Raw genomic sequence first — 178,148 nt, 5'->3', positions numbered from 1 at the left:
GCAGCCGGCGGCGGGCCGCCGTGCGCATCAGGGCCTTCGCGTACCTGGCCTCCTCCGGGCCCAGGTCCCGCAGCACCTCGTTCGCGACCGCCAGCCGGGCCCGCCGCGAAAGCGCGGACTCGCCGAACGTCCCGGCGAACAGCTCCACGTCGATGCCGAGCGCCAGCTCGGCGAACTCGGAGGCCGTGGCGGCCTCCTGTCCTGCAACAATCAGTTTCACGGGTCTACCTCTTCCAGGTGTGTGGGCCCGAGGGGCTGCCGCGCGAACCTTGGCCGGGAGCGCGGCAGCCCAACTCAACGAGCCGGATAACAACAGCTGGTCAGCGCATCGAGCGCTGGCCGGCTGCGAGTGGACGGGGAGGGAGTCGCACCCTCACCCCCGCAGGGGCCCGCTAAGGGCCGTCCGCCTTTCGGTCTGCCTCCGCCTCTCCCCAGACACCTCCTTTCGCGGGGCTCTCGGCGGGACCTATTCAGTTCTCAAGGGACGAGCACTTCCTTCGGGGGGCTGTCACCCCACCCCTCCAGGCGCCTCTTTCGCAGGTCCGAGCAACCCAAAGAAGGCCCTCAAGACAAGCTGTCCTCAGCTCCTCTTGAGGAGCTGGTTAAGACTATGAGGCCCCGTCAGTCGTCGCGTCAACACCTCTTGAGGACTTAAGCTGTCGCAGTCACCGAGATAGAGCAGCGAGGTCCGAAATGGCCAAGTACGAGAAGATTGCGGACGACCTTCGTATCCGCATCCGTGCCGGCGAGTGGCTGCCCGGCGGCAAGTTGCCGTCCGAGACGCCTGACCTAACGGGGCACTACAAGACGAGCCTTCCGACCATCCGGCAGGCGCTGGGCGTCCTGGCTGCCGAGGGAGTGGTCGACAAGGTCCACGGACGGGGCAACTTCGTGCGCAAGCCTCGGAAGCTCGTCGTGCGTACCAACCAGCGTCACCAGTGGGAGAAGGACCGGGCCCGCCTCTCCGACACCACCCGTCGGGAGACCGGCGCGACCGAGCACGACACCGGTCTGACGGTCTCGGACCTGGTGTTCAGCGCGGACTTCCAGAAGGTAGAGGCCAACGAGGACCTGGCCCACGTCTTCGGTGTCGCGCCCGGTACGCAGCTGCTCGAACGGATCTACCGCACTCGCTACCAGGAGGAGGACGCCCCGTTCAACCTGTCCCACTCCTACCTCGTCTACGACGTCGTCAAGGCGAACCCTGAGCTACTCGATCCCAGCACCGAGCCGTGGCCGGGCGGTACGCAGAATCAGCTCTTCACGATCGGTATCGAGCTGGACCGCATCGATGAGCACCTCACCGCCCGACCCCCCACCGCTGAAGAGGCGGAGGAGTTGGGCCTTCGGGCCGGCGTTTCGGTGATCGTGCTCCGCAAGGTCAGCATCGATACTGGCGGGCGCGTCGTCGAGGTATCCGACGTCACCCTGCCCGGTGATCGCACCGAGCTGGTGTTCACGACTCCCTTGAACAGGTGGTGAGCATGACCAACATCATTTCCGTCATCACGGCGGTACACGCGCCTGCGGCGGAGTACTTGGCCGACGCCTACAAGTCGCTGCTGGACCAGCAGCTTCCCGAGGGTTGGGACTGGCAGTGGGTCATCCAGGAGGACGGCACTACCGACAAGGTCGTCCCGCATGTTCCCAACGACCCACGCATCAGCTTTGGGCAGGGGCGACCGAGCCGTGCCGCCGTCACCCGCACGCTCGCACTGCCTCGCGCAACGGGTCGGTACGTCAAGGTGCTTGATGCCGATGACATGCTGACCTCGGGCACCCTGGCTCGGGACCTCGCTGTCCTGGAAGAGCACCCCGGCATCTGCTGGACCACCTCGCGCGTGCTGGACTTGCTTCCCGATGGTTCCACCGCCGGCTTCGACCAGGACCCGCCCGAGGGACCCATAGAGCGCGGTGCAGTGCTCGACCACTGGTCGACCCACGACTACCGCGCGCAGGTGCACCCGGCCACGCTGTTCATGCGACGGGATGTCCTGCTCGCCCTAGGTGGATGGATGGCACTGCCTGCGTCCGAGGACACCGGGCTACTGATGGCGCTCGACGCTGTGAGTCGAGGGTGGTTCACCGCCGAGACAGGCCTTCTCTACCGCAAGTGGCCAGGGCAGAGCACGAGCCAAGCTGCACACGTCCAGGCGGGCGAGCGGGCCGCACGCATGGCTGTCGTAGAGGCACGGGCACGGGCTTTGGCTGCGCTTCCTAGCTGGCGCATCAACGACTGAGGCGAGAAACACGACAGCCTCGATGGTGAAGACAGGGATCCTGTTTTCACCATCGAGGCTGTTTTCGTCTACTCGCCGGTTCGGCTGCCAGGTAGAAGCAGGCCGCGGGCCGTGTGCTGTTCCCCTTCGAAGCTGCCGCTCACTCCGAGGTCAGCGCGTGCGAGTTGGTGGAACGTATTGATGCAGCGGAAGGCAGTGGAGTGCAGGCGCCGCCACTCCTCCAAGCTCCCGTCCACAACGCCACGCGCCTGCCAACCGATTGCTGCCGTTGCTTCTTGGACCTTGTGGGCGGCATCGACAACCGCGTCACCCGCTAGAAGCATCACTCGCTCGAAAGCGAGGGCTTGGGCGCCGCTGGCTTGGGTGAGGTCCATGGTCAGGTCGTGCTCACCGCGCGGCATCGAGCGAAGATCCTCGCGCACCTCGTAGAGCAGGACGGAGACGTGGATGGTCCCTCGAACACAGCCGACATACTCGGCGTAGGCATCGAGTTTCTTCTCATCCCAGCGGACTCGAAGCGTCGCCCGTTGCCTGCTCCTCTCCATCAGGTGGTTCGTGACGTACGTCGTCACGGCTCCCAGAAGTACCGCTGCGATCGTCACTACCTGAGTGATGGTATCCACTCGTCCCCGTCTCCCCACCTGGCCCAATGCCGGCCAGAACGGAGAAAGCATAGGAGCAACTCAGGTCATTGGGAGCACTGTTCCACGCCAACCTTCGAGCGACGAGTCACTTGGCGTCGCGAGGTCCTCATGACTATCTGAACAAGTGCACTGAGACCGAGATCGCAAAACAGCTACAACGGGGATTCGGCCTTCAATAATTGCTGCGGGCTTCTATCTAATTGGGCCAATTGCAGATTATTAATACATCGAGGCTTGGAATATCCCCCCCGTAGAGTCGTATCATCCCAAGATTCCATGTCGCAGATTCGTTTCCATGTGCCCGAGAAATTCTGAACCAATGCTTCGCGAGCGAGAGATCACCGCGCCGGATATGGAGAATCCCCAGATGATCTGCGGCATGCACGAGGCCGAGAGTAAAAGACTTTTCATAAAGCCTCTCTGCCTCCTCCTCGCGGCCCATTAGTCCTTCAATGTCTGCCGCATGGCAGGCTCCTAGGCCGTCATCGCCATCTGTCGCCTTCAGGAAGTACTCTAGTGCTTTTTGGAGATCTCCCTCTTTGGTTAGAAGAACTCCAAGATTTGTCTGAGCGTGCGCATGTCCAGCATCTGCAGCCTTTTCGTACCAGGTTTTCGACTCGTCGATCGATCCATGCCGCTCTAGTGCGCGCGCAAGGTTGTATTGCGTATTTGGCATGCTGGATTCAATGGCCGTTCGGCGAAATACCTCGATCGCTGATTCCAGTTGACCTTGGTGGTCGAGGTGAATTCCGAGCGAGGTTCCTGCTCCCACACTCCCCATTGCATGGCCGGTCCTCCAGAACTCCTCCGCCTTGACCATGTCGCCCAGCATTATGTGGATGGTGCCGAGCTTCCACGCACAGTCCTCTTCGCCTAGTTCCAGTCCTTTGCTCAAGCTGATGGTGGCATCGCCGAGGTCTCCACGATCGATCTGGAGCTCACCGAGCATTAGTAGCGCTTGTGGGTTGCCTTCCTCTGCGGCCCTGCGAACCCAATGCTCCTGGGTCGCCGCTTCTTCCAGCTCTGCGTAGTGCAGTGCGAGATGAAAAGCGGCATGGCTGTCGCCGCCGTGTGCGCGTTCTATCCAGAGTCTCTCTGTCAATTCACGGCGCCCATTTTTTGAGGCAGCTTGCGTGATATTAAAGTACTCCCAGTCAACTGCCGCCAGGGAGGCGGCCGTTAGCCAGAAGGAATCTTCTGCGGGAAATCCCTTCTGGTCTCTTGATGCGCTATCAATAAGATAGTCAAATGCCCGCCACCTGTTGTCCTTGCTTGGCATGAGCAAACTTGTCACGCCGTACCGTATCGAAGTGGCCCAATCTACTGCCTCTTCGAAGCTTTCTGGCCTGAGGAGTGGGCCGCCGGCTTTATCCAGATAGAGGTGGTGGAGGGCTTCTAGGTCGGAGAGTTTTATAGGATGGATCAGGCCTGCTCGCGCCAAATCAACGGCAGCAGCTACAAGAGCGTGCCCACGGGGGTTCCCGTGGGCACGCAGAGCCCTTTTCCATTCGCCATAAAGGGGCGGTCCTGCGGCGAGATATTCGGCAATCCCATATGGGCCGTGGTGATCGATTGCCTCTATGATGCGTTGGTCGGCGAACTCCTGTGCGGAGCGAATTTCGCTAGGGCTCCAGACGCGATCCATTTCAATCGTGTCCGCGATGTTCAGGACCTGCATACCAATACGCGCGATGTGTTGGGCCGTCTCGTCGCGCATCATGCCCGCAGCTCGTTCGGCGCGAGGCATGAAGGCTTCGTACCGTTCGGCGCGAAGGGTTGCGGCGATGCATACTCCCGCGTTGATCAGCTGGCCTACAAGAAATGGCTCGACACCATCCGGGCCTAGAAATCGCTCTAGGTCATCCAGCCACAGCACGGATTGCTGTTCGCTCTCATGGGCAAGTTGTGGTATCTGTCGAATTGAGCCTGGATTAGAGGGCGAAATGATCCGCGCATCCGGAAGGCTTTCCAGGATTGCTTCGTAAAGAGATCGAGTCTTGCCGGCCGTCGAGTCGCCAACAATTAGCGTAAAGCCGCCGCTTCTGCTCTGTGAGATGGATTCGCTAATCTGCGAGTCAACATCACGCGCGACATAGGGTGTCAGTCCGATAGTTTTGCCGATCGGACGGCACTTGTGGATCCCGAGAATAATTGGATCCACATCGGCTACGCGGATCCAGTCACTTACTGGCGGAATTGGAACAGAGGCGCCAAAATAGTTATGCTGATGCCCCTGGCCTAGCTGGGCAAGTGCCGAGTTTCCCGATGCGACGGCATCGAGGCTAATATTTCCCTGGCTCGACTTTTCAGTGGAATCGCGCATGGCTGTATCACCCGTTCCTCTGGGTGCCCTTGCCAAGCTGATAAATGCGACTGCTTCCTGAGGAATTCGCGTGCATTGTGATGGATGCCGAAGCTTCGGGGATTGTCTGAGGTGAGAATTCCTGAAGAATCCCCCTCAGTTCGGCTACTGCTTCGGGAGAGGATGCGAGAAGGCGACGTAGCCGTGACTGCCACTCGACCCTGACTTCTTCTAGAACTTCATCCATGGAGTTATCGGATGCTGCCAGGAGTTCGCCCCGCGTCTCCTCCAGATCGGCTTCAATAACCTCGTGGCGATCAGATCCGTCTCTACTCCAGAGGCGAGCTAGGGCCCCTTTAGCGGAATTCCATGAGTCGGTCAATGCAAGCTGCATTATTGTGGCACTGGCTGTGGACGCTAGGGCGGCTACCTCGGGATCCAATGCTTCCTCTATCTCGCAAGGCGTTGTTCCGCAGCCAGCGTAGAGGAGGGCGCTGGTCTCGTGGGATGGTTTGCCAAGACAAGTCGTTCCTGCGTCTGGCTGCCCTTCACAAGGAGTGCCTGGCCTCATCGCTGGCGGGAGCTCGACCCGAGGTGGACATTCAAGGCGGTACCAACTGTCCGGGCTGTCCGGTTGTCCTGGTACCGCAGTTGACCTGCACGGACGGGCCGGCAGGTGCCCGGACAGCCCAATGACTGCCTGTCCGGGCGCCTGCAGGGATATGAGGCTGTAACGCTCCGGCGGCACGGCCTTCCATGAGGCTTCCGAGCGATGCTCAGGGATATCTGTGGGATCGGAGCGAGTCGAGTCGGTTCCTGCCCAGGTCAGCGGTCCTGGCGTGCGTAGTCTGTAAATCTGTCGCGCAAGCTACGCAGGTTCGAACCCTGCACCAGCCACCGGATAACGGAACGGCCCCTGACCTGCGGAAACGCAAGTCAGGGGCCGCTTTCGTATGTCCGGGCGGACCCGCCCGCCGCCCCCGGTGCCGGCCCCCGGCGGCCGTGGGGAGGACGGGGAGCCGAGGGGCGGCCGGGCCGGCGGAGGGGTCAGCCCCGGGCGGCGGCGAAGCGGGCGGAGACGTCGTTCCAGTTGACGACGTCCCACAGCTTGGTGACGTAGTCCGGGCGGACGTTCTTGTACTGCAGGTAGTAGGCGTGCTCCCAGGCGTCGAAGGCCAGCAGCGGGGTGGTGCCCTGGCCGACGTTGCCGTGGTGGTCGTAGACCTGCTCGACGATCAGGCGCTTGCCCAGCGGCTCCCAGGAGAGGATGCCCCAGCCCGAGCCCTGGACGCCGACGGTGGCGGTGGTGAGCTGCTTCTTGAAGGCCTCGAAGCCGCCGAGGTGCTCCTCGATGGCGTCGGCGAGGGCGCCGTCGGGGCGGTCGCCGCCGTCGGGCGAGAGGTTCTCCCAGAAGAGCGAGTGCAGGACGTGGCCCGACAGGTGGAAGGCCAGCGTCTTCTGCAGGCCCACCAGGCCGCCGAACTGGTCCTTCTCGCGGGCCTCGGCGATCTGCTCCAGGGTGTCGTTGGCGCCCTTCACGTAGGCGGCGTGGTGCTTGGAGTGGTGCAGTTCCAGGATCTCGCCCGTCATCGCATGCTCAAGCGCGGAGTAGTCGTAGGCGAGGTCGGGGAGGGTGTACTGGCCCATGGACAGCGGCTCCTAGTCGGTGTGGTGATGGGTGTTCGGACGTGCCTCCACCACACTATTGCGCACTGCTTGCAATTACACACGAATAGCATCAGAGTGATTGGTCAGGGGCGGGCGAGGCCTGTCAGCCTCCCCGCTGCGACAGTCCCGGACGTGCCCTGGTGCGAGCCGGGGGTCCTCCGTACGAGCTGATCGTCTTCCCAACCGGCGCCCGCCGGGACGTCAGGCCCGCCCGCCCCGTACGCCGTCCACGCCCGCGCCGGTGGCTGCTCCGCCCCGAACCGCCGGCCCGCGGCACGCCGACGGCGCCGGCCGCCGGCGGGGAGTCGGGAGCGCTGCCGGGGAGGACGCGGAGCCTGGCCGTCCGGGCTACTCCGGAGCGCTCTGGCGGGGCAGCGCGAGCGCCACCGTGTCGGCGAACTCCCGTACCGCGCTGGTCCGGCTGACGATCCGTCCGGCGTGCACGACCAGGCGGCTGTGACCGCCGGCGAGCGCGCCGGCCAGGCTGTCGCCGCGGATGGCGAGGAGCTCGGCGGGGAAGCCCGCGTCCACCCGGACGGGCGGCAGGCCGAGGGTGATCCTGGCCTGGTTGGCGACGGCGTCGTACGCGGCCTCGACGCTCGCCCCGCCGGCGGCCAGCAGGTAGGCGGCCTCCAGCGGGTCGGCCCGGCCGGCCGGGTTGGCGGTGTCGCGCAGCGAGCCGCTGCCGGCCGCCACCGGCACCCCCGCCCGCGCCAACTCGGCCGCCAGGGCGGGGCGCAGGCCGCCGGGGCGGCCCGGGACCCCGGTGCAGCAGCCGTTCTGCGGCAGGCAGACCACCCGGATGCCGGCGTGCGCCAGGACGCCCGGCCCGTCCGGTCCGAGCGCGCTGCACGGGCCGAGGGTGACGCGCGGGCGCAGCGGGGCGAGCGCCGCGGCGAGCCTGGCCAGGGCGGCCGGTTCGGCGCCCTGGGTGTGCAGGTCGACCGGGCAGTCGGCCTCGCCGGCGGCCTCCAGCAGCACCTGGACGTAGCCGGCCGGGTCCGGGTCCAGGTCGGGGCAGCCGCCGGCGGCCGTGGCGCCGAGCTTGAGGGCGTCGCGCAGCTGGGCCCGGCCGTCCGCGCCGGCGAGGCCGGTGAGCAGCCTGGGCATCGCGACGGCCTGGAGTTCGGCGAGGCCGCGCAGGGACTGCCGGGCGGTGAGCACGGCCTCCAGGCGGCGCAGGCCGTGCACGTCGCCGATCCGGACGTGGGTGCGCTGGGCGGTGGCGCCGTAGCCCAACGAGGTGAGGGCGGCCTCGGTGACCCGGCGGGTCAGGTCGGCCGGGGTCTCCGGGGGCGGGGCGGACAGGGCGGCGGAGAACGCGAGGTCGTAGTGCGCGTGCGCCTCGGCGGGGGCCGGCAGCAGCAGGTAGCCGGCCAGGTCGATCCGGGCGCCGGTGGTGGCGGTGGGGCCGCCGGGCAGGGCGTGCAGGGGGGCGAGGCTGCCGACGGTGCCGACGGCCTGGATCCGGTCGCCGTTGGTCCGGACGTCGACCACCCGGCCGTCCGCGAGGCGGGCTCCGGTGAGGAGCAGGACGGGGCCGTGCCCGAGCGGGTTGGCGGCCGGGCCGTGGCCCTGCTGCGGCCCGTCGGCGGGTGTGCTGTCCGCGGTCATCGGCAGACTCCTTCCCGCGTCCCCCGGGGCCCGCCGACGGGCCGGGAGGGTTTCGTGGCAGCCAAGATCGCTGGGGGTCCGAGCCTAGGGCGCCGACGGGCGGGCCGCAGGGAGGCGGGCAAAAGTCGTATCGGGTCGGGCCGTGGCCTTCGCAGGCCGTCCGGACCGGGGCTCGTCGATCGGTCGGGTGTGCGAGCCGCCCACCTGCGATCTTCCGGTCCGGATACGGATTTCACCTCTGGCCGGGAACCGTGTAATCTCTTCCTCGTTCGCCCCTATAGCTCAGTCGGTAGAGCGTCTCCATGGTAAGGAGAAGGTCTGCGGTTCGATTCCGCATGGGGGCTCTGGTGAACGATTGTCAGCCTCGGCTGTCATGAAGGTCACTGTGGCGGTGTAGCTCAGTTGGTAGAGCAAGCGGCTCATAATCGCTGTGTCACCGGTTCAAGTCCGGTCACCGCTACCCCGCGTAGTCGGTCGGGAGATCGAACTCCCGGTCGGCTACTCTTGTTGTGTTCTCACCCATTGTCCAAGGAAGGCACTCCCGTGGCTGCCACCGATGTCCGCCCGAAGATCACGCTGGCCTGCGTGGAGTGCAAGGAGCGGAACTACATCACCAAGAAGAACCGGCGTAACGACCCGGACCGTCTTGAGATGAAGAAGCACTGCCCCCGCTGCAACTCGCACACCGCTCACCGCGAGACCCGCTGACCCCGTAAGGTGTCGCCGGGCCTGTGTGACTCAGGTCTCTGACTCCGGGCCGCATCCCTTCCCAGGGGTGCGGCCCGGAGTTTTTTCGTATCGACCCGACCCCGGAGGAGTTGCCCATGCCGCTCGACCCCGCCTTCATCGGGCGGACCTACCCGCCCACCGAGCCCTACGAGGTCGGCCGCGAGAAGATCCGCGAGTTCGCCGCCGCCGTCGGCGACGACAACCCGGCGTACTCGGACCCGGAGGCCGCCAAGGCGCTGGGCCACCCGGACGTGATCGCCCCGCCGACCTTCCCCTTCGTCATCACCTACCGGGCCGCCGCCCAGGTGGTCGAGGACCCGGAGCTCGGCCTGGACTTCACCCGGGTGGTGCACGGCGACCAGAAGTTCGCCTACACCCGCCCGGTGCGGGCCGGCGACCGGCTCTCGGTCGTGGTGACCATCGACGCCATCAAGTCGCTGGCCGGCAACGACGTGCTGACGGTGCGCGGCGAGGTGTCCGACGGCAGCGGTGAGCACGTGGTCACGTCATTGATGACCCTGGTGGCCCGGGCCGCCGACGAGGCGGGGGAGTAGCACGATGGCGATCAGTTTCGACGAGGTCGAGGTCGGCACCGAGCTGCCCGGCCGTTCCTTCCCGGTGACCCGCGACACGCTGGTGCGGTACGCGGGCGCGTCGGGGGACTTCAACCCGATCCACTGGAACGAGAAGTTCGCGCTGGAGGTCGGGCTGCCCGACGTCATCGCGCACGGCATGTTCACCATGGCCGAGGCCGTCCGGGTGGTCACTGACTGGCTGGGCGACCCCGGCGCGGTGGTCGAGTACGGCGTGCGGTTCACCCGTCCGGTCCCGGTGCCCAACGACGGCACCGGCGCGGTGATCGACGTCACGGCGAAGGTCGCGGCCCTGCTGGAGGACCGCAAGGTCCGGGTCGACCTGGTGGCGACCTCCGGCGGCCAGAAGGTGCTGGGCATGTCCCGCGCGGTCGTGCAGCTGGCCTGACGGGTCCGCAGACAAAGGCCGGGCCCGGGCGGACGCCCCGGGCCCGGCCTTTGCGCTGAGCGGTGCTGAGCGGTGCTGAGCGGTGCTGAGCGGTGCTGAGCGGTGCTTGCCCTGCTTGCTGAGGTGGGGTGGTGCTGAGCGGTGGTCAGCCGGCCGGGGGCGCGGTGCTGCCGATGGTGCGGACGGTGTCCTCGAAGGCGAAGCCGGGCGCGGCCGGGCTGCCGGTCCGGTGCCCGGCGCGGACCTGGACCTCACCGGTACCGGTGACGCCCCACAGGGCGGGGCTGCCGTTCCCGGTGAGGTCGCCCTCGGAGCCGATCAGCGACCACTGCGAGACCGGGACGTTGCCGATCACGGTGTCACCGGCGATGGCGGTGAGGGCCGTGACCTCGGTCGGGTCGCCGAACGGGTCGGCCGACTCGATGGTGCCCACGGTGAAGGTGAGGGCGTGCACGTCCCCGGTCAGGCGGTCGCGCGTCCACAGCCCGGGACGGCCCTGCCCGGCCCAGTCGCCCGGGGTGATCAGCTCGGTGTCCCTCCAGCCGGTGGCGGCGAGCCGCACCGGCCGGTCGAAGCCGTTGTAGCCCCCGGCGGGGTAGAACCAGAGGGCCGCGTCGGTGCCGTCGGCGTTCGCCTCGACGGTCAGCAGGCCCGGCCGGTTCAGGTTCTGCGCGCTCTGCGTGTAGTCGGGCAGGGTGATCCCGCCCGTGGCGGCGATCCGCAGGGTGCGGCTGAAGTCCGTGAGGTAGTCCGCGCACCGGTCGGGGTCGCTCGCGGGCGCCACGCACTCCGGCTTGTCGACCGTCGTCGCCAAGCCCCGGTTGTACGTTCCCGGCTCGCTGTAGCTGGTCATGTAGAGGCTCAGGAAGCCGGAGCCGTCCCGGTGGGCGAAGACGTTGTCGGCGGGAGGCCCGTTGTTGCTTGAGCGGTGCGTCACCTGCACGCCGCCCCAGGAACCGCCGGGGCCCTGGCCGGCCGGTGAGGCGAGCTTGCCGGTCGGGCCGACCGCGCTGTACGTCCGCAGGTTGCCCGCCGTGTCCGCGGTGAGCACGTCGGGGACGCCGTCGCCCGTCACGTCGCCGTACACCCAGCTGGGCGCCGGGCGGTCCGGGACGTAGTAGCTGTAGGCGGCGGGCTGCGAGTGGTTGCCCGCGTTGTCGGCCACCTGGATGTAGGTGGTGTTGGTCCCCCAGTGCGCCGGTGTGACGGTGAGCGCGCCGGCGGGCAGCTCGCTCCCGCACTTCCACGAGGCGTCGGCGAACTGGGGGTCGAAGCCCCAGCGGACGCAGGCCACGCCGGAGGCTCCCAGGGCGGACGGGTCCGCGTCGGCCGCCGTGAACGGGAGGCTGCCGCTCTGGCCCAGGTGCAGCCCGGTGCTCTGGCCGTTGCCGGAGGGCGGGAACTGGTGCGCCGGGTCGGTCACCTCGGCCGGGAGGGTGACGGTGGGCGGGGTCAGGTCCACCCGGAAGTGGCAGGACGGGGAGGCGGCCGACTGGTGGGCCGCGCCGGTGAGGCCGGTGGCGCGGGCGGTCCAGCCGTAGGCGTGCCCGTCCTTGACCAGCCCGGACGGCACGGTGAAGGAGGCGACGGACCCGCTCGCGGTGGTGTCGGAGTGGCCGGTGGCCACCACCGGGCTGCCCGGGAGGCTGTAGTCCGTCAGCCGGTTCGCGGAACGCAGGGGCGTGCCGGCCGGGTCGGTCACCGTGGCGTTGAGGGTGACCGCGCCCGGGGCGTCCGATCCCGCGCCGATCCAGCCCCAGGCCGCCGGGTCGGGCAGGCCGCAGGACTCCAGGTCCGCGGCCGCCGGGCTGAGCGTGTGGGGATGGACCGGTCCGAGGTGCGGATCGGAGACGGTGGCGCGGTGCGGGTCGCCCTCGGCCTCCGCTCCGGCCGCCCCGGCGGCGTCGGACGCGGCGTCGGCGGCGGCGACCGCGGCGGTGCCCGGGCCGGCGGCCGCGGTGGTGCCCGGGCCGGCGGCGAGGGCGGTCGGGGCGGCGAGCGCCGAGACGACGAGGAACGCCGCCGCCGTGGCGGCGGCGCGGGCTGTGCGGTGCTCGTACGGACGGTTGGGCAAGGTGCTCCCCCCTGGGGTGTCCCCGGCGTGGGCCGCACGGAGATCACCAGCAAGTTGGCAGGCGTACGAAGCCCCGGCAAGCGGGTTTCCGGGCGGCCGCCCCCCGGATCCGGGAGCTACCGGCTCAATTGGGTGATGTGATCCGCGTCACCCGGAGCCCCGGGGGCGTGCCCCGGGCGGGCGCCGCCGGAGCGGACGGCCGGGCGCCGCCCGTACGCTGGTGGCGTGCTGGTACAACACGACGCCCCCCTCGCCCCGCTGACCACCCTCCGGCTCGGCGGCCCCGCCCGGCGGCTGCTCACCGCGACCACCGACGCCGAGGTGGTGTCCGCCGTCCGCGAGGCCGACGCCGCCGGGGAACCGCTGCTGGTCATCGGCGGCGGCAGCAACCTGGTGATCGGTGACGCCGGCTTCGACGGGACGGTGTTGCGGATCGCCACCACCGGCTTCGAGCTGGACGGCACGGCGCTGGAGCTGGCGGCCGGAGAGGTCTGGGCCGACGCGGTGGCCAGGACGGTGGACAAGGGCCTGGCCGGGATCGAGTTCCTGGCCGGCATCCCCGGTTCGGCCGGCGCCACGCCCGTGCAGAACGTCGGCGCGTACGGCCAGGAGGTGTCCACCGGCATCACCGAGGTGGTCGCCTACGACCGCCGGGCCGGCGAGAGCGTCACGCTGACCGGCGAGGAGTGCGGCTTCTCCTACCGGCACAGCCGCTTCAAGGCGGACCCGGAGCGCTACGTGGTGCTGCGGGTGCGCTTCGAGCTGGAGGACAACGGCGGGCTCTCCACCCCGGTGAGGTACGCGGAGACGGCCAGGCACCTGGGGGTGGAGGTCGGCGAGCGGGTGGACCTGGCCGCCGCCCGGGACGCGGTGCTGCGGCTGCGGGCCGGCAAGGGCATGGTGCTGGACGCGGCCGACCACGACACCTGGTCGGCGGGCTCCTTCTTCACCAACCCGATCCTGACGGCGGGCCAGTACGCCGAGTTCCGGGCCAGGCTGGACGGTCGCACCGCCCCCGCCTACCCGGCGCCGGACGGGTGCACCAAGACCTCCGCCGCCTGGCTGATCGACCAGGCCGGCTTCGGCAAGGGCTACGGCGCCGGCCCGGCCACCCTCTCCACCAAGCACACCCTGGCGCTCACCAACCGGGGCGCCGCCACCGCGGGCGACCTGCTCGCGCTGGCCCGGGAGATCCGGGACGGCGTGCGGGCGGCCTTCGGGGTGGAGCTGGTCAACGAGCCGGTGATGGTGGGCGTCGCACTGTAGGCCCTCGGGCTGGCGGCCGGGTGGCCGGGCGGGACGACGGGAGGCTCAGCCGGCCAGCCAGGTGTCGATGTCGGCGAGCAGTTCCTTGCGGACGTCCTCCGGCGCGCGCGAGCCCCGGACGGACTGCCGGGCCAGCTCGGCCAGCTCGGCGTCGTTGAAGCCCAGCACGTCCCGGGCCAGCCCGTACTGGGCGGCCAGCCGCGAGCCGAACAGCAGCGGGTCGTCGGCGCCGAGCGCCAGCGGCACCCCCGCGTCGAAGAGCCGTCGCAGCGGGACGTCCTCGGGGCGCTCGTAGACGCCGAGCGAGACGTTGGACGAGGGGCAGACCTCGCAGGTGATCTGCCGGTCGGCCAGGCGCTGCATCAGCCGCAGGTCCTCCGCGGCCCGGACGCCGTGGCCGATCCGGCCGGCCCCCAGGTCGTCCAGGCAGTCCCGGACGGACTCCGGGCCGGCCAGTTCACCGCCGTGCGGGGCGGCCAGCAGGCCGCCGTTCCTGGCGATCGCGAAGGCCCGGTCGAAGTCGCGGGCGAGGCCGCGGCGTTCGTCGTTGGAGAGGCCGAAGCCGACCACGCCCCGGTCGGCGTACCGGACGGCGAGCCGGGCCAGGGTCCGGGCGTCCATCGGCGACTTCATCCGGTTGGCCGCCACCAGCACCCGGATGCCCACCCCGGTGACCTCGGAGGCGTGCCGGACGGCGTCCAGGATCAGCTCCAGGGCCGGGATCAGCCCGCCGAGCAGCGGGGCGTACGAGGTCGGGTCGACCTGGATCTCCAGCCAGCGGGAGCCGTCGCGCCGCTCGTCCTCGGCGGTCTCCAGCACCAGGCGCCGGATGTCCTCCTCGTCCCGCAGGACGGAGCGGGCGGTGTCGTACAGCCGCTGGAAGCGGAACCAGCCGCGCTCGTCGGTGGCGCGCAGTTGCGGCGGCTCGCCCGAGCTGAGGGCCTCGGGCAGGCGCATCCGGTGCTTGGCGGCGAGTTCCAGCAGCGTGGCCGGGCGCATCGAACCGGTGAAGTGCAGGTGGAGATGGGCCTTCGGCAGGTCCCTCACGTCGCGGGGTACAGGCAGGCGTTCCATTCACCGATACTGCCGTATCCGGGCCGCGCACGGGAACCGCCCCCGTCACATCCCTCGAAGGGGTGACGGGGGCGGTTCCGGTTCGACGGATCCGGCGACGGGTCAGTCGCGGGCCTCGCCGAGCAGCTTCTGCAGGCGGCCGACGCCCTCGGCCAGGTCGGCGTCGCCGAGCGCGTAGGACAGGCGCAGGTAGCCCGGGGTCCCGAAGGCCTCGCCGGGGACGACCGCGACCTCGGCCTCGTCCAGGATCAGGCTCGCCAGCTCGGCGGAGGTCTGCGGGCGCTTGCCGCGGATCTCCTTGCCGAGCAGGCCCTTCACCGACGGGTAGGCGTAGAAGGCGCCCTCGGGCTCGGGGCAGACCACGCCGTCGATCTCGTTGAGCAGGCGGACGATGGTCTGCCGGCGGCGGTCGAAGGCGGTCCGCATCTCGTGCACGGCGGAGAGGTCGCCGGAGACGGCGGCGACGGCGGCGCGCTGGGCCACGTTGGAGACGTTCGAGGTGGCGTGCGACTGGAGGTTGGTCGCGGCCTTGATGACGTCCTTGGGGCCGATCACCCAGCCGACCCGCCAGCCGGTCATGGCGTAGGTCTTGGCCACGCCGTTGACCACGATGGTCTTGTCCGCGAGCTCGGGCAGCAGGGCCGGCAGCGAGACGAACTCGGCGTCGCCGTAGACCAGGTGCTCGTAGATCTCGTCGGTGAGCACCCAGAGGCCGTGCTCCAGGGCCCAGCGGCCGACCGCCTCGACCTCGTCACGGGTGTACACCGCGCCGGTCGGGTTGGACGGCGAGACGAACAGCAGGACCTTGGTGTTCTCGGTGCGCGCGGCCTCCAGCTGCTCGACCGAGACCTTGTAGCCGGTGGTCTCGTCGGCCACCACCTCGACCGGGACGCCGCCCGCGAGCTGGATCGACTCGGGGTAGGTGGTCCAGTACGGGGCCGGGACGATGACCTCGTCACCCGGGTCCAGGATCGCGGCGAAGGCCTCGTAGATGGCCTGCTTGCCGCCGTTGGTGACCAGCACCTGCGAGGCGTCCACCTCGTAGCCGGAGTCGCGCAGCGTCTTGGCGGCGATGGCGGCCTTGAGCTCGGGCAGGCCGCCGGCGGGGGTGTAGCGGTGGTTCTTCGGGTCGCGGCAGGCCTCGACGGCCGTCTCGACGATGTAGTCCGGGGTGGGGAAGTCCGGCTCGCCGGCGCCGAAGCCGATGACCGGCCGGCCGGCCGCCTTGAGGGCCTTGGCCTTGGCGTCCACGGCGAGGGTGGCGGACTCGGCGATCGCGCCGATCCGGGCGGACACCCGGCGGTCGGCGGGACGGACGGAACTGTCGGGCTGCGGGGTGGAAGCGCTCATGCCTGCATCGTCGCAGAACCGGGACGGACCGGGCATGGCGGTTTCACCATCCGTACGCGCGCGGTCCAGCATGTGTCGGCTCCGCGGGGGGCCGGATCGGTGACGGTCCGGTGGCTCCCGGGTGAGAGGTTCGACCAATCGCCCCGGAACACGTACACTCACTGCTCGATGGCTCCCGAAGTGCAGCATCCACCGCCTGTGCATACAGCGGCCCCGGATGCGGTAGGTTGGGGGACACTGCAGGCGCCGCGAGGCGTCGTAGGGCAATAGCTCAATTGGTAGAGCACCGGTCTCCAAAACCGGCGGTTGGGGGTTCAAGTCCCTCTTGCCCTGCTGCTTGATCCGTACCGAGCCCGTTCGCTCTTGCAGAGCGAGCGGGCTTGATGCGGAGAGGGCCTCATACAGCACTGCTTTCGCCGGATCGCTCGTGCTCCAAAGGCACAGGCGACGCTCGGCAGGACCCGGATTCAGGTGAGGACGAGTGACGGAGACCACGGGCTCCACCGCAACGCCTGAGAGCGGCAACCCCGAGGGTGCCGAAGGCGCTGACGGGACCACGCCTGTCGACGGCGAGGACAAGGCTCTCTCGCGCCGCGACCGCAAGCGTGCCAAGCGCTCGGGCGACGGTGAGAAGAAGTCCGGCAAGCGCGCCAAGAAGGGCGTGTTCGCCCGGCTGGCGCTCTTCTACCGGCAGATCATCGCGGAGCTGCGCAAGGTCGTCTGGCCCAGCCGGAGCGACCTCATCAACTACACCACCGTCGTGGTCGTCTTCGTCGTCGTGATCATGGGCCTGGTGGCCTCCCTCGACTTCGGCTTCGCCAAGCTCAGCCTGTGGATCTTCGGCTGACCGAGCTGACCTCAGCACCTCGAACACACACTCCGACCCGGGCCGATCCGTTGGCCCGGGTCGAGCTGTCGGCGGCGATCGTACGAGCCCGCTACCGTTGACTCGGTACTGTTGAAGTCTCTGAGTCGTTTTTCCTGGGCGCCCGCGAGAGCAGCGCGGCGCCGGAGCGGCCCGGAGCGCGCCATCTTCACCATCTCCAGGAAAGAAGCAGCCACCGTGTCTGAGTCCCCCCTGTACGACGCCGACGAGACCGTCCGCGAGGCGGATGTCGCCGCCGAGCTGGACGCGGCTGCGCTGGCTGACAGTGCCGCCGACTCCGAGTCCGCCGAGCAGATCGTGGACGCCGTGGACAGTGACGAGGACGAGGCCGAGGCGTTCGACCAGGCCGAGGCCGATGAGCCCGCCGAGGTCGCCGCGCTGCACGAGGAGTCCGACGAGGCCGAGGACGAGGACGTCTCCGAGGAGGCCGTCGCCGAGGACGAGGACACCGACGAGTCCGAGGAGGCCGAGGAGGCCGCCGAGGAGGAGGTCGAGGTCGACCCGGTCGCCGAGTTCCGCGAGAAGCTGCGCACCGCCCCCGGCGAGTGGTACGTGATCCACACCTACGCGGGTTACGAGAACCGCGTGAAGCAGAACCTGGAGCAGCGCTCCGTCTCCCTGAACGTCGAGGACTACATCTTCCAGTCCGAGGTGCCGCAGGAGGAGGTCGTCCAGATCAAGAACGGCGACCGCAAGACGATCCGCCAGAACAAGCTCCCCGGCTACGTCCTGGTCCGGATGGACCTCACCCCGGAGTCCTGGGGCGTCGTGCGCAACACCCCCGGTGTCACCGGCTTCGTCGGCAACGCCTACGACCCGTACCCGCTGACGCTGGACGAGGTCGTCAAGATGCTCGCCCCCGACGTGGAGCGCCAGGCGGCCAAGGAGGCCGGCCGGCCGGTTCCCGGCAAGCCGGTCGAGGTCCAGGTGCTCGACTTCGAGGTCGGCGACTCGGTCACCGTCACCGACGGTCCGTTCGCGACCCTGCAGGCGACCATCAACGAGATCAACCCGGACTCGAAGAAGGTCAAGGGCCTGGTCGAGATCTTCGGCCGCGAGACCCCGGTCGAGCTGTCGTTCGACCAGATCCAGAAGAACTGACCCACGGCTTCGGTGCAGGGGGCGGGGCTTCGGCCCCGCCCCCTTTATCGTTTTGGTCCAGCGACGCATCCGCGTTAGCCTGGTCCGATGTGTGTGGTGCCCTCCGGGTGTCGCCCCGGTTCCCGCACACACCGACCATCCCCTCTCAGAAGGACCCGGAGAGACATGCCTCCCAAGAAGAAGAAGATCACGGGGCTCATCAAGCTCCAGATCAAGGCCGGCGCGGCCAACCCGGCTCCGCCGGTCGGCCCCGCGCTGGGCCAGCACGGCGTGAACATCATGGAGTTCTGCAAGGCCTACAACGCCGCGACCGAGTCGCAGCGCGGCATGATCGTGCCGGTGGAGATCACGGTCTACGACGACCGCTCCTTCACCTTCATCACGAAGACGCCGCCGGCCGCGCGCCTCATCCTGAAGGCCGCCGGCATCGAGAAGGGCTCGGCCGAGCCGCACAAGACCAAGGTCGCCAAGCTCACCAGCGCCCAGGTCCGCGAGATCGCCACCGTGAAGCTCCCCGACCTGAACGCCAACGACCTGGACGCCGCCGCGAAGATCATCGCCGGCACCGCCCGGTCGATGGGCGTCACGGTCGAGGGCTGATCCAGCCCCTCTCCGGCCGGCGCGGACGCACCGGCCGTCCCTGTGGCAGGGCCTGCGCGGCCCGACAAACCACAACTCCGCTATCTATTCAGGAGCAGCAGTGAAGCGCAGCAAGGCTCTGACGGCCGCGGCCGCCAAGGTTGACCGCGACCGCCTCTACGCCCCCCTTGAGGCCATCCGCCTCGCCCGGGAGACGTCCACCACCAAGTTCGACGCGACCGTCGAGGTTGCCATGCGCCTGGGTGTCGACCCGCGCAAGGCCGACCAGATGGTCCGCAGCACCGTGATCCTCCCGCACGGCACCGGTAAGACCGCTCGGGTCCTGGTCTTCGCGACCGGCGAGCGTGCCGAGGCCGCGCGTGCTGCGGGCGCCGACATCGTGGGCTCCGACGAGCTCATCGACGAGGTCGCCAAGGGCAAGCTGGACTTCGACGCCGTCGTCGCCACCCCGGACCTCATGGGCAAGGTCGGCCGCCTCGGCCGCGTGCTCGGCCCGCGTGGTCTGATGCCGAACCCGAAGACCGGCACCGTCACCCCCGATGTCGCCAAGGCTGTCAACGACATCAAGGGCGGCAAGATCGAGTTCCGCGTCGACAAGCACTCGAACCTGCACTTCATCATCGGTAAGGCCTCCTTCACCGACGAGCAGCTGGTCGAGAACTACGGCGCCGCGCTGGACGAGGTCCTCCGGGCCAAGCCGTCCGCCGCCAAGGGCCGCTACATCAAGAAGACCTCGGTCACCACCACCATGGGCCCCGGCATCCAGGTGGACCCGAACCGCACCCGCAACCTCCTGGTCGAGGAGGACCCGGCCGCCGTCTGAGCCCCCGTGCTCGGACCAGCAGCCGCGTCCTGGGTGTGACCCAGACCGTACGACGGGCCCGTACCCCCTTCACCGGGGGTGCGGGCCCGTCGTCGTTCCCGCCCGCGGCGGCGGGCGATGTTCCCGGATCGAGACGCCCCCGGCGGCCGGCGGCGCCGCGGGCCGGATTACGCTCGGCTGGCCCGTGCCCGCGTCCGTCCCCCGGGGAGTGCTGTGCCGTCCGATCGAATAGTGGCCCTGGGGGTGGTGGCCACGCTGGTGGTCTTCGGCGCGGCGGTGGCCACCCTGGACGTCCGGGCCGACCCGGGCCCGCAGGCCCGCCCCGGAGCGGCGGGCCCGGCCGCCACCGCCTCCCGCCCGGCCCGGCAGGTGCTGCTCGCCGCCGCCCAGGGCCTGGACGACGTCGGCAGCGCCCGGCTGCGCTTCGACCGGGAGGGGCCGGCCGGGCGGGGCAGCGCGGAGGGCACCCTCTCCTGGGGCGCGGCGGACGCGGCCGACCTGCGGGTCACCGACGCCTCCGGACCGAGCCTGCTGCGCATGGTGGACGGGGTCTGCTACCTCGGGCGCGACGGCGCGGCGGGCCGGCGGCAGGCCGACCGCGCCGAGGTGGAGTCCTTGGACCCGGGCGGCGCCGGGGCCGGCGGCTACGCGGGCGGCTGGCTGACCGCGCTGGTCTCCAACCCCGGGGGACGGCTGCACCTGGTGGCGCTGGCCGGCCGGCTCAGCGAGGTGGGGCCGGCCACCGAGGGCGGGGTGGTGGCCACCCACTACCGGGGCAGCGCCACGGTGGCCGCCCTCTTCGGCGCCGACCAGAACCTGACTCCGGAACGGCGCGCGGTCGTCCTCGCGTACTACCAGCAGCAGGGCGTGGAGAGCCTCGACTATGACATCTGGATCGGCGAGGGGGACCAGCTGCTGCGGCTGCGCGAGAGCGCCTCGGGCCGGGCGGGCACGGAGGTGACCAGCACGGTGGTCTCCGAGCCGGGGGTGGCCTTCGAAGTCCGGGCACCGGGGCCGGCCGGGCCCGCCGGGCCGTCCTCCGCGGGCTGAACCGGCCGCCCGCCGTCCGCGGCGGCCGGCAGGGGGCAGGGCGCCGCCGGGCGGCCGGGGGCGGCGTGACATGGTGGGTGGGCAGGGGGAGAGCGGTTCGGGCCCGCAGGGTCCGGCGGCGCCGCGGTGGACGGCCCGGCCGGGGAACCGGCGGTACGGGGAGTCGCGCCGCCGCGGAGCACCGGAGAGTACGGGGACCCGGGCCGCCACGGGGACGAACACGGCCGGCCCGGCCGGCTGCGGCCCCCGTGCGCGGGCCCGACGGCCGGTGCACGCTGGACGAGCTGGACGGGGGCCCGCCAGGGCGGCCCCGGGGCGCCCGGAGGACGGGTGACGGACCGACGGGAGACGGCTATGGCGGCGCGGCGGCGGATGACGGCCGGAGTGGCCGCGGTGCTGCTCGCGGGCCTGCTGGCCGGGTGCGGCGGCGGGCCCGCCCAGCCGCCCGACCCCTCCGCCTCGGGCACGCCGAGCAGTGCGAGCCCGTCGCCGAGCGACGCCGACAAGCCCACCGACCGCTCGCCGCACGGGGTGCTGCTGTCCGCGCAGCTGGCCATGCAGACCGCCCGCCGGGCCAAGATCACCTATCGGCTGGGCGCCGACAGCGCCGCCGGCCTGCTGTTCTGGCAGCCGAAGACCGCCCTGCAGATCAAGCGCGGCACGCCCGGCACCGCCGAGCAGCTGATCGTCATGGACACCACGGCCTACCAGGGCGGGGACGACGCCACGGCGGCCCGGCTCGGCGGCCGGCACTGGGAGAAGTTCGGCGGTGCGACCGGCGCGGACGGCCACAAGGAGGTCCCGTACGCGGGCCTGGTGGACGAGCTGAACCCGGTGGTGGCGCTCACCGCCGCGGTGGCGGCGGCCGATCCGGTGCTGCTCGGCGAGGAGAAGATCGACGACAACACGCTCCAGCACTACCAGGTCAGCACCACCGCGGAGCGCTACGCGGCGGCGCAGACCCAGCTGAGCGAGTCCCGCCGGGCCGGCCTGCGGACGGCGCTCGCCCCGGGCGGCGCCACCGTGCTCACCCTCGACCTGTGGCTGAACGACAAGGACCAGCTCGTCCAGCTCCGCCGGACCGGGACCGGTCCCGAGGGCGGCGCCGACGACCTGGTGCAGTACTCCGACTTCGGCGGGGCCCTGTCGGTGCAGGCGCCGGCCGAGGCGGACACCTCCGACACGGGCACCCGCAGCACCTCGCCGCTCGCCCGCTGACGGGCCCGCCGACCGGGCGGTGCGGCCGACCGGGCGGGGCCGGGCAGGGGGGCGCGTCCGGGCCGGGGTGGCTGGGTCCGGGCCGCCGCGGCCGACGTGGCGGGCGCCACCGGCGCCGCGATTTGGCGTCGCGGGGAGTTCCGGGCTACCTTGGTGCAAGCCAAAGACCGCTGGTTGTTGCCGTGCGCCTGTGAGGGTGCGGGGTGACCGAAGGATCTGCGATTTACCGCAGACAGCCCGCGCAGGAGTGTTTGGAGCTTGGACTTCCGGTCCGTACGGTTCGCCGTCCGGCCGTCGAGGTCTCACTGAGCCCCGTGCGCCTGCGCACCGGGGCTCTCACTGTTTTGCAGGGTGTCTCCTTCTGATCAGACCGGCGTGTCCGAGGCGCAGATGGTCGACTTTCGCAGGTCGGCCCGACTTCGACATCACGGAAGGAGGCGTAAGCCTATGGCAAGGCCCGACAAGGCTGCTGCCGTCGCCGAGATCACGGACAAGTTCCGTGCCTCGAACGCGGCCGTGCTGACCGAGTACCGCGGTCTGACGGTGAAGCAGGTGAAGAACCTGCGTCGCTCGCTGGGTGAGAACGCCCAGTACGCCGTGGTGAAGAACACGCTGACCAAGATCGCTGCCAATGAGGCCGGGATCACGGAGCTCGACGACCTGTTCGCGGGTCCGACGGCTGTCGCCTTCGTCACCGGTGACCCGGTGGAGTCGGCGAAGGCTCTGCGTGACTTCGCCAAGGACAACCCCGCTCTCATCATCAAGGGCGGTGTCCTTGACGGCAAGGCGCTGACCGCCGATGAGATCAAGAAGCTCGCGGACCTCGAGTCCCGCGAGGTGCTGCTCGCCAAGCTGGCCGGCGGTCTGAAGGCGTCCATGGCGAAGGCCGCGGCCACCTTCCAGGCTCCGCTGGTCGAGTTCGCCCGCACTGCCGAGGCACTGCGCGCGAAGGTCGAGCAGGGCGGTGCCGGTACGCCGGCTCCCGCCGAGGCCGAGGACACCACCGAGGCTGCCGAGTAATTCACGCTCACGCGTGAGGCACTCAGCGTCCGGTACCTCCGGCCGCAGCGGGCCCGTACGCCCGCCATCCCGTACATCCGGCACCTGCCGATTTAGTGGAAGGACGCCATCATGGCGAAGCTGTCCCAGGACGAGCTGCTCGAGCAGTTCGAGACCCTGACCCTCATCGAGCTGTCCGAGTTCGTCAAGGCGTTCGAGGAGAAGTTCGACGTCAAGGCTGCCGCCCCGGTCGCCGTTGCCGCCGCCGGTGGCGCTGCCGCCGCCGTCGAGGCCGTCGAGGAGCAGGACGAGTTCGACGTCATCCTCGAGTCGGCCGGCGACAAGAAGATCCAGGTCATCAAGGAGGTGCGCGCCCTTACCTCCCTCGGTCTGAAGGAGGCCAAGGACCTCGTTGACGGCACCCCGAAGCCGGTCCTGGAGAAGGTCGCCAAGGAGGCCGCCGAGAAGGCCAAGGCCGCCCTCGAGGCCGCTGGCGCCAAGGTCACCGTCAAGTGACTCGCCGCCCCCTCTGAGGGGGCGCGGGGCCGGGCCGATCACCCTTGCGGGTGGTCGGCCCGGCCTTTTTGCGTACGCCCGTCCGAGGACCGGCCAAGTGGCTGCACGATCGTGGCCGATTGCCCCCTCGGCACTGTCGGTCCGGGCGGGTAGGGTGATCGCTGTCGTCCGGAACGGCCCTCACCACGGGTTCTGTAACGCGGGAGGGGTCTCGGACGATAGGTAGGACGAGGTCCGCACTCCGGTGAGGGCCTTGACGAACCGAACCCGGCGCGCGATTCTCAAGGCGCGCCGTGTGCGTGGAGAGCGCCGACGGTTGGCGAGGCCCTGGATGCATATTCGGAGGCCCCAGCGGGAAGTGACTCCATGTGAGGCGCGGTGGCCCGGAGTGCGCGGGCCGGCGGCAGTTCGTGAGGGCAGGGACCACCCTGCGGTCCGGCCCCGAAGGGGGCCCGGAGCCGTCCGGGTGGCGACAGGGAGGAGTCTCCGATTCGGTCTCCGAATCAGAGCTGGACAGCAGTGTGCCTATTGGCTACACTGTCCCTTTGCGCTGCCTGTTAGCTGCTCCGTGACTCGTCGCCCGGAGTGAGCGATGCCCTGAAGGGGTCTGGCACCGCCTCCGCAAAGCGGCTCTGACCTGGGGTTTCCACCCCGGCTGAGACCCACGGCGCCGGGGGTGGGACCAGCCCGTCGAGGCCGGCCGGTACGCGCGCAGTGAGCTCCGAGCCCTCGGAAGGACCCCCCTCTTGGCCGCGCCGCGCAACGCCTCGAACAACGCTAATTCCACCGCCCCGCTCCGCGTTTCCTTCGCGAAGATCAAGGAGCCCCTCGAGGTTCCGAACCTCCTGGCCCTGCAGACCGAGAGCTTTGACTGGCTCCTCGGCAATGCGGCCTGGAAGTCTCGCGTCGAGGCGGCCCTGGAGAGTGGTCAGGACGTCCCCACGAAGTCCGGTCTGGAGGAGATCTTCGAAGAGATCTCCCCGATCGAGGACTTCAGCGGGTCGATGTCGCTGACCTTCCGCGACCACCGTTTCGAGCCGCCGAAGAACTCGATCGACGAGTGCAAGGACCGCGACTTCACGTTCGCCGCCCCGCTCTTCGTCACCGCCGAGTTCACCAACAACGAGACCGGTGAGATCAAGTCTCAGACGGTCTTCATGGGCGACTTCCCGCTCATGACCCACAAGGGCACCTTCGTGATCAACGGCACCGAGCGTGTCGTGGTCTCGCAGCTGGTCCGTTCCCCGGGTGTGTACTTCGACTCCACCCTGGACAAGGTGTCCGACAAGGACATCTACTCCTGCAAGGTCATCCCCTCGCGTGGTGCCTGGCTGGAGATGGAGATCGACAAGCGCGACATGGTCGGTGTCCGCATCGACCGCAAGCGCAAGCAGTCGGTCACCGTGCTGCTGAAGGCCCTCGGCTGGACCAACGAGATGATTCTCGAGGAGTTCGGCGAGTACGAGTCGATGCGCGCCACCCTGGAGAAGGACCACACCCAGGGCCAGGACGACGCGCTGCTGGACATCTACCGCAAGCTGCGTCCGGGCGAGCCGCCGACGCGCGAGGCCGCGCAGACGCTTCTGGAGAACCTCTACTTCAACCCGAAGCGCTACGACCTCGCGAAGGTCGGCCGTTACAAGGTCAACCGCAAGCTGGGCAACGCCGAGTCGCTGGACTCCGGCGTGCTCACCGAGCCCGACATCATCGGTGCGATCAAGTACCTGGTGAAGCTGCACGCCGGCGAGACCGAGTGGCGTGACACCGAGGGCCGGGACATCGTCGTCGAGGTCGACGACATCGACCACTTCGGCAACCGTCGCCTGCGCAACGTCGGCGAGCTGATCCAGAACCAGGTCCGTACGGGTCTCGCCCGCATGGAGCGCGTCGTGCGCGAGCGCATGACCACCCAGGACGTCGAGGCGATCACGCCGCAGACCCTGATCAACATCCGGCCGGTCGTCGCCTCCATCAAGGAGTTCTTCGGCACCAGCCAGCTGTCCCAGTTCATGGACCAGACGAACCCGCTGTCGGGCCTGACCCACAAGCGCCGTCTGTCCGCGCTGGGCCCCGGTGGTCTGTCCCGTGAGCGCGCCGGCTTCGAGGTCCGTGACGTCCACCCCTCGCACTACGGCCGCATGTGTCCGATCGAGACCCCCGAAGGCCCGAACATCGGTCTGATCGGCTCGCTCGCGTCCTACGGCCGGGTGAACGCGTTCGGCTTCATCGAGACCCCGTACCGCAAGGTCGTCGAGGGCATCGTCACCGAGCAGGTCGACTATCTGACCGCCGACGAGGAGGACCGCTTCGTCATCGCGCAGGCCAACGCCCCGCTGACGGCGGACCTGCACTTCGCCGAGCCCCGTGTCCTGGTCCGCCGCCGTGGCGGCGAGATCGACTACATCCCGGGCTCCGAGATCGACTACATGGACGTCTCGCCGCGCCAGATGGTGTCGGTCGCGACCGCCATGATCCCGTTCCTCGAGCACGACGACGCCAACCGCGCGCTCATGGGCTCCAACATGATGCGCCAGGCGGTGCCGCTGCTGAAGAGCGAGGCACCCGTGGTCGGCACCGGCATGGAGTACCGCTGCGCGGTCGACGCCGCCGACGTCATCACGGCCGAGAAGGCGGGTGTCGTCCAGGAGGTCTCGGCCGACTACGTCACCGTGGCCAACGACGACGGCACGTACACCACGTACCGCGCCGCCAAGTTCACCCGCTCCAACCAGGGCACCTCCTTCAACCAGAAGGTGCTCGTGGACGAGGGCGCCCGGGTCGAGGTCAACCAGGTGCTGGCCGACGGCCCGTGCACCGACCAGGGTGAGATGGCGCTCGGCAAGAACCTGCTCGTGGCGTTCATGTCCTGGGAGGGTCACAACTACGAGGACGCGATCATCCTGTCGCAGCGCCTCGTGCAGGACGACGTCCTCTCCTCGATCCACATCGAGGAGCACGAGGTCGACGCCCGTGACACCAAGCTGGGCCCCGAGGAGATCACCCGGGACATCCCGAACGTCTCCGAGGAGGTCCTCGCCGACCTCGACGAGCGCGGCATCATCCGCATCGGCGCGGACGTCGTCACCGGCGACATCCTGGTCGGCAAGGTCACGCCCAAGGGCGAGACCGAGCTGACCCCGGAGGAGCGCCTGCTCCGCGCGATCTTCGGCGAGAAGGCCCGTGAGGTCCGCGACACCTCGCTGAAGGTGCCGCACGGTGAGTCCGGCAAGGTCATCGGCGTCCGCGTCTTCGACCGCGAAGAGGGCGACGAGCTGCCCCCGGGCGTCAACCAGCTGGTCCGGGTCTACGTGGCCCAGAAGCGCAAGATCACCAACGGTGACAAGCTGGCCGGCCGTCACGGCAACAAGGGTGTCATCTCCAAGATCCTGCCGGTCGAGGACATGCCGTTCCTCGCCGACGGCACCCCGGTCGACATCATCCTCAACCCGCTGGGTGTCCCGTCCCGAATGAACCCGGGACAGGTCCTGGAGATCCACCTCGGGTGGCTCGCCAAGCAGGGCTGGGACGTCTCCGGCCTCGCCGACGAGTGGGCCCAGCGCCTGCAGGCGATCGGCGCCGACACGGTCACGGGTGGCACCAACCTCGCCACCCCGGTCTTCGACGGCGCCCGCGAGGACGAGATCACCGGCCTGCTGGACAACACCACCCTCACCCGTGACGGTGAGCGCCTGGTGAACTCCACCGGCAAGGCCCGGCTGTTCGACGGCCGCTCCGGCGAGCCGTTCCCGATGCCGGTCTCGGTCGGCTACATGTACATCCTCAAGCTGCACCACCTGGTCGACGACAAGCTCCACGCCCGTTCGACCGGCCCGTACTCGATGATCACCCAGCAGCCGCTCGGTGGTAAGGCGCAGTTCGGTGGTCAGCGCTTCGGTGAGATGGAGGTGTGGGCCCTCGAGGCGTACGGCGCGGCCTACGCGCTGCAGGAGCTCCTCACCATCAAGTCCGACGACGTCCTCGGCCGCGTGAAGGTCTACGAGGCCATCGTCAAGGGCGAGAACATCCCCGAGCCCGGCATTCCCGAGTCCTTCAAGGTCCTCATCAAGGAAATGCAGTCGCTCTGCCTCAACGTGGAGGTGCTGTCCTCGGACGGCTCGTCCATCGAGATGCGGGACTCCGACGAGGACGTCTTCCGCGCCGCCGAGGAGCTCGGCATTGACCTGTCCCGGCGCGAGCCGAGCAGCGTCGAAGAGGTCTGACGGAGGTGGGGCCGGCTGCTCCCCGGAGCAGCCGGCCCGCCCCCAGGCCCCCTCAGACCAGATGAACGACTTTCGACTTACGAAAGAGGGCTTGACGACCAGTGCTTGACGTCAACTTCTTCGACGAGCTCCGCATCGGCCTCGCGACCGCCGACGACATCCGCCAGTGGTCGCACGGCGAGGTCAAGAAGCCGGAGACCATCAACTACCGCACCCTGAAGCCGGAAAAGGACGGGCTCTTCTGCGAGAAGATCTTCGGCCCCACCCGGGACTGGGAGTGCTACTGCGGCAAGTACAAGCGCGTCCGCTTCAAGGGCATCATCTGTGAGCGCTGCGGCGTCGAGGTCACTCGCGCCAAGGTGCGTCGTGAGCGGATGGGCCACATCGAGCTGGCCGCGCCGGTCACCCACATCTGGTACTTCAAGGGTGTCCCCAGCCGCCTCGGCTACCTGCTCGACCTGGCGCCGAAGGACCTTGAGAAGGTCATCTACTTCGCCGCCTACATGATCACCTGGGTGGACGACGAGCGTCGCCAGCGCGACCTCCCGTCCCTGGAGGCGCATGTCTCGGTCGAGCGCCAGCAGATCGAGAACCGTCGCGACTCCGACCTCGAGGCCCGTGCCAAGAAGGCCGAGACCGACCTGGCCGAGCTTGAGGCCGAGGGTGCCAAGGCCGACGTGCGCCGCAAGGTGCGCGAGGGTGCCGAGCGTGAGATGAAGCAGCTGCGCGACCGTGCGCAGCGCGAGCTGGACCGTCTCGACGAGGTCTGGGCCCGCTTCAAGAACCTCAAGGTCCAGGACCTCGAGGGCGACGAGCTGCTCTACCGCGAGCTGCGCGACCGCTTCGGCACCTACTTCTCCGGCTCGATGGGCGCGGCGGCCCTCAAGGACCGCCTCGAGACCTTCGACCTGGCGGAGGAGTCCGAGCGCCTGCGCGAGATCATCCGCACCGGCAAGGGCCAGAAGAAGACCCGTGCGCTGAAGCGCCTCAAGGTCGTCTCCGCGTTCCTGCAGACCACCAACAAGCCCAACGGCATGGTGCTGGACTGCGTCCCGGTCATCCCGCCGGACCTGCGTCCGATGGTGCAGCTGGACGGTGGCCGCTTCGCGACCTCCGACCTGAACGACCTGTACCGCCGCGTGATCAACCGCAACAACCGCCTGAAGCGCCTTCTCGACCTCGGTGCCCCCGAGATCATCGTGAACAACGAGAAGCGCATGCTCCAGGAGGCCGTCGACGCGCTGTTCGACAACGGCCGTCGTGGCCGTCCGGTCACCGGCCCGGGCAACCGGCCCCTGAAGTCCCTCAGCGACATGCTGAAGGGCAAGCAGGGTCGTTTCCGCCAGAACCTCCTCGGCAAGCGGGTCGACTACTCGGCCCGTTCGGTCATCGTCGTCGGCCCGCAGCTCAAGCTGCACCAGTGCGGTCTGCCGAAGGCCATGGCGCTGGAGCTCTTCAAGCCGTTCGTGATGAAGCGCCTGGTGGACCTCAACCACGCGCAGAACATCAAGTCGGCCAAGCGCATGGTCGAGCGTGCCCGCCCGGTCGTGTGGGACGTCCTCGAAGAGGTCATCGCCGAGCACCCGGTCCTGCTGAACCGTGCGCCCACCCTGCACCGCCTCGGCATCCAGGCCTTCGAGCCCCAGCTGGTCGAGGGCAAGGCCATCCAGATCCACCCGCTCGTCTGCACCGCGTTCAACGCGGACTTCGACGGTGACCAGATGGCCGTCCACCTGCCGCTCTCCGCGGAGGCGCAGGCCGAGGCCCGCATCCTGATGCTGTCCTCGAACAACATCCTGAAGCCGGCCGACGGTCGCCCCGTCACCATGCCGACCCAGGACATGGTGCTCGGTCTGTTCTTCCTGACCTCGGACCGCGAGCAGGTGAAGGGCGGTGGCCGTTCCTTCTCCTCGACCGCCGAGGCCGTCATGGCGTTCGACGCCAAGGAGCTGGACGTCCAGGCCGTCATCGACGTCCGCCTGCCGATCGGCACCGTCCCGCCGCGCGGCTGGACCCCGCCGGTCGACGAGGACGGCACGCCGGCCTGGTTCGAGGGCGAGTCCTTCCGTCTGCGCACCACCCTGGGCCGCGCGCTCTTCAACGAGCTGCTGCCCGAGGACTACCCGTTCGTCGACTACGAGGTGGGCAAGAAGCAGCTCTCCGCGATCGTCAACGACCTGGCGGAGCGCTACCCCAAGGTCGTCGTCGCGGCGACCCTGGACAACCTGAAGGCGGCCGGCTTCCACTGGGCCACCCGCTCGGGTGTCACCGTCTCGATCTCGGACGTCGTCGTCCCGCCGCAGAAGGCCCAGATCCTTGAGGGCTACGAAGCGCAGGCCGAGAAGATCCAGAAGCAGTACGAGCGCGGTCTGATCACCAACGACGAGCGCAAGCAGGAGCTCATCGGCATCTGGACCCGGGCGACCAACGAGGTCGCCGAGGCGATGAACGCCAACTTCGAGAAGACCAACCCCATCTTCATGATGGTGGACTCCGGTGCTCGAGGAAACATGATGCAGATGCGTCAGATCGCCGGTATGCGTGGTCTGGTGTCGAACGCGAAGAACGAGACGATCGCCCGTCCCATCAAGGCGTCGTTCCGTGAGGGCCTCACCGTCCTCGAGTACTTCATCTCCACCCACGGTGCCCGTAAGGGTCTGGCCGACACCGCTCTGCGTACCGCGGACTCCGGCTACCTCACCCGTCGTCTGGTCGACGTCTCCCAGGACGTCATCATCCGCGAGGAGGACTGCGGGACCGAGCGCGGCCTCAAGTTGGCCATCGGCACGGTCGAGAACGGCGTCCTGCGCAAGACGGACGACGTCGAGACCAGCGTCTACGCCCGCATGCTGGCCGAGGACATCACGGTCGACGGCAAGCTCCTGGCCACCGCGAACACCGACCTCGGTGACGTGCTGATCGACGAGCTGATCCGCCACGGCATCAGCGAGGTCAAGACCCGCTCGATCCTGACCTGTGAGTCGGCCGTCGGCACCTGTGCCTTCTGCTACGGCCGCTCGCTGGCCACCGGCAAGCTGGTCGACATCGGTGAGGCGGTCGGCATCATCGCCGCCCAGTCCATCGGTGAGCCCGGTACCCAGCTGACCATGCGTACCTTCCACACCGGTGGTGTGGCCGGTGACGACATCACGCAGGGTCTGCCCCGTGTCGTCGAGCTCTTCGAGGCCCGTACCCCCAAGGGTGTGGCCCCGATCTCGGAGGCGCAGGGCCGGGTCCGCATCGAGGACACCGAGAAGACCCGCAAGCTCGTCGTCACGCCGGACGACGGCACCGACGAGATCGCCTACCCGGTCTCCAAGCGTGTGAAGCTGCTCGTCAGCGAGGGCCAGGCGGTCGAGGTCGGCCAGAAGCTGACCATGGGTGCCACCAACCCGCACGACGTGCTGCGGATCATGGGCCAGCGTGCCGTCCAGATCCACCTGGTCGCCGAGGTCCAGAAGGTCTACAACTCGCAGGGCGTGTCGATCCACGACAAGCACATCGAGATCATCATCCGGCAGATGCTCCGCCGCGTGACGATCATCGAGTCGGGCGACGCCGAGCTGCTCCCGGGCGAGCTCGTCGAGCGCGGCCGCTTCGAGCAGGAGAACCGTCGCGTGGTGTCGGAAGGCGGCCACCCGGCCTCCGGCCGTCCGCAGCTGATGGGTATCACCAAGGCCTCGCTGGCCACCGAGTCCTGGCTGTCGGCCGCCTCCTTCCAGGAGACGACCCGGGTCCTCACCGACGCGGCGATCCACGCCAAGTCGGACCCGCTGCTGGGCCTCAAGGAGAACGTCATCCTCGGTAAGCTCATCCCGGCCGGTACGGGTCTGCCCCGCTACCGCAACATCCGGGTCGAGCCGACCGAAGAGGCCAAGGCCGCGATGTACTCGGCCGTCGGCTACGACGACTACGACCTGTCGCCCTTCGGCGCCGGCTCCGGCCAGGCCGTCCCGCTGGACGACTACGACTACGGCCCGTACACCGGCTGACAGTCCGTACCAGGTACGCCGCAGGGCGGCCGCCCCCTCGGGGGTGGCCGCCCTGCGGCGTTTCCGGCTGTCGCCGGGCCGTCAGCCGGCCTGCGGGCGGGCCGTCGGACCGCCGATCGCCGGGCGGACCATGGTCAGCAGCAGCTCCAGGAAGCGGTCCGGGTGGCGGAAGGCCGCGAAGTGGCCGGCGTCCTCGATCAGGGCGAAGCCCTTGACCGGGGCCCGGACGTCGTCGAAGAAGCGCCTGGCGCGCTCGGGCGGGGTGAGGACGTCCTGGGCGCCCTGGAAGACGAAGAACGGGACGTCGAAGTCCGTGCCGTCGGCCCAGTCGTCGAAGTGGCCGGTGCCGTCGGTGATCGTCTCGGAGTGGCTCATGCCCTTGAAGTAGCTCCCGATGCCGCGCAGGGAGTGCAGCGGGGAGAGCCAGAGGGAGCCGATGACCACGGTGCGCATGGTGTGCAGCGTCATCGGGTCGCTGGTGGCGGAGAGCTTGGCGTAGGCGGCCCGCTGGCGGGCCGTCCAACGGTGCCGGTCGGGCCCCATGGCCTCGACGGCGGCGAGGTCCCTGCGCTTGCCGGCGGCGCGCAGGCGCTCCAGGAGGGCCCGGTGGGTGGAGGTGTCGCGGCCGGCGTCGTGGATGTTCTGGTCCGTGCCGACGTAGGCGGAGTACAGCTCGGGGTGGGACCGGGCCAGTCGCAGTCCGAGGACGCTGCCGTAGGAGCTGCCGACCAGGAGAACCCGGTCGACGCCGAGCCGGACCCGGAGGTGCCGGGTGACCTCCACGGCGTCCGCGAGCACCTGGTCGAAGGTCGGCCCGCCCTGGCCGTCGGCGCCGCTGCGGGCGAGGGTCCGGTCCGCACCGCGCATGTCCCAGCGGACGATCGTGAAGTGCCGCTCCCACGCCCGGGTGCGGGGGCCGAAGACGGAGGTGGGGGCACCCGGGCCGCCGTGCAGCTCCAGCAGCACCGGGTTGTGCCGGTCCTCGCCGCGGACCGAGATCCACTGCTCGATGCCGCCGATCCGGACGTAGCCCTGCTCGTCGATGCCGTCCGGTGTGCCGATCCGCATCAGCCGGGCGTTGCGGGAGCGCCGCAGGGCCCGGTGGCCGAGGAGACCGGTGACGGGTGCGGCGAGGACGGCGGTGGAAGCGGCGAGGACGGTGCCGAGCATGGTGACCCCCAGTTACTGTGTACTGCATAAGCAATTGAGTTTAAGGTATACACAGTTCTATGCGCCGTCAACAGGTCGGGGCGGCACGGAACCGAGGAGAGGCGGCCCCGTTGGCCAGGAGCAAGACGGAGAAGCGCGACCCGGCCACGAGCCTGGCGCTGCTGTGGGGCGAGCAGGAGCCGCCCAGGCGTGGACCCAGGCCCTCGCTGACCACCGCCCGGATCGTCGTCGTCGCCATCGGGATCGCCGACGCCGAAGGCCTGGACGCCGTCTCCATGCAGCGGGTCGCCGCCGAACTCGACGTCACCACGATGGCGCTCTACCGCTACGTGCCCGGCAAGGCCGACCTGGTCGACCTCATGGTCGACGCCGCGCTCGGGCCGGCCGCCGCGGTGGCCGACGTCCCCGGCGGCTGGCGCCCGCAGCTGGCGGCCTGGGCCCGGCGGTCCTGGGGCCTGTACTGCCGCCACCCGTGGATCCTGACCGCCACGGCGATGCGCCGCCAGGCGATGGGCCCCAACCAGCTCTCCTGGCTCGACGCCGCGCTGGCCGCGCTGGCCGGGACGGGCCTGTCCGCGGCGCACCGGCACCACACCGTGCTGCTGGTGATCGGCCACATCCGGAGCCTGGCCCAGCAGCGCGCGGACGGCGACGAACAGGCCGACCAGGAGTGGAACCGCCTTACCGCGGAACTGCTCGAACGGCATCGGGACCGGTTCCCCGCGCTGACCGAGGCCATCGCGGCCGGGGCCTTCGCCCCGCCGGACGACGACCCGCTCGACTTCGGGCTGGAGCGGATCCTCGACGGCGTCGCCGCGCTGATCGAGCGGTCCTGAGAGGTCCTGAGAGGTCCTGAGAGGTCCTGAGAGGTCCCCGGCGGCCTCGGGCGGTTCGCCGGCGGGGGCGGGCCGGGCGCGCGGGCCCTCGGAGGAGGCCCGCGGGACAGACCCTCGGGCGCCCGGGGCGGACGGTCGTCCGGCGGGAGGCGATCGTCCGCGGGGAAACCGATTAGGTGCCTGCCGGTATGTCGCGTAGTGTCGTGTCTACCGACGCGGGGTGGAGCAGCTCGGTAGCTCGCTGGGCTCATAACCCAGAGGTCGCAGGTTCAAATCCTGTCCCCGCTACTCAGTAGCACAGAAGGCCCGGCAGATCATCTGCCGGGCCTTCTGCCGTACCCGGGCACGGCAGCGCCTTCGTGCCGCGTCTCCCGTCCCGTGCCGCGTCTCCCGCCCCGGGACGGTCGGCGGGGAAACCGATTAGGTGCCTGCCGGTATGTCGCGTAGTGTCGTGTCTACCGACGCGGGGTGGAGCAGCTCGGTAGCTCGCTGGGCTCATAACCCAGAGGTCGCAGGTTCAAATCCTGTCCCCGCTACTTGCAGGTGAAGGGCCCGGAGGCATCAGCCTCCGGGCCCTTCGTCGTACGCCCGCGAGGTCGCTCCGCCGGTTCTCCCTCGTACGGGGGAGGCCGGTGGACCGCCCGGGCGGGGGATCCGGTGGGGGTGGCCACCGGGGGAGGCTCGGTGCCGCCGCCCCGGGGGCCGGGGCGGCGGGAGGCCGAGGAGGACACATGAAGCGTCGGGTGCTGGTGCGGGCCGGGTCGAAGCTGGCGATCACGGCGGCGGTGGTGGGCGGGATGAGCGGCTGCCTGGTCGGGGACGACCAGGAGCGGGTGGTGGTCTACGGCGTCGCCGAACCGGTGCGGACCCTGGTGGTCCAGGGCCACACCGGCGACATCAGGGTCACCGGTGGCGGCGCCGCCGTACGGGTCACCGAGCGCCGGACGTACCGCGCGGCGGAGCCGGTCGCCACCCACACCACGGCGGACGGCACGCTCACCCTCGGCTACCGCTGCCCGGACGGGGACTGCGGGGTCGGCTACGACGTCGAGGTGCCGGCCGGGACGGTCGTCCGGGTGGAGAACGGGACGGGTGACGTCACCCTCGCCGGGCTCGGCGCGGAGGTCGACGTGCGGACGGACACCGGTGACGTGAGGGCGAGCGGGCTGACCTCGCCGACGGTCCGGCTGGAGGCACGGACGGGCGGCGTCTCGGCGAGCTTCCGCACCGGGCCCGCGAACGTACGGGCGGACACCCGCACCGGCGACGTCCGGGTGCAGGTGCCGCAGGAGGGCACGTACGCGGTCGAGGCGGCGACCCGGACCGGCGACGTGCGTGTCGGGGTGGCCGGCGACGCCACCGCCGCCCGGCGGATCACCGCCCGGACCGAGACCGGCAACGTGACGGTCGGTCATGCCTGAGGGCCGGGCGCGCCGCCCGCCGGTAGGGCATGATCGTCCGAACGGGGCGGGCCGGCCCCCGCCCGGGGGAGGGGTGGACACGGTGGTGGCGAACTGGACGGCCGGGGTGGCCGGTTGGAGTGCGGAGCAGCGGCGGCGCCTCGCCGGGGTGAACCCGTACGTGCTGGACAGCCTGCTGGCGCTGTTCTCGGCCGCGGTCTCGGTCTGGTCGGTGTGGAACGACGAGGTGGACCGCCCCTGGTGGGTGTACGCGCTGGCGGTCGGCACCGCCCTGCCGCTGCCCTGGCGCCGCCGCCGGCCGATGTCGGTGGCCGCCGCCAGCGGGCTGGTCTCGGTGGGGGTGTCGGTGGCGGCGCACTCCTCGATGCCGCAGATCCCGGTGTACGCCGTGCTGGCCGTCTACACCGTCGCGGACCGGGGGCGGGACTGGCAGCGGATGCTGCTGCTGGCGGTCGTGGTGGTGTCCAACGTCGTCGGCACCCGCTCCGCCGACGGGATGCTGTTCAGCCTGCTGCTCACGGTCGGCACCTTCGTCTTCGGGTCCCTGGTGCGCGAGCTGCGCAGGCTCGCCCGGGTGGAGGCGGAGCGCGCGCACGAGGTGGGGCTGCGGGCGGCCAGTGACGCGGCCCGGGCGGTGGCGGAGGAACGCGGGCGGATCGCGCGCGAGATGCACGACATCCTGGCGCACGCGGTCTCCCTGATGGTGGTCCAGGCGGAGGCCGGGCCGGTGGTGGTCCGGTCCGACCCCGAGCGGGCGATCCGGACCTTCGACACCATCGCCGACTCCGGCCGCGACGCGATGGTCCAACTGCGGCGGGTGCTGGGCGTCCTGAAGGAGGACGGGGCCGGCCCGCAGCTCGCGCCGCAGCCGCGGCTGGCCGAACTGGGGGCGGTGGCCGAGCGGGTCAGGGAGGCGGGCGTGCGGGTCCGGCTGGAGCTGCCCGGGCCGGGGCACGTGCTGCCGGCGGACGTGGAGGCCACCGCGTTCCGGATCGTGCAGGAGGCGCTGACCAACGTGGTCAAGCACGCCGGCGCATCCGCCGCGGAGGTCCGGGTCACCGGTACGGGCGACGTGCTGGAGGTGCTGGTGTCCGACGACGGCCGGGGCGTCCGGCCGCGGGCGGACCGGGCGGTGAGCGACTGGTCGGGCGGCCGCGGCCTGGTGGGGATCCGCGAGCGGGCCGCGGCCTGCGGCGGCCGGGCCGAGGCCGGGCCGCGCGCCGACGGCACCGGCTTCCTGGTGAGCGCGCGGCTGCCGCTGGGCGCGGCGGTGCTGGTGGAACGGGCCCGGGCCTGAGCGGTCCGGGACACGACGACGGAGAAGGGGAGCGGAGCGATGGATCCGATTCGGGTGGTGGTCGCCGACGACCAGGAGCTGGTGCGGGCCGGGTTCGGGATGATCCTGGACGCCCAGCCGGACATCGAGGTGGTGGCCGAGGCGGCGGACGGCGCCCAGGCCGTCGAGGCGGTCCGCGAGCACCGCCCGGACGTCCTGCTGCTGGACGTCCGGATGCCGGTGATGGACGGGCTGGAGGCGGCCCGGCAGGTCTGCGCGCGGTACCCGGAGACCAAGGTGATCATGCTGACCACCTTCGACGTCGACGACTACGTCTTCGACGCCCTCTACGCCGGGGCCAGCGGGTTCCTGCTCAAGGACGTCCGCCGGGACGACCTCGCGCACGGCGTCCGGATGGTGGCCTCCGGCGAGGCACTGCTCGCCCCCTCGGTCACCCGGCGGCTGATCGGCGAGTTCGCCGCCCGCCGTCCGGCCGGCGCCGTCACCGCCGCCCGGGCGCCCTCCCGGCTGCTGGAGCAGCTGACCGCCCGCGAGCGGGAGACCCTGCGGCTGCTCGCCCGGGGCCTGTCCAACGCGGAGATCGCGGCCGAACTCGTGGTCAGCGAGCACACGGTGAAGACGCACGTCAGCAACGTGCTGGCCAAACTGCACCTGCGTGACCGGGTGCACGCGGTGGTGTTCGCCTACGAGGCGGGCGCGGTGGTCGCCGGCGAGGGGTGACCCTCACCCGTGCGGGGGAGGCGGCCGGTTCGCCGGTACGGGCGATCCGCCGGCCGGGCGCCGGCGGGCAGGCTCTGCGGTGTCGGACCACACCGCCCCGAGAGGAAGCCACCATGGCCGCCAGCACCAACTCCCGTGTCACCGCCGTCGCGTCGATCGCCGCCCCGGTCCTGCTGGGTCTGTACGGCGGCATCCGGCTGCTCGACGGTTCCCGTGCTCCCGGCCCCGGCTGGACGGCCGGCCACCTCGCCCTGCTCGCCGGACTGCTGCTGTTCGTCCCGGTCTTCGCCGGGCTGCGGCGGCTGGCCGCGCCGCGCCGCCCGGCCGGCCGGGCCGCCGCGAACCTGGCGGCGGGCCTGGCCCTCGCCGGACTGCTGGCCTCGGCCGGACAGACCGTGATCGACCTGTACGTCGGGGCCAGGGCCGCCGACCGGGCCGAGCAGAACCAGCTGTTCGACCGGATCCAGGGCCACCCGGGCGTCCTGCCGGCCTTCTACACCGTCGGACCGGTGCTGTTCTACCTCGGCCTGCTGGCGCTGCTGGTCGTCCTGGCGGCCGGCCGGGCCCGCCGGGTCCTGGTGTGGAGCCCGGCGCTGGTGCTGGCCGGCACCGTGCTGATGGCGGCCGACCTGGACTTCATCGCGGTCGGCGCGGCGCTCTGGCTGGCCGCCCTGGCGCCGCTGGCCCGGCTCGGCGCCCCGGCCGGCCGCCCGGCGGCCGCGGCGCTCTGACGCCGCCGGCCCCGCGCGCTGCCGCGGGTCCCCGGACGGCCGGTCAACTGTCGGTGGTGGCACATAGGTTCTCCTTGTCGACGGAAGGCGCCGCAGCGCCCGCCGGCCGCCCGGCCGTACGCGGCCGGGGCCGCACGCCACCCCCAGCCCGCCGACCGCCGTCTTGCCGACTCCCCGGGAGGGACCGCCGATGTCCACCACCGCCGCCACCACCGTCTCCGCCGCCCAGGCCGAGCAGGTCACCTACCTGGAGCTGTCCGAGGAGGAGGGCAGCGGGAGCGCCCACAAGTTCTACGAGGTGCGGCAGGCCGGCGCCTCGCTGACCATCACCTACGGGCGGATCGGCGAGCCCGGCCAGGCCAGGACGACGGCCTACCCGTCGCCCGAGAAGGCCGCCGCGGCCGCCGCCAAGAAGGTCGGCGAGAAGGTCCGCAAGGGGTACGCCCCGGCGCAGCGCGGGGTGCGGCAGAAGCGGGCGGTCACCCGCCGGGCGATCACCAGCAGCCGGTCGAGCGCCAGCCAGGCCCCGGTGCTGTGGCGGTTCAAGTCGGGCGCGGCCGCGTTCGGGATCTTCGTCGGCGAGGAGCACGCCTGGGTCGGCAACGAGGCCGGCGACGTCTACACCCTCACCCACGACGGCGAGGTCACCGGCCGCTACGGGCTGCCGGACGGCGTGAAGTGCATCGTCGCCGACGACCACTGGATCTACGCGGGCTGCGACGACGGCCGGGTCTACGACCTCGGCGGCAAGATCCCGCGGGTGGCGTACGAGATCGCCGCCGACGTCGACATCTACTGGCTGGACATCCACGACGGCGTGCTCGGGGTCTCCGACGGCGCCGGCGGGATCACCACGGTCGACCACGAGGACGAGTTCCAGTGGCGGCGCAAGGGCGCCGGCAGCTCGGGGTGGATGGTGCGCTGCGACGAGGACGGCGTCTACCACGGGCACTCCCGCGGGGTGGCCCGCTACTCGTCGCGCGGCGGCGAGGAGCTCTGGCGGACCGACACCCAGGGCGACGTGCTGTTCGGCTGGCAGGAGCCCGGCGAGGTCTTCGCCGGCACCTCCCGGGGCTGGGTGTACCGGCTGCGCAAGGACGACGGCTCGACCGTCGCCCGCTACAAGTGCGACGCGGCGGTGTTCTCCTGCGCCACCTCACCGGACGGGCAGTACGTCTTCGCGGGCGACAACCACTCCTCGGTGTACTGCTTCGCCGCCGACGGCACCCGGCTCTGGAAGCTCGGCACCGGCTGCGGGTCGGCGTACAGCATGCAGTACCGCGACGGGCGGCTCTACCTGGTGACCACCGACGGTTCGCTGGCCTGCCTGGACGCGAGCGAGGAGGCGGTGCGCGCGGCCGAGGGCGGCCGGCTGCCGCGGACCGCGGACGTCAAGGCCGCGGGCTGGGAGCGGGTGGTGCCGGGCGTGGAGCTGGAGACCGTCAGCGCGGACCAGGCCGTGCTGGCCGGCGGGGTAGAGGTCGAGTGCGTCCAGGAGGGCAGCCGGACCAGGATCCGGGTGGTCAGCGCCGGCTTCGACCCCGCCCGGCGGGTGCAGTTCCCCAAGGACATCCGGGTGCCCGGCGCCCGGTACCTGGTCGCCGAGGTGCTGGAGTCGGGCACCGGCGGCTTCTACCGGGCCCGCGGTGAGATCAAGCGCCTGCTCTGAGCGGGCGGCCCGAGGGCCTCAGGGTCGGCGGTGCTGCCGGCCGCCCTGCCGGAGACCCCCCTCGGGGGGCGAAGGCGCCCCCCGGGGGGGAGGTCAGTCCTCCGGCGGGGCGGCCGGAGCGAGACCCAGCACCGCCGCCGCCAGCTCGGCGGGCGTTCCTGGGCCGCGGCCCAGGAACCGGCGGGCCTGCGCCAGCGAGGGCATCGGGTTCTCGGCCCGCTCCTCGGCGGCCCGCTCCACCACCGTGGTGCCGGTCTCCGCCTCCAGCACCGGCGCGTAGCCGGCCTGCCGGAGCGCCGCCAGCGTCTCCTCCGGCGGCGCGGTGCTGATCAGCACGGTGGGGGCGATCCGGCGCAGGCCGATCCTGGCCAGCGAGCGGACCTTGGACAGCTCCAGCACCAGTGCCTCGTCGTCGGAGCGGACGCAGCAGGCGCTGCGCACCACCCGCATCCGGCCGTGGGTGCGGGCGGTGTCCTTGAGCAGGTACTCCAGCGCCTGCGGGAGCGGCAGGCCGCCCTCGGAGACCTCGGCCAGCCGGGCCGCCAGCTCGGTCGCGTCGGAGCCGGCATCGAGGGCGCGGCGGACGGAGGCCGGGCCGATCCGCCACACCACGGCATGGCCCTCGGACTCGCGGTCGGCCACCGAGGAGAGCAGCTCGGTGAGTTCGGGCGCCGCCGAGCCGGCGACCACGGCGGTCAGGTCGGCCTGGAAGCGGGCGGTGGTGCGGGGCGGCGGGACGAGACCGGCCAGCGCGGTGCGCAGGGCGTCCACGGCCGCGTGCAGCGCCGGGTGCCGGCCCAGCCGGACACCGGTGCCCGGGACGGCCGGGAACCAGCGGTCGGCGCCGGCCCGGAGCAGGCCCAGCACCGCGTGGCCGACCGGGGTGAGCGCGCCGTGCGCGACCACGCCCAGCAGTTCGGCCTCGCGCAGGGTCGCGGCGGCCCGGCCCAGGGCGTCCGCACCGGGCGCCGCCCCCGCCGTTCCGGCCGGCACTCCGCCGGCCGTTCCCGTGGCTGTTCCGCCGGCCGTCCCGGCGCGGTCCGCCTCGTCGTGCAGGCCGGGCCTGAACCAGGCCGCGGCGGAGAGGAGTTGGCCGAGCGCCAGGTCGCCGGTGGCAGCCGCGGGGCCGAGTCCGTACCCGTCGGGGAGCCGGGCCAGGGCCTCCAGCAGGGCGTGCCGGAGCGGTACGGCGTACCGGTCCTGCGGGGTGACCAGGGCCACCGGGGTCTCCTCCGCGGCCGGCCGGTGGCCGAACACCTCGGGGGTGACCGCCCAGGTGGCGATCAGCGGCACCAGCCGGCCGGCCGGCGGGGCGACCAGCCATTCGTCGTACCGCGTGGTGGGCAGGATCCGGGCGGGCTGCGGCGGTGCGGGCCGGCGGCCGCGGGTCGGCGGCGGGGCGTCCCGGTGCGGGGCGACCAGGCCGGCGTTGGCGGCGAGGTCCAGCCAGAGCCGGGCCTGCTCCTCGGAGGAACCGCTCGCCTTGGCCAGCCGCCGGGTGTCGCGCACGGCGACGCCGCCTGCCTTGCGGACGGCCAGGGGCTGCGCGGCCGTCGAGCGGAGCAGCAGTTCGACCCGGGAGGCGGTGGCGGTGGCCGTGGCCTGGGCCTCACCCGCCCAGCCGGCCGGCAGCGGGACGAGCGCCAGGACGGCCGGCGGCACCGGGTCGTACGGCAGCGGTGCGTCGGGGTCGCGCAACGCCAGGGCGACCTCGCGGGGCAGCTCGGCGACGTCCGGGCCGGCCGGTAGCAGCAGGCCGCGGTCGGCGAGCCAGTCGGCGCCCGGGTCGCCCGAACCGTCCGGCCGGAACAGGAACTTGCCGCCCGACCCGTAGTAGCCGCCGGTGTCGCTGACGAAGCAGTAGGTGCGCAGCCGGGGCGGTCCGGCCACCAGCACGGCCAGCAGGGCGGCGGCCTCGGGCGGGGCGCCGGCGAGGGTGGCGCGCAGGCGCCCGGCGTCCCGCAGGTGCTCCTCGACCAGGTGCTGCGCCTCGTCCCGGTCGCGGCTCCGCGGCAGGCCCAGGGCGTCCGCGACCCGGGCCACCTCGCCCGCCCGGTAGGCCGCGGTGAGCAGGAGGCCGGCCGGCCGGCCGAGCCCCCGCAGTTCGGGCACCCGCTCGTGCAGCAGCGCCGGCACCACCAGCAGGTCGTCGTGCGGGGGCAGCAGCAGCGCGCGCCCGGCGAGCGCGTCGAGCTCGGCGGCCGCCCGCCCGCCCAGCGTCCCGAGCAGCAGCGTGCGTGGCACGGCCCGTTCGGCCGGGTCCGGACCGGAGCCGCCGCCGGGCCCCTGACGGTGGGCGGCCTGCGTCCCGGCGAAGCCGGACAGCCCGGCCGGGGCGGCGGCGCGCGGGGCGGGCCCGTGCAGCTGCTCGGCGAGCACCGCGATCGCGGTCAGCACCTGGGCCTCGGCGGCGTTCAGCCCGGCCAGGGCGGTGGCGACCGACGCGTTCCCCAGCAGCTGTTCGGCGAGCCGGGCGGGGTCGTCCAGGCCGGGGGCGCCGGTCCACGGCAGCCGGCGCTGTTCGAGCAGCTCGGTCAGCTCCTCGGCGGTGCGGGTGGTCAGCCAGGTCATCAGGGCGTCGGCGCTGGTCACGGGCCCACGGTAGCGGACCGTACGGGGCGGTTCAGCGCATCCGGAAGACCGGCCCCCGAGGGGTGAAGGGCAGCCCGGCGCCCTGGGGGAGGAGGTAGGCGTGCTCCCGGCGCACCCGCAGGACGTCGCACTCGCCGTCGGTGATCAGCAGGACGGGCGCCGCCCTGGGGAAGTCCTCGGCCCGCTCCAGCAGGTCGACGCCGGGCTGCAGCACGGTGCCCCCGCGCCCCCGGACCCGCACCCGGCCGGCGATCTCGGTGACGGGCAGGTAGCCGGCGTCGTGCGGCGCGGCGTCGCAGAACACGACCCGGGCCGCGACGACGTCCCGGGCGGTGGCGTAGGAGGCGATCGCCCCCAGCGCCTTGCCGAGCAGGGTCCGGCTCATCGAGCCGGAGGTGTCCAGCAGCACGCCGAAGGTGCAGCGGGCCACCTCCTCCGGCGGGTGGTACCGCCCCGCCCGCGGGATGTCCGGGGTGGCGGCCTGCCGCCGGGACGGGCGGGCGTAGCTGCGGACGGGCTGCGGGGACGGCACGAACTCGTCGAACCAGCGGGCCGGCCGGGCGTCCCAGGGCAGCGGCGGATGGGCGAGCGCGCGGATCTCCTCCACCAGCGCGGCCGGGAGGTGACCGCGTTCGCGGCCGTGCAGCTCGAAGCCCTGCTGGAGTACCCGCGCAGGGCGCCGATTTCCGGTGGCGGCCGTGCCCGGCCGGCCCGTACCGTCCGGGCATGAACGCGAAGCGTCCCCTGATCGCCGTCCTCACCGGTGCCGGTATCTCCACCGACTCGGGCATCCCCGACTACCGGGGCCCGAACGGAGTCTGGCAGCGCGACCCGGACGCCCAGCAGCTCGTCACCATCGGCCCTTACCTCGCCGACCCCGACGTCCGCCGCCGGGCCTGGCTGATGCGCCGCGACGCCGGGGCCCTGGCGGCCGAGCCCAACGCAGGCCACCTCGCGCTGGCCGAGCTGGAGCGCTCCGGAGCCCCCGTCCGGATCCTCACCCAGAACGTCGACGGGCTGCACCGGCGCTCCGGCCTGCCCGCCCGCAAGGTGCTCGAACTGCACGGCACCGCAGGGGAAGTGCAGTGCGTACGGTGCCGCACCCGTGGCCCGATGGGCGAGGTGCTGGACCGGGTGGCGGCCGGGGAGCCGGACCCGCCCTGCGCGGCCTGCGGCGGCATCCTCAAGCCGGCGACGGTGATGTTCGGGGAGGCGCTCGACCCGGTGGTGCTGGCCCAGGCCGAGACGATCGCCAAGGCCTGCGACCTGTTCCTCGCGATCGGCAGCACCCTCCAGGTGTACCCGGCCGCCGGGCTCGTCCAGGTCGCCCTGGACGGCGGCGCCCGGCTGGTCGTGATGAACGCCGAGCCGACCCCGTACGACCCGGTGGCCGACGAGGTGATCCGCGAGCCGATCGGCACGGCGCTGCCCGCACTGGTCCGGCGGCTGCTCGCGGAGGGCTGACCGGGGGAGAGACCGGGGTAGCCGGGCAGGAGGAGCGGGGCACCGGCCTGACCTCGCATCTGGTGGGTGAGGAAACGGCCGGCACCCGCACGCCAAGACGCAGCCGGCCGCGGCGGCCCTGACCCGCGGCCGGAGGGGGCGCCCCTGCTTAGGATGGCTCCCCCGACCCCGCAGGGAGTGACCCATGACGACAGCGATGTTCGATCCCTGGTCGGCCGAGTTCGTGGCGCACCCGTACGACGCGTACGCGGAGCTGCGCGAGCACGCGCCGGTGAGCCGGTACGAGCCGACCGGGCAGTGGCTGGTCGCGCGGCACCAGGACGTCAGCGCCCTGCTGCGGGACCGCAGGCTCGGCCGTACCTACACCCACCGCTACACCCACGAGGAGTTCGGGCGGCCCGCGCCTGACCCGGCGCACGAGCCCTTCCACACCCTCAACGACAGCGGGTTGCTCGACCTGGAGGCACCCGACCACACCCGGATCCGGCGACTGGTCGCGAAGGCCTTCACGCCGAGGAGGGTCGAGGAGCTGCGGCCCACCGTCGCCCGGCTCGCCGACGACCTGGTCGGCGACCTGCTCGCGGACGGCGGCGGCGACCTGATCGCCACCGTTGCCGAGCCGCTGCCGGTCGCGGTGATCGCCGAGATGCTCGGCATCCCCGCGGCGGACCGGGTGCTGCTCCGGCCCTGGTCGGCCGCGATCACCGGCATGTTCGAGCTCAACCCGACCGAGGAGACCGGGCGGCGGGCGGTCGCCGCCAGCGTCGAGTTCTCCGACTACCTGCGCGGGCTGATCCGCGAGCGCCGCGCCCGGCCCGGTACCGACCTGCTCAGCGCGTTGATCCAGGCCCAGGACGGCTCGGACGCGCTGACCGAGCAGGAGTTGGTCTCCACCTGCGTCCTGCTGCTGAACGCGGGCCACGAGGCCACCGTCAACACCACCGGCAACGGCTGGTGGGCGCTGTTCCGCAACCCCGGCCAACTCGCCCTGCTCCGCGACTCGGTGGACGAACTGCTGCCGACCGCCGTGGAGGAGCTGATGCGCTACGACACCCCGCTGCAGATGTTCGAGCGCTGGGTGCTGGAGGACATCGAGGTGGCCGGCACGCCCGTCCCGCGCGGCTCCGAGATCGCCCTGCTCTTCGGGTCCGCCAACCGCGACCCGGCCCGCTTCGCCGACCCGGACCGGCTCGACCTCGCCCGCGCCGACAACCCGCACATCACCTTCGGCGCCGGAATTCACTTCTGCCTGGGCGCCCCGCTCGCCAGACTGGAGCTCGGCGAGTCGTACGGCGCGCTGCTGCGCCGGGCCCCCGGGCTGCGCCTGGTCCGCGAGCCCGAGTGGCAGCCCGGGTACGTGATCCGGGGGCTCAAGGAGCTGCTGGTCGAGGTGTGACCGAGAAGGAGGGGACATGACGCGCAAGGCCGCCACCGGCACGCTGCTGGGCCTGGCGATCGGCGACGCCATGGGACGACCCACCGAGTTCCTGCCGGTCGGGCGGATCGCGGCGGACTGGCCCGACTGGCGCGAACTGCCCTTGCCCAAGCGGGCGCTGGTCACCGACGACACCCAGATGACGCTGGCGGTGGCCCGCGCCCTGCGGACCGCGCTGGAGCGCGGCCCGCTCGGGCCGCTGCGCCTGGAGCGGCCGCTGCGGGAGGAGTTCGTCGACTGGTGGCGTTCGCCGGACAACAACCGGGCCCCCGGAATGACCTGCCTGCGCTCCTGCGAGCGGCTGCGGGACGGGCGGCGCTGGCAGGACGCCACCGACGTGGGCTCCAAGGGCTGCGGCGCCAACATGCGGGTCGCGCCGGTCGGCCTGCTGCCCGGGCTCACGGAGGAGGAGTGCGCCGGCGCCGCGCAGCTGCAGGCCGCGCTCACCCACGGCCACCCCACCGCGCTGGCCGCCGGCGACCTCACCGCGTACACCGTCCGCCTGCTCTCGCGCGGTACGGCGCCGGCCGAACTCCCCGGTCTGCTGCGGGCGTACGCGCTGGCGCAGCGGGCCGAGTACCACGCGTACTGGCTCGGCGACCTCGCCGACCGGGCGCAGGACCCGTCTGCGGAGAGCTTCATCACCCGGGGCTGGGACGACTGCCTGCACGTCCTGGACCGGCTGGACGCCGCGCTGGCCGCCCCCGACGCGGAGACCGATCCCTGCCTGGCCACCGGCGAGGGCTGGATCGCCGAGGAGGCCTTCGCCACCGGCCTGCTCTGCTTCCTGCTGCTCCCGGACGACCCGGTCGCGGCCGTCCGCCGGGCGGCCTGGTCCTCGGGCGACTCCGACTCGCTGGCCTGCCTGGCCGGTGCCTTCGCGGGCGCCCACCACGGCGCGGGCGCCTGGCCGGCCGAGTGGGTGGAGCGGATCGAGCACCGCGACGAGCTGCTGGCCCTCGGCGCGCTCTGGGACCAGGACTGACCGGCGGCCCGCCTCGCCCGGCCCCGGCGACCGGTGGCTGTCCGCCGTCGTCCGGCGGTCTTCCGCCGCGGGACGGCGGCCGGGAGATGCGGGGTGACGTGGGACGGTGGCCTTCCGCCGTGGGAGGGTGACCCGGACGGCACGGGACGGTGGCCCACGGTCCGGCGGTCGGCCGCGTGGCCGGGTCAGCCGGTGATCGTCCTGCCGTCGAAGGCGTCGAAGGCCGTCTTCACCAGCTCGCGCAGCGCCTCGGCGTCCACCTCGGCCAGCCGCTTGATGTAGAGGCACCCCTTGCCGGTGGTGACCGGGCCCAGCCGGGCCAGCAGAGCGGCGTGCCGCTCGAAGCCCTCGGCCACGTACAGGGTCAGCGCCTGCTTGCGCGGCGCCAGCCCGACCGGCGGCCAGTCGCCCTCCCGGCCGCTCGCGTAGCGGTAGTGGTACGTCCCGAACCCGACGATCGCGCTGCCCCACATGGCGGGCGCCGCGCCGGTGGCCTCGGCCATCAGCGCGCACAGCGCCTGGGCGTCGGCCCGGCGCCGTTCGTCGGCCACCGCGGCGAGGAACTCCCCGACGTCGGCGGTGGTCCTGGTGGTCTTCGGCTCGGCCATGGCGTCAGGGTAGGCGGGCCGGCCGCGACCGCCGGCCGGGCGCGCCGCCGTCGCGCGCTCTCGGGTGCCCTGCCCGGGCCGGAGGCGGTCCGGGGCCGGGCGGGAGCCGGTCCGAGGTGATCCGGGGCCGGTCCGGTTGCAGGGGGGAACCGGGCCGGAACCGGACCGGGGGCGGCCGCGTCGAACCGCCGACAGCCGAAACCGCCAGTACCGGCGCCGCGGCCCAGGCCGGCGCTCCGAACCAGGACGGGGACACCTGCCATGACCAGTGGGGTCAGTGGGGCCAGTGGGGCAATTGAGGTCAGCGACGCGAGCAGGACGAGTGGAACGGCCGCGAACCGCGGGACCGGACGGGCTCCCCGCACCGGACGGGCTCCCCGCACCGGACCGGTTCCCCGCACCGGACCGGTTCCCCGCACCGGACCGGTTCCCCGCACCGGCCCGGCCTCCCGGACCGGCCGGATCCGCCGCCCCGTGCTGCTCCTCCTCGCGGCCGTCCTGACCACGGCCCCGATCGCGGCCTGCGGCAGCACGGCCGGCCCGGGCGCCGGCCCGGCGCCGTCCGTGGTCCGGGTCTCGGTCCCCGCCACCCCCGCGAGCGCCGATCCCGGGCAGCTGGCGGCCACCGCCGCCGCGACCAACGCCTTCGGCGTGGACCTTTACCGGGCGCTCACGGCCGACGGCGGCGCCGGCCGCAACCTGGTGCTCTCGCCGTCCGGCCTGGCCACCGCGCTGGCGATGGTGCTGCCCGGCGCGCGCGGCGCCACGGCGGACGAGCTGTCCAAGGCGCTGCACACCGGACTCACCCCCGCCCGGTACGCGGCGGCGACCGGCGCGCTCGACCGGCTGTCCCGGCCCGCCGGCGGCAAGGACGGCACGGTGCTGCGACGCTCGGACACGCTCTGGGCCCAGCAGGGCTTCGCCCTGGACCCCGGCTACCTCGCCACCCTCGCCGCCGCCTTCGACACGGGCGTGCGGACCACCGACTTCAGGAAGGACCCGGCCGGCTCCCGCCAGGCGGTCAACGCCCTGGTCGAGCAGGACACCGAGGGCCGGGTCAAGGACCTCTTCGGCCCGCGCGACATCACCCCGGACACCCGGCTCGTCCTCACCGACGCCCTCTACCTCAAGGCGAAGTGGCGCGAGCCGTTCCCCCACGCCCACACCTCGGACCAGCCGTTCCACCGCCCGGACGGCAACGCCGCGCCCGTCAGCACGATGGGCCGGAACGCCGCGCTGCGCTACGCCGAGGGGTCCGGCGGGATCGCCGGACAGCCCTGGCAGGCCGTCGAACTCCCCTATGCCGGGAGCAATCTGGCGATGGACCTGGTGGTCCCCGCGCAGGGCGGGTTCGAGGGCTTCGTGCGCGGGCTGGACGCCCCGCAGCTCGACCGGATCCTCGGCGGCCTGGCCGAGCGGCAGGTCGACCTGACCCTGCCCCGCTTCACCTTCGAGACCTCGAACGACCTCGTCGCCCCGCTGCGCTCGCTCGGGGTGAACGCCGCCTTCGACGACGCCGACCTCGGCGGCATCCCGGGCCCCGGCGAGCAGGAGCGGCTGAAGGTGGACGCCGTGGTGCAGAAGGCGACCGTCGCGGTGGACGAGGACGGCACGGTCGCCGCCGCGGGCAGCGGCGTCGGGATCGGCGCGGCCGCCGCGGAGATGCCCCGGCAGGCCGTGGAGCTGCACATCGACCGTCCGTTCGTCTTCCTGGTCCGCGACACCGCCACCGGGCAGCCGCTCTTCCTCGGACAGGTCACCGACCCGCGGCCCTGAGCACCTGGTCGCGCCGGCCGTCCGGCCCCCGTCCGACCGGTCGTCCGTCCGACCGGTCGGCCGTCCGGCCCCTGTCCGTCCGGCCCCTGTCCGTCCGGCCGTCCGGCCCCGGTCAGGCTGTCCCGGCGTGGTCGGAGTGCCGGTCGGAAACCCCTGGTCAGCCGGTGCCCTGCCCGCCCCGGGGCGCAGTCGATCATCATATGACTGATCGACAAACTTGTTCGATGCCAAGGTTTTTGAGGTGATTTCGGGAAGAGATCTCCGTTCCGGCCGATTGCCCGGCAAGATGATTTCCTGGTGTTCCCGCGCACCCGGACGACGTGACCGACCTGACGCGGGCCGCACCGGGGGAGACAGCCGAGACGGCAGCTGAGGGGGGTCCGTTGAGTGCGACGGATGGGCGTAGCCACGCCCGGATGCGGCGATGACGATCCTTCTCGTCCTGCTGCCGGTGATCGCCCTGCTGCTCGGGGCCGGTCTCCGCCGGCGCGCCGCGAGCCGCCCGGTCACCCGGGCCGACCAGTACGCCCAGCTCCTCGCCGCGGCCGACGCCGCCCGGGCCGCCGGCCGTACGCCGCAGGCCCTGCGCGCCTACCGCAAGCTCGCCGAACGGCTGGCCGGCGCCGCCCTCAGCCCGACGCTGCGCAAGGGCCGCGGCAACGCGCTGGTCGGCCAGGGGCTCTGCACCGCGGCCCTCGGCGACGGCCCGGCCGCCCTCCGGCTCTACCGCGAGGCCTTCGCCCTCACCGAACTCCCGCCGGAGGCCCTCCGGGCGCTGGCCGAGGACATCGCCGCCGGCGCCGTCCCGGCCGCCGAGGCCGGGGTGGAGGAGCTCGACATCGTGCTCGCCGCGCTGGCGGCCGCCCCGGGGCAGGCGGCCGGCCCGGTCGACGCGTACCTCCAGCAGCGCTGCCTGGCCGCCCGCCGGCTGGGCCACGCCGAGGCGGCGGACTTCGCCCGCCGGGTGCTGCTGGCCGCGCCCGGCCTGGAATGGGCGGTGCTCGCCCGCAGCGCGGCGCAGCGCGCCGGCGGCCGCCCGGCCGACGCCGAGGCCACCCTGCGGGTCGCCACCGGCCAGGGCGCGGCCGGCGGCGCGGTCACCGGCAGCGCCGAGATCTGGTTCCGGCTGGGCGTGGTGCTGGCCGGGCAGGGCCGCCATCCGGAGGCCGTCCAGGCCCTGGACGAGGCCGCCCGCCGCCCGCCCGGCACGCCGTCCCCCTGGACCCTGGGGGAGCGGCTGCGCCGCGAGGTCCCGCTGCAGCGCGGCATCGCGCACCGCGAGGCGGGCGATCTCCGCCGGGCCCGGGCCGACCTCGACGCCGCCGTCCGGGAGGGCCAGGACGACCCGCGCACCCACTACGCGCGCGGTGTGCTGGCCGTCGCCGAACACGAGGACGCCGCCGCCGGGGCCTGCTTCGAGGCCGCGCTGCGGGCCGACGCCGACCACGCGCCCGCCCGTTTCGGCCTGGGGCTGCTGGCCGAACGGGCCGCCGACCCGGCCGCCGCCGTCGCCCAGTACCAGGCCGGACTCGCCCGGACCCCGGACTGGGAGCCCGGCCGGGTCAGACTCGGCGCGGCGCTCGCCGCCGCCGCCCAGCCCGCCCAGGCCCTGCACTTCCTCGACGGCCTGCGGGGCGCCGAGGCCGTCCACCACCGCGGCCTCGCCCACGCCGCCCTCGGCGACCCGGCCGCCGCCGCCGAGTGCTGGACCGCCCTGGAGCGGATTCCCGCCGTGGCCCGCAACCTCGCCACCGCCCGGGACCACCTGGCCCGCCGCGCCCTGGCCGCCGGTGACCATGCCGGCGCCCGCGAACTCTGGGAGAGCTGCCGTGACCTCGACCCGGAGGGCACCCATCCGGCCGCCCCGACCTGGCCGGTGCTCATCGCCGAGGCCGCCCTGCGCGAGGGCGGCACCGCGCTGCTCGCCCGGCCCGCCGACGAGCCGGCCCGCCGCCGGGTCACCCGCCTGCTGCGGATCGCCCTGCTGTCCGACCCCGAGGACGCCCGCGCCACCCACCTGCTCGCCGTGCCGGCCCTCCTGAGCGGTGACGCCGCCGCCGTCGTGGACCTGCTCCGGCCGCTGGGGCAGCGCCGGATCACCCCCCGCGGCCGCCACCACCTGGCGCTGGCCCGGCTGGTGCAGGGCCGCCCGGCGCTCGCGGTCGCGCTGCTGGGCGACCAGGCCGGGGCCGAGCACCCCGCTCCGGCCGGGGCCGGGGCCGGTGCCCCGGGCGCCGCCGACGTGCTCCCGCAGGACCCGGCCGAGGCCGTGCTGCGCGGGGCGCTCGCCGCCCGGGCCGGGAGCTGGGCCCGCGCCGCCGCCCTCTACGCGCACGCCCTGGACACGCACGTCCTGGACACGAACGCCCTGGACCCTGAGCAGGAGCCCGGCTCCCCGGGCGACGCCCCCGGCGTCCCGGCGCTGCGCTGCGCCGCGGGGCAGGGGGACACGGCCGGGGAGGAGGCCGCCGGGGACTGCCCGGCGCCGTCCACCGTCCGGTGCGGCCAGTGCGGGCGGCCCTGCTGCGACGACCACGCCGCCGTCCTGCGCGCCGCCCCCATCGCCTCCCCGAACGCCTCCGCCTCCCCTTCCGCGGCCGCGGTCCGCTGCCGCAGCTGCCTGGCCCCGGTCACCGCCGCCCTGCTCGACGCCGCCCGCCGGGCCGGCGACCTGGAAACGGCCGAGGCCGCGCTCACCCGCTGGGCACCCGCCGATCCCCGCGCCCGCCGGACGGCGGCCCTGCTCCGCGCCGAGCGCGGAGACCCGGCCGGCGCCGCCCGGGCCTTCGGCGAGGCCGGCCGGGACGAGGAGGCCCGCGCCGCCCTGGCCGCCGTCCGGTTCGCGCTGGCCGTCCGGGCGGCCCACGAGCAGCGCTACGAGGAGGCCGAGCAGCAGCTCGACCTGACCCTCGAACTGGCCCCCGCCCACCCGACCGGCCTGCGCGGCAAGCAACTGCTGGCCGAGCGCCGCGCCGACCTGGACGAGCAGGAGGGCCGGCACCCGCAGGCCTGGGAGCACCGCCGGGCGTCCTGGCAGCAGGCCCCCGGCGACCTGGCCGCCATCCACGCGCTGGCCCTGGCCGCCCACCGGCTGGCCGCCTCGGGCGCGGGCCGCGCCTACTGGGAGTGGACTGCCGCCTGCTGGGCCGCCGTCCTGCACAGCCCGGCGTTCTGGGCCCTGCTCGCCGAGCGGACCGGACGCACCCCGGCGCCTGAGCAGATCGCCACCGCCCGGGCGGCCCTGGCCGAGCGGATCGGCCGGGACCTGCGGGAGAGCGACGCCGCCGAAGGCCTGCCCGAGCAGGACGCCGGCATCACCCTGGACGTCCGGTGGAGCCTCGAACTGCGGGCCGCCGAGGAGATGGCCCGGGCCGCCCTGGCCGGCGACGGCCCGGCCGGGCTCGCCTGCGGCCCGCTGCTGCTCGCCCGGATCCGGGAACAACCCGCCGGGCCGGCCTGGACCGGCGCCCTGGACGCCGCCCTCGCCGCCGGCGGTCCCGCCCGGCTCGCCGCCCTGCTCTCCCCGCTCGGCGTCCAGCACTTCCTGCTGGAGCAGGGCCTCTACGAGGAGGCCGTCGCGGCGCTGGCCGGCCGGGCGGGCCAGGACGCCGCCGGCCTGCTGACCGAAGTCCTGCTCCGGCAGGCGGCGGAGCGCCACCGGCACCGGGAGTGGGCCGCCGCGCTGGACAGCTGGACCAGGGCCGCGGCCGGCGGCGCCGCGCTCGACACCCGCCGCGAGCAGATCGCGGACGCCGCGCTCCAGGGCGTCCGGGGGCTGCTGGCCGAGGACAGCGAGAACCACGCCGGCGCGGTCGCCCTGCTGGAGCAGGCCCTCGCCCTCGCCCCGGGCCACCACGGCGTCCGGCAGAACCTGGGCGCCAGCTACCTGCAGCTCGGCCGCAAGGTGAACAACGAGCAGCGGGACTACGCCGAGGCGCTGCGGCTGGCCCGGCTGGCCCTGCGGTTCACCCCCGACGACGAACTCGTCCGGCGGACGGCGGCCACCGTGCTGGGCAACCGGGCCGGCGCCCTGATGGACGAGGGCCGGGACCGGGACTTCGAGGCGGCCGAGGAGCTGCTGCGCGAGGCACTGGCGCTCGCGGACAGCGACGACACCCGCCGCGCGCTGTCCGGCGTCCTGTACCGCAAGGGCCGCAAGCTCGCCCTCGCCCGGGACCGCGCCCCGGCGCTCGCCGCCGCCACCGAGGCGGTGGCGCTCGACCCCGAGAAGGACGTCGCCGACGCCCGCGCCGAGGGCCGCCGGATCCTCGGCGTGATGCTGCACAACCACGCCCTCGGCGAGGAGTTCAAGAGCCGGCCGACGGAACGCATCGGCCTGCTGGAGGAGGCCCGCCGGTACGAGGACGACGCGCAGACCCGCGAGGCCCTGGCTTGGACGCTGCGCAACCACGGCGTCGACCGGGCCAACGCGGACGACTTCACCCGGGCGGTCGCCCTGCTCAAGAAGTCCCTGGAGGTCCTCGACCTGGCCGACACCCGGCAGCAACTGGCCCTCTGCTACCGGATCCAGGCCGTCGCCCTGGCCAACCGGCGGGGCTTGTACGGGGCCCGCCGGGCCGTCCGCGAAGGCCTGGAGATCGACCCCTACAACACCGAACTGATGATGCTCAACGCCCAGTTGGCCAGGATGCGCTGATGGGGACAGGAGACCGTCGTGCCACTGCCCGATGAGACCGCGTACGACATCCTCGGCCTCCCGCTCGGGGCCGGGGCGGCCGAGATCAAGGCGGCCCACCTCAAGGCCATCCGGGCCCGCCGGCACAGTCCGCGCGAGGTCAACGCCGCCGCCGCGACCCTGCGCAACCCCGACCAGCGACTGGCCCTCGACATCCAGGCGCCGGCGCCGGCCCAGTGGCCGACCGCCCTCGCCGAGACCTTTGCCGACGCCGCCCCCGAGACCTTCCTGCCGCCCGTGCGGGAGCTCGGACTCCCGCCCCTGGAGGCCCTCGTGGTGATCCGCCCGGACGAAGTGACGGCCGCCTGGCGCCCGCCGGCCGGCGAGCCGCCGCCCTTCGAGCCGGTGGACCGGTACGCCGTGACCCTCGCCGTGCTGCCGCCGGTGGAGGTGCCCGAATGACCGGGACGGACACCGGCCGCCCGGCCCCGGACCTCCCCGGCGCCCGGCTCCCCGCGGACGGGCTCCCCACCGCGCAGCTCCCCGGCCCGCAGATCCCCGGGGCCCGGCTCCCCGCCGGCCCCGACCCGCTGGCCATCGACGAACAGCCGCTGCCGGTGCCGCCCGGCGCCGCGGCCGTGGACCTCGCGGACGCCTTCGGCAAGCTGCTCTTCCGCAGCGCCTTCGCCCAGCGCAAGCGGGCCGAGGAGGCCAAGGAGGCCGAGAGCGGTCTGCGTGACCTGCTGCTCGGCCTGCTGGAGGTGGACGACGCGCTCGGCGCCATCGCCGGCCCCGAACTCCAGCCGGTGCCCTACCCCGAACGCCTGCTCGGCGCCCCCGCCCTCGCCACCGCGCAGGCGCAGGCGGGGGTGGCGGCGACCCGGCGGCTGCTGCGGCTCAAGCTGGCCCGGGCGGGGGTGCGGCCGATGAGCTTCGACAACCGGCTCGCCAACACCGCCGTCTCGGAGATCGTGGCCACCACCCCGGTCGCGGGGATGCCCGAGGACACCGTGGTCGAGGTGGTGCAGGCCGGCTTCTTCTGGCAGGACCAGGTCCTCCGCCGGGCCCGGGTCGTGGTCTCCGTACTGCCGGAGGAGCCGTCGGAAGAGCTGCTGGAGGAGCTGTCGGAGGAGCCGCCGGAGGAGTCGCCGGCCGGACCGGCGGCGGAGCCGGCGCCCGTACCCGAGCCCGAGCCCGTACCCGAGCCCGTACCCGAGCCCGAGCCCGTACCCGAGCCCGAGCCCGAGCCCGAGCCCGAGCCCGTACCCGAGCCCGAGCCGTTTCCGGAGGCAGTCGCCACCGAGCGGCCCCGGCCGGTCCGTAAGCAGCCGAAGCGGCAGCCGTCCCGGGCGAAACGCCGGACCACCGCGGGCGGCGGTGCCGTCGCTGCCGGCAGCAGTGCCGGCAACGGAGCCGGCCCGGACACCGCCGGGACCGTGGCCGGGACCACCGGTGAAGCAAGCACCGACTCCGTCACCACCGACACCGTCACCACCGACAGCACCATCACCGACACCACCACCGACACCGGCAGTACCGACACCGGCAGTACCGGCACCGGCAACACCGGCGGCTGAGACCAGCAGCAGCACAGTGCCGACGGACGGCGCAGTGAGGGGACAGGGACGTGTACAGGACGCTCGGTATCGACCTCGGCACCACGAACTCCGTGGTCGCCCAACTCCGCCGGGGCGAACCGGAGATCATCCACAACCGGCAGAACCAGGAGGCCACCCCGTCGGTGGTCGGCCGGGGCAAGCGCGGTGAGCTGCTGGTCGGCTCCAGCGCGCGCGGCCGGGTGGCCACCGACGCCGAGAACATCATCCGCTCGGTGAAGCGCTTCATCGGGCGCAAGTTCAAGGACCCGCAGGTCCAGGCGGTGCTGAAGGACCTGGCGTACCGGGTGACGCCGGGCCAGGACGGCGACGTCAACGTCTGGTTCAACGGCCGCGCCTACACGCCGATCGAACTCTCGGCCATCATCCTGCGCCGGCTCAAGGAGGACGCCGAGCTGCGGTCCGGCGACGTGTTCCACCGCGCGGTGATCACCGTGCCCGCGTACTTCGGCGAGCGACAGGTGGCCGCGACCCAGGAGGCCGGCCGGCTGGCCGGGTTCCAGGTGCTGCGGATCATCAACGAGCCGACAGCGGCCGCCCTCGCGTACGGGATGACCGGTGATCTCGGCGACGAGGGCCGGACCGTCCTCGTCTACGACCTGGGCGGCGGCACCTTCGACATCTCGATCCTGCTGCTGATGCCCGGGTCGGTCTCGGTGCTCGGCATCGAGGGCGACAACCTGCTGGGCGGCGACGACTTCGACCGGCTGCTCACCGAGGAGCTGCTGCGGGAGATCCGCGCCGAGCACGGCGCCGGCTACGAGCCCGACCAGCGGGACCGGCCGAGGATCGACGGGGCGGCCGAGGGCGCGAAGATCGAACTGTCCAGCCAGCTGGTGGCCGACCTCAACCTGACCGGGCTCGGCGGCGGCCTGCTGATCCTGGAGACCGAGCTGGAGCGGGAGCGCTTCGAGCGCCTGGTGGCCGGCCGGATCGAACGGACCCTGGAGCTGACCCGCAAGGCCGTCCGGGAGGCCAACCTCACCGTCGGTGACATCGACGAGGTCCTGCTGGTCGGCGGCTCGACCGCGATCCCGCTGGTCGAGCGGGAGCTGGCGGCGCTGTTCGGGCCGGAGCGGATCCGCCGGGGCGTGAACCCGATGCAGTGCGTGGCGCTCGGCGCCGCCGTGCAGTCCGCGCTGATCGCCGAGCTGGACTGCCCGTCCTGCCGCACCGACAACCCGCTCGCCGCCGCCGACTGCGCCGGCTGCGGCAACTCGCTGCTCGGTGAGCCCAGGACCACCTGCCAGGGCTGCTTCCTGCCGGTCGACCCGCAGGCCGCCGAGTGCCCGAAGTGCGGGACGCCCCCCGTCCCCGACGAGCACCCGGCGCTGCCGCCGGTCCCGGCCGCCGCGGCCGGGGTGCGGAGCTGCCCGCGCTGCGGCACCGCCGCCGCGCCCGGAGCCACCGCCTGCGGCCTGTGCGGCGAGTCGCTGGCCCCGGCGGCCGCCGACGGGGACACCGGCGGCCTCCGCTGCGCCGCCTGCGGGGTGCTCAACGCCCCCGGCGCGGAGTCCTGTTCGGGCTGCGGGGAGTGGATGCAGGTCGCCAACCCCTTCGACATCACCCCGAAGGACCTCGGGATCGAGCTCAACGACGGCCGGATGGCGGTGATCATCCCCAAGAACACCAACTACCCGACGGCGGAGCCCGTCCACAAGGACTTCTTCGCCACCGGCGGCGGCAGCCGGCGCCTGGAGGTGGCCGTCTACGAGGGCGACCACGAGGTGGCCCAGCAGAACGAGCTGATCGGCGCCCTCACCATGAAGCTGCCGGAGGACGCCACCGGCCGGGCCCGGATCACCGTCTCCTTCGGGCTCTCCGCCGACCGCACCATCACCCTGGAGGTGCGGATCAAGGGCGGCGAGGCGAAGACGGTCACCCTGCAGCGCACCGTCCTGGACCCCGAGTGGCGGGCCAAGGTGGACGACCGCCGGCGCGCGGTGGCGGAGTTCACCGAGCGCTGGGAGCAGGAGCTCACCCCGGAGGAGCGCCGCGCCGCCGAGAACCTGCTCGGCGAGCTCGACGACATGGCCGCCGGCCAGGTCAAGGGCCGCTCGGCCGAGCAGATGCTGGCCGACTCGCTGCAGCGCCAGGAGGCGCAGGCGATGGTCCGGGGCGTGAGCGCCTACCTGAGCGCGGTCATCCAGAGCTGCGACCGGTTGCTGCGCCCGGACGACCTGGAGGAGCTCAAGCGGCTGCGCGCCGAGCTGGACGCGGCCCGGGACGCCGGGGACCAGGCGGCCGCGGTGGACGCCGCCGAGCGGGCGGACGCGGCGATCGCGGCTCTGGGCCACACCGTGCGGGTCCTGACGTACTGCCGGGTCTTCGTCGTCCAGGGCATGGTCAGCCCGGCGCTGGCCCAGCAGATCCGGGCGGCCCTGCAGCGTGTCGACGACGGCCTGGACACCGGCAACTACGAGCTGGTCAACGCCGGCATGACCGACCTGGTGGAGTGCTACGCGCTCGCCGGGCAGGACATCGACGCGCACCACGGCTCGGTGCCGAGCGGTCCGGTGCGGCCCGAGGAGGCGGGGCCGCGATGACCGGACGGCCCGAGCCGGTGATCCCCCGGCAGGACGACGGAGCCGGGTACGGCGTGCAGTGCCCGCTCTGCCGGCTCGCCCCCGCCCCGGACAGCCTGCGCTGCCCCGGCTGCCAGGAGGACCTCGCGCCGCTGGTGCACCTGCGGCTGCGCGGCCGGCTCGCCTACAACGAGGGCCTGCGGCTGGCCCGCGCCGGGTCGCTGGGGGAGGCGGTCGGCGAGCTGGAGCGCGCGGTCCGGCTGGAGCCCGGACTGGTGGTGGCCTGGGTGGTGCTGGGCAAGGCGGCGGCCCGCCGCGGCGACCGTGCCCGCGCCGCCGAGGCGCTCGGCCGGGCCCTGCGGCTGGACCCGGGCCACCCCGGTGCGGAGGCCGCCCTCACCGCGCTCGCCGCGGCCCGGCCGGCCGGGGACCGGCCCGGCGGGGAGCGGTCCGGCGGGCAGGCCGGGCACGCGTCGCCGGCCGCCGACGTCTGACCGCCTGACGGAGCGGCGGCTGCCCGCCCGGCGGCCGCTACCCCACCGGGTAGCGGTCGTCGAGCACCGGGTGGGCCGGCTCCCGGCTGCCGAACAGCACCACCAGGTCGTCCGCCACCCTGAGCAGGACCTCCCGGCCCTCCACCGCGCCGGTCCAGGCGGCCGGCAGCGCCGTGGCGCCGTGGGCCGCGCCGACCAGGTTGCCGCAGACCGCGCCGGTGGAGTCGCTGTCGCCGGAGTGGTTCACCGAGAGCAGCAGGGCCCGCCGGGCACCGGCCGCACCCTCGCCGCCCGCCAGCGCGCAGTACACGGCGACGGCCAGGCACTCCTCGGCGATCCAGCCGAGGCCGACCCGCTCCACCCACTCGGCGCTCGGGTCGCCCTGGTCGGCGATCAGCACGGCCCGCCGGAGCGCCTTGACGGTCTCCTCGGCGGCGGGCCAGGCGGCGGTCTGCTCGATGGTCTCCTCGACGGCGGTGCGCAGGTCCGTCCCGGCCGTCACCCGTTCGATCAGCGCGGCGAAGGCGCCCGCCGCCAGGTACCCGGTCGGGTGCCCGTGGGTGAGCTGGGCGCACTGCGCGGCCAGCCCGAAGGCCTGCTCGACGCCCAGCCGGGCCAGCCCGAACGGCGCCGAGCGCATCACCGTGCCGCAGCCCTTGGAGTGGGCGTTGATCGGGCCGGGCTGCCCGAACATCGAGGGCGTCTCGAACTCCCGGTGCTGGGCGACGCCGGTCATGCAGGCGTTGCCGGGTGCCCGCCGGGCGTACAGGAACGGCTGCCGGAGCAGCCAGCCGTCGTACGGCGCCTGCAACGGCAGCAGGTCGGGCCCGTCCTGTTCCTGGGTCAGCAGCCAGCGCTGGTAGGCGCCGTGGACGGCCTCCGGCACCGAGCCGCCGCCGCCGGACCAGCCCCGGACGAAGCCGCGGATCAGGCCCTCCGCGGTGAACAGGGTCATCTGGGTGTCGTCGGTGACCTGGCCGCCCCGGTTCGCGACCGGGCCGGTGAGGCCGTCGGGGCCGTAGCGTCCCCGGATGTCGTCCAGGTGCAGGAACTCCACCGGCCAGCCGAGCGCGTCACCGACCGCCCCGCCCAGCAGTGCGCCCCGTACCCGGTCCGCGTACTCCGTCACAGCACCAATCCCCCTTCGTCCGGGCCTTCGCCCGGATCCTCGCCGTTCAGCCCCGGATGGCCCCGGCCCGCCCGTGCAGCGCGGCACGGTCGGCGGCGGCCCGGCCGGCCGCCCAGCCCTCGCCGTCGCTCACCCGGACGCGCTGCGAGGTCAGCTTCGGGAACATCCGTCCGATCGTCGCATCCACCGCCTGCTCCCGTGCGGCCAGTGCGGGCAGCAGCCGCTCGTCCGGGGTCAGCTGCTCGGCCGTGCCGTCCTCGCGCAGGTGCCGGCCGGCGGCCGCGTCCTGGGTGGCCTGCTCGGTCGCGGTGGCCAGTCGCTCCCGGATCCGGGCCGCGTAGGCGACCAGGAAGGACTGCCGGAACGCCTTGGTCCGGGAGGCGCCGTCCAGGTGCTGGCGGCTGCCCGCCTTGTGCATCGCCGCGGTGGCCTGCACCAGCAGCGAGGTGTAGAGCAGTTCGACGCCGTCCAGGTCCGCGTCGAAGCCGACGATGGTGCAGAAGCCGAACTCCTTCGCCCAGACCACCCGGCAGCGGTTGGCGGCGGCCACCGCGTCCAGCAGCATCGTCTTGGGCACCTCGTACGGGCTGTCGACGCCGATCCGCAGCGCCGCCGGGGTGTCCGCGGCGGCCGCGGTGACGGCGAGCAGCGCCTCGTCGATGCTGTGCTGCGCCATCAGCTGCTGGGCCTTGGCGGTCAGCGCCTCGGCCTCCTCCGGGTACTCGGTGGACTCGGCCTTGGCGAGCAGCGCCCGGATCCGGGACAGCATCCGCGGCTCGCCGGTGACCGGCCCGCTCGGCCGGGAGGCCCGCGGTACCTGGCCGGGCACCGGGCCGACGGGCTGGACGGGCGGCAGGTGCCCCCAGACCCGGAGCAGTTCGAGCGCGACGGTGGCCAGCGCGAAGCGGTCCAGCCGGTGGCGCCCGGCGAAGCCGGTGAGGAAGTCCTCGTCGCCGGTCCACCACACCTCGGTGGCGAGCTCCCGCAGCTGCTCGTGCCAGCGCCGGTCGAGGGCGGCGGCCGGGTACCGGCGTCCCTCGGCGGCGATCAGGTCGACGGCGAGCGCCAGGTGCGCCGGCTTCAGCTCCCGCCGGACCACCCGGGCCAGGTCGGCCGGCCGCCAGCCCACGGACCAGCAGCGTCCGACGGCGGTGTCCGCGTACCCGAGCAGCGCCCGGCTCACCGCCGGCCACTGCCCGGGGGCGGCGGCCAGCATCGAGGCGCCGGTGTCCAGCGCGAGGTCCAGCCCCTCCGCGGGCGCGGCCACCACCCGGTGGACCGCCTGCTCCAGCAGCCCGCCGACGGCCTCGTCCGGCCCGGAGTCCTGCTGCTGCCTGCGCTTGCCCACGGTGAATCTGCTTTCGCTGCGTTCGGTGTCCGGGGCGGTCGGCCCTCCTGCCATGATGCCGGAGCGCGGGCGCTGACCCGCCCGGCGGCGGTGTGATCCGCCCGGCGGCCGGGCCCGGCGGTCAGCGTTCGACGGCCTTGGCCAGGATCTCCGGCAGCCGGCCGAGCAGCCGCCCGGCGGCCAGCCGGACCCCGAGCGCGGCGGCCCCGGCGCCGTAGAGCGGGCCGAGCAGCAGGACGGGCCAGGCCGGGCCGCCGTCGGCCAGGGCCCAGGCCAGGTAGCCGCCGACCGGCAGGGTCAGCAGCAGCACCCCGACCATCGAGCCGAAGGTGTTGAGCAGGGTCAGCCCGCTCTGGCCCGGGGCGGCGTTGCGCATCGGGTTGCCGTCGGCGGGCATCGCGTACGGCGCGACCACGCTGAACAGCGCACCGACACCGATCGCGCAGCCGAGCACCGACAGGGCCAGGCCGAGCGCGGGGGCGAACCCGGCCCAGTCGCCGGTGGCGGTGGCCAGCACCAGCCCGAGCAGCGCGGTGACCGGCACCGCGTAGAGGAGGACGGCGTAGGCCCGTCCGCGCAGCTCGTCCCGGGCGTCGGCGGGGGTGACCAGGGTGGCGGCGACCATCCAGAACGCGGAGCCGTCCATCCCGAACAGGTTGACCATCTGCAGGCCGAGGAACATCCCGGCCATCACCACCAGGTAGACGCTGGACCAGCCCTGGATCAGCGACAGCACGCAGAGCACCAGCGTCATCCCGATGCTGGTGAACACCGCGGCCTTGGCGCGCGGCTCGCGCCAGGCGTAGCGCAGGTGCCGCTGCATCACCGCGCCGGCCCGGCCGGCGGGCAGGAAGCCCCAGCCGCGGGACCGCCCGCCGGACGGCCCCACCCCGCGGGCGGCCTCCAGGGTGGAGGCGTCGGCGGTCACCATCAGCTGCTGGAGGCTGCCCAGCCACCAGCGCAGCAGCAGCGCCAGCAGGGCCGCGCCGGCCGCGAGCTGCAGCAGGGCCAGGGCGTGGTGCCCCTCGCCGGCGGTGCGGGCCGCGTCCAGCGCGCTGACCGGCGGCACCCAGCGCAGCACGGCGGCGAACGGCGCGAAGGGGGAGAGGTCCAGCGATTCGCCGGGCCTGCCGAGGGTGCTCTGGAAGCTGAGGTTGGCGACCTGCACGAGCAGCGCGAAGAGCAGTCCGCCGAAGATCGCGAAGTCCTTGCCGCGCCGGCTGGACAGCAGCCGGGCGTTGCCGGCGGCGACCGCCCGGGACAGCGTCACCACGCTCAGCACGGTGAGCGGTACGCCGATCACGGCGGTCGCCGCGGAGGCGGGGCCGTGCGCGCCGGCCACCGCCGCGCCGGTGAGCAGCACCAGGGCGACGGCCGGGCCGGGGCCGGTCAGCGCGGCCAGCACCGAGCCGCACAGCAGCGGCCGGGGCCGCAGCGGCAGCATGGTGAGCCGGGTCGGGTCGGCGCTCTCGTCACTGGCGAAGAGGAAGAGCGGCACGGCGGCCCACCCGATGACCAGGGCGAAGGTCACCATGACCGCGGCGTCGCCGGCCCCGGCCCGGCCGTTCAGCAGGGCCAGGCCGAACGCGAGGCCGGCGGCCAGCAGCAGGCCCGCCGCGGTGCCGAGGACGTAGACGGCGGCCCGGCCGGGGCTGCGGCGCAGACCGTTGCGGAGCAGCCGCAGTTTGAGCGAGACCAGCGCCCGGACGACCTGCCGGCCTTCGGGGGGCGCGGCGCTCACCGGTCGCCGCCGAGCCAGCCGAGGGCCTGGCCGTCGTCCTCGCGGACGCCGATCAGCTCCAGGAAGGCGGCGTGCAGCGAGCGCCCGCCGCGGACCTCGTCCAGCGGGCCGTGCGCGATCACCTGGCCGGCGTTGACCACGGCCACCCAGTCGCAGAGCTGCTCGACCAGTTCCATCACGTGGCTGGAGAACACCACGGTGCTGCCGGCCGCGGCGTACCGCTTGAGCACCCCGCGGATGGTCTGGGCGGAGACCGGGTCGACGCCCTCGAAGGGCTCGTCGAGGAAGAGCACGTCGGGGTTGTGCAGCAGGGCGGCGGCGAGGCCGATCTTCTTGCGCATGCCGGTGGAGTAGTCGGCGACCAGCTTGTCCGCGTCGGCGGTGAGGTCGAGGACGCCGAGCAGCTCCTCGGTGCGGCGGTCCACCTCGGCGCCGGGCAGGCCGCGCAGCCGTCCGTTGTACTGGAGCAGTTCGCGCCCGCTGAGCCGCTCGAACATCCGCAGGCCCTCGGGCAGGATGCCGATCCTGGCCTTGACGGCGACCGGGTCCGCCCAGACGTCGGCGCCGTGGATCAGGACGGTTCCCTCGTCCGGCCGCAGCAGGCCGGTGGTCATCGAGAGGGTGGTGGTCTTGCCCGCGCCGTTCGGGCCGACCAGTCCGATGAAGGCGCCGGCCGGCAGTTCGAGGTTCAGCCCGGCGACGGCGGCCTGCCGTCCGAAGCGCTTCCACAGGTTGTGGATACTGACGGCGGCTCCGGGGGAGGGCGGCGGGGCGGACGCCTGCATGGGGGTTCTCCAGGGTGGGGGGAGGCGGGCGGACGGGCTGCGGCCCAGCCTGCCACCGCGCCACGGGCCCGCCGCCGACGCCCTGGATACGGCGTGTCTGGGCCAAACGGGCGAGCGCGGGCGGATCCGAATGCGCTCCCTGTCGAAATCGGCAACTACTCAGGGCGCTCCTTCGTCCTGCACTATGAGAGCAGCGAGCGCGCGCGGCGCGCCGGGTGTCGGGGAGGTGGCCGGATGGCCGTACAGCCGTGGGGTCAGCAGGGCTCCGGGTACGGGCAGCCCAATCCGTACGCCCAGCCCCCGACGCACCATCAGCCCCAGCCGTACGCCCAGCCCTGGCAGCCCGCCGCGACCCCGCAGGCCGCCATGCGCGCCGCCCACACCGACCGCGACCGGACGGTGGACGTCCTCAAGGCCGCGTACGCCGAGGGGCGCCTCTCCGCCGAGGAGTACTCGCAGCGCTTCGACGCGGCCAACCGCGCGCAGACCTACGGTCAGCTCTCGCAGATCGTGGCCGACCTGCCGTCCGGCCCGATGGTGCTGCCGATGGGCGGCGCGGTGCCGGTCGTCCCGCCCACCTTCCTGCCGCCGCCGGTGATCCCGATGCAGCGGCCGACCAACGGTGTCGCGGTCGCCTCGATGGTGCTCGGCCTGCTCTGCGTCCCCACCGTCGGCACGCTCGCGCTGCCGGCCGTGATCTGCGGGCACATCGCCAAGACGCAGATCCGGGCGCGCCACGAGGAGGGCGACGGGATGGCCACCGCCGGTCTGGTGATCGGCTACCTGTCCCTGGCGGGCTGGGTGCTGCTGATGCTGCTCGGCGTGCTCGCCTCGGTCGGCGGCGGCTGACCGTCCCCGGTGGCGCCCGGGGCCGGGCCCTCGCGCCGCGCCTCCGGGCCCGCCCGGGGCGGCCGGACGGCGGCCGGAACTCGCGCCGCGTCGCGCCGCCGGCTTGACACGGCCGGCTTGACACCCACCCGCCCGGGATGCGGACCGGCAGCGGGTGTGATAGCGCTGGAGAGACGGACCGCGGCCGTGACGGACGCCATGACCTGGGCCGTCGCATTTGTTTTGACCGCGCCCGATGCGCTAGGTACGCTCTGACCTTGTGCCTGGGGTGTCCCCGGGTCCTTGTGCGTGCAAGCACACCGGCCGCCGCGCCACGGCGATGCGCTCTCCAGCGCCTCGCGCGCGTGAGCGCCGTCGCTGCACATCAGCTCATGGGATTCCGCGATTCCTCCACCGTCCGCGTCGGCTGCGAAGTTGGTGCGGAGGACTGGAAGAAGCCCAACACACCCGACCGCGTGGGTCGACCACGGGGCCGTGTGCGTTGGGAACACCGCAGGTTAGATCTACCAAGCGATGGCACACAGAAAACGGAGAAACGGTGCCTACGATCCAGCAGCTGGTCCGAAAGGGCCGGCAGGACAAGGTCGAGAAGAACAAGACTCCCGCGCTCAAGGGCTCGCCCCAGCGTCGTGGGGTTTGCACGCGTGTGTACACGACCACCCCGAAGAAGCCGAACTCGGCTCTCCGTAAGGTCGCCCGTGTGCGCCTCACCAGCGGGATCGAGGTCACCGCTTACATTCCGGGCGAGGGCCACAACCTGCAGGAGCACTCCATCGTGCTCGTGCGTGGCGGTCGTGTGAAGGACCTGCCGGGTGTGCGTTACAAGATCATCCGCGGCTCCCTTGACACCCAGGGTGTCAAGAACCGCAAGCAGGCCCGCAGCCGCTACGGCGCCAAGAAGGAGAAGTAAGAATGCCTCGTAAGGGCCCCGCCCCGAAGCGCCCGGTCATCATCGACCCGGTTTACGGCTCCCCTGTGGTGACGTCGCTGGTCAACAAGATCCTGCTGCACGGCAAGCGCTCCACCGCCGAGCGGATCGTCTACGGCGCCCTTGAGGGCGTTCGTGAGAAGACCGGTGCCGACCCCGTCGTCACCCTGAAGCGCGCGCTTGAGAACGTCAAGCCCGCCCTTGAGGTCAAGTCCCGCCGTGTCGGTGGCGCGACGTACCAGGTTCCGGTCGAGGTCCGTCCGGGCCGCGCCGCCACCCTGGCGCTGCGCTGGATGGTCGGCTACTCCCGCGCCCGTCGCGAGAAGACCATGACCGAGCGCCTCATGAACGAGATCCTCGACGCCAGCAACGGCCTGGGCGCTTCCGTGAAGCGTCGCGAGGACACCCACAAGATGGCCGAGTCCAACAAGGCCTTCGCGCACTACCGCTGGTAGTCCTAACCCCGTCACTAGACAGAGAGAGAACGAGCCACCATGGCTGCAACCTCCCTTGACCTTGCCAGGGTCCGCAACATCGGGATCATGGCGCACATCGACGCGGGCAAGACCACCACCACCGAGCGGATCCTGTTCTACACCGGTGTCTCGTACAAGATCGGTGAGGTCCACGATGGCGCTGCCACCATGGACTGGATGGAGCAGGAGCAGGAGCGCGGCATCACGATCACGTCGGCCGCGACGACCTGTCACTGGACGGTCGACGATGTTGACAACACGATCAACATCATCGACACCCCGGGTCACGTCGACTTCACCGTCGAGGTGGAGCGTTCGCTCCGCGTCCTCGACGGTGCCGTCACGGTGTTCGACGGTGTCGCCGGTGTCGAGCCCCAGTCCGAGACCGTGTGGCGGCAGGCTGACCGCTACGGCGTCCCGCGCATCTGCTTCATCAACAAGCTGGACCGCACGGGCGCGAACTTCTTCTTCTGCGTCGACACCATCGTGGACCGCCTCGGCGCCACCCCGCTGGTGATGCAGCTCCCGATCGGTGCCGAGGGCGACTTCGCCGGCGTTGTGGACCTGGTCCGCATGAAGGCGCTGGTCTGGTCCGCCGAGGCCGCCAAGGGCGAGATGTACGACATCGTCGACATCCCGGCCGACCTCCAGGAGCAGGCCGCCGAGTACCGCGAGGCGCTGCTGGACACCGTGTCGAACGTCAGCGACGAGGTGATGGAACTCGCCATGGAGGGCGAGGACGTCCCCGAGGAGCTGCTGGTCGCCGCGATCCGCAAGGGCACCCTGAACTCGGACTTCACGCCGATCTTCTGCGGTACCGCCTTCAAGAACAAGGGCGTTCAGCCCCTGCTCGACGCGGTCGTCAAGTACCTGCCGTCGCCGCTGGACATCGAGTCCATCGAGGGCACCAAGCCCGGCGACGACACGGTCAAGATCTCCCGCAAGGCTTCGGACGACGAGCCGCTCGCCGCGCTCGCGTTCAAGATCATGTCCGACCCGCACCTGGGCAAGCTCACCTTCGTCCGGATCTACTCCGGGCGCCTTGAGGCCGGCACCGCCGTCCTCAACGCGGTGAAGGGCCGCAAGGAGCGCATCGGCAAGATCTACCGCATGCACGCGAACAAGCGTGAGGAGATCGACTCGGTGGGCGCCGGCGACATCGTCGCCGTCATGGGTCTCAAGCAGACCACCACCGGCGAGACCCTGTCCGACGAGAAGAACCCGGTCATCCTGGAGTCCATGGACTTCCCGGCCCCGGTCATCCGCGTCGCGATCGAGCCGAAGTCGAAGGGTGACCAGGAGCGTCTGGGCACCGCGATCCAGCGGCTGGCCGAGGAGGACCCGTCCTTCCAGGTCAACACCGACGAGGAGACCGGCCAGACCATCATCGCGGGTATGGGCGAGCTGCACCTTGAGGTGCTGGTCGACCGTATGAAGCGTGAGTTCAAGGTCGAGGCCAACGTCGGCAAGCCGCAGGTCGCCTACCGCGAGACGATCCGCAAGGCCGTCGAGCGCATCGACTACACGCACAAGAAGCAGACCGGTGGCTCCGGCCAGTTCGCGAAGATCCAGATCGCGATCGAGCCGATCGAGTCCGGCGAGGGCTACGAGTTCGTGAACAAGGTCACCGGTGGCCGCGTTCCGAAGGAGTACATCCCCTCGGTCGACGCCGGTTGCCAGGAGGCCATGGAGTTCGGTGTCCTCGCCGGCTACCCGCTCCAGGGTGTCCGCGTGACGCTGCTCGACGGTGCCTCGCACGACGTCGACTCCTCCGAGCTGGCGTTCAAGATCGCCGGTTCGATGGCCTTCAAGGAAGGCGCCAAGAAGGCCGGTCCGGCCCTCCTGGAGCCGATGATGGCCGTCGAGGTCACCACGCCCGAGGACTACATGGGCGATGTGATCGGCGACATCAACTCTCGCCGTGGCCAGATCCGGTCCATGGACGAGCGTCACGGTGCCCGCGTCGTTTCGGCGCTGGTGCCGCTCTCCGAGATGTTCGGCTACGTCGGTGACCTGCGCAGCAAGACCTCTGGTCGCGCAAGCTACTCGATGCAGTTCGACTCGTACGCCGAGGTTCCGCGGAACGTGGCGGACGACATCATCGCCAAGGCCAAGGGCGAGTAAGGACCGGCTCCGGCCGCGTCCCTACCGAGGGCGGCGGACATCCCGAACATTCGGGACGTTCACGACCCCTTAGGCTGTTAGGAGACATACCCGGCGGGATCGCACAGATCCCGCCGGCGTCTCCGCCCCCACCCGCGGGACGGCATGGAGCGCAAACCAGCGCTCCGTACCAAAACCCGATCAAAGACCAACTGACGTCGTACGGCGTACAGAACTGTCCTCAGGAGGACTGCAGTGGCGAAGGCGAAGTTCGAGCGGACGAAGCCCCACGTCAACATCGGCACCATCGGTCACATCGACCACGGTAAGACGACCCTTACCGCGGCGATCACCAAGGTGCTGCACGACGCGTACCCCGACATCAACCCCTTCACGCCGTTCGACCAGATCGACAAGGCGCCGGAGGAGCGGCAGCGCGGTATCACCATCTCGATCGCGCACGTCGAGTACCAGACCGAGGCGCGTCACTACGCCCACGTCGACTGCCCGGGTCACGCGGACTACATCAAGAACATGATCACCGGTGCGGCCCAGATGGACGGTGCGATCCTCGTCGTCGCCGCCACCGACGGCCCGATGCCGCAGACCAAGGAGCACGTGCTCCTGGCCCGCCAGGTCGGCGTCCCCTACATCGTCGTCGCCCTGAACAAGGCCGACATGGTGGACGACGAGGAGATCCTGGAGCTCGTCGAGCTCGAGGTCCGCGAGCTGCTCTCCGAGTACGAGTTCCCGGGCGACGACCTGCCGGTCGTGCGCGTCTCGGCGCTCAAGGCGCTTGAGGGCGACAAGGAGTGGGGCGAGAAGCTTCTCGGCCTCATGCACGCTGTCGACGAGGCCATCCCGACCCCGGCCCGCGCCACCGAGCTCCCGTTCCTGATGCCGATCGAGGACGTCTTCACGATCACCGGTCGTGGCACCGTCGTCACCGGTCGTATCGAGCGTGGCATCCTCAAGGTCAACGAGACTGTCGACATCATCGGCATCAAGGAGACCAAGACCACCACCACGGTCACCGGCATCGAGATGTTCCGCAAGCTGCTCGACGAGGGCCAGGCCGGTGAGAACGTCGGTCTGCTCCTCCGTGGCATCAAGCGCGAGGACGTCGAGCGCGGCCAGGTCATCATCAAGCCCGGTTCGGTCACCCCGCACACCGAGTTCGAGGCCCAGTCCTACATCCTGTCGAAGGACGAGGGTGGCCGTCACACCCCCTTCTTCAACAACTACCGCCCGCAGTTCTACTTCCGTACCACGGACGTGACCGGCGTCGTGACCCTCCCCGAGGGCACCGAGATGGTCATGCCGGGCGACAACACCGCCATGACGGTCGTGCTGATCCAGCCGATCGCCATGGAGGAGGGCCTCAAGTTCGCCATCCGTGAGGGTGGTCGTACCGTCGGCGCCGGCCAGGTCACCAAGATCCTCAAGTAATTTGACGATCTAGACCTGCCTGCACCACAGGCAAACCGAGGGCCCCGCGCCCGTCCGAGAGGACGGGCGCGGGGCCCTCGGCGTTGGGCGGACGGGGCCCGGCCGTCCGGGGCCCGCCGTGGCCGGCCCGGTCCCGCACTCCCGCGCGCCGCCGGCCCGGTCCCGCACTCCGGCCCGCCCGGCCGACCCGCCGTCAACTGCCGCTGGTCGCAGGCCCGGACTCGGTGCGCCGCGGCGGCGCCGCGGGCCCGCCGGCCGGGCCGGGCGAAGGCGACGGCCGCCGGAATGGCGGTGAGGGATTGCAGTAACATGGCGGACGCTGCTGTGGTATTGACGTCGTGCTCTTCCGGCTGGGGTGGGGCCCGTTGTGCAGAATCTGCCTGATCGTCATACGGCTGAGATGAACTTCGAGTAATGGAACCTGAGGAGACGGCGGGTATATGGAAACCCAACTTTCGGAGCCGCGGACGCGTTCCGGCGTCCCCGCGTCGAATCGGCCACCCGGTCAGGAATCACCGGGCGGACGCCGATGGGAATTCCTGGCCGGAGCACTCCTGGCCTCCTGGCTCGTCCCGTTCGCCTTTGACGCGCTGAATCTGGACATTGTTCTCGTTCCGGTATTCGTGCTGGCCATCGGCTCCGTCATGCGGACCGGCGGCGGCCTGCTCGACCGGCTCGTCATCGCCACCCTGGTGCTCTGCGGCGGCGTGCTCGCCCTCGGCCTCGTGATGTCGCTCTGGCCCTGGGGCCTGGCGCCCGTCCCGACGTCGGGCGTGATCCTCTCGACGGTGTCGCTGGTCGCCTGGGTCGGCCGCCGCCGCCCGCGGCTGCCGCTGCGGTTCCGCACCTCGGACCTGATGATCGTCGGCACCGTCGCGGTGGTGTGGCACTACATCCACCACCCGCTCGTCGGGCGTTCGCTGCAGGACCGGCTGCCTTTCGTCCTCTCGGTGGAGGACAGGTTCATCCATTTCTCCATCTTCGACGCGGTGCACCAGCTCGGCGGCTACCCCTTCATGGACCAGCCCGCCGGAAAACTGCTGCTGAAGACCCCGACCGAGGCGGTATATCCGCAGGGTTCGCATTTCCTGCTCGCCTGGTTCGACATCTTCGTCCGTTCGGCCACCGACCTCGGTGACAGCGTCGCCGCGTACAACCGTTACTACCTGTACGTGCTCGCGTCCTTTTCCATTCTCTGCGGCCTGATCGTCTGGGGCGCCCGCTGGATCGGCGGGCCCCGGCTCACCGGCTGGCGCACCGCGGTGGTCTGCACCGCCGTCGCCGGCATCACGGTGGCCAGCCCGCTGGCCGGCATGATCCGGGTCGGCTTCGACTCGCAGATCGGCGGCCTGATCTTCCTGACCGCGGCGATCCCGTTGATCGTCCGGCCCGCGATGGGCTGGGGCGCGTACGCCACGGTCTCGGCGGCGGCCCTGGTCACGGTGGCCTACACCTACAACATCCTGGCCGCCTTCATCGGCATGGCGCTGGTGGTCGGGGCGCTGGTGTACCGCAAGCGCCAGAGCAGGCGCCGCTGGTGGATCTACGCCGTTCAGGTGCTGGGCGGCGCCGTCGCGGTGATCCCGAGCCTGATGTCTGTGCTGGCCGACTTCGACGTCGAGTCGCAGGCCCAGGCCCGCGGCATGTACCTCCCGTTCGACCGGTCGATGCTGGTCGGCCTGGCGGCCCTGGTGGTGGTCGTGGTCCTGATGCCGGGCAACCGGCGCACCGGCACCTCCCAGGCGCTGCTGCTGACCGTGGCCGGCGGGGCGCTGATCCTCGGCGTCTTCGGCGCCTGGCAGATGCACACCATCGGCAACCTCTCGTACTACTTCGAGAAGCTCGCCGTCGGCGGCCTGGTGATCTCCATCCTGGGGATCGGCGCGGCGGGGACGCTGCTGCGGCGCTTCGGGCCCGCGGCCAAGCCCTTCCGCCGGGGCTGGTGGACCGAGGCGGTGGCCTCGGTGGCCGCCCTGGCCGCCGGACTCAGCCTCTTCGGCGGCGTCCAGTGGGGCGTGCCGTCCGTCGCGGCCGGCCCGACCGCCTTCCAGAGCAGCGAGCTGGTGGCCTGGAGCCGCGGCAAGGGCGGGGACCTCGGTCCGGTCGCCAAGACGCTGATCAACCGCGACATGAAGCGGGTGCAGGCCCCGACCCCGGTCATCGCCCTGTACTCCAACAGCGGCTACATGAACTGGCGGGTCAGCTTCTTCGCGGTGACGCTCACCAACAAGAGCGGCGTGTCCGCCTTCTACGACGACCTGCTCAAGGTGGACATCGGGGCGGCCCCTGTGGAGAAGCAGCAGTGGGACAACTCCTTCGCCGCGCTGAAGGGCGTGGTCGAGCGGGTGCCGGACAAGGAGGTCGTCCTCCTGGTCGCCGACCTGCCGACCGCCCAGCGGCTGCGGCACGACCTGGCGTCGGTCACCAACAAGAAGGTGACCGTGCTGGACGCGCCCTTCCCGGGCTGATCCGGACGCGGCCGTCGGGCCGGCCGGACGAGAACAGCTGACGGGCCGTGGCCCGGGGTGACGCCCCGGGCCACGGCCCGTTTCCGTTCCCGCTCCCGTGCCCGGTGTCCTGCCCGGGCCCGTCCTCGCCGCTCCCCGGCGCTCGCCTTCCCCCGGCCCTTCCCCCGGCGCTCGCCGGCCCCGCGGTGCGGTGGCCTTCGCCGTCGCGGTGCGGTGTGTCCGTCCGCCGTCCACCGGCAGACGGCAGAGGGCAGGACCGGACCCCCGGGGCCGGCCGGTTCCGGGCCCGGAAAAGCCCTGACCGGGCGGCCCGTGGGCCGCCCGGTCAGGGCTCGTGGTCGTCCGGCTCAGGCCCGTACGTGCGGGGCCGTCCTGCTCTGCTGCGTGTCCTTGCCCTGCGCCGCGGACTGTTCGGTGCCCTCCGGTGCGGGGGCGGCCGCCGGGCCCGCCTGCACCGAGGCCGCCGTGGCGCCCGTGGCCGCCGAGACCGGCGAGGGGGTGTCCTGGGCGGCGCCCCGACGGGCCTTCAGCCGCCGGACCGGCCACGGCGTCCAGTCCTTGAGCCGCATCGCGGGGGACTCGACGACGTACCAGGAGAACGCCGCCAGCACCACGGTGGCGCCGAGGGCGCAGCCGAGGAAGCCGAGCTTGCCGTACTTGATGAAGCCGAGCATGGCCAGCGACTGCTCCACGGTGAAGCCGTAGATGTAGATGCCGTACGAGAAGTCGCGCTTGCGGCCGACCCGCTGGAACGGCCGGGGGAGCCGGACCGCCAGCCAGAACACCAGGTAGGTGAAGGCCGGGTAGCCGATCACGAACAGCCCGCCCCAGCGCAGGGTGGCCGCGAAGGCCAGCAGCGACAGCAGCGCGAGCCCGTCGTGGACGGGGACCCGCTCCTTGTACAGCTGGACGGTCGCCCCGAGCAGGAACGCGAACCCGAGGTGGATGATGAAGTGCGTCGAGAGCCCGCCGAGGAACGGCAGGTTCACGTAGGTGTTCTGGTCGCCCGGGATGCCGCGCCAGCCGGTCGCGTCGAGCCAGTCGTTGAGGATCAGGATCCACAGGCCGAGGGCCGCGAGCGGGATGAACCGGCGGGCGTGGCGCAGCACGCCGCCGGCGGCCAGCAGGCCGACCACGATGTAGCAGAGGATCTCGTACTTCAGCGACCACAGGGCGCCGTTGACGCTCTGGTCGAAGTTGGTGCCCCGGCGGACGCCCTCCTTGATGACCCCGGAGACGTCCCAGCCACCGCTCAGCGAGGTGTCCCAGGTGCCCTTCAGGTAGAAGAACGGCCCGGCCGGGTGGTTCCAGAAGCCGGTCAGCGAGCCGTGCTGCCAGTGGTACAGCAGCGGCATGATGACCAGGGTGGAGATGACCAGCGATCCCCACAGGCCCGGCAGGATGCGCAGGGCCCGGTGCCAGCTGTAGCGGCCGATCGTGGTGCGCCGGCCGCTTCCGGTGATCATGAAGCCGGAGGTGACGAAGAACCCGATGACGGCCATCTTGCCGAGGTCGGTCTGCATGCCGCTGCGCTTCCACAGCGGGTCGAGGTGTCCCAGCGCCAGCGGGTAGACGTGCGAGACGACGACGGCGCTGGCCATCAGGAGGCGCAGCAGCCCGAAGCTGTTGGCACGGCTGGAGAACAGCTCTGCCAGCGTGCCCCGGGAGCGGAGCAGACTGCTCGGTCTCATGGAATCCTCTAGTTCGGGGGTCGGAGCGGTGCTTGCCGGGGCGGGGGCCCGGTGGCCGGGGCCGGGGGATGCGGCCGGGGCCCGGAGGCGGTCCTAGCGGGCGGCCGGGCTGATCTGCGCCTGCCAGAGCGATTCGACGGCGTCCCGCATGCTACGGCGGGGGGCCCAGCCGAGCCGCTCCCGGGCCGCGCCGATGTCCAGCTGCTGCCACTCGGTCTCCGGGCCGGCGCCGTCGGGCCCGGGCACCTCGGTGATCGCGGTGGGCACCTCGCTGACCTCGATCAGCAGCTCGACCAGCTCGCGGGCCGAGGTGGCGGAGCCGGTGCCGATGTTGAGCACCGGCGGCAGCCCGGTCGCGGTGGCGGCGGCGAGCACGGCGTCGACGGTGTCGGTGAGGTCGACGAAGTCGCGCTGCGCGGTCAGCGGGGCCAGCGACAGCTCGGCGGTCCGCCCGGCCAGCCGGGCCTCGTCCAGCTTCGCGGCCATCACGCCGAGCAGGCTGTGCCCGGGCTGTCCGGCGCCGACCACGTTGCCCAGCCGCAGCGTGACGGCGTCCAGTCCGTGCTCCAGCACGGCCCGGGTCACGGCCTCGGTGGCGGCGAGCTTGAGCTTGCCGTACTCCATCACGGGGGCCGCGGGGCCGTCCTCGGACTGGCTGGTCCCGACCGGCGCCATGCCGTACTCGTGCACGGTGCCGAGGTGGACGAGCCGGGCGGGGCGGGCCATCCCGGCGATCGCCTCGACCAGCCGGTCGACCAGGACGACGTTGGCGACGTGCATCTGCTCGTCCGTCAGCCCCCACATGCCGCCGGCCGCGTTGACCACCAGCCCGACCTGCTCACGGGTGAGCAGCTCGGTGAGCTCGGCCGGGGCGGCGGAGCTGAGGTCGAAGGCGACGAAGCGGCCGGGAGCGGGCTCGGCCGGCTCCTTGCGGGCGACGGACAGGACGTCGTGGCCGAGTTCGGTGAGGCGGCTGCCCAGGACCCGGCCGATGAAGCCGGAGCCGCCGAGGACGGCGACGCGGACCGGAGTCGCATGCGGTGCGGACATTGCGGAGGTGCTCCTAGGGAAGGGGTCAGCGGGGCTGGGCGGCCGTCGAGGTGGCGTTGCGCAGCAGCGTCTTCGCACCGTCCCACTGCCCGGCGCGCATCGCCCCCGGCACCAGGGTGAGGGCGTGGATCCGGGCGGACAGGTGCAGGCGGGAGGCCTTGGCGGCGCGGGGCCACCCGTGCGCGTCGAGGCGGTCGGCGGAGTCCAGGAAGTACCGGCGGGCCTCGGTGAACCGGGTGCCGCTGTAGGCCGACTTCGCCGAGATGCTGACGTTGTGGCGGCGGTACTGGAAGCAGCGGGTGTCGTCGACGATCATCTGCTCGCCGGCCTGCAGCAGGTCGATGACCAGTGCCAGGTCCTGGATGATCTCCAGGTCGTCCCGGAAGCCGGTGCCGCGGACGGCGTCGGTGCGCCAGCAGATGGAGGGGAAGTACAGCCAGTTGCCGCGCAGCAGGCTGACGGCGAGGTCCTCGCCGCCCATCAGCCTGCGGCCCTGCTCCTTGGGGGCGTACAGGCGGCGCTTGGCCTGGTCCGCCAGCGTGTTGCTGGGGTTGCCGACGCTGTCGATGACCTCGACGCCGGGCTGGATCATCGCGGCACCGGGGTACTCGGCGAGGGCCGCGCGGACGGTCGCCACGTAGTTGGGCAGCATGATGTCGTCGGTGCCCATGAAGACCAGGTACTCGTGCTCGGCGAGGCCGAGGCACTTGCGGTAGTTGCCGGTCACCCCGAGGTTCTGCTCGTTGCGGCGGTAGCTCACCCGGGGGTCGCCGAGCTCCGCGAACCACTCGGGGACGCCGGGCTCCTTGCCGTCGTCCACGACGGTCAGCCGCCAGTCCGGGTCGGTCTGCGCGAGCACGCTGCGAACGGCGGCCTGCATCAGCGCGACGTCCCCGTAGTACGGGAGGAGCACATCCAGAGTGGTCATGGTGGGGGCACATCCGCTGGTCGAGGTCGTGGCGGGGGCATCCTTGCCGGCCCGGCCGCCGCGCAGGGGTTACCTGCGGCTGGCCAATCATACTGAGCGGCCCCCGGCCGCCCACCCGCAGCGGGGAGGGGCCCGGGGAACGCGCACACCCGGCGCCCGGACGGGCACCGGGTGTGCGCGCGGGCACCGCCGGTCAGGCGGTGCGCAGGCTCTCGGTGAAGGCCTGGCAGGCCGCGTAGTCCGGCAGCAGCCCGGAGGCGATCGCCTCGGCGAGCGAGGGGGCGGCGGCGTCGCGGGCGGACAGCTGCGGGCTGTCGGCGGGCCACTTGATGCCCAGGTCCGGGTCGAGCGGGTGCACGGAGTGCTCGCCGGTGGGGTTGTACGTCTCCGAGCAGACGTAGGAGAGCGTCGCGTCGTCGCTGAGCGCGCAGAAGCCGTGGCCCAGGCCCTCGGCGATGTAGACCGACCGGCGGTCGGTCTCGTCCAGCTGCACGCCCTCCCACTGCCCGAAGGTGGGGGAGCCGACGCGCAGGTCGACGATGACGTCCAGGACGGCGCCGCGCACGCAGCTGACGTACTTGGCCTGGCCGGGCGGGACGTCGGCGAAGTGGACGCCGCGCACCACGTCGCGGGCGGAGACCGACAGGTTGCCCTGGGCCAGCCGCAGCGGGTGGCCGACGACCTCGGCGAGGCGGTCGAAGCGGTACCACTCCATGAACAGGCCGCGCGGGTCGCCGTGCTGCTGGGGGGTGACCTCGAAGGCACCGCTGATGGACAGCTCGCGGAACTTCATCGGGCGCTCTCCTCGTCGAGCAGGGCGATCAGGTAGTCGCCGTAGCCGCTCTTGCGCAGCGGCTCGGCGAGCTCGCGCAGCTCGGCGGAGGTGATCAGGTCGGCCCGCCAGGCGGCCTCCTCGATGCAGCCGATCTTGAAGCCCTGGCGCTCCTCGATCACCCGCACGAACTCGGAGGCCTGCACCATCGAGACGAAGGTGCCGGTGTCCAGCCAGGCCGTGCCGCGGTCGAGGATGGTCACGTGCAGCTCGCCGGCCCGCAGGTAGGCCTCGTTGACGGCGGTGATCTCCAGCTCGCCGCGGGCGCTGGGCTCCAGCTTCCGGGCGATGTCGACGACCTGGTTGTCGTAGAAGTACAGGCCGGGGACGGCGTAGCGAGAGCGGGGCTGGACCGGCTTCTCCTCCAGGGAGAGCACCTGCCCCTGCTCGTCGAACTCCACCACGCCGTAGGCGGACGGGTCCGCCACCGGGTACGCGAAGACCCGGCCGCCGACCGGCTCGGTGTGCTGGGCCAGACGGGTGCCGAGGCCGCTGCCGTGGAAGATGTTGTCGCCGAGGATCAGTGCGACCGGCTGGTCGCCGATGAAGTCGGCCCCGAGGACGAAGGCCTGCGCGATGCCCTCGGGCCGCTCCTGGACCGCGTACTCGAGACGCAGGCCGAACTGGGAGCCGTCGCCCAGCAGACGCTGGAACTGGTCCTGGTCCTGGGGGGTCGTGATGATCAGGATCTCGCTGATGCCCGCCATCACCAGGGTGGAGAGCGGGTAGTAGATCATCGGCTTGTCGAAGACCGGAAGGAGCTGCTTCGAAACGGCTCGGGTCAGCGGCCACAGTCGTGAGCCGGTGCCTCCCGCCAGGAGAATTCCACGCATGTCGGCAGCTTATGTGAGCTGAGTGTCCGGGCGCTGGGCCGGGGTGGGTGCCTGACAGGGCGCGGGTAGACTGCTCGCACTATGCGCATCCTTGTGACCGGCGGCGCCGGCTTCATCGGTTCAGAGTTCGTCCGCCAGTTGCTCGGCGCTGACTCCTCGGCCCAGATCACCGTCCTCGACAAGCTGACCTACTCGGGCGTCGAGGCCAATCTCGCACCCGTGGCCCACCACCCCGGGTACTCCTTCGTCCGGGCCGACATCTGCGACGCGGAGGCCGTCGACCAGGTGATGCCCGGCCACGACGTGGTGGTGCACTTCGCGGCCGAGTCGCACGTCGACCGGTCGATCGAGGGCGCGGGCCCGTTCGTGCTGACGAACGTGGTCGGTACCCAGGTCCTGCTCGACGCGGCCCGCAAGCACGGCGTCGGCCGCTTCGTCCACGTCTCGACCGACGAGGTCTACGGCTCGATCTCCGAGGGCTCCTGGACCGAGGAGTGGCCGCTGGCCCCCAACTCGCCGTACTCGGCCTCGAAGGCCGGGTCGGACCTGCTGGCGCTGGCGTACCACCGCACCCACGGCATGGACATCGTGGTGACCCGTTGCTCCAACAACTACGGGCACTACCAGTTCCCCGAGAAGGTCATCCCGCTCTTCACCACCAACCTGCTCGACGGCAAGAAGGTGCCGCTGTACGGCACCGGTGGCAACATCCGTGACTGGCTGCACGTCTCGGACCACTGCCGCGGCATCGAGCTGGCGATGCGCAAGGGCCGGGCCGGCCACGTGTACAACATCGGCGGCGGCACCGAGATCACCAACAAGGAGCTGACCGGCCTGCTGCTGGAGGCCGCCGGCGCCGGTTGGGACATGGTCGAGCCGGTCGCCGACCGCAAGGGCCACGACCTGCGGTACTCCCTCGACATCACCAAGATCAGCGAGGAGCTGGGCTACGCCCCGCAGGTCCGCTTCGAGGACGGCCTCGCCGCCACCATCGCCTGGTACCGCGACAACCGCGCCTGGTGGGAGTCGCTCAAGACGAAGGCCGAGCTCGCCGGATGAACCCCGTGACCTGCCGATGACCAAGTCACCGGCTCAGGGACCGCTCGCCAAGCTGCTCGGCGCACTGCCGCCGGGCGTCCGGCTGGTGGTGGGGGGCACCGTCGTGCTCGGCGCCTCCTCGTACATCTTCCTGGCCCTCGCCGGCCACAGCCTGGACACCGCGCAGGTCGCCGGCGTCTCGGTGCTGTGGACGGTGGTGATGTCCGTCGGCTACGGCCTCTTCTCGCCCGTCGAGCTGGAGCTGACCCGGCTGGTGGCCGCCCGCGACGTGGTCGGGCACGGCCCGCTGCCCGCGGTCCGCCGGGTGCTGGTGCTGACCCTCGGTGTGCTGGCGGCCGTGCTGCTGGTGATCGGGCTCGCGGCCCGGCCGATCGCGGACCGGCTGTTCGGCGGGGACATCGGGCTGGTGTACGGGCTCGGCGGCGCGCTCGTCGGCCTGGCGCTCAGCTCGGTCGTCCGCGGCGCGCTGGCCGGCCTCGGCAACTTCAAGGCCTACGGCAGCCAGCTGGCGGTCGACGGCGGGCTGCGGATCGCGCTCGGCGCCCTGGTGCCCGTCCTCGGACTGCACTCGGCGCTGGCGTTCAGCCTGATCCTGGTGATCGCCCCGCTGGCCGCCTCGGTGATCGGACTGCGCTCCGTCCTCGGGGACCGGCGCGGCGGGGCCGTCCCGTCCTGGCGCGAGGTCACCCGCGGGCTGGGCCTGCTGACCGGCTCGACGCTGCTGGCCCAACTGATGGTCAACGCAGCCGTGGTCAACGTGCGGCTGCTCTCGCCCTCGTCCACGGCGCTGGTCGCGGCACTGCTCAACGCGGTGGTGCTGGCCCGGGTGCCGCTGTTCGCCTACGCCGCCATCCAGGCCTCGCTGGTCTCGGCGCTCTCCGGCGCGACCGCGGCGGGCGACCACCGGGAGTTCCGCAAGGTGCTCACCCGGACGTCGGCCATCGTGGTGCTGATGTGCGCGGCGGCCGGCCTGCCGACGATCGTCCTCGGCCCGTGGTTGATCCAGGTGCTCTTCAAGGCCCAGCCGGTCCTCGGACCGGTGGACTTCCTGTGGCTGGTGCTCGGCACCCTCTGCTACATGCTGGCGACCGTGTTCGGCCAGGCGCTGATGGCGCTGGGCCGTCACCACCGCCAGCTGTTCTCCTGGTTGGCCGGCACCGTCGTGATGGTCGCGGTGACCCTGATGCCGGGTGACATCGCCACCAGGGTCGAGGTGGGCTACCTGGCTGGTGCCGCCGTCAGCGCGGCTGCGATGCTGTGGTCGCTGTTCCGTTCACTGCCCGAACAGCCGGGCGTGTCCGGGGAGGAGCGTCCGGCCGTCGCCGGGCAGCGTCCGGCCGGGGCACTGCGGAGTTCCTGAGGGTGCGGTCCGTAGCCGGGCTGTGAAGAACCTGAGTGCGCCGCGCTTATATGATCTGCCTACCATTGCCACGCCACTGCCGCTGAAAGGCGCCTCCCGTCGTGCAACTCACCGTCATCACCTCGGTCACCGGAGTCCTGGTGCTGGTGTACATCCTCGAACTGCTGCGCCGCCAGCAGCTCCGGGAGAAGTACGCCGCCATCTGGCTTGCCATCGGCGTTGTCGTGGCCCCGCTGGGCTTCTTCCCGGGGATCCTGGACTCAACCGCCCGCAGGCTCGGGATCGCCTCCGGGGTCAGCCTCGTCCTCTTCGCCGGCTTCGTCCTCGTGCTGATGGTCAGTCTCCACCTCAGCTGGGAGGCGAGCCGGCTGGAGGCCGAGACCCGCACGCTCTCCGAGGAGGTGGCCCTGATGAGGTCGCACCTCGTGGAGCACCACGGCTACCCCGTGAGCAAGCACCAGGAATTCGCCCAGGACAGCACTGACCCCAAGGTGTTCTCATGATCGACGGACGACGGGTCCTCATCATCCTCCCGGCCTGGAACGAGGCGGAGGGTCTCCCCAGCATCCTGAAGGAGATCCAGACCCACCTGCCGGGCGCGGACACCCTGGTCGTCGACGACGGCTCGACCGACCGCACCGCGGCCGTCGCGACCGCGAACGGCTCGCCGGTCGCCCAGCTGCCCTACAACCTGGGCGTCGGCGGTGCCATGCGGCTCGGCTACCGCTACGCCCACCTGCACGGCTACGACGTGGCGATCCAGATCGACTCGGACGGCCAGCACGACCCGTCCTACGTCCCCGTCCTGCTGGAGAAGCTCAAGGAAGCCGACCTGGTGATCGGCGCCCGCTTCGACGGCGAGGGCAACTACAAGGTCCGCGGTCCCCGCAAGTGGGCGATGGGCCTGCTCTCGGTGGTGCTCTCCCGCATCACCCGCACCCGGCTGACCGACACCACGTCGGGCTTCCGCGCGTGCAACAAGCCGCTGATCGAGTTCTTCGCCAAGTGGTACCCGGTCGAGTACCTCGGGGACACCGTGGAGAGCATGGTGGGCGCCGCCCGCTGCGGCTTCGTGGTCCGCCAGGTCCCCGTCGCGATGCGCGAGCGCACCACCGGCACGCCCAGCGCCTCGCCGGTGAAGGCCATGGTCTACCTGTCGCGCGCCGGGCTGGTGCTGCTGCTCGCGATGATCCGCCGGATGCCGCCGCACCTCAAGGCGATCGCCTCCACCGCCCCCGAGCGCTCCGACGGCCGTCAGCTCGTCGGCCGCTGAACCCGGCCGCAGCCCGTTACGCAGGCGCGGTCCTCCCAGGGCGGTCCCGCCGGAGCTGATCCGGAGGGACTGCCCCAACCGCGGCAGCACGCCGCTTCACGGAAGTGACCTGAGATGACGGACCTGGTCAGCGGCCCGCCCACCGAGAGAAGTCCGGGTGAGGCCACGCAGGCAGATCTGAAGAGCTCCACCCGCAGCGACTCCCGGTTCGAGCGCCTGACCTCCCGGCGCTGGGTGCTCAGACTCGCCGAGGCCGTGGTCAGCCTGGCCGCCGGTCTCGGCTTCCTGCTGCTCAGCCTGCACATCAGCGCCAACCCGCTCTCCCGGATCGGCCAGGTCAGCGGCCTCGCCAAGGTGCAGCAGTACGTGGCCCTGGTCGGGCTGCCCATCCTCGCGGTCCTGCTCTGGACCGCGTACCGGGGCACCCTGCGCCGGTACCAGCTGGTCCAGCGGATCGCCTGCGGCGCGCTCGCCGGCCTCGCGACCGGCGTGGTGGCCGGCGGCATCGCCGTCGCCCTCAACGGCACCCCCTGGGGCCTCGGCGGCCAGGAGGGCGACCCCGGCAACCTGATGGGCATGGCCAACGACATGCTGCGCGGCAAGGGCCTGCCCGGGGTCTACCCGCCCGGGTTCCCCGCGCTGCTGGCCCTGTGGGCCAAGTACTTCCACGGTGGCATCGCCGGCGTGGGGTACGCCCTGAAGGACCTCCAGCTGCTGCTGAGCGCGCTGGTCGGGCCGATGGCCTACCTGGCCTGGCGGCTCGTGCTGCGCCCGTTCTGGGCCCTGGTCATCGCGGTCTCCTCCTCGGTGCTCTTCCTCGACCCGATCCGGCCGTACAGCCACGTCGTGATGCTGATGCTGCTGCCGGTGCTCGCGGCCTGCTTCCGGGAGCTGCGACGCTCCCCGGAGCTCACCGTGCGCTCCACCGTCCTGCGCGGAGCCGGCTTCGGCCTCGTCTTCGGCCTGATGTTCCTCTGGTACTCCGGCTGGTACCTCTGGTCGGCGCCGGGCGCCTTCCTGCTCGCCGCGCTGCTGTTCCCGTGGCGGCGCGGCCGCCACGCGGTCAAGCACGCGCTGCTCTTCCTCGGGTCGATCGTCGCCGTCGCCGCCGTGGTGGGCCTGCCGCTGCTGTACCAGCTCGCCCGGCTGGGCTCGGAGACCGTCGACCGCTACGCGTACATCAACACGTACATCGACCCGGCGTACGTCCTGGGCTGGGCCTCCGACCGCACCGGCGGGCTGAGCTACCACAACTGGCCGCAGTCCGGTGAGCTGGCCGGCCAGTCCGGCTTCGCCGTCCTGCTGCTGCTCGGTGTCGGCATCGGCGTGGGCCTGGGCCTGCGCAACGTGGTGGTCCGCACGGCCGGCTTCGTGCTGGCCGGCGCCTGGCTGCTGCGCTTCTGGTTCGCCTCGCACATGGCGCACGACCAGGCCGTGCAGCTCTACCCCAGAACGACCTGGATCATCATGTACTGCCTGATGATCCTCGCGGTGCTCGGCGCGAAGCTCGTCCACGAGCGCGGCGTCGGCTGGATCCGTACCGCGCTGGACTCCGCGGGGGCCCCGGCGGCCGCCCGGATCTCGCCGCGGGCGATGGCCCAGCTGGCGGCGGGCCTGATCTGCGCCGTCGCGCTGTTCGGCACCATGGGCGCCTCCTGGTCGGCCAACCGGTACATGCCCTCGGCCAACCCGTCCAAGGTCGAGGACATGGGCCTGGACGCCTACCGGGCGCACACCCTGCAGACCGAGAAGGGCGTCTGCCCGAAGTACTCGCCGGTCAAGGACTGCAGCCCGGTGAACATGGAGCTCAAGACGTACTACTTCGAGCCGGACAGCAAGCTCTGGTGCGCCAACGCGGACGGCGAGTTCCAGGCGGTCTGCGGCCGCAAGCCCTGACGCCCGGCCGGCCGGGGGCCGGCGGCGGACACCCCGACCGGGGCCGGTGAGGAACGCCTCACCGGCCCCGATTGGCTTATCGGGTGCGAGCTGTGGCAGTATGTCCAAGTTGCTCGGTTGAGTTGCCGATGCTGCGCGCCTCCCGCCGGGAGGACCGGAAGCGAGTCCCACGTACTCGTCGTTCCCGTGATGGCCGTTCATGTGGTCCGCCTGCACCCCCGTGGTGAAGGTGTGGACCGCAGTGGTGTGTAAGCGACACCGCGGCAGCTGCGGGGCGGACGTACGGGAATCTTCCGGGAAGCGTGAGCAGGGCCTCGACCCGGTATCTGGTGGGTGCAAGACCTCCACCGACCCCGCAGGAATCCGCAGAGAGTGATCTCTGGTGGATTTTTTGCAAGCGCGAGGGCGACACGCCCGACCGCGTGGGTCGGAGGTAACCACCCAGGGGTACCACCGGACCAATCCACCCGGATGACTCCGGCCGCAGAAGCATCAGACGACACAAAGGACTACTGAGTAGCCATGGCGGGACAGAAGATCCGCATCCGGCTCAAGGCCTACGACCACGAGGTGATTGACTCCTCGGCGAAGAAGATCGTCGAGACCGTCATTCGCACTGGTGCGCAGGTCGCGGGCCCGGTGCCGCTGCCCACTGAGAAGAACGTCTACTGCGTCATCCGCTCGCCGCACAAGTACAAGGACTCGCGCGAGCACTTCGAGATGCGCACCCACAAGCGTCTGATCGACATCCTCGACCCGACCCCGAAGACCGTTGACTCGCTGATGCGCCTCGACCTTCCGGCCGGCGTCGACATCGAGATCAAGCTCTGAGAGGCGCGACGAAGATGGCAAAGCAGATTAAGGGCATCCTGGGCGAGAAGCTCGGCATGACCCAGGTCTGGGACGAGAACAACCGGATCGTTCCGGTGACCGTCGTCAAGGCCGGGCCCAATGTCGTGACCCAGGTCCACACCGCCGACAGCACTGCCGGCTACGACGCCGTGCAGATCGGCTTCGGCGAGATCGACCCCCGCAAGGTGAACAAGCCCCTCGCGGGTCACTTCGCCAAGGCCGGTGTCACCCCGCGCCGCCACCTGGTCGAGCTGCGTACCTCGGACGCGTCCGAGTACACCCTCGGCCAGGAGATCACCGCCGAGCTGTTCGAGGCGGGTGTCAAGGTCGACGTGACCGGCACCTCCAAGGGCAAGGGCTTCGCCGGTGTCATGAAGCGTCACAACTTCAAGGGCCTCGGCGCCGGTCACGGCGTGCAGCGCAAGCACCGTTCGCCCGGCTCGATCGGTGGCTGCGCCACCCCGGGTCGCGTGTTCAAGGGCATGAAGATGGCCGGCCGGATGGGCCACGAGCGCGTGACCACCCAGAACCTGACCGTCCACGCCGTTGACGCGGAGAAGGGGCTGCTCCTCATCAAGGGCGCAATCCCGGGTCCGAACGGCGGCCTCGTCCTCGTCCGCACCGCGGCGAAGGGGCTGTGAGGATATGAGCACCATTGACATCCTGTCGCCCTCGGGCGACAAGACCGGAAGCCTTGAGCTGCCGGCCGAGATCTTCGACGCCAAGGTCAGCGTTCCGCTGATGCACCAGGTCGTCGTGGCGCAGCTCGCTGCGGCCCGTCAGGGCACCCACAAGGTCAAGTCTCGTGGCGAGGTCCGCGGTGGCGGTCGCAAGCCGTACCGCCAGAAGGGCACCGGCCGCGCCCGTCAGGGCTCGACCCGCGCTCCGCAGTTCGTCGGCGGTGGCGTTGTCCACGGTCCCGTTCCGCGTGACTACTCGCAGCGGACCCCGAAGAAGATGATCGCCGCCGCTCTGCGTGGCGCGCTCACCGACCGGGCCCGCCACAACCGCATCCACGTCGTCACCGACGTGATCGCGGCCGAGGCGCCGTCGACCAAGGCCGCCAAGGGTCTGTTCGGCAAGATCACCGAGCGCAAGAACATCCTCCTCGTCGTCGAGCGTGCCGACGAGCTGGGTCTCAAGAGCGCCCGCAACCTGCCGAACGTCCACATCCTGGACGCCGGTCAGCTGAACACCTACGACGTGCTCGTCTCCGACGATGTGGTCTTCACCCAGGCTGCTTTCGAGCGCTTCGTGGCGGGTCCCGCCGCGTCCGCCAAGGCTGTGGCTGCTGAGGGCGAGCTCGAAGGGAGCGCCGCCTGATGGCTGCAGAGATCACGAGCAAGACGTTCACGGACCCCCGTGACGTTCTGGTGAAGCCGGTCATCTCCGAGAAGAGCTACGCGCTCCTCGACGAGAACAAGTACACGTTCGTCGTGTCGCCGGGCGCCAACAAGACCCAGATCAAGCAGGCCGTCGAGGCGGTCTTCTCGGTCAAGGTCGAGTCGGTCAACACGCTCAACCGTCAGGGCAAGCGCAAGCGCTCCAAGACGGGCTTTGGCAAGCGCAAGGACACCAAGCGCGCCATCGTGACGCTGGCCGAGGGCAACCGCATCGACATCTTCGGGGGTCCGGTCTCCTAACGGAGACTCGGATCGTCGATAAGGACGAGGACGAGAGAGCCAAATGGGCATCCGCAAGTACAAGCCGACTACGCCGGGCCGTCGTGGCTCCAGCGTGGCCGACTTCGTAGAGATCACGCGGTCCACGCCGGAGAAGTCGCTGGTTCGCCCCCTGCACAGCAAGGGCGGCCGTAACAACGCCGGTCGTATCACCGCTCGCCACCAGGGTGGCGGACACAAGCGCGCCTACCGCGTGATCGACTTCCGTCGTCACGACAAGGACGGCGTGCCGGCCAAGGTCGCGCACATCGAGTACGACCCCAACCGCACTGCGCGCATCGCGCTCCTGCACTACGCGGACGGCGAGAAGCGCTACATCATCGCCCCGCGCGGTGTCGGCCAGGGCGACCGGATTGAGAACGGCCCCGCGGCCGACATCAAGCCCGGCAACAACCTGCCGCTGCGCAACATCCCGGTCGGTACCACCATCCACGCGGTGGAGCTGCGCCCGGGCGGCGGTGCCAAGATGGCCCGCTCCGCCGGTGCCGGCATCCAGCTGCTCGCGCGTGAGGGCAAGATGGCGCACCTGCGCATGCCCTCCGGCGAGATCCGCCTGGTGGACGCGCGCTGCCGCGCGACCGTCGGCGAGGTCGGCAACGCCGAGCAGTCGAACATCAACTGGGGCAAGGCCGGCCGTATGCGCTGGAAGGGCGTTCGCCCGACCGTGCGTGGTGTGGCCATGAACCCGATCGACCACCCGCACGGTGGTGGTGAGGGCAAGACCTCCGGTGGTCGCCACCCGGTCTCGCCGTGGGGCCAGAAGGAGGGTCGCACTCGTAGCCCGAAGAAGGCTTCGAACGCCCTCATCGTGCGCCGCCGCAAGACCAACAAGAAGCGCTAGGAGCAGGTCAGATGCCGCGCAGTCTCAAGAAGGGCCCCTTCATCGACGGCCACCTTCTCAAGAAGGTGGACGCGCAGAACGAGGCGGGTACCCAGAACGTCATCAAGACCTGGTCCCGTCGCTCCGTGATCTTCCCGGCCATGCTCGGCCACACGATCGCGGTCCACGATGGCCGTAAGCACGTCCCGGTGTTCGTCACCGAGTCGATGGTCGGCCACAAGCTCGGCGAGTTCGCGCCGACGCGTACCTTCCGCGGTCACGTCAAGGACGACCGCAAGTCGAAGCGTCGCTAGTCGCCAGCGAGATTACCGACTCAATGACTTACACCAGCAAGGGGACAACCATGGAAGCCAGGGCCCAGGCGCGGTACATCCGCGTCACGCCCATGAAGGCCCGCCGCGTGGTGGACCTCATCCGTGGCCTGAACGCCACGGAGGCCCAGGCGGTCCTGCGTTTCGCTCCGCAGGCCGCTACCGTGCCGGTCGGCAAGGTGCTCGACAGCGCCATTGCCAACGCCGTGCACAACTACAACCACAACAACGTGGACGACCTCGTGATCAGCGAGGCGTACGTTGACGAGGGCCCGACCCTGAAGCGGTTCCGTCCGCGCGCCCAGGGCCGTGCCTACCGGATCCGCAAGCGGACCAGCCACATCACCGTGGTCGTCAGCAGCAAGGAAGGGACCCGGTAATGGGCCAGAAGGTTAACCCGCACGGGTTCCGCCTCGGCATCAGCACGGACTTCAAGTCCCGCTGGTACGCCGACAAGCTGTACTCGGACTACGTCAAGGAAGACGTTGCCATTCGTCGCATGATGACGAAGGGCATGGAGCGCGCCGGCATCTCGAAGGTTGAGATCGAGCGCACCCGCGACCGCGTCCGGGTCGACATCCACACCGCTCGTCCCGGCATCGTCATCGGTCGCCGTGGCACCGAGGCCGACCGCATCCGCGGCGACCTCGAGAAGCTGACCGGCAAGCAGGTCCAGCTGAACATCCTTGAGGTCAAGAACCCCGAGCTGGACGCCCAGCTCGTGGCTCAGGGCGTCGCGGAGCAGCTGTCCTCGCGCGTCTCCTTCCGTCGTGCCATGCGCAAGAGCATGCAGGGCACCATGAAGTCCGGCGCCAAGGGCATCAAGGTCCAGTGCTCCGGTCGTCTCGGCGGCGCCGAGATGAGCCGTTCGGAGTTCTACCGCGAGGGCCGTGTGCCGCTGCACACCCTTCGTGCGAACGTCGACTACGGCTTCTTCGAGGCCAAGACGACCTTCGGCCGCATCGGCGTGAAGGTCTGGATCTACAAGGGCGACGTCAAGAACATCGCCGAGGTCCGCGCTGAGAACGCTGCTGCCCGCTCGGGCAACCGTCCGGCCCGCAACGACGCCCGCCCCGCGCGTGGCGGCGAGCGCGGTGGCCGTGGCGGCGAGCGCGGTGGCGCACGTGGTGGCGCCCGTCGTCCCCAGAACACCGAGGCTCCGGCCGCGGCTGTGACGGAGACGCCGGCTGCCGAGAGCACCGGAACGGAGGCCTGACCGACATGCTGATCCCCCGTCGGGTCAAGCACCGCAAGCAGCACCACCCGAAGCGCCGCGGCGCTGCCAAGGGTGGCACCGAGCTCGCCTTCGGCGAGTACGGCATCCAGGCCGTCACCCCGGCCTACGTGACGAACCGGCAGATCGAGTCCGCTCGTATCGCCGTCACCCGTCACATCAAGCGTGGCGGCAAGGTCTGGATCAACATCTACCCGGACCGTCCGCTCACCAAGAAGCCGGCCGAGACCCGCATGGGTTCCGGTAAGGGTTCGCCCGAGTGGTGGATCGCGAACGTGCACCCGGGTCGGGTCATGTTCGAGCTGTCGTACCCCAACGAGAAGGTGGCTCGTGAGGCGCTGACCCGCGCAGCTCACAAGCTCCCGATGAAGTGCCGGATCATCCGGCGCGAGGCAGGTGAGAGCTGATGTCGGCCGGCACCAAGGCTGCTGAGCTTCGCGAGCTGGACAACGAGGGTCTCGTTGCCAAGCTCCGTGAGGCCAAGGAGGAGCTGTTCAACCTCCGCTTCCAGGCGGCGACCGGGCAGCTCGACAACCACGGACGGCTCAAGCTCGTCCGTAAGGACATCGCGCGGATCTACACCCTGATGCGCGAGCGCGAGCTGGGCATCGAGACGGTGGAGAACGCCTGATGACTGAGAACACCACCAACGAAGAGACGCGCGGTTTCCGCAAGACCCGTGAGGGTCTCGTCGTCAGCGACAAGATGGACAAGACCGTCGTCGTCGCCGTCGAGGACCGCGTCAAGCACGCTCTGTACGGCAAGGTCATCCGCCGTACGAACAAGCTGAAGGCGCACGACGAGGCAAACGCCTGCGGCATCGGCGACCGGGTCCTCCTCGCGGAGACCCGCCCGCTGTCCGCGACGAAGCGCTGGCGCGTCGTCGAGATCCTCGAGAAGGCCAAGTAACGAAGTTGATGCGGTACGGCCGTATGTGCAGCGGGCCCCTCGCGGGCGCCGGTGTGAGCAGCGGCCGGCCCGTCAGCTCTCGTTGACGATCAGGAGAAAGCTGTGATCCAGCAGGAGTCGCGACTGCGTGTCGCCGACAACACGGGCGCGAAGGAAATCCTTTGCATCCGCGTTCTCGGTGGTTCCGGTCGCCGCTACGCCGGTATCGGGGACGTCATTGTCGCGACCGTCAAGGACGCGATCCCCGGTGGCTCGGTGAAGAAGGGTGACGTCGTCAAGTGCGTCATCGTCCGCACCGTGAAGTCGCGCCGTCGTCCCGACGGTTCGTACATCCGGTTCGACGAGAACGCCGCGGTCGTTCTGAAGAACACCGACGGTGACCCCCGTGGCACCCGCATCTTCGGCCCGGTGGGCCGCGAGCTGCGTGACAAGAAGTTCATGAAGATCATCTCGCTTGCGCCGGAGGTGCTCTAACCCATGGCGAACAGCATGAAGATCAAGAAGGGTGACCTGGTTCAGGTCATCACCGGCAAGGACCGCGGCAAGCAGGGCAAGGTCATCCAGGCCATGCCCGCCGAGAACAAGGTCCTCGTCGAGGGTGTGAACCGGGTCAAGAAGCACACCAAGCCCGGCCAGGGCACTCAGGGTGGCATTGTCACCGTCGAGGCCCCGGTGCACGTTTCCAACGTGCAGCTGGTCGTCGAGAAGGACGGCAAGAAGGTCGTCACTCGCGTTGGTTACCGCTTCGATGACGAGGGCAACAAGATCCGCGTTGCCAAGCGAACCGGTGAGGACATCTGATGTCTGAGACGACCATCGAGAACGTTGAGAAGGTGGCCCCCCGCCTCAAGGAGCGTTACAACTCCGAGATCAAGGGCCAGCTCAAGGAGGAGTTCTCCTACGAGAACGTCATGCTGATCCCCGGCCTGGTCAAGGTCGTGGTCAACATGGGTGTGGGCGAGGCCGCCCGCGACTCCAAGCTGATCGAGGGCGCGATCCGCGACCTCACCGCCATCACCGGCCAGAAGCCGGCGGTGACGAAGGCTCGCAAGTCCATCGCGCAGTTCAAGCTGCGTGAGGGCCAGCCGATCGGCACCCACGTCACCCTCCGTGGTGACCGCATGTGGGAGTTCCTGGACCGTCTGGTGTCGCTGGCCCTGCCGCGTATCCGTGACTTCCGCGGTCTCTCCCCCAAGCAGTTCGACGGCCGTGGCAACTACACCTTCGGTCTGACCGAGCAGGTTATGTTCCACGAGATCGACCAGGACAAGGTCGACCGTCAGCGCGGTATGGACATCACCGTCGTGACCACCGCTCAGACCGACGACGAGGGCCGGGCGCTCCTGCGCGCTCTGGGCTTCCCGTTCAAGGAGGCGTGAGCCGCACATGGCGAAGAAGTCCCTCATCGCGAAGGCCGAGCGCAAGCCGAAGTTCGGCGTGCGGGCCTACACCCGGTGCCAGCGCTGCGGTCGTCCGCACTCGGTGTACCGCAAGTTCGGCCTCTGCCGTGTGTGCCTCCGTGAGATGGCCCACCGCGGCGAGCTGCCGGGCGTGACCAAGAGCTCCTGGTAGTCCAGGACCCGCTGGTAACGCCATAAGCGAAGCAGTGGTGCCCGATCCCACACGGCCCTTTTTTGGGGCTGCGTACGGAATCCCGTAAGGTAGTGGGGTCGGGCCCCCTGTCGCGGCAGCTCCGTAGCTGCTGTCGACCCTCTTCGGAGGGCTCGCACCCAGTCTTACTAACGCCGCAGGTCCCCTGCGTCTGTGCCCCTGTCGCACTCCTCGGAGTGCGGCGGGGGGACCTGGCGCGGAGAAACCACGGCGAGAGAGGCCTGAGGCCCATCATGACCATGACCGACCCCATCGCAGACATGCTCACGCGTCTGCGTAACGCGAACTCGGCGTACCACGACACCGTGGCGATGCCGGCCAGCAAGATCAAGGCGCACGTCGCCGAGATCCTGCAGCAGGAGGGCTACATCTCCTCCTGGAAGGTTGAGGAGCCGCAGGAGAACGAGGTCGGCAAGAAGCTGACCATCGAGCTCAAGTTCGGCCCCAACCGTGAGCGCTCGATCGCTGGCATCAAGCGGATCAGCAAGCCGGGCCTGCGGGTCTACGCAAAGTCCACCAATCTGCCGAAGGTGCTCGGCGGCCTGGGCGTGGCGATCATCTCCACGTCCTCGGGTCTCCTCACTGACAAGCAGGCCGCCAAGAAGGGCGTAGGCGGAGAAGTTCTCGCCTACGTCTGGTAATTCGGGAAACGGAGGTACAGCAATGTCGCGCATTGGACGGCTGCCCATCCCGGTTCCCGCCGGCGTGGACGTCACCATCGATGGCCAGGCGGTCTCGGTGAAGGGCCCCAAGGGCTCCCTCACCCACGTTGTCGCCGCGCCGATCGAGATCGGCAAGGGCGAGGACGGCACTCTGCTCGTCACCCGCCCGAACGACGAGCGTCTGTCGAAGGCCCTTCACGGCCTTTCCCGCACGCTGGTGGCGAACATGATCACCGGCGTGACCGCGGGCTACCGCAAGTCGCTGGAGATCAGCGGTGTTGGTTACCGAGTCGCAGCGAAGGGCTCCAACATGGAGTTCCAGCTCGGCTACAGCCACCCGATCCTGATCGAGGCCCCGGAGGGCATCACCTTCGTGGTCGAGTCGCCCACCAAGTTCCACGTGGACGGGATCGACAAGCAGCTGGTCGGCGAGGTTTCCGCCAAGATCCGCAAGCTTCGTAAGCCCGACCCGTACAAGGCCAAGGGCGTTAAGTACGCGGGCGAGGTCATCCGCCGCAAGGTCGGAAAGAGCGGTAAGTAAGCCATGAGTCTTTCTGTCAAGATCGGCAAGGGCAACGGCTACAAGAACGCTGCCCGCAAGCGCCGCGCCATCCGCGTTCGCAAGCGCGTCACCGGCACCGAGGTTCGTCCTCGCCTCGTCGTGACCCGCTCGAACCGTCACATGGTCGCCCAGGTCATCGACGACGCCAAGGGTCACACCCTCGCGTCGGCGTCCACTCTCGACGTGTCCATCAAGGGCGTCGAGGGCGACAAGACCGAGCTGGCCAAGAAGGTCGGAAGCCTGGTCGCCGAGCGCGCCAAGGCCGCCGGCATCGAGTCGGTCGTCTTCGACCGCGCGGGTAACCGCTACGCAGGCCGCATCGCCGCTCTGGCCGATGCCGCCCGTGAGGCCGGGCTCGACTTCTAAGCCGCTCGTCGGCTCTGTCGACGGACGTAAACGAGAGAGGTAATTCCAATGGCTGGACCCCAGCGCCGCGGTAGCGGCGCCGGCGGCGGCACCGGCGGTGGCGAGCGGCGTGACCGCAAGCGTGACGGCGGCGCCCCCGTCGTCGAGAAGAGCGCTTACGTCGAGCGTGTCGTCGCGATCAACCGTGTCGCCAAGGTTGTCAAGGGTGGTCGTCGTTTCAGCTTCACCGCGCTGGTCGTGGTGGGCGACGGTGACGGCACCGTAGGTGTCGGCTACGGGAAGGCGAAGGAGGTTCCGGCCGCCATCGCCAAGGGTGTTGAGGAGGCCAAGAAGAACTTCTTCAAGGTCCCCCGTATCCAGGGCACCATCCCTCACCCGATCCAGGGCGAGAAGGCTGCCGGCGTCGTGCTCCTGAAGCCGGCCGCCCCCGGTACCGGTGTTATCGCCGGTGGCCCGGTGCGTGCCGTCCTGGAGTGCGCCGGCATCCACGACATCCTGTCGAAGTCGCTCGGCTCGGACAACGCGATCAACATCGTGCACGCCACGGTGGCCGCTCTGAAGGGCCTCGTGCGCCCCGAGGAGATCGCCGCCCGTCGTGGCCTGCCGCTGGAGGACGTGGCCCCCGCCGCTCTGCTGCGGGCGCGTGCTGCAGGGGTGAGCGCCTGATGGCTCGCCTCAAGATCACGCAGACCAAGTCCTACATCGGTAGCAAGCAGAACCACCGTGACACCCTTCGTTCGCTTGGTCTCAAGCGGATGAACGACGTGGTCGTGAAGGAGGACCGTCCCGAGATCCGCGGGATGGCCCAGACCGTCCGCCACCTCGTCACGGTCGAGGAGGTTGACTGACATGGCGGACTCTCCGCTGAAGGTCCACAACCTGCGTCCTGCCCCGGGTGCCAAGACCGCCAAGACCCGCGTGGGTCGTGGCGAGGCGTCCAAGGGTAAGACCGCCGGTCGTGGTACCAAGGGCACCAAGGCCCGCTACCAGGTTCCGCAGCGCTTCGAGGGTGGCCAGATGCCCCTCCACATGCGCCTGCCGAAGCTGAAGGGCTTCAAGAACCCCTTCAAGATCACCTTCCAGGTGGTCAACCTCGACAAGCTGGCCGAGCTCTACCTGCAGGGTGGAGAGGTCACCGTCGAGGACCTGGTCGCCAAGGGCGCGGTTCGCAAGAACTCGCTCGTCAAGGTGCTCGGCACCGGCGACATCTCGGTCGCGCTGCAGGTTTCGGTTGACGCCGTCTCCGGCTCCGCCGCCGAGAAGATCACCGCCGCCGGCGGCACCGTCACCGAGCTCATCTGAGCCCGCTGACACCTGGGCCCCGTACTTCCCGCGAGGGAGGTGCGGGGCCTGTCGCATTTCCCGGTGGACCCTCCGGTGCTCCGGACACGGATTTCTCATCCAGAACCGGCAAGTCTTTTGTATGGCAAAACCGGTCATCCCGTACCCCATGCGTGGGGGAGGGGCGGCACGCGCTTCTGTCGAGTGGCCGTGCACTGTTAGAGTCCGTGGAGTTCCCTTGTAGGCTCGCGCAGCTCTGTCCGCGCCCGTCCGCCGGGGAGCGAGAAGCCAAACTCCCCCCATCAGGACCGACCCTCCCGCCGACGACGCGCGGGAGGCGCAGGAGGCACCGTGCTCAGTGCGTTCGCGCGGGCGTTCCAGACGCCCGACCTGCGCAAGAAGCTGCTGTTCACGCTGGGCATCATGGTGCTGTTCCGGCTGGGTGCGCACATCCCCGTCCCCGGGGTCAGTTTCACAGCAGTCAATGCCTGTTTGGACCAGACCAAGACCAGCGGCCTGTTCGGCCTCGTCAACCTGTTCAGCGGCAACGCGCTGCTGCAGCTGACGATCTTCGCCCTCGGCATCATGCCGTACATCACGGCCAGCATCATCCTCCAGCTCCTCACCGTCGTGATCCCGCGGCTCGAGGCGCTGAAGAAGGAGGGCCAGGCCGGCACCGCGAAGATCACCCAGTACACCCGCTACCTGACCATCGCGCTCGCCGTGCTCCAGGGCACCGGCATCGTCGCGACGGCCTCCAGCGGCGCGCTGTTCTCGGGTTGCACCTTCGCCAACGAGATCGTCCCGGACACCTCGGTGTTCCGGATCGCGGTCATGGTCATCACGATGACCGCCGGCACCTCGGTGATCATGTGGCTCGGTGAGCTCATCACCGACCGCGGCATCGGCAACGGCATGTCCATCCTGATCTTCACCTCCATCGCGGCCGGCTTCCCCGGCTCGATGTGGGCGATCAAGAAGTCGGGCACCATCGGTGGCGGCTGGGTGGAGTTCTTCTCCGTCATCGCGGTCGGCGTGATCGTTGTGATGCTGGTCATCTTCGTGGAGCAGGCGCAGCGCCGGATCCCGGTCCAGTACGCGAAGCGGATGATCGGGCGCCGCGCCTTCGGCGGCACCTCGACCTACATCCCGCTCAAGGTGAACCAGGCCGGTGTCATCCCGGTCATCTTCGCCTCGTCGCTGCTGTACATCCCGGCCCTGCTGGTGCAGCTGACCAGCAGCCAGGCCGGCTGGGCCACCTGGATCAGGACGAACTTCGTCAAGGGCGACCACCCGATCTACATGGCGACCTACTTCCTCCTGATCGTCTTCTTCGCCTTCTTCTACGTCGCGATCTCCTTCAACCCCGAAGAAGTTGCGGACAATATGAAGAAGTATGGTGGCTTCATCCCGGGGATCCGGGCCGGCCGACCGACGGCCGAGTACCTGAACTACGTGCTTACCCGCATCACGTGGCCGGGTTCGCTCTACCTGGGCCTGATCGCGTTGATCCCGATGATCGCCCTGGTCGCCTTCGGACAGCAGACCAACTTCCCGTTCGGCGGCACCAGCGTGCTCATCGTCGTCGGCGTCGGACTCGAAACTGTTAAGCAGATCGAGAGCCAGCTCCAGCAGCGCAATTACGAAGGGTTCCTCCGCTGATGCGTATCGTCCTCGTCGGACCTCCCGGGGCCGGGAAGGGTACTCAGGCGCACCTGCTCGCCAAGACCCTGTCCATCCCCCACATCTCCACCGGCGACCTGTTCCGCGCCAACATCGGCCAGCGCACCCAGTTGGGGCTCGAGGCCAAGAGCTACATGGACGCGGGCCGCCTGGTGCCGGATGAGGTCACCATCGGCATGGCCAAGGACCGGATGGCCCAGCCGGACGCCGCAAACGGCTTCCTGCTCGACGGCTTCCCGCGCAACCTTGCCCAGGCCAAGGCGCTCGACGAGATCCTCGTCGAGTGGGGCATCGCCCTCGACGGCGTGCTCGACCTGGAGGTCCCCGAGGACGAGGTCGTCAAGCGCATCGCCGGTCGCCGGCTGTGCCGCAACGACGGCGGCCACGTGTTCCACGTGGACTACAACCCGCCCGCGACCGAGGGCGTCTGCGACGAGTGCGGCGGGGAGCTGTACCAGCGCTCCGACGACACCGAGGACAAGGTGCGGACCCGGCTGGAGGTCTACCACACCGAGACCGAGCCGATCATCGACTACTACGCGCAGCAGGGCCTGGTCGCGACCATCCCCGCGCTGGGCAAGGTCGACGAGGTCACGCAGCGCGCGATCGAGGCGCTGAAGAAGTAGCGAGCGGGTCCCGGTGCGAGCCGGGCCCGACCGACGCAGGTACGGCCGCGGTGCCCCCGGACGGGGCAGCGCGGCCGTACGGCGTCGTACGGTGGTACGAGTGCACGGCCGCCCGGCAAGGACCGGGCGGCGACCAATGGGAAGGCGTGGCCAGATGGTGGAGATCAAGACCCCCGAGCAGATCGCGAAGATGCGGGTGGCCGGGCTGGTCGTGGCCGAGGCGCTCAAGGCCGCCCGGGCGGCGGTGGCGCCGGGTGTGACCACCCAGGAGCTGAACGACGTCGCGGCCAAGGTGATCGCCGACCACGGCGCCACCTCCAACTTCCGGGCCCACCACGGCGGCCTGTGGTTCCCCGGGGTGATCTGCGCCTCGGTCAACAACGAGGTCGTGCACGGCATCCCGGGGGAGCGGGTGCTGGAGGAGGGCGACCTCATCTCGATCGACTGCGGCGCCATCGTCGACGGCTGGCACGGCGACGCGGCCATCACCGTCGCGGTGGGCGAGGTCCGGCCCGAGGTCGAGATGCTGAGCCGGGTCACCGAGGGCTCGATGTGGGCCGGCATCGCCCAGATGAAGAAGAACAACCGGCTGGTCGACGTCTCCAAGGCGATCGAGGGCTACGTCCGGCGCCAGCCGCTGCCCCCCAAGGGCAAGTGGGGCATCACCGAGGGCTACGGCGGCCACGGCATCGGCACCGCGATGCACATGGAGCCGCACGTGCTGAACTACGTCGAGCGCGGCCGCGGCAAGGGCCCCAAGCTCGTCCCGGGCACCGTGCTGGCGATCGAGCCGATGGTGTCGCTGGGCACCCCGCACACCTCCGTGCTGGAGGACGACTGGACGGTCGTGACCAACGACGGCACCTGGGCCTCGCACTGGGAGCACTCGGTGGCCGTGACCGAGCAGGGCCCGCTGGTGCTGACCGCCTTCGACGGCGGCAGGGCCGAGCTGGCGAAGCTCGGGATCACCGCCGCGCCGGACCCGCTGGGCTGACCTGCGCGGTTCGGCCCCCGGCGGGAGGCGGTCCCCGCCTGACGCGGACTCAAAGCCCGGAAGCCCTGCTTCCGGGCTTTTGTCCTTTTTGCTGCCCGGTGAACTTTCGCTAAGCTGCCTGGCTTACCAGATGAGATGAAAAAAGGGGACAGCGGTGCTCAAGGGCTTCCGGGACTTCATGATGCGCGGCAACGTCATCGACATGGCGGTCGGTGTCGTCATCGGTGCCGCCTTCACCGGGGTGGTGACCGGTTTCGTGTCGGCCTTCCTCACGCCGCTGGTGGGCGTCGCGGTCGGTGCGGCCGGCGACTTCAAGAACTACGCGTTCAGCGTCGGCGGGGTGACCTTCCCGTACGGGCAGTTCCTCAACGTGCTGATCGCCTTCGTGCTGACCGCCGCGGTGCTCTACTTCTTCGTGGTGCTGCCCGTGACCAAGGCCACGGCGCGCTACCTGCCGAAGAAGCCCAAGGCCCCGAAGCGTCCGTGCCCGGAGTGCCTGACCGAGATTCCGGAGGCCGCCCGCCGGTGCGCCGCCTGCACCGCAGAGGTCGAGCCGGTCGAGCCGGCCGTCATCTACACGCAGCGGTGACGTCGGTTTTGGCCGTACCCGCGCGACTGGCGTAGGATGGACCGTCGGCTCACTCGTAGCGTGCTTCAGCACGCCCTCTTCCCTCTCGCGGGGGTCGGGGTGAACCCAGGTTCGCACGAGCGTGCCGCATACGGTAGCCGGTCCCGGAAGGTGGATCTCGCAGTTCATGGCAAAGAAGCAAGGCGCCATTGAGATCGAGGGCACCGTGATCGAGTCTCTCCCGAACGCCATGTTCAAGGTTGAGCTGCAGAACGGTCACAAGGTCCTCGCGCACATCAGCGGAAAGATGCGGATGCACTACATCCGCATCCTCCCGGACGACCGGGTCGTGGTGGAGCTCAGCCCCTACGACCTGACGCGCGGCCGGATCGTCTACCGCTACAAGTAGCAGCCTCGCTCCGCGAGGGTTAAACGTCAGATCTAGACCCGGAGAACCTGAACCATGAAGGTCAAGCCGAGCGTCAAGAAGATCTGCGACAAGTGCAAGGTGATCCGCCGCCACGGCCGGGTCATGGTGATCTGCGACAACCTGCGCCACAAGCAGCGCCAGGGCTGATCCAGCTCCGCATTTCTCGTAGTACTTCGCGCGACGCGAAAAACGTCATACGCGGGCTGCCCGATCCGTCCGGAAGGACGGACTGCCACCCCCGGTCAGAGGCCGGGGCTCCCAAGCCGAGAGGTTTCGGAGTAGGCCGCCCGTCAGACCTCTGAAGAACCACAGGAGCCATGAATGGCACGCCTCGCCGGCGTTGATCTCCCCCGCGAAAAGCGGATCGAGATCGCCCTCACGTACGTCTACGGCATCGGCCGTACCCGCGCCCAGCAGTCGCTGGCCGAGACGGGCGTGAACCCCGACATCCGGGTCCGCGACATTTCCGAGGAAGACCTCGTGAAGCTCGCGCAGTGGATCGACGCCAACTACACGGTCGAGGGTGACCTCCGCCGCTCGGTGGCCGCCGACATCCGCCGCAAGGTCGAGATCGGCTGCTACGAGGGTCTGCGTCACCGCCGTGGCCTCCCGGTCCGCGGTCAGCGCACCCACACCAACGCGCGTACCCGCAAGGGCCCGCGTCGCGCGATTGCCGGCAAGAAGAAGCCCGGCAAGAAGTAGTCCGTCCCGTAACCGGACATCCCTCCGGCCCGCGGGTTAGCGGACCGACCACCTCAGTAGGAGAAACAGACTTATGCCCCCCAAGGGTCGTCAGGCTGCCGGCGCCAAGAAGGTGCGCCGCAAGGAGAAGAAGAACGTCGCTCACGGGCACGCCCACATCAAGAGCACGTTCAACAACACGATCGTCTCGATCACGGACCCCTCGGGCAACGTGATCTCCTGGGCCTCCGCCGGCCACGTCGGCTTCAAGGGCTCGCGCAAGTCCACCCCGTTCGCCGCGCAGATGGCCGCCGAGGCCGCTGCCCGTCGCGCGCAGGAGCACGGCATGCGCAAGGTCGACGTCTTCGTGAAGGGTCCGGGCTCCGGCCGCGAGACCGCGATCCGTTCGCTCCAGGCCACCGGCCTGGAGGTCGGCTCGATCCAGGACGTCACCCCCACCCCGCACAACGGCTGCCGTCCGCCGAAGCGCCGCCGCGTCTGACGCAGCGCCTTCGGGCAGGGTGTTGCGGGGCCCGCCCCGCGCCACAGCACGACACCGCGTACGGGGTCCTGTTTCCGACAGGACCCCGTACGCTGGTTCTGTTCGGCATCAAATAGTGGGTGCCGAAGACAACTGGAGGATCTGAAAACATGCTGATCGCTCAGCGTCCCTCGCTGACCGAAGAGGTCGTCGACGAATTCCGCTCGCGGTTCGTGATCGAGCCGCTGGAGCCGGGCTTCGGCTACACCCTCGGCAACTCGCTCCGCCGCACGCTCCTCTCCTCGATCCCCGGCGCCGCTGTCACCAGCATCCGCGTCGACGGTGTCCTGCACGAGTTCACCACCGTGCCGGGCGTCAAGGAGGACGTCACCGACCTCATCCTCAACATCAAGCAGCTGGTCGTCTCCTCGGAGCACGACGAGCCGGTCGTGATGTACCTGCGCAAGCAGGGCCCGGGTGTGGTCACCGCCGCCGACATCGCGCCCCCGGCCGGTGTCGAGGTGCACAACCCCGAGCTGGTCCTCGCCACGCTCAACGGCAAGGGCAAGCTGGAGATGGAGCTGACCGTCGAGCGCGGTCGCGGCTACGTCTCCGCCGTCCAGAACAAGGCCTCCGGCCAGGAGATCGGCCGGATCCCGGTCGACTCGATCTACAGCCCCGTGCTGAAGGTCACCTACAAGGTCGAGGCCACCCGTGTCGAGCAGCGGACCGACTTCGACAAGCTCATCGTCGACGTCGAGACCAAGCCCGCCATGCGCCCGCGTGACGCCATGGCCTCGGCCGGCAAGACCCTGGTGGAGCTGTTCGGCCTCGCCCGCGAGCTGAACATCGACGCCGAGGGCATCGACATGGGCCCGTCCCCCACGGACGCCGCCCTGGCCGCCGACCTGGCGCTGCCGATCGAGGAGCTGGAGCTCACCGTTCGGTCGTACAACTGCCTCAAGCGCGAGGGCATCCACACCGTGGGTGAGCTCGTCGCCCGCTCCGAGGCCGACCTGCTCGACATCCGCAACTTCGGTGCGAAGTCGATCGACGAGGTCAAGGCGAAGCTGGCCGGCATGGGCCTGGCCCTCAAGGACAGCCCGCCCGGATTCGACCCGACCGCCGCCGCCGACGCCTTCGGCGCCGACGACCTGGACGACGCGGGTTACGCGGAGACCGAGCAGTACTGATCTTGGGCGGGGGCGGCCCACCGGGCCGCCCCTGTTCGATGCACACCGGGCCCTCGGGCCCACGCTAAGCCGTCCGGGCAACCGTGCCCGGCCGCCCGTTCCGGTACCTGACACGGCCGGATTCGGAGATTTAAGGAGCTACCATGCCCCGTCCCGCGAAGGGTGCCCGCCTCGGCGGCGGCCCGCACCACGAGCCGCTGCTGCTCGCCGGCCTCTGCCGGGAGCTCTTCCAGTACGGCCGCATCACCACGACCGAGGCCAAGGCCCGTCGGATGCGCCCGCTGGCGGAGAAGCTGATCACCAAGGCGAAGGTCGGCGACATCCACAACCGTCGCATCGTCCGCAAGACGATCACCGACGTCTCCGTGCTGCACACCCTCTTCACCGAGATCGCGCCGCGCTACGAGAACCGCCCCGGTGGCTACACCCGCATCACCAAGATCGGTCCCCGTCGTGGCGACAACGCCCCGATGGCCGTGATCGAGCTGGTCGAGGCCCTGACCGTCGCGCAGACCGCCGTCGGCGAGGCCGAGGGTGCCACCAAGCGCGCCGTCAAGGAGGCCGACCAGGCCGCCGAGACCAAGGCTGACGAGACCCCCGAGGTCGAGACCGCCTGAACACCCTGAGGTGTCGGACGGGCCCGTTCCCCCAGTTCTGCTGGGGGAACGGGCCCGTTTCTTTCGTCCCGCCCCGATCCTTCGTCCCGCCCCGAGCAGCAGCCCGACTGGAGTAGCAGCAGTGCTCAAGGAATGTGCCGAGACCGCAGGCCCCCGCCCGGACGGCCCCGCCGAGGGGACGGTCCGGATCCGGCTCGATCTCGCCTACCACGGGGCCGAGTTCTCCGGCTGGGCCCGCCAGCCCGGGCGGCGCACCGTCCAGGGCGAGATCGAGAGCGCCCTGAAGGTCGTCACCCGCAGCGAGGAGACCTTCGACCTCACGGTGGCCGGGCGCACCGACGCGGGCGTGCACGCCCGCGGCCAGGTCGCCCACGTGGACCTGCCGGCGGACCTCTGGGCCGCGCACGGTGACAAGCTGCTGCGCCGGCTCGCCGGCCGGCTCCCGGGGGACGTCCGGATCTACCGGCTGGGCGAGGCCCCGGCGGGCTTCGACGCCCGCTTCGCGGCGATCTGGCGCCGGTACGCCTACCGGGTCGCCGACCACCCGGGCGGGGTGGACCCGCTGCTGCGCGGGCACGTGCTCTGGCACGACCGCCCGCTCGACATCGACCGGATGAACGAGGCCGCCGGGCTGCTGCTCGGCGAGCACGACTTCGCCGCGTACTGCAAGAAGCGCGAGGGCGCCACCACCATCCGCACCCTGCTCGACCTGTACTGGGAGCGGGTGCCGGCCGACAGCCACACCGCGGGCGTGGCGGGCCCGCTGGCGGTCGCCACCGTCCGGGCGGACGCCTTCTGCCACAACATGGTGCGCGCCCTGGTCGGAGCCATGCTGCTGGTCGGCGACGGCCACCGGCCGGTGGAGTTCCCCGGCGAGGTGCTGGCCGGCGGGGTGCGCAACTCCGCCGTCAACGTGATCCGGCCGTACGGCCTGACGCTGGAGGAGGTCGGCTACCCGGCCGACGACCAGCTGGCGGAGCGCAACCGGGCCGCCCGCCGGATGCGCACCCTGCCGGGGCAGCCCCGGCCGGCCGAAGGCTGAGGCCGGCCGCGGCGGGGCCCCGGGGAGCGCGGCGACCTAATCCGTTTGGGCCACGGGCCGTTCTCTTGGCAAAATCCGCCATATGGGACACGTCGAGATTTCGCACCTGGAGTACTACCTGCCGGACGGGCGGGTGTTGTTCGACGACGCGTCCTTCCGGGTGGGGGAGGGCTCCGCGGTCGCCCTGGTGGGCGCCAACGGGGCCGGCAAGACCACACTGCTGCGCATGATCGCCGGGGACATCCAGTCCCACGGCGGCAGCGTCACGATCAGCGGCGGGCTCGGCGTGATGCGCCAGTTCGTCGGCACCACCGGCCGGGAGGACCAGCGCGAGACGCCGGGCGCGCTGCCCCCGGACGCCTCGGTACGGGACCTGCTGGTCTCCGTCGCGCCGCCCAGGATCGCCAAGGCCGCCAAGGCGGTGGACGCGGCCGAGCTGGCGATGATGGCCCAGGACGACGAGAAGACCCAGATGGCGTACGCCCAGGCGCTCTCCGACTGGGCCGACGCCGACGGCTACGACTACGAGACCGACTGGGACGTCTGCACCATGGCGGCCCTCGGCATGCCCTTCGACCGGGCGCAGTTCCGCGGGCTGAACACCCTCTCCGGCGGTGAGCAGAAGCGGCTCGTGCTGGAGGCGCTGCTGCGCGGCCCGGAGGAGGTCCTGCTGCTGGACGAGCCGGACAACTACCTGGACGTCCCCGGCAAGCGCTGGCTGGAGGAGGCCATCAAGTCCACCTCCAAGACCGTGCTCTACATCTCGCACGACCGCGAGCTGCTCTCCCGGACGGCGGAGAGGATCATCGCCGTCGAGTCCGGGTTCGGGGGCGGCGGCAGCAGCGTCTGGGTGCACGGCGGTGGCTTCGACTCCTTCCACGAGGCCCGCAAGGAGCGCTTCGCCCGCTTCGAGGAGCTGGGCCGCCGCTGGGACGAGGAGCACGCCAAGCTGAAGAAGCTGGTGGTCAACCTCCGCCAGGCGGCCTCGGTCAGCCACGCCCTCGCCACCCGCTACGCGGCCGCGCAGACCCGGCTGAAGAAGTTCGAGGAGGCCGGCCGGCCGGAGGAGCCGCCGCGCGAGCAGAGCATCTCCATGCGGCTCAAGGGCGGCCGCACCGGTGTGCGTTCGCTCACCCTGGAGAACCTGGAACTGACCGGCCTGATGAAGCCCTTCGACCTGGAGGTCTTCTACGGGGAGCGGGTCGCGGTGCTCGGCTCCAACGGCTCCGGCAAGTCGCACTTCCTGCGGATGCTGGCCGGCGACGAGTCGGTGAACCACACCGGCAGCTGGAAGCTCGGCGCCCGGGTGGTGCCCGGCCACTTCCGGCAGACCCACGCCCACCCGGAGCTGTTCGGGCGGACGGTGCGGTCCATCGTCGAGCAGGAGCACGCGCTCAGCCGCGGGGCCGCGATGGGCGCGCTGCGCCGCTACGAGCTGGACCGCCAGGAGGAGCAGAAGTTCGAGTCGCTGTCCGGCGGCCAGCAGGCCCGGCTGATGATCCTCAAGCTGGAACTCTCCGGCGTCACCGCACTGTTGCTGGACGAGCCGACGGACAACCTGGACCTGGAGAGCGCCGAGGCGCTCCAGGAGGGCCTGGAGGCCTTCGAGGGCACCGTGCTCTGCGTCACCCACGACCGCTGGTTCGCCCGGAGCTTCGACCGGTTCCTGGTGTTCGGCTCCGACGGCCGGGTCTACGAGGCCCCGGAGCCGGTCTGGGACGAGACCCGGGTCGTCCGCGACCGCTGATCCGCCTCCCCGGCCCGCCCCCGGGCGAGCCCGGTTTGCACCGGTTCCGGGGCCTGCCGGGAGCGCCCGCCCGCCGCCGCACAGCCGGCCGCGGGCGGGCGTTTTTGACCCCCACCGATGCGCCCGGTAGGCTGGGCGCTTGTTGTGCGTATTGGCTCGCTCCATCTCACGTGAGAGGTCGGTACGCCGGAGACACCCGGCCGACGATCAGCGGCTCCCCTTGAATTGCGTCCAAGGCGAGCCAGGCTGTTCTTCTCGTTCAGGTGCTCCTGTCAGGACTCACTCACTGAAAAGCGAAGGCTACGACCGTGCGTACGTACAGCCCCAAGCCCGGCGACGTCCAGCGTCAGTGGCACGTCATCGACGCGACCGACGTCGTGCTCGGCCGCCTGGCCTCCCAGGCCGCCAACCTCCTCCGGGGCAAGCACAAGGCGATCTACGCGCCGCACGTTGACACTGGTGACTTCGTCATCATCATCAACGCGGACAAGGTGCACCTCTCGGGTAACAAGAAGACCCAGAAGCTGGCCTACCGCCACAGCGGTTTCCCGGGCGGTCTCCGCTCGGTGCGCTACGACGACCTCCTGGACAAGAACCCGGAGAAGGCCGTCGAGAAGGCCATCAAGGGCATGATCCCGAAGAACACCCTGGGCCGCCAGATGCTCTCGAAGCTGAAGGTCTACTCGGGCGACCAGCACCCGCACGCTGCCCAGCAGCCGGTGCCGTTCGAGATCACCCAGGTCGCGCAGCAGTAAGTCCGGCCACCAAAACCCCATCCCAATTAGCAGGAGCTGAGGAACACCGTGGCCGAGACCACTGAAACCCTTGAGGTCGACTTCGACGAGACCGTCGTCGAGGGCGAGTACACCTCCGAGGAGAGCTACACCTCCGAGTCGCTGGCCGGCCGCTTCGGCGAGGCCACCCCGGGCGCCGGCCTCGGCCGTCGCAAGGAGGCGATCGCCCGCGTGCGCATCGTCCCGGGCACCGGCGTCTGGAAGATCAACGGTCGCACCCTGGAGAACTACTTCCCCAACAAGGTGCACCAGCAGACCGTCAACGAGCCCTTCAAGCTGCTTGAGCTCGACGGCCGCTACGACGTTGTCGCCCGCATCTCGGGTGGCGGCGTCTCCGGTCAGGCCTACGCGCTGCGCCTCGGCGTCGCCCGTGCCCTGAACGAGGCGGACGTGGACAACAACCGCGCCGCCCTGAAGAAGGCCGGTTTCCTGATGCGTGACGCGCGTGCCGTCGAGCGCAAGAAGGCCGGTCTCAAGAAGGCCCGCAAGGCGCCGCAGTACAGCAAGCGCTAGTCGCGCCCCCGGGGGTGCGTACCGCCCTGGTGGTGCGCGCCCCTGGAAAGCGCTCATACGCCCCGGAGTACCTCGTGTACTCCGGGGCGTCGTGCTCCCCGGCCGTTGTGCGGCGGGCGGGGGTTCAACAGGATGACTGCCAGCAGCGGCAATGGAGGACAGGACAGTGGGACGACTCTTCGGTACGGACGGCGTACGTGGTGTGGCCAACGAAGGCCTGACGGCCGAACTGGCCCTGGGCCTCTCGGTGGCCGCCGCGCATGTTCTCGGTGACGCGGGCGCTTTCGACGGGCACCGTCCGGTCGCCGTGGTCGGCCGCGATCCCCGGGCGTCCGGCGAGTTCCTGGAGGCCGCCGTGATCGCCGGCCTGGCGAGCGCGGGCGTCGACGTGCTGCGGGTCGGCGTGCTGCCCACACCCGCGGTGGCGTACCTGACCGGCGCGCTCGGCGCCGACCTCGGCGTGATGCTCTCCGCCAGCCACAACGCGATGCCCGACAACGGCATCAAGTTCCTCGCCCGCGGCGGCCACAAGCTGGACGACCGCATCGAGGACGCCATCGAGGCGCACTACCACCGCTACCGCGAAGGCGCCGGCGAGGAGTGGAAGCGTCCCACCGGCGCGGCCGTCGGCCGGGTGCGCGAGTACACCGAGGGCTTCGACAAGTACGTCGCCCACCTGATCGGCGTGCTGCCGAACCGCCTGGACGGGGTCAAGGTCGTCATCGACGGCGCGCACGGCGCGGCCGCCCGGGTCGCCCCCGAGGCCTTCGCCCGGGCCGGCGCCGAGGTCGTCCACACCCTGGGCGCCGACCCCACCGGCCTCAACATCAACGACGGCGTCGGCTCCACCCACCTGGACAAGCTGCGCGCCGCGATGACCGAGCACCGGGCCGACCTCGGCATCGCCCTGGACGGCGACGCCGACCGCTGCCTGGCCGCCGACGCCGACGGCAACGAGGTGGACGGCGACCAGATCATCGCCATCCTCGCGGTGGCCATGCGCGAGGCCGGCACGCTGCGCGGCAACACCGCCGTCGCCACCGTGATGTCCAACCTGGGCTTCAAGCTGGCCATGGAGCGCGAGGGCATCGACCTCGTCCAGACCGCGGTCGGCGACCGCTACGTGCTGGAGGAGATGAAGCAGCACGGCTTCGCCCTCGGCGGCGAGCAGTCCGGCCACGTCATCCTGCTGGACCACGCCACCACCGGTGACGGCACCCTGACCGGCCTGATGCTGGGCGCGCGGCTCGCCGCCACCAAGCAGCCGCTGGCCGACCTCGCGGCCGTGATGACCCGGCTGCCGCAGCTCCTGATCAACGTCAAGGGCGTCGACAAGAGCCGGGTGGACAGCTGCCCCGAGCTGACCGCCGCCGTCGCCGAGGCCGAGGCGGAGCTGGGCGGCACCGGCCGGGTGCTGCTGCGCCCGTCGGGCACCGAGCCGCTGGTCCGGGTGATGGTCGAGGCCGCGGACCAGGTGCAGGCGAAGGCCGTCGCCGAGCGGCTGGCCGAGGTCGTCCGCACCCACCTGGGCTGAGGCACCGCCACCTGAACAGCGGTCAGCGCCCCGCCGGAGAAACTCCGGCGGGGCGCCGGCCGTTGCGCGGGAGGTGGCGCGGGGTCAGAGCTTGCGCAGCAGCGCCCGGCGGACCTTGTGGTCGGCGCCCTTCTGCAGGATCAGGGTGGCCCGGCCCCGGGTGGGCAGGACGTTCTCCACCAGGTTGGGCTTGTTGATGGTGCGCCAGACCTGGCGGCCGTAGTCCATCGCCTCCTCCTCCGGCACCTCGGTGAAGCGGCGGAAGTAGGAGTTCGGGTTCTGGAAGGCGGTGTCGCGCAGCTTCTTGAACCGGGACAGGTACCAGTTCTCGATGTCGTCGGTGCGGGCGTCGACGTAGATCGAGAAGTCGAAGTAGTCCGCGACGGCGAGCCGGGTGCGGCCGTCGGTGCCGGGCAGGGCCGGCTGCAGGACGTTCAGGCCCTCGACGATCAGGATGTCCGGACGCTCCACCGTGAGGCGCTCGTCCGGCACGATGTCGTAGACCAGGTGCGAGTAGACCGGGGCGGTGACCCGCTCCTTGCCGGCCTTCACGTCCGCGACGAACCGCATCAGGGCCCGCCGGTCGTACGACTCCGGGAACCCCTTGCGCGCCATCAGGCCGCGCCGGCGCAGTTCGGCGTTGGGCAGCAGGAACCCGTCGGTGGTCACCAGCTCGACCCGGGGGTGCTCGGGCCAGCGGGCCAGCAGCGCCTTCAGCAGACGCGCGGTGGTCGACTTGCCGACCGCCACCGACCCGGCCACCCCGATGATGAACGGCGTGCGGGTGCGCTCGGTGTCCCCGGTGTCCAGGAAGGTGCCCACGGCCCCGCGCAGCTCGTGCGTGGCGTGGATGTAGAGGTTCAGCAGCCGGGACAGCGGGAGGTAGACGTCCCGGACCTCGTCGAGGTCCAGGGCGGTGCCCAGGCCGCGGAGCCGTTCCACCTCCTCGGCGGTCAGCGGCAGCGGCGTACGCTCGCGCAGCGCGCTCCACTCGGCCCGGCTCAGGTCCACGTACGGGGACGGGGAGGGGCCGGGCGTGGCGGCGCCCCGCGTACAGAGTTCGGTCAGCACGTGCTCCATTGTGGGCCGTGCGGGCTCCCCGGCACGCTGTGGTGTCTGTCACGCGGGGTTCCGCGTAGGGGATGAGGCCACGCCTGGGCGGCCCTTATGCTGGCACGCATGTGCGGAATTGTTGGATATGTGGGCGCTCAGCCCGCTCTTGACGTAGTAATCGCAGGCCTGCAACGGCTGGAGTACCGGGGGTACGACTCCGCCGGTGTGGCCGTCCAGACCCTTGGCTCCGACGGGCAGTGGAGCCTCGCCACCGACAAGCGGGCGGGCAAGCTCGCCAACCTGGAGAAGTCGCTCGCCGAGACCCCTCTTCCCGGCGGCACCACCGGCATCGGCCACACCCGCTGGGCCACCCACGGCGGCCCGACGGACGCCAACGCCCACCCTCACCTGGACGACGCCGCCAAGGTCGCGGTCGTCCACAACGGCATCATCGAGAACTTCGCCCAGCTGCGGGCGGAGCTCGCCGAGCGGGGCCACACGCTGCGCTCGGAGACCGACACCGAGGTCGTCGCGCACCTGCTGGGCGAGGCCTACCAGGGCGACCTGGCTGAGGCCATGCGGGTGGTCTGCCGCCAGCTGGACGGTGCCTTCACCCTCGTCGCCGTGCACGCGGACGCCCCGGACGTGGTCGTCGGCGCGCGCCGCAACTCGCCGCTGGTGGTCGGGCGCGGCGTGGGCGAGAACTTCCTCGCCTCCGACGTGTCGGCGTTCATCGCGCACACCCGCGAGGCGCTGGAGCTGGGCCAGGACCAGGTCGTCGAGCTGCGCCACGACGCGGTGACCGTCACCAACTTCGACGGGACCCCCGCCGAGGTGCGCGAGTACCACGTCGACTGGGACGCCTCCGCCGCCGAGAAGGGCGGCTACGACTACTTCATGCTCAAGGAGATCGCCGAGCAGCCGAAGGCCGTCGCCGACACCCTCCTCGGCCGGATCGGCACCGACGGCCGGCTCACCCTCGACGAGCTGCGGATCGCCGACGCGGACCTGCGCGCCGTCGACAAGGTCGTCATCGTGGCCTGCGGCACGGCCTTCCACGCGGGCATGATCGCCAAGTACGCGATCGAGCACTGGACCCGGATCGCCTGCGAGGTCGAGGTCGCCTCCGAGTTCCGCTACCGGGACCCGATCCTGGACGAGCGGACGCTGGTCATCGCCATCTCGCAGTCCGGCGAGACCATGGACACCCTGATGGCGCTGCGGCACGCCCGTGAGCAGGGCGCCAAGGTGCTGGCGATCTGCAACACCAACGGCTCGACCATCCCGCGCGAGTCCGACGCGGTGCTCTACACCCACGCCGGCCCCGAGGTCGCGGTCGCCTCCACCAAGGCGTTCCTGACCCAGCTGGTCGCCTGCTACCTGGTCGCGCTGTACCTCGGCCAGGTCCGCGGCACCAAGTGGGGCGACGAGATCTTCGCCGTCATCAAGGAGCTCGGCGGCGCCCCGAAGGCGATCGAGCAGGTGCTGGAGACGATGGAGCCGGTCCGCGAGCTGGCCCGCTCGCTGGCCGACGCCAAGTCGGTGCTGTTCCTCGGCCGGCACGTGGGCTTCCCGGTCGCCCTGGAGGGTGCGCTCAAGCTCAAGGAGCTGGCGTACATGCACGCCGAGGGCTTCGCGGCGGGCGAGCTCAAGCACGGCCCGATCGCGCTGATCGAGGAGGGGCTGCCGGTCGTGGTGGTCGTTCCCTCGCCGCGCGGCCGGTCGATCCTGCACGACAAGATCGTCTCCAACATCCAGGAGATCCGGGCCCGTGGCGCGCGGACCATCGTGATCGCCGAGGAGGGCGACGAGGCGGTCGTGCCGTACGCCGACCACCTGATCCGTATCCCGGCCACGCCGGTGCTGCTGCAGCCGCTGGTGTCGACGGTGCCGCTGCAGGTCTTCGCCTGCGAGCTGGCCACCGCCAAGGGCCACGAGGTGGACCAGCCGCGCAACCTGGCGAAGTCCGTCACGGTCGAATAGTCCGTCCGGGCGCGTGCGCCCCTGCGGTGGCGGTGCCCTGTACTCCAGGGGCCCTACCGCAGGGGCGCCGTGTCGAGCGCGAAGGAGAACGGCGCCGGCAGGTCCAGCGGCTTGCCGAACGGGACCTGGACGTGGGCGGTGTAGTCGCCGTCCTCCGGGTCGGTGAAGAGCGTGACGTTGCCGTCGGTGCGGTCGACCAGCAGGACGCCCGCGGGTGAGGCCCAGGAGTCCGCCGTCTCGAAGTGGCCGACCGGGCTGACCGTCCCGTCGGGGATGAACCTCCCCTTCGGTGTGACGAGGCCCTTCGTCCCCGCGAGGTCCAGTTCGACGGCGGCCCTGCGCATGAACTGGCGGTTGAGCAGGGCGAACGCGGTCTCGTGCGATCCGTCCGGCGGTGGGGTCACGACGATCTCCCCTTCGATGAGCTCGGCCTTGAAACCGGCCGGTGTCTCCAGCTCCAGAAACGCCCGGAGGACGTCGTCCTCGGTCCGGGGGTGCTCGACGGCGGGCATGGCGACCATGGCCTTTCTCCCTCCTGCTGGTCCGTGCCACGCGACACGGTAGGCGTACGGACCAGGGCGGGGGTTCGCAGCGGCTCTCACCCGAAAGTGTGCCGTAAGGTCCGCGGCAGCGGGCCGCAGTCACCGCCGACGACACGGGCGGACGCACCGGCGCACGACACGGAGGAGTACCGGAGTGATCATCGGGATCGGCATCGACGTGGCCGCCATCGACCGGTTCGGTGCCGCGATGGAGCGCACACCCGGGATGGCGGAGCGGCTGTTCACCCCGGCCGAACTGACCCTGCCCTCCGGCGCCCGGCGTTCCCCGGCCTCGCTGGCGGCCCGGTTCGCCGCCAAGGAGGCGCTGGCCAAGGCCCTCGGCGCGCCCGGCGGACTGCACTGGCACGACGCCGAGGTGCACACCGAGCCCTCCGGACGGCCGGTCCTGCGGGTCACCGGGACGGTCGCCGCCCGCGCCGCCGAACTCGGTGTCGGGTCGTGGCACGTGTCGCTCAGCCACGACGCGGGCGTAGCGTCGGCGGTAGTGATCGCCGAAGGCTGAGCCGGCGGCGCCGAGCCCCTGGAGGCCGAGGAATGCGCCACGCACACACCGTCGAGCAGGTCCGGGCGGCCGAGGCCGCGCTGATGGCCCGGCTGCCGGACGGCACCCTGATGCAGCGGGCCGTCGCCGGCCTCGCCGCCACCTGCGCCCGGCTGCTCGCCGGAGCCCGCGGCCGGGTCTACGGCAGCCGCGTGGTGGTGCTGGCGGGCAGCGGCGACAACGGCGGTGACGCCCTGTACGCCGGAGCACTGCTGGCCCGCCGCGGCGCCGCCGTCACGGCCGTCCTGCTCGACCCCGCCAGGGCCCACCCCGGCGGCCTCGCCGCACTGCGGGCCGCCCGGGGCCTGGTGCTGACGGAGCAGGAGGCCGGCCTCGCCGCCTTCACCGGCGCGGACCTCGCCCTGGACGGGATCGTCGGCATCGGCGGCCGGGGCGGCCTGCGGCCCCCCGCACAGCCGTACGCCGCGGCGCCGCGGCCCGGCACGGTGGTCGCGGTGGACGTGCCGAGCGGGGTGGACCCCGACACCGGCGAGGTGCCCGGCGTGGCCCTGCGGGCCGACGTCACCGTCGCCTTCGGCACCCTCAAGCCGGGCCTGCTGATCGACCCGGGCGCCTCGTACGCCGGGGCGGTGCAGCTGGTCGGCATCGGGCTGGACCTGCCGCCGGCCGCCCTGACGGCCCTGCAGCACCCGGACGTGGCCGCGCTGCTGCCCCGGCCGGACACCGAGAGCGACAAGTACCGGCGGGGCGTGGTGGGCGTGGCGGCCGGCTCGGCCCGCTACCCGGGCGCGGCGCTGCTCGCGGTGGCCGGCGCCCTGCGCGGCGGCGCCGGTGCGGTGCGGTACGTGGGGACGGCGGCCGAGGAGGTGGTCCGGCGCTTCCCCGAGGTGCTGGTCACCGAGGGCGGCCCGGCGGGCGCCGGCCGGGTCCAGGCCTGGGTGGTCGGCCCCGGCGGCGGCGAAGGGGCCGAGCGGGCCCTGCGCGAGGCCCTGGCGAGCGACGTGCCCGTGCTGGTCGACGCCGACGGCCTGACCGAACTCGCCCGGCTCGGGCCCGCCGCCCTCGCCGGGCGCACCGCCCCGACCCTGCTCACCCCGCACACCGGCGAGGCCGCCCGGCTGCTGGCCGGCGCCGACCAGGGCCCGCCGCCGCAGGCCGACGGCCTGGCGGCCGCCCGGCTGCGCACCGCGCACCGGCTGGCCTCGGCGTACCGGGCGACGGCCCTGCTCAAGGGTTCGACCACGGTGGTCGCCGAGCCGACCGGGGAGGCCCGCAGCAATCCGACCGGCACCTCCTGGCTGGCCACGGCCGGCAGCGGCGACGTGCTGGCCGGGCTGGCCGGCTCGCTGCTGGCGGCCGGCCTGGCGCCGCTGGACGCCGCCTCGGCCGCCGCCTACCTGCACGGCCTGGCCGGCCGCCGGGCGGCGGGCCGCGGCGCGCCGGTGACGGCGACCGACGTGGCCCGGCAGCTGCCCGCCGTCTGGCGGGACGTCCACGGCGGCGCGGCGCCCGCCCGCGGGGCCGGGCGGGGAGCCCGGCCGGACGACGCGCGGCCGGACGGCCGGCGGGCCGCCGCGGGTGCCCGTCCAGGTGGGCGGCACTGATGGACGGCCCGCCCGGCGGGCGCCGCGCCGCCGGGGCGTTCGGCGGGCACCCGGCCCGGTCTGGGAGACTGACCCCGATGACAACTGCGAAGACGACCGGGCCGGCCACCTTCACCGACGCCGACGGTCGACACCACCGGGCCGAGGCGACCGTCGACCTGGCCGCCCTGCGCGCCAACCTGGCCGCGCTGCGGGAGCGGACCGGCGGCCCCGCCGTGATGGCCGTGGTCAAGGCGGACGCCTACGGCCACGGCGCGCTGCCGTGCGCCCTGGCGGCACTCGAAGCCGGCGCGAGCTGGCTCGGCACGGCCACGCCGGAGGAGGCGCTGGCCCTGCGGGCCGCGGGCATCGGCCCGGACCGGGCCCGCATCCTGTGCTGGCTCTGGACCCCGGGCGGCCCCTGGGAGCAGGCGCTGCGCGCCGGCGTCGACATCTCGGTCGGCGGCCGGTGGGCCCTCGACGAGCTGCTCGCCGCCGTCCGCACCAGCGGCGTCCCCGCCCGGGTGCACCTGAAGGCCGACACCGGCCTCGGCCGGGGCGGCTGCCAGCCGCACGACTGGCCCGGGCTGGTCGCCGCCGCCCGCCGCGCCGAGGCCGAGGGCCTGCTCACGGTGGCAGGCGTCTGGTCGCACTTCGCGGCCGCGGACGAGCCCGGCCACCCGTCCATCCAGCTCCAGCTGGACGGCTTCGCGGCCGCGCTGGCCCAGGCCGAGGCCGCCGGGCTGCGCCCGGAGGTCCGGCACCTGGCGAACTCGCCGGCCACCCTGCTGCTCCCGCAGTCGCACTACGACCTGGTCCGGCCCGGCCTCGCGATGTACGGGCTGTCGCCCGTCCCGGAGGTCGGCGGGCCGGCCGACTTCGGGCTGCGCCCGGTGATGTCGCTGACCGCCCGGCTGGCCCTGGTCAAGGAGGTGCCGGGCGGGCACGGCGTCAGCTACGGCCACCACTACACGACCCCCGGCAGCACCACGCTCGGCCTCGTCCCGCTCGGCTACGCCGACGGCATCCCGCGGCACGCCAGCAACACCGGGCCGGTGCAGATCGGCGGCAAGTGGCGCACGGTGGCCGGCCGGGTCGCGATGGACCAGTTCGTGGTCGACCTCGGCGGCGACGCCCCGGCCGTCGGCGACGAGGTGCTGCTCTTCGGCTCCGGCGAGCGGGGCGAGCCGACCGCCGAGGACTGGGCCCGGGCCTGCGGCACCATCTCGTACGAGATCGTCACCCGGATCGGCGCCCGGGTGCCGCGCCGCTACGTCGGCACCGCCCAGGGATGAACGTCCGGGAAGAAGTTCCAGCGACCGACTTCCGGGGATGAACCCCCGGGGACGAACGCCCGGCGCCGGCAGCCGGACGCCCTGGGCCGGAAGCCGGAAGCCGGACGCCGACCGTCGAGCGATGACGGTCGAGAGATGACCGTCGAGAGATGAACGGGGAGAGATGAGCGAGGAGGGCGGGGGAAGCCCGATCGTGGCCGTGGCCCGGGCCGCCGAGACCGCCTCGGCCGGCGTCAGCCGGGCCGGGCTGATCGGCATCTCGGTCGGCGTGGTCGCGGCCGGCGCCGCGGCGGGCGTCGCGGTCGAGCGGCTGACGGTCGGCCGGGCCATGCGGCGCCGGGCCCGGGAGGCGCTGGACGCCACCGCCTCCTACGGCTCGCTGCGCGGCCGCCCGCGCACCGTCGCCGCCCCGGACGGCACCGAGCTGTACGTCGAACTCGACGGCAGCGGCTGGCCCGGCCCGGTCCAGGTGCACCCCGAGGAGCAGAAGGGCCCCAGACGCGGCTGGTTCGCCCGGCGGCGCGGCGAACCGGGGCCGGTCGACCGCAGCGGCCTGCCTGGACTGCTCGCCGGCTCCGGCGCACTGGTGCGGGCCAGCAGCAGACGGGGGTTCGGCGGCTCCGCCGTACCGGCCGGAGCCCCGCTGACCGTGGTCTTCTGCCACGGCTACTGCCTCAGCCAGGACAGCTGGCACTTCCAGCGGGCCGCGCTGCGCGAGGGCATGCGGCTGGTCTTCTGGGACCAGCGCAGCCACGGCCGCTCCGAGCGCTCCCGCTCCTTCCTGGCGGGCGAGCCGGCCAGCATCGACCAGCTCGGCGGTGACCTCAAGGCCGTCATCGACGCCGTCGCGCCCGAGGGGCCGCTGGTCCTGGTCGGGCACTCGATGGGCGGGATGACGGTGATGGCGCTCGCCGACCGCCACCCCGAGCTGTTCCGCGAACGGGTGGCCGGGATCGCCCTGGTCGGCACCCTGGCGAGCGACTGGGACAGCGTCACCCTCGGTCTGCCGGCCCTCGGCGCGAAGGTCTTCCGGCGGGTCGCCCCCGGGATGATGAAGCTGCTCGGCCGTCAGGTCGAACTGGTCGAGGCCACCCGGCGGTTCGGCGCCGACTTCGCGGCCGTCTTCTACCGCCGGTTCTCCTTCGGCACCCAGGACGTCGACCCCGGCGTGGCCCGCTTCGCCGAGCAACTGCTGGACGCCACCCCGATCGACGTGGTCGCCGAGTTCTACCCGGCCTTCGGCCGGCACGACAAGCACGCCGCGCTGGCCGCCATGCGCGGCATCCCCGCCCTCGTCCTGGCCGGCACCAAGGACCTGCTCACCCCGCCGGCGCACAGCGAGGCGATCGCCCGGGAGCTGCCGGACGCCGAACTGCTGCTGGTCGAGAACGCCGGGCACCTGGTGATGCTGGAGCGCCCCGAACTGGTCGACCGCCGGCTGGCCGCGCTGCTCCAGCAGGCCGTCGAGTACGCGGGCGCGGCGCCGCTGCCGTCGTCCGTCCGGGAGGCGGGGCAGCCCGGGTGAGCCCGCGGGCGGCCCGGCCCGACGCGGGCCCGCCCGCGGATGTGGCACCGTAGCGGTGGCGCTCGACCGGCGGCGCCGCACGGATCCGAAGGGCATGACACGCGCATGGGCTCGCACGCCACTCTCACCGTTCCGACCCCCGAGCGGATGGGCCGGCTCGGCCGCGAACTGGCCGGGCTGCTGCGCCCGGGGGACTTGGTGCTGCTCTCCGGCGAACTGGGCGCCGGCAAGACCACGCTGACCCGCGGCCTGGGGGAGGGGCTCGGGGTGCGGGGCGCCGTCACCTCACCGACCTTCGTGATCGCCCGGGTCCACCCGTCCCTGGTGGGCGGACCGGCGCTGGTGCACGTGGACGCGTACCGGCTGGGCGGCGGCCTGGACGAGATGGAGGACCTCGACCTGGACGTCTCGCTGCCTGAGTCGGTGGTGGTGGTCGAGTGGGGCGAGGGCAAGGTCGAACAGCTCTCCGAGGACCGGCTGGAGGTGCGGATCGAGCGCACCCTCGGCGGCGCGGTGCCCGGGGCGACGGACGGCGGCCCGGCCGCCGAGGACGAGGCCGGGGACGACTCGGACCCGCGCCGGGTGGTGCTGACCGGGCTCGGCCGGCGCTGGGACACCGTGGAGCTGGCGGCGCTGGCCGAGGACTGACGGCGGGACAGGATCCCGACAGGCTGTCGGGAAGATGTTGCGGCCGGGGTGCCGGGCGTGGTGGGATGGGTGCTGCGGTTAGGTCTGCCTAACTAGGGAGGCGCCATGTCGAGCACCACCCCCGCCCCGGAGCGCGCCCCGCGTGACCGGGCCGGCGAGCCCGCCCGTCCTGCCTCCGACCAGGGCCCGCGCCCTGACGAGGCCCCCGCCGCCGCGCCCCTGCCCGGGGCCGCGATGCGTACGCTGCTGGCCGCCTGCGCCGCCGCCGAGGCCGTCTCCACACCGCCCGGGCGCCGCGGACCGGCCGCCCGGCCGGGGGAGCGGCGCACCGCCGCCTGACCACGCCTGCCGCCCGGCCGCACGCCCTGTCCGGCCGCGCCCGCTGTTCGAGCGCGCCCGCCGGCCGCACCGTCGCTTCGCCCGGCACGTCCCGGGCCGCGCGGACCCGCCCCCGTCCGGATGCCCGGGCACGCCCGGAATCCGGGCCCGGCCGGCGCGGGCGGGCCCGGACGCAACACTTCGCGGCGCTCGCCCCGTGTAGAGGGAAGTGGGCGTACGCGGTGCGCCGGGGACCTCGTGTGAGGAGTGGCCGGGCGGAATGTCACCGGACCTGGAGAGATCGTTCGACGAGTTCGTCGCGAGCCGGTACCCGGCCCTGCGCCGGACGGGGTTCCTGCTGTGCGGCGACTGGCACCTGGCCGAGGACCTGGTGCAGACGACGCTGGTGAAGCTGTACGCGCGGTGGCCGCGGCTGCGCGATCCGCAGAGCGCGAGCGGCTACGCCCGGACCACGCTGGTGCGCAGCTTCGTCGACACCCGTCGGCTGCGGCGATCGAGTGAGGTGGTGGCGTCCGAGCTGCCCGACGGGCCCGGGCCCGGGACGTCCGGCGGATCGGGGGACCCCGAACGGCGGCTGGCCCTGCTGGCCGCGCTCGCGCGGGTGACCCCGGCCTACCGGGCCGTGCTGGTGCTGCGGTTCTGGGAGGACCAGACCATCGAGGCGACCGCGGCGATCCTGCGGCAGAGCACCGGCACGGTGAAGTCCAACACCAGCCGGGGCCTGGTCCAGCTGCGCGCGATCCTGGGCGACTCGCTGCACGAGATCGCCGCCGGATGACCCCGCCGGCCCCCGCCCCGCGGGCGGGTTCCCACCTGACGAGTACCGAAGACGGAAGGACGTCCGGCATGGACCGGGAGGATCCGGCGTTCGGCGCCGAGGAGATCGGCGCACTGTTCCGCACCGTGCTGGACCGGCCCGAGCCGGCCGCACCGGAAGCGCTGCTCGCGCGGGTGCGCCGCGACGGCGGGCGGCTGCGCCGTCGCCGTCGCCTGCTGGCGGGCATCGGCGCGGCGGTGGCGGTGGGCGTGCTGGCGGGGGCCGGCTGGGCCGTCGGCGTCCGGCCCGCCGCCACGACCACGGCCGTACCCGCCGGCCCGAGCTCCCCGGCCGCGACCGCGCCGGGCACCCCCGCCCCGGCGACCGGCGGCGCACCGGCCGACGCGCCCTACCGCGGGGCGACCGTCCGGTACTACCGCGAGCTCAACGCCCGGCCGAACCAGGACCTGCTGGCCTTCCTGCGGGCCCACCTGCCCGCGGACTTCACCCGCGTCACCGACGGCACCGAGCAGATGCCCCCCGGCCAGTACGACCTCACCCGCACCGACGGCGGACAGGTCGTCGTCGTCCGGGACGCGTTGTCCACGCCCATCGACCGCGACGCACCGAACGCCGCCTGCCTGCCCCGGATCCACCCGGGCGGCACGGAGGAGGCCACCGGCACGGACTGCACCAGCCGCACCCTGCCGGACGGCTCGGTCGTCCTGGTCTCCCACGCGCCCGGGACGCTGCGGGGGAGGACCGCCGTCCTCAACGTCCTCACCCCCGACGGCAGGACCTGCACCCTGTGGTTCCTGCGCAAGGTCGACGGTCCCGACGGGACCCTGCCCACCGTGTCGCTCGACCAACTGCTCGCCCTCGCCGAGACGCCCGGCCTGGTGGCGGCCGTGCACGACGGCTGGCAGGAGGCGCCTCCCCAGCCGTGATCCGCGAGGCTGGACCGGCGGCCCTGGACCGGCGCCCTGGACCGGCGCCCTGGACCGGCGGCCCTGGACCGGCGGCCCTGAACCGGCGCCCTGGACCGGCGGCCCTGGACCCCGCCCCCGGCCGGTCACCCGGCGCGGCGGCGGCAGGGCCGCCGGGTCAGCAGGCCGGGGCGTGACCGGGGGCCCGGCCGGGCGTCAGGCGACGACCACGACCTTGGTCCCGTTCGGCGCGAAGTCCCAGAGCAGCTGGCCGTTCTGCCGGCTCTGCCGGATGCCGCCGGTCTTCACGGCCGGGTCCGGCGTCGGCAGGGCGCCGTCCTGGGCGGCGCTGAAGCCGAAGACGATGCCGTTCTGCTGGGCGAACAGCACCACGTGCTCGATCTGCTTGCCGTCGGTGCCGGTGGTGGTGGGCCGCCGGCTGTAGACCGTGTAGCTGCCCGCGGTCGGCTCGACCGACCCCGGTGTCACCGTGAAGGCCGCCACCACCTGCGGCGTCTTCTTCGGGTCGACCAGCCAGACGGTGTGCGTGCCCAGGGAGTACACCACCCGCAGGCCGGCGCCCGAGGTGGCGGGCACCGCGGGGATCGTCGGCGTGGCGGAGGCGGTCGGCGCTGCGGTGGAGGCGGAGGGGCCGGGGGCGGCGGTGCTCGCGGCCGGCTTCGGCGGTCCGCCGGCCCGGTCCACGGCGCCGTTGGCCTGGAAAGCCAGCAGGCTCACCAAGGCCAGGGCCCCCACGGTCAGCCCGGTGACCACCACTCCAGGACCCATCTTCGCCACGTGTGCTCCCACCGCCGTCCGGAACTGTCGGCCCCAATCGTGCCAGGTCCGCCGGGCGCGCCCGCACCGGTCCGGACGTGTGTTCCGTCCTGGCACGGAAATCCGGCCGGCGGGAGCGACGAGGACGGCCTGCGGGACCGACGGGGACCGACCGGTGGGAGCGACGAGGACGGCCTGCGGGACCAACTAACCTGGACCCGTGCTGCTGCTCGCGTTCGACACCGCCACCCCCGCCGTCACCGCGGCCGTCCACGACGGCACGGCCGTCCTCGCCGAGACCTTCACGGTCGACGCCAGACGCCACGGTGAGCTCCTGCTGCCCGCCGTCGACCAGGTGCTGCGGGAGGCAGGTGTCGACAAGCACCGGCTGACCGGCGTCGTGGTGGGCGTCGGGCCCGGCCCGTACACCGGCCTGCGGGTCGGCCTGGTCACCGCCGCCGCGCTCGGCCACGCGCTCGGCCTCCCCGTGCACGGCGTCTGCACCCTCGACGCGATCGCCCACCAGGCCCGCGCCGAGGGCCTCACCGGGCCGTTCACGGTCGCCACCGACGCGCGCCGCAAGGAGGTCTACTGGGCCTCGTACGACGCCGGCGGCGCCCGGACGGCCGGCCCGGCGGTGGACCGCCCGGCCGAGCTGACGCCCGGCCCGCGCTCGGTCGGCGCCGGCGCGCTGCTCTACCCCGGCAGCTTCCCGGACGCGACCGGCCCCGAGCACGTCTCGGCCGGCGCGCTGGCCGCCTTCGCCGCCGCCGAGCTGACCGCCGGGCGCGAGCTGCTGCCCTGCGTCCCGCTGTACCTGCGGCGCCCCGACGCGCAGGTCCCGGCCGGGTACAAGGCGGTGCTCCCGGCGTGACACGCGGCCCGAACGGCGCCGCCGGCCCCGGCGGGGCCACCCTGCGGCCCATGCGCTGGTGGGACATCGCCCCGGTGATGGAGTTGGAGCTGCGGCTCTTCCCGGAGGACGCCTGGTCCACCGGCATGTACTGGTCCGAGCTGGCCGAGACCCACCCCGGCGGCACCCGCCACTACACCGTCGCCACCACCCCCGACGGCGCCGTGGCCGGCTACGCGGGCCTCATGGTGGTGGCCGGCGAGGGCGATGTGCAGACCATCGCCGTCGACGAGCGACTGCAGGGCGCCGGGCTCGGCGCCGTGCTGCTCGCCGACCTGGTCCAGGAGTCCGCCCGGCGCGGCTGCACCGAACTGCTGCTGGAGGTGCGGGTGGACAACCCGCGCGCCCAGCGCCTGTACGAGCGCTTCGGGTTCGAGCCGGTCGGCATCCGGCGCGGCTACTACCAGCCCGCCAACGTGGACGCGCTGGTGATGCGCCTGGACCACCCGAGCACCGATCCGAAGACCGACGTGATGAAGGACCCCCGCCATGGCTGACGAACCGCTCGTCCTCGGCATCGAGACCTCCTGCGACGAGACCGGCGTCGGCATCGTCCGCGGCACCACCCTGCTCGCCGACGCCGTCGCCTCCAGCGTCAACGACCACGCCCGCTACGGCGGCGTGGTGCCCGAGATCGCCAGCCGCGCGCACCTGGAGGCGATGGTCCCGACCATCCAGCGCGCGCTGGACACGGCCGGCGTCAAGGCCTCCGACCTGGACGGCATCGCCGTCACCGCCGGGCCCGGCCTGGCCGGCGCCCTGCTGGTCGGGGTCAGCGCCGCGAAGGCCTACGCCTGGGCGCTGGACAAGCCGCTCTACGGGGTGAACCACCTCGCCTCGCACATCTGCGTCGACCAGCTGGAGCACGGCCGGCTGCCCTCGCCCACGATGGCCCTGCTGGTCTCCGGCGGGCACTCCTCGTTGCTGCTCAGCGAGGACATCACCAGTGACGTCCGCCCGCTCGGCGCGACCATCGACGACGCGGCCGGCGAGGCCTTCGACAAGGTCGCCCGGGTGCTCGGCCTGGGGTTCCCCGGCGGCCCGGTGGTCGACCGGATGGCCCGCGAGGGCGACCCGCGGTCGATCGCCTTCCCGCGCGGGCTGAGCGGCGCCAAGGACCCGGCGTACGACTTCTCCTTCTCCGGCCTGAAGACCGCGGTGGCCCGCTGGGTGGAGGCGAAGCGCCGGGCCGGCGAGGACGTGCCGGTGGCGGACGTGGCGGCGTCCTTCCAGGAGGCGGTCACCGACGTGCTGACCCGCAAGGCCGTCAAGGCCTGCAAGGACAGCGGCGTGGACCACCTGATGATCGGCGGCGGGGTGGCCGCCAACTCGCGGCTGCGCGAGATGGCCCAGCAGCGCTGCGACAAGGCCGGCATCCGGCTGCGGGTGCCGCGTCCGGGCCTGTGCACCGACAACGGCGCGATGGTCGCCGCGCTCGGGTCCGAGATGGTCTGGCGGGGCCGCACGCCGTCCTCCGCCGACCTCTCCGCGGACTCCTCGCTGCCCGTCACCGAGGTCCACGTGCCCGCCGCGGGCGCGGCCGCGGGTGCCGGTGGTGCGGGTGCGGACGGCGGGGCGCACGGCGACGTCCACGGCCAGGCCTACCGGGCGCTCGGCGGCGGACGGTGACCCTCGCCGCGATGTGGGAGGCCCGGGCGGCCGACGGCCGCGCCGCCGAGCTGACCGCCTGGGTGCACGCCACCGCGCTGCCCGCGCTGCGCGGCGCCGCGGGCCTGGAGCGCACCGAGGTGCTCGGCGCGCCGGGCGGCCGGGTGCTGCTGGTCACCTGGTGGGAGGGCGCCCCGGTGGCGGTCGCCGACCCGCCGGCCGACCTGGTCGCCCGGCCGGTCCACCGCTGGGAGTTCACCAGCCAACACGTCGAGTAGCGCCCTGCCGGGGGAACCGGCCGCCGGCCGGTAGCGTGCTTCCTGGGAGTCGGCTGAACGATCTGGGGGGCACGGCGCGGTGGAGCGGTACGCGTGGAGCAGGACGAGGACGTACGCGGTGGGGGCGCTGGCACTGGCCGCGCTGGCCGCCGGCTGCGGGGGCGCCGGCCCCGAGGTGCCGAGCGGCCCGCCGGCCACCGCCGCGGGCTCGGGGACCGCGTCGCGGCCGGCCGCGCCGCCCGGTGCCGGCCCGGCCGCGCCGGCCGCCGACGCGGCCGTGGCGGTCTGGACGAAGTGGAACCTCAAGCCGCTGCCGCCCGCCCCGGCGCCGCCCGCGGACAAGCCGCTGAAGCTCGCCGCCGGCGGCGCCGTGCCGGTCTTCAGCGAAGTCCCGACCACCGACAAGGTCGTCTTCGTCACCCTCGACGACGGTGCCGAGAAGGACCCGAGGTTCGTCGAGATGCTCACCGACCTCAAGGTGCCGGTCTCGATGTTCCTGACCCGCGACATCGTCAAGAACGACTACGGCTACTTCAAGCCGTTGCAGGCCCTCGGCAACCACATCCACAACCACACCACCGACCACCCGGCGATGAGCACCAAGCCGGCCGACGTCCAGAAGTCCGAGGTCTGCGACGCGCAGTCCGCGCTCACCCAGCAGTACGGCGTCGCCCCGATGCTGTTCCGCCCGCCGTACGGCGACGGCGCCCACACCGCCGCGCTCAACACGGCGGTGCAGCAGTGCGGACCTCGGGCGATCGTGCTCTGGCGCGAGTCGATGCAGATCCACGACATGCAGTACCAGGCGGCCGACAAGAAGCTGAAGCCCGGCGACATCATCCTCGCCCACTTCCGGGGCCCCAAGGACCTCAAGGGCGAGACGATGACCCAGATGTTCGGCGAACTGCTCAGCCGGATCCAGGAACAGGGCTTCGCGGTGGCCCGGCTGGAGGACTACATCAAGCCACCGGCGTAGCCGGCGCGGCCCGGGACCTCCCGGGCCCGCGCGGCCCGGGTCACCCGCCGGCCGCCCCGTCGACGGGCCGGCCGATCATCATCAGGTGCCCGTCGCCGACCCGGGACAGGATCACGGTGGCGGTGGCGGGCCCCTGGGGCTTCAGCTTCTGCCGCAGCTCCTCCGGGGTCATGGAGAGGCCGCGCTTCTTGATCACCACGGTGCCCACGCCACGCTCGCGCAGCAGCGCCTTGAGCTTCTTCACGTTGAACGGCAGGACGTCGGTGAGCTCGAAGGCGTGCGCGTACGGGGTGGCCACCAGGCGGTCCGAGGTCAGGTAGGCGATCATCGGGTCGATCAGCCGGCCGTCCACCTGCGCGGCGACCTCGGCGACCAGGTGGGCGCGGATCACCGCGCCGTCCGGCTCGTACAGGTAGCGCCCGACCGGCCCGGCCGGCGGGTCCGGCAGGGTGCCGCCGGCCAGTGTGCGGTCGTGCGGCAGCAGGGTCGCCCGGTGCGGCGCCCCGGCCCCGGTGCCGAACCAGAGCACCGCCTCCTTGACGTCGCCGTGGTCGGAGACCCACTCGGCCTCGGCGTCCTCGGGGACCAGCTCGTGCGGGATGCCCGGGGCGATCTTCAGCGCGCCGAACGGCGTCCGCCGGGCCGCCCCGACCGCCCAGGACAGCGGCGGGGAGTACGCCTCGGGGTCGAAGACCCTGCCCTTGGTGGTCCGCCGCGCGGGGTCGGTGAACACCGCGTCGTAGCCGGTCACGTCCACCTCGCCGACGTCCGCGCAGCGCACCTCGATCAGCTCGGCCAGGCCCAGCGCCGCGGCGTTCGCCCGGGCCGCCGCGCAGGCGGCCGGGTCGCGGTCGACCGCGAGGACGAAGATCCCCTGCCGGGCCAGTGCCACGGCGTCCCCGCCGATCCCGCAGCACAGGTCGGCCAGCCGCCGGACGCCCAGCCCGGCGAACCGCTTGGCCCGCCACTCGGCCACGCTGCGCCGGGTGGACTGCTCGACGCCGTTCGGCGTGAAGTACATCAGGTCCGCGTCGTCGCCGAACTTGGCCCGGGCCCGCTGCCGCAGCCGGGCCTGGCCCAGCGCGGCGGAGACCAGGTCCGCCGGGTGGTCGCGGCGCAGCCGGGTGGCCAGCGCCAGCTCGCCGGCGGGATCGTACGAGCGCAGCTCGGCGAGCAGCGACTGCCCCTCGGGGGTCAGCAGGGCCTGCAGGTTCTCGGTCTCCACCCGCCCATTCTCGCCGCTCGGGCGGGGCCGGAGGGCGATCGGGCGGCGGGCGGCGGGAACGGCGGCGGCCGCCGGATCGGCGCCGGCCGGGGCGGGGCGACCCGGGGCGCGCCGCACCCTCGCCGCGCAGGCGGTCCGCACCCGGCCGATCCGTACGGGCTTGCGACTCCGGGAATCCCCCGGCCGCGCCGTTGGCACTCTGGTTGACTGAGTGCTAACCGCGGCCTATGGTCAGTCCTGGCACTCCCCACCGGGTGAGTGCTAACACGGTGAAGCGTGTCTGACCCCCGCGACGGCAGGCACGCAGGCACCACAACTACCTGTAAGACAACCCCGTAATCTCCGAAGGGGAGCTCGGACGTGACCACCAGCAGCAAGGTTGCCATCAAGCCGCTCGAGGACCGCATCGTGGTCCAGCCGCTCGACGCCGAGACCACCACGGCCTCCGGCCTGGTTATCCCGGACACCGCCAAGGAGAAGCCCCAGGAGGGCGTCGTCCTGGCCGTCGGCCCGGGTCGCTTCGAGGACGGCCAGCGTCTTCCGCTCGACCTCGCCGTGGGCGACATCGTCCTGTACTCGAAGTACGGCGGCACCGAGGTGAAGTACAAGGGCGAGGAGTACCTCGTCCTCTCGGCCCGCGACGTCCTCGCGGTCATCGAGAAGTAAGACCTCACGGGCCCGCGGGCCCGTATCCGCCCGCCCCGGATCCGTGTCTTCACCGACAGGGGCCCGGGGCGCGGCTGTTGGCTCACGCATTCAGTAACCCTGAGGGAAACGGGAACATGCCGAAGATTCTGCAGTTCGACGAGGACGCCCGCCGCTCGCTGGAGCGCGGCGTGAACAAGCTGGCCGACACGGTCAAGGTGACCATCGGTCCCAAGGGCCGCAACGTCGTCATCGACAAGAAGTTCGGCGCCCCGACCATCACCAACGACGGTGTCACCATCGCCCGCGAGGTCGAGCTCGACGACCCGTACGAGAACCTTGGCGCCCAGCTCGTCAAGGAGGTCGCCACCAAGACCAACGACGTCGCGGGTGACGGCACCACCACCGCCACCGTGCTGGCCCAGGCCCTGGTCAACGAGGGTCTGCGCAACGTCGCCGCGGGCGCCGGCCCGGCCGCCCTGAAGAAGGGCATCGACAAGGCCGTCGCGGCCGTGTCCGAGCACCTCCTCTCGATCGCCCGCGAGGTCGACGGCAAGGACGACATCGCCGCCGTCGCCGGTCTCTCGGCGCAGGACTCGCAGGTCGGCGAGCTCATCGCCGAGGCGATCGACAAGGTCGGCAAGGACGGTGTCATCACCGTCGAGGAGTCGAACACCTTCGGCGTGGAGCTCGACTTCACCGAGGGCATGCAGTTCGACAAGGGCTACCTGTCGCCGTACTTCGTCACCGACGCGGAGCGTCAGGAAGCGGTCCTGGAGGACCCCTACATCCTGATCAACCAGGGCAAGATCTCCTCCATCCAGGAGCTGCTCCCGCTGCTGGAGAAGATCCTTCAGGGCGGTGCCTCCAAGCCGCTGCTGATCATCGCCGAGGACGTCGACGGCGAGGCGCTGTCCACCCTCGTGGTGAACAAGATCCGTGGCACCTTCAACGCGGTGGCCGTCAAGGCCCCGGGCTTCGGTGACCGCCGCAAGGCCATCCTGGGCGACCTGGCCACCCTCACCGGTGCCACCGTCATCTCCGAGGAGGTCGGCCTCAAGCTCGACCAGGCCGGCCTGGAGGTGCTGGGCACCGCCCGTCGCGTCACCATCACCAAGGACGACACCACGGTCGTCGACGGTGCCGGTGACACCGAGGCCGTCGCCGGCCGCGTCGCCCAGATCAAGGCCGAGATCGCCAACACCGACTCGGACTGGGACCGCGAGAAGCTGCAGGAGCGCCTGGCCAAGCTGGCCGGCGGCGTCTGCGTGATCAAGGTCGGCGCCGCCACCGAGGTGGAGCTCAAGGAGCGCAAGCACCGCCTGGAGGACGCCATCTCGGCGACCCGTGCCGCGGTCGAGGAGGGCATCGTCGCCGGTGGTGGCGCCTCCCTCGTGCACGCGCAGAAGGTGCTCGACGGCAGCCTGGGCCTGTCCGGCGACGAGGCGACCGGTGTCGCCGTCGTCCGCAAGGCGCTCGCCGAGCCGCTGCGCTGGATCGCCCAGAACGCCGGCCTCGAGGGCTACGTCATCACCCACAAGGTCGCCGAGCTGGAGGCGGGCTTCGGCTACAACGCCGCCACCGGCGAGTACGGCGACCTGCTGAAGGCCGGCGTCATCGACCCGGTCAAGGTCACCCGCTCCGCGCTGGAGAACGCCGCCTCGATCGCCTCGCTGCTGCTCACCACCGAGACCCTCGTGGTGGAGAAGCCGGCCGAGGAGGAGGCCGGCGCCGGTCACTCGCACGGCGGCCACGGCCACTCGCACTGACACCTCACGGTGACCGGAGGCCCGGCCGCACCCCCTCGGGGTGCGGCCGGGCCTCCGGCGTGCTGTTCCAACGTTCAACCACATATCAGCGGAGTTTTGCGGGCGGCAAAGAATGCCTTATAACTGAGGCATGATCGAGGCCCGCCACCTGCGCGTCCTGCGTGCCGTCGCCCGCACCGGCTCCTTCTCCGCCGCCGCCCGCGAGCTGGGCTGCACCCAGCCCGCCATCAGCCAGCAGATGAAGGCCCTGGAGAAGTCCGTGGACACCCCGCTGGTGGTCCGGGCCGGCCGGGGCATGCAGCTCAGCGAGGCCGGCCGGGTGCTGCTGAAGCACGCCAACGGCATTCTGGCCGGGCTGTCGGCCGCCGAGGAGGAGGTCGCCGCGATCGCCGGCCTGCGGGCCGGGCGGGTGCGGCTGGTGTCCTTCCCCACCGCCAGCTCCACGCTGGTGCCGCCCGCCGTGGCCCGGTTGCGCGCCAGCCACCCCGGGGTCCGGGTGTCGCTGGTCGAGGCGGAGCCCACCGAGTCGCTGGCGATGCTGCGCGGCGGCGAGTGCGAGGTCGCGCTGGCCTTCCGCTACCCCGACTCGCAGGGCGGCCTGGCCGTCCCCTCCCCGCACAGCACCCCGCGCGAGGCGCGCGCGGAGGCGACCCTGGAGGCGGCGGCCGCGGCGGCCGCCAACGACTGGTCCGACCTGGTGGTCCGGCCGCTGCTGGACGATCCGCTGGTCGGCCTGCTGCCGGCCGGCCACCCGCTGGCCGGCCGGACCGGCGGCGCGCCGGTGGAGCTGGCGGAACTCGCCGAGGAGCAGTGGATCGCCGGCTGCCCGCAGTGCCGCGGCCATCTGGTGGAACTCTGCGCGGGTTCGGGGTTCGAGCCGAGGATCGACTTCGCCACCGACGACTACCCGGCGGTGGTCGGCCTGGTCGCGGCCGGGCTCGGGGTGGCGGTGCTGCCGGGGCTCGCGCTGGACTCGGTGCGCCAGGACGGCGTGTCGGCCGTCCAGTTGCGGGCCGCCTCGGGGGAGCCGGCGATGCGCCAGGTGGTGGCGCTGACCCTCCCCGACCTCGCCGAGGTGCCGGCCGTGGCCCTGATGCTCGACCGGCTGGCGGGCTCCGCGGCCGGCCGCTGAAGCGAGCGCCCACCGGGACGCGCCGGCCGAGCGGATGCGCGGGGCGGAGCCGACCGTGGGGCGGGGCGGACGCGCGGGGCGGAGGACACGCCCGGGCGTGCCGGCCGAGACGAGGTTCTTCGGGCGGTGCGGGCGGGTCACGCCGGACGGGTGCGCCCGTCGGGACGTCGCGGGCGCCGGGCCGGGCGGTGCGGCCGGGGACGGTCCGTCAGGCCGGCCGGCGTGGAGCGCCGCGGCGGTGCGCGGTGCGGTGCGGCCGGGGTGGCGCGACACGGTCGCGCGGCCGGGTCCGGTGGTGGCCGGCCCGGGTGCTCCGGTGCGCCGTGGCGGCCGGGCGACGGCACGGTGGGTGCCGGTCCGGGGCGCCATGGAAACCGTGAAGAAACGTTTCTTCACGGCCGGTGTGTCGTCCTTCTAGCGCCGTACTCCCGAGGGCATCGTCAGCGGGACCTCGACCAGGCGGTTGCGCGAACGGCCCATCATCTCCTCGCGTTCGTCCTCGGTGAGGCCGCCCCAGACGCCGTACGGCTCACGGACCGCCAGGGCGTGGGCCGCGCACTCGGTGCGTACCGGGCAGCGCATGCAGACCTCCTTGGCACTGGCCTCGCGCGAACTGCGCGCGGCGCCGCGCTCGCCCTCCGGGTGGAAGAAGAGCGAGCTGTCCACGCCTCGGCAGGCGGCGGAGAGCTGCCAGTCCCAAAGGTCCGCGTTGGGGCCGGGGAGGCGGGAAAAATCTGCCATGGCTCATTCCCTTCAAGGGCTCGTCGGCCCCGCGCCGGCCCGGGGATCGCTCGGCTCGGCTCGGCGGGGCTTCGGTGCGCTGGTGTGGACACCTGGAAATATGACTTAAGGCAACCTCATGGACAAGTCACCCACAGAGTGGCACAACAGTCAATGACCGTACAAAAGCTATAAAAACGGGCAAAGTGGGCATGTGGTTTGGCGGGCAGGGACGTGGCAATCGAGTGGCCGGACCGGGCGAGCGGGCCCGTACCGGCGTGCGCGTCGCGCGCCGACCGCGCACCAGCTGCAGAAAAGTGCGGCGCGCGCCCCGCGATGCGGCTGATCCGTAATGGGTTGGCCACGTACAGTGGTGGAGATGGCCCTGAAGGCCGTAACTCATTCGAGTGACGGTCGTTGGATGTGCGGAGGCGGTTAGCGGGCGCCGGACGTCGGGAACGATCGCGGGGAGAACCGGCGATCAGCACGAGGTCTGTCGCCAATCGGCCGTGTCGGAGAGATTCGTACCAGCCAGGAGGCTCAACGTGACGCGGATCAGCAGCGGAGGACGGTCATGACTTCCGTTCTCGTTTGCGACGATTCCCCGCTCGCCCGCGAGGCGCTTCGCCGCGCGGTCGCGACCGTACCCGGTGTCGACCGGGTCACCACCGCGACGAACGGTGAGGAGGTCCTCCGCCGCTGGGTGGCCGACCGCTCCGACCTCGTCCTGATGGACGTCCGGATGCCCGGACTCGGCGGCGTCGAGACGGTGCGGCGGCTGCTGTCCGCCGACCCGGGCGCCCGCATCATCATGCTCACCGTCGCCGAGGACCTCGACGGCGTCGCCCTCGCGGTGGCCGCCGGGGCGCGCGGGTACCTGCACAAGGACGCCTCGCGCGCCGAACTGCGGGCCACCGTCACCCAGGCCCTCGCCGACCCGACCTGGCGGCTCGCCCCGCGCCGGCTGCGCAGCCCCGACATGGGTGCGGCGCCGACGCTGACGGCGCGTGAGATCCAGGTGCTGGAGGGCATGAGCCACGGCCGCAGCAACGCGGAGATCGGCCGGGAGCTCTTCCTCTCCGAGGACACCGTCAAGACGCACGCCCGGCGGCTGTTCAAGAAGCTCGGCGCCTCGGACCGCGCGCACGCGGTGGCCCTGGGATTCAGGTGGGGTCTGGTCCGCTGACCGGCCCCGGCCTGCCGCCCGCGGCACCCTCCTCGCGATTCCCCTCGCGCAGACGTGTGACGTTACGGTCCCGAGGTTGCACCATGGAGGAGTGGAGCACCTCGGGGACCAGCGGACAGGCACTGCGGCGGACGACGCAGCCGCAGGACACTCGGCGGACGGCGCGGCAGACGGGACAACCGACGGCGGCGGGGCGGGAGGCGGCACGGTGGACGACGGCCCGGGGCTCGGCCCGCCGGTGCCCACCACGCCCACGGGCGACCGGCCGGTACCGGCTGTGGCGGCGGGGACGCATAACGTTCCGGTGCACAACTCCGGACGCGGTGCCATGTTTTCCGGCCCGACCAGGCACCATGGACCGATGCGCGACGACGTTTCCACCGCTCCCGGCGGGGCGGACCCAGAGGAGGCCGGGCTCACCGGCCCGGGTCAGGAGTCGCCGTACGCCGACGGCCCGCCGGATCCCGGCGCCGACGCGGGGCCGGACGCAGGGCCGGATGCGGGGCCCGGGGCCACCGAGCGCCCGCCCGTCCTGGGCACCGCCGGATCTCCGCTGATGGCCGACCTGGTCGCCGCCGCCGTGCGCGGCGAGGGCCCGGCCATCGACACCCTGCTGGCCTACGTCCACCCGCTGGCGCTGCGCTACTGCCGCGGCCGGCTGGTGCGGCTGCCCGGCGGGGCCCGCCACCACGTGGACGACATCGCCCAGGAGGTCTGCGTCGCGGTGCTCTGCGCGCTGCCGCGCTACCGGGACCAGGGCCGGCCCTTCGAGGCCTTCGTCTACGGGATCGCCGCGCACAAGATCGCCGACCTGCAGCGGGCCGCGATGCGCGGGCCGGGATCGACCGTGATCCCGCCCGACGACCTGCCCGAGCTGCCGGACGACGCGCTCGGCCCGGAGGAGCGCGCGCTGCTCAGCAGTGACGCGGCCTGGGCCAAGGAACTGCTCTCCAACCTGCCGGCCCGTCAGCGGGAGCTGGTCCTGCTCAGGGTTGCCGCCGGGCTGTCGGCGGAGGAGACCGGTGAGGTGCTCGGCATGTCGCCGGGTGCGGTGCGGGTCGCCCAGCACCGGGCGCTGAGCAGACTGCGGGCCCTGGCGGAGGAGTCCTCCTGAACGCCGCGCCGCGGGCCGCGCACGGGTCGTGCGTGCGGGCCGCCGGTTGAACGCGGCGTGATCGTACCGGCACGTACGGGCCGTGGAATCACTCACGTGTGACCGGTGTTGTCAAGGGGGCGCGAGTCGGCATTCCCGGTGCCAGTACCATGGGGTATCGGCGCCTGGGCTGGTCGCCAAAGTTTCGTGGGTGCGGACGGGGTTCTCCTGGAGGTTCCTCCAAGGCATCGAGCGTTGCGGTGGCCTGTGCCCGTGCCGGTGAGCGCGCGGGTGGGACGGCGCCGTACCCGGTTGTCCGTCCGCCCGACGAAGGATCAGTGCGCCCCCACCCTCAGCCGGGCGCATTGCAGTTGAATTCGGCCGGCCACGGAAGGTAACCCCCAAGATGCCCATCAACGACGGCGTCAACGCCGCAGGCGTACCCGAGAAGTTCGCGATGCTCGGACTGACGTACGACGACGTCCTGCTGCTGCCCGGGGCCTCCGAGGTGCTGCCGAACCAGGTGGACACGTCCTCGCGGGTCTCCCGCAACGTGCGGGTCAACATCCCGCTGCTGTCGGCCGCCATGGACAAGGTCACCGAGTCGCGGATGGCGATCGCGATGGCCCGCCAGGGCGGCGTCGGCGTCCTGCACCGCAACCTCTCGATCGAGGACCAGGTCAACCAGGTCGACCTGGTCAAGCGCTCCGAGTCCGGCATGGTGACCGACCCGATCACGGTCGGCCCGGAGACCACCCTCGGCGAGGCGGACGCGCTCTGCGCCAAGTTCCGGATCAGCGGCGTGCCGATCGCCGACGAGTCGGGCCGGCTGCTGGGCATCGTCACCAACCGCGACATGGCCTTCGAGTCGGACCGCAGCCGCAAGGTCCGCGAGATCATGACGCCGATGCCGCTGATCACCGGCAAGGTCGGCATCTCCGGCGAGGACGCGATCGGGCTGCTCCGCCGCCACAAGATCGAGAAGCTGCCGCTGGTCGACGACGAGGGCCGGATCAAGGGCCTGATCACCGTCAAGGACTTCGTCAAGGCCGAGAAGTACCCGAACGCCGCCAAGGACGCCGAGGGCCGCCTGCTGGTCGGCGCCGCCGTCGGCGCCAGCGCCGAGGCCTTCGACCGCGCCCAGGCGCTGGTCGGCGCCGGCGTGGACTTCCTGGTGGTCGACACCTCGCACGGGCACAGCCACAACGCGCTGTCCTGGATCGCCAAGATCAAGGCCGCCGTCGGCGTGGACGTCGTCGGCGGCAACGTCGCCACCCGGGACGGCGCCCAGGCGCTGATCGACGCCGGCGTGGACGGCGTCAAGGTCGGCGTCGGCCCCGGCTCGATCTGCACCACCCGGGTGGTCGCCGGCATCGGCGTCCCGCAGGTCACCGCGATCTACGAGGCCGCGGTGGCGTGTCAGGCGGCCGGCGTCCCGGTGATCGGCGACGGCGGCCTGCAGTACTCCGGCGACATCGGCAAGGCGCTCGCCGCCGGCGCCGACACCGTGATGCTCGGCAGCCTGCTGGCCGGCTGCGAGGAGTCGCCCGGCGAGCTGATGTTCATCAACGGCAAGCAGTTCAAGTCCTACCGCGGCATGGGCTCGCTGGGCGCCATGCAGTCGCGCGGCCAGGGCCGCTCGTACTCCAAGGACCGCTACTTCCAGGCCGAGGTCTCCTCGGACGACAAGCTCGTCCCCGAGGGCATCGAGGGCCAGGTGCCCTACCGCGGCCCGCTGTCCGCGGTGCTGCACCAGCTGGTCGGCGGCCTGCGCCAGACCATGGGCTACGTGGGCGCCGCCACCGTCGCCGAGATGGAGAGCAAGGGCCGGTTCGTCCGGATCACCTCGGCGGGCCTCAAGGAGAGCCACCCGCACGACATCCAGATGACCGTCGAGGCACCGAACTACACCAGCCGCTGAGCACACCCCGCTCCGCGGACCCCGCGAGGCCCGTCACCGGCCGGTGACGGGCCTCGCCCCGTGTCCGCCCGTTGACCGGCTGCGCCGTAGCGGTCCGCCGGTGCGGGATACTGGGGTCGGCCGGGGTGACCCGGCAGGTATGAGCAAAAAAACCGGAAGGGCTCGAAGTGACTGAGATCGAGATCGGGCGAGGCAAGCGCGGACGCCGGGCGTACTCCTTCGACGACATCGCCGTCGTCCCCAGCCGCCGTACGCGGGACCCGAAGGAGGTCTCGATCGCCTGGCAGATCGACGCCTACCGCTTCGAGCTGCCGTTCCTGGCCGCCCCGATGGACAGCGTGGTCTCCCCGCAGCAGGCCATCAACATCGGCCGGCTCGGCGGGCTCGGCGTGCTGAACCTCGAAGGCCTGTGGACCCGGTACGAGGACCCGCAGCCGCTGCTCGACGAGATCGCCGCGATCACCGACCAGGCCACCGCGACCCGCCGCCTGCAGGAGATCTACGCCGCCCCGATCCAGGCCGACCTGATCGGGCAGCGCATCAAGGAGGTCCGCGAGTCGGGCGTCGTGACGGCCGCCGCGCTGTCGCCGCAGCGCACCGCGGAGTTCTCCAAGGCCGTGGTGGACGCTGGCGTCGACGTCTTCGTCATCCGCGGCACCACCGTCTCCGCCGAGCACGTCTCCGGCGCGGCCGAGCCGCTGAACCTCAAGCAGTTCATCTACGAGCTGGACGTGCCGGTGATCGTCGGCGGCTGCGCCACGTACACCGCCGCGCTGCACCTGATGCGCACCGGCGCGGCCGGCGTGCTGGTCGGCTTCGGCGGCGGCGCCGCGCACACCACCCGCAACGTGCTCGGCATCCAGGTGCCGATGGCGACCGCGGTGGCGGACGTCGCGGCCGCCCGCCGGGACTACATGGACGAGTCCGGCGGCCGGTACGTGCACGTGATCGCCGACGGCGGCGTGGGCTACAGCGGCGACCTCGCCAAGGCCGTGGCTTGCGGTGCGGACGCGGTGATGATCGGCGCGGCGCTGGCGCGGGCCACCGACGCCCCGGGCAAGGGCTTCCACTGGGGCATGGAGGCCGTGCACGACGAGCTGCCGCGCGGCAAGCGGGTGGACCTCGGCACGGTCGGCAGCACCGAGGAGATCCTCACCGGCCCGTCGCACACCCCCGACGGCACCATGAACCTCTTCGGCGCCCTGCGCCGCGCGATGGCCACCACCGGCTACTCGGAGCTCAAGGAGTTCCAGCGGGTCGAGGTCACGGTCAACTCGGCGCCGCAGCACGGCTGACGACGACAGCAGCGAGGCCCCGCCGGATCCGGCGGGGCCTCGCTCGTACCCGGGGCCCGGCCGGCGCCCCGGCCTTGCCCGTGCCCGGGGTCAGGCGCTGATCCGCCGGGTGAAGACGAAGCCCTCGAAGAGCGCGATCCCGTAGAACAGCGCGTCCATCGGCTCCAGGACGGCCTTCCAGCCTTCCAGGGTGACGCTGAACTCCGGGCCGTACAGCTCGCCCAGCGAGGCGCCGGTGAGCTGGTGCAGGTACAGGCCGACCCCGAAGAACTGGCCGAGCAGCAGCGACAGCGCCGCCAGCAGCGCGCCGGCCACCGGGAGCACCGGGTTGCGGCCGCCCAGCTTGCCCAGCGGCCAGGCGACCGCCGCCGCCAGGCCGATGACCAGCCAGCCGAACTCGCGGTCCAGCGCCTTCATCAGGAACCCGTAGGCCAGCGCGCCGGCCACCGCCGCGCCCAGCGCGGCCGCCAGCGCGGCGCCGGCGTTCGGCCGGCGGGGCGCGGCGGCGGGCAGCGGGGCGTACGCGTACGGCGCGGGCGCGCCGGGCATGCCGGGCGCCACGTAGCCGGCCGGGGCCTCGGGCTCGTACAGCGGGGCGGCGTAGTGCTGGGCGGCCGGGGCTGCCTTGCCGTCAGGGCCTGGCGCGGATGCGGTCATGCGGGTTCCCCCCGGGGAAGTGTGGTGCGGCGGCGTCGAAGATAGCAGCGCCGATACGCGCTCGAACACCGGCTTTTGATTACGGGTCGGGCACAGAGCGCCGGTTGTGCAACGGCGTACGCCGGCGCGGGCCCCGTCGGGCCGGCCGCCCGGCCGGGGGGCCGGGTGGTCGCGGACCCCCCGGACAGGGGATGATGGAGGCTTGGCATGCGGAGCCCTACGCCGGGCCGATACGCCGTCACTTCGACCGCCAGCACCACATGGGGGAACTCTCCAAATGACCCAGGCGCAGGGTTCCACCGGCCGTCTCCTGGCCGGACGCTACCGGCTGGACGCGGTGCTCGGACGTGGCGGTATGGGTACCGTCTGGCGGGCCGAGGACGAGATGCTCGGCCGGGTCGTCGCGGTCAAGGAACTGCGGATGCACGGCGGTGTGGACGAGGAGGAGAAGCACCGCCTGATCGTCCGCACCCTGCGCGAGGCCAAGGCGACGGCGCGGATCCGGCACACCGCCGCGGTCACCGTCTTCGACGTGGTCGAGGAGGACGACCGGCCCTGGATCGTGATGGAGCTGGTGGAGTCCCGCTCGCTGGCCGAGGTGATCAAGGAGGACGGGCCGCTCACGCCGGTCCGGGCCGCCGAGATCGCGCTCGACGTGCTGGGCGTGCTGGTCGCCGCCCACAGCCACGGCATCCTGCACCGTGACGTCAAGCCGTCCAACGTGCTGATCGGCGAGGACGGCCGGGTGGTGCTCACCGACTTCGGCATCGCCAGCGTCGAGGGCGACGCCTCGGTGACCTCCACCGGCATGCTGGTCGGCGCCCCCTCCTACATATCGCCCGAGCGGGCCCGGGGCCAGAAGCCCGGGCCGCCGGCCGACCTGTGGTCGCTGGGCGGCACCCTGTACGCGATGCTGGAGGGCCGGCCGCCGTACGACCGGGGCTCGGCGCTCGCCACCCTGACCGCCGTGATGACCGAGGACCTGGCCGCGCCCGCCAACGCCGGACCGCTGAAGCCGGTCATCGAAGGACTGCTGGAGAAGGACCCGGCCCGGCGCCTGGACGCCTCGCAGACCCGCGCGATGCTCCGGCGGGTGGTCGCGCAGGCCACCGTGAAGTCCGAGGCGACCACCCAGCAGGCGGTGCCGGTGGCCGGCGCCGACCGGACGACCGGCGCCGCCGCTGCCGCCGCTGCCGTTGCCGCCCCGGCCGGGGAGCCGGGCACCCCGGCCGCCCCGGAGACCTCCGCGAGCGGCGCCAGGCGCCCGGTGGGCGGGCTGCTGGGCACCGTCCGGGTGGGGAGCCGCTCGAAGGCGCCCGCGCCCGCGCCCGCGCCGGCGGAGCCGGAGCGGCCCGCCGTCACGCCGCCCGCCGCCGGCGCTGCCGGTACCGCCGCCGAGGCCCCCGCGGCCGCGCCGGTGACCGGCCAGTGGTCCGCCGGTGCGACGGTCAGCGCCCGGCCCGGCGCCCGGCTGGTGCGGGCCGTCGGCGGGCGCCGGCGGGCCGTGGTCCTGGCCGTGGTGCTCGCGTTGGTGCTGATCGCCGGCGTGGTGCTGGCGAAGGCACTGGGCGGCTCCGAGCACGACGGCGCCGGCCAGGGCGGCGCGCAGAACGCGGGCGCCACCACGGCGGCCGGCGCCAACCCGCCCGCCCCGGCGGGCGACACCGCCTCGGGCGAGCCCACGGCGGGCCAGCCGGCGGCGCAGAGCCCGGCCCCGGGCGCCTCCTCCCCGGACGCCGGCCCCGGCCCGGCCCAGACCACCCCGGCCGGCGAGCCGCAGGCCCCGCGGTCCGCGAGCCCGGCCGCCGCGAGCACGCCCGCGGCGCCGGCCGGCCCCGTCGTCCCGGCCGGGTACCACGAGCACAAGGACGCCGCCGGGTTCAGCATCGTGCTGCCGGACTGGCTGGCCGCCGCGGGCGAGGACTACGACCACACCAGCCGCAAGTTCGAGGGCCAGGGCGTGAAGCTGGTCGTGGACTGGACCCAGCCGGGCGGCGCCAGCGCCCTCGCGGACTGGCAGAACGCGGAGTCCGGCCAGCGCGGCGGCTACCAGCGCGTCGCCCTGCAGGCCATCACCTACCGGCAGTGGACCAACGCCGCCGACTGGGAGTGGACCTTCAACAGCAGCGGCGGCACCCGGATGCACTCGCTCAACCGCGGCTTCGTCACCGGCGGCGGCAAGTACGGGTACGCCCTCTACTGGACGACGACGGACGCCGCCTGGGCCGCGCCCGAGAACGCCCAGGCCCGGCAGACCGGCTTCGACAGCTTCCAGCCCGCGCCGTAGCCGGGCGGGCCGGACCGTCCGGCCGGCCGGCCAGGGCCGAGCCGCCGGCCGCTCCAACCCGTCCAGCAGCCGCTCGGCGAACGGCTGGGCCTTGACCACGTCCCCGAAGCGGTGGCCGCCGGTGAGCGCGACCACCTGCGGCACCTCGCCGTTGGGCCTCGTCCGGTCCACCCGCGCCCCGGTGACCGCCGCCGGCGGAACCGGCAGCGGGGGCTCGCCGTCCTTGAGGAGGAGCAGCCGGTGGGTGGTCAGCACCAGGGTGCCGTGGCGGAAGTGGTCGGGGTGTCGGGCGGCGGTTGCCGCGACCGGCCGCTCGCCGGGTGCGATGGTGGCCTGGACGGTGCGCACGGCCGCGGCCCGGCGGTGGTGGCCGCTGTCGCCGGCCACGTCGAAGGCCACCTCGACGAGATCGGTCCGGTCCGCGGATCGAGCGTACCCGCGTGGGGCACGTACGCTGGCGGTGACGAGAGGATCAGCATGCTGGCGGGCCCTGGGCAGGTGTTGGCGGGGCGGTACCGGGTGACGGACCGTCCGGAGTACCTGCGGGTACTCGCGATGGACGAACAGAGCGGCACCTCGGTGCAACTGACGGGGCTGGAGCTGCCCGGACTGCTGACCGCCGTGGACCCGGCGTACGGCGAACCGGGCCACGGCGAGCCGGTCTACGGCGACCCGGTGCCCGCGCAGGGCGAGCGGCTGGTCCGGCGGGTGGCCGCGGTGGCGGCCGGCGTCCCCGCCCACCCGCGGCTGCTCGGCGGCGCCGGGGCCTTCGTGGACGGCGAACTGCTGTGGACGGTGGAGGAGTGCCCGGCCGGCGTCCCGCTGGCCGCCCTCCTGGCGGACGGGCCGGTGCCGCCGTACCGGGTCGCGGAGCTGGCGTCCGACCTCGCGGGAGCACTCCGGGCCCTGCACGAGGCCGGGCTGACCCACGGGAACCTCTCGGCCGACACCGTGCTGGTCTGCGAGGACGGCGCCGCCCTGCTCGGCGGCCTGGACGCCGGCGTCGCCCTGGAGGCGCTCTGCGAGGAGCTGGGCGGCCCGGCGGGCCGGCGCCGGTACGAGGTGCGCGCCGGGCTGCTCGGCCCCCGGACCGAGCGCTGGCCGATGGACGGGGGCCCGGCCGGCGACTGCTGGGCGCTGGGCGTCCTGCTGTTCCGGCTGCTCACCGGCGCCGCGCCGTACCCCGAGGACGACCTGGCGACGCTGCTCGGCGCCGTCCGGGACGACCGGCGGGCCTCCACCCACGGCTGCGGCCCGCTCGGGCCGCTGGTCGAGCGGCTGCTCCAGCCGGACGCGGCGCTGCGGCCGACGGCCGTGCAGACCTGGCGGGAGCTCACCGGGCTGCTCGCGGCCGCCCCGGAGCCGTTCGGCCCGGTGCCGCCGGTGCTGCTGCCGGTGCGCCGTCCGGAGGGGCCGCTGGTGCCCCGCGGGCGCCGGGCCGGGCGCGGGAGCGGGCCGGCCGCCGACACCGGCGGGAGCGGCCCGCCGCCCCGCCCGCCCCGGGTGCCGCCGGCGCTGCTGGGGCCGCTGCTGCTGGCCGCCGTCCTGGTCGCGCTGGTGCTGGCGGTCGGCGCCGTGGTGCTGTTCGCAGGCTGACGAGCCGTGCCGCAGGTCACAGGGCGGTCACGTGGCCGGGGCGGGATCCTCCTGGTGGAACGTCCGGCCTAATCTGTGCGTGAGAGATGTTCGAACGGTGGTCAGCGGTGCACCGGACCCTCCGTCGGGGTGACGGCAGGTGGATGAGGGGGAGCGGTCGCCATGGGTGTTCAGGACAGGCCGGAGACGGCTGCGGAGCAGCGCCTGCTGGCGGACCGCTACGAACTCGGGGAACGCCTCGGCCGGGGTGGCATGGGCACCGTCTGGCGGGCCCGGGACAGGATGCTCGACCGTGAGGTCGCGGTCAAGGAACTGACCGTCAGCCACCTGCCCGAGGAGGAGCTGGAGATCCTCAACGCCCGGATGAAGCGCGAGGCCAGCGCCGCCGCCCGGATCAAGCACCCCGGCGTGATCACCGTCCACGACGTGCTGGAGCAGGACGGCCGGCCGTGGATCGTGATGGAGCTGGTGGACGGCCGCTCGCTGGCCGACGTGATCAGCCAGGACGGCACCCTGCTGCCCCGGGAGGCGGCCGAGGTCGGCGCCCAGGTGCTGGCCGCGCTGCACCGCGGCCACCAACTCGGCGTGCTGCACCGGGACGTCAAGCCCGGCAACGTCCTGCTGGAGCGCGGCACCGGCCGGGTGGTGCTGCTGGACTTCGGCATCGCGACCTACGAGGGATCGGCCGAACTCACCCGCCCCGGCGACCTGGTGGGCTCGCCGGACTACCTGGCGCCCGAGCGGGCCCAGGGCGAGCGGCCGGGGCCGGCCTCCGACCTGTGGGGCCTGGGCGCCACGCTGTACGCGGCGGTGGAGGGGGAGTCCCCGTTCCGGCGGACCTCCCCGCTGACCACGCTGGCCGCGGTGGTCGGCGACCCGCTGCCCGAGCCGCGCCGGGCCGGCGCGCTCGGACCGGTGCTGGCGGCGCTGATGGCCAAGGACCCGGCCGAGCGGCCGACCGCCGACCAGGCGCTGCGGATGCTGGCCGAGGTGACCGCCGGGCACACCATGGGTTTCAAGAAGCCCGAGCCGAAGAGCGCGCCGAAGGTGCCGACCCAGTCGGTGCCGGTGGTGGACCGCACCACCACGCCGCCCGCCGGTACGGCCCCGGAGCCGGCCACCGTGCCGCAGCCGGCCGGCGCGTCCCTGCCGGACGCCGCCGGGCCGCCCGCCGCCGCGGCGCCGCCGGCCGCCCCCGCCGGCCCGGCCCGCCGCGCCTCCAGGGCCCGGCTGGTCCTCCAGGTGGCGGCGCTCGGCCTGGCGACCGCGCTGGTGGCCGGCGGCGCCGCGTACATGGTGACGGCCAAGGACGCCCCGGGCGGCGGGGCCGGCCCCGGGCCGACCCCGACCGTCCAGCAGTCCCCGACCTCCGGCGCGCCGGCCGCGGCCGGCTACCGCTGGACGGAGGACCCGGGCGGATTCCGCTTCCTGCTGCCCTCCGTCGGCCCCGCCTGGGAGCGGACGACCGGTGACAACCAGATCTACTACAGCCCCGACAACAAGGCGCACTACCTGCAGTTCGCCGTCACGGTCGGGCAGTCGACCTCCCCGCTGGAGCACCTGCAGCAGCTGGAGGCCAGCGTCTCCAAGAACCTGACCGGCTACAAGCAGGCCAGGATGGCCGACGCCAAGGTCAAGGGCCACGACGCGGCCGTCTGGGAGTTCTCGTACGCGGCGAAGGAGGGCGGCCGGCGGCACGCGATCGAGGCCGAGTTCATCGACGACCAGGGCACCGCGTACGCCGTCTACCTGTCCTGCCCGGACAAGGACTGGACCGAGGGCGAGCGCCGCTTCACGACGGTGCTGAACAGCTTCGAGCCCGTCGTCCGCTGACGGCGGGCACCGCCCCGGGGCCGGCCGGCGGCACGGGGAAGTTGCCGGAGTTTTCTGGTTACTGGCGGGTACCGAACCGGCCGCCGAGCGCTTAGGCTTCGCCGCATGACGGACCTCACGGCAGATGCACAGGCGCCCGCCCAGCCCGGACGCAACCCCGCGGCGCCCGGCGGCGCCCGCACCGTCGCCTCGGCGGTCACCCCCGCCCTGGTCGCCCGGCTCGCGGCCGGCGTGACCGCGGCCGGCGAGCCCGTGCCGGTGCACACCGTCGCCCCGCTCACCGGCGAGCGGCTCGCCACCCTGCCGCAGTCCACCCCGGCCGACGTGGAACGGGCCTACGAGCTGGCCCGCCGCGCCCAGCAGGGCTGGGCCGCGCTGCCGCTGCGCCGCCGGGCCGCCGTCCTGCTGCGCTTCCACGACCTGCTGCTCCAGCGCCAGGACGAGGTGCTCGACCTGATCCAGGCGGAGACCGGCAAGGCCCGGCTGCACGCCTTCGAGGAGGTGCTGGGCGCCGCGCTGGCCGCCCGGCACTACGGCCGGGCCGCGGGGAAGTACCTGCGGGACCGCCGCCGGGGCGGCGCCGTGCCGGTGCTCACCCACACCGTCGAGGCCCGTCGGCCGAAGGGCGTGATCGGGCAGATCTCGCCCTGGAACTACCCGCTGGAGCTGTCCGTCGGCGACGCGCTGCCCGCCTTCGTGGCCGGCAACGCGGTGGTCAACAAGCCGGACACGCAGACCGCGCTGACCGCCCTGTGGGCCCGCGAGCTGCTGGTCGAGGCCGGGCTGCCGGCCGCCCTCTGGCAGATCGTGATCGGCGACGGCCCGGTGATCGGCCCGGCCGTGGTCGAGCACGCCGACTACGTCTCCTTCACCGGCTCCACCCGGACCGGCCGCGAGGTGGCCCAGCGGGCCGCCGCCCGGTTGGTCGGCGCCTCGCTGGAGCTGGGCGGCAAGAACGCCCTGCTGGTGCTCGCCGACGCGGACCTCGACAAGGCCGCCGAGGGCGCCGTCCGGGCCTGCTTCTCCTCGGCGGGTCAGCTCTGCATCTCGGTCGAGCGGCTCTTCGTGCACCGCTCGGTCGCGGACGAGTTCCTGGCCCGCTTCGCGGCCCGCACCGGCGCGCTGCGGCTCGGCGGCGGCCTCGCCTACGGCGCGGACATGGGCTCGCTGGTCTCCGACCGCCAGCTGGAGGTCGTCACCCAGCACGTCGAGGAGGCGGTCAAGGCCGGCGCGACCGTGCTGGCCGGCGGCCGGGCCCGCCCCGACCTCGGCCCGCTGTTCTTCGAGCCGACCATCCTGGACGGGGTCACCCCGGGGATGGCGGTCTGCGCCGAGGAGACCTTCGGCCCGGTCGTCTCGGTCTACCGCTTCGACACCGAGGACGAGGCCGTCGCGGCGGCCAACTCCACCTCGTACGGGCTGAACTCCAGCGTCTGGACGAAGGACGCGCGGCGCGGGCGGGCGGTCGCGGCCCGGCTGCGCACGGGCACCGTCAACGTCAACGAGGCGTACGCGGCGGCCTACGGATCGGTCGCCTCGCCGATGGGCGGGATGGGCGACTCCGGGCTCGGCCGCCGGCACGGCGCGGAGGGCATCCTGCGCTACACCGAGGCCCAGACCATCGCCAGCCAACGGCTGCTGCCGATCGGCCCGTCGCTCGGCATGGACGACGAGAGGTTCGCCGCCCTGTTCACCACCGGGCTGCGGGCGATGAAGGCCTTCCGGCTCAAGTAGGGCCCCGGGGCCCTCGGGCCCCCGGACCCCGGGGCAGGGTCCGGCAGTCGATCGGTAGGCCGGTGGTGCGCCGGCCGGCAACGCGAAGGAGCAGCGGGCGATGGCAGTGTCACCGGAAGCGACCCCGGAGGGGCGGCGGCCCGCGGAGGCCGACGAGTTCGACTACGACGTGGTGGTGGTCGGCTCCGGCTTCGGCGGCTCGGTCACCGCCCTGCGGCTCACCGAGAAGGGGTACCGGGTCGCCGTCCTGGAGGCCGGCCGCCGGTTCCGGGCGGACGAACTCCCGGCCACCTCCTGGGACACCAGGAACTACCTCTGGGCGCCGGCCCTCGGCCTGTACGGCATCCAGCGGATCCACCTGCTGGCGAACGTGCTGATCCTGGCCGGCGCGGGCGTCGGCGGCGGCTCGCTCAACTACGCCAACACCCTGTACGTACCGCCGAAGCCGTTCTTCGAGGACCGCCAGTGGAGCCACATCACCGACTGGCAGGAGGAGCTGGCGCCGTTCTACGACCAGGCGCAGCGGATGCTCGGCGTCCGGCTGAACCCGACCGTCACCCCGGCCGACGTCCACCTCAGGGCGGCGGCCGAGAAGATGGGCGTCGGGGACACCTTCCACCTGGCGCCGGTCGGGGTGTTCTTCGGCGACGGCAAGGACGCCGTGGACGCCTCCCGGACGGAGTCCGCGGGAGGGACGGCGAAGGCCGCGCCCGGCGCGGAGAGCGAGGACCCGTACTTCGGCGGCGCCGGGCCCAGGCGGCGGGCCTGCATCGAGTGCGGCGAGTGCATGACCGGCTGCCGGCACGGCGCGAAGAACATGCTCACCGAGAACTACCTCTACCTGGCCGAGCGCGGCGGCGCCGAGATCCACCCGCTCACCACGGTGTCCCGGATCCGGGAGCAGGGGGAGGGCTTCGCGGTCGACGTGCGGCGCACCGACTCGCGCTCCCGGGACCGGGCCAAGGCCGGCGCCCGGACCATCACGGCGGCCCGGGTGGTGGTCGCGGCGGGCACCTACGGCACCCAGACCCTGCTGCACCGGATGCGCGACGGCGGTCACCTGCCCGGCATCTCGGCCCGGCTCGGGGAGCTGACCCGCACCAACTCCGAGGCCCTGGTGGGGGCGCAGACCAGCGACCGGCGCTACGGCTCGAAGGCGGACTTCACCAAGGGCGTCGCGATCACCTCCTCGATCCACCCCAACGCCAACACCCACATCGAGCCGGTGCGCTACGGCAAGGGCTCCAACGCGATGGGCGCGCTCTCGGTGCAGCAGGTCCCCGGCGGGGGCCGGGCGCCCCGATGGCTGACCTACGCGGTCACGGCGGCCACCCATCCCGTCAACTTCGTCCGCTCGATGAGCCTGCACCGGTGGTCGGAGAAGACCATCATCGGCCTGGTGATGCAGTCGCTGGACAACTCGATCACCGTCTCGCTGAAGACCAAGGGCCTGGGCAAGGGCAAGCTGACCTCCCGGCAGGGCCACGGCGAGCCGAACCCGACCTGGATCCCGGCCGCCGAGGAGGGCGCCAAGGCGCTCGCGGCGGAGATCAACGGGTTCCCCGGCAGCACCGTCGGGGAGATCCTCGACATCCCGATGACCGCGCACTTCCTCGGCGGCTGCCCGATCGGCGACGCTCCGGAGACCGGTGTGGTGGACCCGTACCACCGGCTGTACGGGTACCCGGGGATCAGCGTGGTGGACGGTTCGGCGGTCTCGGCGAACCTCGGGGTCAACCCCTCGCTGACGATCACCGCGCAGGCCGAGCGGGCCATGTCGATGTGGCCCAACAAGGGCGAGGCGGACCGGCGTCCGGCGCAGGGCGAGGAGTACCGCCGGGTCGCGGCGGTGGCTCCGGTGCGGCCGGCGGTGCCGAAGGGCGCCTTCGGGGAGCTGCGGCTGCCGCTGCTCGCGGTGCCGGCGGTGCCGGCCCGGCAGGCCCCGGCGGAGCCGGACTGACCGCTCCCGGGCGGGAGTTCGGGCCCGTACCGTCGGTGGTTGACAGGCTCGGACGGCCGATGGGATAAACAGGGGCTCATCGAGGGCTTGCGACGACGGGGGACGCGGCTATGGCCATCTGTGCATCGTGCGGGGCTGCTTCGGCGCAGGGGGCGCAGCGCTGCGCGTCCTGCGACCGGCCGCTCGCGCCACCACCGCCGCCGGCCGCACCGCCCGTCGTCCCCCCGGCCGCGCCGCCGGTTGCACCGGCCGTCGCGCCTCCGGTCGCGCCGCCCGCGCCGCCCGTCGCACCGCCGCCGCCCTCCGGCGCCCCGGCGGTGGGCAGTTGGGGTGCGGGCACGGCGCTCGCCCCGGGCGGGGCGCAGCCCGCCGCGCTGCGCTGGTTCACCGGCTCGGACTGGCGCCCGGCGTTGCGGGTGGTGGTCGCACCGACCGTGGTGCTGCTGCTCGCCGCCCTGCTGGCGGCCGTCCCGGGCAGCTACGGCGGTGAGTTCCCGGCGCCGTTCGGCACCCGTTACGGCGGCTCGCTGGCGGCCGCCCTGGCCGCGCTCGGCGCGCCCTTCGAGGGCCTGCTCGCGATGGGGAGCGGGCGGTCGTCGTGGTCGCTCGACTACACCCTGCGGGTCCTCCCGATGACCGTCACCCTGCTGTGGGCGCTGGCGCTCTGGGCCGGGCTGCGCTCCGGGCTGCGCCGCCGGCAGGCCCGGACCGGCGGCCAGGCGGGCCGGGCGTTCGCCTTCGGCGAGGCGGCCAGGACGGGGCTGGTCGCGGCCGCCGTCACGCTGGTGCTGGGCCTGCTCTGCGGCACCCGCTGGCAGCCGGCCGAGCGCGGCCGCGGGAGCTACGACGAGGACCGGTACGAGGGGCTGTTCGGCGGCCCCGCCTTCGACCTGGACGCCGGCTGGGTGCAGGCCCTCGGCTGGACCTTCCTGCTGGCCGGGCTGATCGCGCTGGCCGTGTACGGGACGGACGCCCTGCGCTGGGCGGCCTGGCGCAACGCCGGGGTGCGCGGCTGGGCGGTGGCCGGCCTGACGGCGGGCCGGGTGATCGCCTCGGCGGTGGCCCTGGCCTCGGTGACGGCCTTCGTGATCGTCGCGGTGCAGGGCGAGGGCGGTGCGACCCTCGCCTCGCTGGCCTTCCTGCCCAACCTCGGCCTGCTGCTGCTCGGCTTCGGCTCGGGGGCGACCTTCGAGGCGGGCCGGCAGGGCTACCTGGAGCAGGGCGAGGGTGACGGCTACACGCCCGGCCGGTTCCAGTACTCCTTCTTCGACCTGAAGGACCTGCCGGGCGACTGGCGCTGGACGGCTCTGCTGGCCCTGGCGACGGCGGCCCTGCTCGGCTGGACGGCGTTCCGCCGCCGGCTGGACGTGGCGGACCGGATCCGGCTGGCGGTGGTGCACAGTGCCGCGCTGAGCCTGCTGTTCCTGCTCGCCGGGGCCTCGATGAGCGTCGAGGGGACGAACGAGGGGCGGGCGACCGTGCTGGGCCGGGGGGAGCACTCCTCGGTGGGACTGGTCTTCGGCTCGGCGCTGGCGGCCAGCCTGCTCTGGGCGGCGGCCGGCGCGCTGGCGCTGCCGCCGCTGCTCGCCGCGCTGGGCGCGCGCCGGCCCGCGGCCGGTCCGGGCGGGCCCGCGTCGGCCGCGCCGGTGGTGCCCGCGCAGGGCGGCCACGACGACGACGGGCCGGACGCCGGGGCCCCGGCCGCGGTGGTGCCCGCGCCGGGCGACCTGCTGGACTCGCACGGCGCGGACTCCCTCGGCGCGGGCGCGCGGGGGCAGGACCCGCACGACGGCGTGCGGCCGGCGGGCGGCGGCCGGGCCACGGCCGAGGACTCCTCGGTCTGGCGCAAGCAGGACCCGGCGGACTCGTAGCGGCCGGGGCCGGGAAAGGGCAAAGGGCCCCGCGGGGGAACGGGGCCCTTTGTCGCTCAGCACTCGGCGTCAGGGCTGCGCCGGTGCTGGGGTGACGGCGCCGGGGGAAGAGCGCCGTCGCGGCGGATGGCTTCGGATGTCGCGCCCGCGGCCGGCGTGGGTGAGCCGGGGTGCGGCGCGTGTGCGCGGTCGTGCGCGGCCCGCCGTGCCTGTCCGGACGGGCCAACGCTCACGGAGCGTGAGGTGATAACCGTTGTCGCCGACGGGTTGCGGCGGCACCGGCACGGACCCGCCGCCGGCCTGACCGCGGCCGCCGGGCGAACCCCCCTCAACCAGCATCGTGCTGGACGGGCCCCTTGCTCTGCAACCGGTTCGACGCAGTTCGGCACAGTCCATTTCGCGGCGGGGCCCGCGAGGAGGGCCGCCGGGAGGCCCGTCGGGAGGTCCGCCGGGGGCCGGCCGGGGCGGCGGGCCGGGGTTCCGGGACCGGGCCGGGCACGGCGGGTGATGATCACGTTGAGTAGTTGCCGCGGGCCGGAGCGCACGGGGACGCGCGTAGCGGCGCGCGGCGCCGGGGGACGCGCGCCGTCGGCGCGGACGGGTGCTCCGGCCGGCCCCGGGACAGGGGGGACGGGAGCGGCCCGCGGGCCGGGGCGGGGTGGGTGACGGGGGCGCGCGCGGGACGGGGGCGCGCGCGGGACGGTGGCGCGCCGGGGCGGGACGGTACGGGGGTGCGGCGACCCGCGCCCGGGCGTCCCCGGGCGCGGGCCGCCCCACCTCCTTGGACCCAGTCGCGGCCGGGGTCGCTGTCCCCTGCTGTCCGGTCGCGGCACCCGCGCACGGTCCCACGGCGGGCCGCCTCCCCGGCTGACCGGGACGGCGGCGGCGCCACGTGCGCCGGTGGACTGGCGATGAGCTCCACGCGTGGTCCTGCAAGCCCGTACGGAGCCGCCCCCGGACTGCGGGGCCGAGGCGGCGCACCAGGCGGGTGCGTCGCGGTCGTACGGTCGTGAGGAGAAACGAGCCGGCGGCCCGGGCGGTCACGGTGCCAACAGGGTGACGTACCGGGTGAAGCGGGGGGCCCCGGGCGGGCCGGTAGACTGGGGGCCGACACCCCCACATACCACCCGCCGCCGCCCTGCCGGGCGCCGTGGCGTGTGGCACCTCCCGTTCCGCTGCCGGAAGGCCGTTCGTGTCCTCTGCTACCCCCGACCACTCCGTACCGCCGGCCGACACCGTCCTGGTCGTCGACTTCGGCGCCCAGTACGCCCAGCTCATCGCCCGCCGCGTCCGTGAGGCCCGGGTCTACAGCGAGATCGTGCCGAGCACGATGCCCGTGGAAGAGATGCTGGCCAAGAACCCCCGGGCGATCATCCTCTCCGGCGGCCCGTCCTCCGTGTACGCCGAGGGCGCCCCGACCGTCGACCGGTCGCTGTTCGAGTCCGGGGTCCCGGTCTTCGGCATGTGCTACGGCTTCCAGCTGATGGCCACCACGTTGGGCGGCACCGTCGACGACAACGGCGCCCGGGAGTACGGCCGCACCCCGCTGACCGTCTCCAAGACCGGCTCGACCCTCTTCGAGGGCACCCCGGCCGAGCAGTCGGTGTGGATGTCGCACGGCGACGCCTGCTCGGCCGCGCCGGAGGGCTTCACCGTCACCGCGTCCACCGACGTGGTCCCGGTCGCGGCCTTCGAGAACGACGAGAAGAAGCTGTACGGGGTCCAGTACCACCCCGAGGTGATGCACTCCACGCACGGCCAGCAGGTGCTGGAGCACTTCCTCTACCGGGGCGCCGGCATCGAGCCGAACTGGACCACCACCAACGTGGTCGAGGAGCAGGTCGCGCTCATCCGCGAGCAGGTCGGCAGCAAGCGCGCGATCTGCGGGCTCTCCGGCGGGGTCGACTCCGCGGTCGCCGCCGCGCTGGTGCAGAAGGCCATCGGCTCGCAGCTGACCTGCGTGTACGTGGACCACGGCCTGATGCGCAAGGGCGAGACCGAGCAGGTCGAGAAGGACTTCGTCGCGGCCACCGGCATCCAGCTGAAGGTCGTCGACGCCGAGGAGCGCTTCCTCGCCGCCCTCGCCGGGGTGAGCGACCCCGAGACCAAGCGGAAGATCATCGGCCGCGAGTTCATCCGGGTCTTCGAGCAGGCGCAGGCCGAGATCGTGGCCGAGGCCGGCGCGTCCGGCGAGGACGTCGCGTTCCTGGTGCAGGGCACGCTCTACCCGGACGTGGTCGAGTCCGGCGGCGGCACCGGCACCGCGAACATCAAGTCGCACCACAACGTCGGCGGCCTGCCCGACGACATCGAGTTCGAGCTGATCGAGCCGCTGCGCAAGCTGTTCAAGGACGAGGTCCGGATGGTCGGCCAGGAGCTCGGCCTGCCGGAGGAGATCGTCCAGCGCCAGCCGTTCCCGGGCCCGGGCCTGGGCATCCGGATCGTCGGCGAGGTCACCAAGGAGCGTCTGGACCTGCTCCGCGAGGCCGACGCCATCGCCCGCGAGGAGCTCACCGCGGCCGGCCTGGACCGCTCGATCTGGCAGTGCCCGGTCGTGCTGCTGGCCGACGTCCGCAGCGTCGGCGTGCAGGGTGACGGCCGCACCTACGGCCACCCGATCGTGCTGCGCCCGGTCTCCTCCGAGGACGCCATGACGGCCGACTGGTCGCGGGTGCCCTACGAGGTGCTGGCGAAGATCTCGACCCGGATCACCAACGAGGTCGACGAGGTGAACCGCGTGGTGCTGGACGTCACCAGCAAGCCGCCGGGCACCATCGAGTGGGAGTAGTCTCCCGCCGGACTGAACAGCCGCGCCGTCGCACCCGTACCCATGGGAGCGACGGCGCGGCCGTTCGCGGTGCGGGGGCCGCCCGTCGGGTGGGCCCTCCCACCGAAAACGCTCGGCAACGGGCAGAATCGGACCGGATCTGTCAGGGGGCTGACGGGCCGAGAGGGAAGGTGGAGGCATGTCGCAGGCCAGCAACGACCGGCCGGGCGGTACGGAGCCCGGTGGCGGCGACCGGGTGGAGCGGCTCAGGCGGCTCGCCTCGCAGTACGCGCTGCTGCCGCTGCGGCTGTTCCTCGGGGTGACCTTCGTGTACGCCGCGCTGGACAAGCTGTCGGACGCGCACTACCTGGCCGGCGCGGGCGACCCGGCCTCCTTCGTCTCGCAGACCCAGGCGGTGAAGGCGGCCAGCCCGGTCTCCTTCCTGCTCGGGCCCGCACTGGACGCGCCGACCTTCTTCGCGCTGCTGATCGCCTTCGGCGAGCTGGCCGTCGGGCTCGGCACCCTGTTCGGCCTCTGGGGCCGGATCGCGGCCACCGGCGGCGCGTTGATCAGCGCCGGCCTCTGGTTCACCGTCAGCTGGGGCGTCACGCCGTACTACCTGGGCAACGACCTGGCCTACCTGATGGCCTGGACCCCCCTGGTGCTGGCCGGCACCCCGTACCTCTCGGTGGACGGCTACCTCGTCGCGCGGGCCCGCCGGGACCGTGCCCGGGGCCTGGGCGGCCGGCAGATCCGGCGCCGCTCCCTGGTGGACGGTTCGATCGCGGCGGTGGCGATCGGCGGCGCCGGGCTCCTCGCCGGATCGCTGACGGCGACCTTCGGGCGGGACAGGACGGTCAAGCCCCGGCAGACGGCCGCGCCGACCCCGGTGCCGGCCGGCCCGGTGGCCTCGGTGGCGGTCTCCGCCGTCCCGGTCGGCGGCTCGGCCCAGGTCAAGGACCCGGCCACCGGCGACGCCGTCTACCTGGTCCAGCCGACGGCCGGCCAGTACTGCGCCTTCTCCTCGGTCTGCACGCACTCCGGCTGCGCGGTCGACGCCCCGAAGAACGGCCAGATGTACTGCCCCTGCCACGGCTCGAAGTTCGACGCCGCCACCGGCGCGGTGATCAACGGCCCGGCGACCAAGCCGCTGCCCAAGTACACCGTCACCAAGGAGGGCGACAAGCTCAACCTGGGCCCGCTCCAGACCTGACCGGCCGCCCCCGCGGTGGCCCTCCGGGCCGCCGGACCGCTGAGCCGTCCCCCGCCGGGGACGGCTCAGCGGCCGTCCGCCCCGGGGCGCTCGCCGTCCAGCAGGCCCAGCTCGCGCAGGTGGGCGTCCAGGTCGCCCTCGGGGGTGCCGGGGGCGCCGGGCGCCGTCCGCGGGGCCGCGGGCGCCTCGGTGCGGCCGCGCCGGGCCATCGCCAGCACCGCGCCGGCCAGGCCCGCCGCGCCGAGCACGATGAACGTCACCGGGATGACTATCCGCCCGTTCACCGAGAAGTCGTTCAGCGACGCCACCAGGTAGAGCGTGGCCACCACGGTGAAGAGGGCCCCCGCGATCAGCGAGAACAGGTCGAGCCGGTGCTTCCTCATGCCTGGACCACCTTGATGTCGCCGAGCCCGACCGTCAGCGTGAGGTCGAGCGTCCCCTTCGGTGCCTGCCCGTTCAGCGGGTGCAGTTCGTACGTGCGGTCGTTGCTGTCGCCGGTGTCGTCGATCCCGGTGATCTGTACGTTGCCGAGGATGTGCCTCGCCCGCACCTCGACCACGACATCCGGGGGTACGAGGACGGTCAGGTCGCCCGCGCCGACCCGGGCGGTGGTGCTCAGGGTGCCCCCGGCCGGGTCCAGCCCGCGCAGGTCGAGCGTCGCGCTGCCGGCGCCCAGCCGGTACTCCCCGTGCAGCTCGCCCGCGGTCGCCGGCGCCCAGACCCGGTCGCCGAAGGCGTCGCCGACCGTCGCCCGGGAATGGCCGGTCGAGGCCAGCGCGACGGTCAGCAGCAGGGCCGGCACCACCAGCCCGCGGGCCCGGCCGAACTTGGCGCCGACCAGCAGGGTCAGGCCGATGCCGAGCAGCAGCGCCGCCATCACGGTGCTGAGCAGCACGTCCTTGCCGAGGCCGCCGGGCCGGACCCAGACCGCCGCGCAGACCCCCAGCGTCACCAGCAGGCCGAGCGTGCCCAGCGAGGAGCGGTCGCGGCAGCGCGCGGGCGGCGACGGCCGCCCGGCGCGGGCCGGGGCCGGGCCCTTGCGCAGCGGGTCGCCCTCCGGCAGGTCGGTCCGCTGCCACCAGGGCCGGGCCGGGGCGCCGGGCGCCGCGGCGGGGCCGGGGTACGGGCCCGCGTACGGGTTGCGCTCGGGGTGGCGCGGGTCCCACAGGTAGCCGGTCGGGCCGGGGTGCGGGGTGTCCAGGGGGACGGTGCCGGCCTCGCGCTCCCGGGCGTGCCGGGCCCGGGCCTCGGCGTCCTGCCGGTCCTCGGCCCCGGCCGGCCCGCCCGCCACCGCCGGTCCGTCCTGGAAGGGCGCCTGCGGGTACAGCCGGTCGTACGGGCCGCCGTGCCGCCGGCCGCGCCGGCGCCGGCGCGGCCGCCCGCCGCGCCGGTGCTCGGGGTCGTGGCGCACCGCGAGGAAGACCAGGCCGCCGAGCAGCAGCAGCGGGAAGAGCTGGTCGCCGTCGCCCATCGAGGAGAAGAAGACCCCGGTGCCGATCACGGTCAGCAGCACCGCGCCGATCGACTGGCCGTCCACCCGGCCGGTCAGCACCCGCTGCAGCTCGGTGCGCCCCTCGCGGCCCTCCCGGGGCTCGGCCGGCATCACCAGCCAGGCCAGTCCGTAGAGGAAGAGGCCGAGCCCGCCGGAGAGGCAGAGCACCGCGATCACCACCCGGAACACCACCGGGTCGATGTCCAGGTGCCGGCCCAGGCCGCCGCACACGCCGGCCACCACACGGTGGTGCTCGCTGCGGGTCAGCGGGGGGCGCTCGGTCTCCGGCGGGGAGAGCGGCCCCGCCCCCGGCGTCTGGTGGTCGTCCGTCATGCCTCCATCCTGGTGGCCCGCGGGCGGTTGCCCAACCGTTGCCGGCCCTGTCCGGACCCTGACTTGTCCCTGAGAGATCCTCGGGGCTCACCCTGATGCGCCCGGGCCCGCGCCCGTGTGACCATCGGTGGCGTGGCAGCACCCGGTACCGATCCCAAACCCCACGTCCCTGACACCCCGTCGGCGGCGGGTGGCGACCCGGCCCTCCCGGCCGAGGGCCGCCCGCCCTACCGCCGGCTCTACCGCAGCCCGCACGGGCGGATGCTCGGCGGCGTCGCGCACGGCCTCGCCGTGCACCTCGGGCTGCCGGTCACCTGGGTGCGGGCCGCGTTCGTGCTGCTCTTCTTCGCGCAGGGGATCGGCGCCCTGCTGTACGCGGCGTTCTGGTTCGTGGTGCCGATCGGCATCGGCGAGCCGGCCCCCGGCAGCGCCGCGCACTGGGCGTACGTCAACGGCGCCTTCGTGCCGGCCGCGCCGGGCCAGAGCGGCAGTGCGCTGCGCAAGGGCGGGCCGGGCCGGGTGGCCCGGCTGCGGGAGCTGCTCCAGCGGACCTTCCAGGGCGAGCCCGCGCTGCCCGCCGCGGCCGCCCCGCCGGTCCAGGAGGGGGCCGCGGCGCCCGCGGAGCGCGACGGCGCCGGGAAGCAGGGCCTGGGCCAGCTCGCCGCCCTGGTGATGCTGGTGATCGGCATCATGGCGCTGCTGAACGCGCTGAACATCCAGACCGCCAAGCCGTACACCTGGCCGCTGCTGGCGATCGGCGTCGGCGTCGCGCTGGTCTGGCGCCAGGCCGACGACTCGCGCTGGCAGCGCTGGTTCGGCCTGGAGGAGGGCGAGCGGCGGCGCGGCGCCTACACCAGGGTCGGCGCCGGCGTGCTGCTGGTGGTGGCGGGCATCATCGGCTTCCTGATCCTCCAGGGCACCGGTTCCACCATCGGTTCGGTGATCGAGGCCTCGATCGCCGTCCTCGCCGGCGTGCTGGTCCTGGTCGGCCCGTACGCGCTGCGGATGTGGCAGGACCTCGGCGCCGAGCGCACCGCCCGGATCCGGGCCCAGGAGCGGGCCGAGATCGCCGCGCACGTCCACGACTCGGTGCTGCACACCCTCACCCTGATCCAGCGCCGGGCGGAGGACCCGAAGGAGGTGCTCCGGCTGGCCCGCGCGCAGGAGCGCGAGCTGCGCCTGTGGCTGTACCGCCCGGAGGCCGCCGCCGAGGCCGCGCCGGACACCCTGGCCGAGCGGATCCGCGAGGTGGTCGCGGAGGTCGAGGACCGGCACGGGGTGCCGGTGGAGCTGGTCTGCGTCGGCGACTGCCCGATGGACGAGCGGATCTCGGCCCAGATGCGCGCCGCGAGGGAGGCGATGGTCAACGCGGCCAAGTACGGTGGCGGGGGACCGGTCCAGGTCTACGCCGAGGTGGAGGGGCGCACGGTGTCGGTCTTCGTACGCGACCACGGGCCCGGCTTCGACCCGGACGAGGTGCCGGAGGACCGGATGGGCGTTCGCGAGTCGATCATCGGCCGGATGAAGCGCAACGGCGGCACCGCGAGGGTGCGGCCCGCGCCGGACGGCGGGACCGAGGTCGAGCTGGAGATGGAGAGAGCTGATGACTGAGCCTGCAGGTGGGGCCATGGGGGTACCCCCGGCCGAAGGCGCGGGGAGGGTGGCCCGGGTGGTCCTGGTGGACGACCACCGGATGTTCCGCACGGGGGTGCGGGCCGAGATCGGACGCACCGAGGTGACCGGGATCGACGTGGTCGGCGAGGCCGACGACGTCGAGTCGGCGGTCCGGGTGGTCGCCGAGACCAGGCCGGACGTGGTGCTGCTCGACGTCCACCTGCCCGGCGGCGGCGGGGCCGAGGTGCTGCGGCGGTCCGCCTCGCTGATGGCGGACCCGCAGGGGGTGCGCTTCCTCGCGCTGTCCGTCTCGGACGCGGCCGAGGACGTGATCGGGGTGATCCGCGGCGGCGCCCGCGGCTACGTCACCAAGACCATCACCGGGACCGACCTGGTGAACGCGATCTTCCGGATCTCCGACGGCGACGCCGTCTTCTCGCCGCGGCTGGCCGGCTTCGTCCTGGACGCCTTCGCCGCCACCGACACCCCGCCGGTCGACGAGGACCTCGACCGGCTGACCCAGCGCGAGCGCGAGGTGCTGCGGCTGATCGCCCGCGGCTACGCGTACAAGGAGATCGCCAAGCAGCTGTTCATCTCGGTGAAGACGGTGGAGAGCCACGTCTCGGCGGTGCTGCGCAAGCTCCAGCTGAGCAACCGTCACGAGCTGACCCGCTGGGCGACGGCGCGCCGGCTGGTCTGACGGGGGTTCACGTACGACGCGGGCCCGCCGCTCCGGTGACGGAGCGCCGGGCCCGGTGCATGTCCGGCGCGCGTGCGGCCGAGGGGTCAGCCGCGGGCGCGGCGACGGGCGACCAGGACGCCGCCGGCGCCGAGCAGGACGAGGGCGCCGCCGGCCCCGATCAGCGGGCCGGTGCTGCGGCTGCCGCCGGTCTGCGCCAGCCGGGCGGGCGCGGCCGGGGGCACGGCGGGCGACGCGGCGGGCCCGGCAGCGGCGGCCGGCGTGCTGCCGGCCGGTGCCGGGGCGGTGACGGCGGCCGGGGCGACGGCCGGGGCGGGCGTCGCGACCGGGGCCGGGGCCTTCGCGGTGCGGGTGGCTTTGCCGGCGGGGGTGGTCCTGGCGGTGGGCCCGGCCGCCGGGCGGCTGATCCTCACCGTGCGGCGGTCCGTCAGCCCCGGGGTCTCGGAGACGGCGGTGTGGCTGTCGGTGAGCACCTGCAGCTCGGTCCGGTCCTGCGGGGCACCGGGGGTGAGCGCCAGCCGGATCTGCACCACCGCGGTGCCGCCGTCGTCCAGCCGCTGCCGGTAGGCCGGTTCGGCCTCGACCACCCCGGTGCAGTTGACCGAGAGCTTCAGCCGCTCCCAGCCGCCGCCCGGCACCAGCATCTCCACCCGCACGTCCTGCGGCGTCAGGGCCCTCGCCCGCCCGGGGGAGTGGATCCCGAAGCTGGGGCGCACCCCGGACTGCACCCCGCCGGTGGTGTTGTGGATGCTGACGCCGAACGAGGCCCAGGCGCCGCCGGCGTCGACGGAGCGGGCGCTCCCGGCCGTGAAGGCGGCGTCCGGCGCGACCGGGTGGACGCCGTCGTGGACGACGGCGCCCCCGGTCAGCCGGCCGTCGGCGCAGGCCCAGGCGGTGTCCGCGGGGAGCAGCTGGACGGCGCCGCCGAGGAGCAGGGTGGCGGCCAGGCCGACGATCTTGGACCGGCGGGAGATCGAGGGGGCGTTCTTCGTGGAAGTGGAGATGGCGGACGCGCGCATGATGTGTTCCCCGGAGGCGTGGTGCTGACGACGTGGTGGGTGAAGGTGACCGGCCCCGCTCGTTACGAGCGGAGTGCGCCCCCCGGCTGCGCCGGTCTCGCTCTCCGTGCCCTTCCTCCCTGAAGACGTCCGTCCGCCCCGGAGGTTGCAGGCGGGGCCGAAGTTTTTCCGGATGATTGTCCGGCGGCGTGGTCAGGACGGCCGGACGGCGCCCGCGAAGGGCATCACGTCGATGCTCTCGTAGCGCACCGGAGCCCCGGGGTGCGGTGCGTGGATCATCCGGCCGCCGCCGGTGTACAGGCCGACGTGGGTGACGCCCGAGTAGAAGAACACCAGGTCACCGGGCTGGAGTGCGTCCCGCGGGATGCGCCGGGCGGCGTCGATCTGGTCGTAGGTGGTGCGCGGCAGGCTGACCCCGGCGGCGGCCCAGGCGGCCTGGACCAGGCCCGAGCAGTCGTACGAGCCGGGGCCGGTGGCGCCCCAGACGTACGGCTTGCCGAGCTGGGCGCGGGCGAAGGCGATCGCCTCGGCGGCCCGGCCGGAGGCGGCGACGGCGCCCGGGTCCGGGCCGAGGTCCGGCCGCGCGCTGTCACGGGAGGCCCGGTCGGCGGTGCCGCGCTCCTCGGCGGCGAGCCGGGCGAGCAGGGCCTGCGCCCGGTTCAGCCGGTCCTGGACGGTGGCCTTCTCGGCGGCCAGCTCGCGTTGCCGGGCGTCGAGGTCGGCGAGCCGCAGCCGGGCCTCGGCCGTCCTGGTGTCCAGCGCCAGCCGCTGCCGGCCGAACTCCTCCAGCACCTGGCGTTCGACGGCGCCGGCCTGGTCGAGCATGCCGGCGCGCTGCAGGAACTGCCGCGGGTCGTCCGAGAGGGCGAGCTGGAACCCGGGCGGGAAGCCGCCGCCGCGGTACTGCTCGGCGGCCAGCTCGCCGAGCCGCTCGCGGGTGGCCTCCATCGCGGCGGCCCGCCGGGCGACGTCGTCCTGCAGCGCGGTCACCTGCCGCTGCAGGGCCTCGGCCTGTTCCCTGGCCCCGTCGTAGCGCTGGGTGGCCTGCTCGGCCTCCTGGTACAGCCCGTCCAGCTGCGCCCGGACCTGCTCGGGGGCCGGCCGCGGCTCGGCGTGCCCGGCGGGGGCGAGGACGGTGACGGAGGCGGCGGCCGCCCCCACCACGCCGGCGGCCGTCCGGCGGGCCCGGCCGGTGAGGGTGCTGCACCTGGGTTTCCTGTGCGACGCCATGGTGGCGTCCTCCTTTCGTCCGGCCTGGCGCCGGAGGGGCCGTCCGGCTCGGGCCGGCCCGTACCGGCGGCACCGGCCGGCTCAGGACGGGCACGCTAGCGCCACGACGGGCCGCGAGGGCCGCACGTCACGGCCCTGACCCGATCTGTCCGGAACTGTCCGCTTCGGTGCCGGACGGAGGCGGATCGGGGCGCCGGCCCGGTCGGAGCCCGACCGAACCGGCGGCCCCGGTGATCCGGCCGGGGTTGTCAGTCGTGGGTCATAGACTCGGAGTGCCATGAGTAGCCTCTTTGACGACCTCCCGCTCCCCGGCTTCGAGCTGCCCGCCGCCCGGAAGCCCGCCGGCCCGAAGCGGCCCGCCGCCGCGGGTGCCGCGCCCCTGGACGAACCCTTCGACCCGCCCGTCGACGAGGAGCCGCCGCCGTACGAGGAGGACGTCCCGTACACCGCGTACGAGGAGGCCATCCCGGCCGACCTCTTCCGCACGGACCACGCCGCCGAGACCGAGCGCGACGCCTGGTACCGCAACGGCCACGCCCGCACCGTGGTCGACCCGGCCCAGCTGCTGGAGGGCATGAACGACCCGCAGCGCGAGGCGGTGCTGCACGCGGGCGCGCCGCTGCTGATCGTGGCCGGCGCCGGCTCCGGCAAGACCCGGGTGCTCACCCACCGCATCGCCTACCTGCTCGGCGCCCGCCACGTGCAGCCCGGCGAGATCCTGGCGATCACCTTCACCAACAAGGCCGCCGGCGAGATGCGCGAGCGCGTCGAGCAGCTGGTCGGCCCGCGGGCCCGGGCGATGTGGGTGTCCACCTTCCACAGTGCCTGCGTGCGGATCCTGCGCCGGGAGAGCAAGCTGCTCGGCTTCACGTCGAGCTTCTCGATCTACGACTCGGCGGACTCGCAGCGGCTGATGGGCCTGGTCTGCCGGGACCTGGACCTCGACCCGAAGCAGTACCCGCCGAAGTCCTTCACCTCGAAGATCAGCAACCTCAAGAACGAGCTGATCGACGAGGAGACCTACTCCGCCCAGGCGGCCAACCCGACCGAGAAGAAGCTCGCCGAGGCGTACTTCCTCTACCAGCGGCGCCTGCGCGAGGCCAACGCGCTGGACTTCGACGACATCATCATGACCACGGTGAACCTGCTGCAGGCGTTCCCGGCCGTCGCCGAGTACTACCGCCGCCGGTTCCGGCACATCCTGGTCGACGAGTACCAGGACACCAACCACGCCCAGTACATGCTGGTCCGCGAGCTCAGCGGCGGCACCGCCGGCGCGGCGCCGAAGCGCACCGTGGACGGCGACCTGGTGAACCCGGCGGCCGCGGCGGCGGCCGAGGTGCCGCCGGCCGAGCTGTGCGTCGTCGGTGACGCGGACCAGTCGATCTACGCCTTCCGCGGCGCGACGATCCGCAACATCCTCCAGTTCGAGGAGGACTACCCGAACGCCACCACCATCCTGCTGGAGCAGAACTACCGCTCCACCCAGACCATCCTGAGCGCCGCCAACGCGGTCATCGAGCGGAACACCAGCCGCCGCGAGAAGAAGCTCTGGACGGCCGGCGAGGACGGCGAGAAGGTCGTCGGCTACGTCGCGGACGACGAGCACGGCGAGGCCCAGTTCATCGCCGACGAGATCGACCGGCTCACCGACGCGGGCCACGCCCGCCCCGGCGACGTGGCGATCTTCTACCGGACGAACGCGCAGTCCCGGGTGTTCGAGGAGGTGTTCATCCGGGTCGGCCTGCCGTACAAGGTGGTCGGCGGCGTCCGCTTCTACGAGCGCAAGGAGGTCCGGGACGTCCTCGCGTACCTGCGGGTGCTCTCCAACCCCGAGGACACCGTGCCGCTGCGCCGGATCCTCAACGTCCCCAAGCGGGGCATCGGCGACCGCGCCGAGGCGATGATCGACGCCCTCGCCGCCCGCGAGCGGATCAGCTTCGCGCAGGCGCTCGTCCGGGTGGACGAGGCGTACGGGATGGCCTCGCGCTCCGCCAACGCGGTGAAGAAGTTCAACACCCTGATGGCCGGGCTGCGCCAGGTCGTCGAGTCCGGCGCCGGCCCGGCCGCCGTGCTGGAGGCGGTGCTGGAGGAGACCGGCTACCTCGCCGAGCTGCAGTCCTCCACCGACCCCCAGGACGAGACCCGGGTGGAGAACCTCCAGGAGCTCGCCTCCGTCGCCCTGGAGTACGAGCAGGACCCCGGCGAGCGCCCGGAGGCCGAGGAGGGCGACGCCACCCCGCCGCCCGGCTCGCTCGCCGACTTCCTGGAGCGCGTCGCGCTGGTCGCCGACTCCGACCAGATCCCCGACGAGGACGACGACGGTGCGGGCGTGATCACCATGATGACCCTGCACACCGCCAAGGGCCTGGAGTTCCCCGTCGTCTTCCTGACCGGCATGGAGGACGGCATCTTCCCGCACATGCGGGCGCTCAACCAGGTGAAGGAGCTGGAGGAGGAGCGGCGGCTCGCCTACGTCGGCCTGACCCGGGCCCGGCAGCGGCTCTACCTGACCAGGTCGGTGCTGCGCAGCGCCTGGGGCCAGCCCTCGTACAACCCCGCCTCGCGGTTCCTGGAGGAGATCCCGGAGCCGCTGGTGGACTGGAAGCGGATGGGCGCGGCCTCGGCGCCGCCGTCGCGCGGCTACTCCGGCGGCTCGGGCTCCGGCGGGTTCACCGCGGGCAGCTCCGGCTCGCGGGCCGGCTCGCGCGGCGCCGCGAACACCGCCTCGCCGAAGGCCGGCTGGGGCCAGTCGGCCCGCCGGGTCACCGAGCGCGAGGTGGTGGGCCTGGCGGTCGGCGACCGCGTCACCCACGACACCTTCGGCCTCGGCACGGTGGTGGCGACCGCCGGCGTCGGCGACAAGGCGCAGGCCACCGTGGACTTCGGCACGGCCGGCCGCAAGCAGCTGCTGCTGCGCTACGCGCCGGTGGAGAAGCTCTAGGGTCCGGTCCGGTCCGGTCCGGAGGCCCCGGACCGGCCGGTCGGCGGGCGTGCGGCGGTGCGGGCGTGCGGTCGGCGGGCGGGCGCCGAGCGGGTTCAGCGCGGGTCGAGCCCCTGGCCGAGCAGCCAGGGCAGCGGGTCGATCGGGGCGCCGCCGTCCGGGCGGACCTCGAAGTGCAGGTGCGGGCCGGTGCTGTTGCCGCTGCTGCCCGAGTAGGCGATCACGTCACCCGCCTTCACCTGGCCCTTGCGGACCTTGTAGGTGCGCAGGTGGCAGTACCAGGTCTCGGTGCCGTCCGGGGCCTTCACTATGGCCATGTAGCCGTACGCCGAGTTCCACTGGGTGCGGACGGTGCCGTCGGTGACGGCCATCACCGGTGTCCCGCCCTGGACGGGGAAGTCGATCCCGGTGTGCCGCGCGGTCCAGTGCGTACCGGCCTCGCCGTAGGTGGCGCTCAGGCCGTGCAGCTCCACCGGCAGCGACACCTTGGGGCGCTCCGGGACGGGGGCGGGGGCCGGCGCGGTCTCGGTGGGCGCCGCCACCGGCTCCTGGGCGGACAGCGGGGGACGCGCCTCGCCGCGGGCGGCGCGCTCGGCGTCCGTGCCGCCGGCCGCGTCGGGCGACCGGCCGTCGTCCGGGGCCGCGGCCGGGGCGGCCTCGGTGGCGGGCCCGGCGACCGTCGAGCGGTCGGCGTCGCCCCGCACCGTGACGGCGGCGGCACCGGCCACGCCGAGGGCGGCCAGCGAGGGCAGCGCGACACCCAGCAGGGCCGTGCGGGTGGCGGCCTTCGCGGCGCCGCGGCGCTCCGCGCGCGACTGTGCGCGGGCGGCCACCCGCAGTTCCGCGCGGGTGGGGCGGACTGCGTCAGCCATCGGGCGCTGCCTCCTGGTGATCCTCGGGTGAGGGGGAAAACAGGCGAGACTGTAGCCGCCCTGGCCGAGTCCGGACAAAAGTCCGGATGTCAAGGGGGCTGACGGCCATTCAGGCAGCCGGATCGCCCCGCGGCTGTGGCGATGGCGTGTCGGTGCGGTGCGGCGGGCGTGTCCTGCGGCGCTCGGGGGCCGTGGCGTGGTGGCCGGGAGCGGGCCCCCGGGGTCAGGCCGACAGGCGGTCGGCGGGCGGATCGGCCGGGGGCCGCTCCGCCGGTCCGTCCGGCTGCCGTTCGGGCCGTCCGGACCGGTGCCCGGCCTCCGCGGCGGACAGCACCCGGCGCACCCCGTCCACCACCCGGCGGTCCACCGGCAGCGCCACGTGGCCGGCCCCCGGGACCATGACGTTCTCGGCCGCCAGGTCGGGGTGGAGCAGCCGGCCGTTGCGGGCGGGCAGCACGACCTCGTCCAGCTCGCCCCAGAAGGCCGTGAACCGGGTGCGGCAGTGCGCGGCCGGCCGCCGCAGTTCGGCCAGCAGGTCGCTGCCGGGCCGCATCTGCCGGGTGATCGGGAACGGGTTGGGCAGGTGGGCGGCGAGCGTGCCCTCGTGCGGGGCGGCCAGGGTGATCACGGTCGGCACGTGCTCGTCGCCGCCGAGGCGCTGGACGTAGTACCGGGCGATCAGACCGCCCAGGCTGTGCCCGACCAGGGCGACCGGCGCGCCCCGGTGCGCCCGCCGGGCCCACTCCACGTGCCGGCCGAGCAGCACGGCGGCGGTCCGCACGTCACTGGTGAGCGGGGAGTGGTTGAGGGCGTGCAGATGCGTCCAGCCGTCCCGGCGCAGGGCCCGCAGCAGGGGGTGGAAGACCGCGCGGTTGTCGGCGAAGCCGTGCAGGAACAGCACCGGCCCGGGGTGCGGCCGGCCGGCCGTGGCGTCGTCCCCGGGCGCGTCCCCGGGCCCCGGTGGCGGCCCGTCGTGCCGCGGCGGGCAGGGGCGTCCGGCCGCCGGGCGGGGCTCGTCGCCCACGCCGGTGGGGTAGCGGACCAGGTGGCCGGCGATGGCGGCGGCCTCGGCCCCGGCGCCCCGGACGGCGTCGGCGGCTCGCTGGAAGGGAACGGACATGCGGCGGCTCCCCGGGGTCGGCGGCGGGGGCGGGGCGCCCGGTCGGGCGGAGCGGGATGGCGGGACGGGTGGCCCCGGCGGCCGGCCCGGGAGCGGCGTCCGCGGGCCCGGGCCGGTGGCGGGTACCCGGCGCCCCCGGTCGTGCGTCCCGGTGGTGCGGGTGGTGGGTACGGCGGGGCCCGCGCGGGCACGCGGGAGCCCGGTGGGCGGAGGGTGGGGCCGCGGCGAACGCGCGGTGCTGTGATTTTCCCCTCCCTTGGAAGGGCGAAACGACCAACCGGCCCCCTGGGCGCTAACCTCCCCTCAGGTTTAGTTATCGATGGTTAACAACACCCGGACCGGACACAATCCGGAGGGGTGGTGGACAACGTCGTCCAGGAGGCAGTGATGGGTGTGTCAGGGCCGATCCGCGTAGTGGTGGCCAAGCCGGGGCTGGACGGTCACGACCGTGGTGCCAAGGTGATCGCCCGCGCGCTGCGCGACGCCGGCATGGAGGTCATCTACACGGGCCTGCACCAGACGCCCGAGCAGGTCGTGGACACCGCGATCCAGGAGGACGCGGACGGCATCGGCCTCTCGATCCTCTCGGGCGCCCACATGACGCTCTGCGCGCGGGTGCTGGAGCTGCTCAGGGAGCGGGACGCGGCGGACATCAAGGTGTTCTGCGGCGGGATCATCCCCGAGGAGGACATCGTCGAGCTCAAGGCGCTCGGGGTCGCGGACATCTTCACCCCGGGCACCCCGACCCGGGACGTGGTGGCCTGGGTGGAGGCCAACCTGCGGGCCGCGAGCTGACGGCCGCACCCGCCCGGCTTCGGTAGCCGCCGGCGGGTCGCCGGCGGAGTGCCTCCGGCGGCGCCCGCCTCCTTCCCCGGGTGTTCGCAACCGTCCCCGGCCGGGCCCCGGGGCTCAGACGTCCAGCTCGGCCAGCATCGCGGCCCGGAAGCGCAAGGTCCCGGCGAGCCGGGCGAAGGTCTCCGCCCAGGCGGTGTCCGGCGCGGCGTCGGACGCCAGGGCCTCCACGGCGGGGGCGGCCTCCGGGGCGAGCGCCCGCTCGGTCATCCCGAGGACCCCGCTGTGGCTCCAGGGGTACGTCCCCGAGCGGGCGGCCCGCTCCAGGGCCGCCACCACGGCGGTGGAGAGCGGGGGCGTCCACGGGGTGGCGCACGCCCCCAGCAGCTGGAAGGCCTCGCCCAGCCCGTGCGCCTGGATGAACGCGGCCGTCCAGGCCGCCCGCTCGGACGCGGGCAGGACGGCGAGCAGCTTGGCGGGCGCCCCGGCGGTGCGGGCCGTCCGGCCGTCGCGCCCGGGCCTGGGGGTGGGGCCGAGCAGCGCGCGGGCCCAGTCGGCGTCGTGCTGGCGGACGGCGGCCCTGGCCCAGCCCTCCCGCAGGTCGTCCGTCCAGGTGCCGTCGGCCTGGCCGGCCCCCTTGCCGTCCGGGCCGGCGTCGCCGACCGGCAGCCCGAGCAGCCGGGCGGGCGTCAGGCCGGTGTCGTCCGTCCAGGTGCGCAGCGGGGTGGCCGCGACGATCTCGCCGAACCACCAGGCGCGCTCGCCCCGCCCGGTCGGAGACTTGGGGGCCACGCCGTCGCGCTGCATCGCGGCGTCGCACTCGGCCGGCGGGGTGACCAGCAGCGCGCGGCCGGTGCCGGCGAGCCGCACGGCGGCCCGGGCGCGCTCGGCCATCCGGGTGGCGAGGGCGGAGCCGGGGAGGGTGGAGAGCAGTTCGGCGGCCGTCGCGCGGACGTTCTTGCTGCGGTCGCCGAGGGCGGCCTCCAGGAAGGGTTCGTCGGCGGGGGAGAGGCCGTCCTGGAGGGCGTCCAGGAAGAGCAGGCGGTCCTCGGCCCGTTCGGTCGTCCAGGTGCCGCGCAGCAGGTCGAGCCCGGCGGCCGGGTCGGTGCGGCGCAGCCGGGTCAGGTGGGTGACGCGCTCGGCGAACAGGCCCTCGTGCCAGATCCGGTGCTCGTCGCCCGGGGCGGCGGGGTCGCCCGCGGTGTCCGGGGAACCCGTGTCGCCTGCGGTGCCCGTGTCGCCTGCCCCGCCCGTGCCGGGCGCGTCCGTGGCGGTGCGCAGGACGAAGCGCCAGTCGGGGTTCCGCTCCGCCAGCCAGCGCCCGAGCGGGCCGGCCAGGGCGACCACGTCGCCGCGCAGTTCGCTGCGGGCACGAGCGCTGTCCAGCAGGGCGGGCACCAGCGCGGCGGGCGGGCGCAGGCCACGGGCCCGGGCGGTGGCCAGCCACTGCGGGAGCAGTTCGGTGAGGTTGGCCAGGGTGCCGCCCGCGCTGCCGGAGCGGCCCTCCAGCAGGACGGTGAGCCGGCGGGCGGCGGCCACCGGCAGTTCGGGCCGCGGGTCGGCGGGGGCGGCGGCGGCCCCGCCGGACGGCCCGGTGGCGGGCCTGGCACCGGCCCGGCGGCGGACGGCGGTGAGGGCGGCCAGCTCCAGCAGGGCGGTGGCCGGGTCCGTCCGGTCGACCGCGGTCGCGGCGGCGACCAGGGCCGGTGATCCGGCGGGCGCGGGGAGCGGGCGGCGGTCGGTGCCCAGCAGGGCGGTGGTCCGGAGCTCCTCCCAGGCGTCGGCCTGGGCGGCGGGTTCGGTTCGGGTGGCCGTCACGTGCGGGCTCCTGAAGGGGTGGTGGCCGGGCCGGGGCCGGTCGGCTGCGGGCACGGCTGTGGCTGGGGCAGTCGCGGTGGCTGCGTCTGTCGAGGGGGCTCGCGGGCTCGCGGTTCGGGCGCCGGCTGTCGCGCGGGCGGCCGGCGGCCGCCCGGCCCTACTGGGTGAGGCCGCTCGGGCGGCCGTGCTCGTCCCAGACGGTGACGGGGGTGAAGCCGCGGTGGCCGCACTCGCCGAACAGCGTGACGGGCCGGCCGCCGGAGACGGCGGCGAGCCGCCAGAGGGCCGGTTCGGGCAGGCCGGCCCGGTGCAGCCGCAGGGTGTGCCGGCCGTCGGTGAGGTGCCAGCCGTCGATGTCGTGGACCGGGATCACCCCGGTCAGCACGGTGGGCCAGGACTCGGTCCACGGGTCCTCGGCGACGGCCGCGCCGTACCCGGCCAGCGCCTCGGCCGGGGAGACCCCGGCCGGGACGGCGTCGCCCGAGGGCTGCGGCGCGCCGTAGCGGGTGCCGAGGACGGCCCGCAGCGGGCGGGCGCCGGGGTGGAAGGCCAGTTCGGCCTCCAGCACCTGGCCGGTGGGCAGGGCCAGGTCGGGGGCCTGGCCGGGGCGGCCGAAGGCGAGCAGCAGGGCCGGGCGGCCGGTCTTGGCGCCGCGCAGCCAGAGCCGGCGGGTGGTCAGCCGCTCGTCGGGGGTGTCGCGCACCCCCAGGACCTGCCAGCGGTCCCGGACGGTGGGGCCGGTGAGCAGTTCGGCGGTCTCGGTGGTGAAGCCGACCCGGGCCCGGACGGTGGCGCCGAGCGCTTCGGGCAGTTCGTCGACCCGGCCGTAGGCGGTGGCCAGCAGGTGCAGCATCGCGTACTCCTCCAGCAGGTCGCCCTGCGCGGTGTGGTCCAGCTCCCGGACCTTGGTGGCCAGGCCGGGGGCCTGGGCGTCGACCATCCGGGCGGCGACCTCCTCCCAGCCCGGCCGGCCGGCGCCGGTGTCGGCCAGGCCGTGCCGGACCCGGTCGGCGAGCCGGAGCCGGAGCTCCTGGGCGCCGGCCGCGACCCGGGCGGAGCGCTTCTCGGCCCGCCGCCGCGCGGCGGCCGGGTCGGCGGCGGCCGCCTCCGCCTTGGCGGTCCGCCGCTCGGCGGCCTGCTCGGTGCGCTCCTGGCGCTCCTTCAGCCAGTCGGCGGCCCAGTCGGCGGGCTCGGCGCCGGCCGGGACGGCCTCCGGGCTGCCGCTCCACAGCAGGAGCAGCCCGAGGGCGTGCTTGCAGGGGAACTTCCGGCTCGGGCAGCTGCACCGGTAGGCGGGCGTGGTCAGTTCCACGACCGTCCGGTACGGCGTGCTGCCGCTGCCCCTGCACTCGCCCCAGAGGGCCGATCCGTCGGTGCCCGCACCCGACCAGGGTGCGGGCGAGGACAGCTTGCCCGCCGCCTTGCGTGAGGGGGCGTCAGGCGCCAGGGACAGGACGTGTTCGGTGCTCCAGCGTTCCTCCATGGCCACGACGCTAGGGGGAGGGACTGACAACGCGGGCCGCCGAACTGATCGCCGGTCAGCCGCCGGCGCCGGTTGTCAGTGGCGGGGTGCATGGTTGTTCGAGCAGGCCGGCGGGGCCCATTCCGCCGGCCGGACGACATCTGCGCCGATGCTCCCCATCGATCACCCCGCCGCCCGCGACCCCTGCCACGGGTGTGTCCGGCGGCAGACCAGAAGGAGCCCTCATGACGACTGCGACGACTGCCGGGACGGCCACCGCCGAGGTGCTGCGGGAGCACGCCGAGGACGCGTTCGCCGCCGAGCTGGCCGCGCTCGCTGCGCAGGACGACCGCCCGCGCCCGGAGCGCTGGCGGCTCTCGCCGTGGGCCGTCGCCACCTACCTGCTGGGCGGGGCCCTGCCCGACGGCACCGTGATCACCCCCAAGTACATCGGCCCGCGCCGGATCGTCGAGGTCGCCGTCACCACCCTGGCCACCGACCGGGCGCTGCTGCTGCTCGGGGTGCCGGGGACGGCCAAGACCTGGGTGTCGGAGCATCTGGCGGCCGCCATCAGCGGGGACTCCACACTGCTCGTCCAGGGCACGGCCGGCACGCCCGAGGAGGCCGTCCGGTACGGCTGGAACTACGCCCAGCTGCTCGCCCACGGCCCGAGCCGGGACGCCCTGGTGCCGTCCCCGGTGATGCGGGCGATGGCCGACGGCAAGATCGCCCGGGTGGAGGAGCTGACCCGGATCCCCGCCGACGTCCAGGACAGCCTGATCACCATCCTGTCCGAGAAGACCCTGCCGGTGCCCGAGCTGGGCGGTGAGACCCAGGCGGTCCGCGGCTTCAACCTGATCGCCACCGCCAACGACCGGGACCGCGGCGTCAACGAGCTGTCCAGCGCGCTGCGCCGCCGGTTCAACACGGTGGTGCTGCCGCTGCCCGCGACGCTGGACGAGGAGGTCGACATCGTCACCCGCCGGGTCGGCCAGCTGGGCCGCTCGCTGGACCTGCCGGAGCTGCCGGGCGGGGCGGAGGAGATCCGCCGGGTGGTCACCGTCTTCCGCGAGCTGCGGGACGGCGTCACCGCCGACGGGCGGACGAAGGTGAAGACGCCGAGCAGCACCCTGTCGACGGCCGAGGCGATCTCGGTGGTCACCAACGGTCTGGCGCTGGCCGCGCACTTCGGCGACGGCGTGCTCCGGGCCGGCGACGTGACGACCGGCATCCTCGGCGCCGTCCTGCGCGACCCGGTCGCCGACCAGGTGGTCTGGCGCGAGTACCTGGAGGGCGTGGTCCGCGAGCGCGAGGGCTGGAAGGACTTCTACCGGGCCGCCCGCGAGAACGTCCGCTGAACCCGACCGACGGTCTTCGAGGAGAGGAGGCGCGATGAGCGCAGAGGTGACGCTGCTCGGCGTCCGGCACCACGGCCCGGGCTCGGCGCGCGCGGTGGCCGCCGCGCTGGAGCAGCTGCGGCCGGACGTGGTGCTGGTCGAGGGCCCGCCGGAGGCCGATCCGATCATCGGCCTGGCCGGTGACAAGGAGATGGTCCCGCCGGTCGCGCTGCTCGCCCACGCGGTGGACGACCCGGCCAGGGCGGCGTTCTGGCCCTTCGCGGTCTTCTCCCCGGAGTGGGTGGCGGTCCGGTACGCCCTCGAAGCCGAGGTCCCGGTCCGGTTCATCGACCTGCCCGCGGCGTACGGCCTCGCCACGGAACCGGCGGGGGGCCAGGACCCGTCCGAGCCGTCAGGGGGAGTGCCGGGGGGCACTTCTCCGGACGGCCGCCCGGGCCCGGCCCTCCCGGCGGGCGAGGGGCCGGCCGGTGACCGTCCGGCGGGTGACGCCCCCGACGGCGTGCTCCCGGCCGGCGGACCGGCCGGCGGCGACCCGATCGGCGCACTGGCCGCGGCGGCCGGCCACGACGACGCCGAGCGCTGGTGGGAGGACGTGGTCGAGCACCGGGCCCCCGGCGCGGACGCGCTCGCGCCCTTCACCGCCGTCGCCGAGGCCATGACGGCGCTGCGCGAGGACGGTGGCGCCGGGCGGCGCGACGAACTGCGCGAGGCGTACATGCGCCAGCAGGTCCGGGCCGCCCGGCGGGCCGGGCACCGGCGGATCGCCGTCGTCTGCGGCGCCTGGCACGTCCCGGCGCTGGCGACGATGCCGACCGTCGCGCACGACCGGGCCCTGCTGGCCACCCTGCCGAAGAAGGTCCGCACCGAGATCACCTGGGTGCCCTGGACCCACCGCCGGCTCTCCCAGCACACCGGCTACGGCGCGGGCATCGCCTCGCCCGGCTGGTACCACCACCTGTTCAGCACCGACGGCGACCCGCTCGCCCGGTGGATGACGATGGCCGCCGACCTGCTCCGCCAGGAGGATCACCCGGTCTCGTCCGCGCACGTGATCGAGGCCGTTCGGCTGGCCGGCACGCTCGCGGTGATGCGCGGCCGCCCGCTGGCCGGGCTGACCGAGACGCTGGACGCGGTCCGCTCGGTGATGTGCGACGGCTCGGACGTCGCCCTGGCCCTGGTGCACGACCGGCTGGTGATCGGGGACGCGCTGGGCGAGGTGCCCGACGCGGCCCCGGCGGTGCCGCTCCAGCGGGACCTCACCCGGCTCCAGCGGACCTTGCGGCTCAAGCCGGAGCCCGAGGCCCGGGAGCTCGACCTCGACCTCCGCAAGGAGAACGACGTCGCCCGCTCACGGCTGCTGCACCGCCTGCGGCTGCTCGGCGTCGACTGGGGCACCCCGAGCCGGTCCGCGGTCAACTCCACCGGGACCTTCCGGGAGAGCTGGCGGCTGCGCTGGGAGCCGGAGTTCGCCGTCCGGATCGTGGAGGCCGCCCAGTGGGGCACCACGGTCGAGGACGCGGCGACCGGCAAGGCGGTGGAGACCGCCGCCCGGGCCGGCGAACTCGGCGCGCTGACCGGGCTGGTGGAGCGCTGCCTGCTGGCGGGCCTGTCGCGGGCGCTGCCCGCGGTGATGCAGGTGCTCGCCGACCGGGCCGCCCTGGACACCGACGTCGCCCAACTGGCCGGTGCGCTCACCGCGTTGGTCCGCGCCCTGCGCTACGGGGACGTCCGGGGCACGGACAGCGGCGCACTGGACGCGGTGGCCAGGGGGCTGGCCGAGCGGATCTGCGTCGGTCTGCCGCCCGCCTGCACCGGCCTGGACGCGGAGGGCGCGGCGGCGATGCGGCGCTCGGTGGACGAGGTGCACACGGCGATCTCCCTGCTGGAGAACGCCGCCGGCCCCGGCCCCGACCGCACCCCCGACACCGCTCCTGACCACACCTCCGGCACCGGCCCCGACGCCGCTCCCGACCCCGCTCCCGACAACGACGCGGCGATCAGCCGGGCCGGCGGGCCCGACGGCGCCGCCCGCCCCGCCGCCGACGCGCTCGCCGACCGCTGGGCCGCCACCCTCGGCTCGCTGGCCCGCCGGGAGCCGGCCGGCGGCGCGGCGACCGGCGTCCCCGGGCTGCTCCGCGGCCGGGCCGTGCGACTGCTGCTGGACGACGGCCGCCTGGACTCCGCGGAGGCGGGCCGCCGGATGGGCCTGGTGCTCTCCACGGCGAGCGCCCCGGCGGACGCCGCGGGCTGGGTGGAGGGCTTCCTGTCGGGCGGCGGCGCCCTGCTGCTGCACGACGCCCGGCTGCTGGGCCTGCTGGACGCCTGGCTGGCGGGCGTGCCCGGTGAGGTCTTCACCGATGTGCTGCCGCTGCTGCGCCGCACCTTCTCCGCCCTGGAGGCCGGCGTGCGCCGCACGGTCGGCGCACAGGTGGCCGCCGGCCCGCTCGGCGCCCCGTCGGCCCGGCCGGCCGGCCCGGCGGCGGACCTCGACGAGGAACGCGCCGACGCCGCACTGCCCACCGTGGCCCTGCTGCTCGGCCTGGCCGGGCCCTCGCCGGCCGGCCCCGGCGGGCCCGGCGACGGCCTGCGGCTGATCCCCCGGCAGGCCGACCGCCGCAGCGCCTGAGCCGGCGGGGCCCGGCCCCCGGAGCGGCCGGGCCGGCCGGGCGTCCCGCTGCCCAGAACCTCCGCTGCCCCGAAGCCCCGCTGCCCCGAAGCCGCGAGGCCCCGAAGCCGCGAGGCCCCGGCGACGCGACGTCATGAGGACCTGCGTCCGAGGTCCCGTCAGAACGAGATCCCGTCAGAAGGAGTGCCCGATGTCCGTCACACCCCAGCTCACCGGTGCCGGTGACGGCACCGCCGCCGGCACGACGGCCGGCACCGCGCCCGGCACCCGTCCCGACGCGGACGCCGAGCGGCTGCGCCGCTGGCGGCTGGTGCTCGGCGGCGACGCCGACGGGACGGGCTGCCGCCTCTCCGGCCGGGACGCCGCGATGGACGGCGCCCTCGCCGCCCTCTACCGGGGGGAGGCCGGCGAGGCCGCCAGGCCGGGTGCGCGCAGCGCCGGGCTGGGCGGGTCGGCGCCGCAGGTGGCGCGCTGGCTGGGCGACATCCGCGAGTACTTCCCCAGCTCGGTCGTCCAGCTGATGCAGCAGGACGCGATCTCCCGGCTGGGGCTGGTGCGCCTGCTGCTGGAGCCCGAGATGCTGGAGGCCGTCGAGCCGGACGTCCACCTGGTCGGCACGCTGCTCTCGCTGAAGCACGCGCTGCCCGAGACCACCCGGGAGACGGCCCGGGCCGTGGTCGGCAAGGTGGTCACGGACCTGGAGCGCCGGCTGGCCGACCGGACCAGGGCCACCCTCGGCGGGGCGCTGGACCGCAGCGCGAAGGTCAACCGCCCGCGCCACCGGGACATCGACTGGGACCGCACGATCCGGGCCAACCTCAAGAACTACCTGCCGGAGGCCGGCCCGGACGGGCGCGGCACGGTCGTCCCCGAGCGGCTGATCGGGTACGCCCGGGCGCAGCGGGCGGTGAAGAAGGACGTGATCCTCTGCATCGACCAGTCCGGTTCGATGGCGCCGTCGGTGGTCCACTCGGCGGTTTTCGGCGCGGTGCTGGCCTCGATGAAGACGCTCGACACCCGGCTGGTGGTCTTCGACACCTCGGTGGTCGACCTCACCGAGCAACTGAGCGACCCGGTGGACGTGCTGTTCGCGACTCAGCTCGGCGGCGGCACCGACATCAACCGGGCGCTGGCGTACTGCCAGTCGCGGATCACCCGGCCGTCGGAGACGATCGTGGTGCTGATCAGCGACCTCTACGAGGGCGGCATCCGCAACGAGATGCTCAAGCGGGTCGCGGCGATGAAGGCCTCCGGGGTCCAGTTCATCGCCCTGCTGGCGCTCTCCGACGAGGGGGCCCCGGCGTACGACCACGCGCACGCGGCCGCGCTGGCCGCCCTGGGGGCGCCCGCCTTCGCCTGCACGCCGGACGCCTTCCCGGAGATCATGGCGGCCGCGATCGAGAAGCGGCCGCTGCCCGTCCCCGACCTGCAGAACTGAGCGGCCGGATCGGAAATTCACCCGGAAGGGTGAACCGGATCCGACCTCACCGGAGGCCGCCGGGCGCGGTGAGCGGCACGCCCGGCACACCGTTGCGGGGCCGTTGTGACGGTTCTCACCAAACCCGTGCCGGTCCCGGGCGAAACACGCCCGTCGTACGGGGATAACCTGCCAGACGGACGTGACGCGCGTGTTGATTGACGTGTGCGCCCGTGGCTGTGTGGGCCGCAAGGCCGTATCTCTGCGTACCTGCACCGCCTCGACGACCCGCAGCGAAGATCCTGCCGTGGCACGCTCGTAGAGACACAATCCGCGACCACGAACAAGGACGAACACACGTGGACCTGTTCGAGTACCAGGCGAGGGACCTCTTCGCCAAGCACGGTGTACCCGTGCTTGACGGGGACGTCATCGAGACCCCCGAAGCAGCTCGTGCCATCGCCGAGCGCTTCGGTGGACGCGCCGTCGTCAAGGCTCAGGTGAAGGTCGGTGGCCGTGGCAAGGCCGGCGGCGTCAAGCTGGCCGCCGACCCGGCCGACGCGGTCGCCAAGGCCGAGGCGATCCTCGGTATGGACATCAAGGGCCACACCGTTCACAAGGTGATGCTGGCCCAGACCGCGGACATCAAGGACGAGTACTACGTCTCGTTCCTGCTGGACCGCACCAACCGCACCTTCCTGGCCATGGCCAGCGTCGAGGGCGGCGTGGAGATCGAGGTCGTCGCCGAGGAGAACCCGGACGCACTGGCCAAGATCCCGGTCGACGCCAACGAGGGCTGCACCCCGGAGAAGGCCGCCGAGATCGTCGCGGCCGCGAAGTTCCCGGCCGAGGTCGCCGACCAGGTCGCCGACGTCCTGCAGAAGCTGTGGAAGGTCTTCATCGCCGAGGACGCGCTCCTCGTCGAGGTCAACCCGCTGATCAAGTCCGGCGAGGGCAAGATCATCGCGCTCGACGGCAAGGTGTCGCTGGACGAGAACGCCGAGTTCCGTCAGCCCCACCACGAGGAGCTCGAGGACAAGGCCGCGGCCAACCCCCTTGAGGCGGCGGCGAAGGCCAAGGGCCTGAACTACGTCAAGCTCGACGGTGAGGTCGGCATCATCGGCAACGGCGCGGGTCTCGTCATGAGCACCCTGGACGTCGTCGCCTACGCCGGTGAGAACCACGGTGGCGTCAAGCCCGCCAACTTCCTCGACATCGGTGGCGGCGCCTCCGCCGAGGTGATGGCGAACGGCCTGGAGATCATCCTGGGCGACACCGACGTCAAGTCGGTCTTCGTCAACGTCTTCGGCGGCATCACCGCGTGCGACGCGGTCGCCAACGGCATCGTGCAGGCGCTCGCGCTGCTGGAGGAGAAGGGCGAGGCCGTCACCAAGCCCCTCGTCGTCCGCCTCGACGGCAACAACGCCGAGCTGGGGCGTCAGATCCTGACCGACGCCAACCACCCGCTCGTCGAGCAGGTGGACACCATGGACGGTGCGGCCGACCGCGCCGCCGAGCTGGCCAACAAGTAAGGGAGAGGACTGAATCATGGCTATCTTCCTTACCAAGGACAGCAAGGTCATCGTCCAGGGCATGACCGGCTCCGAGGGCATGAAGCACACCCGCCGCATGCTCGCCTCCGGCACCCAGATCGTCGGCGGTGTGAACCCGCGCAAGGCCGGCACCACCGTTGACGTCGACGGCACCGACGTGCCCGTCTTCGGCACCGTGGCCGAGGCCATCGAGAAGACCGGCGCCGACGTCACGGTCATCTTCGTGCCGCCGAAGTTCACCAAGGACGCCGTCGTCGAGGCGATCGACGCCGAGATCGGCCTCGCGGTCGTCATCACCGAGGGTGTCCCGGTCCACGACTCGGCCGCCTTCTGGGCGTACGCCGGCTCGAAGGGCAACAAGACCCGGATCATCGGCCCGAACTGCCCGGGCCTGATCAGCCCCGGACAGTCCAACGCCGGCATCATCCCGGCGGACATCACCAAGGCCGGCAAGATCGGCCTGGTGTCCAAGTCCGGCACCCTGACCTACCAGCTCATGTACGAGCTGCGCGACATCGGCTTCTCCTCGGCCGTGGGCATCGGTGGCGACCCCGTCATCGGCACCACCCACATCGACGCCCTCAAGGCGTTCCAGGAGGACCCGCAGACCGAGATCATCGTGATGATCGGTGAGATCGGCGGCGACGCCGAGGAGCGTGCGGCGGCCTACATCGCCGAGCACGTCACCAAGCCGGTCGTCGGCTACGTCGCGGGCTTCACCGCCCCCGAGGGCAAGACCATGGGCCACGCCGGCGCCATCGTCTCCGGCTCCTCGGGCACCGCCCAGGCGAAGAAGGAGGCCCTTGAGGCCGCCGGTGTCAAGGTCGGCAAGACGCCGTCCGAGACCGCCCGCCTGGCCCGCGAGCTGATCGGCTGACCGAAGCCGGTCGGCAGTACAGGCTGATCGGGCGCGGCGGCCCCGGCCGCCCCGCTCGCGAGGGCGCCCCTCCCCGGACACGGTCCGGCGAGGGGCGCCCTCGCGTCGTCCCGGGGCACAGGCGCCCGGGCCTGCCGTGCCCGGCTGCCGCGCCCGGGCCACGGCGGCCGGAGCACCGGCGTCCGGGTCACCGCATCGCGGCCGCGCGGAGCGGTGCCGCGAGCGGCGGTACCGACTGCGGGCGGGCGGCGCACGGACGCGGGGTCAGCACCGTGCAGCGGGCGGCCGCCGCCCCACCGGGCCCCGGCGGACCGGCCGCGTCCGTCGAACCCCGGGCACCCGGGCCCACCGGCCCCCAGAGCGAGAGCGCCGGCAGCGGCGGCGGGCCCAGCACGGCGGCCCGGCCCGGCGCGGAGCTGCACCAGGCGGTCCGCAGGCCCGGCGGCGCCCCGCCCGGCGCGGCGGGCCCGGCACTGCCGTTCTGCGCGTTGGTGCAGACCGGGTGCGGCACCGGCGGGGACGGCTTGAACAGCTCACCCGGCCCCGCGCCGAACAGCGTGGCCGCCACGGCGGCCGCCATCACCACGGTGACCAGCGCCGCCCCGCCGGTCCGCCCGGCGGTCCGGAGCCGGTGCCGGGCGCTCAGCGCGGGGACCGGCGGCCGGTGCGGTTCCGGGCAGCCGCGGACGCCCGCCCGGTGGAGCAGGACGCTGAGGCGGTCGCCGAAGCCGGGTTCGGCCGGGTCCGCGCCGACCAGCCCGGGCAGCGCGGCCGCGAGCGCCACCCGCGCGGCCAGCACCCGGCCCTCGGCGGCGGCCGTGCTCGACTCCATCTCCACGGCCACCGCCGCGGCCGGCAGCCCGATGCCGTCGTGCAGCACCAGCGCCAGGCGCTGCGGCCGGGAGAGCCGCCGCAGCGCCTTGAGCAGGGCCCGGTCCTGGTCCGACAGCCGGTCGTGGTCCGGCAGGACGGCCTGGCCCTCGTCGGCCGGCCGGACGGCCGGACGGCGCCACGGCAGCCGCCCGGCCGCGGCCCGGCGCCTGCCCGCCCGGCGCCAGGGGGAGAGCGCGGCCTCGCAGGCGCGCGCCCGCACCCAGGCCTCCGGGGCGGGCAGCCGCGACACCTCGGGCCAGTCCTGCAGTGCGGCGCCGAAGGCCAGGTGCACGCAGTGCAGGGTGTGGCGGCGGGCGCCGGTGAGCAGGAAGACCTGTTGGACCAGCCGGGCGTACGCGGACTCGTACAGCTCCTCGAAGTCCGGATCCACCGCGACGGCGGTGGCCTCCGCGGGCTCCGCGACCGCCCCGGCCTCCGCTGCCTCCGTGGCCGCCGCGACCGCCCCGGCCGCCGCAGGCCGTACGGCGGGCCGGGCGGCAGAGGTCCGCCCGGCATCGTCACCGGCATCGGCCGTACCGGCCGCACGGGCCGGGCCGGCGGTACCGGCGGAGTTCAGCCCTGCGGGCTCGGGCCGGGCGGCATTCGGCCGAACGGGCTCGGCCGGGGCGCCGGCCCTGCCCACCGCAGGCCGTCCGGTCGTGCGGGCGTCGGCCGGGCGGGGACCGGTCTCCCGGCTCCCGGCTTTCGAGGCCCTGGGCTTCGGGTCGGCCGGCTTCGAGCCGCCGGGCTTCGGGGCCACGGTGCCGGGGGCGCCGGCCGCCGGACGTCCGGTGCCCGGCGCCTCCGCCTTCGCGCCGGCGCCCCCGGCCGCGCCGTCCCGCTCCGCCCCCGCCTTCGCCGGACCCTCCCGGCCCGGACCCTCCGCCGCCGGTCCCTGCTCCTTCGGCCCTTGCTCCTTCGGCCCCCTGCCCCTCGGCCCGCGCTCGGCCGGGCGGCCCTTCACCGGGACGTCCTCCGGCGCCCCCGTGCCGGGCCGGGCCGCCGTGGTGCCGGCCCGGCGCGGGGCCGTCGTGGTGTCACCGGACACGGGCTCACCTGTGGTGGTCCCGGCGGGAGCGGACGGGGCGTCGCCGCCCCCGGCCGGGCCGTGGGCCAGGTCGCGGGCCGGGTCGGGGGCGGGGGCCGGGGCCGGGTTCGGGGCCGAGACCGGCGCGCCGAGCAGGGCGGCCGCGGTGGCGGCGGCCTCCTGGGGGGAGCGGGCGCCGATCTTGCGCATGGTCCGGTGCAGGTGGGTGCGGGCTGTGGCGGGGGCGATGCCGAGGGCGGCCGCCAGCTGGGCGGCGTCGTCCCCCGCGGCGAGGCGGGCCAGGACCTGGGCCTCACGCGGTGTCAGCAGCCCGAGCAGCCGGGACGGGTCCGGCTGGGAGCGGGTCCGGCCGCCGGTACGCCTGGCGCGGCGGCCCTTGGCCGGGGCCGGCTGCTCGACGGCGTTCTCGGCGGGGCGCTCGGCGGGGCGCTCGGCCGTGGGTGGTGTGGTCATCAGACCCTCCGGGCCGGGGTGGCGACGACGGCTTGGTGACGGGGTCTGAAAATGCGCATAAGCCAATAATCTGGGACACGGCGACGGTTTGCCTCTTCACGGGGCAGGGCGAGTCGCCTTGGCACCATGAGGCGCATGACGCAGCTGATGGGCCGTCCGATCCTGGATCTGCCGGGCGAGCTGAGCTCCCGGTCGGTGCCGGCCGACCTGCTCGCCGGGGTGCGGACGGCACTCCTGGGGCTCGCGGCGGTGGCGGTACCGATTCTCGGCCTCTGGGTGGTGACCCCGTACGCGGACGACACGGCGGGCGGAGCCGCCCGGCTGGCCGGCACCGTCTGGCTGCTCGGGCACGGCGGTCCGCTCGGCCGGGGCGGCTCGGGGGCACCCCTGACCGTCACGCCGCTGCTGCTCACGCTGCTGACCGCCTGGCAGCTGCACCGCGCGGGCCGGCGGGCGGCCGGCGGCCCGCCGCCGGCGGGTACGGGGGCGCGTGCGGGCGGCCGGGGCGGGGCGGTGGCGGTGGGCGCCGGATACCTGATGGTCGTGGCGGGGGTGGCGCTGCTGGGTGCGGGCGGGGGGACACCCGGCCCCGCCGGGGCGGCCTTCCGGGCCCGGGTGCTGCCGGACGTGCTCGCGGCGGCGCTGCTGGTGGTCGTCGCGGTCGGTGCGGGCGTCCGGTCGGCGCGGCCCGCCGGCGCGCCGGGGTACGGCTGGTCCGCACGGTTCGTCCCGGCGCCGGGGCGGCTGCCGGCCTGGATCTGGCCGGCGGCGCGGGCGGAGACGGCGGCGGTCGTCCGGCGGGCGGCCCTGGCCGGGGCGCTGGGCCTGGTCGGGGCGGGGGCGCTGCTGGTCGCCACCTCGGCGGTGCTGGACGCCCTGGCGGGCGGCCGGCCGTTGCCGCCGGCCGGTGGCGGGGTGGCCGGTGTGCTGGGACTGTCGCTGCTCTGCGCGGTGCTGCTGCCGAACGCGGTGGTGTGGGGCGCGGCCTACGCGCTGGGGCCGGGGTTCGTGGTCGGCACGGGGGCGGTGGTCGCCCCGTCCGTGGCGATGTCCGGGCCGGTGCCGGCCGTTCCCCTGTTCGAGTTGCTGCCCGCCGCGGGGGAGGGGGGCTGGCGCTGGCTGGCCTGTCTGCTGCCGCTGCTCGCCGGGCTGACACCGGCCGTGCTGCTGGGCCGCGCGGCGGCGGGCCGGGGAGAGCCGGCGGGGCTCGCGTCCTGGGGAGCGGAGGAGTCCCGGGGCCGGCTGGACGAGGCCGATGAGGCTGCTGAGGCCGGCGAGGCCGGCGAGGCCGTCGAGGGCGCTGGGGAGAAGGACGACGGCGGCCTGGCGACCGGGCCGGCCGCCGCCGGGGTCTGGCACCCGGTGGCGACGGCGGCCGTGGCGCTGGCCGTGGCCCTGCTGGTGGCGGCGGTGGTCGCGGCGGGCGGCCGCATGGCGGGCGGTGCGCTCGGGACGGGGCGGATGGCGCAGCTGGGCCCCGTCCCCTGGCAGGTGGGGACGGCGGCGGCCGGCTGGTTCGCGGGGGTGGGCGTGCCCGGGGCCCTGGCGGTCCGTGCCTGGCTGCTGCGGGGCGGGGCCACCTCGACGCACCCCGCCGAGGACGGGGTCACCACCGCCGGGCCCGCCGGTGCCCCGGTCCGGGCCGGCCGGCCCGACGGCGTGCGGTGGCGGCCGGCGGGCGCGGCGGCGCCGGCGGGGGCACTGGGCCGGGAGCTCGGCGTGCGGGTGGCCCGGGCCCGGGCGGCGGCCTACGGACTGGTGCTCCGGTGCGGACCGCGCCCCCGGCCGTAGCCCGGGAGCGGCCCCGGCCCCACAGGCCCGGCCGGGCCGGGCGCCCTACCTGTTCGGGTTGTTCATGTTGACGTACCACTTCGGTGCGAGCTGGCTGCAGTTCTGCTCGGCCGTCGCGGTGAGGGCGTCCTTCACGCAGGTGTGGTAGTCGGAGTAGTACATGGTCAGCCCGATCGAGCAGAGGGTCACCATCACGGCGACCGCGCCGGTGAACAGCCCGGCGAGGGCGGCCGGGCTCTGCGGGCTGCCGACGCCTTCGGCCGGGCCGAGGGTGGGGCCGAAGCCCGGCCGGGTCGCGGCGGCGGGGCCGGCCGGAGCGGTGGTCCGGGCGGCATCGGCCTGGGCGGCCGGCTTGGGGGTGCCGCGCAGGGCGCCGACGGCCCAGTAAACCGCGAGCGCGCCGAGGAACAGTGCCACGTAGGGGATGCCGGCGAGGGCGCAGACCAGGGCGGCCATGCCGGCCATCAGGGCGTTGCGGGCGCGCCGCTGGGCCGGGTCGTTGGGGTCGGGCTTCGGCTGCTGCGGCGCCGGCTGCGGGTGCCAGGGGCCCTGGTAGCCGGGGCTCCACGGGTGCGGCGGGGGCACCTGGGGGTGCTGCTCCTCGCCCTCGGGCGTCTCGGGGGCGTCGGGCTTCCCGCCGGCCGGGGGCGGCGGCGTACGCGGCTGCCACGGCTGGTCCGGAGCGTCCGCCGGCGGCGGCGCGAAGGGGTTGCGCTCGCCGGTGTTGTCGCCGCTGCTCATGGTGTCAGCCAATCCTTCTCGGTCGGTGGGGCCTGCCTGCCCGCCTCCAATGATCCCGCAGGCGTCCGGGAGGCCCGCGGCGGCCTGCCGTCGCGGGTGCGGCGAGATCCCGGTCTCAGCTACGCGCGTAGCGGTATCGGGCCGGTTCAGGACCCGCCGGAGCAGCCGTTATCGTGGTGACGGTCAGCAATCCCCATCGGTTCCCGGAGCCCGCAGCGCAGCGGGAATTCCGCCGTTCCGACCCGCTCGACCTGCCGTTCGTAGTGGCCCCACCACCGGTGGACGTACCAGCGGGCGGCGCACCGAACCTACGGAGAATCGCGCAGTGGCCTCCGCCAAAGTGTTCCCGCCCCGTACGCCCGGACCCGCCCGTCTGGTGGTCCTGGTCTCCGGTTCCGGCACCAACCTGCAGGCCCTGATCGACGCGGCCGCCGACTCCGCCTTCGGCGCGGAGATCATCGCCGTCGGTGCGGACCGGGACGGCATCGCGGGCCTGGAACGCGCCGAGCGCGCCGGCCTGCCGGCTTTCGTCCACCGGGTCAAGGACTTCCCCGCCCGGGCGGACTGGGACCGCGCCCTCACCGAGGCCGTCGCGGAGCACCGGCCCGACCTGGTGGTCACCGCAGGCTTCATGAAGATCCTCGGCCCGGAGTTCATCGCCGCCTTCGCCGGCCGGATCGTCAACACCCACCCCGCCCTGCTGCCCGCCTTCCCCGGCGCCCACGGCGTCACCGACGCGCTCGCGTACGGCGTGAAGGTCACCGGCTGCACCGTCCACCTGGTCGACGCCGGCGTGGACACCGGGCCGATCATCGCGCAGGGCGTCGTGGAGGTCACCGACGCCGACCATGCCGATGGCGGCGACGCGCTGCACGAGCGCATCAAGACTGTCGAGCGCCAGTTGCTCGTCGAGGTCGTGGGCCGGCTGGCCCGCGAAGGCCACCGTATTGAAGACCGAAAGGTATGGATCCCGGCATGAGCGCCGCCGCCAGCACCACGCCGCTTGTCTCCGAAGACGTCCGCCCGATTCGCCGCGCCCTGGTCAGCGTCTACGACAAGACCGGCCTGGAGGAGCTGGCCCAGGGCCTGCACGCCGCCGGGGTCGAGCTGGTCTCGACCGGCTCGACCGCGGGCCGGATCGCCGCCGCGGGCGTCCCGGTGACCGAGGTCTCCGAACTCACCGGGTTCCCCGAGTGCCTCGACGGGCGCGTGAAGACGCTGCACCCCCGCGTGCACGCCGGCATCCTCGCCGACCTGCGGCTGGAGTCGCACCGCGCGCAGCTGGCCGAGCTGGGCGTCGAGCCCTTCGACCTGGTCGTGGTGAACCTCTACCCGTTCAAGGCGACCGTCGCCTCGGGCGCCACCCCCGACGAGTGCGTCGAGCAGATCGACATCGGCGGCCCGAGCATGGTGCGCGCCGCCGCCAAGAACCACCCGTCGGTGGCCGTCGTGGTCGACCCGGCCCGCTACACCGACGTGCTGGCCGCCGTGGCCTCCGGCGGGTTCGACCTGGCCACCCGCAAGCGCCTGGCCGGTGCCGCGTTCGCGCACACCGCCGCCTACGACGTCGCGGTCGCCTCCTGGTTCGAGGCCGGCTACGCGCCGAGCGACGCCGCCTTCCCCGAGTTCCTGGGCGCCACCTGGGAGCGGCAGAACGTGCTCCGGTACGGCGAGAACCCGCACCAGGGCGCCGCGCTGTACAGCGACGGCACCGGCGGCCTGGCCGGCGCCGAGCAGCTGCACGGCAAGGAGATGTCGTACAACAACTACGTCGACACCGACGCCGCCCGCCGCGCCGCCTACGACCACGCCGAGCCGGCCGTCGCGATCATCAAGCACGCCAACCCGTGCGGCATCGCGACCGGTGCGGACGTCGCCGAGGCGCACCGCAAGGCGCACGAGTGCGACCCGGTCTCCGCGTACGGCGGCGTGATCGCGGTCAACCGCCCGGTCACCGTCGAGCTGGCCGAGCAGATCGCCCCGATCTTCACCGAGGTCGTGGTGGCCCCGGCGTACGAGGACGGCGCCGTCGAGGTGCTGGCCCGCAAGAAGAACATCCGGGTGCTGCGCGCCCCCGAGGCGCCGGCCGGCCGCCAGGAGGTCCGCCCGGTCTCCGGCGGCGTCCTGCTCCAGGAGACCGACCGCATCCACGCCGAGGGCGACGACCCGTCGACCTGGACGCTGGCCGCCGGTGACGCCCTGTCGGCGGAGGAGCTGGCCGAGCTGGCGTTCGCCTGGCGGGCCTGCCGGGCCGTCAAGTCCAACGCGATCCTGCTGGCCAAGGACGGTGCCTCGGTCGGCGTCGGCATGGGCCAGGTCAACCGGGTCGACTCGGCCAAGCTCGCGGTCGAGCGGGCCGGCGAGCGCGCCAAGGGCTCGTACGCCGCCTCGGACGCGTTCTTCCCGTTCGCGGACGGCCTGCAGATCCTGATCGGCGGCGGCATCAGGGCCGTCGTCCAGCCCGGTGGTTCGATCCGCGACGAGGAGGTCGTGGCCGCCGCGACCGAGGCCGGCGTGACGATGTACCTGACCGGGACCCGGCACTTCTTCCACTGAGCACCCGTCCGGCCGGTGCCCCGCACCGGCCGGACGCCGCACGCCGGAACGCGGAAGGCCCGCACCCCCGGGATTCCTCCGGGGGTGCGGGCCTT

The 178,148-nt window shown here is 73.0% G+C and carries 154 protein-coding genes, 5 tRNA genes and 3 pseudogenes; 125 read left to right on the top strand and 37 right to left on the bottom strand.

Features of this window, described 5'->3' with window-relative positions:
- On the bottom strand, positions 1–220 hold a 220-nt coding region (locus tag IE329_RS12540; protein ID WP_190210915.1), incomplete at its 3' end, for a hypothetical protein.
- A gap of 473 nt (positions 221–693) precedes the next feature.
- Here IE329_RS12540 and IE329_RS12535 point away from each other — a divergent pair.
- Together IE329_RS12535 and IE329_RS12530 are read left to right on the top strand one after the other, a co-directional pair.
- Complete coding sequence (locus IE329_RS12535; protein WP_190210914.1) at positions 694–1,482, top strand: GntR family transcriptional regulator; 789 nt, start codon at positions 694–696, stop codon at positions 1,480–1,482.
- Between the two features lie 2 nt (positions 1,483–1,484).
- Positions 1,485–2,240, top strand: coding sequence for a glycosyltransferase family 2 protein (locus tag IE329_RS12530; protein ID WP_190210913.1), 756 nt, complete (start codon positions 1,485–1,487; stop codon positions 2,238–2,240).
- Between the two features lie 68 nt (positions 2,241–2,308).
- Here IE329_RS12530 and IE329_RS12525 read toward each other — a convergent pair whose 3' ends face one another.
- The 4 genes from IE329_RS12525 to IE329_RS12510 all read right to left on the bottom strand — a co-directional run bounded on the left by IE329_RS12525 (position 2,309) and on the right by IE329_RS12510 (position 8,468).
- Positions 2,309–2,863, bottom strand: a complete 555-nt coding sequence (locus IE329_RS12525) for a hypothetical protein (RefSeq protein ID WP_190210912.1) — start codon at positions 2,861–2,863, stop codon at positions 2,309–2,311.
- A 217-nt stretch (positions 2,864–3,080) separates the two neighbouring features.
- On the bottom strand, positions 3,081–5,207 hold the full coding sequence (locus tag IE329_RS12520) for a tetratricopeptide repeat protein (RefSeq protein ID WP_190210911.1): 2,127 nt from the start codon (positions 5,205–5,207) through the stop codon (positions 3,081–3,083).
- A gap of 1,026 nt (positions 5,208–6,233) precedes the next feature.
- Complete coding sequence (locus IE329_RS12515; protein WP_190210910.1) at positions 6,234–6,833, bottom strand: superoxide dismutase; 600 nt, start codon at positions 6,831–6,833, stop codon at positions 6,234–6,236.
- Between the two features lie 369 nt (positions 6,834–7,202).
- Complete coding sequence (locus IE329_RS12510) at positions 7,203–8,468, bottom strand: amidohydrolase family protein (protein ID WP_190210909.1); 1,266 nt, start codon at positions 8,466–8,468, stop codon at positions 7,203–7,205.
- 271 nt (positions 8,469–8,739) lie between these two features.
- Here IE329_RS12510 and IE329_RS12505 point away from each other — a divergent pair.
- The 5 genes from IE329_RS12505 (at position 8,740) to IE329_RS12485 (ending at position 10,178) form a co-directional block, all read left to right on the top strand.
- Positions 8,740–8,812 (top strand) — tRNA-Thr (locus IE329_RS12505).
- Positions 8,813–8,855: 43 nt separating this feature from the next.
- Positions 8,856–8,928: transfer RNA gene (locus IE329_RS12500), tRNA-Met, on the top strand.
- An 83-nt stretch (positions 8,929–9,011) separates the two neighbouring features.
- Positions 9,012–9,176 carry a 50S ribosomal protein L33 gene (gene rpmG / locus IE329_RS12495; protein ID WP_006604855.1) on the top strand — a complete coding sequence of 55 codons (165 nt, stop codon included), beginning with the start codon at positions 9,012–9,014 and terminating at the stop codon, positions 9,174–9,176.
- Between the two features lie 116 nt (positions 9,177–9,292).
- Entirely contained in the window at positions 9,293–9,751 is a 459-nt protein-coding gene (locus tag IE329_RS12490; protein ID WP_073924357.1) for a MaoC family dehydratase N-terminal domain-containing protein, read from the top strand.
- 4 nt (positions 9,752–9,755) lie between these two features.
- Positions 9,756–10,178 (top strand): MaoC family dehydratase, encoded by a 423-nt coding sequence (locus IE329_RS12485; protein WP_073924356.1) that lies wholly within the window; start codon positions 9,756–9,758, stop codon positions 10,176–10,178.
- A 145-nt stretch (positions 10,179–10,323) separates the two neighbouring features.
- Here the strand turns inward: IE329_RS12485 and IE329_RS12480 are convergent, their stop codons facing one another.
- Positions 10,324–12,252: a hypothetical protein gene (locus IE329_RS12480; RefSeq protein ID WP_190210908.1), complete on the bottom strand. Its 1,929-nt coding sequence runs from the start codon at positions 12,250–12,252 to the stop codon at positions 10,324–10,326.
- Between the two features lie 225 nt (positions 12,253–12,477).
- On the opposite strand from IE329_RS12480, the gene IE329_RS12475 reads away from it, so the two are divergent.
- Complete coding sequence (locus IE329_RS12475; protein WP_190210907.1) at positions 12,478–13,518, top strand: UDP-N-acetylmuramate dehydrogenase; 1,041 nt, start codon at positions 12,478–12,480, stop codon at positions 13,516–13,518.
- Between the two features lie 45 nt (positions 13,519–13,563).
- Here the strand turns inward: IE329_RS12475 and IE329_RS12470 are convergent, their stop codons facing one another.
- Positions 13,564–14,592, bottom strand: a complete 1,029-nt coding sequence (locus IE329_RS12470; protein ID WP_190210906.1) for an adenosine deaminase — start codon at positions 14,590–14,592, stop codon at positions 13,564–13,566.
- Between the two features lie 102 nt (positions 14,593–14,694).
- A complete protein-coding gene (locus tag IE329_RS12465; RefSeq protein WP_190210905.1) occupies positions 14,695–15,942 on the bottom strand; it encodes a pyridoxal phosphate-dependent aminotransferase in 1,248 nt (415 codons plus the stop codon).
- A gap of 260 nt (positions 15,943–16,202) precedes the next feature.
- Here IE329_RS12465 and IE329_RS12460 point away from each other — a divergent pair.
- The 11 genes from IE329_RS12460 (at position 16,203) to IE329_RS12410 (ending at position 31,347) form a co-directional block, all read left to right on the top strand.
- A tRNA-Trp gene (locus tag IE329_RS12460) sits at positions 16,203–16,275 on the top strand.
- A gap of 148 nt (positions 16,276–16,423) precedes the next feature.
- On the top strand, positions 16,424–16,789 hold the full coding sequence (gene secE, locus IE329_RS12455; protein ID WP_190210904.1) for a preprotein translocase subunit SecE: 366 nt from the start codon (positions 16,424–16,426) through the stop codon (positions 16,787–16,789).
- A gap of 216 nt (positions 16,790–17,005) precedes the next feature.
- Entirely contained in the window at positions 17,006–17,929 is a 924-nt protein-coding gene (gene nusG, locus IE329_RS12450; protein ID WP_190210903.1) for a transcription termination/antitermination protein NusG, read from the top strand.
- A gap of 165 nt (positions 17,930–18,094) precedes the next feature.
- On the top strand, positions 18,095–18,529 hold the full coding sequence (rplK, locus tag IE329_RS12445) for a 50S ribosomal protein L11 (RefSeq protein ID WP_190210902.1): 435 nt from the start codon (positions 18,095–18,097) through the stop codon (positions 18,527–18,529).
- A 100-nt stretch (positions 18,530–18,629) separates the two neighbouring features.
- Complete coding sequence (gene rplA, locus IE329_RS12440) at positions 18,630–19,352, top strand: 50S ribosomal protein L1 (protein ID WP_190210901.1); 723 nt, start codon at positions 18,630–18,632, stop codon at positions 19,350–19,352.
- Positions 19,353–19,565: 213 nt separating this feature from the next.
- Positions 19,566–20,402, top strand: coding sequence for an SCO4651 family lipoprotein (locus tag IE329_RS12435; protein ID WP_190210900.1), 837 nt, complete (start codon positions 19,566–19,568; stop codon positions 20,400–20,402).
- 354 nt (positions 20,403–20,756) lie between these two features.
- Positions 20,757–21,620 carry an SCO4651 family lipoprotein gene (locus IE329_RS12430; protein ID WP_229927381.1) on the top strand — a complete coding sequence of 288 codons (864 nt, stop codon included), beginning with the start codon at positions 20,757–20,759 and terminating at the stop codon, positions 21,618–21,620.
- A gap of 447 nt (positions 21,621–22,067) precedes the next feature.
- Positions 22,068–22,640, top strand: coding sequence for a 50S ribosomal protein L10 (gene rplJ / locus IE329_RS12425; RefSeq protein ID WP_073924347.1), 573 nt, complete (start codon positions 22,068–22,070; stop codon positions 22,638–22,640).
- A gap of 111 nt (positions 22,641–22,751) precedes the next feature.
- Positions 22,752–23,135: a 50S ribosomal protein L7/L12 gene (gene rplL, locus IE329_RS12420; RefSeq protein WP_190210898.1), complete on the top strand. Its 384-nt coding sequence runs from the start codon at positions 22,752–22,754 to the stop codon at positions 23,133–23,135.
- A gap of 746 nt (positions 23,136–23,881) precedes the next feature.
- On the top strand, positions 23,882–27,355 hold the full coding sequence (gene rpoB, locus IE329_RS12415; RefSeq protein ID WP_073924345.1) for a DNA-directed RNA polymerase subunit beta: 3,474 nt from the start codon (positions 23,882–23,884) through the stop codon (positions 27,353–27,355).
- Between the two features lie 101 nt (positions 27,356–27,456).
- A complete protein-coding gene (locus IE329_RS12410) occupies positions 27,457–31,347 on the top strand; it encodes a DNA-directed RNA polymerase subunit beta' (protein WP_190210897.1) in 3,891 nt (1,296 codons plus the stop codon).
- Positions 31,348–31,428: 81 nt separating this feature from the next.
- On the opposite strand, the gene IE329_RS12405 is transcribed toward IE329_RS12410, so the two are convergent.
- Positions 31,429–32,517 carry an alpha/beta fold hydrolase gene (locus tag IE329_RS12405; protein WP_190210896.1) on the bottom strand — a complete coding sequence of 363 codons (1,089 nt, stop codon included), beginning with the start codon at positions 32,515–32,517 and terminating at the stop codon, positions 31,429–31,431.
- Positions 32,518–32,627: 110 nt separating this feature from the next.
- Here IE329_RS12405 and IE329_RS12400 point away from each other — a divergent pair, with 110 nt between their 5' ends.
- The 8 genes from IE329_RS12400 to IE329_RS12365 all read left to right on the top strand — a co-directional run bounded on the left by IE329_RS12400 (position 32,628) and on the right by IE329_RS12365 (position 39,191).
- A complete protein-coding gene (locus IE329_RS12400) occupies positions 32,628–33,353 on the top strand; it encodes a TetR/AcrR family transcriptional regulator (RefSeq protein WP_229927380.1) in 726 nt (241 codons plus the stop codon).
- A 214-nt stretch (positions 33,354–33,567) separates the two neighbouring features.
- A tRNA-Met gene (locus IE329_RS12395) sits at positions 33,568–33,641 on the top strand.
- Between the two features lie 174 nt (positions 33,642–33,815).
- Positions 33,816–33,889: transfer RNA gene (locus IE329_RS12390), tRNA-Met, on the top strand.
- 195 nt (positions 33,890–34,084) lie between these two features.
- Positions 34,085–34,774, top strand: a complete 690-nt coding sequence (locus tag IE329_RS12385) for a DUF4097 family beta strand repeat-containing protein (protein WP_190210894.1) — start codon at positions 34,085–34,087, stop codon at positions 34,772–34,774.
- A gap of 73 nt (positions 34,775–34,847) precedes the next feature.
- Positions 34,848–36,071, top strand: a complete 1,224-nt coding sequence (locus tag IE329_RS12380) for a sensor histidine kinase (protein WP_229927379.1) — start codon at positions 34,848–34,850, stop codon at positions 36,069–36,071.
- Between the two features lie 39 nt (positions 36,072–36,110).
- Positions 36,111–36,791 carry a response regulator gene (locus IE329_RS12375; protein WP_190210892.1) on the top strand — a complete coding sequence of 227 codons (681 nt, stop codon included), beginning with the start codon at positions 36,111–36,113 and terminating at the stop codon, positions 36,789–36,791.
- 113 nt (positions 36,792–36,904) lie between these two features.
- Positions 36,905–37,522, top strand: coding sequence for a hypothetical protein (locus tag IE329_RS12370; RefSeq protein WP_190210891.1), 618 nt, complete (start codon positions 36,905–36,907; stop codon positions 37,520–37,522).
- A 190-nt stretch (positions 37,523–37,712) separates the two neighbouring features.
- Positions 37,713–39,191 (top strand): WGR domain-containing protein, encoded by a 1,479-nt coding sequence (locus IE329_RS12365; RefSeq protein ID WP_190210890.1) that lies wholly within the window; start codon positions 37,713–37,715, stop codon positions 39,189–39,191.
- A gap of 93 nt (positions 39,192–39,284) precedes the next feature.
- Here the strand turns inward: IE329_RS12365 and IE329_RS12360 are convergent, their stop codons facing one another.
- Positions 39,285–41,783, bottom strand: coding sequence for a helicase-associated domain-containing protein (locus tag IE329_RS12360; RefSeq protein ID WP_190210889.1), 2,499 nt, complete (start codon positions 41,781–41,783; stop codon positions 39,285–39,287).
- 31 nt (positions 41,784–41,814) lie between these two features.
- Positions 41,815–42,453 (bottom strand): annotated as a pseudogene (locus tag IE329_RS12355) (DUF2201 family putative metallopeptidase); the annotation flags it as partial.
- Positions 42,454–42,509: 56 nt separating this feature from the next.
- Between IE329_RS12355 and IE329_RS12350 the strand changes: the two are divergent.
- The 3 genes from IE329_RS12350 (at position 42,510) to IE329_RS12340 (ending at position 45,667) form a co-directional block, all read left to right on the top strand.
- Positions 42,510–43,247: an SIR2 family NAD-dependent protein deacylase gene (locus IE329_RS12350; protein WP_190210888.1), complete on the top strand. Its 738-nt coding sequence runs from the start codon at positions 42,510–42,512 to the stop codon at positions 43,245–43,247.
- 184 nt (positions 43,248–43,431) lie between these two features.
- Positions 43,432–44,643 (top strand): cytochrome P450, encoded by a 1,212-nt coding sequence (locus tag IE329_RS12345; protein ID WP_229927378.1) that lies wholly within the window; start codon positions 43,432–43,434, stop codon positions 44,641–44,643.
- Positions 44,644–44,659: 16 nt separating this feature from the next.
- Complete coding sequence (locus tag IE329_RS12340) at positions 44,660–45,667, top strand: ADP-ribosylglycohydrolase family protein (protein ID WP_190210887.1); 1,008 nt, start codon at positions 44,660–44,662, stop codon at positions 45,665–45,667.
- Between the two features lie 185 nt (positions 45,668–45,852).
- Here the strand turns inward: IE329_RS12340 and IE329_RS12335 are convergent, their stop codons facing one another.
- Positions 45,853–46,275 carry a DUF1801 domain-containing protein gene (locus IE329_RS12335; RefSeq protein WP_190210886.1) on the bottom strand — a complete coding sequence of 141 codons (423 nt, stop codon included), beginning with the start codon at positions 46,273–46,275 and terminating at the stop codon, positions 45,853–45,855.
- Between the two features lie 474 nt (positions 46,276–46,749).
- On the opposite strand from IE329_RS12335, the gene IE329_RS12330 reads away from it, so the two are divergent.
- From IE329_RS12330 to IE329_RS12305, 6 genes are all read left to right on the top strand, one after another.
- Positions 46,750–48,051 carry a serpin family protein gene (locus tag IE329_RS12330; RefSeq protein WP_190210885.1) on the top strand — a complete coding sequence of 434 codons (1,302 nt, stop codon included), beginning with the start codon at positions 46,750–46,752 and terminating at the stop codon, positions 48,049–48,051.
- Positions 48,052–48,475: 424 nt separating this feature from the next.
- The gene (locus tag IE329_RS12325) at positions 48,476–52,708 is read left to right on the top strand and encodes a tetratricopeptide repeat protein (protein ID WP_190210884.1); all 4,233 of its coding nucleotides are present in this window, start codon (positions 48,476–48,478) and stop codon (positions 52,706–52,708) included.
- Between the two features lie 18 nt (positions 52,709–52,726).
- Positions 52,727–53,149, top strand: a complete 423-nt coding sequence (locus IE329_RS12320; protein ID WP_190210883.1) for a J domain-containing protein — start codon at positions 52,727–52,729, stop codon at positions 53,147–53,149.
- On the top strand, positions 53,146–54,264 hold the full coding sequence (grpE, locus tag IE329_RS12315) for a nucleotide exchange factor GrpE (RefSeq protein WP_190210882.1): 1,119 nt from the start codon (positions 53,146–53,148) through the stop codon (positions 54,262–54,264). Before IE329_RS12320 ends, grpE begins: the two co-directional genes overlap by 4 nt.
- Positions 54,265–54,314: 50 nt before the next feature.
- Positions 54,315–56,849: an Hsp70 family protein gene (locus IE329_RS12310; RefSeq protein WP_190210881.1), complete on the top strand. Its 2,535-nt coding sequence runs from the start codon at positions 54,315–54,317 to the stop codon at positions 56,847–56,849.
- On the top strand, positions 56,846–57,322 hold the full coding sequence (locus IE329_RS12305) for a tetratricopeptide repeat protein (protein ID WP_190210880.1): 477 nt from the start codon (positions 56,846–56,848) through the stop codon (positions 57,320–57,322). The genes IE329_RS12310 and IE329_RS12305 overlap by 4 nt, the downstream gene beginning before the upstream one ends.
- Before the next feature lie 37 nt (positions 57,323–57,359).
- On the opposite strand, the gene IE329_RS12300 is transcribed toward IE329_RS12305, so the two are convergent.
- The 4 genes from IE329_RS12300 to IE329_RS12285 form a co-directional block, all read right to left on the bottom strand.
- Positions 57,360–58,451, bottom strand: coding sequence for an ADP-ribosylglycohydrolase family protein (locus tag IE329_RS12300; RefSeq protein WP_190210879.1), 1,092 nt, complete (start codon positions 58,449–58,451; stop codon positions 57,360–57,362).
- A 46-nt stretch (positions 58,452–58,497) separates the two neighbouring features.
- Positions 58,498–59,742, bottom strand: a complete 1,245-nt coding sequence (locus IE329_RS12295) for a DUF2786 domain-containing protein (protein WP_461782293.1) — start codon at positions 59,740–59,742, stop codon at positions 58,498–58,500.
- A gap of 178 nt (positions 59,743–59,920) precedes the next feature.
- Positions 59,921–61,540 carry a transporter gene (locus IE329_RS12290; RefSeq protein ID WP_190210877.1) on the bottom strand — a complete coding sequence of 540 codons (1,620 nt, stop codon included), beginning with the start codon at positions 61,538–61,540 and terminating at the stop codon, positions 59,921–59,923.
- Positions 61,537–62,325, bottom strand: coding sequence for an ABC transporter ATP-binding protein (locus IE329_RS12285; protein WP_190210876.1), 789 nt, complete (start codon positions 62,323–62,325; stop codon positions 61,537–61,539). The genes IE329_RS12290 and IE329_RS12285 overlap by 4 nt, the downstream gene beginning before the upstream one ends.
- A gap of 234 nt (positions 62,326–62,559) precedes the next feature.
- Here IE329_RS12285 and IE329_RS12280 point away from each other — a divergent pair, with 234 nt between their 5' ends.
- From IE329_RS12280 to IE329_RS12255, 6 genes are all read left to right on the top strand, one after another.
- The gene (locus tag IE329_RS12280; protein WP_229927376.1) at positions 62,560–63,174 is read left to right on the top strand and encodes a DUF1707 and DUF4190 domain-containing protein; all 615 of its coding nucleotides are present in this window, start codon (positions 62,560–62,562) and stop codon (positions 63,172–63,174) included.
- 538 nt (positions 63,175–63,712) lie between these two features.
- Complete coding sequence (gene rpsL, locus IE329_RS12275; protein ID WP_014144289.1) at positions 63,713–64,084, top strand: 30S ribosomal protein S12; 372 nt, start codon at positions 63,713–63,715, stop codon at positions 64,082–64,084.
- Positions 64,085–64,086: 2 nt separating this feature from the next.
- On the top strand, positions 64,087–64,557 hold the full coding sequence (rpsG, locus tag IE329_RS12270) for a 30S ribosomal protein S7 (RefSeq protein ID WP_073924319.1): 471 nt from the start codon (positions 64,087–64,089) through the stop codon (positions 64,555–64,557).
- Between the two features lie 39 nt (positions 64,558–64,596).
- Positions 64,597–66,702, top strand: a complete 2,106-nt coding sequence (gene fusA / locus IE329_RS12265; RefSeq protein WP_190210875.1) for an elongation factor G — start codon at positions 64,597–64,599, stop codon at positions 66,700–66,702.
- 234 nt (positions 66,703–66,936) lie between these two features.
- Entirely contained in the window at positions 66,937–68,130 is a 1,194-nt protein-coding gene (gene tuf / locus IE329_RS12260) for an elongation factor Tu (protein WP_190210874.1), read from the top strand.
- A gap of 623 nt (positions 68,131–68,753) precedes the next feature.
- On the top strand, positions 68,754–70,598 hold the full coding sequence (locus IE329_RS12255) for a hypothetical protein (RefSeq protein ID WP_190210873.1): 1,845 nt from the start codon (positions 68,754–68,756) through the stop codon (positions 70,596–70,598).
- 347 nt (positions 70,599–70,945) lie between these two features.
- On the opposite strand, the gene IE329_RS12250 is transcribed toward IE329_RS12255, so the two are convergent.
- The 5 genes from IE329_RS12250 to rfbA all read right to left on the bottom strand — a co-directional run bounded on the left by IE329_RS12250 (position 70,946) and on the right by rfbA (position 75,932).
- A complete protein-coding gene (locus IE329_RS12250; RefSeq protein ID WP_190210872.1) occupies positions 70,946–72,289 on the bottom strand; it encodes an acyltransferase family protein in 1,344 nt (447 codons plus the stop codon).
- 93 nt (positions 72,290–72,382) lie between these two features.
- Positions 72,383–73,339 carry an NAD-dependent epimerase/dehydratase family protein gene (locus IE329_RS12245; protein ID WP_190210871.1) on the bottom strand — a complete coding sequence of 319 codons (957 nt, stop codon included), beginning with the start codon at positions 73,337–73,339 and terminating at the stop codon, positions 72,383–72,385.
- A 25-nt stretch (positions 73,340–73,364) separates the two neighbouring features.
- Entirely contained in the window at positions 73,365–74,267 is a 903-nt protein-coding gene (locus IE329_RS12240; protein ID WP_190210870.1) for a glycosyltransferase family 2 protein, read from the bottom strand.
- 193 nt (positions 74,268–74,460) lie between these two features.
- Positions 74,461–75,060: a dTDP-4-dehydrorhamnose 3,5-epimerase gene (gene rfbC, locus IE329_RS12235; protein ID WP_190210869.1), complete on the bottom strand. Its 600-nt coding sequence runs from the start codon at positions 75,058–75,060 to the stop codon at positions 74,461–74,463.
- On the bottom strand, positions 75,057–75,932 hold the full coding sequence (gene rfbA, locus IE329_RS12230) for a glucose-1-phosphate thymidylyltransferase RfbA (RefSeq protein ID WP_190210868.1): 876 nt from the start codon (positions 75,930–75,932) through the stop codon (positions 75,057–75,059). The genes rfbC and rfbA overlap by 4 nt, the downstream gene beginning before the upstream one ends.
- 81 nt (positions 75,933–76,013) lie before the next feature.
- Between rfbA and rfbB the strand changes: the two genes are divergently transcribed.
- The 41 genes from rfbB (at position 76,014) to glmM (ending at position 104,734) form a co-directional block, all read left to right on the top strand.
- A complete protein-coding gene (gene rfbB / locus IE329_RS12225; RefSeq protein ID WP_190210867.1) occupies positions 76,014–76,991 on the top strand; it encodes a dTDP-glucose 4,6-dehydratase in 978 nt (325 codons plus the stop codon).
- A gap of 16 nt (positions 76,992–77,007) precedes the next feature.
- Complete coding sequence (locus tag IE329_RS12220) at positions 77,008–78,351, top strand: lipopolysaccharide biosynthesis protein (RefSeq protein ID WP_190210866.1); 1,344 nt, start codon at positions 77,008–77,010, stop codon at positions 78,349–78,351.
- A gap of 101 nt (positions 78,352–78,452) precedes the next feature.
- The gene (locus IE329_RS12215) at positions 78,453–78,854 is read left to right on the top strand and encodes a DUF2304 domain-containing protein (protein WP_190210865.1); all 402 of its coding nucleotides are present in this window, start codon (positions 78,453–78,455) and stop codon (positions 78,852–78,854) included.
- Positions 78,851–79,624, top strand: coding sequence for a glycosyltransferase family 2 protein (locus IE329_RS12210; protein WP_190210864.1), 774 nt, complete (start codon positions 78,851–78,853; stop codon positions 79,622–79,624). The genes IE329_RS12215 and IE329_RS12210 overlap by 4 nt, the downstream gene beginning before the upstream one ends.
- Positions 79,625–79,738: 114 nt before the next feature.
- A complete protein-coding gene (locus tag IE329_RS12205) occupies positions 79,739–81,520 on the top strand; it encodes a hypothetical protein (RefSeq protein ID WP_190210863.1) in 1,782 nt (593 codons plus the stop codon).
- A 522-nt stretch (positions 81,521–82,042) separates the two neighbouring features.
- Positions 82,043–82,351: a 30S ribosomal protein S10 gene (gene rpsJ / locus IE329_RS12200; protein WP_012785157.1), complete on the top strand. Its 309-nt coding sequence runs from the start codon at positions 82,043–82,045 to the stop codon at positions 82,349–82,351.
- Positions 82,352–82,365: 14 nt separating this feature from the next.
- Positions 82,366–83,013 carry a 50S ribosomal protein L3 gene (gene rplC / locus IE329_RS12195; protein WP_190210862.1) on the top strand — a complete coding sequence of 216 codons (648 nt, stop codon included), beginning with the start codon at positions 82,366–82,368 and terminating at the stop codon, positions 83,011–83,013.
- Between the two features lie 4 nt (positions 83,014–83,017).
- Positions 83,018–83,695: a 50S ribosomal protein L4 gene (gene rplD / locus IE329_RS12190; RefSeq protein ID WP_190210861.1), complete on the top strand. Its 678-nt coding sequence runs from the start codon at positions 83,018–83,020 to the stop codon at positions 83,693–83,695.
- On the top strand, positions 83,695–84,015 hold the full coding sequence (gene rplW / locus IE329_RS12185; protein WP_073924305.1) for a 50S ribosomal protein L23: 321 nt from the start codon (positions 83,695–83,697) through the stop codon (positions 84,013–84,015). Before rplD ends, rplW begins: the two co-directional genes overlap by 1 nt.
- Before the next feature lie 43 nt (positions 84,016–84,058).
- Positions 84,059–84,895, top strand: coding sequence for a 50S ribosomal protein L2 (rplB, locus tag IE329_RS12180; protein ID WP_073924304.1), 837 nt, complete (start codon positions 84,059–84,061; stop codon positions 84,893–84,895).
- 11 nt (positions 84,896–84,906) lie between these two features.
- Positions 84,907–85,188: a 30S ribosomal protein S19 gene (gene rpsS, locus IE329_RS12175; RefSeq protein ID WP_030055821.1), complete on the top strand. Its 282-nt coding sequence runs from the start codon at positions 84,907–84,909 to the stop codon at positions 85,186–85,188.
- A gap of 50 nt (positions 85,189–85,238) precedes the next feature.
- Positions 85,239–85,586 carry a 50S ribosomal protein L22 gene (rplV, locus tag IE329_RS12170; RefSeq protein WP_033824229.1) on the top strand — a complete coding sequence of 116 codons (348 nt, stop codon included), beginning with the start codon at positions 85,239–85,241 and terminating at the stop codon, positions 85,584–85,586.
- Positions 85,586–86,422, top strand: coding sequence for a 30S ribosomal protein S3 (rpsC, locus tag IE329_RS12165; RefSeq protein WP_073924303.1), 837 nt, complete (start codon positions 85,586–85,588; stop codon positions 86,420–86,422). The genes rplV and rpsC overlap by 1 nt, the downstream gene beginning before the upstream one ends.
- A gap of 5 nt (positions 86,423–86,427) precedes the next feature.
- A complete protein-coding gene (rplP, locus tag IE329_RS12160) occupies positions 86,428–86,847 on the top strand; it encodes a 50S ribosomal protein L16 (protein ID WP_030055824.1) in 420 nt (139 codons plus the stop codon).
- Complete coding sequence (gene rpmC, locus IE329_RS12155) at positions 86,847–87,071, top strand: 50S ribosomal protein L29 (protein WP_030055825.1); 225 nt, start codon at positions 86,847–86,849, stop codon at positions 87,069–87,071. Before rplP ends, rpmC begins: the two co-directional genes overlap by 1 nt.
- On the top strand, positions 87,071–87,349 hold the full coding sequence (gene rpsQ / locus IE329_RS12150) for a 30S ribosomal protein S17 (protein WP_073924302.1): 279 nt from the start codon (positions 87,071–87,073) through the stop codon (positions 87,347–87,349). Before rpmC ends, rpsQ begins: the two co-directional genes overlap by 1 nt.
- Positions 87,350–87,451: 102 nt before the next feature.
- Positions 87,452–87,823: a 50S ribosomal protein L14 gene (gene rplN, locus IE329_RS12145; protein ID WP_035800854.1), complete on the top strand. Its 372-nt coding sequence runs from the start codon at positions 87,452–87,454 to the stop codon at positions 87,821–87,823.
- A 15-nt stretch (positions 87,824–87,838) separates the two neighbouring features.
- Positions 87,839–88,150 (top strand): 50S ribosomal protein L24, encoded by a 312-nt coding sequence (gene rplX, locus IE329_RS12140; RefSeq protein ID WP_073924734.1) that lies wholly within the window; start codon positions 87,839–87,841, stop codon positions 88,148–88,150.
- A complete protein-coding gene (gene rplE / locus IE329_RS12135; RefSeq protein ID WP_073924301.1) occupies positions 88,150–88,728 on the top strand; it encodes a 50S ribosomal protein L5 in 579 nt (192 codons plus the stop codon). The genes rplX and rplE overlap by 1 nt, the downstream gene beginning before the upstream one ends.
- 7 nt (positions 88,729–88,735) lie before the next feature.
- Complete coding sequence (locus IE329_RS12130) at positions 88,736–88,921, top strand: type Z 30S ribosomal protein S14 (protein ID WP_030393303.1); 186 nt, start codon at positions 88,736–88,738, stop codon at positions 88,919–88,921.
- A gap of 272 nt (positions 88,922–89,193) precedes the next feature.
- Positions 89,194–89,601 (top strand): 30S ribosomal protein S8, encoded by a 408-nt coding sequence (gene rpsH / locus IE329_RS12125; RefSeq protein WP_073924300.1) that lies wholly within the window; start codon positions 89,194–89,196, stop codon positions 89,599–89,601.
- A 22-nt stretch (positions 89,602–89,623) separates the two neighbouring features.
- On the top strand, positions 89,624–90,163 hold the full coding sequence (gene rplF / locus IE329_RS12120) for a 50S ribosomal protein L6 (RefSeq protein WP_073924299.1): 540 nt from the start codon (positions 89,624–89,626) through the stop codon (positions 90,161–90,163).
- Between the two features lie 3 nt (positions 90,164–90,166).
- Positions 90,167–90,550, top strand: a complete 384-nt coding sequence (gene rplR, locus IE329_RS12115; protein WP_073924298.1) for a 50S ribosomal protein L18 — start codon at positions 90,167–90,169, stop codon at positions 90,548–90,550.
- A 48-nt stretch (positions 90,551–90,598) separates the two neighbouring features.
- The gene (rpsE, locus tag IE329_RS12110) at positions 90,599–91,216 is read left to right on the top strand and encodes a 30S ribosomal protein S5 (protein WP_073924297.1); all 618 of its coding nucleotides are present in this window, start codon (positions 90,599–90,601) and stop codon (positions 91,214–91,216) included.
- Complete coding sequence (rpmD, locus tag IE329_RS12105; protein ID WP_073924296.1) at positions 91,216–91,398, top strand: 50S ribosomal protein L30; 183 nt, start codon at positions 91,216–91,218, stop codon at positions 91,396–91,398. The genes rpsE and rpmD overlap by 1 nt, the downstream gene beginning before the upstream one ends.
- A gap of 1 nt (position 91,399) precedes the next feature.
- On the top strand, positions 91,400–91,852 hold the full coding sequence (gene rplO / locus IE329_RS12100; RefSeq protein WP_190210860.1) for a 50S ribosomal protein L15: 453 nt from the start codon (positions 91,400–91,402) through the stop codon (positions 91,850–91,852).
- 330 nt (positions 91,853–92,182) lie between these two features.
- Positions 92,183–93,493: a preprotein translocase subunit SecY gene (gene secY / locus IE329_RS12095; RefSeq protein ID WP_073924294.1), complete on the top strand. Its 1,311-nt coding sequence runs from the start codon at positions 92,183–92,185 to the stop codon at positions 93,491–93,493.
- Positions 93,493–94,140 (top strand): adenylate kinase, encoded by a 648-nt coding sequence (locus tag IE329_RS12090; RefSeq protein WP_073924293.1) that lies wholly within the window; start codon positions 93,493–93,495, stop codon positions 94,138–94,140. The genes secY and IE329_RS12090 overlap by 1 nt, the downstream gene beginning before the upstream one ends.
- Positions 94,141–94,294: 154 nt before the next feature.
- Positions 94,295–95,134, top strand: coding sequence for a type I methionyl aminopeptidase (gene map / locus IE329_RS12085; RefSeq protein ID WP_190210859.1), 840 nt, complete (start codon positions 94,295–94,297; stop codon positions 95,132–95,134).
- Between the two features lie 154 nt (positions 95,135–95,288).
- A complete protein-coding gene (gene mscL, locus IE329_RS12080; protein WP_190210858.1) occupies positions 95,289–95,723 on the top strand; it encodes a large conductance mechanosensitive channel protein MscL in 435 nt (144 codons plus the stop codon).
- Between the two features lie 166 nt (positions 95,724–95,889).
- Positions 95,890–96,111 (top strand): translation initiation factor IF-1, encoded by a 222-nt coding sequence (infA, locus tag IE329_RS12075; protein WP_003956442.1) that lies wholly within the window; start codon positions 95,890–95,892, stop codon positions 96,109–96,111.
- Between the two features lie 54 nt (positions 96,112–96,165).
- Positions 96,166–96,279 (top strand): 50S ribosomal protein L36, encoded by a 114-nt coding sequence (gene rpmJ, locus IE329_RS12070; protein ID WP_003956441.1) that lies wholly within the window; start codon positions 96,166–96,168, stop codon positions 96,277–96,279.
- 174 nt (positions 96,280–96,453) lie between these two features.
- Entirely contained in the window at positions 96,454–96,834 is a 381-nt protein-coding gene (gene rpsM / locus IE329_RS12065) for a 30S ribosomal protein S13 (protein ID WP_073924290.1), read from the top strand.
- A 73-nt stretch (positions 96,835–96,907) separates the two neighbouring features.
- Positions 96,908–97,315, top strand: a complete 408-nt coding sequence (rpsK, locus tag IE329_RS12060) for a 30S ribosomal protein S11 (RefSeq protein WP_073924289.1) — start codon at positions 96,908–96,910, stop codon at positions 97,313–97,315.
- Between the two features lie 149 nt (positions 97,316–97,464).
- Positions 97,465–98,487, top strand: a complete 1,023-nt coding sequence (locus IE329_RS12055) for a DNA-directed RNA polymerase subunit alpha (RefSeq protein ID WP_030232516.1) — start codon at positions 97,465–97,467, stop codon at positions 98,485–98,487.
- Positions 98,488–98,630: 143 nt separating this feature from the next.
- Positions 98,631–99,104 carry a 50S ribosomal protein L17 gene (gene rplQ, locus IE329_RS12050; protein ID WP_190210857.1) on the top strand — a complete coding sequence of 158 codons (474 nt, stop codon included), beginning with the start codon at positions 98,631–98,633 and terminating at the stop codon, positions 99,102–99,104.
- Between the two features lie 121 nt (positions 99,105–99,225).
- Positions 99,226–100,146, top strand: coding sequence for a tRNA pseudouridine(38-40) synthase TruA (gene truA / locus IE329_RS12045; protein WP_190210856.1), 921 nt, complete (start codon positions 99,226–99,228; stop codon positions 100,144–100,146).
- Positions 100,147–100,228: 82 nt separating this feature from the next.
- Complete coding sequence (locus IE329_RS12040) at positions 100,229–101,893, top strand: ABC-F family ATP-binding cassette domain-containing protein (RefSeq protein ID WP_190210855.1); 1,665 nt, start codon at positions 100,229–100,231, stop codon at positions 101,891–101,893.
- 308 nt (positions 101,894–102,201) lie between these two features.
- The gene (gene rplM / locus IE329_RS12035) at positions 102,202–102,648 is read left to right on the top strand and encodes a 50S ribosomal protein L13 (protein ID WP_073924285.1); all 447 of its coding nucleotides are present in this window, start codon (positions 102,202–102,204) and stop codon (positions 102,646–102,648) included.
- Positions 102,649–102,696: 48 nt separating this feature from the next.
- Complete coding sequence (gene rpsI, locus IE329_RS12030) at positions 102,697–103,200, top strand: 30S ribosomal protein S9 (RefSeq protein WP_073924284.1); 504 nt, start codon at positions 102,697–102,699, stop codon at positions 103,198–103,200.
- 166 nt (positions 103,201–103,366) lie between these two features.
- Complete coding sequence (gene glmM / locus IE329_RS12025) at positions 103,367–104,734, top strand: phosphoglucosamine mutase (protein WP_190210854.1); 1,368 nt, start codon at positions 103,367–103,369, stop codon at positions 104,732–104,734.
- A gap of 84 nt (positions 104,735–104,818) precedes the next feature.
- Here glmM and coaA read toward each other — a convergent pair whose 3' ends face one another.
- Positions 104,819–105,814, bottom strand: coding sequence for a type I pantothenate kinase (gene coaA / locus IE329_RS12020; protein ID WP_073924282.1), 996 nt, complete (start codon positions 105,812–105,814; stop codon positions 104,819–104,821).
- A 99-nt stretch (positions 105,815–105,913) separates the two neighbouring features.
- Between coaA and glmS the strand changes: the two genes are divergently transcribed.
- Positions 105,914–107,770, top strand: a complete 1,857-nt coding sequence (gene glmS / locus IE329_RS12015; RefSeq protein WP_190210853.1) for a glutamine--fructose-6-phosphate transaminase (isomerizing) — start codon at positions 105,914–105,916, stop codon at positions 107,768–107,770.
- A gap of 53 nt (positions 107,771–107,823) precedes the next feature.
- On the opposite strand, the gene IE329_RS12010 is transcribed toward glmS, so the two are convergent.
- Entirely contained in the window at positions 107,824–108,291 is a 468-nt protein-coding gene (locus IE329_RS12010) for a Uma2 family endonuclease (RefSeq protein WP_308438364.1), read from the bottom strand.
- Between the two features lie 175 nt (positions 108,292–108,466).
- Between IE329_RS12010 and IE329_RS12005 the strand changes: the two genes are divergently transcribed.
- The 8 genes from IE329_RS12005 (at position 108,467) to IE329_RS11970 (ending at position 115,929) form a co-directional block, all read left to right on the top strand.
- Positions 108,467–108,835: a holo-ACP synthase gene (locus tag IE329_RS12005; RefSeq protein WP_190210852.1), complete on the top strand. Its 369-nt coding sequence runs from the start codon at positions 108,467–108,469 to the stop codon at positions 108,833–108,835.
- Positions 108,836–108,867: 32 nt separating this feature from the next.
- Positions 108,868–110,439, top strand: coding sequence for an NAD(P)H-hydrate dehydratase (locus tag IE329_RS12000; RefSeq protein ID WP_190210851.1), 1,572 nt, complete (start codon positions 108,868–108,870; stop codon positions 110,437–110,439).
- 77 nt (positions 110,440–110,516) lie between these two features.
- On the top strand, positions 110,517–111,713 hold the full coding sequence (gene alr, locus IE329_RS11995; RefSeq protein WP_190210850.1) for an alanine racemase: 1,197 nt from the start codon (positions 110,517–110,519) through the stop codon (positions 111,711–111,713).
- A 163-nt stretch (positions 111,714–111,876) separates the two neighbouring features.
- The gene (locus tag IE329_RS11990) at positions 111,877–113,238 is read left to right on the top strand and encodes an alpha/beta fold hydrolase (RefSeq protein ID WP_190210849.1); all 1,362 of its coding nucleotides are present in this window, start codon (positions 111,877–111,879) and stop codon (positions 113,236–113,238) included.
- A gap of 105 nt (positions 113,239–113,343) precedes the next feature.
- Positions 113,344–113,886, top strand: a complete 543-nt coding sequence (gene tsaE / locus IE329_RS11985; protein ID WP_190210848.1) for a tRNA (adenosine(37)-N6)-threonylcarbamoyltransferase complex ATPase subunit type 1 TsaE — start codon at positions 113,344–113,346, stop codon at positions 113,884–113,886.
- Between the two features lie 105 nt (positions 113,887–113,991).
- Positions 113,992–114,225, top strand: coding sequence for a hypothetical protein (locus IE329_RS11980; RefSeq protein ID WP_190210847.1), 234 nt, complete (start codon positions 113,992–113,994; stop codon positions 114,223–114,225).
- Between the two features lie 259 nt (positions 114,226–114,484).
- Positions 114,485–115,003 (top strand): SigE family RNA polymerase sigma factor, encoded by a 519-nt coding sequence (locus tag IE329_RS11975; protein WP_190210846.1) that lies wholly within the window; start codon positions 114,485–114,487, stop codon positions 115,001–115,003.
- A gap of 68 nt (positions 115,004–115,071) precedes the next feature.
- Positions 115,072–115,929 (top strand): hypothetical protein, encoded by an 858-nt coding sequence (locus IE329_RS11970; protein ID WP_190210845.1) that lies wholly within the window; start codon positions 115,072–115,074, stop codon positions 115,927–115,929.
- Positions 115,930–116,124: 195 nt separating this feature from the next.
- Here the strand turns inward: IE329_RS11970 and IE329_RS11965 are convergent, their stop codons facing one another.
- On the bottom strand, positions 116,125–116,697 hold the full coding sequence (locus tag IE329_RS11965) for a hypothetical protein (RefSeq protein ID WP_190210921.1): 573 nt from the start codon (positions 116,695–116,697) through the stop codon (positions 116,125–116,127).
- 208 nt (positions 116,698–116,905) lie between these two features.
- On the opposite strand from IE329_RS11965, the gene tsaB reads away from it, so the two are divergent.
- The 5 genes from tsaB (at position 116,906) to IE329_RS11940 (ending at position 120,460) form a co-directional block, all read left to right on the top strand.
- On the top strand, positions 116,906–117,559 hold the full coding sequence (tsaB, locus tag IE329_RS11960; RefSeq protein ID WP_190210844.1) for a tRNA (adenosine(37)-N6)-threonylcarbamoyltransferase complex dimerization subunit type 1 TsaB: 654 nt from the start codon (positions 116,906–116,908) through the stop codon (positions 117,557–117,559).
- A gap of 50 nt (positions 117,560–117,609) precedes the next feature.
- Positions 117,610–118,095: a ribosomal protein S18-alanine N-acetyltransferase gene (gene rimI, locus IE329_RS11955; protein WP_190210843.1), complete on the top strand. Its 486-nt coding sequence runs from the start codon at positions 117,610–117,612 to the stop codon at positions 118,093–118,095.
- Positions 118,088–119,227: a tRNA (adenosine(37)-N6)-threonylcarbamoyltransferase complex transferase subunit TsaD gene (gene tsaD / locus IE329_RS11950; RefSeq protein ID WP_229927375.1), complete on the top strand. Its 1,140-nt coding sequence runs from the start codon at positions 118,088–118,090 to the stop codon at positions 119,225–119,227. Before rimI ends, tsaD begins: the two co-directional genes overlap by 8 nt.
- Entirely contained in the window at positions 119,224–119,484 is a 261-nt protein-coding gene (locus IE329_RS11945) for a hypothetical protein (protein ID WP_190210842.1), read from the top strand. The genes tsaD and IE329_RS11945 overlap by 4 nt, the downstream gene beginning before the upstream one ends.
- Positions 119,485–119,563: 79 nt before the next feature.
- Entirely contained in the window at positions 119,564–120,460 is an 897-nt protein-coding gene (locus tag IE329_RS11940; protein ID WP_190210841.1) for a polysaccharide deacetylase family protein, read from the top strand.
- A 40-nt stretch (positions 120,461–120,500) separates the two neighbouring features.
- Here IE329_RS11940 and IE329_RS11935 read toward each other — a convergent pair whose 3' ends face one another.
- Positions 120,501–121,685 carry a class I SAM-dependent methyltransferase gene (locus tag IE329_RS11935; protein ID WP_190210840.1) on the bottom strand — a complete coding sequence of 395 codons (1,185 nt, stop codon included), beginning with the start codon at positions 121,683–121,685 and terminating at the stop codon, positions 120,501–120,503.
- 360 nt (positions 121,686–122,045) lie between these two features.
- Here IE329_RS11935 and groES point away from each other — a divergent pair, with 360 nt between their 5' ends.
- The 3 genes from groES to IE329_RS11920 all read left to right on the top strand — a co-directional run bounded on the left by groES (position 122,046) and on the right by IE329_RS11920 (position 125,231).
- Positions 122,046–122,351: a co-chaperone GroES gene (gene groES / locus IE329_RS11930; RefSeq protein ID WP_049654366.1), complete on the top strand. Its 306-nt coding sequence runs from the start codon at positions 122,046–122,048 to the stop codon at positions 122,349–122,351.
- 116 nt (positions 122,352–122,467) lie between these two features.
- A complete protein-coding gene (groL, locus tag IE329_RS11925) occupies positions 122,468–124,099 on the top strand; it encodes a chaperonin GroEL (protein WP_190210839.1) in 1,632 nt (543 codons plus the stop codon).
- A 130-nt stretch (positions 124,100–124,229) separates the two neighbouring features.
- Complete coding sequence (locus tag IE329_RS11920) at positions 124,230–125,231, top strand: LysR family transcriptional regulator (protein ID WP_190210838.1); 1,002 nt, start codon at positions 124,230–124,232, stop codon at positions 125,229–125,231.
- A gap of 414 nt (positions 125,232–125,645) precedes the next feature.
- Here the strand turns inward: IE329_RS11920 and IE329_RS11915 are convergent, their stop codons facing one another.
- Positions 125,646–125,972, bottom strand: coding sequence for a WhiB family transcriptional regulator (locus tag IE329_RS11915; RefSeq protein ID WP_073924269.1), 327 nt, complete (start codon positions 125,970–125,972; stop codon positions 125,646–125,648).
- A gap of 553 nt (positions 125,973–126,525) precedes the next feature.
- Between IE329_RS11915 and IE329_RS11910 the strand changes: the two genes are divergently transcribed.
- The 4 genes from IE329_RS11910 (at position 126,526) to IE329_RS11895 (ending at position 131,446) form a co-directional block, all read left to right on the top strand.
- On the top strand, positions 126,526–127,137 hold the full coding sequence (locus IE329_RS11910) for a response regulator transcription factor (protein ID WP_014136228.1): 612 nt from the start codon (positions 126,526–126,528) through the stop codon (positions 127,135–127,137).
- A 556-nt stretch (positions 127,138–127,693) separates the two neighbouring features.
- Positions 127,694–128,251, top strand: a complete 558-nt coding sequence (gene shbA, locus IE329_RS11905; protein ID WP_073924730.1) for an RNA polymerase sigma factor ShbA — start codon at positions 127,694–127,696, stop codon at positions 128,249–128,251.
- 385 nt (positions 128,252–128,636) lie between these two features.
- Positions 128,637–130,151: an IMP dehydrogenase gene (gene guaB, locus IE329_RS11900; RefSeq protein WP_190210837.1), complete on the top strand. Its 1,515-nt coding sequence runs from the start codon at positions 128,637–128,639 to the stop codon at positions 130,149–130,151.
- 167 nt (positions 130,152–130,318) lie between these two features.
- Positions 130,319–131,446, top strand: coding sequence for a GuaB3 family IMP dehydrogenase-related protein (locus IE329_RS11895; protein ID WP_190210836.1), 1,128 nt, complete (start codon positions 130,319–130,321; stop codon positions 131,444–131,446).
- 90 nt (positions 131,447–131,536) lie between these two features.
- Here the strand turns inward: IE329_RS11895 and IE329_RS11890 are convergent, their stop codons facing one another.
- On the bottom strand, positions 131,537–132,103 hold the full coding sequence (locus IE329_RS11890; RefSeq protein WP_190210835.1) for a hypothetical protein: 567 nt from the start codon (positions 132,101–132,103) through the stop codon (positions 131,537–131,539).
- A 277-nt stretch (positions 132,104–132,380) separates the two neighbouring features.
- Here IE329_RS11890 and IE329_RS11885 point away from each other — a divergent pair, with 277 nt between their 5' ends.
- The 9 genes and pseudogenes from IE329_RS11885 to IE329_RS42015 all read left to right on the top strand — a co-directional run bounded on the left by IE329_RS11885 (position 132,381) and on the right by IE329_RS42015 (position 147,364).
- Positions 132,381–134,390 carry a serine/threonine-protein kinase gene (locus IE329_RS11885; RefSeq protein ID WP_190210834.1) on the top strand — a complete coding sequence of 670 codons (2,010 nt, stop codon included), beginning with the start codon at positions 132,381–132,383 and terminating at the stop codon, positions 134,388–134,390.
- Positions 134,391–134,909: 519 nt separating this feature from the next.
- The gene (locus IE329_RS11880) at positions 134,910–135,986 is read left to right on the top strand and encodes a protein kinase family protein (RefSeq protein WP_190210833.1); all 1,077 of its coding nucleotides are present in this window, start codon (positions 134,910–134,912) and stop codon (positions 135,984–135,986) included.
- A gap of 162 nt (positions 135,987–136,148) precedes the next feature.
- Positions 136,149–137,819 carry a serine/threonine-protein kinase gene (locus IE329_RS11875; RefSeq protein WP_229927374.1) on the top strand — a complete coding sequence of 557 codons (1,671 nt, stop codon included), beginning with the start codon at positions 136,149–136,151 and terminating at the stop codon, positions 137,817–137,819.
- A 105-nt stretch (positions 137,820–137,924) separates the two neighbouring features.
- Positions 137,925–139,553: a succinic semialdehyde dehydrogenase gene (locus IE329_RS11870; protein ID WP_190210832.1), complete on the top strand. Its 1,629-nt coding sequence runs from the start codon at positions 137,925–137,927 to the stop codon at positions 139,551–139,553.
- A gap of 100 nt (positions 139,554–139,653) precedes the next feature.
- A complete protein-coding gene (locus tag IE329_RS11865; RefSeq protein ID WP_190210831.1) occupies positions 139,654–141,513 on the top strand; it encodes a GMC family oxidoreductase in 1,860 nt (619 codons plus the stop codon).
- Between the two features lie 317 nt (positions 141,514–141,830).
- Positions 141,831–143,384, top strand: a complete 1,554-nt coding sequence (locus IE329_RS11860; RefSeq protein WP_190210830.1) for a hypothetical protein — start codon at positions 141,831–141,833, stop codon at positions 143,382–143,384.
- A 1,192-nt stretch (positions 143,385–144,576) separates the two neighbouring features.
- Positions 144,577–146,172: a glutamine-hydrolyzing GMP synthase gene (gene guaA, locus IE329_RS11855; RefSeq protein WP_190210829.1), complete on the top strand. Its 1,596-nt coding sequence runs from the start codon at positions 144,577–144,579 to the stop codon at positions 146,170–146,172.
- A 178-nt stretch (positions 146,173–146,350) separates the two neighbouring features.
- Positions 146,351–146,872: pseudogene (locus tag IE329_RS42020) on the top strand (DoxX family protein); the annotation flags it as partial.
- A 48-nt stretch (positions 146,873–146,920) separates the two neighbouring features.
- Entirely contained in the window at positions 146,921–147,364 is a 444-nt protein-coding gene (locus IE329_RS42015) for a QcrA and Rieske domain-containing protein (protein ID WP_229927383.1), read from the top strand.
- A gap of 65 nt (positions 147,365–147,429) precedes the next feature.
- On the opposite strand, the gene IE329_RS11845 is transcribed toward IE329_RS42015, so the two are convergent.
- A complete protein-coding gene (locus IE329_RS11845) occupies positions 147,430–147,747 on the bottom strand; it encodes a hypothetical protein (RefSeq protein ID WP_190210827.1) in 318 nt (105 codons plus the stop codon).
- Positions 147,744–149,189: a PspC domain-containing protein gene (locus IE329_RS11840; RefSeq protein ID WP_190210826.1), complete on the bottom strand. Its 1,446-nt coding sequence runs from the start codon at positions 149,187–149,189 to the stop codon at positions 147,744–147,746. The genes IE329_RS11845 and IE329_RS11840 overlap by 4 nt, the downstream gene beginning before the upstream one ends.
- 132 nt (positions 149,190–149,321) lie before the next feature.
- On the opposite strand from IE329_RS11840, the gene IE329_RS11835 reads away from it, so the two are divergent.
- Entirely contained in the window at positions 149,322–150,800 is a 1,479-nt protein-coding gene (locus IE329_RS11835; protein ID WP_229927373.1) for an ATP-binding protein, read from the top strand.
- A complete protein-coding gene (locus tag IE329_RS11830) occupies positions 150,793–151,503 on the top strand; it encodes a LuxR C-terminal-related transcriptional regulator (RefSeq protein WP_073924255.1) in 711 nt (236 codons plus the stop codon). The genes IE329_RS11835 and IE329_RS11830 overlap by 8 nt, the downstream gene beginning before the upstream one ends.
- Positions 151,504–151,589: 86 nt before the next feature.
- Here the strand turns inward: IE329_RS11830 and IE329_RS11825 are convergent, their stop codons facing one another.
- Positions 151,590–152,522: an LPXTG cell wall anchor domain-containing protein gene (locus IE329_RS11825; protein WP_190210825.1), complete on the bottom strand. Its 933-nt coding sequence runs from the start codon at positions 152,520–152,522 to the stop codon at positions 151,590–151,592.
- Positions 152,523–152,714: 192 nt separating this feature from the next.
- Positions 152,715–153,752 (bottom strand): C40 family peptidase, encoded by a 1,038-nt coding sequence (locus IE329_RS11820; protein ID WP_190210824.1) that lies wholly within the window; start codon positions 153,750–153,752, stop codon positions 152,715–152,717.
- Positions 153,753–154,029: 277 nt separating this feature from the next.
- Here IE329_RS11820 and pcrA point away from each other — a divergent pair, with 277 nt between their 5' ends.
- Positions 154,030–156,696 (top strand): DNA helicase PcrA, encoded by a 2,667-nt coding sequence (pcrA, locus tag IE329_RS11815; RefSeq protein WP_229927372.1) that lies wholly within the window; start codon positions 154,030–154,032, stop codon positions 156,694–156,696.
- 95 nt (positions 156,697–156,791) lie between these two features.
- Here pcrA and IE329_RS42180 read toward each other — a convergent pair.
- A pseudogene (locus IE329_RS42180) lies at positions 156,792–157,193 on the bottom strand (M23 family metallopeptidase); the annotation flags it as partial.
- A 598-nt stretch (positions 157,194–157,791) separates the two neighbouring features.
- Positions 157,792–158,688, bottom strand: a complete 897-nt coding sequence (locus IE329_RS11805) for an esterase/lipase family protein (protein ID WP_190210822.1) — start codon at positions 158,686–158,688, stop codon at positions 157,792–157,794.
- A gap of 387 nt (positions 158,689–159,075) precedes the next feature.
- Between IE329_RS11805 and IE329_RS11800 the strand changes: the two genes are divergently transcribed.
- A complete protein-coding gene (locus IE329_RS11800) occupies positions 159,076–159,483 on the top strand; it encodes a cobalamin B12-binding domain-containing protein (RefSeq protein WP_190210917.1) in 408 nt (135 codons plus the stop codon).
- A 114-nt stretch (positions 159,484–159,597) separates the two neighbouring features.
- Here the strand turns inward: IE329_RS11800 and IE329_RS11795 are convergent, their stop codons facing one another.
- Both IE329_RS11795 and IE329_RS11790 read right to left on the bottom strand, forming a co-directional pair.
- Positions 159,598–161,298: a DUF5691 domain-containing protein gene (locus IE329_RS11795; RefSeq protein WP_190210821.1), complete on the bottom strand. Its 1,701-nt coding sequence runs from the start codon at positions 161,296–161,298 to the stop codon at positions 159,598–159,600.
- A 157-nt stretch (positions 161,299–161,455) separates the two neighbouring features.
- A complete protein-coding gene (locus tag IE329_RS11790; protein WP_190210820.1) occupies positions 161,456–162,781 on the bottom strand; it encodes an SWIM zinc finger family protein in 1,326 nt (441 codons plus the stop codon).
- Between the two features lie 224 nt (positions 162,782–163,005).
- Between IE329_RS11790 and IE329_RS11785 the strand changes: the two genes are divergently transcribed.
- The 5 genes from IE329_RS11785 to sucD all read left to right on the top strand — a co-directional run bounded on the left by IE329_RS11785 (position 163,006) and on the right by sucD (position 170,591).
- On the top strand, positions 163,006–164,118 hold the full coding sequence (locus IE329_RS11785) for an ATP-binding protein (protein WP_190210819.1): 1,113 nt from the start codon (positions 163,006–163,008) through the stop codon (positions 164,116–164,118).
- A 34-nt stretch (positions 164,119–164,152) separates the two neighbouring features.
- Positions 164,153–166,744 (top strand): DUF5682 family protein, encoded by a 2,592-nt coding sequence (locus IE329_RS11780; RefSeq protein WP_229927371.1) that lies wholly within the window; start codon positions 164,153–164,155, stop codon positions 166,742–166,744.
- A 190-nt stretch (positions 166,745–166,934) separates the two neighbouring features.
- Complete coding sequence (locus IE329_RS11775; protein WP_190210818.1) at positions 166,935–168,182, top strand: VWA domain-containing protein; 1,248 nt, start codon at positions 166,935–166,937, stop codon at positions 168,180–168,182.
- Between the two features lie 338 nt (positions 168,183–168,520).
- Positions 168,521–169,693, top strand: coding sequence for an ADP-forming succinate--CoA ligase subunit beta (gene sucC / locus IE329_RS11770; protein ID WP_073924243.1), 1,173 nt, complete (start codon positions 168,521–168,523; stop codon positions 169,691–169,693).
- A 16-nt stretch (positions 169,694–169,709) separates the two neighbouring features.
- A complete protein-coding gene (gene sucD, locus IE329_RS11765) occupies positions 169,710–170,591 on the top strand; it encodes a succinate--CoA ligase subunit alpha (RefSeq protein WP_190210817.1) in 882 nt (293 codons plus the stop codon).
- Positions 170,592–170,778: 187 nt separating this feature from the next.
- On the opposite strand, the gene IE329_RS11760 is transcribed toward sucD, so the two are convergent.
- Positions 170,779–172,965 carry a LuxR C-terminal-related transcriptional regulator gene (locus IE329_RS11760; protein WP_190210816.1) on the bottom strand — a complete coding sequence of 729 codons (2,187 nt, stop codon included), beginning with the start codon at positions 172,963–172,965 and terminating at the stop codon, positions 170,779–170,781.
- 135 nt (positions 172,966–173,100) lie between these two features.
- Here IE329_RS11760 and IE329_RS11755 point away from each other — a divergent pair, with 135 nt between their 5' ends.
- Positions 173,101–174,756 (top strand): cell division protein PerM, encoded by a 1,656-nt coding sequence (locus IE329_RS11755; protein WP_190210815.1) that lies wholly within the window; start codon positions 173,101–173,103, stop codon positions 174,754–174,756.
- Between the two features lie 45 nt (positions 174,757–174,801).
- On the opposite strand, the gene IE329_RS11750 is transcribed toward IE329_RS11755, so the two are convergent.
- Positions 174,802–175,497, bottom strand: coding sequence for a hypothetical protein (locus IE329_RS11750; protein ID WP_190210814.1), 696 nt, complete (start codon positions 175,495–175,497; stop codon positions 174,802–174,804).
- A gap of 325 nt (positions 175,498–175,822) precedes the next feature.
- Here IE329_RS11750 and purN point away from each other — a divergent pair, with 325 nt between their 5' ends.
- On the top strand, positions 175,823–176,476 hold the full coding sequence (gene purN, locus IE329_RS11745) for a phosphoribosylglycinamide formyltransferase (protein ID WP_229927370.1): 654 nt from the start codon (positions 175,823–175,825) through the stop codon (positions 176,474–176,476).
- Positions 176,473–178,053, top strand: coding sequence for a bifunctional phosphoribosylaminoimidazolecarboxamide formyltransferase/IMP cyclohydrolase (gene purH / locus IE329_RS11740; protein WP_190210813.1), 1,581 nt, complete (start codon positions 176,473–176,475; stop codon positions 178,051–178,053). Before purN ends, purH begins: the two co-directional genes overlap by 4 nt.
- The last annotated feature ends 95 nt before the right edge of the window (positions 178,054–178,148 follow it).

Source organism: Kitasatospora indigofera, from assembly GCF_014655955.1.
GTDB lineage: Bacteria > Actinomycetota > Actinomycetes > Streptomycetales > Streptomycetaceae > Kitasatospora > Kitasatospora indigofera.
Note: the sequence above shows the minus strand (reverse complement) of the source record. Positions and strands in the feature narration are given on the sequence as shown.

What these genes read in the sequence shown, in the direction of transcription:
- IE329_RS12535 (WP_190210914.1), top strand. Translation starts at nt 694, where the DNA reads ATGGCCAAGTACGAGAAGATTGCGGACGACCTTCGTATCCGCATCCGT.
- IE329_RS12530 (WP_190210913.1), top strand. Translation starts at nt 1,485, where the DNA reads ATGACCAACATCATTTCCGTCATCACGGCGGTACACGCGCCTGCGGCG.
- IE329_RS12520 (WP_190210911.1), bottom strand. Translation starts at nt 5,207, where the DNA reads ATGCGCGATTCCACTGAAAAGTCGAGCCAGGGAAATATTAGCCTCGAT.
- IE329_RS12515 (WP_190210910.1), bottom strand. Translation starts at nt 6,833, where the DNA reads ATGGGCCAGTACACCCTCCCCGACCTCGCCTACGACTACTCCGCGCTT.
- IE329_RS12510 (WP_190210909.1), bottom strand. Translation starts at nt 8,468, where the DNA reads ATGACCGCGGACAGCACACCCGCCGACGGGCCGCAGCAGGGCCACGGC.
- IE329_RS12490 (WP_073924357.1), top strand. Translation starts at nt 9,293, where the DNA reads ATGCCGCTCGACCCCGCCTTCATCGGGCGGACCTACCCGCCCACCGAG.
- IE329_RS12485 (WP_073924356.1), top strand. Translation starts at nt 9,756, where the DNA reads ATGGCGATCAGTTTCGACGAGGTCGAGGTCGGCACCGAGCTGCCCGGC.
- IE329_RS12470 (WP_190210906.1), bottom strand. Translation starts at nt 14,592, where the DNA reads ATGGAACGCCTGCCTGTACCCCGCGACGTGAGGGACCTGCCGAAGGCC.
- IE329_RS12465 (WP_190210905.1), bottom strand. Translation starts at nt 15,942, where the DNA reads ATGAGCGCTTCCACCCCGCAGCCCGACAGTTCCGTCCGTCCCGCCGAC.
- rplK (WP_190210902.1), top strand. Translation starts at nt 18,095, where the DNA reads ATGCCTCCCAAGAAGAAGAAGATCACGGGGCTCATCAAGCTCCAGATC.
- IE329_RS12430 (WP_229927381.1), top strand. Translation starts at nt 20,757, where the DNA reads ATGGCGGCGCGGCGGCGGATGACGGCCGGAGTGGCCGCGGTGCTGCTC.
- rplJ (WP_073924347.1), top strand. Translation starts at nt 22,068, where the DNA reads ATGGCAAGGCCCGACAAGGCTGCTGCCGTCGCCGAGATCACGGACAAG.
- rplL (WP_190210898.1), top strand. Translation starts at nt 22,752, where the DNA reads ATGGCGAAGCTGTCCCAGGACGAGCTGCTCGAGCAGTTCGAGACCCTG.
- IE329_RS12405 (WP_190210896.1), bottom strand. Translation starts at nt 32,517, where the DNA reads ATGCTCGGCACCGTCCTCGCCGCTTCCACCGCCGTCCTCGCCGCACCC.
- IE329_RS12385 (WP_190210894.1), top strand. Translation starts at nt 34,085, where the DNA reads ATGAAGCGTCGGGTGCTGGTGCGGGCCGGGTCGAAGCTGGCGATCACG.
- IE329_RS12375 (WP_190210892.1), top strand. Translation starts at nt 36,111, where the DNA reads ATGGATCCGATTCGGGTGGTGGTCGCCGACGACCAGGAGCTGGTGCGG.
- IE329_RS12370 (WP_190210891.1), top strand. Translation starts at nt 36,905, where the DNA reads ATGGCCGCCAGCACCAACTCCCGTGTCACCGCCGTCGCGTCGATCGCC.
- IE329_RS12365 (WP_190210890.1), top strand. Translation starts at nt 37,713, where the DNA reads ATGTCCACCACCGCCGCCACCACCGTCTCCGCCGCCCAGGCCGAGCAG.
- IE329_RS12350 (WP_190210888.1), top strand. Translation starts at nt 42,510, where the DNA reads ATGAACGCGAAGCGTCCCCTGATCGCCGTCCTCACCGGTGCCGGTATC.
- IE329_RS12345 (WP_229927378.1), top strand. Translation starts at nt 43,432, where the DNA reads ATGACGACAGCGATGTTCGATCCCTGGTCGGCCGAGTTCGTGGCGCAC.
- IE329_RS12340 (WP_190210887.1), top strand. Translation starts at nt 44,660, where the DNA reads ATGACGCGCAAGGCCGCCACCGGCACGCTGCTGGGCCTGGCGATCGGC.
- IE329_RS12335 (WP_190210886.1), bottom strand. Translation starts at nt 46,275, where the DNA reads ATGGCCGAGCCGAAGACCACCAGGACCACCGCCGACGTCGGGGAGTTC.
- IE329_RS12325 (WP_190210884.1), top strand. Translation starts at nt 48,476, where the DNA reads ATGACGATCCTTCTCGTCCTGCTGCCGGTGATCGCCCTGCTGCTCGGG.
- grpE (WP_190210882.1), top strand. Translation starts at nt 53,146, where the DNA reads ATGACCGGGACGGACACCGGCCGCCCGGCCCCGGACCTCCCCGGCGCC.
- IE329_RS12305 (WP_190210880.1), top strand. Translation starts at nt 56,846, where the DNA reads ATGACCGGACGGCCCGAGCCGGTGATCCCCCGGCAGGACGACGGAGCC.
- IE329_RS12285 (WP_190210876.1), bottom strand. Translation starts at nt 62,325, where the DNA reads ATGCAGGCGTCCGCCCCGCCGCCCTCCCCCGGAGCCGCCGTCAGTATC.
- IE329_RS12280 (WP_229927376.1), top strand. Translation starts at nt 62,560, where the DNA reads ATGGCCGTACAGCCGTGGGGTCAGCAGGGCTCCGGGTACGGGCAGCCC.
- rpsG (WP_073924319.1), top strand. Translation starts at nt 64,087, where the DNA reads ATGCCTCGTAAGGGCCCCGCCCCGAAGCGCCCGGTCATCATCGACCCG.
- fusA (WP_190210875.1), top strand. Translation starts at nt 64,597, where the DNA reads ATGGCTGCAACCTCCCTTGACCTTGCCAGGGTCCGCAACATCGGGATC.
- IE329_RS12250 (WP_190210872.1), bottom strand. Translation starts at nt 72,289, where the DNA reads ATGAGACCGAGCAGTCTGCTCCGCTCCCGGGGCACGCTGGCAGAGCTG.
- IE329_RS12245 (WP_190210871.1), bottom strand. Translation starts at nt 73,339, where the DNA reads ATGTCCGCACCGCATGCGACTCCGGTCCGCGTCGCCGTCCTCGGCGGC.
- IE329_RS12240 (WP_190210870.1), bottom strand. Translation starts at nt 74,267, where the DNA reads ATGACCACTCTGGATGTGCTCCTCCCGTACTACGGGGACGTCGCGCTG.
- rfbC (WP_190210869.1), bottom strand. Translation starts at nt 75,060, where the DNA reads ATGAAGTTCCGCGAGCTGTCCATCAGCGGTGCCTTCGAGGTCACCCCC.
- rfbA (WP_190210868.1), bottom strand. Translation starts at nt 75,932, where the DNA reads ATGCGTGGAATTCTCCTGGCGGGAGGCACCGGCTCACGACTGTGGCCG.
- rfbB (WP_190210867.1), top strand. Translation starts at nt 76,014, where the DNA reads ATGCGCATCCTTGTGACCGGCGGCGCCGGCTTCATCGGTTCAGAGTTC.
- IE329_RS12220 (WP_190210866.1), top strand. Translation starts at nt 77,008, where the DNA reads ATGACCAAGTCACCGGCTCAGGGACCGCTCGCCAAGCTGCTCGGCGCA.
- IE329_RS12210 (WP_190210864.1), top strand. Translation starts at nt 78,851, where the DNA reads ATGATCGACGGACGACGGGTCCTCATCATCCTCCCGGCCTGGAACGAG.
- IE329_RS12205 (WP_190210863.1), top strand. Translation starts at nt 79,739, where the DNA reads ATGACGGACCTGGTCAGCGGCCCGCCCACCGAGAGAAGTCCGGGTGAG.
- rpsJ (WP_012785157.1), top strand. Translation starts at nt 82,043, where the DNA reads ATGGCGGGACAGAAGATCCGCATCCGGCTCAAGGCCTACGACCACGAG.
- rplC (WP_190210862.1), top strand. Translation starts at nt 82,366, where the DNA reads ATGGCAAAGCAGATTAAGGGCATCCTGGGCGAGAAGCTCGGCATGACC.
- rplD (WP_190210861.1), top strand. Translation starts at nt 83,018, where the DNA reads ATGAGCACCATTGACATCCTGTCGCCCTCGGGCGACAAGACCGGAAGC.
- rplW (WP_073924305.1), top strand. Translation starts at nt 83,695, where the DNA reads ATGGCTGCAGAGATCACGAGCAAGACGTTCACGGACCCCCGTGACGTT.
- rplB (WP_073924304.1), top strand. Translation starts at nt 84,059, where the DNA reads ATGGGCATCCGCAAGTACAAGCCGACTACGCCGGGCCGTCGTGGCTCC.
- rpsS (WP_030055821.1), top strand. Translation starts at nt 84,907, where the DNA reads ATGCCGCGCAGTCTCAAGAAGGGCCCCTTCATCGACGGCCACCTTCTC.
- rplV (WP_033824229.1), top strand. Translation starts at nt 85,239, where the DNA reads ATGGAAGCCAGGGCCCAGGCGCGGTACATCCGCGTCACGCCCATGAAG.
- rpsC (WP_073924303.1), top strand. Translation starts at nt 85,586, where the DNA reads ATGGGCCAGAAGGTTAACCCGCACGGGTTCCGCCTCGGCATCAGCACG.
- rplP (WP_030055824.1), top strand. Translation starts at nt 86,428, where the DNA reads ATGCTGATCCCCCGTCGGGTCAAGCACCGCAAGCAGCACCACCCGAAG.
- rpmC (WP_030055825.1), top strand. Translation starts at nt 86,847, where the DNA reads ATGTCGGCCGGCACCAAGGCTGCTGAGCTTCGCGAGCTGGACAACGAG.
- rpsQ (WP_073924302.1), top strand. Translation starts at nt 87,071, where the DNA reads ATGACTGAGAACACCACCAACGAAGAGACGCGCGGTTTCCGCAAGACC.
- rplX (WP_073924734.1), top strand. Translation starts at nt 87,839, where the DNA reads ATGAAGATCAAGAAGGGTGACCTGGTTCAGGTCATCACCGGCAAGGAC.
- rplE (WP_073924301.1), top strand. Translation starts at nt 88,150, where the DNA reads ATGTCTGAGACGACCATCGAGAACGTTGAGAAGGTGGCCCCCCGCCTC.
- IE329_RS12130 (WP_030393303.1), top strand. Translation starts at nt 88,736, where the DNA reads ATGGCGAAGAAGTCCCTCATCGCGAAGGCCGAGCGCAAGCCGAAGTTC.
- rpsH (WP_073924300.1), top strand. Translation starts at nt 89,194, where the DNA reads ATGACCATGACCGACCCCATCGCAGACATGCTCACGCGTCTGCGTAAC.
- rplF (WP_073924299.1), top strand. Translation starts at nt 89,624, where the DNA reads ATGTCGCGCATTGGACGGCTGCCCATCCCGGTTCCCGCCGGCGTGGAC.
- rplR (WP_073924298.1), top strand. Translation starts at nt 90,167, where the DNA reads ATGAGTCTTTCTGTCAAGATCGGCAAGGGCAACGGCTACAAGAACGCT.
- rpsE (WP_073924297.1), top strand. Translation starts at nt 90,599, where the DNA reads ATGGCTGGACCCCAGCGCCGCGGTAGCGGCGCCGGCGGCGGCACCGGC.
- rpmD (WP_073924296.1), top strand. Translation starts at nt 91,216, where the DNA reads ATGGCTCGCCTCAAGATCACGCAGACCAAGTCCTACATCGGTAGCAAG.
- rplO (WP_190210860.1), top strand. Translation starts at nt 91,400, where the DNA reads ATGGCGGACTCTCCGCTGAAGGTCCACAACCTGCGTCCTGCCCCGGGT.
- IE329_RS12090 (WP_073924293.1), top strand. Translation starts at nt 93,493, where the DNA reads ATGCGTATCGTCCTCGTCGGACCTCCCGGGGCCGGGAAGGGTACTCAG.
- map (WP_190210859.1), top strand. Translation starts at nt 94,295, where the DNA reads ATGGTGGAGATCAAGACCCCCGAGCAGATCGCGAAGATGCGGGTGGCC.
- infA (WP_003956442.1), top strand. Translation starts at nt 95,890, where the DNA reads ATGGCAAAGAAGCAAGGCGCCATTGAGATCGAGGGCACCGTGATCGAG.
- rpmJ (WP_003956441.1), top strand. Translation starts at nt 96,166, where the DNA reads ATGAAGGTCAAGCCGAGCGTCAAGAAGATCTGCGACAAGTGCAAGGTG.
- rpsM (WP_073924290.1), top strand. Translation starts at nt 96,454, where the DNA reads ATGGCACGCCTCGCCGGCGTTGATCTCCCCCGCGAAAAGCGGATCGAG.
- rpsK (WP_073924289.1), top strand. Translation starts at nt 96,908, where the DNA reads ATGCCCCCCAAGGGTCGTCAGGCTGCCGGCGCCAAGAAGGTGCGCCGC.
- IE329_RS12055 (WP_030232516.1), top strand. Translation starts at nt 97,465, where the DNA reads ATGCTGATCGCTCAGCGTCCCTCGCTGACCGAAGAGGTCGTCGACGAA.
- rplQ (WP_190210857.1), top strand. Translation starts at nt 98,631, where the DNA reads ATGCCCCGTCCCGCGAAGGGTGCCCGCCTCGGCGGCGGCCCGCACCAC.
- IE329_RS12040 (WP_190210855.1), top strand. Translation starts at nt 100,229, where the DNA reads ATGGGACACGTCGAGATTTCGCACCTGGAGTACTACCTGCCGGACGGG.
- coaA (WP_073924282.1), bottom strand. Translation starts at nt 105,814, where the DNA reads ATGGAGCACGTGCTGACCGAACTCTGTACGCGGGGCGCCGCCACGCCC.
- glmS (WP_190210853.1), top strand. Translation starts at nt 105,914, where the DNA reads ATGTGCGGAATTGTTGGATATGTGGGCGCTCAGCCCGCTCTTGACGTA.
- IE329_RS12010 (WP_308438364.1), bottom strand. Translation starts at nt 108,291, where the DNA reads ATGGTCGCCATGCCCGCCGTCGAGCACCCCCGGACCGAGGACGACGTC.
- IE329_RS12000 (WP_190210851.1), top strand. Translation starts at nt 108,868, where the DNA reads ATGCGCCACGCACACACCGTCGAGCAGGTCCGGGCGGCCGAGGCCGCG.
- alr (WP_190210850.1), top strand. Translation starts at nt 110,517, where the DNA reads ATGACAACTGCGAAGACGACCGGGCCGGCCACCTTCACCGACGCCGAC.
- IE329_RS11990 (WP_190210849.1), top strand. Translation starts at nt 111,877, where the DNA reads ATGAGCGAGGAGGGCGGGGGAAGCCCGATCGTGGCCGTGGCCCGGGCC.
- tsaE (WP_190210848.1), top strand. Translation starts at nt 113,344, where the DNA reads ATGGGCTCGCACGCCACTCTCACCGTTCCGACCCCCGAGCGGATGGGC.
- IE329_RS11980 (WP_190210847.1), top strand. Translation starts at nt 113,992, where the DNA reads ATGTCGAGCACCACCCCCGCCCCGGAGCGCGCCCCGCGTGACCGGGCC.
- IE329_RS11975 (WP_190210846.1), top strand. Translation starts at nt 114,485, where the DNA reads ATGTCACCGGACCTGGAGAGATCGTTCGACGAGTTCGTCGCGAGCCGG.
- IE329_RS11970 (WP_190210845.1), top strand. Translation starts at nt 115,072, where the DNA reads ATGGACCGGGAGGATCCGGCGTTCGGCGCCGAGGAGATCGGCGCACTG.
- IE329_RS11965 (WP_190210921.1), bottom strand. Translation starts at nt 116,697, where the DNA reads ATGGGTCCTGGAGTGGTGGTCACCGGGCTGACCGTGGGGGCCCTGGCC.
- rimI (WP_190210843.1), top strand. Translation starts at nt 117,610, where the DNA reads ATGCGCTGGTGGGACATCGCCCCGGTGATGGAGTTGGAGCTGCGGCTC.
- tsaD (WP_229927375.1), top strand. Translation starts at nt 118,088, where the DNA reads ATGGCTGACGAACCGCTCGTCCTCGGCATCGAGACCTCCTGCGACGAG.
- groL (WP_190210839.1), top strand. Translation starts at nt 122,468, where the DNA reads ATGCCGAAGATTCTGCAGTTCGACGAGGACGCCCGCCGCTCGCTGGAG.
- IE329_RS11920 (WP_190210838.1), top strand. Translation starts at nt 124,230, where the DNA reads ATGATCGAGGCCCGCCACCTGCGCGTCCTGCGTGCCGTCGCCCGCACC.
- IE329_RS11915 (WP_073924269.1), bottom strand. Translation starts at nt 125,972, where the DNA reads ATGGCAGATTTTTCCCGCCTCCCCGGCCCCAACGCGGACCTTTGGGAC.
- IE329_RS11910 (WP_014136228.1), top strand. Translation starts at nt 126,526, where the DNA reads ATGACTTCCGTTCTCGTTTGCGACGATTCCCCGCTCGCCCGCGAGGCG.
- shbA (WP_073924730.1), top strand. Translation starts at nt 127,694, where the DNA reads ATGGCCGACCTGGTCGCCGCCGCCGTGCGCGGCGAGGGCCCGGCCATC.
- guaB (WP_190210837.1), top strand. Translation starts at nt 128,637, where the DNA reads ATGCCCATCAACGACGGCGTCAACGCCGCAGGCGTACCCGAGAAGTTC.
- IE329_RS11890 (WP_190210835.1), bottom strand. Translation starts at nt 132,103, where the DNA reads ATGACCGCATCCGCGCCAGGCCCTGACGGCAAGGCAGCCCCGGCCGCC.
- IE329_RS11885 (WP_190210834.1), top strand. Translation starts at nt 132,381, where the DNA reads ATGACCCAGGCGCAGGGTTCCACCGGCCGTCTCCTGGCCGGACGCTAC.
- IE329_RS11875 (WP_229927374.1), top strand. Translation starts at nt 136,149, where the DNA reads ATGGGTGTTCAGGACAGGCCGGAGACGGCTGCGGAGCAGCGCCTGCTG.
- IE329_RS11870 (WP_190210832.1), top strand. Translation starts at nt 137,925, where the DNA reads ATGACGGACCTCACGGCAGATGCACAGGCGCCCGCCCAGCCCGGACGC.
- IE329_RS11865 (WP_190210831.1), top strand. Translation starts at nt 139,654, where the DNA reads ATGGCAGTGTCACCGGAAGCGACCCCGGAGGGGCGGCGGCCCGCGGAG.
- IE329_RS11845 (WP_190210827.1), bottom strand. Translation starts at nt 147,747, where the DNA reads ATGAGGAAGCACCGGCTCGACCTGTTCTCGCTGATCGCGGGGGCCCTC.
- IE329_RS11840 (WP_190210826.1), bottom strand. Translation starts at nt 149,189, where the DNA reads ATGACGGACGACCACCAGACGCCGGGGGCGGGGCCGCTCTCCCCGCCG.
- IE329_RS11830 (WP_073924255.1), top strand. Translation starts at nt 150,793, where the DNA reads ATGACTGAGCCTGCAGGTGGGGCCATGGGGGTACCCCCGGCCGAAGGC.
- IE329_RS11825 (WP_190210825.1), bottom strand. Translation starts at nt 152,522, where the DNA reads ATGCGCGCGTCCGCCATCTCCACTTCCACGAAGAACGCCCCCTCGATC.
- IE329_RS11820 (WP_190210824.1), bottom strand. Translation starts at nt 153,752, where the DNA reads ATGGCGTCGCACAGGAAACCCAGGTGCAGCACCCTCACCGGCCGGGCC.
- pcrA (WP_229927372.1), top strand. Translation starts at nt 154,030, where the DNA reads ATGAGTAGCCTCTTTGACGACCTCCCGCTCCCCGGCTTCGAGCTGCCC.
- IE329_RS11805 (WP_190210822.1), bottom strand. Translation starts at nt 158,688, where the DNA reads ATGTCCGTTCCCTTCCAGCGAGCCGCCGACGCCGTCCGGGGCGCCGGG.
- IE329_RS11800 (WP_190210917.1), top strand. Translation starts at nt 159,076, where the DNA reads ATGGGTGTGTCAGGGCCGATCCGCGTAGTGGTGGCCAAGCCGGGGCTG.
- IE329_RS11790 (WP_190210820.1), bottom strand. Translation starts at nt 162,781, where the DNA reads ATGGAGGAACGCTGGAGCACCGAACACGTCCTGTCCCTGGCGCCTGAC.
- IE329_RS11785 (WP_190210819.1), top strand. Translation starts at nt 163,006, where the DNA reads ATGACGACTGCGACGACTGCCGGGACGGCCACCGCCGAGGTGCTGCGG.
- IE329_RS11780 (WP_229927371.1), top strand. Translation starts at nt 164,153, where the DNA reads ATGAGCGCAGAGGTGACGCTGCTCGGCGTCCGGCACCACGGCCCGGGC.
- IE329_RS11775 (WP_190210818.1), top strand. Translation starts at nt 166,935, where the DNA reads ATGTCCGTCACACCCCAGCTCACCGGTGCCGGTGACGGCACCGCCGCC.
- sucD (WP_190210817.1), top strand. Translation starts at nt 169,710, where the DNA reads ATGGCTATCTTCCTTACCAAGGACAGCAAGGTCATCGTCCAGGGCATG.
- IE329_RS11760 (WP_190210816.1), bottom strand. Translation starts at nt 172,965, where the DNA reads ATGACCACACCACCCACGGCCGAGCGCCCCGCCGAGCGCCCCGCCGAG.
- IE329_RS11755 (WP_190210815.1), top strand. Translation starts at nt 173,101, where the DNA reads ATGACGCAGCTGATGGGCCGTCCGATCCTGGATCTGCCGGGCGAGCTG.
- IE329_RS11750 (WP_190210814.1), bottom strand. Translation starts at nt 175,497, where the DNA reads ATGAGCAGCGGCGACAACACCGGCGAGCGCAACCCCTTCGCGCCGCCG.
- purH (WP_190210813.1), top strand. Translation starts at nt 176,473, where the DNA reads ATGAGCGCCGCCGCCAGCACCACGCCGCTTGTCTCCGAAGACGTCCGC.